Source organism: Serratia sp. CY29653, from assembly GCF_052169255.1.
In the GTDB taxonomy this organism is placed as follows: Bacteria; Pseudomonadota; Gammaproteobacteria; order Enterobacterales; family Enterobacteriaceae; genus Serratia; species Serratia sarumanii.
Genome location: NZ_JBJNLC010000003.1, coordinates 1 through 228,950 on the forward strand (window position 1 = coordinate 1; position 228,950 = coordinate 228,950).

At 60.6% G+C, this 228,950-nt stretch carries 207 protein-coding genes, 2 tRNA genes, 1 other RNA gene and 1 riboswitch (1 of these 211 running past the window's edge); of the genes, 106 read left to right on the forward strand and 104 right to left on the reverse strand.

Going from position 1 to position 228,950, the window contains the following annotated elements; all coding sequences use genetic code 11:
* Nucleotides 1–125: hypothetical protein (locus ACJ8HN_RS16320; protein ID WP_144334738.1), on the reverse strand; the 125-nt coding region annotated here is incomplete at its 3' end.
* A gap of 238 nt (nt 126–363) precedes the next feature.
* On the opposite strand from ACJ8HN_RS16320, the gene ACJ8HN_RS16325 reads away from it, so the two are divergent.
* Nucleotides 364–1,116 carry a M48 family metallopeptidase gene (locus ACJ8HN_RS16325; RefSeq protein ID WP_033654702.1) on the forward strand — a complete coding sequence of 251 codons (753 nt, stop codon included), beginning with the start codon at nt 364–366 and terminating at the stop codon, nt 1,114–1,116.
* A 41-nt stretch (nt 1,117–1,157) separates the two neighbouring features.
* On the opposite strand, the gene ACJ8HN_RS16330 is transcribed toward ACJ8HN_RS16325, so the two are convergent.
* The 14 genes from ACJ8HN_RS16330 to ACJ8HN_RS16395 all read right to left on the reverse strand — a co-directional run bounded on the left by ACJ8HN_RS16330 (nt 1,158) and on the right by ACJ8HN_RS16395 (nt 14,128).
* Nucleotides 1,158–2,798, reverse strand: a complete 1,641-nt coding sequence (locus tag ACJ8HN_RS16330; RefSeq protein ID WP_442523708.1) for a thiamine pyrophosphate-binding protein — start codon at nt 2,796–2,798, stop codon at nt 1,158–1,160.
* A gap of 52 nt (nt 2,799–2,850) precedes the next feature.
* A complete protein-coding gene (locus tag ACJ8HN_RS16335; protein ID WP_033635892.1) occupies nt 2,851–4,320 on the reverse strand; it encodes an aldehyde dehydrogenase in 1,470 nt (489 codons plus the stop codon).
* Between the two features lie 16 nt (nt 4,321–4,336).
* Nucleotides 4,337–5,131 (reverse strand): aspartate dehydrogenase, encoded by a 795-nt coding sequence (locus ACJ8HN_RS16340; protein ID WP_033635893.1) that lies wholly within the window; start codon nt 5,129–5,131, stop codon nt 4,337–4,339.
* 15 nt (nt 5,132–5,146) lie between these two features.
* Nucleotides 5,147–5,941, reverse strand: coding sequence for an SDR family oxidoreductase (locus ACJ8HN_RS16345; RefSeq protein ID WP_049212892.1), 795 nt, complete (start codon nt 5,939–5,941; stop codon nt 5,147–5,149).
* Entirely contained in the window at nt 5,938–6,756 is an 819-nt protein-coding gene (locus ACJ8HN_RS16350; protein WP_060427010.1) for an alpha/beta fold hydrolase, read from the reverse strand. The genes ACJ8HN_RS16345 and ACJ8HN_RS16350 overlap by 4 nt, the downstream gene beginning before the upstream one ends.
* Nucleotides 6,756–7,280, reverse strand: a complete 525-nt coding sequence (locus ACJ8HN_RS16355) for a cupin domain-containing protein (protein ID WP_004937634.1) — start codon at nt 7,278–7,280, stop codon at nt 6,756–6,758. The genes ACJ8HN_RS16350 and ACJ8HN_RS16355 overlap by 1 nt, the downstream gene beginning before the upstream one ends.
* Nucleotides 7,281–7,312: 32 nt before the next feature.
* Entirely contained in the window at nt 7,313–8,569 is a 1,257-nt protein-coding gene (locus tag ACJ8HN_RS16360) for an MFS transporter (protein ID WP_038874278.1), read from the reverse strand.
* A gap of 23 nt (nt 8,570–8,592) precedes the next feature.
* Complete coding sequence (locus tag ACJ8HN_RS16365; RefSeq protein ID WP_033649622.1) at nt 8,593–9,804, reverse strand: NAD(P)/FAD-dependent oxidoreductase; 1,212 nt, start codon at nt 9,802–9,804, stop codon at nt 8,593–8,595.
* On the reverse strand, nt 9,801–10,742 hold the full coding sequence (locus tag ACJ8HN_RS16370; RefSeq protein WP_033649621.1) for a VOC family protein: 942 nt from the start codon (nt 10,740–10,742) through the stop codon (nt 9,801–9,803). Before ACJ8HN_RS16370 ends, ACJ8HN_RS16365 begins: the two co-directional genes overlap by 4 nt.
* A gap of 109 nt (nt 10,743–10,851) precedes the next feature.
* Nucleotides 10,852–11,646 carry an IclR family transcriptional regulator gene (locus ACJ8HN_RS16375; protein WP_004937625.1) on the reverse strand — a complete coding sequence of 265 codons (795 nt, stop codon included), beginning with the start codon at nt 11,644–11,646 and terminating at the stop codon, nt 10,852–10,854.
* 37 nt (nt 11,647–11,683) lie between these two features.
* Entirely contained in the window at nt 11,684–12,439 is a 756-nt protein-coding gene (locus ACJ8HN_RS16380) for an SDR family oxidoreductase (protein ID WP_033635901.1), read from the reverse strand.
* Nucleotides 12,436–13,479, reverse strand: coding sequence for an aromatic ring-hydroxylating oxygenase subunit alpha (locus ACJ8HN_RS16385; protein ID WP_033649620.1), 1,044 nt, complete (start codon nt 13,477–13,479; stop codon nt 12,436–12,438). Before ACJ8HN_RS16385 ends, ACJ8HN_RS16380 begins: the two co-directional genes overlap by 4 nt.
* A 20-nt stretch (nt 13,480–13,499) precedes the next feature.
* Nucleotides 13,500–13,808: a recombinase-like helix-turn-helix domain-containing protein gene (locus tag ACJ8HN_RS16390; RefSeq protein WP_004937617.1), complete on the reverse strand. Its 309-nt coding sequence runs from the start codon at nt 13,806–13,808 to the stop codon at nt 13,500–13,502.
* 2 nt (nt 13,809–13,810) lie between these two features.
* Nucleotides 13,811–14,128, reverse strand: coding sequence for a non-heme iron oxygenase ferredoxin subunit (locus ACJ8HN_RS16395; RefSeq protein ID WP_033632120.1), 318 nt, complete (start codon nt 14,126–14,128; stop codon nt 13,811–13,813).
* 399 nt (nt 14,129–14,527) lie between these two features.
* Here ACJ8HN_RS16395 and ACJ8HN_RS16400 point away from each other — a divergent pair, with 399 nt between their 5' ends.
* Nucleotides 14,528–15,769 carry an MFS transporter gene (locus ACJ8HN_RS16400; RefSeq protein WP_033635903.1) on the forward strand — a complete coding sequence of 414 codons (1,242 nt, stop codon included), beginning with the start codon at nt 14,528–14,530 and terminating at the stop codon, nt 15,767–15,769.
* Nucleotides 15,770–15,879: 110 nt separating this feature from the next.
* Here the strand turns inward: ACJ8HN_RS16400 and ACJ8HN_RS16405 are convergent, their stop codons facing one another.
* From ACJ8HN_RS16405 to speA, 3 genes are all read right to left on the reverse strand, one after another.
* A complete protein-coding gene (locus ACJ8HN_RS16405; protein ID WP_033638576.1) occupies nt 15,880–16,032 on the reverse strand; it encodes a Hok/Gef family protein in 153 nt (50 codons plus the stop codon).
* 335 nt (nt 16,033–16,367) lie between these two features.
* Entirely contained in the window at nt 16,368–17,288 is a 921-nt protein-coding gene (speB, locus tag ACJ8HN_RS16410) for an agmatinase (protein ID WP_004937606.1), read from the reverse strand.
* Between the two features lie 194 nt (nt 17,289–17,482).
* On the reverse strand, nt 17,483–19,459 hold the full coding sequence (gene speA, locus ACJ8HN_RS16415; protein ID WP_033649617.1) for a biosynthetic arginine decarboxylase: 1,977 nt from the start codon (nt 19,457–19,459) through the stop codon (nt 17,483–17,485).
* Between the two features lie 909 nt (nt 19,460–20,368).
* On the opposite strand from speA, the gene metK reads away from it, so the two are divergent.
* A complete protein-coding gene (gene metK, locus ACJ8HN_RS16420) occupies nt 20,369–21,523 on the forward strand; it encodes a methionine adenosyltransferase (RefSeq protein ID WP_016926681.1) in 1,155 nt (384 codons plus the stop codon).
* A gap of 123 nt (nt 21,524–21,646) precedes the next feature.
* On the opposite strand, the gene ACJ8HN_RS16425 is transcribed toward metK, so the two are convergent.
* From ACJ8HN_RS16425 to hrpB, 7 genes are all read right to left on the reverse strand, one after another.
* Nucleotides 21,647–21,799 carry a Hok/Gef family protein gene (locus ACJ8HN_RS16425; protein WP_033649633.1) on the reverse strand — a complete coding sequence of 51 codons (153 nt, stop codon included), beginning with the start codon at nt 21,797–21,799 and terminating at the stop codon, nt 21,647–21,649.
* A 312-nt stretch (nt 21,800–22,111) separates the two neighbouring features.
* Nucleotides 22,112–24,100, reverse strand: a complete 1,989-nt coding sequence (gene fhuB / locus ACJ8HN_RS16430) for a Fe(3+)-hydroxamate ABC transporter permease FhuB (RefSeq protein WP_103830056.1) — start codon at nt 24,098–24,100, stop codon at nt 22,112–22,114.
* Entirely contained in the window at nt 24,097–25,005 is a 909-nt protein-coding gene (gene fhuD, locus ACJ8HN_RS16435) for a Fe(3+)-hydroxamate ABC transporter substrate-binding protein FhuD (RefSeq protein WP_442523709.1), read from the reverse strand. Before fhuD ends, fhuB begins: the two co-directional genes overlap by 4 nt.
* Entirely contained in the window at nt 25,005–25,802 is a 798-nt protein-coding gene (gene fhuC / locus ACJ8HN_RS16440; RefSeq protein ID WP_442523710.1) for a Fe3+-hydroxamate ABC transporter ATP-binding protein FhuC, read from the reverse strand. Before fhuC ends, fhuD begins: the two co-directional genes overlap by 1 nt.
* A gap of 47 nt (nt 25,803–25,849) precedes the next feature.
* Entirely contained in the window at nt 25,850–28,036 is a 2,187-nt protein-coding gene (fhuA, locus tag ACJ8HN_RS16445) for a ferrichrome porin FhuA (protein WP_442523711.1), read from the reverse strand.
* A gap of 251 nt (nt 28,037–28,287) precedes the next feature.
* A complete protein-coding gene (gene mrcB, locus ACJ8HN_RS16450; RefSeq protein ID WP_033654687.1) occupies nt 28,288–30,780 on the reverse strand; it encodes a bifunctional glycosyl transferase/transpeptidase in 2,493 nt (830 codons plus the stop codon).
* Between the two features lie 118 nt (nt 30,781–30,898).
* Complete coding sequence (hrpB, locus tag ACJ8HN_RS16455) at nt 30,899–33,337, reverse strand: ATP-dependent helicase HrpB (protein ID WP_172905077.1); 2,439 nt, start codon at nt 33,335–33,337, stop codon at nt 30,899–30,901.
* A 189-nt stretch (nt 33,338–33,526) separates the two neighbouring features.
* Here hrpB and thpR point away from each other — a divergent pair, with 189 nt between their 5' ends.
* The 6 genes from thpR to folK all read left to right on the forward strand — a co-directional run bounded on the left by thpR (nt 33,527) and on the right by folK (nt 38,628).
* Complete coding sequence (gene thpR / locus ACJ8HN_RS16460) at nt 33,527–34,069, forward strand: RNA 2',3'-cyclic phosphodiesterase (RefSeq protein ID WP_033649609.1); 543 nt, start codon at nt 33,527–33,529, stop codon at nt 34,067–34,069.
* The gene (gene sfsA / locus ACJ8HN_RS16465) at nt 34,066–34,773 is read left to right on the forward strand and encodes a DNA/RNA nuclease SfsA (protein WP_004937572.1); all 708 of its coding nucleotides are present in this window, start codon (nt 34,066–34,068) and stop codon (nt 34,771–34,773) included. The genes thpR and sfsA overlap by 4 nt, the downstream gene beginning before the upstream one ends.
* Nucleotides 34,774–34,956: 183 nt before the next feature.
* Complete coding sequence (gene dksA, locus ACJ8HN_RS16470; protein WP_004937569.1) at nt 34,957–35,412, forward strand: RNA polymerase-binding protein DksA; 456 nt, start codon at nt 34,957–34,959, stop codon at nt 35,410–35,412.
* A gap of 195 nt (nt 35,413–35,607) precedes the next feature.
* Nucleotides 35,608–36,519, forward strand: a complete 912-nt coding sequence (gene gluQRS / locus ACJ8HN_RS16475) for a tRNA glutamyl-Q(34) synthetase GluQRS (protein WP_047570569.1) — start codon at nt 35,608–35,610, stop codon at nt 36,517–36,519.
* Nucleotides 36,520–36,580: 61 nt separating this feature from the next.
* On the forward strand, nt 36,581–38,128 hold the full coding sequence (gene pcnB, locus ACJ8HN_RS16480) for a polynucleotide adenylyltransferase PcnB (protein ID WP_072265254.1): 1,548 nt from the start codon (nt 36,581–36,583) through the stop codon (nt 38,126–38,128).
* Nucleotides 38,128–38,628 carry a 2-amino-4-hydroxy-6-hydroxymethyldihydropteridine diphosphokinase gene (folK, locus tag ACJ8HN_RS16485; protein ID WP_442523712.1) on the forward strand — a complete coding sequence of 167 codons (501 nt, stop codon included), beginning with the start codon at nt 38,128–38,130 and terminating at the stop codon, nt 38,626–38,628. The genes pcnB and folK overlap by 1 nt, the downstream gene beginning before the upstream one ends.
* 5 nt (nt 38,629–38,633) lie before the next feature.
* Here folK and qseC read toward each other — a convergent pair whose 3' ends face one another.
* Nucleotides 38,634–39,992, reverse strand: a complete 1,359-nt coding sequence (gene qseC / locus ACJ8HN_RS16490) for a quorum sensing histidine kinase QseC (RefSeq protein WP_060427003.1) — start codon at nt 39,990–39,992, stop codon at nt 38,634–38,636.
* On the reverse strand, nt 39,989–40,651 hold the full coding sequence (gene qseB, locus ACJ8HN_RS16495; RefSeq protein ID WP_004937550.1) for a quorum sensing response regulator transcription factor QseB: 663 nt from the start codon (nt 40,649–40,651) through the stop codon (nt 39,989–39,991). The genes qseC and qseB overlap by 4 nt, the downstream gene beginning before the upstream one ends.
* A 166-nt stretch (nt 40,652–40,817) precedes the next feature.
* On the opposite strand from qseB, the gene panB reads away from it, so the two are divergent.
* From panB to panD, 3 genes are all read left to right on the forward strand, one after another.
* Entirely contained in the window at nt 40,818–41,612 is a 795-nt protein-coding gene (gene panB / locus ACJ8HN_RS16500) for a 3-methyl-2-oxobutanoate hydroxymethyltransferase (protein WP_041036647.1), read from the forward strand.
* Between the two features lie 23 nt (nt 41,613–41,635).
* A complete protein-coding gene (panC, locus tag ACJ8HN_RS16505; RefSeq protein WP_033649603.1) occupies nt 41,636–42,490 on the forward strand; it encodes a pantoate--beta-alanine ligase in 855 nt (284 codons plus the stop codon).
* A 145-nt stretch (nt 42,491–42,635) separates the two neighbouring features.
* On the forward strand, nt 42,636–43,016 hold the full coding sequence (gene panD / locus ACJ8HN_RS16510; protein WP_004937544.1) for an aspartate 1-decarboxylase: 381 nt from the start codon (nt 42,636–42,638) through the stop codon (nt 43,014–43,016).
* A 34-nt stretch (nt 43,017–43,050) separates the two neighbouring features.
* Here panD and ACJ8HN_RS16515 read toward each other — a convergent pair whose 3' ends face one another.
* The 3 genes from ACJ8HN_RS16515 to ACJ8HN_RS16525 form a co-directional block, all read right to left on the reverse strand.
* On the reverse strand, nt 43,051–44,331 hold the full coding sequence (locus tag ACJ8HN_RS16515; protein WP_033635920.1) for a polysaccharide deacetylase family protein: 1,281 nt from the start codon (nt 44,329–44,331) through the stop codon (nt 43,051–43,053).
* Between the two features lie 177 nt (nt 44,332–44,508).
* The gene (locus tag ACJ8HN_RS16520) at nt 44,509–45,279 is read right to left on the reverse strand and encodes an ABC transporter permease (RefSeq protein WP_033635921.1); all 771 of its coding nucleotides are present in this window, start codon (nt 45,277–45,279) and stop codon (nt 44,509–44,511) included.
* Nucleotides 45,276–46,199: an ABC transporter ATP-binding protein gene (locus tag ACJ8HN_RS16525; RefSeq protein ID WP_033635922.1), complete on the reverse strand. Its 924-nt coding sequence runs from the start codon at nt 46,197–46,199 to the stop codon at nt 45,276–45,278. The genes ACJ8HN_RS16520 and ACJ8HN_RS16525 overlap by 4 nt, the downstream gene beginning before the upstream one ends.
* Nucleotides 46,200–46,409: 210 nt before the next feature.
* Between ACJ8HN_RS16525 and can the strand changes: the two genes are divergently transcribed.
* A complete protein-coding gene (can, locus tag ACJ8HN_RS16530; RefSeq protein WP_033635923.1) occupies nt 46,410–47,066 on the forward strand; it encodes a carbonate dehydratase in 657 nt (218 codons plus the stop codon).
* Nucleotides 47,067–47,103: 37 nt separating this feature from the next.
* Here can and hpt read toward each other — a convergent pair whose 3' ends face one another.
* Both hpt and cueO read right to left on the reverse strand, forming a co-directional pair.
* The gene (hpt, locus tag ACJ8HN_RS16535) at nt 47,104–47,640 is read right to left on the reverse strand and encodes a hypoxanthine phosphoribosyltransferase (protein ID WP_048234659.1); all 537 of its coding nucleotides are present in this window, start codon (nt 47,638–47,640) and stop codon (nt 47,104–47,106) included.
* A 98-nt stretch (nt 47,641–47,738) separates the two neighbouring features.
* Nucleotides 47,739–49,406 (reverse strand): multicopper oxidase CueO, encoded by a 1,668-nt coding sequence (gene cueO, locus ACJ8HN_RS16540; protein WP_442523713.1) that lies wholly within the window; start codon nt 49,404–49,406, stop codon nt 47,739–47,741.
* Between the two features lie 217 nt (nt 49,407–49,623).
* On the opposite strand from cueO, the gene ACJ8HN_RS16545 reads away from it, so the two are divergent.
* From ACJ8HN_RS16545 to speD, 3 genes are all read left to right on the forward strand, one after another.
* Nucleotides 49,624–49,971: a YacC family pilotin-like protein gene (locus ACJ8HN_RS16545; RefSeq protein ID WP_004937515.1), complete on the forward strand. Its 348-nt coding sequence runs from the start codon at nt 49,624–49,626 to the stop codon at nt 49,969–49,971.
* 124 nt (nt 49,972–50,095) lie between these two features.
* Nucleotides 50,096–50,959, forward strand: coding sequence for a polyamine aminopropyltransferase (gene speE, locus ACJ8HN_RS16550; RefSeq protein WP_041036651.1), 864 nt, complete (start codon nt 50,096–50,098; stop codon nt 50,957–50,959).
* 27 nt (nt 50,960–50,986) lie between these two features.
* Nucleotides 50,987–51,781 carry an adenosylmethionine decarboxylase gene (gene speD, locus ACJ8HN_RS16555; protein ID WP_004937510.1) on the forward strand — a complete coding sequence of 265 codons (795 nt, stop codon included), beginning with the start codon at nt 50,987–50,989 and terminating at the stop codon, nt 51,779–51,781.
* A 32-nt stretch (nt 51,782–51,813) separates the two neighbouring features.
* Here speD and yacL read toward each other — a convergent pair whose 3' ends face one another.
* The 6 genes from yacL to pdhR all read right to left on the reverse strand — a co-directional run bounded on the left by yacL (nt 51,814) and on the right by pdhR (nt 62,576).
* Nucleotides 51,814–52,176 carry a protein YacL gene (yacL, locus tag ACJ8HN_RS16560; protein ID WP_004937507.1) on the reverse strand — a complete coding sequence of 121 codons (363 nt, stop codon included), beginning with the start codon at nt 52,174–52,176 and terminating at the stop codon, nt 51,814–51,816.
* Between the two features lie 139 nt (nt 52,177–52,315).
* Nucleotides 52,316–54,913: a bifunctional aconitate hydratase 2/2-methylisocitrate dehydratase gene (gene acnB, locus ACJ8HN_RS16565; protein ID WP_033635927.1), complete on the reverse strand. Its 2,598-nt coding sequence runs from the start codon at nt 54,911–54,913 to the stop codon at nt 52,316–52,318.
* A 514-nt stretch (nt 54,914–55,427) separates the two neighbouring features.
* Nucleotides 55,428–56,852, reverse strand: coding sequence for a dihydrolipoyl dehydrogenase (gene lpdA / locus ACJ8HN_RS16570; protein ID WP_004937500.1), 1,425 nt, complete (start codon nt 56,850–56,852; stop codon nt 55,428–55,430).
* Nucleotides 56,853–57,085: 233 nt separating this feature from the next.
* Nucleotides 57,086–58,969, reverse strand: coding sequence for a pyruvate dehydrogenase complex dihydrolipoyllysine-residue acetyltransferase (gene aceF / locus ACJ8HN_RS16575; RefSeq protein ID WP_442523714.1), 1,884 nt, complete (start codon nt 58,967–58,969; stop codon nt 57,086–57,088).
* Nucleotides 58,970–58,982: 13 nt separating this feature from the next.
* Entirely contained in the window at nt 58,983–61,646 is a 2,664-nt protein-coding gene (aceE, locus tag ACJ8HN_RS16580; protein WP_060423004.1) for a pyruvate dehydrogenase (acetyl-transferring), homodimeric type, read from the reverse strand.
* A gap of 165 nt (nt 61,647–61,811) precedes the next feature.
* Nucleotides 61,812–62,576 (reverse strand): pyruvate dehydrogenase complex transcriptional repressor PdhR, encoded by a 765-nt coding sequence (gene pdhR / locus ACJ8HN_RS16585; RefSeq protein ID WP_004937490.1) that lies wholly within the window; start codon nt 62,574–62,576, stop codon nt 61,812–61,814.
* Between the two features lie 631 nt (nt 62,577–63,207).
* Between pdhR and ACJ8HN_RS16590 the strand changes: the two genes are divergently transcribed.
* Nucleotides 63,208–64,584 carry an amino acid permease gene (locus ACJ8HN_RS16590; protein ID WP_033635929.1) on the forward strand — a complete coding sequence of 459 codons (1,377 nt, stop codon included), beginning with the start codon at nt 63,208–63,210 and terminating at the stop codon, nt 64,582–64,584.
* A 63-nt stretch (nt 64,585–64,647) separates the two neighbouring features.
* On the opposite strand, the gene ACJ8HN_RS16595 is transcribed toward ACJ8HN_RS16590, so the two are convergent.
* From ACJ8HN_RS16595 to ACJ8HN_RS16605, 3 genes are read right to left on the reverse strand one after another with little or no spacing between them, the layout of a single operon-like run.
* Nucleotides 64,648–65,883: a cytochrome c gene (locus ACJ8HN_RS16595; RefSeq protein ID WP_193169608.1), complete on the reverse strand. Its 1,236-nt coding sequence runs from the start codon at nt 65,881–65,883 to the stop codon at nt 64,648–64,650.
* The gene (locus ACJ8HN_RS16600) at nt 65,880–66,434 is read right to left on the reverse strand and encodes a (2Fe-2S)-binding protein (protein ID WP_033635931.1); all 555 of its coding nucleotides are present in this window, start codon (nt 66,432–66,434) and stop codon (nt 65,880–65,882) included. Before ACJ8HN_RS16600 ends, ACJ8HN_RS16595 begins: the two co-directional genes overlap by 4 nt.
* Nucleotides 66,431–69,220: a xanthine dehydrogenase family protein molybdopterin-binding subunit gene (locus ACJ8HN_RS16605; RefSeq protein WP_442523715.1), complete on the reverse strand. Its 2,790-nt coding sequence runs from the start codon at nt 69,218–69,220 to the stop codon at nt 66,431–66,433. The genes ACJ8HN_RS16600 and ACJ8HN_RS16605 overlap by 4 nt, the downstream gene beginning before the upstream one ends.
* 208 nt (nt 69,221–69,428) lie before the next feature.
* On the opposite strand from ACJ8HN_RS16605, the gene ACJ8HN_RS16610 reads away from it, so the two are divergent.
* Entirely contained in the window at nt 69,429–70,013 is a 585-nt protein-coding gene (locus ACJ8HN_RS16610; RefSeq protein WP_060427024.1) for a nucleotidyltransferase family protein, read from the forward strand.
* A gap of 8 nt (nt 70,014–70,021) precedes the next feature.
* Complete coding sequence (locus ACJ8HN_RS16615; RefSeq protein ID WP_033649595.1) at nt 70,022–71,074, forward strand: XdhC family protein; 1,053 nt, start codon at nt 70,022–70,024, stop codon at nt 71,072–71,074.
* Here the strand turns inward: ACJ8HN_RS16615 and ACJ8HN_RS16620 are convergent.
* Both ACJ8HN_RS16620 and fumA read right to left on the reverse strand, forming a co-directional pair.
* On the reverse strand, nt 70,998–71,864 hold the full coding sequence (locus tag ACJ8HN_RS16620; RefSeq protein ID WP_047570548.1) for a helix-turn-helix domain-containing protein: 867 nt from the start codon (nt 71,862–71,864) through the stop codon (nt 70,998–71,000). The two genes, ACJ8HN_RS16615 and ACJ8HN_RS16620, sit on opposite strands and share 77 nt — an antisense overlap.
* 150 nt (nt 71,865–72,014) lie before the next feature.
* Complete coding sequence (gene fumA, locus ACJ8HN_RS16625) at nt 72,015–73,661, reverse strand: class I fumarate hydratase FumA (RefSeq protein WP_025304241.1); 1,647 nt, start codon at nt 73,659–73,661, stop codon at nt 72,015–72,017.
* Nucleotides 73,662–74,010: 349 nt separating this feature from the next.
* Between fumA and ACJ8HN_RS16630 the strand changes: the two genes are divergently transcribed.
* The 6 genes from ACJ8HN_RS16630 to ruvX all read left to right on the forward strand — a co-directional run bounded on the left by ACJ8HN_RS16630 (nt 74,011) and on the right by ruvX (nt 78,209).
* Complete coding sequence (locus ACJ8HN_RS16630) at nt 74,011–74,523, forward strand: SprT family zinc-dependent metalloprotease (RefSeq protein ID WP_442523716.1); 513 nt, start codon at nt 74,011–74,013, stop codon at nt 74,521–74,523.
* 101 nt (nt 74,524–74,624) lie between these two features.
* Nucleotides 74,625–75,320: a deoxyribonuclease I gene (gene endA, locus ACJ8HN_RS16635; RefSeq protein ID WP_442523717.1), complete on the forward strand. Its 696-nt coding sequence runs from the start codon at nt 74,625–74,627 to the stop codon at nt 75,318–75,320.
* A gap of 69 nt (nt 75,321–75,389) precedes the next feature.
* Nucleotides 75,390–76,121 carry a 16S rRNA (uracil(1498)-N(3))-methyltransferase gene (gene rsmE, locus ACJ8HN_RS16640; RefSeq protein WP_033654665.1) on the forward strand — a complete coding sequence of 244 codons (732 nt, stop codon included), beginning with the start codon at nt 75,390–75,392 and terminating at the stop codon, nt 76,119–76,121.
* A gap of 10 nt (nt 76,122–76,131) precedes the next feature.
* Complete coding sequence (gshB, locus tag ACJ8HN_RS16645; RefSeq protein WP_033635939.1) at nt 76,132–77,082, forward strand: glutathione synthase; 951 nt, start codon at nt 76,132–76,134, stop codon at nt 77,080–77,082.
* Between the two features lie 141 nt (nt 77,083–77,223).
* Entirely contained in the window at nt 77,224–77,787 is a 564-nt protein-coding gene (locus ACJ8HN_RS16650) for a YqgE/AlgH family protein (protein ID WP_033635940.1), read from the forward strand.
* The gene (ruvX, locus tag ACJ8HN_RS16655; protein WP_015379046.1) at nt 77,787–78,209 is read left to right on the forward strand and encodes a Holliday junction resolvase RuvX; all 423 of its coding nucleotides are present in this window, start codon (nt 77,787–77,789) and stop codon (nt 78,207–78,209) included. The genes ACJ8HN_RS16650 and ruvX overlap by 1 nt, the downstream gene beginning before the upstream one ends.
* Here the strand turns inward: ruvX and ACJ8HN_RS16660 are convergent.
* Nucleotides 78,206–79,228 carry a type IV pilus twitching motility protein PilT gene (locus tag ACJ8HN_RS16660; RefSeq protein WP_049213491.1) on the reverse strand — a complete coding sequence of 341 codons (1,023 nt, stop codon included), beginning with the start codon at nt 79,226–79,228 and terminating at the stop codon, nt 78,206–78,208. The genes ruvX and ACJ8HN_RS16660 overlap by 4 nt on opposite strands.
* A 20-nt stretch (nt 79,229–79,248) precedes the next feature.
* Here ACJ8HN_RS16660 and ACJ8HN_RS16665 point away from each other — a divergent pair, with 20 nt between their 5' ends.
* From ACJ8HN_RS16665 to hemW, 6 genes are read left to right on the forward strand one after another with little or no spacing between them, the layout of a single operon-like run.
* On the forward strand, nt 79,249–79,956 hold the full coding sequence (locus ACJ8HN_RS16665) for a YggS family pyridoxal phosphate-dependent enzyme (protein ID WP_442523718.1): 708 nt from the start codon (nt 79,249–79,251) through the stop codon (nt 79,954–79,956).
* Between the two features lie 19 nt (nt 79,957–79,975).
* Nucleotides 79,976–80,797 carry a pyrroline-5-carboxylate reductase gene (gene proC, locus ACJ8HN_RS16670; protein WP_033639391.1) on the forward strand — a complete coding sequence of 274 codons (822 nt, stop codon included), beginning with the start codon at nt 79,976–79,978 and terminating at the stop codon, nt 80,795–80,797.
* 31 nt (nt 80,798–80,828) lie between these two features.
* On the forward strand, nt 80,829–81,383 hold the full coding sequence (locus ACJ8HN_RS16675) for a YggT family protein (protein ID WP_004937436.1): 555 nt from the start codon (nt 80,829–80,831) through the stop codon (nt 81,381–81,383).
* The gene (gene yggU, locus ACJ8HN_RS16680; protein ID WP_004948014.1) at nt 81,380–81,670 is read left to right on the forward strand and encodes a DUF167 family protein YggU; all 291 of its coding nucleotides are present in this window, start codon (nt 81,380–81,382) and stop codon (nt 81,668–81,670) included. Before ACJ8HN_RS16675 ends, yggU begins: the two co-directional genes overlap by 4 nt.
* 18 nt (nt 81,671–81,688) lie before the next feature.
* Nucleotides 81,689–82,282: an XTP/dITP diphosphatase gene (locus ACJ8HN_RS16685; RefSeq protein ID WP_033651321.1), complete on the forward strand. Its 594-nt coding sequence runs from the start codon at nt 81,689–81,691 to the stop codon at nt 82,280–82,282.
* Nucleotides 82,275–83,417, forward strand: coding sequence for a radical SAM family heme chaperone HemW (hemW, locus tag ACJ8HN_RS16690; protein WP_048796774.1), 1,143 nt, complete (start codon nt 82,275–82,277; stop codon nt 83,415–83,417). Before ACJ8HN_RS16685 ends, hemW begins: the two co-directional genes overlap by 8 nt.
* A gap of 38 nt (nt 83,418–83,455) precedes the next feature.
* Here hemW and ACJ8HN_RS16695 read toward each other — a convergent pair whose 3' ends face one another.
* The 5 genes from ACJ8HN_RS16695 to trmB all read right to left on the reverse strand — a co-directional run bounded on the left by ACJ8HN_RS16695 (nt 83,456) and on the right by trmB (nt 86,808).
* Nucleotides 83,456–83,890 (reverse strand): DUF29 domain-containing protein, encoded by a 435-nt coding sequence (locus ACJ8HN_RS16695; RefSeq protein ID WP_016930094.1) that lies wholly within the window; start codon nt 83,888–83,890, stop codon nt 83,456–83,458.
* A gap of 100 nt (nt 83,891–83,990) precedes the next feature.
* Nucleotides 83,991–84,713, reverse strand: coding sequence for a DUF2884 domain-containing protein (locus ACJ8HN_RS16700; protein ID WP_033639389.1), 723 nt, complete (start codon nt 84,711–84,713; stop codon nt 83,991–83,993).
* 30 nt (nt 84,714–84,743) lie between these two features.
* Nucleotides 84,744–85,667, reverse strand: coding sequence for a glutaminase B (glsB, locus tag ACJ8HN_RS16705; protein WP_039567907.1), 924 nt, complete (start codon nt 85,665–85,667; stop codon nt 84,744–84,746).
* A 95-nt stretch (nt 85,668–85,762) separates the two neighbouring features.
* Nucleotides 85,763–86,089: a YggL family protein gene (locus ACJ8HN_RS16710; RefSeq protein WP_004937412.1), complete on the reverse strand. Its 327-nt coding sequence runs from the start codon at nt 86,087–86,089 to the stop codon at nt 85,763–85,765.
* Entirely contained in the window at nt 86,089–86,808 is a 720-nt protein-coding gene (trmB, locus tag ACJ8HN_RS16715; protein ID WP_016930097.1) for a tRNA (guanosine(46)-N7)-methyltransferase TrmB, read from the reverse strand. The genes ACJ8HN_RS16710 and trmB overlap by 1 nt, the downstream gene beginning before the upstream one ends.
* A gap of 177 nt (nt 86,809–86,985) precedes the next feature.
* Here trmB and mutY point away from each other — a divergent pair, with 177 nt between their 5' ends.
* From mutY to mltC, 3 genes are all read left to right on the forward strand, one after another.
* Nucleotides 86,986–88,086, forward strand: coding sequence for an A/G-specific adenine glycosylase (mutY, locus tag ACJ8HN_RS16720; protein WP_004937408.1), 1,101 nt, complete (start codon nt 86,986–86,988; stop codon nt 88,084–88,086).
* Nucleotides 88,083–88,355 (forward strand): oxidative damage protection protein, encoded by a 273-nt coding sequence (locus ACJ8HN_RS16725; RefSeq protein WP_004937404.1) that lies wholly within the window; start codon nt 88,083–88,085, stop codon nt 88,353–88,355. Before mutY ends, ACJ8HN_RS16725 begins: the two co-directional genes overlap by 4 nt.
* Before the next feature lie 63 nt (nt 88,356–88,418).
* Nucleotides 88,419–89,495: a membrane-bound lytic murein transglycosylase MltC gene (gene mltC, locus ACJ8HN_RS16730; protein ID WP_033649581.1), complete on the forward strand. Its 1,077-nt coding sequence runs from the start codon at nt 88,419–88,421 to the stop codon at nt 89,493–89,495.
* A 50-nt stretch (nt 89,496–89,545) separates the two neighbouring features.
* Here the strand turns inward: mltC and speF are convergent, their stop codons facing one another.
* On the reverse strand, nt 89,546–91,711 hold the full coding sequence (gene speF / locus ACJ8HN_RS16735) for an ornithine decarboxylase SpeF (RefSeq protein WP_060441068.1): 2,166 nt from the start codon (nt 91,709–91,711) through the stop codon (nt 89,546–89,548).
* A 705-nt stretch (nt 91,712–92,416) separates the two neighbouring features.
* Between speF and ACJ8HN_RS16740 the strand changes: the two genes are divergently transcribed.
* Nucleotides 92,417–92,492, forward strand: a tRNA-Phe gene (locus tag ACJ8HN_RS16740).
* An 866-nt stretch (nt 92,493–93,358) separates the two neighbouring features.
* On the opposite strand, the gene ACJ8HN_RS16745 is transcribed toward ACJ8HN_RS16740, so the two are convergent.
* From ACJ8HN_RS16745 to ACJ8HN_RS16790, 10 genes are all read right to left on the reverse strand, one after another.
* On the reverse strand, nt 93,359–93,901 hold the full coding sequence (locus tag ACJ8HN_RS16745) for a helix-turn-helix transcriptional regulator (RefSeq protein ID WP_442523719.1): 543 nt from the start codon (nt 93,899–93,901) through the stop codon (nt 93,359–93,361).
* A 95-nt stretch (nt 93,902–93,996) separates the two neighbouring features.
* A complete protein-coding gene (locus ACJ8HN_RS16750; protein WP_442523720.1) occupies nt 93,997–94,983 on the reverse strand; it encodes a fimbrial protein in 987 nt (328 codons plus the stop codon).
* 62 nt (nt 94,984–95,045) lie between these two features.
* Nucleotides 95,046–95,558: a fimbrial protein gene (locus tag ACJ8HN_RS16755; RefSeq protein WP_432503437.1), complete on the reverse strand. Its 513-nt coding sequence runs from the start codon at nt 95,556–95,558 to the stop codon at nt 95,046–95,048.
* A 46-nt stretch (nt 95,559–95,604) separates the two neighbouring features.
* Complete coding sequence (locus tag ACJ8HN_RS16760) at nt 95,605–96,081, reverse strand: fimbrial protein (RefSeq protein ID WP_432503440.1); 477 nt, start codon at nt 96,079–96,081, stop codon at nt 95,605–95,607.
* 40 nt (nt 96,082–96,121) lie between these two features.
* Nucleotides 96,122–96,784: a fimbrial protein gene (locus ACJ8HN_RS16765; RefSeq protein ID WP_442523721.1), complete on the reverse strand. Its 663-nt coding sequence runs from the start codon at nt 96,782–96,784 to the stop codon at nt 96,122–96,124.
* A gap of 35 nt (nt 96,785–96,819) precedes the next feature.
* On the reverse strand, nt 96,820–97,353 hold the full coding sequence (locus ACJ8HN_RS16770) for a fimbrial protein (protein WP_077791485.1): 534 nt from the start codon (nt 97,351–97,353) through the stop codon (nt 96,820–96,822).
* 56 nt (nt 97,354–97,409) lie between these two features.
* Nucleotides 97,410–98,165: a fimbria/pilus periplasmic chaperone gene (locus ACJ8HN_RS16775; protein WP_094860153.1), complete on the reverse strand. Its 756-nt coding sequence runs from the start codon at nt 98,163–98,165 to the stop codon at nt 97,410–97,412.
* Between the two features lie 14 nt (nt 98,166–98,179).
* A complete protein-coding gene (locus ACJ8HN_RS16780) occupies nt 98,180–100,720 on the reverse strand; it encodes an outer membrane usher protein (protein WP_442523722.1) in 2,541 nt (846 codons plus the stop codon).
* Nucleotides 100,721–100,764: 44 nt separating this feature from the next.
* Entirely contained in the window at nt 100,765–101,307 is a 543-nt protein-coding gene (locus ACJ8HN_RS16785) for a fimbrial protein (protein WP_442523723.1), read from the reverse strand.
* Between the two features lie 91 nt (nt 101,308–101,398).
* A complete protein-coding gene (locus ACJ8HN_RS16790; RefSeq protein WP_033655232.1) occupies nt 101,399–101,944 on the reverse strand; it encodes a fimbrial protein in 546 nt (181 codons plus the stop codon).
* A gap of 508 nt (nt 101,945–102,452) precedes the next feature.
* On the opposite strand from ACJ8HN_RS16790, the gene ACJ8HN_RS16795 reads away from it, so the two are divergent.
* Nucleotides 102,453–103,229, forward strand: a complete 777-nt coding sequence (locus tag ACJ8HN_RS16795; RefSeq protein ID WP_049213287.1) for a transcriptional regulator — start codon at nt 102,453–102,455, stop codon at nt 103,227–103,229.
* A 136-nt stretch (nt 103,230–103,365) separates the two neighbouring features.
* Here ACJ8HN_RS16795 and ACJ8HN_RS16800 read toward each other — a convergent pair whose 3' ends face one another.
* Complete coding sequence (locus tag ACJ8HN_RS16800; protein ID WP_033636027.1) at nt 103,366–103,851, reverse strand: hypothetical protein; 486 nt, start codon at nt 103,849–103,851, stop codon at nt 103,366–103,368.
* Nucleotides 103,841–104,599, reverse strand: a complete 759-nt coding sequence (locus ACJ8HN_RS16805; RefSeq protein ID WP_442523724.1) for a winged helix-turn-helix domain-containing protein — start codon at nt 104,597–104,599, stop codon at nt 103,841–103,843. The genes ACJ8HN_RS16800 and ACJ8HN_RS16805 overlap by 11 nt, the downstream gene beginning before the upstream one ends.
* 885 nt (nt 104,600–105,484) lie before the next feature.
* Between ACJ8HN_RS16805 and ACJ8HN_RS16810 the strand changes: the two genes are divergently transcribed.
* From ACJ8HN_RS16810 to ACJ8HN_RS16865, 12 genes are all read left to right on the forward strand, one after another.
* A complete protein-coding gene (locus ACJ8HN_RS16810) occupies nt 105,485–106,780 on the forward strand; it encodes a lysine N(6)-hydroxylase/L-ornithine N(5)-oxygenase family protein (protein WP_440483153.1) in 1,296 nt (431 codons plus the stop codon).
* Nucleotides 106,781–106,830: 50 nt separating this feature from the next.
* Entirely contained in the window at nt 106,831–107,715 is an 885-nt protein-coding gene (locus ACJ8HN_RS16815; protein WP_049235432.1) for an ATP-grasp fold amidoligase family protein, read from the forward strand.
* A gap of 603 nt (nt 107,716–108,318) precedes the next feature.
* Nucleotides 108,319–109,233: an alpha/beta hydrolase-fold protein gene (locus tag ACJ8HN_RS16820; protein WP_197846493.1), complete on the forward strand. Its 915-nt coding sequence runs from the start codon at nt 108,319–108,321 to the stop codon at nt 109,231–109,233.
* A gap of 425 nt (nt 109,234–109,658) precedes the next feature.
* Complete coding sequence (locus ACJ8HN_RS16825; protein WP_004937348.1) at nt 109,659–110,069, forward strand: GNAT family N-acetyltransferase; 411 nt, start codon at nt 109,659–109,661, stop codon at nt 110,067–110,069.
* Between the two features lie 27 nt (nt 110,070–110,096).
* The gene (locus tag ACJ8HN_RS16830; RefSeq protein WP_033636032.1) at nt 110,097–110,786 is read left to right on the forward strand and encodes a helix-turn-helix transcriptional regulator; all 690 of its coding nucleotides are present in this window, start codon (nt 110,097–110,099) and stop codon (nt 110,784–110,786) included.
* A 20-nt stretch (nt 110,787–110,806) separates the two neighbouring features.
* A complete protein-coding gene (locus ACJ8HN_RS16835) occupies nt 110,807–112,108 on the forward strand; it encodes a cytosine permease (protein ID WP_033649111.1) in 1,302 nt (433 codons plus the stop codon).
* 529 nt (nt 112,109–112,637) lie between these two features.
* Nucleotides 112,638–113,252 (forward strand): helix-turn-helix domain-containing protein, encoded by a 615-nt coding sequence (locus tag ACJ8HN_RS16840; RefSeq protein ID WP_033636033.1) that lies wholly within the window; start codon nt 112,638–112,640, stop codon nt 113,250–113,252.
* Nucleotides 113,253–114,149 carry a queuosine precursor transporter gene (locus ACJ8HN_RS16845; RefSeq protein WP_004937338.1) on the forward strand — a complete coding sequence of 299 codons (897 nt, stop codon included), beginning with the start codon at nt 113,253–113,255 and terminating at the stop codon, nt 114,147–114,149.
* Entirely contained in the window at nt 114,127–114,966 is an 840-nt protein-coding gene (gene queF / locus ACJ8HN_RS16850; protein ID WP_308318374.1) for an NADPH-dependent 7-cyano-7-deazaguanine reductase QueF, read from the forward strand. Before ACJ8HN_RS16845 ends, queF begins: the two co-directional genes overlap by 23 nt.
* A 123-nt stretch (nt 114,967–115,089) precedes the next feature.
* A complete protein-coding gene (locus ACJ8HN_RS16855) occupies nt 115,090–117,237 on the forward strand; it encodes a phosphocholine-specific phospholipase C (RefSeq protein WP_442523725.1) in 2,148 nt (715 codons plus the stop codon).
* A gap of 86 nt (nt 117,238–117,323) precedes the next feature.
* Nucleotides 117,324–118,460 (forward strand): ABC transporter substrate-binding protein, encoded by a 1,137-nt coding sequence (locus ACJ8HN_RS16860; protein ID WP_308885724.1) that lies wholly within the window; start codon nt 117,324–117,326, stop codon nt 118,458–118,460.
* Between the two features lie 160 nt (nt 118,461–118,620).
* Entirely contained in the window at nt 118,621–120,744 is a 2,124-nt protein-coding gene (locus ACJ8HN_RS16865; protein WP_060424530.1) for a TonB-dependent receptor family protein, read from the forward strand.
* A gap of 27 nt (nt 120,745–120,771) precedes the next feature.
* Here the strand turns inward: ACJ8HN_RS16865 and ACJ8HN_RS16870 are convergent, their stop codons facing one another.
* Nucleotides 120,772–121,668, reverse strand: coding sequence for a LysR family transcriptional regulator (locus ACJ8HN_RS16870; RefSeq protein WP_025304273.1), 897 nt, complete (start codon nt 121,666–121,668; stop codon nt 120,772–120,774).
* 272 nt (nt 121,669–121,940) lie between these two features.
* On the opposite strand from ACJ8HN_RS16870, the gene ACJ8HN_RS16875 reads away from it, so the two are divergent.
* The 8 genes from ACJ8HN_RS16875 (at nt 121,941) to ACJ8HN_RS16910 (ending at nt 132,951) form a co-directional block, all read left to right on the forward strand.
* Complete coding sequence (locus ACJ8HN_RS16875; protein ID WP_039567175.1) at nt 121,941–123,257, forward strand: M20 family metallo-hydrolase; 1,317 nt, start codon at nt 121,941–121,943, stop codon at nt 123,255–123,257.
* A complete protein-coding gene (locus ACJ8HN_RS16880; protein ID WP_442523726.1) occupies nt 123,254–124,705 on the forward strand; it encodes a M20 family metallopeptidase in 1,452 nt (483 codons plus the stop codon). Before ACJ8HN_RS16875 ends, ACJ8HN_RS16880 begins: the two co-directional genes overlap by 4 nt.
* A 100-nt stretch (nt 124,706–124,805) precedes the next feature.
* The gene (abgT, locus tag ACJ8HN_RS16885; RefSeq protein WP_028127596.1) at nt 124,806–126,332 is read left to right on the forward strand and encodes a p-aminobenzoyl-glutamate transporter; all 1,527 of its coding nucleotides are present in this window, start codon (nt 124,806–124,808) and stop codon (nt 126,330–126,332) included.
* Between the two features lie 179 nt (nt 126,333–126,511).
* Nucleotides 126,512–127,438, forward strand: a complete 927-nt coding sequence (locus ACJ8HN_RS16890; protein WP_442523727.1) for an aminoimidazole riboside kinase — start codon at nt 126,512–126,514, stop codon at nt 127,436–127,438.
* A 195-nt stretch (nt 127,439–127,633) separates the two neighbouring features.
* The gene (locus ACJ8HN_RS16895; RefSeq protein ID WP_442523783.1) at nt 127,634–129,043 is read left to right on the forward strand and encodes a carbohydrate porin; all 1,410 of its coding nucleotides are present in this window, start codon (nt 127,634–127,636) and stop codon (nt 129,041–129,043) included.
* Nucleotides 129,044–129,106: 63 nt separating this feature from the next.
* Nucleotides 129,107–130,477 carry a sucrose-specific PTS transporter subunit IIBC gene (locus tag ACJ8HN_RS16900; RefSeq protein WP_033636041.1) on the forward strand — a complete coding sequence of 457 codons (1,371 nt, stop codon included), beginning with the start codon at nt 129,107–129,109 and terminating at the stop codon, nt 130,475–130,477.
* Complete coding sequence (locus ACJ8HN_RS16905) at nt 130,477–131,886, forward strand: sucrose-6-phosphate hydrolase (protein ID WP_442523784.1); 1,410 nt, start codon at nt 130,477–130,479, stop codon at nt 131,884–131,886. Before ACJ8HN_RS16900 ends, ACJ8HN_RS16905 begins: the two co-directional genes overlap by 1 nt.
* A gap of 21 nt (nt 131,887–131,907) precedes the next feature.
* Entirely contained in the window at nt 131,908–132,951 is a 1,044-nt protein-coding gene (locus ACJ8HN_RS16910; protein WP_060422930.1) for a LacI family DNA-binding transcriptional regulator, read from the forward strand.
* Nucleotides 132,952–133,006: 55 nt separating this feature from the next.
* Here the strand turns inward: ACJ8HN_RS16910 and exbD are convergent, their stop codons facing one another.
* Both exbD and exbB read right to left on the reverse strand, forming a co-directional pair.
* Nucleotides 133,007–133,429 carry a TonB system transport protein ExbD gene (gene exbD / locus ACJ8HN_RS16915; RefSeq protein ID WP_004937307.1) on the reverse strand — a complete coding sequence of 141 codons (423 nt, stop codon included), beginning with the start codon at nt 133,427–133,429 and terminating at the stop codon, nt 133,007–133,009.
* Nucleotides 133,430–133,432: 3 nt separating this feature from the next.
* A complete protein-coding gene (gene exbB / locus ACJ8HN_RS16920; RefSeq protein ID WP_080289921.1) occupies nt 133,433–134,410 on the reverse strand; it encodes a tol-pal system-associated acyl-CoA thioesterase in 978 nt (325 codons plus the stop codon).
* 430 nt (nt 134,411–134,840) lie between these two features.
* On the opposite strand from exbB, the gene metC reads away from it, so the two are divergent.
* Nucleotides 134,841–136,052: a cystathionine beta-lyase gene (gene metC / locus ACJ8HN_RS16925; protein WP_033654838.1), complete on the forward strand. Its 1,212-nt coding sequence runs from the start codon at nt 134,841–134,843 to the stop codon at nt 136,050–136,052.
* 130 nt (nt 136,053–136,182) lie between these two features.
* Nucleotides 136,183–136,845 carry a DedA family protein gene (locus ACJ8HN_RS16930; protein WP_033636044.1) on the forward strand — a complete coding sequence of 221 codons (663 nt, stop codon included), beginning with the start codon at nt 136,183–136,185 and terminating at the stop codon, nt 136,843–136,845.
* 67 nt (nt 136,846–136,912) lie between these two features.
* On the opposite strand, the gene ACJ8HN_RS16935 is transcribed toward ACJ8HN_RS16930, so the two are convergent.
* The gene (locus ACJ8HN_RS16935) at nt 136,913–137,800 is read right to left on the reverse strand and encodes an AraC family transcriptional regulator (RefSeq protein ID WP_194243347.1); all 888 of its coding nucleotides are present in this window, start codon (nt 137,798–137,800) and stop codon (nt 136,913–136,915) included.
* 226 nt (nt 137,801–138,026) lie between these two features.
* Between ACJ8HN_RS16935 and yqhD the strand changes: the two genes are divergently transcribed.
* From yqhD to ACJ8HN_RS16950, 3 genes are all read left to right on the forward strand, one after another.
* Nucleotides 138,027–139,190: an alcohol dehydrogenase gene (yqhD, locus tag ACJ8HN_RS16940; RefSeq protein WP_442523728.1), complete on the forward strand. Its 1,164-nt coding sequence runs from the start codon at nt 138,027–138,029 to the stop codon at nt 139,188–139,190.
* Nucleotides 139,191–139,477: 287 nt separating this feature from the next.
* Complete coding sequence (gene dkgA, locus ACJ8HN_RS16945; protein WP_086580579.1) at nt 139,478–140,302, forward strand: 2,5-didehydrogluconate reductase DkgA; 825 nt, start codon at nt 139,478–139,480, stop codon at nt 140,300–140,302.
* A gap of 141 nt (nt 140,303–140,443) precedes the next feature.
* Nucleotides 140,444–141,049, forward strand: coding sequence for a transglycosylase SLT domain-containing protein (locus tag ACJ8HN_RS16950; RefSeq protein ID WP_033649078.1), 606 nt, complete (start codon nt 140,444–140,446; stop codon nt 141,047–141,049).
* 63 nt (nt 141,050–141,112) lie between these two features.
* Here ACJ8HN_RS16950 and ACJ8HN_RS16955 read toward each other — a convergent pair whose 3' ends face one another.
* Nucleotides 141,113–143,281: a YgiQ family radical SAM protein gene (locus ACJ8HN_RS16955; protein WP_033649077.1), complete on the reverse strand. Its 2,169-nt coding sequence runs from the start codon at nt 143,279–143,281 to the stop codon at nt 141,113–141,115.
* Between the two features lie 80 nt (nt 143,282–143,361).
* Nucleotides 143,362–144,096: a GntR family transcriptional regulator gene (locus tag ACJ8HN_RS16960; RefSeq protein WP_033636050.1), complete on the reverse strand. Its 735-nt coding sequence runs from the start codon at nt 144,094–144,096 to the stop codon at nt 143,362–143,364.
* 658 nt (nt 144,097–144,754) lie between these two features.
* Between ACJ8HN_RS16960 and ACJ8HN_RS16965 the strand changes: the two genes are divergently transcribed.
* A complete protein-coding gene (locus ACJ8HN_RS16965) occupies nt 144,755–146,152 on the forward strand; it encodes a purine-cytosine permease family protein (RefSeq protein WP_039569297.1) in 1,398 nt (465 codons plus the stop codon).
* Nucleotides 146,149–147,081, forward strand: a complete 933-nt coding sequence (locus ACJ8HN_RS16970; RefSeq protein ID WP_070915367.1) for a PfkB family carbohydrate kinase — start codon at nt 146,149–146,151, stop codon at nt 147,079–147,081. The genes ACJ8HN_RS16965 and ACJ8HN_RS16970 overlap by 4 nt, the downstream gene beginning before the upstream one ends.
* A 34-nt stretch (nt 147,082–147,115) precedes the next feature.
* On the opposite strand, the gene ACJ8HN_RS16975 is transcribed toward ACJ8HN_RS16970, so the two are convergent.
* The gene (locus ACJ8HN_RS16975) at nt 147,116–148,366 is read right to left on the reverse strand and encodes a nucleoside permease (RefSeq protein WP_442523729.1); all 1,251 of its coding nucleotides are present in this window, start codon (nt 148,364–148,366) and stop codon (nt 147,116–147,118) included.
* An 81-nt stretch (nt 148,367–148,447) separates the two neighbouring features.
* Nucleotides 148,448–149,269: a xanthosine phosphorylase gene (xapA, locus tag ACJ8HN_RS16980; RefSeq protein WP_039569302.1), complete on the reverse strand. Its 822-nt coding sequence runs from the start codon at nt 149,267–149,269 to the stop codon at nt 148,448–148,450.
* A gap of 137 nt (nt 149,270–149,406) precedes the next feature.
* On the opposite strand from xapA, the gene ACJ8HN_RS16985 reads away from it, so the two are divergent.
* A complete protein-coding gene (locus ACJ8HN_RS16985) occupies nt 149,407–150,318 on the forward strand; it encodes a LysR family transcriptional regulator (RefSeq protein ID WP_033654828.1) in 912 nt (303 codons plus the stop codon).
* A gap of 17 nt (nt 150,319–150,335) precedes the next feature.
* Here the strand turns inward: ACJ8HN_RS16985 and ftsP are convergent, their stop codons facing one another.
* The 3 genes from ftsP to parC form a co-directional block, all read right to left on the reverse strand.
* Entirely contained in the window at nt 150,336–151,751 is a 1,416-nt protein-coding gene (gene ftsP / locus ACJ8HN_RS16990; RefSeq protein ID WP_033654827.1) for a cell division protein FtsP, read from the reverse strand.
* 132 nt (nt 151,752–151,883) lie between these two features.
* Complete coding sequence (locus tag ACJ8HN_RS16995; RefSeq protein ID WP_033636057.1) at nt 151,884–152,618, reverse strand: 1-acylglycerol-3-phosphate O-acyltransferase; 735 nt, start codon at nt 152,616–152,618, stop codon at nt 151,884–151,886.
* Nucleotides 152,619–152,864: 246 nt separating this feature from the next.
* Nucleotides 152,865–155,138 (reverse strand): DNA topoisomerase IV subunit A, encoded by a 2,274-nt coding sequence (parC, locus tag ACJ8HN_RS17000; protein WP_039569308.1) that lies wholly within the window; start codon nt 155,136–155,138, stop codon nt 152,865–152,867.
* A 315-nt stretch (nt 155,139–155,453) separates the two neighbouring features.
* Here parC and ACJ8HN_RS17005 point away from each other — a divergent pair, with 315 nt between their 5' ends.
* Together ACJ8HN_RS17005 and ACJ8HN_RS17010 are read left to right on the forward strand one after the other, a co-directional pair.
* Nucleotides 155,454–156,035: an NAD(P)H-dependent oxidoreductase gene (locus tag ACJ8HN_RS17005; protein ID WP_039569311.1), complete on the forward strand. Its 582-nt coding sequence runs from the start codon at nt 155,454–155,456 to the stop codon at nt 156,033–156,035.
* Between the two features lie 33 nt (nt 156,036–156,068).
* Nucleotides 156,069–156,377: a putative quinol monooxygenase gene (locus tag ACJ8HN_RS17010; protein ID WP_033638602.1), complete on the forward strand. Its 309-nt coding sequence runs from the start codon at nt 156,069–156,071 to the stop codon at nt 156,375–156,377.
* Nucleotides 156,378–156,382: 5 nt separating this feature from the next.
* On the opposite strand, the gene ACJ8HN_RS17015 is transcribed toward ACJ8HN_RS17010, so the two are convergent.
* From ACJ8HN_RS17015 to nudF, 6 genes are all read right to left on the reverse strand, one after another.
* Nucleotides 156,383–157,297, reverse strand: a complete 915-nt coding sequence (locus ACJ8HN_RS17015) for a LysR substrate-binding domain-containing protein (RefSeq protein ID WP_049212936.1) — start codon at nt 157,295–157,297, stop codon at nt 156,383–156,385.
* Nucleotides 157,298–157,380: 83 nt separating this feature from the next.
* A complete protein-coding gene (parE, locus tag ACJ8HN_RS17020) occupies nt 157,381–159,276 on the reverse strand; it encodes a DNA topoisomerase IV subunit B (protein WP_025304305.1) in 1,896 nt (631 codons plus the stop codon).
* 46 nt (nt 159,277–159,322) lie between these two features.
* Nucleotides 159,323–159,907, reverse strand: coding sequence for an esterase YqiA (yqiA, locus tag ACJ8HN_RS17025; protein WP_025304306.1), 585 nt, complete (start codon nt 159,905–159,907; stop codon nt 159,323–159,325).
* Entirely contained in the window at nt 159,907–160,734 is an 828-nt protein-coding gene (gene cpdA, locus ACJ8HN_RS17030; RefSeq protein ID WP_033636061.1) for a 3',5'-cyclic-AMP phosphodiesterase, read from the reverse strand. The genes yqiA and cpdA overlap by 1 nt, the downstream gene beginning before the upstream one ends.
* Before the next feature lie 27 nt (nt 160,735–160,761).
* Nucleotides 160,762–161,187: a DUF1249 family protein gene (locus ACJ8HN_RS17035; protein ID WP_033649069.1), complete on the reverse strand. Its 426-nt coding sequence runs from the start codon at nt 161,185–161,187 to the stop codon at nt 160,762–160,764.
* Nucleotides 161,187–161,819: an ADP-ribose diphosphatase gene (gene nudF / locus ACJ8HN_RS17040; RefSeq protein ID WP_033649068.1), complete on the reverse strand. Its 633-nt coding sequence runs from the start codon at nt 161,817–161,819 to the stop codon at nt 161,187–161,189. Before nudF ends, ACJ8HN_RS17035 begins: the two co-directional genes overlap by 1 nt.
* 347 nt (nt 161,820–162,166) lie before the next feature.
* Between nudF and hasF the strand changes: the two genes are divergently transcribed.
* Nucleotides 162,167–163,684 (forward strand): multidrug efflux transporter outer membrane subunit HasF, encoded by a 1,518-nt coding sequence (gene hasF / locus ACJ8HN_RS17045; RefSeq protein WP_041036729.1) that lies wholly within the window; start codon nt 162,167–162,169, stop codon nt 163,682–163,684.
* Nucleotides 163,685–163,834: 150 nt separating this feature from the next.
* Nucleotides 163,835–165,784, forward strand: coding sequence for a dihydroxyacetone kinase operon transcriptional regulator DhaR (gene dhaR, locus ACJ8HN_RS17050; protein ID WP_442523730.1), 1,950 nt, complete (start codon nt 163,835–163,837; stop codon nt 165,782–165,784).
* 4 nt (nt 165,785–165,788) lie between these two features.
* Here the strand turns inward: dhaR and dhaM are convergent, their stop codons facing one another.
* From dhaM to ACJ8HN_RS17070, 4 genes are read right to left on the reverse strand one after another with little or no spacing between them, the layout of a single operon-like run.
* Nucleotides 165,789–167,219 (reverse strand): dihydroxyacetone kinase phosphoryl donor subunit DhaM, encoded by a 1,431-nt coding sequence (gene dhaM / locus ACJ8HN_RS17055; RefSeq protein ID WP_442523731.1) that lies wholly within the window; start codon nt 167,217–167,219, stop codon nt 165,789–165,791.
* Between the two features lie 11 nt (nt 167,220–167,230).
* Nucleotides 167,231–167,863, reverse strand: coding sequence for a dihydroxyacetone kinase subunit DhaL (dhaL, locus tag ACJ8HN_RS17060; RefSeq protein WP_033636066.1), 633 nt, complete (start codon nt 167,861–167,863; stop codon nt 167,231–167,233).
* Nucleotides 167,864–167,872: 9 nt separating this feature from the next.
* Nucleotides 167,873–168,943 (reverse strand): dihydroxyacetone kinase subunit DhaK, encoded by a 1,071-nt coding sequence (gene dhaK, locus ACJ8HN_RS17065; RefSeq protein WP_033649064.1) that lies wholly within the window; start codon nt 168,941–168,943, stop codon nt 167,873–167,875.
* Nucleotides 168,944–168,994: 51 nt separating this feature from the next.
* Complete coding sequence (locus tag ACJ8HN_RS17070; protein ID WP_103799150.1) at nt 168,995–170,095, reverse strand: glycerol dehydrogenase; 1,101 nt, start codon at nt 170,093–170,095, stop codon at nt 168,995–168,997.
* Between the two features lie 353 nt (nt 170,096–170,448).
* On the opposite strand from ACJ8HN_RS17070, the gene ACJ8HN_RS17075 reads away from it, so the two are divergent.
* Entirely contained in the window at nt 170,449–171,111 is a 663-nt protein-coding gene (locus ACJ8HN_RS17075; protein ID WP_025304315.1) for a DUF1190 family protein, read from the forward strand.
* 3 nt (nt 171,112–171,114) lie between these two features.
* Nucleotides 171,115–172,275 carry a glutathionylspermidine synthase family protein gene (locus tag ACJ8HN_RS17080; RefSeq protein WP_033649062.1) on the forward strand — a complete coding sequence of 387 codons (1,161 nt, stop codon included), beginning with the start codon at nt 171,115–171,117 and terminating at the stop codon, nt 172,273–172,275.
* Between the two features lie 47 nt (nt 172,276–172,322).
* Here the strand turns inward: ACJ8HN_RS17080 and ygiD are convergent, their stop codons facing one another.
* Nucleotides 172,323–173,105: a 4,5-DOPA dioxygenase extradiol gene (gene ygiD / locus ACJ8HN_RS17085; RefSeq protein WP_197841052.1), complete on the reverse strand. Its 783-nt coding sequence runs from the start codon at nt 173,103–173,105 to the stop codon at nt 172,323–172,325.
* Nucleotides 173,106–173,428: 323 nt separating this feature from the next.
* Here ygiD and ACJ8HN_RS17090 point away from each other — a divergent pair, with 323 nt between their 5' ends.
* Nucleotides 173,429–174,961, forward strand: a complete 1,533-nt coding sequence (locus ACJ8HN_RS17090; protein WP_442523732.1) for an alkaline phosphatase — start codon at nt 173,429–173,431, stop codon at nt 174,959–174,961.
* Between the two features lie 53 nt (nt 174,962–175,014).
* Here ACJ8HN_RS17090 and ribB read toward each other — a convergent pair whose 3' ends face one another.
* A complete protein-coding gene (gene ribB, locus ACJ8HN_RS17095; RefSeq protein WP_033636071.1) occupies nt 175,015–175,668 on the reverse strand; it encodes a 3,4-dihydroxy-2-butanone-4-phosphate synthase in 654 nt (217 codons plus the stop codon).
* A 109-nt stretch (nt 175,669–175,777) separates the two neighbouring features.
* A riboswitch (FMN riboswitch) is annotated at nt 175,778–175,938 on the reverse strand.
* A 147-nt stretch (nt 175,939–176,085) separates the two neighbouring features.
* Between ribB and ubiK the strand changes: the two genes are divergently transcribed.
* Nucleotides 176,086–176,361: a ubiquinone biosynthesis accessory factor UbiK gene (ubiK, locus tag ACJ8HN_RS17100; RefSeq protein ID WP_033654817.1), complete on the forward strand. Its 276-nt coding sequence runs from the start codon at nt 176,086–176,088 to the stop codon at nt 176,359–176,361.
* Between the two features lie 58 nt (nt 176,362–176,419).
* Here the strand turns inward: ubiK and hldE are convergent, their stop codons facing one another.
* The 3 genes from hldE to ACJ8HN_RS17115 form a co-directional block, all read right to left on the reverse strand.
* Nucleotides 176,420–177,850, reverse strand: coding sequence for a bifunctional D-glycero-beta-D-manno-heptose-7-phosphate kinase/D-glycero-beta-D-manno-heptose 1-phosphate adenylyltransferase HldE (gene hldE / locus ACJ8HN_RS17105; protein WP_442523733.1), 1,431 nt, complete (start codon nt 177,848–177,850; stop codon nt 176,420–176,422).
* A 77-nt stretch (nt 177,851–177,927) separates the two neighbouring features.
* Nucleotides 177,928–180,765 (reverse strand): bifunctional [glutamate--ammonia ligase]-adenylyl-L-tyrosine phosphorylase/[glutamate--ammonia-ligase] adenylyltransferase, encoded by a 2,838-nt coding sequence (gene glnE / locus ACJ8HN_RS17110; protein WP_442523734.1) that lies wholly within the window; start codon nt 180,763–180,765, stop codon nt 177,928–177,930.
* Nucleotides 180,766–180,810: 45 nt separating this feature from the next.
* On the reverse strand, nt 180,811–182,118 hold the full coding sequence (locus tag ACJ8HN_RS17115; protein ID WP_039569348.1) for a CYTH domain-containing protein: 1,308 nt from the start codon (nt 182,116–182,118) through the stop codon (nt 180,811–180,813).
* A 278-nt stretch (nt 182,119–182,396) separates the two neighbouring features.
* Here ACJ8HN_RS17115 and ACJ8HN_RS17120 point away from each other — a divergent pair, with 278 nt between their 5' ends.
* A complete protein-coding gene (locus ACJ8HN_RS17120) occupies nt 182,397–183,017 on the forward strand; it encodes a TIGR04211 family SH3 domain-containing protein (RefSeq protein ID WP_019453078.1) in 621 nt (206 codons plus the stop codon).
* A gap of 122 nt (nt 183,018–183,139) precedes the next feature.
* The gene (locus tag ACJ8HN_RS17125; protein WP_442523735.1) at nt 183,140–184,384 is read left to right on the forward strand and encodes a multifunctional CCA addition/repair protein; all 1,245 of its coding nucleotides are present in this window, start codon (nt 183,140–183,142) and stop codon (nt 184,382–184,384) included.
* A 39-nt stretch (nt 184,385–184,423) separates the two neighbouring features.
* Here ACJ8HN_RS17125 and bacA read toward each other — a convergent pair whose 3' ends face one another.
* Both bacA and folB read right to left on the reverse strand, forming a co-directional pair.
* Nucleotides 184,424–185,248 carry an undecaprenyl-diphosphate phosphatase gene (bacA, locus tag ACJ8HN_RS17130; protein WP_041036750.1) on the reverse strand — a complete coding sequence of 275 codons (825 nt, stop codon included), beginning with the start codon at nt 185,246–185,248 and terminating at the stop codon, nt 184,424–184,426.
* A gap of 136 nt (nt 185,249–185,384) precedes the next feature.
* Nucleotides 185,385–185,744 (reverse strand): bifunctional dihydroneopterin aldolase/7,8-dihydroneopterin epimerase, encoded by a 360-nt coding sequence (folB, locus tag ACJ8HN_RS17135; protein WP_033636077.1) that lies wholly within the window; start codon nt 185,742–185,744, stop codon nt 185,385–185,387.
* Nucleotides 185,745–185,851: 107 nt separating this feature from the next.
* Here folB and plsY point away from each other — a divergent pair, with 107 nt between their 5' ends.
* Complete coding sequence (gene plsY, locus ACJ8HN_RS17140) at nt 185,852–186,490, forward strand: glycerol-3-phosphate 1-O-acyltransferase PlsY (protein WP_033636078.1); 639 nt, start codon at nt 185,852–185,854, stop codon at nt 186,488–186,490.
* 30 nt (nt 186,491–186,520) lie between these two features.
* On the opposite strand, the gene tsaD is transcribed toward plsY, so the two are convergent.
* Nucleotides 186,521–187,534, reverse strand: a complete 1,014-nt coding sequence (gene tsaD / locus ACJ8HN_RS17145; RefSeq protein ID WP_033654813.1) for a tRNA (adenosine(37)-N6)-threonylcarbamoyltransferase complex transferase subunit TsaD — start codon at nt 187,532–187,534, stop codon at nt 186,521–186,523.
* 325 nt (nt 187,535–187,859) lie between these two features.
* Between tsaD and rpsU the strand changes: the two genes are divergently transcribed.
* The 3 genes from rpsU (at nt 187,860) to rpoD (ending at nt 191,959) form a co-directional block, all read left to right on the forward strand.
* On the forward strand, nt 187,860–188,075 hold the full coding sequence (rpsU, locus tag ACJ8HN_RS17150; RefSeq protein ID WP_001144069.1) for a 30S ribosomal protein S21: 216 nt from the start codon (nt 187,860–187,862) through the stop codon (nt 188,073–188,075).
* Nucleotides 188,076–188,211: 136 nt separating this feature from the next.
* Nucleotides 188,212–189,960: a DNA primase gene (gene dnaG / locus ACJ8HN_RS17155; protein WP_025304325.1), complete on the forward strand. Its 1,749-nt coding sequence runs from the start codon at nt 188,212–188,214 to the stop codon at nt 189,958–189,960.
* Nucleotides 189,961–190,117: 157 nt separating this feature from the next.
* Nucleotides 190,118–191,959 (forward strand): RNA polymerase sigma factor RpoD, encoded by a 1,842-nt coding sequence (gene rpoD, locus ACJ8HN_RS17160; protein WP_033636080.1) that lies wholly within the window; start codon nt 190,118–190,120, stop codon nt 191,957–191,959.
* 74 nt (nt 191,960–192,033) lie between these two features.
* Here rpoD and mug read toward each other — a convergent pair whose 3' ends face one another.
* Nucleotides 192,034–192,522, reverse strand: coding sequence for a G/U mismatch-specific DNA glycosylase (gene mug, locus ACJ8HN_RS17165; RefSeq protein ID WP_033649053.1), 489 nt, complete (start codon nt 192,520–192,522; stop codon nt 192,034–192,036).
* A gap of 146 nt (nt 192,523–192,668) precedes the next feature.
* Here mug and ACJ8HN_RS17170 point away from each other — a divergent pair.
* Both ACJ8HN_RS17170 and aac(6') read left to right on the forward strand, forming a co-directional pair.
* Nucleotides 192,669–192,744 (forward strand) — tRNA-Ile (locus tag ACJ8HN_RS17170).
* A 121-nt stretch (nt 192,745–192,865) separates the two neighbouring features.
* On the forward strand, nt 192,866–193,306 hold the full coding sequence (gene aac(6'), locus ACJ8HN_RS17175; protein ID WP_060439229.1) for an aminoglycoside 6'-N-acetyltransferase: 441 nt from the start codon (nt 192,866–192,868) through the stop codon (nt 193,304–193,306).
* Here aac(6') and ACJ8HN_RS17180 read toward each other — a convergent pair whose 3' ends face one another.
* Nucleotides 193,307–194,023, reverse strand: a complete 717-nt coding sequence (locus tag ACJ8HN_RS17180; protein WP_033654786.1) for an HPP family protein — start codon at nt 194,021–194,023, stop codon at nt 193,307–193,309.
* A gap of 171 nt (nt 194,024–194,194) precedes the next feature.
* On the opposite strand from ACJ8HN_RS17180, the gene yfcF reads away from it, so the two are divergent.
* The gene (yfcF, locus tag ACJ8HN_RS17185; RefSeq protein WP_041036793.1) at nt 194,195–194,830 is read left to right on the forward strand and encodes a glutathione transferase; all 636 of its coding nucleotides are present in this window, start codon (nt 194,195–194,197) and stop codon (nt 194,828–194,830) included.
* 73 nt (nt 194,831–194,903) lie between these two features.
* Here yfcF and ACJ8HN_RS17190 read toward each other — a convergent pair whose 3' ends face one another.
* Genes ACJ8HN_RS17190 through ACJ8HN_RS17200 form a run of 3 tightly spaced genes read right to left on the reverse strand, consistent with a single transcriptional unit; the run spans nt 194,904 to nt 198,936 of the window.
* On the reverse strand, nt 194,904–196,145 hold the full coding sequence (locus tag ACJ8HN_RS17190) for an aromatic amino acid transport family protein (protein WP_440482895.1): 1,242 nt from the start codon (nt 196,143–196,145) through the stop codon (nt 194,904–194,906).
* A gap of 58 nt (nt 196,146–196,203) precedes the next feature.
* Nucleotides 196,204–197,658 carry an NAD-dependent succinate-semialdehyde dehydrogenase gene (locus ACJ8HN_RS17195; RefSeq protein ID WP_101427387.1) on the reverse strand — a complete coding sequence of 485 codons (1,455 nt, stop codon included), beginning with the start codon at nt 197,656–197,658 and terminating at the stop codon, nt 196,204–196,206.
* A 12-nt stretch (nt 197,659–197,670) separates the two neighbouring features.
* On the reverse strand, nt 197,671–198,936 hold the full coding sequence (locus tag ACJ8HN_RS17200; RefSeq protein WP_442523736.1) for a 4-aminobutyrate--2-oxoglutarate transaminase: 1,266 nt from the start codon (nt 198,934–198,936) through the stop codon (nt 197,671–197,673).
* Between the two features lie 121 nt (nt 198,937–199,057).
* Here ACJ8HN_RS17200 and pdxR point away from each other — a divergent pair, with 121 nt between their 5' ends.
* Nucleotides 199,058–200,548, forward strand: a complete 1,491-nt coding sequence (gene pdxR / locus ACJ8HN_RS17205; RefSeq protein WP_442523737.1) for a MocR-like pyridoxine biosynthesis transcription factor PdxR — start codon at nt 199,058–199,060, stop codon at nt 200,546–200,548.
* 15 nt (nt 200,549–200,563) lie between these two features.
* Here pdxR and ACJ8HN_RS17210 read toward each other — a convergent pair whose 3' ends face one another.
* The gene (locus ACJ8HN_RS17210; protein ID WP_442523738.1) at nt 200,564–202,183 is read right to left on the reverse strand and encodes an ABC-F family ATP-binding cassette domain-containing protein; all 1,620 of its coding nucleotides are present in this window, start codon (nt 202,181–202,183) and stop codon (nt 200,564–200,566) included.
* 307 nt (nt 202,184–202,490) lie between these two features.
* On the opposite strand from ACJ8HN_RS17210, the gene ACJ8HN_RS17215 reads away from it, so the two are divergent.
* Nucleotides 202,491–204,512, forward strand: a complete 2,022-nt coding sequence (locus ACJ8HN_RS17215; protein WP_442523739.1) for an oxidoreductase — start codon at nt 202,491–202,493, stop codon at nt 204,510–204,512.
* A 193-nt stretch (nt 204,513–204,705) separates the two neighbouring features.
* Here the strand turns inward: ACJ8HN_RS17215 and rlmG are convergent, their stop codons facing one another.
* Entirely contained in the window at nt 204,706–205,845 is a 1,140-nt protein-coding gene (rlmG, locus tag ACJ8HN_RS17220) for a 23S rRNA (guanine(1835)-N(2))-methyltransferase RlmG (RefSeq protein WP_442523740.1), read from the reverse strand.
* Between the two features lie 231 nt (nt 205,846–206,076).
* Between rlmG and ACJ8HN_RS17225 the strand changes: the two genes are divergently transcribed.
* The 7 genes from ACJ8HN_RS17225 (at nt 206,077) to sstT (ending at nt 211,693) form a co-directional block, all read left to right on the forward strand.
* Nucleotides 206,077–206,367 carry a type II toxin-antitoxin system RelE/ParE family toxin gene (locus tag ACJ8HN_RS17225; protein ID WP_033636092.1) on the forward strand — a complete coding sequence of 97 codons (291 nt, stop codon included), beginning with the start codon at nt 206,077–206,079 and terminating at the stop codon, nt 206,365–206,367.
* Nucleotides 206,368–206,381: 14 nt separating this feature from the next.
* Nucleotides 206,382–206,705: a HigA family addiction module antitoxin gene (locus ACJ8HN_RS17230; RefSeq protein ID WP_033636093.1), complete on the forward strand. Its 324-nt coding sequence runs from the start codon at nt 206,382–206,384 to the stop codon at nt 206,703–206,705.
* Nucleotides 206,698–207,210, forward strand: a complete 513-nt coding sequence (locus ACJ8HN_RS17235) for a M48 metallopeptidase family protein (protein WP_033636094.1) — start codon at nt 206,698–206,700, stop codon at nt 207,208–207,210. The genes ACJ8HN_RS17230 and ACJ8HN_RS17235 overlap by 8 nt, the downstream gene beginning before the upstream one ends.
* Nucleotides 207,211–207,260: 50 nt before the next feature.
* A complete protein-coding gene (locus ACJ8HN_RS17240; protein WP_442523741.1) occupies nt 207,261–208,241 on the forward strand; it encodes a Gfo/Idh/MocA family protein in 981 nt (326 codons plus the stop codon).
* A gap of 1 nt (nt 208,242) precedes the next feature.
* Nucleotides 208,243–208,974 carry a glutamine amidotransferase gene (locus tag ACJ8HN_RS17245; RefSeq protein WP_442523742.1) on the forward strand — a complete coding sequence of 244 codons (732 nt, stop codon included), beginning with the start codon at nt 208,243–208,245 and terminating at the stop codon, nt 208,972–208,974.
* Between the two features lie 252 nt (nt 208,975–209,226).
* Entirely contained in the window at nt 209,227–210,201 is a 975-nt protein-coding gene (locus ACJ8HN_RS17250; RefSeq protein WP_033649013.1) for a TerC family protein, read from the forward strand.
* Between the two features lie 256 nt (nt 210,202–210,457).
* Nucleotides 210,458–211,693 (forward strand): serine/threonine transporter SstT, encoded by a 1,236-nt coding sequence (gene sstT / locus ACJ8HN_RS17255; RefSeq protein ID WP_033649012.1) that lies wholly within the window; start codon nt 210,458–210,460, stop codon nt 211,691–211,693.
* 52 nt (nt 211,694–211,745) lie between these two features.
* Here the strand turns inward: sstT and ACJ8HN_RS17260 are convergent, their stop codons facing one another.
* The 3 genes from ACJ8HN_RS17260 to ACJ8HN_RS17270 are packed head-to-tail and all read right to left on the reverse strand — an operon-like array spanning nt 211,746 to nt 214,889.
* Nucleotides 211,746–213,233 carry a UxaA family hydrolase gene (locus tag ACJ8HN_RS17260; protein WP_442523743.1) on the reverse strand — a complete coding sequence of 496 codons (1,488 nt, stop codon included), beginning with the start codon at nt 213,231–213,233 and terminating at the stop codon, nt 211,746–211,748.
* Nucleotides 213,234–213,253: 20 nt separating this feature from the next.
* Nucleotides 213,254–214,666, reverse strand: a complete 1,413-nt coding sequence (gene uxaC, locus ACJ8HN_RS17265; RefSeq protein WP_442523744.1) for a glucuronate isomerase — start codon at nt 214,664–214,666, stop codon at nt 213,254–213,256.
* Nucleotides 214,667–214,721: 55 nt separating this feature from the next.
* The gene (locus ACJ8HN_RS17270; protein ID WP_442523745.1) at nt 214,722–214,889 is read right to left on the reverse strand and encodes a hypothetical protein; all 168 of its coding nucleotides are present in this window, start codon (nt 214,887–214,889) and stop codon (nt 214,722–214,724) included.
* Between the two features lie 77 nt (nt 214,890–214,966).
* Here ACJ8HN_RS17270 and ACJ8HN_RS17275 point away from each other — a divergent pair, with 77 nt between their 5' ends.
* From ACJ8HN_RS17275 to ACJ8HN_RS17325, 11 genes are all read left to right on the forward strand, one after another.
* Entirely contained in the window at nt 214,967–216,265 is a 1,299-nt protein-coding gene (locus ACJ8HN_RS17275; protein ID WP_442523746.1) for an MFS transporter, read from the forward strand.
* A 119-nt stretch (nt 216,266–216,384) separates the two neighbouring features.
* Complete coding sequence (gene exuR, locus ACJ8HN_RS17280; RefSeq protein ID WP_033636102.1) at nt 216,385–217,161, forward strand: transcriptional regulator ExuR; 777 nt, start codon at nt 216,385–216,387, stop codon at nt 217,159–217,161.
* 186 nt (nt 217,162–217,347) lie between these two features.
* A complete protein-coding gene (locus tag ACJ8HN_RS17285) occupies nt 217,348–217,794 on the forward strand; it encodes a hypothetical protein (protein ID WP_033636103.1) in 447 nt (148 codons plus the stop codon).
* Between the two features lie 135 nt (nt 217,795–217,929).
* Nucleotides 217,930–218,610: a DedA family protein gene (locus ACJ8HN_RS17290; protein WP_033636104.1), complete on the forward strand. Its 681-nt coding sequence runs from the start codon at nt 217,930–217,932 to the stop codon at nt 218,608–218,610.
* Nucleotides 218,607–218,981, forward strand: a complete 375-nt coding sequence (gene mzrA, locus ACJ8HN_RS17295) for an EnvZ/OmpR regulon moderator MzrA (protein WP_004937130.1) — start codon at nt 218,607–218,609, stop codon at nt 218,979–218,981. The genes ACJ8HN_RS17290 and mzrA overlap by 4 nt, the downstream gene beginning before the upstream one ends.
* A gap of 241 nt (nt 218,982–219,222) precedes the next feature.
* A complete protein-coding gene (locus ACJ8HN_RS17300; protein WP_033649008.1) occupies nt 219,223–219,594 on the forward strand; it encodes a DUF1090 domain-containing protein in 372 nt (123 codons plus the stop codon).
* A 164-nt stretch (nt 219,595–219,758) separates the two neighbouring features.
* On the forward strand, nt 219,759–220,064 hold the full coding sequence (locus tag ACJ8HN_RS17305; RefSeq protein ID WP_004937125.1) for a DUF883 family protein: 306 nt from the start codon (nt 219,759–219,761) through the stop codon (nt 220,062–220,064).
* Between the two features lie 2 nt (nt 220,065–220,066).
* On the forward strand, nt 220,067–220,468 hold the full coding sequence (locus tag ACJ8HN_RS17310) for a phage holin family protein (protein ID WP_033636106.1): 402 nt from the start codon (nt 220,067–220,069) through the stop codon (nt 220,466–220,468).
* A complete protein-coding gene (locus tag ACJ8HN_RS17315; RefSeq protein WP_004937121.1) occupies nt 220,465–220,752 on the forward strand; it encodes a YqjK-like family protein in 288 nt (95 codons plus the stop codon). Before ACJ8HN_RS17310 ends, ACJ8HN_RS17315 begins: the two co-directional genes overlap by 4 nt.
* A gap of 294 nt (nt 220,753–221,046) precedes the next feature.
* Nucleotides 221,047–221,442, forward strand: a complete 396-nt coding sequence (locus ACJ8HN_RS17320; protein WP_004937119.1) for a DoxX family protein — start codon at nt 221,047–221,049, stop codon at nt 221,440–221,442.
* Between the two features lie 70 nt (nt 221,443–221,512).
* The gene (locus ACJ8HN_RS17325) at nt 221,513–222,499 is read left to right on the forward strand and encodes a glutathione S-transferase family protein (RefSeq protein ID WP_079656862.1); all 987 of its coding nucleotides are present in this window, start codon (nt 221,513–221,515) and stop codon (nt 222,497–222,499) included.
* 50 nt (nt 222,500–222,549) lie between these two features.
* On the opposite strand, the gene ACJ8HN_RS17330 is transcribed toward ACJ8HN_RS17325, so the two are convergent.
* Nucleotides 222,550–223,446, reverse strand: coding sequence for a LysR family transcriptional regulator (locus ACJ8HN_RS17330; RefSeq protein WP_004937113.1), 897 nt, complete (start codon nt 223,444–223,446; stop codon nt 222,550–222,552).
* 107 nt (nt 223,447–223,553) lie between these two features.
* On the opposite strand from ACJ8HN_RS17330, the gene ACJ8HN_RS17335 reads away from it, so the two are divergent.
* On the forward strand, nt 223,554–224,255 hold the full coding sequence (locus ACJ8HN_RS17335; RefSeq protein WP_033636111.1) for a pirin family protein: 702 nt from the start codon (nt 223,554–223,556) through the stop codon (nt 224,253–224,255).
* 57 nt (nt 224,256–224,312) lie between these two features.
* Here the strand turns inward: ACJ8HN_RS17335 and rnpB are convergent.
* Nucleotides 224,313–224,690: RNase P RNA component class A (gene rnpB, locus ACJ8HN_RS17340), an RNA gene on the reverse strand.
* A gap of 41 nt (nt 224,691–224,731) precedes the next feature.
* Complete coding sequence (gene rsmI / locus ACJ8HN_RS17345; protein ID WP_442523747.1) at nt 224,732–225,595, reverse strand: 16S rRNA (cytidine(1402)-2'-O)-methyltransferase; 864 nt, start codon at nt 225,593–225,595, stop codon at nt 224,732–224,734.
* A gap of 62 nt (nt 225,596–225,657) precedes the next feature.
* Here rsmI and ACJ8HN_RS17350 point away from each other — a divergent pair, with 62 nt between their 5' ends.
* The 4 genes in view from ACJ8HN_RS17350 to dolP are tightly spaced (at most 51 nt apart) and all read left to right on the forward strand, a layout consistent with a single transcriptional unit that may run on beyond the window.
* Entirely contained in the window at nt 225,658–227,694 is a 2,037-nt protein-coding gene (locus ACJ8HN_RS17350; RefSeq protein WP_033654798.1) for a penicillin-binding protein activator, read from the forward strand.
* Entirely contained in the window at nt 227,691–228,044 is a 354-nt protein-coding gene (locus tag ACJ8HN_RS17355) for a YraN family protein (RefSeq protein ID WP_086556960.1), read from the forward strand. Before ACJ8HN_RS17350 ends, ACJ8HN_RS17355 begins: the two co-directional genes overlap by 4 nt.
* 51 nt (nt 228,045–228,095) lie before the next feature.
* On the forward strand, nt 228,096–228,686 hold the full coding sequence (gene diaA / locus ACJ8HN_RS17360) for a DnaA initiator-associating protein DiaA (RefSeq protein WP_004937103.1): 591 nt from the start codon (nt 228,096–228,098) through the stop codon (nt 228,684–228,686).
* A gap of 9 nt (nt 228,687–228,695) precedes the next feature.
* Nucleotides 228,696–228,950, forward strand: partial view of a division/outer membrane stress-associated lipid-binding lipoprotein gene (gene dolP, locus ACJ8HN_RS17365; protein ID WP_033636114.1) — the 5' portion only. 321 nt of this gene lie beyond the right edge of the window; 255 of the gene's 576 nt are visible here — the first part of the coding sequence; its start codon is at nt 228,696–228,698; its stop codon lies beyond the right edge, outside the window.

Sequence of the window (228,950 nt, forward strand, 5' to 3'; positions counted from 1 at the left end):
CGCCACAGGACTTCGGCGATGTCCGCCATGCCCATAGGGGCACCGGGGTGGCCGGAATTGGCTTTTTGTACGGCGTCCATGCTGAGTGCGCGGATGGCGTTGGCAAGCTCTTTACGAGAGGACATGTTTTACTCCAGGTCGGATAAAAAAAGCAGTCAAGTTCCCTATTTTCTCAGACTCCACATCACAACGGCAATCCCTAATGCCAAATGAGAGCGAGTTCACCACTTATTAGCACGATTGGACGCTTTTTCGGAATAACACTATTCTCGCCCCGGCTGGCGTACACTAGGCTCTTGCAACAAGATTTCCTCCAAGCAAAATGACTCTTTTACCTTGTTACCTTCACAGGAAGATGGCGTTATGAAGATCCGTACCTCTTTGATTGCGTTGGGCATTGCCACCCTGGCAACCGGCTGTCAAAACCTGAATACCGAAACCTTGATGCAGTCCGGCGCACAGGCGTTCCAGGCGGCGACCCTGAGCAACAACGACGTTAAGGCCCTGAGTGATAAATCCTGCGCCGAGATGGACAGCAAGGCACAAATCGCGCCGGCCGACAGCACCTACGCCAAGCGTCTCAACAAAATCGCCGCGGCGCTGGGCGACAACATCAACGGCACCCCGGCCAACTACAAGGTCTACGTGACCAAAGACGTCAACGCCTGGGCGATGGCCAACGGCTGCATCCGCGTCTACAGCGGCCTGATGGACATGATGAACGACAACGAAGTCGAAGGCGTGCTGGGCCATGAAATGGGCCACGTGGCGCTGGGCCACACCCGTAAGGCGATGCAGGTGGCTTACGGCACCGTGGCGCTGCGCACCGCGGCGTCCTCCGCCGGGGGCGTCATCGGCTCGCTGTCGCAGTCGCAGCTGGCGGACATCGGCGAGAAGCTGGTCAGCGCCCAGTTCTCGCAGAAGCAGGAAAGCGAAGCGGATGATTACTCGTTCGATCTGCTGAAAAAGCGCGGCATCGATCCGAATGGCCTGGCCACCAGCTTCGAAAAACTGGCCCAGATGGAAGCCGGCCGTCAGAGCAGCATGTTCGACGATCACCCGTCTTCCCAAGCGCGCGCTCAGCACATTCGCGATCGCATCGCGGCAGAGAAATAACCACGAGAACGCCCGGCAATCGCCGGGCGTTTTTTATCGTCTCAATACAGCGTCTTCTGCGGCGGCCCGGCGAAGGTCAGCGGCCCGACCTGCTTCATGTCCACCTCGACCACCGACGGCCCCGGGTAGTTGATCGCCTCGGCCAGCACGCCGTTGAACTGCGACGCCGCGTCCACCTTCCAGGCTTTCAACCCCATCGCTTCGGCGATCTGGGTAAAGGCCGGCGTATGCAGCTCGTTGTAATACTGACGCCCGGCGAAGTACTTGTCCTGAATGCCGCGCATCACGCCATAACCGCCGTCGTTCATGATAATCAGGGTGATGCTCACCTGTTCCTGCGCCATGGTCGCCAGCTCGCCCAGGCCCAGCGCCAGACCACCGTCGCCCACCAGCCCCACCACCTTGCGCTGCGGGTTGGCGATCGCGGTGCCGATGGCCATCGGCAGCCCCATACCGATAGCGCCGGCCAGCGAGTGAATGTTGCACAGCGGCGAGATGGCACGGAACAGACGGCTGCCCCAGACGCTGCCGGAAACGGTGATATCGCGTACCAACAGCCCGTCCTGCGGCAGCGCGGCGTCGATGGCGTCGTTGAGTTTGGCGTATTCGCCGGACTGCTGGCGCAGCGCGCGCTCCGCCTGCTGCACCGCCCCCGCGATCTCGGCATCCCACTCGGCGTTGACCTTCTCGCCGGGGCTCAGCCGCGCCGCCAGCGCCGCCAGCAGCGCCGCACAGTCGCCGTTGATCTGTTCATCGGCCAGATAGTTGCGGTTGGCCGCCGCCGGATCGATGTCAATCTGCACCAGTGGGCGCGGCAGCGGCAGCGTCCAGGTACGGGTTTCATTACTGCGCAGGCGCGAACCGGCCACCAGCGTCAGATCGCACTGCGTCAGGATCGCTTCGATGCTCGGTGAGTTATGGAACGCCCGCAGGCTGCGCGGATGGCTGTCCGGCAGAATGCCGCGCCCGTGGGTGCTGGAGATCACCGCTACGCCAGCGTCCGCCAGCTTGCGCACCGCGTCGCCGCAGGCCAAGGCGCCGCCCCCCAACCACAGCAGCGGACGCTTGGCCTGTTTCAACCGCTGATGCAGCCGTTCCACCGCCGCATCGTCCGCCTGCGGCAGCGGCGCCGGCGCCAACGGTTCGGTCAGCACCGAACGGGAAACCAGGCTGCTTTGGATATCGATCGGGATCTCGACCGCCACCGGGCCACACGGTACGGTTTGCGCATCCAGGATCGCCCGCTGGACCACCGCCACCGCCTGCTCCGGCGAATTGACCCGGTAAGCGCGCTTGGAGCAGGCGCGCAGGAAGCCGAGCTGATCGCGGGTTTCATGAATAAAACCGGCGTCGGCGTCCAGATAGGCTTTTTCCACCTGGCCGGTGATATGCAGCAGCGGCGTGTTGGCGTTGAGCGCCTCAATCATCGCCCCCACCGCGTTGCCGGCGCCGGCGCCGGTGCTGGTCAACGCCACGCCCAGGCCGGAGAAGCGCCCGTGCGCGTCGGCCATGGTGACCGCCCCCGCTTCGCCGCGCGCCGGCACGAAGCGAATTTTATCGCGCTGCCCCACCGCATCGGCGATCGGCAGATTATGAATCGAAATGATGCCGTACATCGCCGACACCGCGTACTGTTCCAGAGTCCGGGCTATCGCCTCGCCAACCGTGATTTTATCGCTCATCATCTGCCTTCTTAGGGTATTCGTTATTAGGGTTATGCGTAGAGGTGTCGGCCTAGTCGCTCCAGCGATTCACCTGATGGCTCAGCGCCAGATACACGCTTTTCTGCTGCATGTAGGCCTTGATGCCGTTCAGGCCTTTTTCGCGGCCCAGCCCGCTCTCCTTGAAGCCGCCGAACGGCGTGGAAATCGAGAACGTTTTGTAGGTGTTGACCCAGACGGTGCCGGTTTCCAGCCGCTCCGCCAGCGCCATCGCACGAGGGAAGTCGCGGCTCCAGATGCCGGCCGCCAGGCCGTACACCGAGTCGTTAGCCTGTTCAGTCAGCTGTTGCTCGTCGTCGAACGGCAGCGCCACCAGCACCGGGCCGAAGATCTCTTCCTGGCAAACGCGGGCGTCGTTGTTCAAGCCTTCGATAATGGTCGGCAGGTAATAGCTGCCGCTCGCCAGTAGCGGATCGGCCGGCGCTTCGCCGCCGATGATCACCCGGCCGCCCTCCTGCCGCGCCAGCGCCACGTAGTCCGCCACGCTTTGCCGATGTTTGGCGCTGATCAGCGGGCCGAGATGCACGCCCGGCACCAGCGGGTTGCCGATGCGCAGCCCCGCCGTCAGTTCGGTCAAACGCGCCAGCAGCGGCTGATACAGCGAACGATGCACGAACAGCCGCGAACCGGCGATGCACGCCTGGCCGGCGGAGCTGAAGATGCCGTAGCAGATGCCACGCGCCGCCTGTTCCAGATCGGCGTCCTCCAGCACGATGGTCGGCGATTTGCCCCCCAGCTCCAGCGAAGTGGGGATCAGCTTGTCGGCGGCGATGTGCGCCAAATGGCGCCCGGTACTGGTCCCGCCGGTAAAGGCGATCTTTTTCACCAGCGGATGGCGCGCCAACGCCTCGCCGATCACCGAACCTTTGCCCGGCAACACGCTGAGCAGCCCGGCCGGCAGGCCCGCCTGTTCGAACAGCTCGGCCAGCTTCAGCGCCATCAGCGGCGTGGCTTCGGCCGGTTTGAGCACCACCGCGTTGCCCGCCGCCAGCGCCGGCGCCACCTTCTGCATTTCGCTGGCGATCGGCGAGTTCCACGGCGTAATGGCGGCGATCACCCCCATCGGTTGGTACTGGCTGAGCGTCATCACCTCGGCGCTACGCGGGGTCGGCAGCTCGCCTTCCAACACCTCGCAGGCGGCGGCAAAGTAGCGCGCGGTCGCCGCCGCGCTGGCCACCAGCCCGCGGGTCTCCGCCAGCGGCTTGCCGTTGTCGCGGGTTTGCAGCTCGGCCAACTGCTCCTGCTGCGCCAGGATCAGGTTGCTGACGCGGTAGAGGATCGAGGCGCGTTGATGCGGCACCAGCCCGCGCCATTCCGGCGCGCGCCAGGCGCGCTCTGCCGCTTCCACCGCCTCGTTCACGTCCTCGACGTTGGCGGCGCGCAGCCGCGCGTTGACGCTGCCGTCGGCCGGGAATACCGAAGCCATCTCTTCGCCACGCCCTTCACGCCAGCGCCCGGCGACAAAAATATTCAATCGTTCCATGCTCCGCTCCTGCCGTTCAGGCAATAAAACCGCCGTCCACCAGACGGCGACAGGCTTGTACCGCGCTCAGCGCCGCCAGGGTTGATGTTTTGGGATTGCTCGCCAGCGGGGTGCCGCTCAGCTCGATGTGAAATTCGCCAAAGTCGCCGCATACCTGCAGACGATGGGTATTGCGCCGGGTGGCGGGATCGACCTGCAGGCGCACCCGGGTGGCATCCATCCCCAGGCCGTTGAGCGCAATGGTGGCCGCCACGTTGGCATTGGCCGGGAACAAACGCGCCGCTTCGCGCGCCGAGCCTTCAAAAAATACCTGCGCTTCGCTCACCGCATCGAGGTCGATCAACTGCTCCGCCGGGCTGCCGCGCCAGCTGGCCGGGCTTTTGCTGGCCTGATAAGTCACGCTCTCCAGCCCGCCTTCGCGCGCCGACGCCAGCCCATCCATCCCCGCCACCGCACCGGACAGCACGATTAGCTGCCCGTGATGGCGGCGGCAAACCTGCTGCAGCCGCTGTTGCAATGCGGCGTCCGCCAGCGCGCCGGTCGAGATCAGCGCCAACGGCCAACCGCGCTGCAGCACCGCTTCGCCGAACTCCGCCACCGCCTGCTGGCTGGCGCACTCCAACACCAGATCCGGCCGCTGCAAACACTGCTCGGGATGGGTCAGCGCCTGCACCCGCCCGCCAAAGGCCGCGGCGATCGCCGCATGATGAGCCGCGCGCGCCAGGATCCAGCCAACCTCCACGCCTTCCGGCAAACGGGCGATCACTTCCTTCGCCATCGCGCCGTAGCCAATCATCATGATCTTCTTCATCTTTATCGGCCCCTGCTACACATGGCGGTTAAAGCCGCCGGATACGTCCAGCGCCGCGCCGGTGGTAAAGGAAGCCAGCGGCGAAGCGAGGAACAGCAGCGCCTGCGCCGGCTCCTGCGGCTTGCCGAGGCGCTTCATCGGGATGCCGCGCCGTTCGGCGATCGCCGCCGTCCACTGTTCCCAGCTTTGATCTTTATCGCTGCGCTCGTCGAAACGGCGGCGCCACTGGCCTGACTCCACCATCCCCAGCAAGATCGAGTTAACGCGAATGCCTTTGCCCACCAGTTCTTTCGACAGCGTCAGCGTCATGTTGAGCAGCGCGGCGCGCGCCGCCGAGGTGGCGATCATGTGTTCTTCCGGCTGTAGCGCCAGCAGCGAGTTCACGCAGGTGATAGACGCGATCGCCGACCGTTCCAGCGCCGGTAAGAACGCCTGCACCGGGTTGATCACGCCGAACAGCTTCAGCTCGGCCTCATGCAGCCAGGCTTCGCGCGGCGTCTGGTCAAAATGGGCGACGAAGCCCTGACCGGCATTGTTGATCAGCAGATCCACGCCGCCGAAATGCGTCGTCACCTGAGCGGCGAACTGCGCCACCTGCTGCGCGTCCAGCACGTCGCAGCGCAGCGCCAGGATCTCCGCCTGCGGAAACTCCGCGCGCAGGCTGGCCTCCGCGCCGGCAAGTTTGTCCGGATCGCGGCCGCAGAACGCCACCTTCGCCCCTTCGGCCAGCAGCAGCTTCAGGGTTTCGAAACCGATGCCCGACGAGCCGCCGGTCACCACCGCCACCCGGTTTTCAAGCTGAAAATTCATCGTTGGATTGCTCCCGTAAAGTCCCGCAGATAGCGGTTGAAACACGCCGGCGCGTCGAGGTAGCTGGCATGGCCGGCGGCGGCGATCAAACGCAGCGTCGCGTCCTGCTCACGCGCCAGCTCGGCCGCCTTCTCCGGCGGCGTAATGCGATCCTGTTCACCACACCACACCTCCAGCGGGCCGCGATAGCGCGCCAGATAGCGGCCGATATCGTCGTTGGCCAGCATCCAGGCGGCTCTCAGAAAGCCGTCGGGATCGAGCTGCTGCATGCCGTTGCGCACCCAGGCGATGTCCTGCGGATCCGCCCCTTCACGCAGCAAGGCCGCCGCCCGCTGCTCGCCGTAGCCCACCGGCCCCAGCGTCTCTATCATCTGTTGGCGCTGGCCGTACACCTGCCGGCGTTTTTCCTCCGGCGCCGTGGCATAGCCCTGCGCCGGATCCGCCAACGCCAATCCGCATAACCCGTCCGGATAGCCGGCGGCATAGGCGCTGCCGATCAGCGCCCCCAGCGAATGGCCAACGATCAGCGGCTGCGCCAGCTGCAGCTCATCAATCAGCGCCGCCAACGCCGCCGCATAACCGGCGGCATCGGCCTGCGGATGCGCCAACGGCAGGCTGCCGCCGTAACCCGGCGCGTCCCACGCCAACAGACGGTGGCCATCCGTCAGGCCGCTATCGTTGAGCTGCTTGATCCACGAGGCCGATCCGGAGCTGATGCCGTGCAGCAACACCACCGGCCGCCCCTGCCCGGCCTCGCGCCAGCTCAGGGTATACGCCCCGCAGCGCGCCCGTTGGCGTTGCGCCAGGCCGTTCATCAGTTGCGCTTCACTTTGGACAGCGGATGATCCGCCGGATAGGTTGGGATCTCCGGCTTGGCGGTGCCGAGCATCACGCACATCAGCGCCTCTTCCTCACCGTGGTTGAACAGGCCGCGATATACCCCCGCCGGCACCGAGATCAGATCGCGCTCTTTCAGCCTGGTTTCGTAATACTCTTCGCCGTCCTGAATCATCAGCGTGATGCTGCCTTTCAGCATGAAGAATACTTCCTCCACGTCGTCGTGCAGGTGCAGCGGGCCCTCGCACTTCGACGGCAGCACCATGGTGGAGAAGGTGAAGTTGCCCGCCGGAATGGTGTTGGCGTCGCTGGCCACGCCGGTGGCGCCGGTGCCGATGTAGCGCATCTGCGCACGGCGGTATTTCGGATCAAAGTCGGCCTGGAATTTCAGCGCGTTCCAGTCGTATTTACGGCCTTCGAAGCGGGCGATGCGCGACTCTACCCAGTTTTCCATCGACAGATCCTGCGGCTTAACGCCGGCTTTATTCTCAACCTGAGACATGTTGTCACTCCTCTGTTGAATCGATTGATTAATCAGTACTTTCTCAGTAACGGCAGCAGAATGAGGCAGCCGACGAAAGCCATCACCACCAGGAACAGCAGGCCGTTATCCATATTGCCGGTAGCGGCGATCAACGCCCCCATCAGCACCGGCGCCAGCGCGCCGGCAAAATTGCCCAACCCGTTGAAGATGCCGCCGGCGGTAGCGCTGACCTTGCTGCTGGTCGCCTTCGCCAACAGCGCGAAAATATTCGGCGCGCCGGCGCCCCACATAAAGGTGCTGAAGGCCATGGCGGCGATTACGCTGTAGGTGCCCTGCAGGTGCAGCACCACCGCCAGACCGAGGCCGGCGCCGCACAGCGACAGGAAGCAGGCCAGCGCGCGCCGATCCAGCTTGTCCGACAGCCAGGCGCCCAGCACTTCGCCGAGCAGCATGGCGATGAACGGCAGCGAAGAGAGGTAACCGGCATGCTCCAGATGAATGCCTTTCCCCTTGATCAGGTAGCTCGGCAACCAGCCGTTCATGCCCCACAGGTAGGTCAGGAAGGCGATGTTGAACAGGCAGATCATCCAAAAGTGCGGGCTGCGCAGCAGCTCGCGGCGATGCTGTTGACGTTCCGACACCGCCGGCTTGGTCGCCGCCGCCGGGCGCGCGACGTTCAGGTGGCGCATGCCGAACAGCACCAGCAACATCACCGGCAGCGTCAGAAACGCCATAAAGAAGAAGGTGGCCTGCCAGTCGAAGGTATTGAGGATGTACAGGGTGACCGGGAAGCCAAGCGCGGCGCCCAGCGGCGTGCCGAGCAGCCACAGCATGGTGGCGCGCGCCTGCAGCTGCGGCGGGAAGGCCTGACGAATAATGGCGTAGGCCATCGGCAGCAGCGGCCCTTCGGCGATACCGAGCAGAATGCGCAGCGTCATCATGGCGTGATAGGAACGCACCATCCCCATCAACACCATCAGCACGCCCCACACCACCATCATGCCAATCAATACCTTGACCGGATTAAGCCGATCGCCGATGCCGCTGAGCAGCATCGAGGAAATGCCGTAGGAGAACAGAAACGCGCTCATCAGCAAGCCCAGCCGCGCCGGGTCAAAACCGATCCCTAACGCCTGCTGGAACTCGCTATCGGAAAACAGCGCCGCGATGCTGATCTTGTCGAAAAACGCCAACAGCACGCAGGCAAACAGCGCGATCGGCACCGACCAGCGCACCCGCTGCTGCGGATTTTCGGCAACGGCTTCCCCCGCCCGTCCAGCGCGGGCGTCAATGTCTTGCGTAGTCATAAAACGCTCCCGAGGTTCGGGCGTTATTTCAACGCCATCAAAGAAAACTCCGCATCCGCCAACTGCTGCGGATCCAGCACCCGGCCGCTCGCCAACCAACGCTTGCCGAGCTTGATGGTGCGCGCGTCGTTGAACGCCACCATCTGCACCAGCTGCCGATCGGCGTTCAGCGTGAAGAACACCTGCGACTGCGGCGTGCGGCGCACCACATGGTGCACGCCGCCACTCGGCACGCCGAGGATCTGGATATTGGCGTCGTATTGATCCGACCAAAGCCAGGCCACGTCGTCATACGGGGCGGCGAAGGCGTCGAGCATCGCGCAGGCGGTGCTGATGGCCTGATTTTGCGCGTAGGCCCAGGACTGCAGGCACAGGCCGAGCGTCGGGTGGCGCGCCACGTCACCGGCGGCGAAGATCGCCGGATGGCTGGTGCGCCCCTGGCCGTCGACCACGATGCCGGACTCGATCGCCAACCCGGCGCTGCGCGCCAGTTCGAGATTCAGCTCGACGCCGATCCCCACCACCACCAGGTCGAAGGCCTGCGGATCGCTGACTTCACTGCCGATCCAGGCGGCGCCGTCGCGATCTTCCAACGAGATCTCGCCGCAGCCGCACAGCACCGTGACGCCCTGCTGACGATGCAGTTCGAGCAACGCCTGTGAAACGTCGGCGCCGACGCTGCGCATGCACAGCGCGGGCTGGCGTTCAAACACCGTCACCTCGGCGCCGAGACGGCGCGCGGAAGCGGCGATCTCCAGCCCGATCCAACCGCCGCCGACGATCGCCAGGCGGCGGCAACCCTGCAGGCCCTGCCGCAACCGAGCCGCATCGTCCCAGGAACGCAGCGTCATCACGCACGGGTGCTGCGCCCAGGCGGCGCCCGGCAAACGCGGCCGACCGCCGGTGGCGATCAGCAACTGCTCGAACTGCAGCCGTTGCCCGTCGCTGAGCGTGACGATTTGCTGTTCTGCATCGATGGACTCGGCGCGCAGCGGGCGACGCCAGTCGATATTCAGCTCCGCCACTGTCTGTTCGCTGAACAGCCGGCTGAGGGGAGCCGCGGCATCCAGCAGCGCCGCTTTCGACAGCGGCGGCCGCTCGTAAAAATCGTAGGGTTCGTCGCTGACAACCGTCAGCCGGCCGCTGTAACCGCGATCGCGCAGCGTCTTGGCCGCCCAGCCCCCAGCCTGGCCGCCGCCGACGATGACGATGCCCGCGTGTTCCGGCCGGTTCATAACGCCGCCGCCTTTTTATGCTGACGGCGCGTGTCGTGATCGATGCCGCCCTCTACCGCCCATTCGGTGAAGGAGACCAACGAATGCTCCAGCTCGCGCGGCTGCCAGTTTTCCGTCAGATAATCGTCGTTGGTGTAGTACTCGAACGCGCCGCCGGTCGGGCTGTTGACGTACCAGAAATAGGCCGAGGAGATCGGGTGGCGGCCGGGGCCGATAAAGGTGCTCCACTTCTCCTTGTTCATGGCGATGCCGCCGCCGATCACTTCGTGGATATCGCGCACGGTGAACGCCACGTGGTTCAGGCCCCGTGGGCGGTTCGGCAGCTTCAGCAGGAACAGGTTATGGTGGCCGCCGCGCGCCTGGGTACGCAGGAAGACGGCGCGATCGATATAGCGATCGGAAACCTGGAAATCCAACAGCTCGCGATAGAAGCGCTCGGTCGCCGCCAGATCCTCAACGAAGAACACCACGTGGCCGATGTTGATCGGCTGTGCCTGCGAATAGACCGGGCTGGGTTGATCGATGCGGCGCACGTCGCCCCATTGGTTGATTGGCGTGACCGGCACCTCGACCGCCTGCTGGCGGCTGACGACGAAGCGCAGCGTCATGCCGTTGGGATCGAGGCATTCCAGCTCTTCTCCCACCTGCCGGAAGCCGGGCATCAGCGCCAAACGCGGCTGCAGATGCGCCAGATCGGCAGGCGAGGCCACGCCCCAGGTCATGCGGCGCAGGGTTGAACCGCCCTCAAACGCCGCAGGCAGCGCCGCACTTTGCAACGGATGCAGGACAACCCGCGCCCCGCTCAGGGTGGTGAATTCGCGCTGCGGTTCGCCCCAATGTTGCGTGGCGGGCTGCAGGCCGAAGTCTTGCATGAATTTTTCGCAGGTTGGCAGATCTTCGACGCCAAATTCCAGTTTTTCGATTCCGATTACGCTCATTGTTCAGCCTCACGTTCTCGCTGCATACGGTTTTCAGGCATGAGTGAACCCCGGCCCCTGTTTGCTACGGGCCTTATCCCTGCCTGAGTAAAAGAGTCGGTCCTGTCGGTTAGCCGACGTTGGCCTGCGGCGGCGCGCCGAGGAAGCCGGAAATTTTCTCCGCCGCGTCGCGCACTTCCATGCGCAGCCGCTCGCGATCCGCTTTCGGGATCTCATCGGATGGCACCATGATGCTGACCACCGCCTCGACCCGCTGCTCGCGGTTGAAGATCGGGTAGACGATCGAGGAGATGCCGTGGCGGAAGAACGATTCGCCGATCACATAGCCGCGCGCTTTGTCTTGCTGCACCATCTGCCACAGCGTTTCGCGATCCGCCGGGGTGCCCGGCGCATTGCCCGGCAGCTGCGCGTCCGGATAAAGTTGTTCGAACTCGCTGCGGGTGGCGCTGGTCAACAGCATGCGGCCGAGCGAGGTTTGGTGCACCGGCAAACGGGTGCCGACGCTGACCTGATTGATCTGCGAACCGGCGGCGCTGACGCGGGCGATGTAGATAACGTCGCGCCCGTCGCGGATCGCCAGATGACTGCTGCACTGGCTGCGATCGCGCAGCTGCTCAATCACCGGCTGGCCGGCCTGCGCCACGTCCAGCGACGCGATGTATTCAAAGCCGAGGCGCAGCACCTTGATGCCGAGCGCAAAGGTGTTGGTGCGCGGATTGCGCTCCAAAAAGCCCAGGTGCTCGAGCGTCTGCACCACGCGGTAAGCGGTGGCCTTCGGCATATCGACCAGGCGATGCAACTCGGCGAAGGTCATTTCCTTATGCTGCTCGCCAAACGCCAGCAGCAGCTGCAACCCGCGATCCAGCCCCGGGATCAGATACTTACATGCTTGCTCGTCCGCCATCTCTCGCTCCTGCGCTGTGCGCCGGCCCTGCGGGCCGTCAGTTGAATACAAAGCCGCCGTTGACCGGCAGCAGTTGGCCGGTGACGAAATCCGCCAGCGGCGACAGCAGATAAAGCACCGTACCGTTCACATCGTCCGGGTGCTGCGCCCCGGCCAGCGCGCGCCCCTGCTCGTACAGTTGATGACGCTCGGCGGGCACATACTCGGTGGCTTCCACCCGCGTCAGGCCCGGCGCGATGGCGTTGACGCAGATCCCCTGCGGGCCCAGCTCGCGCGCCATCGATCGGGTCATCGCGATCAGCGCGCCTTTACTGGCGACATAGGCCATCAGGCGCGGAGCGCCCCACAGCGCAGTGTCCGACGCCACGTTGACGATCTTGGCGTGCGGGCTGCGCGCCAGCAGCGGCACCGCCGCCTGGCTCACCAACCAGGTGCCGCGCACGTTGACCTGCATCACCCGATCCCACAGATCGATATCGTATTCCATCATGGTTTTGCCGCCGACGCCGGTCGCCAACGCCGCGTTGTTCACCAGACCGTCGATCCCGCCGCCTGCGGCGATCTTCTCGAACGCCGAACGGATCGAATCCGGTGACGCCAGATCGATGGTCTGCGTTTCCACCTGAGCGCCCTGCTCACGCAGCGCGGCGCCGCTCGCCGCCAGCTCATCCGCCAGAATGTCGCACATCACCACCTGCGCGCCGGCGGCGGCGATGGCGGCAGCGAAGCTGTAACCCAGGCCGCGCGCCGCCCCGGTGACCACGATGCGTTTGCCGTTCAACAGGCCGTTCACTGCGCCGCCTCCCGCTCGCGCAGCGTCGCCAGCTGTTTCTGGGCCTCTTTTTGCATCAGGCGGCGCAGGCGCGAAAGGCCGACGTCGTGCTGGTACAGATATTCGCGACCGCGAGCGTTAGGCGCCATATTTTCAAGCACGATGCGATCCTGCTCGAGCACGTCCCAATGCAACGATTCCAGGCGGTTGCGGTACATGAAGCGCCACATGTCGCGCTGCCAGTCTTTGACCTTGCGGATGCGCCAGAAGAACACCCGGCAGTGATCCTTGTCTTCCGGCACCACCATGCCGATGATCCAGAAGTGACCGCCCGGCCCGAAGCGCTTTTTGTACGGGATCGACAGGCGCATCCAATACGCGCCGCTGTTGCCGAACTCCACCCAGTCGAAGTTGACGCCAATCTGGCCGTTTTTCTTGAAGATAAACCCGCTGTCGGTCGGCTCCAGCCCCATATCCGCCTTGCGGTCCCCTTCCGCCATCGAGTGCGAGGAGGAGTGCAGGTAGGTGCCGTGCATCGGATCCATCACGTTTTCCAGGGCGTATTGGTAGTTGCAGTTCCAGCTGGCGGTGCACAGAAAATTGCTGTACGACGCTTCGTCCGCCAGCTCTTGCGGGAAAGTCAGCTCCGCCGGCGCTTCATCCGCCGTCACGCCGAAATAAAGGAACACCGCGCCGTAGGCTTCTTTGGCCGGGTAAGACCGCAGGCATTTTTGCCCCACCAGCGGGCAACGATCCACCGCCGGCACGTCTTTCACCGTGCCGTCGCCGCCGACCTCCACCCCGTGATACCAGCAGGCGATGCGATCGCCGAGGTTCCACCCCATGGAAAGCCGCGCGCCGCGGTGCGGGCAGCGGTCTTCCAGCGCGTGGATCTGGCCTTCACCGTCGCGCCACACCACGATTTGCTGCTCCAGACGGGTGATGCCGACCGGATTGTTGCCCACTTCCCAGCTGGCCAGCACCGGATACCACATGCCGCGCAGCCCCTGGTCAAGATAGTCCTGCAAGCTCTGTTCGGAGGATGTTGTATTTGCTGTCATTGTCTTCTCCCGGATGTGGCTCAGAAACCGTTAACGTGAAGGAATTCGCGGAACGTCGCCTCATTCCACGGTTGGCCGCTGCGATCGAACAGGCGGCGCTGATTCAACGCGCTGACGATCTGTTCCAGCTCTTCCGCGCCCTGATCGAAGATCGTTTCCAGCGCCGCCACCAGGGCGGTTTCGAAACCGTCCGGCACACGAGCACGGTTTTGCCAGATCACGTTGCGAAATTGGCCCGGCTGATGGATTTGACCGTTGCCGCCTTCGCGGGCCGGCGTCACCTGTTGGGTGTCCGGCAGCCAGGGATTGAAATCGGTGATGTGCTGCATGATTACTCCTCCGCGATAAAGGTGATCTGGATTTGGTTGTCGACCACCCGGGTGGGATAGGTTTGCAGATCGCGGCCGCCCGGCTCGCGCAGGCACTGGCCGGTGCGCACGTCAAACAGCGCTTCGTGCAGCGGGCACTCAACCTTGCCGTCGTCTACAAACCCCTGGCTGAGCAAGGCATAGGCATGCGGGCAGACGTCTTCCAGCGCGTAGTAGTTACCGTCGAGCAGGTATACCCCGATCTCTTTTCCTTCCACGTTGCCGGAAAAAGGAAAATCTTCTTTCACCTGAGACACTTCGCACACATTCTTCCAGCTCATTGCTTTTATCCTCTATCTGATTGTTTCATATATGAAACTCAGTTTCTTATTTAATACAGTCACTATAAGTGTGGCGAAACTTTCGTCAAGCGAGCGGAACGGCAAATGTTAATGAAAGGTTGTTTAAAAATGACAAATGCGGGAAGGATCACGAAATAATGCACCGATATGAAAAACCTATGTCAGTTGTGCGCTCCCTTGCTAATTTATGGCAAAAAACGCGTTGATTCCGGCGACGCATTGCGCGTAAAAGTGTTTTCTCTCTGTCTTTCACACCCTATTTGATAACAATAATTTTACATCAATCAGCCTCATCCTCCCGCGTTTGCGCTAACTGGCATCCTCGGGTGAGTTTGCTGCTGCCTGAATTCGTCAACCGCTCGCACTGAGGAACGCGCCGTGCAACAACGTCAACGCTGGTTTGGAGTGATCGCCCTGCTGTTTCTGATCGTTATCGCCTATGCGGATCGGGTCAATATCGCCGTGATGTTGGTCAATCCCGACTTCCTGCAACACTTCCAACTCGGCGGCGACCGCGCTCACCAGGGCACGCTGATGACGGTGTTTTTGCTCGGCTACGGGCTGTCCGCCATGTTGCTGACGCCGTTTCTGGAAACGCTGATGGGCTACCGCCGCGCGCTGACGCTGAGCGTGGTGCTGTGGGCGCTGCTCACCGCCGCCTCGCCGCTGGCGGGATCGCTGATGCTGCTGTGCGTGGTGCGCGCGCTGCTTGGCGTCAGCGAAGGGCCGCTGTTCTCGCTGAAGACCATGTACATCGGCGAGCATTTCGCCGCCGACGAGCGCGGCAAGCCCAACGCGGTCAGCGCATTGGGCGTTTCATTGGGGCTGGTGCTCGGCTTTCCGCTGGTGAGTTTTCTGATGGCGCACTTCGGCTGGGCGATGTCGTTTCACCTGCTGGCGCTGCTCAACCTGCTGCTGGGGCTGGCGCTGGTGCGGCTGTTCGTTCACCCGCTCCCCTTATCCTCATCTTCACGCCCTGCCGATCCGCAACCGGTGCTGAACCGCGTCTGGCGCACCTTTGCACTGGCCTGGCGCACGCCGATGCTCGGCTGGATCCTGCTGATCGAGATCGCCACGCTCAGCTACCTGTGGGGCTCCAGCGCCTGGCTGCCTGCGTATCTGACCGATGAAAAGGGTTTTTCCATCAAACAGATGGGCTGGATGGCCGCGCTGCCTTTCATCGTCAGCATCGCCTCCAAATACCTCGGTGGCGTGTTGCTCGATCGTATCCGCCCTTATCAGGCGCCGCTGATCTTCGTCTGCGGCGGCGCAGCGACCGCGCTGTGCATTTATGGCGTGATGCACAGCCATCAGCTTGGCTGGATCGCCTTCTTCCTGCTGGCGGCCAACGCCTGTTGGGGGGCGCAGGGCGCGGCGATACCCACGCTGCTGCAACATTATGCGCGGCCGGAGGCGGTCGGCAGCGCCTATGGGCTGATCAACGGCATCGGCAATCTGTTCTCGGCGTTTGTGCCGATGGCGATGGGCATGGTGATGGCCAGCCAGGGCAAGGTGTCTTCAGGCTTTGCGGTGCTGATCGCCTCGCAGCTGCTGACGCTGCTGGCGGGCGGCGCGCTGTTTGGCCGCATGTTGCTGGCACAGCAGATGAAGCGGGCATAAACCCGTTTCTCTGCCCTGTGCGGCGGAAAACCGAAAGCGTTGAGAGGGTGCTCGTGGATCTAGACGCCAACAGCCAGCAGACGGGGAACATCCCCCGCCGCCGGATTGCCTTACCGTTCGGATTCGTAAGCCAAAATGGCCGCAACCTCCGTATTGCCCGATCGGATCCGCAGCTCACACAGCGTGCTGCGGGTTATCCATGCCAGTGATATTACCGTGGCACAAATAACCACCAATTTTAACAGGCTCCGTTTGTTCGGCATCATGCCTTCTTCTCCTTGCCTCGCGGCGGGTAAGAGGCTAACTTAACGTTGTCTGGCGTTAGAGTTGGCCTCGGGTTGATGGATATCGACTCGGGGCTTTTCTCTTTGTACCTTTCACGCAGGCTCCAGATACAAAGATCCAGAGCACCCGCGCGCAGTATATTCATCCTCCCCACTCTCCAGATTCCTTTTTACTGACTCAGTTTCATTTCTGCGCGGTGTTGTGCAAAAGCGTTGCAACGGACTGAGAAGGCAGCGCGGATGGCGGCAAATGCAATAAAAAAAGCGGCCCCCATACGATGGAGGCCGCTTTTTCAGCGAGGAGTAGCCTGGCGTCAGGCGTGTTTCTTGGCCGCCTGCAGGTACAGCATCTCCAGGCCCAGGGTCGCCGCGGCCAGCGCGGTGATCTCGGACTGGTCATAAGCCGGCGCCACTTCCACCACGTCCATGCCGACGATGTTCAGCGACTGCATGCCGCGCACCAGCTTCAGCGCGCGATCGGAGGTCAGGCCGCCGATCACCGGCGTGCCGGTGCCCGGTGCGAACGCCGGATCCAGGCAGTCAATGTCGAAGGTCAGATACACCGGCATATCGCCGACGATGCCCTTGATCTGGGTCAGCAGGTCGTCCACGCTGCGATCGTTCACCTGCGCGGCGTCCAGCACGGTAAAACCGTTGTCATGATCGAACTCGGTACGAATGCCGATCTGCACCGAGTGGTGCGGATCGATCAAGCCTTCGTTCGGGGCATGGTAGAACATGGTGCCGTGGTCGAACTTGCTGCCGTTGGCGTAGGTATCGGTGTGGGCGTCGAAGTGCACCAGCGCCAGCTTGCCGAAATGCTTGGCGTGCGCGCGCAGCAGCGGCAGGGTCACGAAGTGGTCGCCGCCGAACGAGAGCATGCGCTTACCGGCCTTCAGCAGTTTCTCCGCGTGCGCCTGCAGCTTGTCGCTCATGTCCTGCGCGTCGCCGAAGTTGAACACGATGTCGCCGCAGTCAACCACGTTCAGCCGATCGCGCAGATCGAAGCTCCACGGCCAGCGGTTGCCTTCCCAGGCCAGGTTGGTGGACACCTGACGGATGGCCGCCGGGCCGTGACGGCCGCCGGCGCGACCGGAGGTCGCCATGTCAAACGGAATGCCGGTGATGACCCACTCTGCATCGCTGTCGTAAGGCATGAAGTTCAGCGGAAAGCGCAGGAAACCAAAGGCGTTGGACACTAATGAATTATCGGACTGATGGCCTAAGGTGCTCATAGTAAACCCTCGTAGTTCAACAAGTTGCCGGGCGCAGAGGCCGGGCCGTTACAAAAAAAAATCCCTCCCGCGTCGTTAGCCCGACGAGAAAGGGATTTGTTCGATGTTTGTTTCGGTGCTACCGATACGGCTGATTATGGCCGCATTTTATCCATGCTTCAAGGGGGCCGATATCGCCCCCCTGAAGAGGGCAGTTACTCGTCTTCCAGATACGTGTAGCCGTACAGGCCGGCTTCAAACTCTTCCAGGAATTGCGCCTGCAGCTCGCTGTCCAGATCGGTTTCTTTGACCTGATCGCGGAACTTGGCCAGCAGCGCCCCCGGATCGAGCTGCACGTACTCCAGCATGTCCGCCACGGTGTCGCCCTCGTCGGACAACTCGGTCTCGACGCTGCCGTCTGGGAACACGTACACGTCAACCGAGGCGGTGTCGCCGAACAGGTTGTGCATGTTGCCGAGGATCTCCTGGTACGCGCCGACCATGAAGAAGCCCAGCGCCGGCGGGTTCTCCGGATCGTACGGCGGCATCGGCATGGTGGTCGCCACGCCGTCGCCGTCGACGTAATGGTCGATAGTGCCGTCGGAATCGCAGGTGATGTCGAGCAGCACCGCACGGCCTTCCGGCGGCTTATCCAGCCCTTCCAGCGGCAGCACCGGGAACAGCTGATCGATACCCCAGGCATCCGGCATCGACTGGAACAGCGAGAAATTGACGTAGAACTTGTCCGCCATGCGCTCTTGCAGCTCGTCGATGATTGGACGGTGCGCGCGATTGCTCGGATCGAGCTGCTGCTGGATCTTGTTGCAGATGTTCAGATACAGCTGCTCGGCCCAGGCGCGCTTGGTCAGATCCAGCATGCCGTGCGCGTATTGGGTATGCACGTCGTGCAGATCCATCTGGCTGTCGTGCAGCCATTCGCGCAGCGAGCGGCGGTTCTCCGGCTCGTTCATTTCCAGCCAGGTTTCCCACATGCTTTCCAGCGCGCGCGGCGCGTCCGCTTCCGGCGGCAGCGGTTCGCTGAATTCGTTGCGCTCGACGCCGATCACGTTGGAAACCAGCACCGTATGGTGCGCGGTCACGGCGCGGCCGGACTCGGTGATCACCGTCGGGTGCGGCAGGCCGTGTTCGTTACAGGCATCGCCGATACCCCAAATCACGTTGTTGGCGTATTCGTTCAGGCCGTAGTTCACCGAGCAGTCGGACTGCGAGCGGGTGCCTTCGTAGTCGACGCCCAAGCCGCCGCCCACGTCGAAGCACTGAATGTTGACGCCCAGCTTGTGCAGTTCAACGTAAAAGCGCGCCGATTCGCGCACGCCGGTGGCGATATCGCGAATGTTGGCCAGCTGCGAGCCCAAGTGGAAATGCAGCAGTTGCAGGCTGTCGAGACGGCCCGCTTCGCGCAGGGTTTCCACCAGCTTCAGTACCTGCACCGCCGCCAGACCGAACTTGGATTTTTCGCCGCCGCTCGACTGCCATTTGCCGGAGCCCTGCGACGCCAGGCGCGCACGCACGCCCAGGCGCGGCACCACGTTCAGCCGCTCAGCCTCTTCCAGCACCAGGTTGATCTCGGACATCTTCTCGATCACCAGGTACACCTTATGCCCCAGTTTTTCGCCGATCAGCGCCAGGCGAATATATTCACGATCTTTATAGCCGTTACAGACGATCACCGAGCGGGTCATGCCGGCATGCGCCAGCACCGCCATCAGTTCGGCCTTGGAGCCGGCTTCCAGCCCCAGCGGTTCGCCGGAGTTCACCAGCGACTCAATCACGCGGCGATGTTGGTTCACCTTGATCGGATACACCAGGAAATAGCCGCCCTGGTAACCGAAGGACTCACGCGCGCGTTTGAACGCGGCGTTGATCGAACGCAGGCGATGCTGAAGGATCTGCGGGAAGCAGAACAGCGCAGGCAAACGTTGGCCGTCTTGCTGGCGCGTTTTCACCAGTTCTGCCAGATCGACGCGCGCCTGCGGGACATCCGGGTCCGGGCACACGCTGATATGGCCCAGCTCGTTGACGTCATAGTAATTGTTGCCCCAGTAGGCGACGTTATAAGTACGCAGCATCTTGCTGGCATTACGATCATTCATGGCAACCTCCTGCATGGAGCGCAAAGATAAAGACTCGCCCGCAACCGGCGGGCGGTGAATCAACAGATCATCAGACATGGTTCGCCTCACATTCCGCACTGACGAAACCGTCAGCCACTATCGCAGCTACCACCCGCGAGAACAACCCAACAAGCCGCGCTGGCGGCAGCGAAGAGAACCGCCGTTCGCGGTCAGCGATCGGTTTATCACTCATATAATTGTAAGACACCCTGTTCAAACCTCGTGAATCGGGCCAAGAAACATCCCACAGGAAGGCTGCAGGCTACCCTTGTTCAGTTCTTCAGACGACCGTTAGCCGGCCCGAGAATCCTGAGTAGCGGCCAAGTGTTTATCGCACCTGGTAAGTGACAAAGAGACAAGACGGGAAATAGCAGAAGAATGTGCGCCAGAACGGCACTGCTGTTGGGAACCAACAACCGGTAGACAACGGATCATTAATCCAACCACCTCCACGCGCGCCGTTCGGAGTGAACGACCCAGCCTCTAAAATAGTGTAAGAACGTGACCGTTCGATGAAGCGGCGGCGCTCACGGCGAACGCCTGCGACGGATAATAGCGCAACGGCGGCGAATGCAAAGCGGAAGTTTATCGCGCCTTCCCCCACTCAAGACCGCCGTACTGTGCAGCAAATGAACCGCGCGCGCAGTTTATACCGGTAAGCAGGTGAAAAAGCAAAATGAAAATTCGCCGAAAACTGTTTCAAGCGATGAAAATGGCGCCAACCCGTTTGCGCAAAAGAGCGAAAGCGCAAAAAATTACTGGCAATCTGGCTAAACCCTGACCTAAAATAGACGTCCAGATGTTAATCCATCTATACTGGTTAACTGATAAACTGCTTAACGGCTTTGCCTGAGGGGCGTTGCAGGATGCATCTCGCGCCATCAGCGGAAGACCCTTCGCTTTGATGCCGGATCTCCAGCGCTGTGCAGTAATTTCTAACCCGTCTTATGCAAGGTAAAGAACACAATGGCTAAACACCTCTTCACGTCCGAATCCGTCTCCGAAGGACATCCCGATAAAATCGCCGATCAGATCTCCGATGCCGTCCTCGACGCCATCCTGGAACAAGATCCGAAGGCGCGCGTCGCCTGCGAAACCTACGTGAAAACCGGCATGGTGCTGGTCGGCGGTGAAATCACCACCAGCGCCTGGGTCGATATCGAAGAGATCACCCGCAAGACCGTGCGCGAGATCGGCTACGTTCATTCGGACATGGGCTTTGACGCCAACTCCTGCGCAGTATTGAGCGCCATCGGCAAACAATCCCCGGATATCAATCAGGGCGTTGACCGTACCGATCCTCTCGAGCAGGGCGCCGGCGATCAGGGCTTGATGTTTGGCTACGCCACCAACGAAACCGACGTGCTGATGCCGGCCCCGGTGACCTACGCGCACCGTCTGGTGCAGCGCCAGTCCGAAGTGCGTAAAAACGGCACCCTGCCGTGGCTGCGTCCGGACGCGAAGAGCCAGGTGACCTTCCAGTACGACGACGGCAAAATCGTCGGCATCGACGCCGTGGTGCTGTCCACCCAGCATTCCGAAGATATCTCGCTGAAAGATCTGCAAGAAGCGGTGATGGAAGAGATCATCAAACCGGTCCTGCCGGCGGAATGGCTGACGGCGGGCACCAAATACCACATCAACCCGACCGGCCGTTTCGTCATCGGCGGCCCGATGGGCGACTGCGGCCTGACCGGCCGTAAGATCATCGTCGACACCTACGGCGGCATGGCGCGCCACGGCGGCGGCGCCTTCTCCGGTAAGGATCCGTCCAAGGTTGACCGTTCCGCGGCCTACGCGGCACGCTACGTGGCGAAAAACATCGTTGCCGCCGGCCTGGCCGATCGTTGCGAAATCCAGGTGTCTTACGCTATCGGCGTAGCGGAACCGACCTCCATCATGGTGGAAACCTTCGGTACCGAGAAAGTGCCAACCGAACAGCTGACGCTGCTGGTGCGCGAATTCTTCGATCTGCGCCCGTACGGCCTGATCCAGATGATGGATCTGCTGCAGCCGATCTACCGCGAAACCGCTGCCTACGGCCACTTCGGCCGCGAGCACTTCCCGTGGGAAGCGACCGACAAAGCCGCGCTGCTGCGCGATGCCGCCGGCCTGAAATAAGCCCCGACATCAACATGAAAACGGCGAGCCCTGGCTCGCCGTTTTTTTTGAGCGGATGGGTGCTCCTGGATCAACGCATCGACTGCCGGCCGGCGGAGGCACCGCCCCCGCCGCCGGGTTGCCTTACCGTTCGGATTCGTAAGCCAAAATGGCCGCAACCTCCGTAGTGCCCGCTCGGATCCGCAGCTCACAAAGCGTGCTGCGGGTTATCCATGCCAGTGATATTACCGTGGCACAAATAATCACCAGTTTTAACGGGCTGCGTTTGTTCGGCATCATGCCTTCTTCTCCTTGCCTCGCGGCGGGTAAGAGGCTAACTTAACGTTGTGACGCGTTAGAGTAGGCCTCGGGTTGATGGATATCGACTCGGGGCTTTTCTCTTTGTACCTTTCGCAGAAGCTCCAGAGACAAAGATCCAGAGCACCCGCCCGCAGTATATTCATCTCACCGCCACGCCTCGCGTTCCTTTCCGCACGCAATATCGTTTTTGCGCACCCGTTCGCAGCGCCTTGCAACATCATGAAAAATAAAAAAAGGCCCAGCAACGCTGAGCCTTTGATGACAGAGAAAACGCAGCCGAGACGCCGCTTACGAGGTCTGCTTACGCAACAGATACACGAAGTACGGTGCACCGATAAAGGTCGCCAATAACCCGGCGGGGATCTGATACGGGAACAGCAGCATCCGTCCGCACCAGTCGGCAAACACCATCAGCAAGCCGCCCAGCAGCGCGGCGATCACCATTTGCGGCAGCGCGCGGCGGAAGCCCAGCATGCGCGCCATATGCGGCGCCATCAGCCCGACAAAGCTCAGCGGCCCTACGGTCAGGGTCGCCATGGCGGTCAGGGTGGCAGCCAGCAACAGAATGGTCAACCGCGTCGGCGTCAGCGCAATGCCCACCGAACGGGCGGTGGCGCCGCCGAGCGGCAGGATGGTCAGCCAGCGGCGGCACAGCGGTGCCAATACCAGCAATCCGGCGGCGATCAGCGCGGTGCGCAGCGCCTGCGCCGGCTCCACCGAATAGGTCGAACCGGAGAGCCAGGTCAGCAAGCCCCCCATACGCGGATCGCCGCTGGCCAACAGCAGGAAGATGACGGTGGTAAAGGCGGTGCTGAGCGCGATACCGGCCAGCAGCATGCGTTCGGTCGAGAAACCGCCGCGGCCTGCGGCGATCATGATGATCAGCAACGTAGCGGCCGCCCCCAGACTGCCGGCGGGCAGCAGCCACACGAAGGCGTCGCCCGGCACCATAAACAGCATCATCACGACGCCAAAAGCGGCGCCGGAACTGATGCCCAACACTTCCGGGCTGGCCATCGGGTTGCCGGTCAACTTCTGGATCAGCGTGCCGGCGACCGCCAGCATCATGCCCGCCGCCAGCGCCGACAGCACGCGCGGCCAGCGCCACGGCAGCAGAGCGTCCAGTTCCGCGCCCAGGCTCCAGTGCCAGCCGCCGGCATTTTTGCCCAGCATCAACGCCAGCGCCAGGCCGATCAGCAGCACGAGGCCGCCCACCAGGATCCAGCCGGGCAGATTCCCGCGTTCGGCAGGCACCTTGTCGCCGAGGTTCATCGGCGGCGGCGTGGCGGCGCTGCGCAACCGCGGCAGCAGCCACAGCAGCAGCGGCGCGCCGAACAGCGCGGTGGCCGCGCCGGTCGGGATCTCGCGCCACACCTGCGTTACCCCGAGCATCACCTGATCGGTCAGCCACAGCAACAGCGCCCCCAGCAGCGGCGCCAGCATCATGCGGTGCGCCAGGCGGCGAGCCCCCAGCATCTTCGCCATCAGCGGTGCAAACAGGCCGATAAAGCCGATAACGCCCACCGCGCTCACCAACATGGCGCTGAAGATGATGGCCAACCCCAAAGCACAGAAGCGCGCCATCGATAGCCCTAACCCCAGGTTGCGCGCCACACCGTCGTCCAGCCCCAGCAGCGTCAGCGGGCGCAGCAACAGCGCCGCCAACAGGCCAGCCACCAGCAAACGCGGCAGGAGGAACTGCACGGCGCTCCAGTCCTGTTGGTTCAACGCGCCGGTGCCCCACAGGAACATGCCCTGCAGCTGATCGTAATGAAACAGCGCCAACAGGCTGTTGACCGCACCGCAGTACAGCCCCAGCACCAGCCCGGCCAGAATCAGCGTGACCGGCGACATCCGTTTGCCCCAGGCGACGCCGAACACCAGCCCGCCCACCACAATCGCGCCCACCATAGCGGCCAGCTGGCGGGTAAACTCACCTCCCGGCAGCACCCACAGCGTGGCGATGGTCAGGCCAAGCTGCGCGCCGGCGGCCACGCCGAGCGTCGACGGCTCCGCCAACGGATTGCGCAACACCTGCTGGAACAGCACGCCGACCAACCCCAGACCGGCGCCGGCCAACAGCGACACCGTCAACCGCGGCAACAGGCTGTAATGGAACAGCATTTGCCGCACGTCGTCGATGTCCGGCGCGCTGAGCGCCCGCGCCCATTGCGCCGGCGGCAGCTGCTGCGCCAGGTTGTATATCGTCAGGCCACCTGCCGCCGCCAGCAACAGCAGGATCAGCGTCAGCGGCAATTTCCGGATGCCCGAACTCATGACGCACTCTCCTGAGCCTGCGCCAACAGGCGGCAAAACCGCATCGTCGACAGCGTGGCACCGTAGAACCACACCGCCGGCACCTGCCGCAGCTGGTTTTGCCGCACGAAGGGCAACGATTGCCACAGCGGCGTCGCGCTGACCTTGTCCATCATCGCCTGATTACCGTGATCGAGATAGATGACCCGGGCATTACGCACCGTGGCCAACCGTTCAATGCCCACCACCGCCGTGCCCCAGAAATTGGTTTCTTCCTGCCAGGCATTGAGGATGCCCAGTTGATCCATCGCTTCCTGGAACAGGCTTTTCTGGCCGATGATCAACGCATGGCGCGTGTCGATCAGTGAAAACAGCAGCAGCGGTTGCCGGGTGTAGCTTTGCAGGCGCTGACGCGCGTCGTGCATAAAGCGGTCAAACTGCGCCAGGTGCTGTACCGCGCGGCTTTCTATGCCCAATCGTTGCCCCAGCGCCAGCAGCGACTGGCGGGCGACGGTCAGCGGTTTGCCGCTGCCGTCGTTGAAGCCAAAGCTCATGGTTGGCGCGATGGGTTGGATTTTTTGCGGCGTTGGGCCATAGCCTTGCGACAGCAACACCAGCGAAGGCTGGAGCTGCTGCAGCAGTTCGAGGTTAGGTTCGGTGCGCTGGCCGACGTCGACCACCGTCGCCGGCAGCTTCGGCTCCGCCACCCACAGGTTGTAGTTATGCACATCGGCCACCGCCAGCGGCGTCACGCCCAATGCCAACAGCAGTTCGATCGGCAGCCATTCCAGCGCCGCAACGCGGGTGATATCCGGCGGCGCATCCGCCGCTCGGCCGGGCAACGAGCCCAACAGCGGCGACAGCGCCAGCGCCATCAACAAACGGCGGCGCAGCGGATCGTGAGAAGAAGTGAATGCAGAGGACATCAGTAGACAAAACTCACCGGCGCGCCGCCGCTCGGGTGCGGCAACGTGCCCATAGGAATACCGTAAATTTGTTCCAGCACCGGCCCCTGCATCAGTTCCAACGGGCCACCCTGGGCGATCATTTCACCGCCGTGCAGCGCCACCAGATGGTCGCAATAGCGTGCCGCCATGTTGATGTCGTGCAGCACGGCGATCACCGTGAGATCGCGTTCGCGGCTCAGGCGCTGGATCAGCGCCAGCACCTCGACCTGGTGCGCGATGTCCAGCGCCGAGGTCGGTTCGTCAAGCAGCAGGCAGCGGCTGTCCTGCGCCACCATCATCGCCAGCCAGGCGCGTTGGCGCTCGCCGCCGGAGAGGCTGTCCACCAGGCGGCTGGCGAACGGCTTCAGCCCCACCAGCGCGATGGCCTCCTCCACCAATTGGCGATCGTTGGCGCCAAAACGCCCCAGCGCGCCGTGCCACGGATAGCGGCCGACGGCCACCAGCTCGCGCACCGTCATGCCTTCCGCCGCCGGCAACTGCTGCGGCAGGTAGGCCACCTGGCGGGCGAAGGATTTGCTGTCCCACTGCGCCAACGGCTGCCGATTGAGCAAAACCTGACCGCCGCTGGGCGCATGATGCCGCCCGAGCAGTTTCAACAGGGTGGATTTACCGGAACCGTTATGGCCGATCAGGCCGCAGACTTTGCCCTGGGGAAAACTGAGCGACAGCGGTTGCAACAGCACCCGGCCGGGGACGGCGAAGCTGGCGTTATCCAGCGCGAAGGTCGCGCCGGGATTAAGAAGTTTGTCCTGCATAGATCCTGCTTTGTCCGGGGCGACGCGGCGCCGCCCCGGCTATCCGGTTAGAAACGGAAGGTTGCGGTGGCGACCACCTGGCGTTCTGCGCCCCAGTAGCAGCCATAGGTAGCAAAGCAGCTGGAGACATATTCCTTATCAAACAGGTTGTTCACATTGATGCCAATCGAAGAGCCGGGCAAATTGAAACGCGCCAGATCATATTTTATCGCGGCATCAAACACCGTGTAATCCTTCACTTTAAACGTATTGGCCTCGTCACCATAGCTGGAACCAACATAGCGAACGCCTGAACCCAAGGTCAAACCGCTAATCGCAGTTTCATGGAAGGTGTAATCCGCCCACAGAGAAGCCATGTGTTTAGGGATAGCGGAAGGTGTATTCCCCTGTAGCGAAGTATCTTTAGTATATTCAGCATCCGTGTAGGTGTAAGAGCCCAACAGATTGAGGTTAGCCGACAAGGCCGCTTTCGCCTCCAACTCAATCCCACGAGAACGGACCTCCCCTCCCTGGACGCTAAAGAACGGATGTTCTAAGTCAGCCACTTTATTGTTGGTTTTAGTCAACTGGTAAAGCGCCAAACTGGCGGTGATCGGACGATCCTTAGGTGCGTATTTAACCCCAGCCTCATACTGCTTGCCTTTAGAGGCAGCAAACGTATTACCTGAAAAATCAGTGCCTGAGGTTGGCTCAAACGATTCGCTGTAGCTGACATAAGGCGCGATGCCGTTTTCGAAAACATAGTTCAAGCCAGCACGGCCGGTAAACTGGTTATCCTGCTGCTTAGATACGGAATTCTGGTTCAGGCGATTGGTGCTGTTGGTATCGCTCCAATCATAGCGCCCCCCCATCGTCAGAACCCAGTTGTTCCATTCAGCCTGATCTTGCACATACAGGCCGGTCTGCTCCTGACGGTTAACCTGACTGGCACCACCGGTAATGGTATAGCTCCGATTGCCGTACTGTGGAGCGATGACATTCAGATTGGATGCACTGCCATATTGATACACAACATCATTGCGCATACGCATATAATCCACACCCATCAACAAGATATGGTCAACTTGCCCGGTCGCAAATTTAGCCTGTGCCTGTGTGTCGACCGCAAAGCTGGACATATGCTCTTTGGAATTCATCACGCCACGCTTCAGCTCAGCTGAATTATCTGGATCAATGCCTAGGCCGTAAATAGAACGGTAGTCCACATCCATTTTCGAATAACGCAGGTTTTGGCGCACGGTCCAAACATCATCAAAACTATGCTCAAAGGCATATCCGACCATTTGCTGCTTGCGGGAAATGTTGTTATAGCCAGGCTCACCATCGTTGAAACTGGTCGGTAACTTACCGTTGATACCATTTTGCACCGTACCTTCTTTCGGCAACCAGCCATAGAAGCCAACGCTAGGATCATCCTGGAAGCTGCTGAGGAAAGTCAAAGAAGTGCGATCATCAGGTCGCCAACTGAAGGAAGGAGCAATAGCATAACGTTTACTTTTCTCGCCAACCTGCTGCTGATCTTCATCGCGCGCAACCCCCGTCAGACGATATGAGTAAACCCCCGCATCATCCAAAGCGTCACTGAAGTCAAAACCGGTCTGGAACAGATTATCTGTCCCCATTTTGAATTGAACTTCGCGCAGCGTCTCTGTTGTCGGCCGCTTACTGACCAGCGCGACCACCCCACCAGGGTTGCTTTTGCCGTACAATACCGAAGACGGTCCGCGCAGTACTTCCGCTCGCTCAAGGAAGTAAGGGTCTATCTGATAAATCGAATAGTTATCGTCCTGCAGTTTCAGGCCATCCAGATACATATTGGTACCTACCGAGCTGAAACCACGGATGTTCACTGCATCATAGGCGGTGGAGGCACCGCGATTTCCAATCATCACACCCGGCGTATAGGCCAGTGCGCCCTTCACCGTATCCGGCTGGCGCATGTCCATCTCTTCACGCGTCACTACGGAAACGGACTGCGGGTTCTTCTCGATTGGCGTATCGGTTTTGGTGCCGGTGGCGCTGCGTTTGGCGACATAGGTGCCGACCGGCCCCCAGGCGCTTTCCTGCTGGGCGGCATTGCTGCCGCCCACAACGGTAATCGTGTCTTCCTTGGCGTCGGCGGAAAAAGCCGGCATCGCCAGCGTGCCCAACGCCGCAGCGACGGTGATCGCTAACGCGCTGACGGGGGTACGGCCCTGCTTGGCCGCGGATGACGAAAGACGCTTGGTCGGCATAGTTGATTTCTCTGATGAATTATTAAATGAAGAATGTAAACGATAATAATTATTATAAGCGTCGCATTTTATGCAGAAGCCAAATTAAACTGCAAGCCGAATTCATGGGGCAAATAGGTTAAGGATTAGGCGCTTAGCCATGCGGTTAACAGGGAAATAAAACGAGCGAAAAAATAAAAAAGCCCGCAACCAAGGTTACGGGCTTAATAACAAAGAAAAAATTTTCACCGGGGCCGACGCCCCGGTAGCGATTACTGGCCGAACATATCCTTGATCCAGCCGGCGACGCCATCGCCATCTTTTTGCTCACCCGCCGCCGGTTGCTGCTGTTGCTGCACCGCCGCCTGGCTGGCCTGGCACAATCCCTGCGGATTGTCGGTCCAAACCGGGATGGTGCGCCAGCTGCCGCCGCCGCAGATAAAGTTGCCGGCAGAGTCGATGCTCATCTGGTTAATGCCTTCCGGCGGCTGCAGCATCAGCGGCAGCGGCGTCTGGTTTTCCAGATAACGACGATACAGGGTCAACGCGCCGTTGGCGCCGGTCAGCTTGGCCGGGCCGTTGTTGTCGCGCCCCACCCAGGCGATCGCCACTTCCTTGCCGTCGATGCCGGCGAACCAGCTGTCGCGCAGATCGTTGGTGGTACCGGTTTTCGCCGCCAGGTTGTAGTTCGGGAACTTCACCGACAGCGAGCGGGACGTCCCGCGCGCCACGCCTTGCTGCATCGCGTACAGCGTCAGGTAAGCGGCCTGCGCCGGCACCATGCGTTCGGCCTGCGGGAAGCTCTGGTACAGCACCGTGCCGTCTTCGGCGATCACCGAACGCACCGCCGACAGCGGCGCACGGTTACCGCCGCTGGCGATGGTCTGGTACTCCTGCGCGACTTCCATCGGCGTCAGGCCGATCGCGCCCAGCAGCATCGAAGGCACCGGGTTGATCTCCGCTTTCGGGATGCCCAGACGTTGCAGCGTGGCGCTGATCTGATCCAGCCCCACCGACAGGCCAAGGTTCACCGTCGGCACGTTCAGCGAGTTGGCCAACGCATCCACCAGCATCACCTGACCGCGGAATTTGCGATCATAGTTGTTCGGCTGCCAGACGGCGCCGTTCGGCTGTTTCAGCGACAGCGGCGCATCCGCCAGCCAGGTGTTGAGGCGGTATTTATCCGGTTCGGACAGCGCGGTCAGGTACGTCGGCGGCTTGGCCAGCGAGCCGACCAGGCGGCGCGCCTGCATGGCGCGGTTGAAACCGGCGAACTGCGGATTGGCGCCGCCGACCATGGCGCGCACTTCACCGCTGAAGCGATCGACGATCACCATCGCCGCTTCCAGATCCTGCACGTGACGCGCGGCGCGCAGCGCCGGGATGCCGTCTTCGACCGCTTTTTCCGCCGCGTCTTGCGACACCGGATCCAGCGTGGTGAAAATCTTCACGCCGGACAGATCATTCACCTTATCGCCCAGCCTGGTCTGCAGCTCCTGACGCACCATCTGCATAAAGGCCGGCTGTGGCGTAATGACGCCGCCTTTCGGCTGCACGCCCAGCGGACGCGCGCTCAGCATGTCATACAGCTCGCCGTCGATCACGCCCTGGTTCTGCAGCAGCTTGAGCACCAGATTGCGGCGTTCCAGCGCCAGTTTCGGGTTACGCCACGGGTTATACAGCGACGCGCCCTTGACCATGCCGACCAGCAGCGCCTGCTGATCGAGGCTCAGCTCGTCCACCGGACGGCCGAAGTAGTACAGGCTGGCCAACGGGAAACCGCGGATCTGGTCGCTGCCGCTCTGGCCGAGGTACACCTCGTTCAGATACAGCTCCAAAATGCGGTCCTTGCTGTAACGGTAATCGACCAGCAGCGCCATATAGGCTTCATTGGCCTTACGCCACAGCGAGCGCTCATTGGTCAGGAACAGGTTCTTCACCAGCTGCTGCGTCAGGGTACTGCCGCCCTGCACCGCACGGCCGGCGGTCAGGTTGGCCAGCACCGCGCGGCCGATGGAGTACGGGCTGATGCCGTCATGCTCATAGAAGTGGCGGTCTTCCGTGGCGATCAGCGTATCCACCAACAGATCCGGGAAACCGGCGCGCGGCACGAACAGACGCTGTTCACCGTTTGGCGACTGCAGCATGGTGATCAGGCGCGGATCGAGGCGGAAGAAGCCGAAGCTGCGGCCGCTGTCCAGGTTTTCGATCTTAGCCAGACGGTTGTTCTGGAAATCGAGACGGGCGCGGATCTGCCCTTCTTTACCATCCGGGAAATCGAACGGGCGGCGCAGCATCTCGATGCTGTTGGCCTGCACGGTAAACTCGCCCGGACGCGTCATGCGGCTGACCTGGCGATACTGCATGCCTTCCAGCAGGTTGACCATTTCCTTCTTGCTGTACGGCATGCCCGGTTCCAGGTTGACCATGCGGCCGTACACTGCCGCCGGCAGCTGCCAGACTTTGCCGTCGATGCGGCTGCGGATCTGGGAATCCAGATAGACGCCGTAGATCGCCAACAGGACGGCGATCACCAGGATCAGTTTGATAATCAGGCCGAGCCAGCGGCGTTTTTTACGCGGCGGAGTCGCTTTTACCTTACGCGGCATGCGTTCCTCCTCCTCTTCATACTCATCATCGTCATACTCGTCTTCTTCGTAATCGTCATAATCGTCGTCTCGGCGACGGCGCGGCGGCTTGCGCGACGCGGTATTTTTTGGTTGTTTTCCTTTGCGCCCGATGGGCTCGCGGTCATCCCCAGCCATGGCTGTTGTTCTCCGAGCTTGCCGACACTGCCGGCCATGATTAGTCGCTTAATCTGTGCCTACGCCGCAGCGCTGACCAGAAGAAACATCTGAATTCCAAACCTTGAATGATCGCGACCTACTGATATTTCTTCGTTCGGCGCGTCGGTACCGCCGTGGCCGGATCGTCCGGCCAAACGTGTTTCGGGTAGCGGCCCTTCATCTCTTTTTGCACCTCGCGGTAGGCGCCTTGCCAGAAGGCCGCCAGATCGCCGGTGATTTGCAACGGCCGGTGCGCCGGTGAGAGTAACTCAAGCACCACCGGGATGCGACCCTCCGCCAACATCGGGCTGCGCTGCTCGCCGAACACCTCCTGCAAACGCACCGCCAGCGCCGGCGGTTTGCCGGCCTCATAACGGATCGGCAGGCGGCTGCCGGTCGGCACAGTGTAATGAGTGGGTAGCGCATTATCCAGCCGCTGCTTTTGCTGCCAGTCCAGCAGGCGGGACAGCGCCTCGGCGATGTTGACCTGCTTCAAGCCGCGCAGATCGCGCACGCCGTTCAGCGACGGCAACAGCCACTGCTCCAGCGCCGCCAGCAGCGGCTCTTCATCCATCGCCGGCCATGCCGCCTCCGGTAGCCAGGCTTGCGCGCACTGCAGGCGCACCCGCAATTGTTCGGCGGCGCCCTCCCAGTTGAGCACCGCCAGCCCCTGCGCACGCACCCAATCGAGCAGCGCCTGCTGCAGCTCTTCGTCCGCCGGTTTGGCCAGCGGCTGGGCGCGCAGCGTCAGACGGCCGATCTGCTGGCGCTTCCAGGCGCGCAGCGTGCCCTTCTCGTCATCCCACTCCACCGCCGTGCGCTGCGTGACGATCGCCGGCAGCTGCGCCGCCAGCGCGTCGATGTCCACCGGCAGCGCCAACAGGATGCGCGCATCGGGGCTGTTGTGGCCCTGCAACAGGCTGGGGACGATGAGCCAGGGCGCACGCGACAGCGCCTCATCCTGATTCATCGCCGCCCCCATGCCGTTGGCCAGCAGGTAGCGGCCGTCCTGGCCTCGCCGCTGGGCGATGCGATCGGTAAACGCCAGCGCCAACAGCCGCGGCGCCAGATCGACGTCGACTTGCCCCGCACGTTGCGGCAGGCGTTTGGCCAACTGCGCGGCACGCTGCCGCCAGTTCGGTTGCGGGCGGCTCAGCCAGTAGCCGATATCCATCTGCCCGCCGCGCGGCGGTTCTTCCAGCAATGCCGCCAGCAACGCCGCCGTCGCCAGGCCGTCGGCACTCAGCGCCGCGCCGGCGGTCAGCATCGCCGCCAGCCGCGGCTCGCATCCCAGCGCGGCCATCTGGCGCCCCGGTGCGGTAAGTTTGCCACCGTCATCCGTGGCCCCCAGCCGGTGCAACAGCGCCCTGGCCGCCGCCAATGCGGCGGCAGGAGGCGCATCCAGCCAGGTCAGCTGCGCCGGGTCGTGGCAACCCCACTGCAGCAACTCGAGCCAAAAGCCGGTGAGATCGCTCTGTAAAATGTCCGGTTCGGCGTGTTCCGCCGCGCGCTCCGCCTGTTCTTTGGCGAACAGATGCCAGCAAATGCCCGGCTCCAGACGCCCGGCGCGTCCGGCGCGCTGCACCATCGAGGCCTGACTGATGCGCTGCGTCGCCAGCCGCGTCAAACCGTTGCGCACGTCGTAACGCGCCACGCGTTCCAGGCCGCTGTCCACCACCAGCCGAATGCCCTCGATCGTCAGGCTGGTTTCAGCGATGTTGGTCGCCAGCACCACCTTGCGGCGGCCAACCGCCGCCGGCTGAATCGCTTTTTGCTGCTGCGCCAGAGGCAGCGCGCCATACAGCGGGCAAAGATCGGTATCGCTTGCCACCTCGCCGGTCAATCGCTCCAGCACCCGATTGATCTCCGCCACGCCCGGCAGGAACAGCAGCAAAGACCCCGGCTGTTCGGCCAGCAGGCGCTTCACCGCCGCCGCTACGCCATCCTCCAGCCGCTGATGGCTGGCTAACGGCTGATATAAACGTTCAACCGGGAAGCTGCGCCCCTCGGACACCACCACCGGCGCTGCCGGCAGCAGCTGCGACAGGCGCGCGTTGTCCAGGGTGGCCGACATGATCAGCAGTTTCAGATCGTCGCGCAGCCCTTGCTGCACGTCGAGCAGCAGCGCCAGCGCCAGATCGGCCTGCAGGCTGCGTTCGTGGAACTCATCGAGGATCACCAGCGACACGCCCTGCAGCTCGGGGTCCTGCTGCAGCATGCGGGTGAGAATGCCTTCCGTCACCACTTCCAGCCGGGTTTGCGGCCCGCTTTTACTTTCGGCGCGCATGCGGTAGCCCACGGTCTGGCCGGGCTCCTCCCCCAGTTGCTGCGCCAGGCGATAAGCGACGTTTTTCGCCGCCAGCCGCCGCGGCTCCAGCATGATAATGCGCCCCGGCAACCCGGCCTTAGCCAGGATCTGCAGCGGCAACCAGGTGGATTTACCGGCGCCGGTCGGGGCGTGCAACAGTACCTGAGGAGCGGACTGCAACGCAGCCAGCAACTCATCAAGCACCGCGCTGACGGGCAATGAAGACACTGAACTCTCCGTGGTGGTTAACGTTAAACGGCGTACAGTGTAGCATTAGCTTTGCCCCCGTAGCCTTTCAAACTGCGGCGTCGTTAGCTATAGTACGGAGCTCGTCCAGGCGTCCCGCTTCGCGCGAGGCCGCTGCAAGCCGCATTCAAATCTGTTCCTGACGGATTTGTCATTATTTACCGAGTCTCCATGTCCAATTCGCGCCGCCTGTTTTTCGCCCTGTCCTTGCCTGACGCCCTGCAACAGCAGGTGATCCGCTGGCGCGCCGAGGCGTTTGCGCCGGAGGCCGGCCGGCCGGTGGCGGCGGCTAATTTGCACCTGACGCTGGCGTTTCTCGGCGAAGTCACCGCGCAGAAAGAGCTGGCGCTGCGCAAACTGGCCGGCCGCATCGTGCAACCCGGCTTCAGCATGCGGCTCGACGATCTCGGCCATTGGCCGCGCCCCGGCGTGGTCTGGCTCGGCACCCGCCGCGCGCCGCGCGGGCTATTGCAGCTGGCCGAACTGCTGCGTTCGCAGGCCGCCCGCAGCGGCTGCCATCAAAGCGCGTTGCCGTTCCATCCGCACATCACGCTGCTGCGCGCCGCCACCCAGCCGGTGGCGATCCCGCCGGCGACGCCGGGCTGGGCGTTCAGCGCCGACGCCTTTTCCTTGTATGAGTCGGTGTTCGAAAACGGGCGCACCCGTTACCAACACCTCGAACAGTGGCCGCTGGCCACGCAGGCATCCGCATGATTTTCTCTCCACCGCTGCGTTCCGCCACGCTGATAAAACGTTACAAACGCTTTCTGGCGGACGTGATCACCCCGGAAGGGGAAACCTTTACGCTGCACTGCGCCAATACCGGCGCCATGACCGGCTGCGCCACGCCCGGCGACACCGTTTGGTACTCCACGTCGGACAACCCCAAGCGCAAATACGCCCACAGCTGGGAACTGACCCATACCCAACAGGGGCACTGGATCTGCGTCAACACCCTGCGTGCCAACGCGCTGGTGCGCGAGGCGATCGAACACAATTTAATCAATGAATTATCCGGTTACAGTAAAATCAGCGGCGAAGTGAAATACGGCGGTGAAAACAGCCGTATCGATTTGTTATTACAGGCAGAAAATCGGGTTAACTGCTATATTGAAGTTAAGTCAGTCACATTACTGCAACAACAACGTGGTTACTTTCCTGATGCGGTAACGCTCAGAGGGCAAAAGCACCTGCGTGAGTTGCTCAGCGTGGTTGAAAGCGGGCAACGGGCGGTGTTGTTCTTTGCCGTGTTACACAGCGGTATTGAGCAGGTCGCACCGGCACATCATATAGATGAGCGCTATGCGGCGCTGTTGGCACAGGTCCGGCAGTTGGGAGTGGAAGTGGTTTGTTACGGGGCAAAGTTATCACCTGACGGTATTTATCTCTGCGATAAGCTGCCGTTTTTTATCGATTAGCGCAGTCGGGTCCCTATAAATAGACAACCGGCCAGCACGATCGCCAAATACGCCCTCCTTCACACGATTGTCAAGCGGGCGACAGGAATAATTGCCAACCTACCTTCCTTCTGTTATTTATAGCGGCCTGTTTTTCCCCCGCATTGGGGATTCGATAGTGCGTGTGTATGTAGGAGAAGCAACATGCAAGAAGGGCAAAACCGTAAAACCTCGTCCTTGAGCATTCTCGCCATCGCTGGGGTGGAGCCGTACCAAGAGAAGCCGGGCGAAGAGTACATGAACGACGCCCAGTTGTCGCATTTCAAGCGCATTCTTGAAGCGTGGCGCAACCAGCTCAGGGACGAAGTGGACCGTACTGTATCGCATATGCAAGAAGAGGCAGCCAACTTCCCTGATCCGGCCGACCGTGCTACTCAGGAAGAAGAGTTCAGCCTTGAACTGCGTAACCGTGACCGTGAACGCAAACTGATCAAAAAGATCGAGAAAACGCTGAAGAAAGTGGAAGACGATGATTTCGGCTACTGCGAATCTTGCGGCGTGGAGATCGGCATTCGTCGCCTCGAAGCGCGTCCGACCGCCGATCTGTGCATCGACTGCAAGACGCTGGCTGAGATCCGCGAAAAGCAGATGGCCGGCTAATACCGCTACTCTAAATGATTGGAGCTGCATCAAGGCGGCAAGAATGCGCATCCCGATGAGCTTACTCAAGTAAGTGATTCGGGTAAGCAGGCGCAGCTAACACAGATGCAGTTTCAAGCATAACGAGTATGTTACCGCTGCGGCGTGCGCACCCGCGTGCGCCGCACAGAGAAAAGGGAACCACTCCCCTCTGATATGCAAGAAAGTCATTATGTGGGGCGCTTTGCCCCATCGCCTTCCGGGGATCTGCATTTCGGTTCGCTGATTGCCGCTCTGGGAAGCTACCTTCAGGCTCGCGCCCAACGCGGGCAGTGGCTGGTTCGCATCGAAGATATCGACCCGCCGCGCGAAGTCCCCGGCGCCGCCGCTCGCATCCTGTCCGCGCTGGAACATTATGGTCTCCACTGGGACGGCCAGGTCATCTATCAATCCCAACGTCACGACGCCTATCGCGCCGCGCTGGATCTGTTGCAGCGTCAGGGGCTCAGCTATTACTGCACCTGCACCCGCAGCCGCATCCAGCACATCGGCGGATTGTACGACGGCCACTGCCGCGATTTGCAGCTCGGCCCACAGGGCGCCGCCATCCGCTTGCGCCAGACCGCGCCCGTTTACGGGTTCCACGATCGCCTGCAGGGAGAATTGCACGCCGATCCGGCGCTGGCGGGGGAAGACTTTATCATTCGCCGTCGCGACGGGCTGTTCGCCTACAACCTGGCGGTGGTGATCGACGACCATTTTCAGGGCGTGACCGAGATTGTGCGCGGCGCCGATCTGATCGAACCGACGGTGCGTCAAATTGCCCTCTACCGCCAGCTGCAGGCGCCGGTGCCCGCCTATGTGCATCTGCCGCTGGCGCTGGGCGCCAACGGCATCAAGCTGTCGAAGCAAAATCATGCGCCGGCGTTGCCCGCAGGCGATCCGCGCCCGGTGCTGATCGCCGCGCTGAAATTTCTGCGCCAACCGCTGCCGGAAAGCTGGCAAGATCTTGACCTGCCATTATTATTGAGCTGGGCGGTCGCACATTGGCGGTTGGAAAACGTGCCGCGTCAGGAGGCTATCCCTCTGGATGAAAACACGCCGGCATTCTCAAAGGAGCCATGGTGAGCTATGATTAGCCGCTATTTTTTGTTAGCTCCATTTTTATCAGTCACTATCGAGGTGTACCATTTTTACCCGAGTAGCCAACTTCTGTCGTAAGGTACTGACCCGCGATGACAAGCTGCCCCGCGACGACGCGGCGGCCGGCGATAAAAACGTAGTCCGCGAAGAGCGTGCCGCGGCGCCAAGCCGCCCTGCGCCGCAGCCGCGCGCCGCCGATAACGGCAGCAACGCCCCTGCCCGCCGCTCAACGCCGCGCAAGCGTCCGCCTTTTCCTATCGCCGAGAGCAACGACTCGATGACCGTGATCCCGCGCGAACAGCACTCGATTTCCCGCAAAGACATCAGCGAAAATGCGCTGAAAGTGCTTTACCGCCTGAACAAGTCCGGCTACGAAGCCTATCTGGTCGGCGGCGGCGTGCGCGATCTGTTGCTCGGCAAAAAGCCGAAAGACTTCGACATCACCACCAACGCCACGCCGGAGCAAGTGCGCAAGCTGTTCCGCAACTGCCGCCTGGTCGGCCGGCGCTTCCGCCTGGCGCACGTGATGTTCGGGCCGGAAATCATCGAAGTGGCCACCTTCCGCGGCCACCACGAACAGAACCCGGAATCCGACAAGAACTCGTCTCAGCAGGCGCAAAACGGCATGCTGCTGCGCGACAACATCTTCGGTTCGATCGAGGAAGACGCCCAGCGCCGTGACTTCACCATCAACAGCCTGTACTACGGCGTGGCGGATTTCACCCTGCGCGATTACGTCGGCGGCCTGAACGATCTGAAACAGGGCGTGATTCGCCTGATCGGCGATCCGGAAACCCGCTACCGCGAAGATCCGGTGCGCATGCTGCGCGCGGTGCGCTTCGCCGCCAAACTGGATATGCGCATCAGCGAAGAGACCGCCGAGCCGATCCCGCGCCTGGCCTCGCTGCTGCATGAGATCCCGCCGGCGCGCCTGTTCGAAGAATCCCTCAAGCTGCTGCAGGCCGGTTACGGTTTCCAGACCTACCTGAAGCTGTGCGAATACCAGCTGTTCCAACCACTGTTCCCGCTGATCGCCCGCAACTTCACGCCGAACCACGATACGCCGATGGAGCGCATTCTGGTGCAGGTGTTGAAGAACACCGATCACCGCCTGCAGAACGACATGCGCGTCAACCCGGCGTTCCTGTTTGCCGCCATGCTGTGGTACCCGCTGCTGGAGCACGCGCAGAAGCTGGCGCAGGAAAGCGGCCTGGCCTACTACGACGCCTTCGCGCTGGCGATGAACGACGTACTCGACGAGCAGTGCCGCTCGCTGGCCATCCCGAAACGCATTACCACGCTGGTACGCGATATCTGGCAGCTGCAGCTGCGCCTGTCCCGCCGCCAGGGCAAACGCGCGCACAAGTTGATGGAACACCCGAAATTCCGCGCCGCCTATGATCTGCTGGCGCTGCGTGCGGAAGTGGAAGACAATCAGGAGATGCTGCGTCTGGCCGAGTGGTGGGGCGAGTTCCAGGACGCCACGCCGGCGCGGCAGAAAGCCATGCTGAGCACCCTGGGGGACGATCCGGCGCCGCGCCGCGCGCGTCAACGCCGCCCTCGCCGCCGGGCACCGCGTAAAGAAGGGGCATAATGATCCGCGTTTATATCGCGCTGGGCAGCAACCTGGCGCAGCCGCTGCAACAGGTTCAAGCCGCACTGGAAGCGCTGGAGCATCTCCCGCGCTCCCGGCTGGTCACCTGTTCTTCGTTTTACCGCACCAAGCCACTGGGGCCGCAAAACCAGCCGGACTTTCTCAACGCGGTGGTGGCGCTGGATACCCTGTTGCCGCCCGAACAGCTGCTCGACCATACCCAAGCGATAGAACGCAATCAGGGGCGCGTGCGCAAGGATGAACGCTGGGGGCCGCGCACGCTCGATCTGGACATCATGCTGTACGGCGACAAGGTGATCCATACCGAGCGCCTGACGGTGCCGCATTACGGTCTGAAAGAGCGCGAATTCATGCTCTACCCGCTGGCGGAAATCGCTCCCGATCTGATTTTCCCCGATGGCGAGCCGCTCGCCAGCTGCCTCAAGCGCGTGCCGGAAAACGGCATGGCGCTGTGGCATCAGCCAAAACTCAAGTCCTGACCCGCCTACAACGTCAGCCGCGCAACGAACCCGCCCGGCGGGCGATTGGCAAAGCCGATCTGTAAACCATGCAATCCGGCGATACGCTGCACGATCGAGAGGCCCAGCCCGCTGCCGGTTTGCTCCTGCCCCGGCGGGCGATAGAAACGTTCTCCGAGCCGCGCCAGATGCTCCGTGGTGACACCCGGACCGTCGTCCTCCACCGTCAGCGAACGTTCGTTCAGCGTCACGGTGACGACGCCGCCCTGCGGGGTATAGCGCACCGCGTTATCCAGCAGGTTGCGCAATAGCAGCGACAGCAGCAAGGTTTCCCCCTGACGCGGCGGCGGCGTTCCCTGATGTTCATAGCGCAGCGTCACGCCCGCCGCATGGGCCTGCCGATCCTGCTCCGCCAGGGTCATCGTCACCAGTTCGTTCCAGTCGATCGGCGCCAGTTCGGCCAGATCCGACAGCGAATCCAGCCGCGACAGCGTCAGCAGCTGATCCACCAGCCGGGTGGCGCGATCGATACCGACCGTAAGATTGTCCAGCGCGTGCTCGCGCATCGGCGCATCGTCCCCCGCCAGTTGAACCACTTCGGTCTGCACCCGCAGCGCCGCCAGCGGGCTGCGCAACTCGTGCGCGGCATCGGAGGTGAAACGCCTCTCCCGCACCAGCAACGCGTTGATGCGAGCGAACAGCGCATTGAGCGCATCCACCAGCGGACGCACCTCGGTCGGCACCTGGCGCGCGTCCAACGGCGTCGCGTCATCGGGCGCGCGCCGGCGCAAACCGGCCGCCACCGCGCGCAGCGGCCGCAGCTCGCGCCCGACCATCAGCGCGATCAGCAGCATCAGCACCGGCAGCGTCGCCAGCCAGGGCACCAGCTGGCCGGTCACCATGCCCAGCGCCATATCGCGCCGGTAATCCCACTCCTGGCCGACCACGATGCGATAGCGCCCATCTGGGCTGGTCAGCCACAGCAGGCGCCAGCTGTCGTCATCACCTTTGCGCTCGCCGTCGGTAAAACCTTCACGCTCCCCGTCAAACAGGAAATCGGCGCCGTTCTCGCCGTCGTTGAGCAGCATCTTGCCTTGGCGATCGAAGATGGCGAACGCCAGCGCGTCGTCGTCCTGATCGCCTCGCTTGCCGTGATGCACCAGCTTCTTGGTTTTCGGCAGGCTGCGCGCGCTTTCATCGGCCAGCAGATCGCCGAGGTTGGCGGTCGCCAGCCGTTTGGCAAACAGCATCTGCTGGGTGTCGAACACTTCATTGATGGTGTTGCGCGACATCACCCAGGCCACCACGCTGGCGGTGCACCAGGTCATCAGCGCCAACAGGCTGAAGATCAGGATCAGACGCAGCCGCAGGCTGAGACGCTTCACGGCGCATCCCCCAGCGTGTAACCCACGCCGTGAATGGTGCGGATGAAGCCGTTGCCCAGCTTGCGCCGCAGGTGGTGAATATGCACCTCCACCGCGTTGCTGCTCACCTCGTCGTCCCAGTTGTACAGCTTCTCCTGAATCAACGGCCGCGCCAGCACCCGCCCCTTGTTGTGCAGAAACAGCTCCAGCACCGCCAACTCGCGCGGCGTCAGCGTCACCGGCTCGCCGTTGCAGCTCACGCTGCGGGTGGCGCTGTCAAACACCACATTGCCGTGCGTCAGCTGCGGCATCAGTTGGCCGTGGCGACGGCGGATCAGCGCCTGCAGACGCGCCGCCACTTCGGCCAGCGCGAACGGCTTGCACAGATAATCGTCGGCGCCGCTTTGCAGCCCGCTGACCCGCTGCTCCAACGCATCGCGGGCGGTGAGGATCAGCACCGGCACGTCCTGCCCGGCCTGGCGCCACTGGCGCAGCAGATCCAGGCCATCGAGGCCCGGCAGGCTGAGATCGAGGATCACCGCGTCGTACGGCGCGCTGTCCAGCGCATTTTTGCCAACGGCGCCGTCGGTGAACCAGTCCAGATTGAAGCCGAGTTTGGTCAGCCCGGCCTTGATGCCGTCCCCGATCAGTTTGTCATCTTCGATCAGCAGAATTCGCATGAGTATCCCTTTTCAGTCATTGCGCCATTGCACCACAAGGTTCTTAAGAACCGCTTAAGCATGGCGATCCGCGCTACCCACCCCGATCGGGTTACAGTAGAATGGCTGCACTTTTTTGCAGCCTGGGCCTGCGCAAGCCGCACGGCCCGTTTCAGGAGACGTTGTGATGAAACCCACCACCGTGACCCACTTGCGCCAGTGCAAACAGGAGCAACGCAAGTTTGCTACCCTTACCGCCTACGATGCCAGCTTTGCCAAACTGTTTGAAGAGCAAGGCATCAAAGTCCTGTTGGTGGGCGATTCGCTGGGCATGACGCTGCAGGGCCACGACTCCACGCTGCCGGTCACCGTCGCCGACGTAGCCTACCACACGCGCGCCGTGCGCCGCGGCGCGCCGGCCTGCCTGCTGCTGGCCGATCTGCCGTTCATGAGTTACGCCACCCCGGAACAGACCTTCGCCAACGCCGCCGAGCTGATGCGCGCCGGCGCCAACATGGTGAAACTGGAAGGCGGCAGCTGGCTGTGCGACACGGTGAAAATGCTTGCCGAGCGCGCGGTGCCGGTGTGCGGCCATCTGGGCCTGACGCCGCAGTCGGTCAACGTGTTCGGCGGCTATAAGGTGCAAGGGCGCGACGAACTGGCCGCCAAACAGCTGCTGCAGGACGCGCAGAACCTGGAGCTGGCCGGCATTCAGCTGCTGGTGCTGGAATGTGTGCCGACCGAGCTGGCGCGCCAGATCACCGAAGCGCTGTCCATTCCGGTCATCGGCATCGGCGCCGGCAACGGCACCGACGGCCAGATCCTGGTGATGCACGACGCCTTCGGCATCACCGGCGGCCACACGCCGAAGTTCGCCAAGAACTTCCTGGCGCAGAGCGGCGATATCCGCACGGCGGTGCAGCACTACATTCAGGAAGTGGAACAAGGCCTCTACCCGGCGGCTGAACACTCTTTTAACTAAGCGATGGTTCCAGGAGTCACCCAATGATTATTATCGAAACCCTGCCGATGCTGCGTCAGCAGATCCGCCGCTGGCGCCAGGAAGGCAAACGCATCGCGCTGGTGCCGACCATGGGCAACCTGCACGACGGCCATATGACGCTGGTCGATGAAGCGCGCGCCCGCGCCGACGTGGTGGTGGTGAGCATCTTCGTCAACCCGATGCAGTTCGATCGGCCGGACGATCTGGCGCGCTACCCGCGCACGCTGCAGGAAGACAGCGAGAAGCTGACCCGCCGCGGCGTCGATCTGGTGTTCGCGCCAGCCCCGGCTGCAGTCTATCCGCAGGGGCTGGAGCAGCAGACTTACGTCGACGTGCCGGGCATCTCCAGCATCCTGGAAGGCGCAAGCCGGCCGGGCCACTTCCGCGGCGTTTCCACCATCGTCAGCAAGCTGTTTAACCTGGTGCAACCTGACTTGGCCTGCTTCGGCGAGAAAGATTATCAACAGCTGGCGCTAATCCGCAAAATGGTGGCGGACATGGGTTACGACATCGACATCGTCGGTGTGCCGACCGTGCGCGCCAAAGACGGCCTGGCCCTCAGCTCGCGCAACGGCTACCTGACCGCCGAAGAGCGCAAGGTCGCGCCGCAGCTGAGCAAGATCATGAATGGGCTGGCGCAGCAGTTGGCCAATGGCGAGCGCCATATCGAAACGCTGCTGGAACAGACCGCCGAGCAGCTGCGCGCCGCCGGCTTTACGCCGGATGAGCTGTTTATTCGCGACGCCGACAGCCTGCAACCACTGACGGTGGACAGCCAGCGGGCGGTGGTGCTGATGGCCGCCTGGCTGGGCAAGGCGCGTCTTATCGACAACCAGCAGGTCGACCTGACGCTGTAAGCCGTTTTTTATACTGTCGTCACCCTTGGCCACTGACCATTGGTAGACAATGGCGGAGCAATCGGTGACGATAGAGATTGCAGGGATGCAGGAGAGATGTTCAACCCCAGCGCCTGTGAAGGCCGATATTCAGTTAGGTAAAGCTATGATACGTACTATGCTGCAAGGCAAGCTGCATCGCGTCAAAGTCACTCAGGCTGACTTGCACTATGAAGGGTCCTGCGCCATCGACCAGGATTTCCTGGAGGCCGCCGGCATTCTGGAATATGAAGCGATCGATATTTACAACGTGGATAACGGCCAGCGCTTCTCCACCTACGCCATCGCCGCCGAGCGCGGTTCGCGCATCATTTCGGTTAACGGTGCCGCCGCGCGCTGCGCCTGCGTGGGCGACAAACTGATCATCTGCTCCTATGTGCAAATGACCGACGCCGACGCCCGCCAACACCACCCGAAAGTCGCCTATTTCGAAGGTGACAACAACCTGCAGCGCAAGGCGAAAGCCGTGCCGGTTCAGGTCGCCTGACACTAAAACGGGCGCCTTGCGCGCCCGTTCTTCCTTACTGCACCACCACCGTGCCCGGCTTGTTGGCTATCCGATCCGCCATGGTCTGGATCGAGTCGGTGCGCAGAATATACAGCCGCTTCAGCGTATAGGGGTTATCCCCCGGCTTCACCTTGCCCTGCACCGTGGTCACCGCCAGATGGAAACCGGCGTCCTGCGCCGCCTGGATCGCCCGCTGGTTATAGCCGCCGAACGGGTAGGACAGATACAGCACGTGCGGGTTGAACTGCGACAGCGCGCGGCGCGAGCGCTCAAAATCGAACTCGATATTGTGCAGCGAACGGCTCAGCAAAATCGGTTGGCGATTACCGTCGGTGCGGTGCAGGAAGTGAGTGTGCGACTGCACGTCGAACACGTCCTGAATCTGCTTCAGCTCCGAGACGCTCATAAACTGCAGCGAGTCCGGGTTCCATTTCTGCGGGTGGCGTTTGATGCGCGAAGAGATGATGAACGCCGTGGCGCGGAAACCGTAATCCTTCAGCACCGGGTAAGCGTAGCGATAAACCGATTTCAGCCCGTCGTCGAAGGTCAGCACGATCGCCTTGCCCGGCAGGTTGATCTGGTTCTTCAGGTAGGCTTCCAGCTGATACAGCGAAATGGTGTCGTAGCCCGCCTGCTTCAGGTAGGTCATCTGGTTGCTGAACGCCACGTCTGAGGTGGTGGTCGAGGTGTGGCGGAAGCGCTTGTTCTCTTCGTTTTTCAGCAGGTGATGATAGGTCAGCACCGGTATGCCGCTATCGATCTCGCAGTCCAGCTCATTGACAAACCCCAGCCGCTCGCCGATGTTGACCTCGTACCAGGTGTTGTTCAGGCGATCCTTCAGCTTGCCGATGATCGGATAGCGCAGGTTGCCTTCCAGCGTGCCCAAGACCTCGCTGTCCTTGTCCGCCGCGGTATAAACGTCGATCGTTTTTTGGGTGATCAGATTCTGGTTGGTCAGCGGTTTATTCAGCTCGCCCAGATCGTCTTGTACCTTGCGCGACTTCTTCAGTTCGCGCACGTCATCTTTATCGATAAAGCCGGTGCCGTGCCCGAATTTGAATTCGTAGTATTCCGCATCCGCCGGGAACACCTGGATCAGCTGCCCGCGCTTCACTTCTCCTACCGGGATCACATGCTCGCCCACCAACGCATAGACTTCGCTATCGCGCTGCGCTTCCATGTATTCAGATTTAACCGCGCCGTCTTCCGACAGCAGATTCGCCAGGCTCACAGGGGAAACCAACGACATCAGAATGCCGAGGAAACCAGCCGCTAACGTGTATTGAGGCCGCATGATGATGTTCTACTTACGAGTGCGTAATGACTAAAGTGAAGGAAATGTGGAGCGCCAGCATAGCACGATTTGAACAACGGGGAACTAGCGGTTATTTGAGCAATTCTATTGATTTACACGCCGCCTGTGCCAAATCAAGAAAAGCGCCCCCGCCGGAAAAGCGGGGGCGCGATACGATCAGCTGCGCAGGCCGCGGCCGCGCTCGATCAGGTACCAGGAAAGCAGGTAAAACACCGCGATAAACGCCAGCAGCACCGCCATGGTGAACGCCAGCGGCACGTCGTTGATGCCGAGGAAACCGTAGCGGAAACCGCTGATCATATAGACGATGGGATTCAGCTTGGACACCGCCTGCCAGAATGGCGGCAGCAGCGACAGCGAGTAGAACACCCCGCCCAGGTAGGTCAGCGGCGTCAGCACGAAGGTCGGGATCAGGCTGATATCGTCGAAGGTGGTGGCGAACACCGCATTGATCAGCCCCGCCAGCGAGAACAGGATCGCCGTCAGCAGCAGCGTCAGCGCAATCACCCACCAGGCGTGCACCTGCAGCGGCACAAAGAACAGAGAGATGATGGTCACCAGCACGCCGACGCAGATGCCGCGCGCCACGCCGCCGCCGACATAGCCGGCGATCACCACGTGGGTCGGCACCGGCGCCACCAGCAGCTCCTCAATGTTGCGCTGGAATTTGGCGCTGAAGAACGACGAGGCGACGTTGGCATAGGAGTTGGTGATCACCGCCATCATGATAAGGCCGGGCACGATGAACTGCATGTAGCTGAAGCCGTGCATATCGCCGATGCGCGAGCCGATCAGATTGCCGAAGATGATGAAGTACAGCGTCATGGTGATCACCGGCGGCACCAGGGTCTGGATCCAGATGCGCGCGAACCGGTTCACCTCTTTGGCCCAGATGCTCTGCAAGGCCACCCAATACAAACGCGTCATGCTTTTTCTCCATTGCCGTTAACCAGGGTGACAAACAGTTCTTCCAGGCGGTTCGCCTTGTTGCGCATGCTCAGCACCTGCACGCCCTGCGCGCTCAGTTGGGTGAACAGCCCGTTCAGCCCCTGCTCGCGCATCACTTCCACTTCCAGCGTCGAGGTATCCGTCAGGCGGCTGTGGTAACCGTCCAGCTTCGGCAACGGGCTCTTCGCCGCCAAATCGAGGATGAAGGTTTCCGACTTCAGCTTGGCCAGCAGCCCCTTCATCGAGGTGTTTTCCACCAGCTCCCCGTTCTGGATGATGCCGATATTGCGGCACAGCATCTCCGCCTCTTCCAGATAGTGGGTAGTGAGGATAATGGTGGTGCCCTGGGCGTTCAGCTCTTTCAGGAAGCCCCACATCGAGCGACGCAGCTCGATGTCCACCCCGGCGGTCGGCTCATCGAGGATCAGCAGCTTCGGCTGATGCATCAACGCGCGGGCGATCATCAGGCGGCGCTTCATGCCGCCGGACAGCATGCGGGCGCGCTCGTTGCGCTTGCCCCACAGATCCAGCTGATTGAGGTATTTTTCGGCGCGCGCCATCGCTTCACGCCGCGTGACGCCGTAGTAACCCGCCTGGTTCACCACGATCTGCAACACGGTCTCGAACGGGTTGAAGTTGAACTCTTGCGGCACCAGGCCGAGCTGGCGCTTGGCGTTGACGATGTCTTTATCGATGTCGTAACCGAACACCCGCACGCTGCCGGCCGTTTTGTTCACCAGCGAGCTGATGATGCCGATGGTGGTGGATTTTCCGGCGCCGTTTGGCCCCAGCAGGGCATAAAAATCCCCCGCTTCGACGCTCAGGTCGATACCGCGCAGCGCCTTGACGCCACCGGCGTAAGTCTTGGTCAGCTGCGCTAATTCCAGTGCATAATTCATATGTAAAATAGTACCTTATGACGATGAGTATGCCGCCGCGCCCCTGTTTGCGAGGCTTGAAACACTAACGATAATCCTAGCATCGGCGACGTTTTCACTGAGTCGAATCCGTGCGGAAAATGAGGCTGCACCACTGTTCCGATTTCCAAAGTGTGACGCTTACCCTATATTACCCCAACGCAATCTGTCCGTTACGGGTCAATCACCTCCATGAAAGAAATCGAAGAGCTTATCGCCAACAACCAGGCCTGGTCGGCCAACATCAGCCAGGAAGACCCGGAATTTTTTGAACGTTTAGCCCAGGCGCAAAAGCCCCGCTTCTTATGGATTGGTTGCTCTGACAGCCGCGTTCCCGCAGAACGCCTGACCGGCCTCGAGCCGGGTGAACTGTTCGTCCATCGCAACGTGGCGAACCTCGTTATCCACACCGATCTTAACTGCCTGTCGGTGGTGCAGTATGCGGTAGATGTGCTGGAAGTCGAACACATCATCATCTGCGGCCACCTGGGCTGCGGTGGCGTGCAGGCGGCGGTGGAAAACCCGGAGCTGGGGTTGATCGACAACTGGCTGCTGCACATTCGCGATCTGTGGTACAAGCACAGCTCGCTGCTGGGCGAGCTGCCGCCGGAGCAGCGTTTCGACATGCTGTGCGAGATCAACGTCATTGAGCAGGTATACAACCTGGGCCACTCCACCATCATGCAGTCCGCGTGGAAGCGCGGCCAGAAGGTGATGATCCACGGTTGGGTGTACGGCATTCAGGACGGCCGCCTGCGCGATATGGAAGTGCTGGCGACCAGCCGCGAGAGCCTGGAGATGGGCTACCGCAAAGCGATAGCCAAACTGAAGCAGGATAAGGGCATATAACCCCGCCGCGGGCGCGGCTGGCCGCGCCCCACATCAATTACTCGTCCAGCAGCACCACTTTGCCGACGTACGGCAGGTGACGGTAGCGCTGAGCGTAGTCGATGCCATACCCCACCACGAACTCATCCGGGATCGAGAAGCCGACATATTCGACCGGCACCTGCACTTCACGGCGCTCAGGCTTGTCCAGCAAGGTGCAAATCGCCAGCGATTTCGGCCCGCGCAGCGCCAAAATCTCGCGCACTTTGTTCAGCGTGTTGCCGGAATCGATGATGTCTTCCACGATCAGCACGTCTTTGCCGCGAATGTCTTCGTCCAGATCCTTGAGGATCTTCACGTCGCGGGTGGTGGACATGCCGCTGCCGTAGCTGGAGGCGGTCATAAAGTCGACTTCGTGCGGCACGTCGATGGCGCGGCAGAGATCGGCCATGAACATGAAGGAGCCGCGCAGCAGCCCGACCAGCACCATGTCGCTGCCGCTGTCGCGGTAATGTTCGGTGATTTGGCGGCCAAGTTCGGCGATACGGGTCTTAACTTCCTGCTCGGAAATCATTACGTCTACAGTGTGTTTCATAGTATTCAGGTCAGTTGCCGGAAGAAAGGCGCAGAGTTTAGCATAGCCTTTCGCCGGTGGCGACGCGAGCGCGCCGCCACCTGAGCGACGGGCCGCGATCATTCGCCGACGGTGAAGCCCATCATCATGCCGGTATCTTCGTGCTCCAGCAGGTGGCAGTGAGCCATGTACGCATGTTCGCTGCTGGCCGGATGGTCGAAACGCACCAGCACTTCGCTGCGCCACCCTTCGACGCGCACCGTGTCCTTCCAGCCGCTGCGATGCGCCGCCGGCGGTTTGCCATTTTCCGACAGGATACGGAACTGGGTGCCGTGAATATGGAACGGGTGCAACATCATGTCGCCCTCGCCGGAAATGGTCCACTTTTCATACTGGCCCCGTTTGGCGGCGAACATCGGCTTGGTCATGTCGAAGGCCTTGCCGTTGATCATGTTGCCGTGGCTGAAGTCGAACGCTTTGGCTTTACCCTGCGCGCCGCCGTGATCCATCCCGGCCATCTTGCCATGATCCATGCCCTTCATGTTGCCGTGGTCCATGCCCTGCATGCCGCCCTTTTCCATGCCTTTCATGTTGCCGTGGTCCATGCCTTTCATGTCTCCACCGCCCATCGCGCCATGATTCATGCTCATGCCGGCCATCGCCTGGTGACCATAACGATCCATCAGCGCCTGCATGCCGAGCATATCCAGCTGCGGATCCATCATCAGCTGCAGCCAACGCTCCTGGATACCGGTGGTAGCGGGTAATGTCGGCAGCTTCACCAGGCTGTCCGGCATGGTTTTGATGCCCTGCGCCAGCGACGGCTGAATGCGCAACACCGGCAGCGGTTGATCGAACGGCGCCAGCGTCATACCCATCTGCTTCACCGGCAGCGTCACAATGTCGAACGCTTTCCCGTCGGAGGCATCCACCAGCACTTCAAAACGTTCGCCCATCAGCATCGGCAGCTCGGTCAGTTTCACCGGCTCCGCCAGGAAACCGCCGTCGCTGGCGATGACATACAGCGGACGGTTGTCACTGGCCGCCAGATTCAGCGAGCGGGCGTTGCAGCCGTTGAGGAAGCGCAGACGCAGCCAGCCGCGCGGCGCCAAATGTTGCGGATACTGCGCGCCGTTGGTGAATATGCGATCGCCAAACCAGCCCACCGCCGCGCTCATCACATCCAGGCGGTATTCGATTTGTGCGTCTTTGCCCAACCGCTTATCTTGCAGGATCACCGGAATATCATCCTGCCCCCAGGTTTTCGGCAGCGGCAGTTTGGCGCTCTCCTCATCTTCCAGCAGCACCAGCCCCGCCAGCCCCATCATCACCTGGCTGCCGGTTTTACCGTGGGTATGCGGGTGGAACCAGCAGGTGGCCGCCGGTTGATCGACGGTGAAATTCACCGTGCGCGTCGCGCCGGGATGGATCAATGCCTGCGGGCCGCCATCGACGTCGCCGGGAATTTCCAGGCCGTGCCAGTGGACGGTGCTGGCCTCCGCCAGGCCGTTTTTGATATCGACCGTCACCGGCTGGCCACGCTGCAGCTGCACCGCCGGCCCGAGCAGCGCGCCGTTGAATCCCCAGGTTTCGGTGGCGGCGCCGGGCAACCAGCGGGTTTCCCCCGCCTGCAGCGCCAGCGCAATTTTTCCCTGCGCGTCCGGCGTCAACAACGGCGGCACCGGCAGGGCCGGCCGATCGGCCGCCCAGGCGGCCCGGCTCCATAACGGCAATGTGCTCGCAGCGCCCAGTGCGGCGGTTAATTTAATAAAATCACGGCGTAACATCGCTGACTCCCTTTTCTCAGTGACATAACTCAATGCCGCCAGCCTAAACCTTCCCCCTGGCGGAAGGTCAAGCCTTTCCTGGCGGTATTTTAAGCTATGCCTCACAATCAAGAGAATATGGCTGGCAAACGCAACGCCGGCCCGGCAGCAATAAAATTTGGTGCCTTTACAGGCAAGTGTGGTAACGTCAGCAAACGACAAACAGGCCTATTTCATGATGAAAAAAACAACGTTATCGATGCTGTTGCTGGCGATGCTGGGCTTCTCCAACGCCAGTCTGGCGCTGAATGAATCCGAGGCGGAAGATCTGGCCGATCTGACGGCGGTATTTATTTATTTGAAAAATGATTGCGGCTACAACGATTTGCCAAACGCGCAAATCAAACGCGCCATCGTCTATTTCGCGCAACAAAACCGCTGGGATTTGAGCAACTACAACAGCTTCAATATGAAGGCGCTGGGCGAAGACAGCTATCGCGATCTCAGCGGCATCGCCATTCCAACGCCCAAGAAGTGCAAATCGCTCGCGCGCGACTCTTTGAGCCTGCTGGCCTACGCCAACTAATTCCTTCCCCTTTCCCGCCCGCCTAACGCTCTCTCTGTCTGAAATTCAACCGTGCATCGCCAGGCAGAGTTAGCTATGATGTTGCGCCGATTTTTCATGGCTGTTATTACGGAGTTTCCCGCACATGACCCAGAAAGAAATTTGGTACGAAACGCTGCATACGGGCTTCGGCCAGTATTTCTCGGTAGAGAAGGTGCTGTACCGCGAGAAGACCGATCACCAGGATCTGGTGATCTTCGAGAACCCGGTGCTGGGGCGCGTGATGGCGCTCGACGGCGTGGTGCAAACCACCGAGCGCGACGAGTTCATCTATCACGAAATGCTGACCCACGTGCCGCTGCTGGCGCACGGCGCGGCGAAGAAAGTGCTGATCATCGGCGGCGGCGACGGCGGCATGCTGCGCGAAGTCAGCCGGCACCCTGGCGTGGAGCAGATCACCATGGTCGAGATCGACGCCGGTGTCGTCGAGTTCTGCCGCCAGTACCTGCCCAACCACAGCGCCGGCGCCTATGACGATCCGCGCTTCAAGCTGGTGATCGACGACGGCGTCAACTTCGTGAACCAAACCGACGAAACCTTCGATGTGATCATCTCCGACTGCACCGATCCGATCGGCCCCGGCGAAAGCCTGTTCACTTCGGCGTTTTATGAAGGCTGCGCCCGCTGCCTGAATGAGGGCGGCATTTTCGTCGCGCAGAACGGCGTCTGCTTCCTGCAACAGGACGAGGCGGTCAACAGCCACGCCAAACTGAGCCGCTACTTTACCGACGTCAGCTTCTATCAGGCGGCGATCCCGACCTATTACGGCGGCATCATGACCTTTGCCTGGGCGAGCCAGAACCCGGCGCTGCGCCAGCGCGATCTGCCTACTCTGCAACAGCGCTTTAACCAAAGCGGCCTACACTGTCGTTATTACAACCCGGCAATTCACGTCGGCAGTTTTGCCCTGCCGCAATATTTGCTCAATGCCCTGAACGTAACACGTTAAGCGAGAAGATAAAGGAGGTGGCCCAAATTGCATAAGCTAAAACTGCACGGCTTCAACAACCTGACCAAGAGCCTGAGTTTTTGTATTTACGATATTTGTTACGCCAAGACCGCGGACGACCGCGACGGCTATATCGCCTACATTGACGAACAATATAACGCCAACCGGCTGACCGAGATCCTGAGCGAAACCTGCTCGATCATCGGCGCCAATATTCTGAACATCGCGCGTCAGGACTACGAGCCGCAGGGCGCCAGCGTCACCATCCTGGTCAGCGAAGAGCCGATCGATCCGAAAGACGTCGATACGTCGGAGCATCCCGGCCCGCTGCCGAACACGGTCGTTGCGCACCTGGACAAGAGCCATATCTGCGTACACACCTACCCGGAAAGCCATCCGGAAGGCGGGCTATGCACCTTCCGCGCCGATATCGAGGTTTCGACCTGCGGCGTCATTTCGCCCCTCAAGGCGCTGAACTACTTAATTCACCAGTTGGAATCCGACATCGTCACCATGGACTATCGCGTGCGCGGTTTTACCCGCGACGTGAACGGCGTGAAACATTACATCGATCATGAGATCAATTCGATCCAGAACTTTATGTCGGAAGACATCAAGGCGCTGTATCACATGATGGACGTGAACGTTTACCAGGAAAATATCTTCCATACCAAGATGTTGCTGAAAGATTTCGATCTGAAGCACTACCTGTTCAACGCGGAACCGGAGGCGCTGAGCGCCGCCGAACGCAAGCAGATCACCGATCTGTTATGGAAAGAGATGCAGGAAATCTATTACGGCCGCAATATTCCGCATCTGTGATGGAAAGGGCGCGGCACGCCGCGCCCTGATGCTTAGTATTTCAGCATGAAAGAACGATAGGCCTTCAACACCAGCAGGAAGTCCTCAACGCCGCAGAATGAGAGGCTTTCTTCGTCGTAGTAATTCATCCCCTCTTCCATTTCATCGCCTTCGAACTCCAGCTGATTGGCGCGGATCATCACTTCTTCACCATCCATCAGCAGCGTATATTCATGGCCTTCCAGCTGCCATTGACGTTCACTGCCTTTGACCTCGGCCGCACCGGCTTCAATCCGGTCCAGCAGGTTGAAATCGCCTTTGACTTCTTCGTTGATCCAGTGGCCAATCGCTTCATGCCCCATCGAAAATCTGACGATCACCTGACCGGTGACGTCACGCAGAAATTCGTAATCCATAGCATGCCCTCCTGAGCCCTTTTTCTTAGTGTAAACATAAATGGCGGACTAACTCAGTGAGCGCTCGCAAAGTTGGCAACTGAGCAAAATAAAACGGGAGGCCAAGGCCTCCCGTTAAACAGTTGCGCAATATAGCGGCTTACACGGCGGTTTGGAAGATCACGCCGTCGGCTTTTTCGGTGTACTGCCCCAGCTGGTCAAAGTTCAGGTAGCGGTAGGTATCCGCCGCTGTCTTGTCGACCTGCGCCATATAGGTCTGGTACTCGTCCGGCGTCGGCAGGCGGCCCAGCAGGGACGCAACCGCAGCCAGTTCGGCTGACGCCAGATAGACGTTGGCGCCGGTACCCAGACGGTTCGGGAAGTTACGGGTCGAAGTGGAAACCACCGTCGCACCGTCCGCCACGCGCGCCTGGTTGCCCATGCACAGCGAGCAGCCCGGAATCTCGATACGCGCGCCGCTTTTGCCGAAGACGCTGTAGTAGCCTTCTTCGGTCAGCTGAGCCGCGTCCATCTTGGTTGGCGGCGCCACCCACAGACGGGTTGGCAGCTGGCCCTTGTGCTGATCCAGCAGCTTGCCGGCCGCGCGGAAGTGGCCGATGTTGGTCATGCAAGACCCGATGAACACTTCATCGATTTTGCTGTTGGCCACGTCGGACAGCAGGCGCGCATCGTCAGGATCGTTCGGTGCGCACAGGATCGGCTCCTTGATCTCGTTCAGATCGATGTCGATCACCGCCGCGTATTCCGCATCCGCATCGCCTTCCAGCAGTTGCGGATCCGCCAGCCATTTTTCCATGCCCTGAATACGGCGCTCAAGCGTACGGCGATCGCCGTAACCTTCGGAGATCATCCACTTCAGCAGCACGATGTTGGAGTTCAGGTACTCTTCGATCGGCGCCTTGTCCAGCTTGATGGTACAACCGGCGGCGGAACGTTCGGCGGACGCATCGGTCAGCTCAAACGCCTGCTCGACCTTCAGATCCGGCAGGCCTTCGATCTCCAGGATGCGGCCGGAGAAGATGTTTTTCTTGCCCTTCTTCTCGACGGTCAGCAAGCCTTGCTGGATCGCGTAGTAAGGGATGGCGTGCACCAGATCGCGCAGGGTGATGCCCGGCTGCATTTTGCCTTTGAAGCGCACCAGCACCGACTCAGGCATATCCAGCGGCATTACGCCGGTCGCGGCGGCAAACGCCACCAGGCCGGAACCGGCCGGGAAGGAGATGCCGATCGGGAAGCGGGTGTGGGAATCGCCGCCGGTGCCGACGGTGTCAGGCAGCAGCATGCGGTTCAGCCAGGAGTGGATCACGCCGTCGCCCGGACGCAGCGAGACGCCGCCGCGGTTCATGATGAAGTCAGGCAGCGTGTGGTGCGTGGTCACGTCGACCGGTTTCGGGTACGCGGCGGTGTGGCAGAATGACTGCATGACCAGATCGGCGGAGAAGCCGAGGCAGGCCAGGTCTTTCAGCTCATCGCGGGTCATCGGGCCGGTGGTGTCCTGAGAACCGACGGAGGTCATCTTCGGTTCGCAGTATTCGCCAGGGCGAATGCCGGCGACGCCGCAGGCGCGGCCGACCATTTTCTGCGCCAGCGAGAAGCCTTTGCTGCTGGCGGCGACCGGTTTGGCGATACGGAACACATCGCTGTGCGGCAGACCCAGCGCTTCGCGCGCCTTGGTGGTCAGGCCGCGGCCGATGATCAGCGGGATACGGCCGCCGGCGCGCACTTCATCCAGCAGCACGTCGGTTTTCAGCTCGAAGTTGGCGATCAGCGCGCCGGTTTCGTGGTTGCGCACTTCACCTTTGTATGGGTAAACGTCGATCACGTCGCCCATGTTCAGCTCGGACACGTCCACTTCGATCGGCAAGGCGCCGGCATCTTCCATGGTGTTGAAGAAGATAGGCGCAATCTTGCCGCCCAGCACCACGCCGCCGCCGCGCTTGTTCGGCACGTGCGGGATGTCGTCGCCCATAAACCACAGCACGGAGTTGGTGGCGGATTTACGGGAAGAACCGGTGCCGACCACGTCGCCGACGTAAGCCAGCGGGAAGCCTTTTTTGTTCAGCAGTTCGATCTGTTTGATCGGGCCGACGCTGCCCGGCTGATCCGGCACGATGCCTTCACGTTCGTTTTTCAGCATCGCCAGCGCGTGCAGCGGGATGTCCGGGCGCGACCAGGCGTCCGGCGCCGGAGAAAGGTCATCGGTGTTGGTTTCGCCGGTGACTTTGAACACGGTGACGGTGATCTTTTCCGCCAGCTCAGGGCGCGACAGGTACCATTCGGCGTCGGCCCAGGACTGCATGATCTGCTTGGCGTGCGGGTTACCGGCCTTGGCCTTCTCTTCCACGTCGTAGAAGTTGTCGAACATCAGCAGCGTGTGGGACAGCGCTTTGGCGGCGATAGGCGCCAGCGTTTCGTTATCCAGCGCTTCGATCAGCGGGTGAATGTTATAGCCGCCCTGCATGGTGCCTAACAGTTCAATGGCTTTCTCGGGGGTAACCAGGGGGGATGTCGCTTCACCTTTGGCGATGGCCGCCAGGAAACCTGCTTTGACGTAGGCGGCTTCGTCGACGCCCGGTGGAACACGGTTAATCAGCAGGTCTAACAGGAATTCTTCTTCGCCTTTTGGCGGATTCTTCAGTAGTTCGACCAGCGCGGCCATTTGGGTGGCGTCTAGCGGCTTAGGGGCGATGCCCTCAGCAGCACGCTCGGCTACGTGCTTACGGTATTCTTCTAGCACGACGTTCTCCTCGCTCTCATTGTCATTTATTGTGCCTGGCGTATATGCAAACCGGGTTTATACCCTTGGGGTTTCACTCTGTGGCTAGGCGATCGGCCCGTAAAGGCCCCGAAACGGTGATTGGGGCAAACAGACACGGTCAAACAGCGTTACAGCATGAAAGACTGATGGGTAGAGCGCACGGCGATATTGATGCCATCTATCCTGACGGGGCACTGCTGTCGATGTCCTGGACTGTAAGGTACAGTGCCCGGTTCCGCTCAGCCAGCATATCAGGATTTGAAACGGTTGTTAATTCGTTCACATAAAAGCAACATTAAATCTTTGCTGAATCGTTGAGCGCAGCGTAATCGGCTGCCGGACTAGCAGGGCATTATATCCATATAATTAGAATGGATATAAGCAGAGGGATTGGAATTTGGCGCAGCGGCCACAAAAAAACCGCTTTCTGAGTTTGAGCAAAAAAAACGGCTCCTTGTCAGGAGCCGCTTGTTAACCGGTCAAACCAGCAGAATTACTTCTTCTTGGCTTTCGGGTTAGGCAGGTCGGTGATGCTGCCTTCGTAGATCTCCGCCGCCAGGCCCACGGATTCGTGCAGGGTCGGGTGAGCGTGGATGGTCAGCGCGATGTCTTCCGCGTCGCAGCCCATCTCGATAGCCAGACCGATTTCACCCAGCAGTTCGCCGCCGTTGGTGCCGACAATCGCGCCACCGATGATGCGGTGAGTTTCTTTGTCGAAGATCAGTTTGGTCATGCCGTCGGCACAGTCGGAAGCGATCGCACGGCCGGAAGCCGCCCACGGGAAGGTGGAGGTTTCGTAGCTGATGCCTTTCTCTTTCGCTTCTTTCTCGGTCAGACCCACCCATGCCACTTCCGGCTCGGTGTAAGCGATGGATGGGATCACTTTCGGATCGAAGTAGTGCTTCATGCCGGCGATAACTTCTGCGGCAACGTGGCCTTCGTGCACGCCTTTGTGCGCCAGCATCGGCTGACCGACGATGTCGCCGATAGCGAAGATGTGCGGCACGTTGGTGCGCAGCTGTTTGTCGACGTTGATGAAGCCACGCTCGTCAACTTCAACACCGGCTTTGCCGGCATCCAGCAGTTTGCCGTTCGGCACGCGGCCGATCGCCACCAGCACCGCGTCGTAACGCTGTGGTTCTGCCGGCGCTTTTTTACCTTCCATCGTGACGTAGATGCCGTCTTCTTTGGCTTCTACCGCGGTCACTTTGGTTTCCAGCATCAGGTTGAACTGCTTGCTGATACGTTTGGTGAAGACTTTCACCACGTCTTTATCTGCCGCCGGGATAACCTGATCGAACATCTCAACGACGTCGATCTGTGAACCCAGCGCATGGTATACGGTGCCCATTTCCAGGCCGATGATGCCGCCGCCCATAACCAGCAGACGCTCTGGGACGGTTTTCAGCTCCAGCGCATCGGTGGAATCCCACACGCGTGGATCTTCATGAGGAATGAATGGCAGTTGGATCGGGCGAGAACCTGCAGCGATGATGGCGTTGTCGAAGTTGATGGTGGTTGGGCCGTTTTCGCCTTCAACAACCAGGGTGTTAGCGCCGGTGAACTTGCCCAGGCCGTTGACCACTTTCACTTTACGGCCTTTCGCCATGCCAGCCAGACCGCCGGTCAGCTGAGTGATGACTTTTTCTTTCCAGACGCGCACTTTGTCGATGTCGGTTTTCGGCTCGCCGAAAACGATGCCGTGTTCGGCCAGCGCTTTGGCTTCTTCGATCACTTTGGCAACGTGCAGCAGTGCTTTGGAAGGGATACATCCCACGTTCAGGCAAACCCCGCCCAGAGTGGAATAACGTTCAACCAGAACGGTTTCAAGACCTAAGTCAGCGCAACGAAAGGCTGCAGAGTAACCTGCCGGGCCCGCCCCAAGTACCACGACCTGAGTTTTAATTTCAGTACTCATCATGACCTCTTAATTGATTGTCCGGCGGGTCAGACGTCATTTTTATTGCTAATCGATCTCATAACGCCCTTCATCCACCGGGACGCTTACACCGCGAGCAGTTTACAGAATTGTTAATAATCTGCAAAGCGTGTTCGAGTGACCCGTGTCTCAACAATTTTGTCGAGTTATGCAAAATCCGACAAAACTGCTACAGAATCGTCAGGGGCGCAGCATGCTGCGCCCCTTTTGCATTACATCACCAGACGGCGAATGTCGGACAACATGTTGTTGATGATGGTGATGAAGCGCGCACCATCGGCACCGTCGATAACGCGGTGGTCGAAGGACAGCGACATCGGCATCATCAGGCGCGGCATGAACTCTTTACCGTTCCAGACCGGCTCCATCGCAGACTTGGAGACGCCCAGGATAGCCACTTCCGGCGCGTTGACGATCGGCGCGAAGTGGGTCGTCCCGATGCCGCCCAGGCTGGAGATGGTGAAGCAGCCGCCCTGCATCTCGCCCGCGGTCAGCTTGCCGTCGCGCGCTTTCTTGGAGATGGTCATCAGTTCGCGAGACAGCTCGGTGATGCTCTTCTTGTTCACGTCCTTGAACACCGGAACCACCAGGCCGTTCGGGGTATCTACCGCCACGCCGATGTTGATGTATTTCTTCAGCGTCAGCTTCTGACCGTCTTCGGACAGCGAGCTGTTGAAGCGCGGCATCTGCTCCAGAGCGGCAGCAACGGCTTTCATGATGAACACGACAGGCGTGAACTTCACGTCCAGCTTGCGCTTGGCCGCTTCTTCGTTCTGCTGTTTGCGGAACGCTTCCAGATCGGTGATGTCGGTTTTGTCGAAGTGAGTCACGTGCGGGATCATCACCCAGTTGCGGCTCAGGTTCGCACCAGAGATCTTCTGGATGCGGCCCATTTCGACTTCTTCGATCTCGCCGAACTTGCTGAAGTCCACTTTCGGCCATGGCAACATGCCTGGCAGACCGCCGCCGGCAGCGGCCGGGGCCGCTTCAGCGCGTTTCACCGCGTCTTTCACGTAAGCCTGAACGTCTTCGCGCAGGATACGGCCTTTACGACCGGTGCCTTTCACTTTCGCCAGGTTAACGCCGAATTCACGCGCCAGACGACGAATGACCGGGGTCGCGTGCACGTATGCCGCGTTCTCGGCGAACTCGCCTTTGTCGTCAGCTTTCGCAGCCGGAGCGGCGGCTTTCGCGGCGGCCGGCGCCGACGCAGCTTCCGCTTTAGCGGCTGGAGCGGCGGCAGCGGCAGGCGCAGCGCCTTCCACTTCGAACACCATGATCAGGGAGCCGGTTTTCACTTTGTCGCCGGTCGCGATCTTGATCTCTTTCACGGTACCCGCGAACGGTGCAGGCACTTCCATGGAGGCCTTGTCGCCCTCCACGGTAATCAGAGACTGCTCGGCGGCAACCTTGTCGCCCACCTTCACCATCACTTCGGTCACTTCGACTTCGTCACCGCCGATATCCGGCACGGCGACGTCTTTGGCCGCAGAGGCCGCAGGCGCTGCAGCGGCGGCAGGAGCTTCAACCGCAGCCGGGGCCGCAGCGGAAGCGGCGCCGGCCACTTCGAACACCATGATCAGGGAGCCGGTTTTCACTTTGTCGCCGGTCGCGATCTTGATCTCTTTCACGGTGCCCGCGAACGGCGCAGGGACTTCCATGGAAGCCTTGTCGCCTTCCACGGTGATCAGGGACTGCTCGGCTTCCACCTTGTCGCCCACTTTCACCAGGATCTCGGTCACTTCGACTTCGTCGGCGCCGATGTCCGGCACGGCAACGTCTTTGGCCGCAGCGGCGGCCGGGGCAGCTGCTGCTGCTGCCGGTTTTTCTTCCACTTTCGCAGCCGGTGCAGCTTCCGCTGCGCCTGCCGCTTCGAAGATCATGATCAGTTTGCCGGTTTCGGTTTTATCGCCGACCGCCACTTTGATCTCTTTCACCACGCCCGCCTGCGGGGATGGCACTTCCATGGAAGCCTTGTCGCCTTCCACGGTGATCAGCGATTGTTCCGCTTCAACTTTATCGCCGACCTTCACCAGAATCTCGGTGATTTCGACTTCATCTGCACCGATGTCCGGTACGTTGATTTCGATAGACATTATTCAGTACCTCTTAGGCCAGACGCGGGTTAACTTTTTCCGGGTTGATGTCGAATTTCTTGATTGCATCGGCAACCACAGAAGCTTCGATCTCACCGCGTTTAGCCAGTTCACCCAGAGCAGCAACCACCACGTAGGATGCATCGACTTCGAAGTGGTGACGCAGGTTTTCGCGGCTGTCCGAACGACCGAAGCCGTCAGTGCCCAGTACGCGATAGTCGCTGGCCGGCACATAAGTACGAACCTGTTCGGCGAACAGTTTCATGTAGTCGGTAGAAGCTACCGCCGGCGCGTCGCTCATCACCTGAGCGATGTAAGGCACGCGTGGCGTTTCGGTTGGGTGCAGCATGTTCCAGCGCTCGCAATCCTGGCCGTCGCGCGCCAGTTCGGTGAACGAGGTCACGCTGTAGGTGTCGGAACCCACGCCGTAGTCCTTCGCCAGGATCTGCGCAGCTTCGCGCACGTGGCGCAGGATGGCGCCGGAGCCCAGCAGCTGTACCTTGCCTTTGCTGCCTTCCAGCGTTTCCAGCTTGTAGATACCCTTGCGGATACCTTCTTCCGCACCCTGCGGCATCGCAGGCATGTGGTAGTTCTCGTTCAGCGTGGTCAGGTAGTAGTACACGTTTTCCGGGTTGTCGCCATACATGCGCACCAGACCGTCGTGCATGATCACCGCCACTTCGTACGCGTAAGCCGGATCGTAAGAGATGCAGTTAGGGATGGTCAGAGACTGAATGTGGCTGTGGCCATCTTCGTGCTGCAGACCTTCGCCGTTCAGGGTAGTACGGCCCGAGGTCCCGCCGATCAGGAAGCCGCGCGCCTGTTGGTCGCCCGCTGCCCAGCACAGGTCGCCGATACGTTGGAAACCGAACATCGAGTAGTAGATGTAGAACGGAATCATCGGCAGATCGTTGGTGCTGTAGGAAGTCGCTGCGGCCAGCCAGGAAGAAGCTGCGCCCAGTTCGTTGATGCCTTCCTGCAGGATTTGGCCTTTCTCGTCTTCTTTGTAGTAAGCAACCTGTTCACGGTCCTGCGGGGTGTACTGCTGGCCGTTCGGGCTGTAGATACCGATCTGACGGAACAGACCTTCCATACCGAAGGTACGCGCTTCGTCGGCGATGATTGGCACCAGGCGATCTTTGATCGACTTGTTCTTCAGCATCACGTTCAGGGCACGCACGAAGGCGATAGTGGTGGAGATCTCTTTGTTCTGCTCTTCCAGCAGCGAGCTGAAATCTTCCAGCGCCGGCATTTCCAGCTTCTGGGTGAACTCCGGCAGACGCGTCGGCACGTAGCCTTTCAGCGCCTGGCGACGTTCGTGCAGGTATTTGTACTCTTCGGAATCTTTCTCGAAGGTGATGTACGGCAGTTTTTCGATGTCAGCATCGGCAACCGGCACGTTGAAACGATCGCGGAAGTGGTGAACCCCTTCCATGTTCATTTTCTTCACCTGGTGAGCGATGTTTTTACCTTCCGCGGTTTCACCCATGCCGTAACCTTTGATGGTGTGGGCCAGGATAACGGTCGGTTTGCCTTTGGTGTCCTGCGCTTTTTTCAGTGCAGCGAAGATTTTCTTCGGATCGTGACCACCACGGTTCAGCGCCCAGATTTCGTCGTCGGTCATGTCTTTGACCAGCGCCGCGGTTTCCGGGTAACGGCCGAAGAAGTGCTCGCGCACGTAAGCGCCGTCTTTGGATTTGAAGGTCTGGTAGTCGCCGTCCAGGGTCTCGTTCATCAGCTGAACCAGTTTACCGCTGGTGTCTTTACGCAGCAGTTCGTCCCAACGGCCGCCCCAGATCACTTTCAGCACCTGCCAGCCTGCGCCGGAGAAGATGCCTTCCAGTTCGTTGATGATCTTGCCGTTGCCGGTGACCGGGCCGTCCAGGCGCTGCAGGTTGCAGTTGATGACGAACACCAGGTTGTCCAGCTTCTCGCGGGTCGCGATGGTGATGGCGCCTTTGGATTCCGGCTCATCCATCTCGCCGTCGCCCAGGAAGGCGTAAACGGTCTGCTCAGAGGTGTCTTTCAGGCCGCGGTGTTCCAGGTATTTCAGGAACTTCGCCTGATAGATGGCGCTGATTGGGCCCAGGCCCATGGATACGGTCGGGAACTGCCAGAATTCCGGCATCAGCTTAGGATGCGGGTAAGAGGACAGGCCTTTGCCGTGCACTTCCTGACGGAAGTTGTTCATTTGTTCTTCGGTCAGGCGGCCTTCAAGGAAGGCACGCGCGTAAACGCCCGGAGAGATGTGGCCCTGGAAGTACACCAGGTCGCCGCCGTCTTTCTCGTTGCGTGCGCGGAAGAAGTGGTTAAAGCAGACTTCATAGAAGGTCGCGGAAGACTGGAAGGAAGCCATGTGGCCGCCCAGCTCCAGGTCTTTTTTGGATGCGCGCAGAACGGTCATGACCGCGTTCCAACGGATCGCAGAGCGAATGCGGCGTTCCAGATCCAGGTTGCCTGGGTAGGCCGGTTCGTCTTCTACCGCGATGGTGTTGACGTAGTTGTGCGCTGCAGCACCGGCCGCAACGTTAACGCCGCCTTTGCGGGCTTCTCCCAATACCTGATCAATCAGAAACTGAGCTCGCTCAACACCCTCTTCACGGATGACCGATTCGATCGCCTGCAGCCAGTCGCGGGTTTCGATCGGATCCACGTCATTGTTTAAACGTTCTGACATGGTGGTATTCCTTATCTGTCTAATGGTTTGTTTGGAGCCTGTCTTCCTGTGCTCTGTGCAAAAACACACGAAGACAGGCCCATCAGTTTAGTTGCCGCTTAAGTACTTAACTAAGTACCTCGAACTTAACCCCCGCAGGCTGGTGTACCCTGAAGAGGACAGCTCTTAATCCTTGCGTTGCTGGAGACGCCGTAGCGATCTCTCGCGCCGAGTATGCTCCCGGCTGAGATCCAGCAAGATTTCCTCGATAAACGCCAAGTGGCGATGCGAGGCTTCACGGGCCTTTTCCGGCTCGCGTGCCACAATCGCCTCAAAAATTCCGGCGCGGTGGCTGCTCACTTTTGCCAACATCTCACGGCGCGAGTAGAGCAATTCAAAGTTCTGACGCACGTTCTGTTCCAGCATCGGCCCCATGCAGCGTAGCAGGTGAAGTAACACAACGTTGTGGGCAGCTTCGGTCACGGCGATTTGATACTGCATGACCGCATCGGCTTCGGCGTCGAGATCGCCGCTGTCTTGAGCCTGTTGAATCACGATGTGGCAGTCGCGGATGCGCGCCAGATCTTCATCGGTGCCGCGCAGCGCCGCGTAATAGGCGGCAATGCCTTCCAGCGCGTGACGGGTTTCCAGCAGATCGAACTGTGATTCGGGATGGTCGGCCAGCAGCTCGGCCAGCGGATCGCTGAAGCTCTGCCACAGATTAGTTTGCACGAAGGTGCCGCCGCCCTGACGACGCAGGAGCAGCCCTTTCGCTTCCAGGCGCTGAATGGCCTCTCTCAGAGAAGGACGGGAGACATCAAATTGTTTCGCCAGCTCGCGCTCCGGAGGCAGTTTTTCGCCTGGGCGCAGTGTCCCCTCGAGGATCAGATATTCGAGCTGTTGCTCGATAACATCTGACAACTTGGGTTGGCGGATTTTGCTGTAGGCCATGAGTGAATTCTTCTCTGCGAATGGCGCGGAGTCAATTGGTAATACCAATTTCAAAAACGTGACGGTAAAGTAACAAAGTATTCACCTCCTGTCCATACGGGCCTTGATCGAAATCAGGTTACCCGCACATTTTAACACCCCGCTGAAAACCCCGCTGCAAACCGGTAACGCCGTGATGGTATTACCATTTACGCGCCGGGTTGGGGATTTAACTTTTACCAAACCTTACGCAAGGCAGAGTGCAAACTTTTTGCCCAAGTTTTATTGCATGGTTATGACGCTTTAATGAATGGCTATTTGGCGAGCAGCGCCACGGTGATTCGTTCACTATTTGAACGCGCGCCGCCGCTCGGATCTACGTTATTTTTGCGCATTATGTGATTTGTTGCTTATTTCATGCACTGAATCCCCCCTGCCGTCACACAACCCGCATTTTGTTTCCTAAACTGCTGCAATCTTAATCACTCACACGACAAAGCAGGTGCAAACCGACGCGCATAACATTATTCTCTGCCAAACGGTAGCGGCGCCGTGGAATTAATAGCTATAACGCCGTAAATAAAACAAAACACACATCGTAACCACTGCTTTACAGGCATGTGGGCATTCACAACGACAGAGGGTTTGATTGATGGATGGTCAACAGCATGGTGACCAGCTGAAACGCGGCCTGAAAAACCGCCATATTCAGCTCATCGCCTTAGGTGGCGCAATCGGCACCGGGTTATTTCTCGGTATCGCTCAAACAATAAAAATGGCCGGCCCGTCAGTGCTTCTCGGCTACGCCATCGGCGGCTTCATCGCGTTTCTGATCATGCGCCAGCTGGGGGAGATGGTGGTGGAAGAGCCGGTTGCCGGTTCCTTCAGCCACTTCGCCTACAAATACTGGGGCAACTTCGCCGGCTTCGCCTCCGGCTGGAACTACTGGGTGCTGTATGTCCTGGTGGCGATGGCGGAACTGACCGCGGTCGGCATCTACGTGCAGTACTGGTGGCCGGAGATCCCCACCTGGGTTTCCGCCGCGGTATTCTTCCTGGCGATCAACGCCATCAACCTGGCCAACGTCAAAGTTTACGGCGAGATGGAGTTCTGGTTCGCCATCATCAAGGTGGTGGCGATTATCGGCATGATCGTGTTCGGCGCCTACCTGCTGTTCAGCGGCATGGGCGGCCCGGAGGCCACCGTCACCAATCTGTGGGCGCAGGGCGGGTTCTTCCCGAACGGCGTCATGGGCCTGGTGATGGCGATGGCGGTGATCATGTTCTCCTTCGGCGGCCTCGAGCTGGTCGGCATCACCGCCGCCGAAGCCGACGACCCGCAAAAGAGCATTCCGAAAGCCACCAATCAGGTGATCTACCGCATCCTGATCTTCTATATCGGTTCGCTGGCCATTCTGCTGTCGCTGTACCCGTGGGGCAAAGTGGTCGAAGGCGGCAGCCCGTTCGTGCTGATCTTCCACGCGCTGAACAGCAACCTGGTGGCGACCGTGCTGAACATCGTGGTGCTCACCGCCGCGCTGTCGGTGTACAACAGCTGCGTCTACTGTAACAGCCGCATGCTGTACGGCCTGGCGCAGCAGGGCAACGGCCCGAAAAGCCTGTTGAAGGTCGACGGCCGCGGTGTGCCGGTGGTGGCCATCGGCATTTCCGCCCTCGCCACCGCGCTGTGCGTGCTGATTAACTACCTGATCCCGGGCCGCGCCTTCGAACTGTTGATGGCGTTGGTGGTATCGGCGCTGGTGATCAACTGGGCGATGATCAGCCTGGCGCACCTGAAGTTCCGCGCCGCTAAAAATCGCGAAGGTGTGGTGCCGAAGTTCAAAGCGTTCTGGTACCCGTTCAGCAACTACCTGTGCCTGCTGTTCATGGCCGGCATCCTGGTGATCATGTACCTGACGCCGGGCATTCAAATCTCGGTGCTGCTGATCCCGGTGTGGGTGGCGATCCTGGCCGTCGGTTACGCCATCAAACAGCGCAGCCAACGCGTCGACGGCGTCACCAGCCGTTGAACCCCGTGACCGCGCAATAAAATGGCCCGCTGATGCGGGCCATTTTTTTCGCCTGAACGCCGCTTATTTGCGCAGCGCTTTCACCTGTTCGGCGGTGATGTCCGCCGGCAAGCCGCCCCAGGTCACGCGCAGATAATTCACCAGCTCCGCCACGTCGGCATCGCTCAGCCGTTCGCCGAAGCCCGGCATGCTCTGCATGCTTTCGCCGTTCGGGAACTGCTGAGCCGGCAGGCCGTCCAGCACCGACACGATCAGGTTCTTGCCGTCCACCTGGCGCAGCGTGGCGTTATCGCGCATCGCCGGTGCGACGTGCGGTTTGCCCTCGCCTTCGCGGGCGTGGCAGCCGGCGCACTGATCCAGATAGGCCATGCGCCCGGCATCGCTGCCCTGGCCCATTTTCACCGGCACCGCCGCCGGCGGCTGCTCGCCCATCAGATACAGCGCCAGCGCCTGATGGTCTTCCGGCGTTAAATGCCGGGTGCTGAGATCCACCACCATGTGCATCTCGCTGAAGGCGGAACCCTGCGGCGCGAGGCCGGTGCTGAGGAAGCGGCTGATGTCCTGCGGCGTCCAGCCGCGCTGCGCCAGGCCGTGCGGCGTAATGTCCGGCGCCATGAAGCGGCCGAGATCGCCGCCCTGCATCGGCTTGGCGAGATCCATCTGCCCCAGCGCGCCGCGCGGCGTGTGGCATTCGCCACAGTGGCCCAGCACGTCGGCCAGATAGCGGCCGCGCTGCCATTGCGGCGAGCTGCCCTGCGAACTGGCCGGCAGCGGATCCTGGCTGCGGAACAGCAGGTTCCAGCCGATCAGCGCCATGCGCTGGTTGAACGGGAACGGCATCTCGTTGGCCGGAATGGCCGCGTCCACCGCCGGGCGCGTCATCAGGTAAGCGTAGATGTCGTCAGCGTCCTGACGCGACATGCCCTTGTACGAGGTATAAGGCATCGCCGGGTACAGGTGCCGCCCGCCCGGCGCCACGCCCTGCGTCAGCGCCAGGAAGAAGTCGTCCTTGGTCCAGCGCCCGATGCCGTGGTCGGCCGACGGCGTCAGATTGCTGCCGTAAATCGTGCCGAACGGCGTTTCCAGCGGATAGCCGCCGGCCAACGGCGCCCCGCCGCTGGCGGTATGACAGGCGGCGCAGTCGGCGGCCTGCGCCAGATAGCGGCCGCGGGCGATCTGTTCGGCGCCGGCGGTCACCTGCTGCACCGGGCCGTCGTAACGGCGGTTTTCCCGCCACCACAGCAGCGCAATCACCACGATCGCCACCAGCACAATCAATACTGCGAGACGTTTTTTCATTGCGCCGTCTCCTTCAGCAGGCCCGGCGTTTTCAGCACCACGTCGCGCACCGCTTCGTAGTAACGCACGTAGCCGGTGCAGCGGCAGATGTGGCTGTCCAACGCCTGCTCGATGGCGCTTTCCAGCTGCTCGCGAGCGATAGGTTCACGCTTGAGCTTTTCCACGAAAATGGTGGCGGCATTGACGAAGCCCGGCGTGCAATAGCCGCACTGGAAGCTGTAGTGCTCCAGAAACGCCTGCTGGATCGGCGACAGTTCAACCACCTCGCCCTGCTCGTCCACCCTGGCGTGGCCTTCGACGGTACGCACTTTCTTGCCGTTGAAGAAATGCGCGCCGGTGATGCAGGTGCGCACCTCTTCGCTGGTGCCGCTCGGGTGATCGACGATTGCCACGCAGGCGTGGCAAATGCCCTGCCCGCAGCCGAGGCGCGAGCCGGTCAGGTCAAGGTATTCGTGCAGGAAATCGATCATCATCAGGCCTTCCGGCACCTCGATTGGGCCGTACTGCTTCTGGTTGATGGTCAGGGAGATCGGCTGGGTTTTAATGCTCATTGTAATACCTCACGAATATTTTCTGCACGAACGGGCAAATCACGGAAACGGTGGCCGGTGGCGTCGGCGATGGCGTTGACCAGCGCGGCCACAATCGGGATCATCACCACCTCCGCCATGCCTTTCGGCGGATCGGTTTCCGACAGCGCCGGCAGGATGTCGCCACTCTGCTTCCACACCGCCACGTCGCTGGCGCGCGGCAGGTGGTAACGGTTGAAGTTCCAGGTGCCGTTGCCCGGCCCGTCTTCGTACAGCGGTAAATATTCGTGCAGCGCATGGCCGATCCCCATCGCCAGCCCGCCCTGCAGCTGGCCGGAAACCAGTTCCGGCACGATCAGGTTGCCGCACTCCATGATCGAATGGTGATTCAGCAATTCCACCTGGCCGGTGGCGATATCCACCGCCACTTCCGCCAGCGTGCCGACGGCGCTGTAGTAGGTGACCGCCGCATTGTTACGCTGGGTTGGCGGGTAGTAGATCTGCCCGCGCGCCAGCGGTTTGAATTCGCCGCCGGCGTTGCGCAGCGCCATGCCGTCGATCGGCAGGCGTTCGCTTTTGCCGCTCAGCGTGAAATCGGCCTCCGCCCACTGCCAGCGGTTGAAGACGTGCACCGCCGCGCCGGTGACGCCGCCCATCTGATAGGCCGTCTTGGCCAGCAGCTCGAGGCTCAGCACCGACATGCCCGCCGCCGTCAGGCCGCCTTCGACCCAACGCGCATCTTCACACCGCACTACCAGCGGCGCCGCCTGGCCGCCGCCGATGCCGGCCTGCCACAGCGCCATCGCCGCCGGCCACAGGCCGTGATCGAAGATCAGGCGCGCCGCTTCGCGGGTGCTGTGCGAGAAGTAATAGGCCGAGTTGCTGGCGCTGGACGGCGAACAGTAGCTCGGCGTCCAGTTAGGGTTGGTTTGCAGCTTGTCCTGCTCCTCCTGCGACATCAGGTAGGGATCGCCGCTGGTGACCATCGGCAGCACCGACCAGTCGGTGACCGAGAAATGCGCTTCGTCGGCCGGTTTGCCCAGCCACTGTGCGCACAGCACCGACTGCGAGGTCGACATGCCGGTACCCATCTCCGCGCCGCTGTGATGCAGCGTGATGCGGCCGTCTTCGCTCAGCTCCACCCGGGCGAACGAGGTTTCCGCCCCGGTGCCGAAGTCTTTCTGCACGCAGCCGAAGCCAACGCCATAGCGCTTGCCGGGATGGCGGCTCTCAAACTCGGCCTTGCGTTCGGCGCGCTTGAGCCACATCTCATGCTTCGCCGCCTTCTCCAGCACTTCATCGGCGCGGATCGCACCGGCCGGGATCGCCCCCTGGGTGTTTTTCATGCCGGATTTCAGCACGTTGCGCAGGCGGAACTCGATCGGGTCGATCTTCAGCTCGGCGGCCAGCTCATCCACCATCATCTCGGTGGCGGCCATGCTCTGCAGCGTGCCGTAACCGCGCGCCGAGCCGGCGTCGATGGCGCGTGAGGCCAGCCCGACCGACGACAGATCGCTTTTCGGGAAGTAGTAAATCGACTGCGCGGCGGTCGCGCCGACCATCACCACCGAAGGGGTAAAGTTGCTGCGGCCGCCGCCGTCCGCGGTCATGTCGCCGAGGAACGACTGCATGACGCCGGTCTGCTTATTCACCGCGATGCGGTAATTCATGTCGAACGCGTGGCGCTTCAGCGCCGTCTGGAACTGCTCGAAGCGATCGTTGGCCAGGCGCACCGGGTGGCCGTCGCCGTACATCGCCGCCACCGCGCCGTAATACGGGAAGTTGTAGTGATCTTTCGAGCCGTAGCCCACGGTGTAGCACGGGTGCAGGATCAGCTGTTTCACCGGCGGGTTGCGCTTGGCCAGCATGCGCGGCATCTCGTCGGCCACTTCCTGCGGCGACTGGGTCGGCACCACCAGATGCAGCGTTTGCGTCTCGGCGTCGAACCAGCCGTTGGCGTTGTCCGGCTCCAGCGCCGAGGTGTCGATCGACTGCGTGGTGTAGCGGCGCGACATCACCAGCCAATCGGCCGGCGGATTGGCCATCTCGTCGGCGATCAGGCCCGCATAGCGCATGCCTTCCTGATCCAGCTTGCCGCCCTCGCGCCCTTCCGGCCACACCGGCAGGTGTTTTTTCATCGACACCGGGAAGATCGGCGTGTCCTTCAGGCTGGAGAAGCGATCGTCGTCGAACGGTTGATGGCCCCCCACCCGCACATAGCGGAAGCTGCCCCAGGGATCGCGCTCCAGCGGGCCGGTGACCGCGCCGTATTTGATGGTTTCCTCACGGAATTTCAGCTTGTCCTTGGCGAAGCGGAAACGGGCGAAGTCGTGATAGATCAGTATCGCCACCGCCTGGCCGAGATAGGCCGGGGTTTTGCCGCTCGGCAGCAGCATGTCGTCGCCGTAGAACGCCGGGAAGGCCAGGCCGTCGCGCGCCAGATCTTCCGCCGTCACCAGGCGATCCGGCTGCAGGTCGTCCCCCAGCAGCGACAGATCGACGCCCTCGAACAGCCGGTCGGCTTTAGTGACGCGAAGAATGAAGGCGTGCGCCTGTTTCTGCGGCCAGTGCGGCATGTCCACCGCGCGGATGTCGCGCGCGAACACCTTCTGCCCCATGACCTTGGCGCGGCCATCGATACGGAAACGGACGCGTTTGGTCTGCGGATCCCAGTTGGGTGACTGGAGGATTTTTTGCTCGAACAGCGCGGCGTAGGCGCGGCTGTACAGGGGCGCGAGGTACACGGACACCCCCGCAATCACGGCGCCTTTGATAAAGCGGCGCCGCGACGGGTTGAAATTGCTCATAAATAAGTCCTTCACGTCTTTCTTGTAATTGGTTTTTGTTCGCGGTGTTGTTGCGCAAACGCTGACGACCTTGCCGTAGACGTCATAAGCATATGCTTATAACTAAAATTATGTGATGATTAACAGGCTGTTTTCAACAAAAAAACATTTACAAAACACAGGTAGTTTGTAGGCTAATAAATAATTTGCGCAAACGCGGACTTCAACCATGACCACGGGCATTGTCATTACCGCCGCCGGACGCGGGGAGCGCTTTATTCAGGCCGGCGGCCGGGGCAACAAATTGAACGCCGGATTTGCCGATGCGGCGGGCGAGCGGCGATCGCTGTTCGAACACACCCTGCACCAGGCGCTGGCCTCCGGCCTGCCGGTACAGGTGGTGACCCGGCCGGATAATCTGCCGGTGCTGGCCGCCTGCGCCGCCAACCAGGTACCGGTCACCCTGCTCGCCAGCGCGGGCCTCGGCGACTCGATCGCCGCGGGCGTTGCGGCCACGCCGCACTGGCAGGGCTGGCTGATTCACCTGGCCGATATGCCGTTCGTCGGCGCCGATGTTTTCCGGCAGGTGGCGGATGCCTTACGGCAGCACGCGATCGTGCGCCCCTGCTATGCGCAACAGCCCGGTCATCCGGTCGGTTTTTCCGCTCTATTGCGCAAACCCCTTTGCCAACTGCGCGGCGATAATGGCGCGCGTGAACTGCTGCAAGGCGCGGCAGTGCACCTGCTGCCGCTTGAGCAACCCGGCGTCGTGCAGGATATTGATCTTCCATCGCAACTCCCGGCCAGCGAGTAAATTCACCTATGCAACATCTTGACGTCACCGTGGTCAGCCAGGCGATAAGCTGGCTGCAGCAACAGCCGGTCTGGTTATGTACCGTGCTCAGCACCTACGGCTCTTCGCCGCGCTCGCCGGGCGCGCTGATGGCGGCGACCCGCGATGGCCGCTACAGCGGCTCGCTGTCGGGCGGCTGCGTGGAGGAAGATTTTTTGCGCCGCGTGGCCGCCGGGGAGTATCAGGCGGCCAGCCAGGTGATTCGCTACGGTGAAGGCGGCATGACGCCCAACGTGGCGCTGCCCTGCGGCGGCGTGCTGGACGTGCTGATCGAATACCTGCCGGCGAGTGAAGCCAGCATCGCTTACCTGCGGCGCATCGCCGGCGCGCTGGAAGGGCACCACGCGTTGATCAAACGCCTGACGCTGCCCAACGCCTGCCACAGCCTCGAGCAGAGCCACTTCACCAGCGCCACCCAGGTCGAACGCCGGCTTGAGCAGATCACCCTGCACATCGCGGCCGCGCCGCGCCTGCTGATCGCCGGGCTGTCCAGCGTGGCGCTGTACTGCGCCGATTTCGCCGTGGCGCTGGGGTTTGAGGTGCTGGTGTGCGAGAACCGCCCGGAGGCGCTGGATAACTTTGCCGCCGAGCTGAAACCGGGCGTGACGTTGCTGCGTCAGTTTCCGGCCAAATTCATTGAGGAAGGGGGTTGCCACGCCAATACCGCCGTCGTGGCGCTGACCCACGATCCGCGCATGGACGACCTGACGCTGATGGAAGCGATCCACACCCCGGCGTTTTACATCGGCGCCATGGGCTCGCTCAGAAACAGCGCGCGGCGGCGCCAGCGTTTGCAGCAGATTGCCGAATTCACCCCGCAGGAGCTGGAACGCATCCATGCGCCGATCGGCCTACCGCTGGGCAGCAAAACCCCGGCGGAGATCGCCCTGGCGGTGATGGCGGCGATCGTGCAGCAAAAAAACCGGCTGCCGGCCGCCGACGGGCTCAATGCAGCGGCACCACCGGCACCAGATGCTGCAGCTCCAGATGCAGCTCCTCTTTCCCGCTCAGCGAATAGCTGAACACCGTAATGTCCGGCCCGTCACCGCGGGCCAGCCCCATTTCGGGCAGCACCTGCGTGTAGATTTGAATGATGTGGTCATTGAGCGCCACCGGCTTGCCGGAATAGCGAAAACGGCAAAACTCGCCGTGGATCTCCGGCAACGGCTCCAGCACCACGCCTTCGCGCAGCGGGTATTCCGTCGTCACGCCCAGGGTATAATCGACCCTGACCCGCTCGCCGTCCGGCACCAGTTGGGTAAACGAATAGGTTTGCGTCGGGCGCTCGCCCAATAAGGTATAGAACTGCGCCCGCAGCGCGCTGCGCTGCGGCAGGTGCGACTTGTCCAGCTTCTCGATATCCAGGTGATAAGCGTACTGCTTGCCGTGAAAGGCGTATTGCCCGCTGGCGATGCTGACGCGTTCGACCTGAATATCGCCCGGCTGGCTGGCCGCCAGCGAACGCACCAGATTACTGAAGTCCTGCTTGCGGGCATGGCGATAGACGCTGGGCGATTCGGCGAAGTGTTTCTTGAAACAGCGCGAGAACGTCTGCTGGTTATCGAATTGGTATTCGACCGAGATATCGAGGATGCTCTTCTGCGTGAAACGCAAGGCGAAGGCGGCGAGATAGAGGCGGCGAGCGCGGATATACGAAGCTAACGATAATCCGGTCTGCTTCTTGAACATGCGCTGCAGATACCATTTCGTATAGCCTGACTTGGCGGAAACGATATCCAACGACAGCGGATTGGTCAGATTATCCTCAATCCAGACCAGCAATTCCTTGATATGACTTTCCTGCGTACTCATGTGCTTGCCGAGCCTTCTGTTGCCGATATTCCATTAGTCGAATTTTAGTGCTGTCCGCGTAGGGTATACAGGTTAAAACTCGCCGTCCAGCAGGCTACAGGACTTTACACAATCCCCTTCACCGCCCGCAGGCGGCGAAGGGGGCCGCGCTTATTTCAGGCAGCTGGAGCACTGACCGGCCTGGATCTTCTGGAAGAAGTCATTGCCTTTGTCATCCACCAGGATAAACGCCGGGAAATCTTCCACCTCGATTTTCCAGATCGCTTCCATGCCCAGCTCAGGGTACTCCACGCACTCCAGGCTCTTGATGCTCTGCTGCGCCAGCACCGCCGCCGGGCCGCCGATGCTGCCGAGATAGAAACCGCCGTGCTTGTGGCAGGCATCCGTTACCTGCTGGCTGCGGTTGCCTTTCGCCAGCATGATCATGCTGCCGCCGTGGGATTGCAGCAGATCGACGTAGGAGTCCATACGCCCGGCGGTGGTTGGCCCCAGCGAACCGGACGCGTAGCCTTCCGGCGTTTTGGCCGGGCCGGCGTAGTAGATCGGGTGATCCTTGACGTACTGCGGCAGGCCTTCACCGCGATCCAGGCGTTCTTTCAGCTTGGCGTGCGCGATATCACGGCCGACGATGATGGTGCCGCTCAGCGACAGGCGGGTGGAAACCGGGTACTGCGACAGCTGTTTGAGGATCTCGGCCATCGGACGGTTGAGATCGACCTTGATCGCCTCGCCCTCCCCGGCCTGGCGCAGCTCCTGAGGAATGAATTTCCCCGGATTGTGCTCCAGTTTTTCCAGCCAGATGCCGTCGCGGTTGATTTTGCCTTTGATGTTGCGATCCGCGGAGCAGGAGACGCCCATGCCGACCGGGCACGACGCGCCGTGGCGCGGCAGGCGCACCACGCGGATATCGTGCGCGAAGTATTTGCCGCCGAACTGCGCGCCCAGCCCCAGGTTCTGCGCTTCTTGCAGCAGTTCCGCTTCAAGTTCCAGATCGCGGAACGCCTGGCCATGCTCGTTGCCTTCGGTCGGCAGGCCATCGTAATACTTGGTCGAGGCCAGCTTGACGGTTTTCAGCGTCGCTTCCGCCGAGGTGCCGCCGATGACGAACGCCACGTGGTACGGCGGGCAGGCCGCAGTGCCCAGCGTGCGCATCTTGTCGACCAGGTAGTTTTTCAGTTTGCCCGGCGACAGCAGCGCCTTGGTTTCCTGGTACAGATAGGTTTTGTTGGCGGAACCGCCGCCCTTGGCGATGCACAGGAACTTGTACTCTTCGCCGTCCACGCTGTAGAGATCGATCTGCGCCGGCAGGTTGCTGCCGGTATTGACCTCTTTGTACATATCCAGCGCGGCGTTCTGCGAATAGCGCAGGTTCTCTTCGATGTAGGTGTTGTAGACCCCGCGCGACAGCGCTTCTTCATCGCCGCCGCCGGTCCAGACGCGCTGGCCCTTTTTGCCGACGATGATCGCCGTGCCGGTATCCTGGCAGGTCGGTAAAATACCCTTGGCGGCGATTTCTGAGTTACGCAGAAATTGCAGCGCAACGTACTTGTCGTTTTCGCTGGCGTCCGGATCGTCGAGGATATCGGCCACCTGCTGTTGGTGCGCCGGGCGCAGCATGAACGAGGCGTCGTGGAACGCATGCTGGGCAAGCAGGGTTAACGCTTCAGGGGCAACTTTCAGTATTTCCTGGCCTTCAAACTCGCTCACGGAAACGTGGTCGCGGCTCAGCAGATAATATTCGGTATCGTCTTTCTTCAGCGGGAACGGATCTTGATAGTGGAACGGTTTATTCGACATTGATCTCTCACTTGCAACATCAGCTGCGTTAAATTCACACTTGCGGCGCGCGAGGCGGCGCCTTGTCAAAAAACTGCCTCCACCTTACGTATTTTTAATCAGTCAGTTATTGCGCCAAATCGCAAAATAACCGCTCTTTGCGTAAGGGATTACCACAGGCGGCGTTTCAACCTTGTCCGGTGAGAACTGCGGGTACAGGCTCATCATGCACGCTTTATTATCCCGCAGTTAACACATTGATTACAATCCATCGGCGGCGATCGTCTTATCAATGTGGCGAAAAAGCGCCGGATGCGATTTGCGCCGGGGCGTATTGTCAGCCGCCGCGCCATTGCTTAAGCTAGCCGCAATGAACAAACCGAGAATCCCTATCGCGCTGCAACAAGCGGTGATGCGCTGCCTGCGAGAAAAGCTGCAGTTGGCTCGTCGGCATTTTGCCGTCGAGTTCCCCGAACCCAGCATCGTCTATCAGCAACGCGGCACCAGCGCGGGCACCGCTTGGCTGCAAAGCTGGGAAATCCATCTGAACCCGGTGCTGCTGCTGGAAAACCAACAGCCGTTTATCGATGAAGTGGTGCCGCACGAGCTGGCGCATCTGCTGGTGTTTCGCCAATTCGGCCGGGTAGCGCCGCACGGCCGCGAATGGCGCTGGGTGATGGAAAGCGTGCTGCTGACGCCCGCCAGCCGCACTCATCGTTTCGAAACCGCCTCGGTGCAAAGCAAAACCTTCCCCTACCGCTGCGGCTGCGGGCAGCACCAGCTCACCATTCGCCGCCATAACCGCGTGCTGCGCGGCGAAAGCGAATACCGCTGCCGCCGGTGCGGTGAAAAACTGAAATTTATTGCTAGCGAGAACCTTTAGTTAAACGATTTATACGTTAAAACAAGTAAATATCGCCATTTGCCACTGCCGGCAAGTTCCGTTACCCTGCCTGCTTTTCCAATTTTGAGCTGTTTTGGAATATGCTTCGCAGAATTTTGTTTATGGCGGTTTTCGCCGCAGGCGCCGCACAGGCGCACGGCATCAATAACTTCTCTCAAGCCAAGACGGCGGCGGCCAAGATTAACCAGGATGCGCCGGGCAGTTTTTACTGCGGCTGCCGCATCGAGTGGCAAGGCAAGAAGGGCATTCCCGATCTCGCCGGCTGCGGCTATCAGGTGCGTAAAAACGCCCAGCGCGCGCAACGCATCGAGTGGGAACACGTGGTGCCTGCCTGGCAATTCGGCCACCAGCTGCAGTGCTGGCAGGACGGCGGGCGCAAAAACTGCAACAAGGACGCCACCTACCGCCAGATAGAAACCGATCTGCACAACCTGCAGCCGGCGATCGGCGAAGTGAACGGCGACCGCAACAACTTCATGTACAGCCAATGGAACGGCGGCGCGGGCCAGTACGGGCAATGCCCAATGAAGGTGGACTTCAAGAATAAACAGGCGGAGCCGCCCGCCCGCGCCCGCGGCGCCATTGCCCGCACCTACTTCTACATGCGCGATCGCTACCAGCTGCGGCTGTCACGCCAGCAAACCCAGCTGTTCGAGGTGTGGAACCGGCAATATCCGGTGAGCCAATGGGAATGTCAGCGCGAAGCACGTATCGCCAAGGTGCAGGGCAACCACAACTCCTATATTCAACGGGCTTGTCAGCAGCGGAAAAGCTAACCTACTATAGCCTTTATCTTTCATGGCGCCGCCAACCCGCGGCGCCGTTTCGTCAGGATCAGACTACCCATGCGCATACCCCGCATTTACCATCCGCAGCCGTTGACCGATCGGGCGGAGATCGCCCTTAGCGAGGACGCCGCCAACCACGTCGGCCGCGTGCTGCGCATGAGCGCCGGCCAGGCGCTGCAGCTGTTCGACGGCAGCAACCAGGTGTTCGACGCCGAGATAGTTCGGGTGGACAAAAAGAGCGTGCTGGTGCGCCTCGGCGACGGCCGCGTGGACGACATCGAATCGCCGCTCAACCTGCATCTGGGCCAGGTGATCTCGCGCGGCGAGAAGATGGAGTTCACCATCCAGAAATCCATCGAGCTGGGCGTCAACGTCATTACCCCGCTGTTTTCCGAGCGCTGCGGCGTCAAACTGGACGGCGAGCGTCTGGCGAAGAAAATCCAGCAATGGCAAAAGATCGCCATCGCCGCCTGCGAACAGTGTGGCCGCAACCGCATTCCCGAAATCCGCGAGGCGATGTCGCTGGAAGCCTGGTGCGCCGAACAAGACGGCAGCCTGAAGCTCAACCTGCATCCGCGCGCCAGCCACAGCATCAACACACTGCCGCAGCCGGTAGACCGCGTCCGCCTGCTGATCGGCCCGGAAGGCGGTTTGTCCGCCGACGAAATCGCCATGACCACCGGCCACGGATTTACTGATATTCTGTTGGGGCCACGCGTGCTGCGTACCGAAACCACAGCGCTCACCGCCATTACCGCTCTGCAGGTCCGCTTCGGCGACTTGGGTTAAAGGAGAAAAGATGATTAAGCTCGGCATCGTGATGGATCCTATCGATTCCATCAACATCAAGAAAGACACCAGCTTCGCCATGCTGCTCGAAGCGCAGCGCCGCGGTTACGAATTGCACTACATGGAGATGAACGATCTCTATCTGCACGCCGGTGACGGGCGCGCCCGCACCCGCCTGCTGAGCGTGAAGGAAGACAAGGAAAACTGGTTCAGCTTCGGCAGCGAGCAGGATCTGGCGCTGCACGATCTGGACGTGATCCTGATGCGCAAGGATCCGCCGTTCGATACCGAATACATCTACGCGACCTACATTCTGGAGCGCGCCGAGGTCAAAGGCACGCTGGTGGTCAACAAGCCGCAAAGCCTGCGCGACTGCAACGAGAAGCTGTTCACCGCCTGGTTCCCTGAGCTGACGCCGGACACGCTGGTCAGCCGCAGCGCCGCGCACATCCGCAAATTCCACCAGCAGCACGGCGACATCATCCTGAAGCCGCTGGACGGCATGGGCGGCGCGTCTATCTTCCGCGTGAAGCAGGACGATCCCAACCTGTCGGTGATCATCGAAACCCTGACCGAACACGGCAGCCGTTTCTGCATGGCGCAGAACTTCCTGCCGGCGATCAAGGACGGCGACAAACGCATCCTGGTCGTCGACGGCGAGCCGGTGCCTTACTGCCTGGCGCGCATTCCGGCGCAGGGCGAGACCCGCGGCAACCTGGCGGCCGGCGGCCGTGGGGAAGCGCGCCCGCTGAGCGAGAGCGACTGGAAAATCGCCCGCACCGTCGCCCCGACGCTGAAAGAGAAAGGGCTGATCTTCGTCGGCCTGGACGTGATCGGCGATCGCCTGACCGAAATCAACGTGACCAGCCCAACCTGCGCACGCGAAATTGAGGCGGCATTCCCCATCTCGATTACCGGCATGCTGATGGACGCGATTGAAAAGCGCCTGGCGGCGAAGTAATGCGCCTGCGGGCGGCAAGCCGCCCGCTATCCAGCATCGCGCCCGCCAAAGCCGCCTTTTCGCGGCTTGAAAGGCGGCGGGTATAGCCGCATACTGGCGGCTGTTTATTTTCTCACCCATTGATTACCTTATACTAACGCCATGAATTTACAGCACCATTTTCTGATCGCCATGCCCACCCTGCAGGATCCTCGCTTCAAGCGCTCGGTGATTTACGTCTGCGAGCACAACGAAGAAGGCGCCATGGGTTTGGTGATCAATAAACCGGTGGAGCAGTTCACGGTAGCCACGGTATTGAGCAAGCTGAAGATCATGCCGCCTGCGCGCGATCCGGCCATCAGCCTGGACAAGCCGGTGTTCGCCGGCGGCCCGCTGGCGGACGATCGCGGATTTATCCTGCATACGCCGCGCCACGGCTTCGGCGCCAGCATTCAAATTTCCCCCAACACCATGATCACCACCTCGAAAGACGTGCTGGAAACGCTCGGCACCCCGGAACAACCGGACGACGTGCTGGTGGCGCTGGGTTATGCGGGTTGGGAAAAGGGCCAGCTGGAGCAGGAGGTGTTGGAGAACGCCTGGCTGACCATCGAGGCCAACACCGACATTCTGTTCCGCACGCCGATCGCCAGCCGTTGGCGCGAGGCGGGGAACCTTCTGGGTATCGACATTCGCAGCATCGCCAACCACGCAGGACACGCCTGATGAGCAACCGCACCATTATCGCCTTCGACTTCGGCACCAAAAGCATCGGCGCGGCCGTCGGCCAGGAGTTGACCGGCAGCGCCCGCGCCCTACCGGCCTTCAAAGCGCAGGACGGCTCGCCGGACTGGCTGAAAATCGAAAAGCTGCTGAAGGAGTGGCAGCCGGATCTGGTGGTGGTCGGCCTGCCGCTGAACATGGACGGCACCGAACAACCCGTGACCGCTCAGGCGCGCAAGTTCGCCAACCGCCTGCACGGCCGCTTCGGCATCCAGATCGATCTGCATGACGAGCGCCTGAGCACCGTGGAAGCGCGCGCCAACCTGTTCGATCGCGGCGGCTTCCGCGCGCTCGACAAAGGCAGCGTGGATTCCGCCTCTGCGGTGGTGATCCTCGAAAGCTGGTTCGAACGGCAGCTGGGTTAACTCCCCGCCCCTTCGCCAACACAATCCCCCAACACGCCGGCGTCGATCCGCTGCTGCAAACCTTGCTCAAAGGTTTGCATGCCGGACTGCGCGCCGGTTTGCAACACGCTCGCCAACTGATGGGTTTTCCCTTCGCGGATCAGGTTGCTGACCGCCGCCGTCGCCGTCAGCACCTCAAAGATCGCCACTCGCCCGCCGCCGGGCCGCCTCATCAGCTTTTGCGCGATCACCGCCTGCAGGCTGCCGGCCAGCTGGGCGCGCACATAGGGTTTCTCTTCCGCCGGAAACACGTCCACCAGCCGTTCCACCGCCTGCGGCGCGCTGCGGGTGTGCAACGTCGCCAGCACCAGATGGCCGGTCTCCGCCGCAGTGAGCGCCAGCCGGATGGTGGCGATATCGCGCAGTTCGCCCAGCAGGATCACATCCGGATCTTCGCGCAGCGCGGCGCGCAACGCCGCATCGAAGCTGTGGCTGTCGCGGCCGATCTCCCGCTGCTGGATCAGCGAACGCCGGCTGCGGTGCAGGAATTCGATCGGATCCTCCAGCGTCAAAATGTGCCGCGGCTGGTGCCGGTTGATCTCGTCGATCATCGCCGCCAGCGTGGTGGACTTGCCGCTGCCGGTGGCGCCGGTGACCAGGAGAAGCCCGTCGTCGCGCCGCAGCAGCGCCGGGACGATGGCCGGCGCCGCCAGCTCGGCAAGCGAAGGCGCCTGCCCGGCGATGCGCCGCAACGCGAGAGACATCCCCGCGCTTTGCTGAAAAACGTTGGCCCGCAGCCGCTCCCCGCCCGGCCTGTGCAGCGCCAGATCGATCTGCCCCAGCCGCCGCAGGCTCTCGCGCTGCTGCGCATTCAGCAATCCGTCGCAGAGGGCCTGCACGCCTTGCGCCGTCAGCGTTGGCGCCGCCGCCAGCGGCTGCAGTTCACCGTCGATGCGCAACATCGGCGGATGGCCGGCACAAAGGTGCAGATCGGAAGCATTATGCTTTACACTAAGGGCCACGAATTCATCGATATCCATATCACTCTCCCGGGTCAATAATGAGCACTATCCAACAAAACCTGCAGGATGTCAGAAACCGCATCGCGGCCGCCGCGCAAAACTGCGCGCGGGCGCCAGAAGAAGTTGCCCTGCTTGCAGTCAGCAAAACCAAACCTGTGGCGGCGATCGAAGAAGCCATCGCCGCCGGCCAGCGCGCCTTCGGCGAGAACTACGTGCAGGAAGGGGTAGACAAGATCCGGCATTTCGCCGAGTCGCCGCAGGGCGGCGAGTTGGTGTGGCACTTTATCGGCCCGCTGCAATCCAATAAGAGTCGGCTGGTGGCGGAACACTTCGCCTGGTGCCACACCGTAGATCGGCTGCGCATCGCCCAGCGCCTGAGCGATCAGCGCCCGGCCGACCTGCCGCCGCTCAACGTGCTGATTCAAATCAACATCAGCGACGAGCAGAGCAAATCCGGCATCGCGTTAAGCGAACTGCCAGCGCTGGCCGAAGCGATCGCTGCGCTGCCGAACCTGACGCTGCGCGGCCTGATGGCCATCCCGGCGCCGGAAGCGGATTATCAGCGGCAGCTAGCGGTATTCAGCCGGATGAACGACGCCTTTCTCGCCCTGCGTCAGCGTTATCCGCAGGCCGATACGCTATCTATGGGCATGACGGACGACATGGCGGCAGCGATTGCCGCAGGCAGCACCCTGGTGCGCATCGGCACCGCAATTTTTGGCGCCCGCGACTACTCGCAGGCCTGACAAACAGACGAGGGATTTGATGCAACATCGCAAGATTACCTTTATCGGCGCCGGCAACATGGCGCGTGCAATCATCGCCGGCCTGGTGGCGGGCGGCTATCCGGCCAAATCCATCAGCGTCTGCGCCCCTTCGGCGAAAAACCGCGATGCGCTGGCGGCGGACTATGGCATCGTCAGCAGCGGCGACAACGTCGCCTGCGCGCGCGAGGCCGAGGTGGTGGTGCTGGCGGTCAAACCGCAGCTGATGGCCGACGTTTGCCAGCCGCTGCGCGAGCAGGTCGATTTCAGCGGCAAGCTGGTGCTGTCGATCGCCGCCGGCATTCAGGTCAGCCGTTTCTATCAGCTGCTCGGCGACAAGCTGGACATCGTGCGCATCATGCCCAACACTCCGTCGCTGGTCGGCAAGGGCATGAGCGGGCTGTACGCGCCGGCGCAGGTCAGCCAGCGGGATCGCGATTACACCGGCGATTTAATGGCGTCGGTCGGTAAAGTTTGCTGGGTCGATGACGAAAATGGCATCAACGGCGTGATCGCCGCCGCGGGCAGCGCTCCGGCCTATTTCTTCCTGTTTATGGAGGCGATGCAAAAAGAGGCCGAGCGCATGGGCTTCGACAGCCAGACCGCGCGCGATCTGGTGCAACAGGCCGCTTCCGGCGCCGCCGCATTGGTGGAAGCCAACCCGGATACGCCGCTGGGCACGCTGCGCGAACAGGTGACCTCCAAAGGCGGCACCACCGCCGAAGCGCTGCGGGTGTTCAACGAACGCCAACTGCCGGAAACCGTGGGGCAAGCGATGCAGGCCGCCGTTTCCCGCGCCCAAGAGATGGAAAAATTATTTTAAATAACCGCGAGTTAAGGAGAAGGACCACTTCATGCTAACGCTGACTTTCCTGGTCAAGACCGTTATTGATCTGTACGTGATGGTGCTGTTGCTGCGCATTTGGATGCAGTGGGCGCGCACCGATTTTTACAACCCGTTCTCACAGTTTGTGGTGAAGATCACCCAGCCGGTGGTCGGCCCACTGCGCCGCATCATCCCGTCACTGGGGCCCATCGACAGCGCTTCGCTGCTGCTGGCGTTCCTGCTGATGACCATCAAGTACCCGCTGCTGCTGCTGATTCAGGGCGGCGCGATGTCGCTCAGCCCGTATAACCTGCTGTTCGGTCTGATCTCGCTGGTGAAGTCCGCCGGCTACCTGATCTTCTGGGTGATGATCATTCGTGCGCTGATGAGCTGGGTAAGCCAGGGCCGCAGCCCGATCGACTACGTGATGTACCAACTGACCGAACCCTTGATGGCGCCAATCCGTCGCATCATCCCGGCGATGGGCGGCATCGACTTTTCCGCCATGGTAGTGATCCTGATCCTCTATCTGATCAACTACCTGGGCATGGATCTGTTCGGCGAGATCTGGTTCCTGCTGTGAGTGCGGTCACTCCGGTGCTGGACGGGCTGGCGATCAGGCTATATATTCAGCCGAAAGCCAGCCGCGACCAAATTATCGGCTTGCATGGCGACGAACTAAAAGTCGCCATCACCGCTCCGCCGGTCGACGGCCAAGCCAACGCCCATCTGATCAAGTTTATCGCCAAGCAGTTCAAAGTGGCGAAAAGCAACGTCACCATCGAGAAAGGCGAACTGGGGCGGCATAAACAGTTACGCATCGTGAATCCGCAACAGATCCCCGCCGTGGTCGCGGCGCTCATCGAATAATTTTCAAGGTAGTCACTTATGCAAAAAGTCGTTCTTGCCACCGGTAACCCGGGCAAAGTGCGCGAACTTGCCGACCTGTTGGCCGATTTCGGCCTGGACGTGGTCGCGCAAACCGATCTGGGCGTGGAATCCGCCGAAGAAACTGGCCTGACATTTATCGAAAACGCCATCCTGAAAGCGCGCCATGCGGCACAGGTCACCGGCCTGCCGGCGATCGCCGACGACTCCGGTCTGGCGGTAGATGCGCTGGGCGGCGCGCCGGGCATCTACTCCGCGCGCTACGCCGGCGAAGATGCCGACGATCGGCAGAACCTCGACAAGCTGCTGGCGGCGATGAAAGACGTGGCGCCGGGCCGGCGCGGCGCGCAATTCCACTGCGTGCTGGTCTATCTGCGCCATGCGCAAGATCCGACGCCGCTGGTGTTCCACGGCAGCTGGGCCGGCGAAATCACTGAGCAGGCCGCCGGTGAAGGCGGTTTCGGTTACGATCCGGTCTTCTACGTGCCGGAGCTGGGCCGCACCGCCGCCGAGCTGAGCCGCGACGAGAAGCGGGCGATTTCGCACCGCGGCAAGGCGCTGAAGCTGATGTTGGAAGCCATGCGCAATGCTTAAGCTGCCCCCGCTGAGTCTCTACATCCATATCCCGTGGTGCGTGCAGAAATGCCCGTACTGCGACTTCAACTCCCATGCGCTGAAGGGTGACGTGCCGCATCAGGAGTATGTCGATCATCTGTTGGCGGATCTGGATGCCGACCTGCCGCTGGCCGGCGGCCGGGAAATCAGCACTATCTTTATCGGCGGCGGCACCCCCAGCCTGCTGAGCGCCGAGGCGATGCAGGCCTTGCTGGACGGCGTGCGAGCGCGCATTCGCGTCGCCGACGACGCCGAAATCACCATGGAAGCCAATCCCGGCACCGTGGAGGCCGATCGCTTCAGCGGCTACCAGCGCGCCGGCGTCAACCGCATCTCCATCGGGGTGCAAAGCTTCAGCGCCGAGAAGCTGAACCGTCTGGGGCGCATCCACGGCCCGGAAGAAGCCAAACGCGCGGCGACGCTGGCGACCGGCCTCGGCCTGCGCAGCTTCAACCTCGATCTGATGCACGGCCTGCCGGACCAGTCGCTGGAAGAGGCGCTGGACGATCTGCGCCAGGCGATCGCCCTCAATCCACCGCACCTGTCGTGGTATCAGCTGACCATCGAGCCGAACACCCTGTTCAGCTCACGCCCGCCGGTCTTGCCGGACGACGACGCGCTGTGGGACATCTTCGAGCGCGGCCACCAGCTGCTGAGCGCCGCCGGATACCAGCAGTATGAAACCTCGGCCTACGCCAAGCCGGGCTACCAATGCCAGCACAATCTCAACTACTGGCGCTTCGGCGACTACCTGGGGATCGGCTGCGGCGCGCACGGCAAGGTGACCTTCAGCGACGGACGCATCCTGCGCACCGCCAAGACCAAGCACCCGCGCGGCTTTATGCGCGGCGACTACATGGACAAGCAGCATGAGGTGGCGGCGGCGGATCGGCCGTTCGAATTCTTCATGAACCGCTTCCGCCTGCTGGAAGCCGCGCCGCGCGCCGACTTTGTCAACTACACCGGGCTGGCGGAAAGCGTCATTCGCCCGCAGTTGGACGAGGCGCTGGCCAAAGGCTATCTGGAAGAAACCGCGGAGCACTGGCAGATCACCGAGAAGGGCAAACTGTTCCTCAACTCGCTGCTGGAACTGTTCCTGGCGGACGACGAATAAAAAAAAAGCGCTGAATGATCAGCGCTTTTTTATTGGTGTTAATCCGGGTAAAACGTCTGAGACAGAATCTGCTGAGTTTCCCAGATGCCGTTTTCCGGATACACATCCAGCCCGGTTTCGGCCGTGGCGAGCGCAACGGCCTTCGACCAGACGACATCCAGCCAATCGGCATCGCTCAGTTTACCTTTTAGGCTGGGCGACTCTTTCAAGCTGTAAAGCACCTCTTTGCGCTGCGCTTTAATCGTTCTTTCCCAGCTGGTTCCGCGCCTGGCCGGCTGATATTTCCATTTAAGCAAATGTGCAATCAGCACCGTCATCCGGCTAGCAAGTTCCCTTTGCTCGCTCTTCCCCACGTCCTCAATCTCCTCGGCGATCTTTTCAATATCGATCTCAGACAATTTTCCGGAGCGCAAAAGAGCGGCCTGTTCATTTGCCCAGGCAACAACATCGGTTTCGTAACGTGTATGGCTCATAGCGTCCTCCGTAAACATCCATAAATCTGTACGTAGTTTGATCAGTCTGTCAGATAAGCTTCAGAAGGTCAAAAAACGGTCTACCAAGAAGATTCTTATTTCACTTCAACGCTTTAAGCAGATCCTTGCGCTGGGTTTCCAGTGCGGTGACGCGGTTGCACACGTCATGACCGAAGTTCTGGAAGTCCTGCTCCTGATTGTTCCATTCGTTCTGGATCGCCTTCTGCAAGCCGCCCAGATTGCCCATGATCGCCTGCAGCGGGTTGCCGCCGCTATTGGCGGCCTGTTTGACGCCCATCTCGTTCAGGCTGTCCTGCAGCACCCCGCCCATGCTCTGCTGCACGATGTTGCGGCCGTCCTGTTCCACCTGGTCAATCGCTTGGTGGTGGAAGGTCAGGCCGTCGCTGCGATGCTCGATGATGCGGTTCATCTGCTGTTTCAGTTGGCCGTTCAGGGTGGTCAGCCGGTTGCGCACGTTGCTGTTGCTGCCCAGCTCTTTGACGATCACTTTATCCAGCGCTGCGCGGGCTTTCTCCAGGTGTTTCTGCGCGCCGTCGTCGATCCACGGCAGCTGCTTGCGCAAGGCGCTCTGGTAACTGAAGGCTTTCTGCCGCTGGCTGTCGTTCAGGCTCAGCGCCTGGCCGTTGCGGATCACGTCGCCATCCGGCGATATTTGCAGGTCGCCGCTGGCGCCTTTCACCTGCACGCTCTGCGGGCTGATGATCACATCATCCTGGGGTTTAACGCTGCATTGGTACTCGGCGTGGGCCTGCGCGGCAGTCGCCGCCAGCAGCAGTAAGGCTAACCCGGTTTTCTTCAACATAGCTTCTCCTGACTCCCATCCAGATTGGGATTAAAAAATCGAACGACCGATACGTTGAGACAACAGTTCCAGCGCCGCAGTTCCCGCCAGCGAGTTGCCGGAAGCATCCAGCTCCGGCGACCAGACGACGATCGACAACTCATCCGGTACGATGGCCACGATGCCGCCGCCCACGCCGGACTTGCCCGGCATCCCCACCCGATAGGCGAATTCGCCGGCGCCGTCGTACATCCCGCTGGTCATCATCAGAGCATTGATCTGCCGGGCCTGCAGCGGGCTGATCACCGCCTCGCCGCTGAGATCGCGTCCGCGATTGGCCAGATAGACGAAGCTGCGCGCCAGCTCCACGCAACTCATGCGCAGCGCGCAGTAGTGGAAATAGGTTTGCAGGACGGTGATCACGTCGTTCTCGAAGTTGCCGAACGACTTCATCAAATAGGCGATGGCCGCATTGCGATCGGAGTGTTCGAACTCGGAGCGCGCCACCCGCAGGTCATAGGCCAGGTCGTCTTCGCCGGCCAACTGGCGCACCACCTCCAGCATCCGCTGTTTGGGGGCGCTGAGCCGGGTTTGCAGCATGTCGCACACCACCAGCGCGCCGGGGTTGATAAACGGATTGCGCGGTTTGCCCTGTTCCATCTCCAGCTGCAGCAGCGAGTTGAACGGCAGGCCGGAAGGCTCTTTGCCGACGCGCCGCCAGATCTCAGGCTCCTGATAGCGCGTCAACGCCAGCGTCAGGCTCAGCACCTTGGAGATCGACTGAATGGAGAAGCGCTCCGCGGCGTCGCCGGCCTGGAACAGTTCGCCGTCCACCGTGCAGACGGCGATCGCCAGCCGATCGGCGGGCACTTCCGCCAACGCCGGGATGTAGTCGGCCACTTTCCCCTGGCCAATCAGCGGGCGCACCTGTTGCAGGATCTCCTCCAGCAACGCGTTATCCAATGTTGTTACCACCTCGGTCACACTCCGGGCAAAACAAAGGCGCCGTTAAGGCACCTTAGATCAATAAAACGGCGCGGCGCGAAGCCGCGCTCATCGGGCAGCCGCGATCAATCCCACCAGATATCGAACAGATCGCTGACCTTAACGTCGGTCAGTTTGCGCGCTTCCAGCCAGTTTTTCACCAGTTCGCGATGCTCGTCGGTGCAGTGGCCGATCTTCTGCAGGCAGATCAGACCTTCCCATTGCAGGTAGCCGCTGCCGTCAAACGCCAGGCCGTTCGGCTCGATCACTTCATCGATGAAGGTATCCAGCGTGCTGTCGATGTCTTCCACCGACGTGCCTTCGGCGAAGCGCCAGGCTACGGAGAAACCCAGCTCCTGAAATTCTTCAATGTGCAACTTTTTACGTAAACGACGACTGCGGTTCTTAGCCATTATTCTTTCCTCTCAAACATCAAGTCCCAAACGCCATGTCCCAGGCGCTGGCCGCGTAATTCAAATTTCGTCAGTGGGCGCGAATCCGGACGCGGCACGTAATCATTATCGCTGGAAAGATTACGGTAGCCTGCGACCCCGTTCATAACCTCTAACATATGTTCCGCATAAGGTTGCCAATCGGTGGCCATGTGGAAGACCCCGCCGGTCTTCAGCTTGCGCAGCACCAGTTCGACAAACGGCGTTTGCACGATGCGGCGCTTATTGTGGCGCGCCTTGTGCCACGGATCGGGGAAGAACAGCTGCACCATGTCCAGCGAGCCGTCCGGGATCATGTTTTCCAGCACTTCAACCGCATCGTGGCACATCACGCGCAGGTTGCTCAGCTTCGCCTCGTGGGCGTCGGCCAGGCAGGCGCCCACGCCCGGCGAGTGCACTTCGATCCCTAAAAAGTTCTGCTGCGGATTGTTGCCCGCCATGGTCACCAGCGAGGCGCCCATGCCAAAACCGATCTCCAGCACCGTCGGCGCTTCGCGGCCGAAAAGCGCGGCGAGATCGACAGCCTCAGCCTGATACTCCACGCCCATCACCGGCCAATAGTTCTCCAGCGCGTGCTGCTGGCCTTTGGTCAGCCGCCCCTGGCGGCGAACAAAACTGCGGATACGGCGCATCGCGCGGCCGTTCTCATCAAATTCCGGGGAGATGACGTCATTAATCATAGTGCTTTCTGTCTGTTTGGCTGCCAATTAGGGAAACGCGCATTATGCAAAGATACATTGGTTTAGCAAGTGTTCATCTTCTGTACCCGCCGTGCGGCGTCGGAAAGTTCCGGTTTACAGCACCATGACTCTATGCTGCAATCTCGCTTCATTTTCTGCCGGATAACGACGCTGCTCATGATGCAAGCACAACAATTCGCACAGGTGGTGCTTGACTGGTATCAGCGCTACGGCCGCAAAACCCTACCGTGGCAGCTGGAAAAAACCGCCTATCAAGTATGGCTCTCCGAGGTGATGTTGCAACAGACCCAGGTTGCCACCGTCATTCCTTATTTTCAGCGCTTTATGGCCCGTTTTCCCAACGTGCGCGCGCTGGCGGAAGCCCCGCTGGACGAAGTGCTGCATCTGTGGACCGGCCTCGGCTATTACGCCCGCGCCCGCAACCTGCACAAAGCGGCGCAGACCATTGTCGCACAGCACGGCGGCGAGTTCCCGACAACCTTCGCGGAAATCGCCGATTTACCGGGCGTCGGCCGTTCCACCGCCGGCGCGGTGCTGTCGTTGGCGCTGGGCCAACACTATCCGATCCTCGACGGCAACGTGAAGCGCGTGCTGGCCCGCTGCTACGCGGTGGAAGGCTGGCCGGGCAAAAAAGAGGTCGAAAACCGGCTGTGGAAAATCAGCGAAGAGGTCACCCCGGCGCAGGGCGTCGGCCAGTTCAACCAGGCGATGATGGATCTGGGCGCCATGGTCTGCACTCGTTCCAAGCCCAAGTGTGAACTCTGCCCGCTCAACGTCGGCTGTCTGTCTTACGCCAACCACAGCTGGGCCAACTACCCCGGCAAGAAACCCAAACAGACCCTGCCGGAAAAAACCGCCTACTTCTTATTGCTGCAGCACGGCGACCGCGTGTGGCTGGAACAGCGCCCGGCGGTGGGCCTGTGGGGCGGCCTGTTCTGCTTCCCGCAGTTCAGCGCGCGCGTGGATTTGGAACTCTGGCTGCAGCAGCGCGGTCTGAAAGGCAAGCGCCTGGAACAGCTGACCGCATTTCGCCACACGTTCAGCCATTTCCATCTCGATATCGTGCCGATGTGGCTGTCGCTCGACGCGGCGGGCAGCGGCATGGATGAGGGCGCGGGTCTCTGGTATAACTTAGCGCAGCCGCCGTCGGTCGGGCTGGCAGCGCCGGTGGATCGCCTGTTGCAACAGCTGGCGAAGCAGCCCCCGATCCAACAAAACTTATATGGCGATAGCGCCATCGACGAGGAATTAGCATGAGCCGCACCATTTTTTGTACTTTCCTGCAGCGCGACGCCGAAGGCCAGGACTTCCAGCTTTATCCCGGCGACGTCGGCAAGCGCATCTACAACGAGATCTCCAAGGAAGCCTGGGGCGAGTGGATGAAGAAGCAGACCATGCTGATCAACGAGAAGAAGCTGAACATGATGAACGTGGATGACCGCAAACTGCTGGAAGAGGAAATGATCAAGTTCCTGTTCGAAGGGCACGACGTGCACATCGAAGGCTATACGCCGCCAAGCGAATAACGCTGTTGGGGCCAGGCGCTGGCCCGCTTCAATCCTCTTATACTTCTTCCAAACGGCTTTAAGATGAAGAAAATTTTAGCTTTGCTCGTAATAGCGCCTTTGCTGATCTCCTGTTCCGGCAAAAAAAGTGAAGAAATCAACGAAGCCTGGATCAAAGACACCAACGGCTTCGACATTCTGATGGGGCAATTCGCTCACAACATCGAGAACATCTGGGGTCTGAACGAAGTTCTGATCGCCGGGCCGAAAGACTACGTCAAATATACCGACCAATACCAAACCCGCAGCCACATCAACTTCGACACCGGCGCCATCACCATCGAGACCATCGCCACCACCGATCCGGCCGCGCACCTGCGCCAGGCGATCATCAGCACGCTGCTGATGGGTGACGATCCGGGCTCCATCGATCTCTATTCCGACGCCAACGATATCCAGATCAGCAAAGAGCCGTTCCTGTACGGCCAGGTGCTGGATAACAAAGGCGCGCCGATCCGCTGGGAATGGCGCGCGGCGCACTTCGCCGATTACCTGCTGCAGACCAAGCTGCAAAAACGCACCTCCGGCCTGCACGTCATCTACTCGGTCACCATCCAGCTGGTGCCGAACCACCTGGACAAACGTGCGCACAAATATCTGCCGATGGTGCGCAAGGCGTCGGAAAAATACGGCGTGGACGAATCGCTGATCCTGGCAATCATGCAGACCGAATCGAGCTTCAACCCGTATGCGGTGAGCGGTTCGGACGCGCTGGGCCTGATGCAGGTGATGCAGCACACCGCCGGCAAGGATGTGTTCCAGATGCGCGGCAAGTGGGGCACCCCGAGCCGCAGCTACCTGTTCGATCCGGAGAACAACATCGACACCGGCACCGCCTACCTGGCGATCCTGCAGAACAACTACCTGGGCGGCATTCAGAACCCGACCTCGCGCCGCTATGCGGTGATCACCGCCTACAACGGCGGCGCCGGCAGCGTGCTGCGGGTGTTCTCCAGCGACAGAACGCGCGCGGTGGGCATCATCAACGCCATGCAGCCGGGCGACGTGTATCAGACGCTGACCACCAAGCACCCGGCCGCCGAGTCGCGCCGCTATCTGGTGAAAGTGAATACCGCGCAGAAGAGCTACCGCAGGAAGTAACGCGTTCCGCGTGGATAAATGGAAAGGGCCGGTGCGAACCGGCCCTTTTTCTATGGCTTGATCATATAGCCGAAGATGCGCTTCCAGCCGTGATCTTTTTTCTCGATGTAGACCCCCTGCAGCTCCGGCGAGAAGCCCGGCAGGCGGTTGATGCCCTCTTCCAGCGCCAGGAAATAGCGCTGCACCGCGCCGCCCCACACTTCGCCCGGCACCACGCACAGCACGCCCGGCGGGTACGGCAAGGCCCCTTCCGCCGCGATGCGCCCTTCCGCCTGGCCGATCGGCACCAGCTCGACGTTATCGCGGATAAACTCCACGTTGGCGTCCTGCGGGTTCATCACCACCGGCGGGAAATGATCCTGGCGGAACATCTCCTTTTGCAGCTGTTTGACGTCGAAGCTGACGTACAGATCGTGCATCTCCTGACACAGCCGGCGAATGCTGTAACCGCGGTAGCGCTGCTCGTTCTTGCGGTACACCGTCGGCAGCACCACGCTCAGCGGCGCGTCCTCTGCAACATAGCGCTCGAACTGCGCCAGCATCTCCACCAGCTGTTCCATCTTGGCCGGGTTCTCCGCCGGGGTCAGCAGGAACAGGATCGAGTTGAGATCGCACTTCTCCGGCACGATGCCGTTCTCGCGCAGGAAGTTGGCCAGAATGGTGGCCGGCACGCCGAACTCGGTGTATTGGCCGGTCGCGGCGTCAATCCCTGGCGTGGTCAGCAGCAGCTTGCACGGATCGACCAAATACTGATCCTGGGCATAGCCTTCGAAGCCGTGCCACGTCTCCCCCGGCACGAAGGTGAAGAAGCGCGCGTCGTTGGCGATAAGGTCAGTATCGTGATCCTGCCAGTCTTTGCCCGCCACCTGCTGCGGAATAAACGGCTTCAGCTGCGAGCAGCGCTTGAGCAACTGTTTGCGCGTCTCGATGCCCAGCTTGACACAGTCCATCCACATGCGGCGCCCGGCGGGGCCGGCGTGCATCTTGGCGTTGACGTCCAGCGCGGCGAACAGCGGATAGAACGGGCTGGTCGACGCATGCAGCATGAACGCGTTGTTCAGGTGCTTGTGGTTGCAGTGGCGCTTTTGCCCTTTGATATGGTCGTCTTTCTTGTGGATCTGCGAGGTCTGCGAGAACCCCGCCTGCTGTTTATGCACCGACTGGGTGACGAAAATGCCCGGATCGTGTTCGTCCAGCTCCAGCAGCAGCGGCGAACACTCTTTCAGCATCGGAATAAAGCCTTCGTAGCCCACCCAGGCGGAGTCGAACAGGATGTAGTCACACAGATGGCCGATGGTGTCGATCACCTGGCGAGCGTTGTAAATCGTGCCGTCGTAGGTGCCGAGCTGAATGATCGCCAGCCGGAACGGCCTTGCCGCCGCGGCCTTCTCCGGCGCCACTTCGCGGATCTGCTCACGCAGGTAGCGTTCGTCGAAGCAGTGCGCATCGATGCCGCCGATAAAGCCGAACGGGTTGCGGGCGGTTTCCAGATAGACCGGCGTGGCGCCGGCCTGGATCAGCGCGCCGTGGTGGTTGGATTTGTGGTTGTTGCGATCGAACAGCACCAGATCGCCACGGGTCAGCAGCGCGTTGGTCACCACCTTGTTGGCCGCCGAGGTGCCGTTGAGCACGAAATAGGTTTTATCGGCGTTGAACACCCGCGCCGCGTGCTTTTGCGCATCCTTGGCCGATCCTTCGTGGATCAGCAGATCGCCCAGCTTGACGTCGGCGTTGCACATGTCGGAACGGAACAGGGTTTCACCGTAGAAATCGAAGAACTGCCGGCCGGCCGGGTGCTTGCGGAAGAATTCGCCGCCCTGGTGCCCCGGGCAGGCGAAGGTCGAATTTTCCATCTCGACGTAGGTCTTCAGCGTTTTGAAGAACGGTGGCAGCAGCGCCTGCTCGTAGGCGTCGGCGGCGGCCTCCAACTGCGCCATGTAGAACGGCTTGCTGGCGCCTGCCAGCAGCGCGAAGACCCCACTGACGAACGGCAGATAGTCCGGCGAGAGATGCTCGTCCCCTTCCACCGCCACGAAGGTCGGGATGTCGAACCCCGTCGCCTGCAAGCGCGCCAGAATGCCGGCGTTCACGTCGGCGACCGACACCACCACCGCCGCCACGTCGGTGTAGTCCGTCTGCTCTACGCGCACGATCTGACGCAGCGTCTCAATGGTGGCGACCAGGCTGGCGCTGGTCGCGATTTTCAATTCTTTCATCATGCTGACTCTCAAACGGTGAAGGATGAGGGTGTGCCACCGGCACGGTAATGAGATAACGCGGTTATCCCGGTAAAAGCGATACCCGGGCACGGCAGCATAAGCGGCGTGCGTGACCGGCTCATGATCGGCGATCATCAGGCGGCTATCGGGAAAACTGGTCTTGGCAGCGTCCGACAGGCATCAGTAAAATCAGGGCCGCAGCGCTGGCTTTACGCATGCCTAACAGCGGGCATCTGGCGGCCTTACCGCATGGCCGGCAGGCGTATTCGGGCGGATGACGTACGGAGGAAACAACGGCGGAACGGTGGTGGCGTCAGATGTCTGGTGCGCAGCAGCGCTTGAGCAACAAAACCAGTCATGCCAATAACCCTCTGGCTTATAAGAAGCGGGAACACCGTCAGGGAACGGAGAGTGCTAAAATTTGCGCAATGATTGCATGATTCGTTGCGGGGTTCAAGCAAGAATCGCCTTGATTGAACGCTCGTTGATTAAATCATAATGCATTGTTATTTAATTAAAAAATAAGAATCCACGCTCTTACCGGCAGTATAGATACACGTTTTATATGCATATTTATTGAAATGCGATATCCCCCCGCCCTCCGTCCCGCCGGGTTCACTGCCTGAAAATAGAGCAACCAATCGGCTTTGTGACAGAAAGCGATTGACGCCATCCGGCCAATACGGTTTAATGCGCCCCGTTGCCCGGATAGCTCAGTCGGTAGAGCAGGGGATTGAAAATCCCCGTGTCCTTGGTTCGATTCCGAGTCCGGGCACCATATTCAGAAGAACCCGCCTATGGCGGGTTTTTCGCTTTCTGGGGTACGGACTCTCCATCGAACTGCGTTCGATTATTCGGCCTGAAGGCCTCACCCTGCGGGCCAGCGCTAAAGCGCTGTTCAACGCGGCGCCAGCGCCGGTTGTCCGAGTCCGGTCGCCCTATTCAGAAGAACCCGCCTATGGCGGGTTTTTCGCTTTCTGGGGGTCGGACTCTCCATCGAACTGCGTTCGATTATTCGGCCAAAGGCCTCACCCTGCGGGCCAGCGCTAAAGCGCTGTTCAACGCGGCGCAGGCGCCGGTTGTCCGAGTCCGGTCGCCCTATTCAGAAGAACCCGCCCAAAAGGCGGTTTTTTCGCTTTCTGGGGTACGGACTCTCCATCGAACTGCGTTCGATTATTTGTCAGGCACGCCATGCGTTAAGCGATAGTGATCGGGGTCGGTTACAGCCAGGCAATCATCAATGGCAGAAAGGTTGTTGTGCAGCATACCAGCCTGGGCTCGTATCAGGCGGAAAACACTCTGGTTAGCCTATTCTGTTGGTTAATCAGCAAATGGCCGCCGGCGAGGAAATGCCTTTCCAGGTGTGAATGAGCAATACCCCGGCGCTTCTTACCGGTGCCCAAGATGAATAAGCCGGCTTCGCCGTTTATTAAAATTTAACGCGTTGTCTCCTACCATAAAATTTTATAATGGCTAATAATCAGCCGTTTTTTCCTGACTAATTTAATATGCATATAAAAAGACAACAGGCTAAATAAAAAGAGTATTGCTGCAGAAAGCAAAAAAAACACTTAAGTTCCTTTTGTTAGAAAAAGAAAGCTCTAAAACTGCTAAAATAGTAAGCCATCATTTTCAAAAAAAAGATTAGTCATCTTGCGATATTAACCAATACATAAATTCTCGATGGCGATTCAGCATCAGTTTTTTCATCACCGACCGTTTATGGCTATGTACCGTTTTTACACTGACGCCGATCTCCCTGGCCGTCTGCGATTGATCCATCCCTCTTCGAAGGTGGCTGATCACCTGACATTCGCGATACGTAAACGGATGGGACACCAATGGACGTATCACCCCATGACAATTAGCAAAAAGATTCGTCAGCAACGCGCTCAACGCCTCTCTTCCCCATGTGCGCAACAGCACAAGCGATCGGTCTTCATGGATGCCGGACTTTCGCTCCTTGATCGCCACAATATGCGACGCGGCGCCATAACGCCATAATACCCGCCAATACTGGATACGCAGCGCCGATGAGACAAAAACGATATCGGGATGTTCTTCATCATCTGAGGTTAGAAAAAGCACGCGTTTCGCGTACCCCTGCGCGTATTCCTCAATAATTAGCCGCAGGCCAACGGCAAAATAGCCGTTCTCATCATCAATAAGAATTTTTATTGGGCTCATTCTCTCCCCTTTTCAACCTCATGCGCTTTTATATAAAAAGATGAGTATCCAAATCCTCTCTTAATATAAAAAACAGCCCTTACCTAAGAGAGAAATCAAGGCACGCTGAACACTAAAGTTGCTGAGCCGGAAAAATCCCCCGTATTTATCTCATTAAAAGGAACATTCTTTTTTATCGGCACGAAGGTCAACGTGTCACTGCCCATACCGTTCACAATTTTTGAATTAAAAATTTCATTGGGCTTTATGACCTTACCTTTATACAGCATGGCAATACCAATGTTCGTATTTGAAGTTTGAATCGCCTCAGAGGAAAATCCACTTGTATTTCCGACTAAACGAACCGCGATATCCTGACTGGCATTAGAGCCTTCGCAATAATAATCGAGATTCTGATTCTGCTTAATCACTGCACTGTCTACGCTAGTGGTGAAGTTGTCCTGGCTGATCGGGCCAAAATCGACATTCATCTGTTTGGCTTTATTGATGGTGCAGCTAGTCGTAGCAAAGTAGGCGTCATTATCAGCAACCACATCCCATATATAGGGGCCACACATGGGGCAGCCCGGCTGATTGTTGCTTTGTTCCATATAAAACCGCGCTAATACATCACCTTTCTGTATAAAAACATCCTGCGAAGGTTTCTTACCCACCTTAATATATAAGCCAATAGGAACCGGGTAAAACCGAGACCCTCCTCGTCCGCCCCCCATAGCAAGCACCAGTTTATTTAAATCAAGCCGATTTCCTGGTATATCATAAGAACTAAACTCTAATTTCACACCAATAGTAAAAGGGTATAACTCAGGCTTTACAACAAGCACTGTTTTCAGCCTCATTTCATCCCACCAATCCGTACTCCAGCTCTCATTTTTACAGGAAATTTGACTGAGACTGGATAGCTCATTTTTCCCATTAACCAAGTTAGGGCCAATTTTGACTCTGATCGGAACTGGCGTATTGGAACCACCCTCCGGAATCACTCCACCATCACTGGTTTTACAGGTGAAGGCTTGCGCCTCACTTACCAATAAAAAGAGCAGCGCACTCAATAATACATAGGGGGAATAAGTTTTACACATGAAGTCATTTCTCAGTGATTATTCACAATAAGTAAAATAAAACCGATTGCCTTTTACGGTCTCTAAAAATAATCCGCCAACAACGTCGCCGTAACGCTGAATTCGCCCGATGGCAATTCTGCCCCTGCACTTTTAACCGGCACCGCCTGCAACATGGGCGGGCTGTCAATTGCAATATCGATGCGCTTATTTAATTCAAGCGGTTGACCATTCTGCAATATACGGAGCGCCAAATCCGGAATGTTGGTTTGCAGAGCCGCCGTATCAAAGCCGCTGACTGGCCCGAAAAGCGTCAATCCCAACGCCATCCCGCCACCGCCCTGCTCACAGGTAATGCGGTAGTTGATCAATTGCAGGTAATTTTTACCATCCACCTTACTCACCCCTACCCGATCGCCAAAATCAACTTCAACGGTTTGCCCATTGTTGATCGTGCAAGGCGGTGGGGCATTCAGCGTGCCGTAAAAGACCATATCCGCGGTGGCTGCAGCCTGAGCCGCGCCGGTTTGCATCAACGCCAAGAGAGCCAACGCGCTCAGGCGTTTCGCTCTTATCGCTTTCCAATACGGACACATCGCTGGGCTCCTTGAAGAAAATATGTTTTGCGCCTCAATCCGGCCGCTACTGATAATCCACCAACATGGTCGCCGTAGCGTAAAACGAGCCGCCGGACAGCTTCGCATCGTGACGTTTAACCGGCACAGCCTGCAGCAACGGCGTCTCGGGATAAATAAACTTAAACCAGCTATTAGGTGCCACAGGTTTGCCGTTGACGCGTAGCTCGACAGCCAAGTCAGGCATCGTGGTCGTTCGCAACGCATGCTGGTTGAAATCAGAGACATCGCCCTGCAGCTGCATGCGAAGCGCATTCGGGCTGTTACTATGACACTCCAGCGAATAATCCAACGATTTCAGGTAATTACTGCCATCGATACGAGTAGTGACTAGATCGTTGCCAAAATGAGTGACTATTGCCCGTTTACCGTTAATTGAGCAAGGCATCGGCGCAGTCACGGTGCCGCTGAAAGAGATGGCAGTATCCGCCCAAGAGGCGCCGGCGGGTATAACCGACAATGCCAAAAACAGCCATGCCGCCATTCGGAGTTTTCCTCTCACACTTGCCATTTATTTCGCTCCGTCAGTCATAATTCAGCCTGAAATCTATCGTTGCGGCATAAGCACCGGCCCTTAATGGCGCCGGGGTTCGTTCCGGTGCCACCTTATACGTAAGTACATTGTTCCCCTGCTCAAGCAATAGCGGGGCGCCGCGTTCACCCAATCGGGCATCACGCCCCGCGGCATCCGTTACCCGTAGCCCGATGCCTGAAACGCCCACCAATTTGACCAACTGCGGATTATCCGCATCCGCAGGAGCACTGAAACCGATAGTGACCGCCGGTTGATAAGGCGCCCAGCTCAAAGATCCGGTGCGTTCATCTCTGGTGCCGACGCCTACGCTGCGTAGGCAATCGCGTAACCTCAAGGAAAATGCCACCGGTTCACCACGATCACCCGCCCGCCGCAACTGCGCGGTGCCGATATCGCCCAAATGTATGTCTTGCCTGGCACTGTCCATCTCCAGCCGACAGGCGCTTTCCGTCAAAGCCCCTCTCACATGCAGCACGCCGTTGGCGCCGTAGGTATCGAGATCGTTTGCCGCTTGCGCTGCAGGCATGAGCCACAGCGTTGTCATAATAATGAGTGGCACCATCAGCGCCAGCCCGCCCAATACGGCGTAATAGCAGAGTTCGTAAGCAACATATGAATATGAGCGATGCACTCTCGCTTTTTCCCTTGTCATATCATCCCCTCCTGAGTAACTGTCGCGGCCCGCCTTCACTCATATTCCAGACCGAAAGTGGTGACGGCTGAGAATGCGCCAAGACTGATTTTCTTTTGCGCTATCGCCTCCCCCTCCGCCTGGATGTAAACCTGCAGTTGCAAACTGTTGGTGCCGTTAACCAGCGCATAGCCTTGACCTGGCTTGTTCAATACGACGGGTTTCCCCTCCGCCGTCGCTATCCCTAAGGCGATGCCGCTGGCCTGGCTGCCGCCATCCAAAGCCAGCAGGCCGGGCAAGGCGGCGCTTTCAGTACCGCTAAACGTGAGCTTTACCGTTTTTCCCACGCTGACGTCGCAATCCTGTAAGGTCAGGCTAAACGGCTTTGCCGGCGTGCGACTGTGCATGTAGAGGTATTTGTCAATAACCGGATCCAGCTCCAATTGAATATCTTCATCGCCCATTCGCAACGTACATGGCTCCGTAACCAACGCTCCGTGCAATAACATGTTGTCCGTCGTAGCTACTGAACAATACGAACTCATACTCGCGCTCAGGGCGAGCGTCAGGCGCAATAACAGGCTTTTCATCTGCCCCCCTAGGCTTTGAACACTGGTACTGACGTCAACCAATCGCCATCTCGTCATTAAGACGATTTTTTCTCCGGCGCCACCGTACAAGTCCCGCCGCGACAGTTAAACGCCAATTGCGGACGGCCGCCGTAGTCGTTGATGTAGGTCAGCACCGGGCTACCGCCTACGCTGGAGGCGCTCACCGTCAACGGTATCTGCCCCTTCGGCGGTACCATAAACGGTTCAAAATTATGCGGGCTGGCCGCACCTTTGCCCCTGGCCGCATCGACGATAGTGACGTAATACGGCGTCGGGTTATTGACGATGTACTTGTCGCCCTGTTTGGTCAGCGTCAGCTGCTCCTGCCACGGCGCGGCATTGCGTTCCGGCGCGATCGCCGCCGGGCGGTAGAACAGCTTGATGCGCGTCTGCAGCGCAATCTGCAGCGAGTTCGGCTTGTTGCTCTTCGGCGGGATCTCGCGCAGGTTGAAGTAGTACAGCGTCTCCCTGTCCTGCGGCAACATCTTCGCCGCCGGCAACGCCTGGATCTTCACCTGGCTCGGCTTGCCCGGCTCGATGCGCTGCACCGGCGGCAGCACCGTCAGTGGGCTCTGGATCTTGTTGCCCTGCGCGTCTTCCAGCCAGCCCTGCGCCAGGTACGGCAGCTGCTTGTTCTGGTTGCTGACGCTCAGGCTCACCGACTGCACGCTGCCATCAAACACCACCCGGGTGCGATCCAGCGCGATGGCGGCATTCGCCGCAGGGGTCAAAGCCCCCGCCAGCAGCGAAGTGGTAGCCAGCAGGCCGATAACGTGACGTTTGCTCATCATAAAAACTCCTAAATTCAGTGTTCGTTGCCGCCGTCGCCCGCGCTCAGCGCCCGGCACGGCAGCAGTAAATTGGTGGTCAACATCTCCGCCGGCAGCGGCGTTGGCATCTGCACCTCGCACTGCCCCGCCCCGCCCCAGCGCACCGTCATGCGCTCGCCGGCGTTGATGCCGCTCAGGTAAACGCTGCCGCCGTCGTTGACGATGCCGGTCTCCTGCTTGCGGGCGTTCAGCACCGTGGCGCCGAACGGCGGTTCGCTGCCGTCCGCCAGCCTGATCACCGCCATCGCCTTCTCCCCGGCGATCACCGCGAACTTGCGGTAACCAATAGCCCCTTCCGTCAGCGTCGCCTGCACCACCGATTTGGTGGCCTCGGCGTTATCCCCCAGCTTGTCGAGATCGATGCTGGCCTTGTTGCGGTAGTAACTGTTGACGTCCGTCACTACCGCCTTACCCCAGCGATTGGTCGCCGCGGCGCTGCCATAGCCGCGCACCGGCACCCCGCTCACGCCTTCGGTATCCAGCAGCAGCCGGGTGCTGCCCGGTATGTTGCTGCGGTGCAACGCACCGCCTTCGGCGGTCAGCGTCATGCCCCCCTGTGCCGACAAGCCGATCGCGCTGTACCTGTCCTGCTGATAGCTGGCGTTGGCGCTAACGCGCGCCATATCGCTATCGCGGGTGTAATAGCCGCTCAAATTCGCGCCGCTGCGCGAGCCGCCGGCGCTGAGCTGGTAGTTGCTGCGCTCGTCGAGGCGATCGTAATAGCTCACCCGATGGGTGTTGTCGCCGCGGTTAAGCGTGGCGTTATAGCTGACGCTGGCGCCATTGCCCCACGGCACCGACAGCGACAAATAGGCGCCGTCGTCGTTACGCTCGTTGTAGCGGTTGCGGTAAGCCGTTAGCGACAGACTCAGGCTTCTGAACCGGCCAATATCGAAATAACGCGACATCGTCAGGTTGTAACGATCGTTAGCCGGCCGGTCCCAATAGGTTTGGTGGTTATAGTTTAAGTACGCGCTCAGCCCCAGCTCGCGCAGTTGCTGGCTATAGCTGATGGTGTACATCTCCTTGCTGTTGCCGAACCGTCGCCCGAACTGACGAGCGTCCAGAAACTCACTCATGCTCATAAAGCTCTGCTCCGAGAAACGGTAGCCGGCGAAAGTGACCTGGCTGTCCAGCTCGTCGAAACTCTTCGAGTAACTGAGCCGGTATGATCCGCCGCTCAGCGTCTCGCGGTCGTAGGGCAATCTGGCGCGCGACTGGGTGATATCGAATGACATCGCGCCCAATAGCATCAGATCGCGGCCGATGCCCAGCGCCGCCGCGTTGTAATCCCCGCCCAGCAGTGCACCGCCGTACAGCGACCAACCGTTGCTCACCCCCCAGGAAAACTCGCCGGTGCCGAACAGCGGCCCTCGATAACGGTGATTCATATCGGAGGGTTTGCCCAAAGCCAGCTTATAGCGCACTGACCCGGGACGAGTCAGATACGGGATGCTGGCGGTGTTCATCGTGAACTCTTGTACGCTGCCATCCTGTTCTTCCACCCGCACATTCAATTCACCAGACACCGCATCATCAATATCCTGAATGCGGAACGGCCCCGCCGCTACCGTGGTTTCGTACAGTACCCGTCCTTGCTGACTGATGATTACCTTGGCGTTGCTTTTCGCCACGCCCACCACCTCCGGCGCATAGCCGCGCAGGTTGGGCGGCAACATACTGTCGTCGGAACGCAGGCTCACGCCGCCGAAGCGGAAACTGTCGAACAACCCGGAATCGAGATAATCTTCACCGGCGGTCAATTTCGAACGCAGCGCTGACAAAGCCCGATAAGCGTAGTAACGGCTCCATTCCAACCGTTTTTCCGCGCCCTGCCCGGCCCCGCTTTGCTGGCTAATGCTCGCTTGCCAGTCGGCCCGTAGCCGCCAGGCCCCCATGTTGGCGCCCGCCGTGCCGTTGCCGCTGGCATTGTATGACCGCGTACCGCCCTTTAACTGACGTTGCGCCTGCGCATTAAGGTTGTAATCGAGCAGCACTCCCGGTATGCCTTCGTCCCAGCGAGATGGCGGCTCCCAATCCTCCGAGATATAGTCCAGATAAGCCTGTGGGATGCTGAGATACAGCGACGACGACGCCAGATCGCCTCGCACCTCCATGCCCTTCAGGCTGGTTTCATTCAGACACTCTCCCTGGTGCCACCAGGTCAGTTCCTTCTGCATCGCCTCTTTCAGCCCCAACTGTGCCACCAGCGCCCGGTTTACACAGGCGCGGCTACCGTTGGGATCGTCCTCAGGGACATAAAAAGGCACCTGTTGCTCAGGAAGATCGCTTTTATTGACATGCACCGTCATGCCGTAAGTCCCCGGCATAATGTAACCGCCGCGCGTAAACTGGCTCAGATCGATGTTTTTGCGATCGTTTATATCCAATACGTCGGTATTGAATTGGATTTCCTCCACGGCTCCAGCATTGGTCACCAGGCTGCCCAATGCCAGCGCTATCCAGACGCTCAGAATGGGTAAACGAAACGGCTTTCCTGCAGACAAAAACATCATATTCAAACCCTTTACTATAAACGTCCCTGAAATAGCCGGCCGACTCAGTAATAATCCATTTTGAATCTCACCGAAGTAAAATACTCACCCGATCTAAATGGCTGCCTGTTAGTCATTAACTTCATGACATAATCCAATCGACCATTTTTAAATGAATTATTACTTAGCGGCAGAGGTATTCCCGGCCTGACGATATTGCCATCCGCATCACTGATAGCCAGTGCCACACCCGACGCCTTCCCCCCCATACCAAACATCTGCCCGTCAACATTGCCGTCAAAAGTTATCTGAAACTGTCTCCATTCAGATATTGAGTTACTCCCCTGCGCTGGAATACAATTCACCAGATGAATACTGAAGGGGGTTTCTTTTCCTTGGCCGCCCGGATAAATATCCGAAAATGACGTAACATCCAGATCAAAAACTTGTTCACGGCTCTCTGTAGCAATGGCGCAAGCAGCATCATTAATGGCGCCCTGCATGTTTATCCGCCCCTGAAAAAGAGGGGAAGATATAGCTGTTCCCTCAACGCTTAGCACTCCCAAAAACAGGAGAAGTCTTTTCACACCTTTTAAACTAAGTTTCATTACCATTCCCTTTTGAAATAACGTTTATTTATAAATGGCATGCGAGTTCCCCCGCATGCCGATAATCACGCGTATTTCACCGGGTAATAGATTACTGATATGCCAGAGTGAAATCGGCTACGGCTTGGAATTCCCCAGGAACGATGACCGAATCAGAAGCCGAGCTGCCCTGCAGATAAGCAGCAAAGCTCAGTTTGTTACGGCCATTTTGCAGTTCAATCGCATTGGAAGCTTTGCCCAATTCGATCAGGTTCTTGTTAGCATCGGTAATAGCAATACCCGCGCCTTTCGCCTCACCAGTAATAGCCAGCAGTTTTTTGTCGGTTTCCGAAGCGGTACCGTTGAACGTCAGCGTAACGGTGTTATTTTTCCCTGGCGCTTCCGTTTTCAGATCGCAGCCTTCCAGCTGAATATGAAAATCGCGCGGGGTCGATGCCTTGCTACCGTTTTTCAGCGCCACGTTGGAGATGGCACCCAGCTCAACGGTCTGATCCAGAGACTCAGGCGCGATGGAGCATGGCGCATCGATAATGGAACCGCTGAAGGTCACAGTGCCACTGCCCTGATTAGCAGCATGAGCCAGAGAAGAAACACCAAACGCCATGACGGCAGCCAGCATGATTTTATTCAGTTTCATATAACCAATTATCCTTAATCGTATTAATACATAAGGTATTTTCTTAACAATGAGTAATGTGTATCAACGGCCTGGCCTGATGCTTTAAAAAACCAAGCCGCCTTTTCACGCGGCTATTACTGATGTAGTGGATAACCATGGTTAATAGGTCAGCCACATACTATTCAAGGAATAAACCAATTACTCATCCTGTTTTCCCAACCGATGAAATCCTCCATCGCCGGGGTGAAGCAACTTTAGCGCCCCTGCTGCAATCTTGAAATATTATTTCATCAAACACGACAAATACGAGATTAAAACCTAATAAACACCATTAAATTACACATAGAATCTAAAAATGACATCTTTTAGTTCAATAATTAGATCTCCATAAAAAATTCATTATGGATAAATTATCACTTAGTGACAGATATCAATATTATTGGAAAACACAGAGAATCAGGGTTATTGAAAAATATAACCTCTCAGCGCAAAATCCCTTCCCGAAACAAAAAATGAGAGGATTCCTATGATTTTCATTATAAACGGAAGGGTTAAGTTCAATGAATACGAAGGAACCCTGGAGAGCGTCAATGCCCCGCAAAATATGCAGCCGCTAGCGGCCGCGGCTTGCCGTTTGCTTTCTATTTTCGTCAGGAACAATGAAATGTTGATTAAGCGTCAACAATTACTTGAAGAGGTCTGGGAAGAACGAGGACTAAAAGGAACAAACAGCAACTTGAATAACTATATCTCACTATTGCGCCGCCATCTGGCGCAACTTGGCGAGACGGAGTTGATAATCACCTACCCTAGGCAAGGCTTTAAGTTCGTTGCAAAAAAAATTAGCCGACACGCCACTGCCGAACCGGAAAAAGAACAAAACATAATGGAGGTAACCGCTGTTCCCACGCAACCGCCGGGGCAAGCCGCCCCCAGAGGGCGTGGTAGCGGAAAATTATTATCGGCCTGGCGGCAGTTTCAGAGTTGGAATAAATGGGTTAATCTCATCCTATTCATCAGCATCGCTGCATTGATCATGGCCAGCCATCAGTACTCAGTGCGTAACAACCTATTCAGCGGCACTCAGTTCGCGGGTTGCCAAATCTACAACATGGGTTGGGATTACCCAGAGAAGGAAACGGTAACCGACATGGTAAAGGCCTATGTCAATTGCCAGAAAAAGACTAAAGTTTATTACTATAACAAAATCACGCAGGATAACAGGCAGTTTGAAGAGAAAATGCTCGTATCCTGCCGAGAAAATGCAGGCCGCCAACCTTGCGAAGTGGTTTATATTCCATAATTGAGTAACGTTTTTCACTACCAGTGATACAAAAACAGCAAGATGTCCGTTCACGGACACGTTCAACCTGCCGTTATTTGCTATACACGCCATCACCAACCACATCCCATAATCGTCTCATTATGGGATGTTTCCATCATTTTCTGGTTACGGAACACAGCAACTCAGGCTGCCTGCCGTAGTACATAATAAAATTGTCATCATTCAATTTGGCAATTTTTAAAACATAGTAATGTTTTTCCTCACCCAACAGAAAGGTCTGCGCATCCGAGTAGGTGAAGTTATCCATGGATTGAAGGATTTTCTTTTCAATGGCGACATAGTAGTACCCACGATGATAGTGATACTTCGTTTCGAGCACGCGGGCTATCACCTGCTTCTTTCCATCCCGATAGGCTAAACCGTTAAGCGTAATGGTCGCGCGGCGCCATCCCGAACGCACGATGTTCACGTACAAACCGCTGGTTACCGTCCCATTCGGCGTCATGCGCGTCGTCGATAAAGACGCATTGCACTCAGGGAAATCTCGCGAGGCGGTCAATAAATAAATCAATATAACAATAACAAGGGCAATAGCAGCAGATAATGCCAGGTAGAAAGCACGGCGCGAGCTAACCTTCATTGATCACCTCAAACTCATCTTCACAGTGCGCATCCATATTCTTAACGCGGTGTTTCGGGCAATACGAGATGAAATCAATCAGCTTTTTGTAGTTCGTATAATGGTATGTCAATCGAGAGTAATAAACCGTTGCCGGTACATCACAATCAAAACCACGGCTTTTGAGCCTTTCCAGGGCGTCGGCAATATACCGCTCGTCGATCCGCTCGCTGGCGTTCAGCGTCTCCACGCGGCAAGATTTGTAGCTGGCGATCTGGGTCTGATAAGCGGTGTCGTAACGTTCGGTAAAAAAGTAAACGCCCGCCAATACCAACGCAATCCCGATAAACAGCAGCGTTACCTTAGGTAAAATGGCATCGCAACGGCGCCGGACGGGTAAAGGCGCGGCAGGAACGCTTTCGTCCTGCGTCATATTGTCCGCCACGGAATGAATGCTGGCGGCGGTAAACATAAATCCCTGCCTCGGCACGGTAACCAGAATTTCGCTCTCTCCCAAGCCGGCAAATGTACGGCGCAGGCTGGCGATATAGTTGTTCAGGTTACTGTTCGAGGCCGTTTTGCCATGATCGTCCCAGACGGTGGAAAAAATAAAGTCCCGGCTAATCAAGATGCCGTTATTTTTTACCAACAGCGCGAGCAGACGATTGGCTATCGTGGTGAGCGTCATCGGTTCGAGGTTCTCCTCCGCCAACGCCAGCGTCGAGTTATCCTCATCGAAGATAATTCGGTTATTGATTAAGAACCTCATAATCGCTCTCTTAGACCTACTCCTGGCGCGGATTATAGCTGAAACATAAGAATCTTCCTATCATACGAACAATTAACCGCCGCGCGGTTAGACAAGTCTTTCTCACAACGTAACCACGTCGAGCGTGACAGCCAGCCTCTCTGACCTTCTGCCGGCATTGAGCCGGTGTCCACTAAACGAACAGCGCATTTTGCATGCAGCATGAGCAATCTTTGCTCAGCCGATGAGTGCCCGCAGGGAGGGAATACTTAGGATTCAGGAGGGATACAGCGAAGGAAGAGGCTCACTGCAGCAGGAAAAACCCCAGCTCACTGGCTCGCCACGCCATTACGAATAACAACTCAACACGTTGAATTATATGGCAAAAAATAAATTATGATAAGCTGATTTCATAATTTCACTTTTAATTTCATATTTTCAAAACGCCCTCTGCTTCTAATATCATGTTATTTCACCTTCCCAGGACGCATTTTAGGGCTATTCTAGGCAACGAATACTTGATCCCAGAGACATAAGACGAACGCAGACCAGCGTCGACACGAGAACAACTGATGAAAACCCAACGGCTTTTCTTTTCCCTGGGCTGGCGTTTTTATGGAATGATAAATAAGACTTTATCGGATTTATACCTAAACGAATTAATTATAAACACACGAAAGCTTTCATTGGGACTTTCATGGAAAGAAATACGCCCGTAGCCTTTACCTGATGTGCTACCGAATTCTAAACGGGCATTTAAATAATGCGGTATTTTTGTCCCGCACACCTTTTAATTACATTTAATTCGTGAAGCTTACTTATAAGAAAGAGGCAGCCTGGTTGCTATAAGCCGCCCTTCTGCAGCCGTATTTCTGGGTATTATTCTCATTATACTGGAGCTTATTAATGAATCAGCGTTTGGATATCATCGGTATTGGTCTTGGCCCGTCGAATCTTAGCCTGGCGGCCTTGGGGAGTGAAATAGAGGGATTTACGGGGCAATTCCTGGAACGCAAACCCCATTTCTCCTGGCACCCAGGGATGATCCTGGCGGATTGCAGCATGCAGACCAACTTTTTAAAAGACCTGGTGAGCGCGGTTGCCCCAACCAACCGGTACAGCTTTCTCAACTATCTGGTAAAAAACAGGAAGTTCTACCGTTTCCTGACCACGGAACAGCGCACCGCATCGCGTGAAGAGTTTGCCGATTACCTCTCCTGGGCCGCCGGCGGCATGCGCTCATTAGCATTTAATCAAGACGTTCAACGGGTCGAGTTTGACGATCGGCAGCGTCAGTTCGTGGTGACCACCTCGAATAAGGTCTTCCACGCCAGGCACGTCAGCATTGGGATTGGCAAGAAAATAAAGTTGCCTGATTGCGTGACGGTGCAAAGCGATCGCTGTTTCCATGCCAGCGAAATGATGCTGCGCAACCCCGATCTGACAGGCAAACGCGTGGCGATCGTCGGCGGCGGCCAGAGCGGGGCCGATCTGTTCCTGAATATTTTTAAAGGGGAATGGGGGCAACCGGAACAGCTCGACTGGATATCGCGCCGCAACAATTACAACGCGCTCGATGAAGCGGCCTTTGCCAACGAATATTTCACGCCCGATTACGTCGAGAGCTTTTACTCACTGGATAGCGCGGCCAAGCGGCATATGCTGGCCGAACAGAAGATGACCTCAGACGGCATCACCAGTGAGTCGCTGCTGGCGATTTATCGCGCCATGTACCACCGCTTCGACGTCCTGCGCGAGAAATTATGGGTGCGCCTGCTGCCCAGCCGTTCGCTGACGGCCGTGAAACACACGCTGGATAACGCCTACCAACTCGAAACGCGCCATCATCTCGATCACGGCGAAGAAGCCTTCAAGACGGACGTGGTGATCTTTGCCACCGGTTACCAATCGGCAACGCCAGAGTTCCTTGAGCCTTTGGCCCACCGTTTGCTGACCACTGCGGATGGCGAATACCGCATCGCCCCCGACTTTACCTTTGAGTGGGAAGGCCCTGCGGAGAACTGCTTATTCGCCATGAACGCCAGTATGCATCATCACGGCATTGCCGATCCGCAGTTGAGCCTGATGGCGTGGCGATCGGCCCGTATTCTTAATCGCGCTTTAGAACAACAGCCGTTTGATCTGAGTACAACGCCGAGTGCAATTCAATGGCGAAGTGAAGGTGTCTCTCCCACGTTTTAACCGCGAGCACGCCTTAATCATTATCACAGCGCTATGATGGAATGACGTATATGAAAAGACAAATTATTAAATTTATTATAAAGCAGCTGGCCGTATTGGCCCCCGAATTCAAGGCCAGATTGCTCTACAAAAAAGCGTTTGGCAAACCGTTAAACTTGCAGGCGCCGTCCACCTGGAATGAAAAGATCAATCACCTGAAGTTGAATGGCTATAGTCACAATGCGTTGGTGAAGCAATGCGCAGATAAATATGCGGTGAGAGAGTACATCAAAGAAAAGGGGTGCGAAGAGATCCTGAATGAATTGTACTTTGCCTGCGATTCAGTAAACGATATTCCGTGGGACGCGTTGCCGGACAAATTTGTGATCAAAGGGAATCACGGTTCCGGGTATAACCTGATTTGCCAGAATAAAAAATTGCTGAATATCACGAGCGCCAAAAAATTGATCGACGGCTGGATGAAAGACGATTATTGGAAAACCTATGTAGAACTCAACTACAAAGGGATACAAAAAAAGATCATTGGCGAGAAGTATATCGAATCGGCCAATGGTCACGGGCCTGAAGACTATAAGATCTATTGCTTCCGCGGCGTGCCTTACTGCACCTTACTGTGTGTCGGCAGGGATACCGGGTCGCCGAAGTATTACTTCTTTGATAAAGATTTCAAGTTTCTCTGCTACAGCGAGGACTGCCTGGCATTGAGCCAGGAAGAAATAGACGCCTTCGTGAAGCCAGAGGGTTACGATGAGCTGTTTGAGTACGCCTCGCGCTTGTCGGCGCCCTTCGAGTTTGTTCGCGTTGATTTCTACATCTCGCAAGGCCGAATCATTTTTGGCGAGCTGACCTTTACCCCTTCCGCCGGGCTGGATACGGATATCCTGCCGCCGACCGATGTTTTGCTTGGCGAGATGCTGACGCTGCAACAGCACTGATTTTCACCTGGCCCCACGGTGAAGATCGGCAATACCGGCCGGCATGCTCGCAGCCTGCCGGCCGGTATTGCCCTGAGGGTTATCGGGCCGCCGATCTCGCCGGTTCATGCCGCCGTTACAGCAAAACCCCTGCCGGCAATCCCTGGCAGCCCACGCCCGGCCCAAGAACAATACCTCAGCCAGACCACATAACCATTTGAAAAATAATGGCATTAAACGATTAATAAGAATCACTTACATATTTATAATAAAATGTTCTATATGTATAGGAAGCTATAATATAAGATACCGGAAAGTTTCCCTGGTGTTGTTGTGTGTCTTTGCCCTATTTTATAGGGCTTTTTTTGCTAAAAACCGTTGATAACCGTGTGTTTTCATCTGCCCTCGCCGTTTCTTCCCTCATAAGAATCATAACCATTTCTAATTAATACTAATCCTTCTTATTCCTGACTTACCAATAATAACAATGAGTTGCTATTAACCCGGCAAAGCAACTGGCGGCGCGCTTCCGGGTTTCGCGGCCGGAATGTCCACCCTAAAGGTAGGTTTTTGCCTGACGCGAACGGATGCTACTATCGGCCTTTTTCGAGGATGTTGATCCGCATGTTCTTGTCCAACCGGCATTTTATCTCCGCGCTTCTGGCGCTCGCCATCGGCCTTTGGCTGCCGGGCTCCGTGCTGGCCAGGCCCGATTTGGAACGCAAGATCGGCACTACCGTAGCCGATAGCGATTCTGCGGATTATCGTTTCAGCGATCTGCGCTTCACCTCCGCCGATGGCCAACGGCATTACCGTGTTCGCATCGCCCAGCCGCGTCGGGCGCCTGCGCCTGACGGCTATCCAACGGTTTATTTCCTCGACGGCAATGCGGTGCTGATGGAGTTGAACGCCGCCTTACTGGCCAAATTGGCAGCGGCGAAGCGGCCGCCGGTGCTGGTGATGATCGGTTATGACAACGATCTGCGCATCGATGCCGCCGGCCGCGCCTACGACTATACGCTCCCTCTGCCGGCAGGCATGAAGAAAGCGCCGCGGGCCGGCGGGGGCGCGGATGCGTTCCTGCAATTGATTGAAACTCGGATCAAACCGGCGATCGCCGCCAAACTGGCGGTCGATCCGCAGCGCCAAACGCTGTGGGGCCATTCCTACGGCGGGCTTTTCGTTCTGCACACGCTGTTCACCCATCCCGCCGCCTTCCAGCGCTACATCGCCGTGGAACCCTCACTGTGGTGGGGCAACGGCATGATCCTGCAAGAAGCGCAGCAGATGACGGAACGACGTGCGGTGCCGGCGACAAGGCTGCAACTGTGGGTTGGCCTGGCGGAACGCGATCGCGCGGCTCCGCCCGGCGTGAAGAGCCCCACTCTGCCGGCAGATGCAACGCATTTGCTGGCCGAACAGCTGGCGCAGCTCGGCGGTCTCACCATCGGCTATCGGGAGTGGCCCGCCTTAGGGCACGGCGCCATGCTGGGCGCGGCCATCGAGCCGGCGCTGAGCAGCGTCATCGCAGAAGACTGAATCCGCGGATTGGAAGGTATCGGCCACATTTTCATCTGCGGCGCATATCTTCTGATGAGAAGAGTGTTTACTATCTGAGACGGTGAAGGGGGGCGCGGATGGGGGCGTCAAAAAACAAAGTGGCTCCCCCGTCGGCAAGTGAGCTTGCTCTATCCGGTGGAGCCATACAGTACTGCAGTTTTCCCGGTGGGGCCCTGGTGAGGCGCAAGTAGGAATAGATGGTGTTGGCAGGGCATTTCAGCGTTTTAATACCGCCTGTTCACTATTTTCTTCTCCCTGTGACGCCTACTATAAGCGCCCGCTCACCGGGTGGAAAAGGGTGAAAACCACCCTTGAAATACATTAATTAAAGTGATATTAGAAGCGGTTGGAGCGAAAGCGCCTAGTTCGGTTTTGAATAATTAAATCAGGGAATTATATTAAAAATGAATATTAATATCACCGACAAACCCAACCCGCAGGATGAAGAGTTCGTTATCGACAGCCTTTGGGCGCACAATCACAAAACCCAGCCCGTAGACATTCACCCGCTGTTCCTGACCGTCACCGACGACAACCAGCAGATCGTCGGCGGCCTGGTCGCACGCACCTGGTGGGGCGGCCTGGAAGTGCAGTATCTGTGGGTCGGCGATCAGTGCCGCAAAAGCGGATACGGCCGCCAATTGATGGAGCTGGCCGAAGAAGAAGCCCGCAAGCGCGGTTGCCATATGGCCTATGTCGATACCTTCGATTTCCAGGCCAGAGGCTTCTACGAAAAACTGGGCTACCGGGTCTACGGCGAGCTGGGCGACTATGCGCATCGCCACACCCGCCATTACCTGGCTAAAAGCCTGTAACGCAGCCTGAGCGGCACAGAGGTGGGTATGGGTTCATCGCATAAAAATAATGAATCTTATTTTAAGGGCCTCATCACCATGATGGAGCACCTGAGCGAACCCTGGGGCATCAAAGATCAGCTGTCCCGCCACCTCTATATGAACCGCGCCGCTTATCTCTATACCAATACGCCGCTGAATTTCGACGTCGCCGGTAAATATGACCACGAATTCCCCGCCGACTGGGCCGACTCCGCCGCCGACTTTATCGAGCATGACAAGATGACCGAAGCGGCGCGCGATCGGGTCACGGTCATAGAAACGCACTACTGGTACGGCAAAGACAGCCTGACGCCGTTTATCAGCGAAAAGCTGCCGGTGTACAACGATGACAAACAGGTGATTGGCGTGATCTGGAACGCCAAGCCGATGAACAGCCTGTCGCCGCTGAAATACATCAATCAGCAAAAACCCAGCGTGTTGACCACCGAAGTCAATAACGAGCTGTTCACCCGTGCCGAACTCGATGTCATTTTCCTTATGCTGCAACGATTTACGGTGAAAGAGATCGCCAAAATCTATAACGTCAGCAATAAGACCATCGAAAACCGTATTTATAACATTTACCAGAAGGCCAACGTGCATACTCAGCAGCAATTTGAGGAATACTGCAAATACGCCAACCTGGATAACTACATTCCCGATCGCCTGATAACCAAAGGCATTCAGTTTATTTGAACCGCAAGGAAGATCTCACCGTGATAAAGATCGAAGATTATCCGCTCACCCGGGTGCCGCAGGATAAACGAGTTTCGTTTTTAAGCGTGGCCATCGTGCATATGGGCATGTTGACCGCGCTGGACCAGTTCATGCTCGGCGCCGTACTCGGCAACTCCATGACGCTGATTGACGCCTTCACCGCCATTTTCGTCGGCAGCCTGATCTTCGGCGTGGTGACCTACGGCCTGGGGCTGGCGGGCATGCGCGAAGGCATTTCCGGCAGCCTGCTGGCGCGCTGGTGCGGCTTCGGCCGTCTGGGCTCGGTGCTGATCGGCGTGGTGGTGGCCGTCAGCCTGCTGGGTTGGTTCGGCATTCAGAACGCCATTTTCGCCAAGTCGCTCGACTTCGCGCTCGGCAATAAGCTGGGCTTCGGCCTGGCCGCCGGGCTCTCGGGCACGCTGCTGACCATCCTGGTGGCATTCGGCTTCAAGGCGCTGCGCATCGCCGCCCGTATCGCGGTGCCGATGTTCATCATGCTGGTGGCCTATATTTCGGTGACCGCGCTTTCCGGCCATAACCTGCAGGAGATCATCCAGCTGGCGCCGCCGGGTGAACCGCTGACCATCAGCGCCGGCATCACCATCGTCGTCGGCGGCGCCATCGTGGCCAGCCTGATGACCCCCGATCTGACTCGTTACTCCAAAAACGGCAAGCACGTGCTCGGCGTCACGCTCTTCACCATCATCGCCGGCGAGTTCGTGGTGAACGGCCTGGCGATCCTGATCGCCAAAACCCTGGGCACCGCCGATGTGGTCACCATCATGTCACAAGCGGCCGGCGGCGCCGGTTTGCTGGTGGTGGTGTTCTCCACCCTGCGCGTCAACGATCTCAACCTGTACTCTTCTTCGCTGGGCATCGTCAACGCGGTGGAAGGCATCACCGGCAAAAAGCTGAAGTACACCTACACCACGTTGGTGATCGGCATTCTGGGCACCACGCTGTCGGTGCTGGGCATTCTTGACCGCTTTGTCGACTTCCTGACGGTGCTTGGCGTGGTGTTCCCGCCGATTATCGGCATCATGCTGGTGGACTATTACCTGCTGCGCAGCCACCGCAAGATCCTGGACGAGAGCCGCCGTACCGGCCAGCTGCCGAGCGAAACGCCGACCATCGGCTGGGCGGCGATCGTCGCCAGCATCGTCGGCGGCGCCGTTGGCCTGGCGACCGAATGGGGCGTGCCGACCATCAACTCTCTGGTGGCCGCCAGCCTGCTGTATTGGGTGCTCAAACTGGCCTTCAGCCGGGCGCAAAAACCGCTGGCCTCACAGAAATCGCTCTGATTTTCGCGCACGCGTTAATGCACTCCTCCGGTAACGGGGGAGTGTTTGATGCTCGAAAAGGGAGATTCAGTGCAAAAGAATAGGCCGATCGCGCAGACAAACGGCCGTGGTAGTTAGGGTCCCTGGTGTCGGTAGCAAGCTATCCATTATGCTCAGAGTGTGGCAACGCCCCCTCTGGGCTTTTTATTATAAAAATTGTTGGCTTCCGTGTTTGATCATAAAGAAAAACTTCAGCTTGCATGAACAGTAGCCCATGAAATCGGTTTTGGTCAACATAAAAGTAAACATAAAACCGGCTTTTGTGTTCACTTTTCCATAAGAAAAACCTAATCAATTGATTTACACGGCTTTATCTTTCGCGCAGAGAAAGCAGGCCACCCCCGCTGACATCACTGCGCTAAACGGCTGACGAGAAACAATAATTACCGCCAATAATCAGCCTGTTACCCGCGCGTCCGCGCCTTTTTATCTGGACAACGCCAGTGCGTAGGATATAGTGAAGCCTGCGTAATGTTTGTAAGGACAGCCAATGAAAACCACCAACGCACAGCGCAAAATCAACATCATTAAAAATATTGAATATCTGATGCGTACCCGCGGTGAAACCAAGGCTTCCTTTTCCAATCGCAGCGGCCTGACGCGCACGACTCTCTACAAAATTCTTGACGGAAGAGTGAACAACGTTCAGCAATCCACCGTGAATCGGATCTCCGATTTCTTCGGTGTCTCCTGTGAAGAGATCGAAGACTACGATCTGGAAAAGCTGGAGCTGCTCAACGAGACGCTGTCCACCGAGGGCAACAAGAACCCTTCCGCCATTCCGGTGATCCCGCAGTCGCGCTATCTGGCCGTCTCGCAGCGCAAGATCGGGCAACTGGTCACCGAGTTTCCTCTGACTTATTTCTTCGGCGATGAGTCGAACATGTTGGCAATGAAAATAGAGACCGAAATTAAAGGGTCATTTATTCCCGGCGAGATCATCATCATAAAACGTCCGCCGGTACTGATTTGCGATTCGCCTTTGCTGTATCACTCGGGAAAAAGCGGCTTCTTTGTGGTTGACGACAAAGACAGCGAAAGCATGGACAAACGCCCTCAGGACACCGTGCAATTCCTGGGTTACATCGTTGGAGAAAGGTTATAAATGGAACCGAATCAGAAGTTCAAGCTGTTGGGCTTCACCCGGCATGGCACCATCGCGGCCAATGTCATGGTATTGGCCACCGGCAAAACCATTACCATGGGGCTGAATGAGCTGGCCGACAGCGAAATATCGGAAGATCTGAGCCGGCACGAGCTGCAGGCGCTGTACCGCAAACTCTATGGCGACAACCAACAAAAAACCGCCTACGAGCTCAGCGATCGCCATGAACGCTCCTGGTACGCCTACCTGATTATTACCGTGGCGCTCAGCGTGATTTATATTTTCTCAACGCTGTGCGGCGTTAAGCCGATCCAAATCCCGGTGCTGAATCTCATCACGCCGCCGGCGATCTTCATCTACCCGCTCACGTTCATTCTGGTGGACATTCTCAACGAATTCTACGGGTTGCGGCTGGCCAGGCGCACCATCATCATCTCGTTTATCGCCAACCTGACCTTTGTCCTGGGGGTCTGGGTGACGACGCTGGTGCCGAGCATTCCGCAGTGGGAGTACAGCGAGACCTACAACGGCATCGTACACAGCATCATGGCGGTGCTGGTGGCCTCGTCGGCGGCCTATCTGATCTCCGAGAACGTCAACTCCTACCTGCTCTGCAAAATCAAAGAGTTGACCAACTCCCGCTACCTGTTTGTGCGCGTGATCACCAGTACCGTAGTGGCTTCGGCCATCGACAGCGTGGTGTTCTGTACGCTGGCGTTCTACAACGTGCTGAGCTGGGACATCATCAAAACCATGATCCTGTCGCAGTTCCTGATCAAGGTGGTTTACGCCCTGCTGGGCGTCGGGCCGATCTACGCCACCCGCAGTCTGTTTAACCGCTACATCAATACCGAACAAGCAAAGGGCAATGAATATGCATATCCAAAAGCAAGATAAGATCACCCATCTTGGCGCCAACTCCGATTATCCGGATCAATATGCTCCCGCATTGCTCGAAGCCTTGCCGCGCGCGCGCGGCCGCGATCTGATCGGCGTGGACGAGCGGCAGCTGCCGTTCAGCGGCTTTGATCTGTGGACCGCCTTCGAGCTGTCCTGGCTCAACGCCAAGGGTAAGCCAGTGGTAGGCATCGGCGAATTTACCTTCCCGCACTCCTCGTCGAACCTGATCGAATCCAAGTCGTTCAAGCTGTATCTCAACAGCTTTAACCAAACGCGCTTCGACAGCGTGGAACAGGTGAGCGCCGCCATGCAGCAAGATCTGTCGCAGGCGGCCAACGGCCAGGTCACCGTCAAACTCTATCCGGGGCTGGAAGGTTACCCGGCGCAGATCGACCGCCTGCCGGGCATCAACATCGACGATCTGGATATCGCGGTCGACGACTTCGCCTTCAAACCGGAATACCTGAGCGGCGCGGCCGAGAGAGGGGAACCGGTGGCGGAGACGCTGTCTTCCAATCTGCTGAAATCCAACTGCCTGGTCACCAACCAGCCGGACTGGGGCAGCGTGGTGATCCGCTATGAAGGCCGCAAAATCGATCGCGAAAGCCTGCTGCGCTACCTGATCTCCTTCCGCCAGCACAACGAATTCCACGAGCAGTGCGTCGAGCGCATTTTCAACGACATCAAGCAGAGCTGCCGCCCGGAAAAACTCAGCGTGTTCGCGCGCTACACCCGCCGCGGCGGCCTGGACATCAACCCCTTCCGCAGCGATTTCGAAACGGCGCCGGCGCTCGGGCGCCTGATCAGACAGTAAGCGTTATCCCCCAATGCTCCCGCCGGGGAGCATTGTTTCCCTCGCATTCATCTCCCTGTTATTTTTCGCCATTATCGTCGTCAGCGGCTATCTTCAAAGCACACTGACGGAGATTAACGACGCATGCCTGACCTTTCACGCAGAGACATCCTGCGGGCTGCCGCCATCGGATCGGCTTTCTCGCTGTTGCCCGCCTCGATTCGCAAAGCGCTGGCCATTCCCGCCAATAACCGCACCGGCACCCTGCGCGACGTCGAACACGTGGTGATCCTGATGCAGGAGAATCGCTCTTTCGACCACTACTTCGGCACCCTGCCTGGCGTGCGCGGCTTCAGCGATCGCTTCACCATTCCACTGCCCGGCGATCGCCACGTCTGGCAGCAGCAGGGCGCCGAGCGGCTGGTGCTGCCCTACCACCTGGACAGCAAACGCGGCAACGCCCAGCGCGTCACCGGCACGCCGCACTCGTGGGTGGATGAGCAAGCCGCCTGGGATCACGGCCGCATGAGCGCCTGGCCCACCTACAAAACGCCGGCCTCGATGGGCTACTACCGCCAGCAGGAGCTGCCGTTCCAGTTCGCGCTGGCCAACGCCTTTACCCTGTGCGACGCCTATCACTGCTCCATTCACGCCGGTACCAACACCAACCGGCTGTTCCACTGGACCGGCACCAACGGCCCGTCCGCCGCCGACGTGGCGGTGGTGGTCAACGAGTGGGACAGCCCCGGCCCGGCGGAGATTGGCTACCAGTGGACAACCTATCCGGAACGGCTGGAGGCAAGCGGCGTCAGCTGGAAGGTGTATCAATTCCTGCCGGACAACTTTACCGACAACCCGCTGGCGGGTTTTCGCCAATACCGCGCCGCCAGCATTCAGGTGGGCAATCCGGCGCGGCCGCCGAAAGACTTCAACGCCTTCGTGCCCTACAGCGATGCGCTCAACGAGGCCGCGCCGCTGTACAAGGGCAACGGCAACACCCTGCCGGCCGCCGACGGCAACGATCTGGACGCCATGCTGGCCGGATTTCGCGCCGACGTGCAGCAGGGCAAACTGCCGCAGGTCAGCTGGATCATCGCGCCGGCGGCCTATTCGGAACACCCCGATCCCTCCAGCCCGGTGCAGGGCGGCTGGTTCACCCAAGAGATCCTCAACGCGCTGACCGACAATCCGGAGGTGTGGAGTAAAACCGTCCTGCTGGTTAACTACGACGAGAACGACGGCTTTTTTGACCATATGCCTTCACCTTCCGCGCCGTCGCTGCGCGAAGACGGCAGCTTCGCCGGTAAATCGACGGTGCCGTTCGACACCGAGATCTTCCAGCACGTGGCCCCGCCCGGTTCGCAGGATCAACCGCCGCCGGACGGCCGCATCTACGGCCCCGGCCCACGGGTGCCGATGCTGGTGCTGTCGCCCTGGAGCCGCGGCGGCTGGGTCAACTCGCAGGTCTTCGATCACACCTCGGTGCTGCAATTTTTGGAAAAGCGCTTTCAGGTGCATGAACCCAACATCAGCGCCTGGCGCCGCGCGGTGTGCGGCGATCTCACCTCGGCGTTCAACTTTGTCGATCCTAACGGCGAAGCGCTGCCGAGCCTGCCCGCCACCAGCCGCCACGCCGCCGACGGCCTGCGCCTGCGCCAGGAACAGCTGCCGCAGGTGCCGCTGCCATCCCCCGCCCACCAGCGTTTGCCCCACCAACGCCGCCTGGCACGCCCTTCCCGCGCGTTGCCCTACCAGCTGCACGTCGAAGCCACCGTCGCGGCCGAGCAGCGCCGCGTGACGCTGAACCTGTTCAATACCGGCGAGCAGGGAGCGGTGTTTCACGTCTACGATCGGCGGGATCTGACGCAGATCCCGCGCCGTTTTACCGTCGAGGCGGGTAAGGCGGTCAGCGACGACTGGCTGGCGGAGAATGAGTACCATCTGTGGTTGCTCGGCCCCAACGGCTTTCATCGCGAGCTGCGCGGCACCCTGAGCCGGCCACAGCCGGAGGTGCGTTTACGCCCGACGGGCCGCAGCCTGCTGCTGCAGTTGAACAATCCGGGCACCGAAGCGATAGCGGTCACCCTAGAACGCTGCTCCTACACGCAGCAAGGGCCGTGGCCTATCACGCTGCCGGCGGGCGGCAGCCACCAGCAAGCGTTTGACGCCCGCGCCAGCGGCGGTTGGTATGACCTTACGCTGCAAGGCGCCGACGGCTGGCTGCGCCGCCTGGCGGGGCGGCTGGAAGATGGCGAACACAGCGTCAGCGACCCGCTGATGGGCCAGGGGTAATCGATCGGCATCAAGGGAGTTCAAAAAGCGAAAGGATATCGCTTATCATTGCGTTCTCGTTCCCAGCCGATTACCCAAGGATCTTCATGCCCGCTGTTATTATCGCCAAAGCCGGCCGCTGGTTGGCCGCCTGCGTTTTGCTGTTGGCCGGCGCCGCTCAAGCCGCGCCTATCGTCGTCACCGATGTCGCCGGCCGTCAGGTCACCCTGCCGCAACCGGCCAAACGCGTTATTCTGGCCGATGCCCGCGCGCTGCTGGCGCTGAATATTCTGCACCCGCAGCAGCCGCTGAAAAACATCATCGCCTGGGACAACTCGCTGAAGGTCAAAGCACCGGATCTGGTTGAAGCCTATGCGAAAAAATTTCCGCAGGTCATGCAAATCCCTACCTTCGACAACCCCTACACCAGTGATTTCAGCGTGGAAAGCGCGGTGGTGCGCCAACCGGACCTGATCATTTTCGACATCGGTCTGCTGAGCAAATTGAAAGACAGCGGCGTACTGACCCAGCTGGAAAAAGTCGGCATCCCGGTGCTGATCATCGATTTTCGCCAGCAGCCGCTGACCAACACCGTCGCCAGCATGGCGCTGTTGGGTAAAGTGTTTGACGAGCAGCCCAACGCCGACGCCTTTATTCGCCTCTATCAGCAGCGCCTCGAGCTGGTGCGCCAGCGCGTCGCCACGCTGAAACCGGAGCAGCGCCCCAGCGTCTTCATCGAGCGCAGCGCCGGCATCAAAGGCGAACAGTGCTGCAACACCTTCGGCAAAGGCAGCTTCGGGCAGTTCATCGATACCGCCGGCGGCAACAATATCGGCAGCAAGCTGTTTTCAGACATGGGCGGTGAAGTGAACGTCGAGCAGGTGATCAGCAGCAACCCGGATTTCTATCTGCTGACCGGCGCCGACTGGAGCCGCGGGCATCGCGGCACGCTGGCAGTGCCGCTGGGTTACGCTACCGATATGGCCACCAGCCAAAAGAAACTGGCGCATCTGCTGGATCGCACCGGCATTAACGTGCTGAAAGCGGTGAAAGAAAAACGCGTGATGGCGATTTACCATCAATTTTACGACACGCCGCTCAACTTTATAGCGGTTGAGGCGATCGCCAAATTCCTGCACCCGGCGCTGTTTAAGGATATTGATCCGCAAGCGGATATCGAAATGGTGCATCAGAAATTCACCGCGCTGGATTACAGCGGCGTCTTCTGGCTTACGCCGCAATAACCCCCGCCAGGGCCCGCCAGCCGGGCCCTGTTTCCCGCATTCATTATTTAGTTACCCACTTAACTATCCCGTAACAATTCTATTTACTTGCCAATAATTATCATTAAGATTGTCTTTTCTAAAAAAACACATCCGGGTCTGAAACTCTTAAGGCATTATTATGTCACCTCTTTTTCGGCTTTCCCTGCTGTCGGCTGCCATCGCCGTCGCGTTCCCTGTCCTTGCTACTGATAATTCATCTCAGAACGATACCGACACTGTGACCGTCGTCGGCAACTGGCTGGACAACCCTGATACCAGTTCGGTGCTGCTCAACCATCCGGGCGCGCGTTCCATCGTCACCCAGCAGCAGATGCATGAACAGGGCGACCAAACCATCGCCGACAGCCTGCGCGGCGTCCCCGGCGTGCAGGTGCGCGACAGCAACGGCACCGGCGGCAGCGACATCTCGCTCAACGTCGGCGTGCGCGGCCTGACTTCGCGTCTTTCTCCGCGATCCACCATTTTGATGGACGGCGTCCCGCTGGCGGTCGCGCCTTACGGCCAGCCGCAGCTGTCGATGGCCCCGCTGTCTATCGGTAATCTGCAATCGGTGGACGTGGTGCGCGGCGGCGGCGCGGTGCGCTACGGGCCGCAGAACGTCGGCGGCGTGATCAACTTCGTTACCCGAGACATTCCCAAAACGTTTGGCGGCACCGCCAGCGTACAAACCCAGGGTGCCAGCCACGGCGGCCTGAAGACCCTGACCAGCGCCTCCGTGGGCGGCACCGCAGACAACGGCCTCGGCGCCGAGCTGCTCTACTCCGGCCTGCACGGCCAGGGCTACCGCGACAACAACGACAACACCGACATCGACGATTTCATGCTGAAAACGCGTTATGCGTTCAGCGATCGCGACGAGCTGCTGGCCAATTTCCACTACTACGACGCCAAAGCCGGCATGCCGGGCGGGCTGAGTGCCGCGCAATACGCGCAAAACCCGTTCCAATCCACGCGGCCGTGGGACCAGTTCGAAGGCCGCCGCAAGGATATGTCGTTCAAGTACAAACATCAGGAAGACGACAAACAGTTCGAAGTGTTGACCTACTTCACCGACAGTTATCGCGGCAGCAATATCGAATCGGAAGGCACCGGCAAAAACGCGGGCCAGCGGCGCATGGTCTCCTATCCGCGTCACTATTCAACCTGGGCTATCGAACCAAGCTATTCGCAGGTCTTCCGCTTCTGGGATATGGCGCACGAAATCACCCTCGGTTACCGTTACCTGAATGAAACCATGGACGAAAAGGCGTCGCGTTCGGCCTGGTATAATCCGGCGGATATCGGCTCGACGCCGGAGACCCCGGACTATTACCAACACACCTCCGGCGGCACCGCGGCCAACGCGTTCTATATCGACGACACCATCAACGTCGGCAACTGGACGGTCACGCCGGGCCTGCGTTATGAAAGCATCCGCACCCACGTGGACGATGCCTTCAACAACATCAGCCGCGAGAAAAGCTACAGCGAACCGCTGCCGTCCTTGAACGTGATGTACCACCTGTCCGACGCCTGGAAGCTGTTCGCCAACGCCAACACCTCGTTCGGCAGCATGCAGTATTTCCAGCTGACCAAAGGCGGCAACGGCAACCAACCTGCGCCGGGGCTGACGGCGGAGAAAGCGCATACCTATGAATTCGGCACCCGCTACGACGATACCGTGGTCAAAGCCGAAGCCACGCTGTTCTATATCGACTTCGATAACCAGTTGCAATACATCAGCAACGACGTGGGCTGGACCAATATGGGCGCCACCAAGCACAAAGGTATCGAGCTGGCGCTCAGCTACGATCTCAGCGAGCTGAACCGGGCGCTCGACGGCGCCAGCGTCTATACCAGCTATACCTACACCAAGGCCAGCACCGATAAGGGCGACTTCGCCGGTAAAGACCTGCCGTTCTACTCGCGCCAGGTCTATACCGTCGGCACGCGCTACGCCACCGGCAGCTGGGTATGGAATCTGGACGGCTACGCGCAGTCCAAACAGCATTCGCCGGGCACCGGGCCGGAGTACGTCACGCAGGAAAGCGCCGATGGTCAGTTCGGCGATATCGCCGGCTACATGGTGTGGAATGTGCGCGGGGAATATAACTTCGGGCCGCAGCTGTCGAACCTGACGCTGGGCGCCGGGGTGAAAAACCTGTTCGATCAGCGTTACTTCACCCGCTCCAACGACAATAACTTCGGCAAGTACGTCGGCGAACCGCGCACCTTCTTCGTGCAGGGGTCGATCGCCTTCTGATACCGAGGCCCCGCCGGGGCCTCGGTATCACCGACAGTAAAGGCGAAACAGGCGCGCCAGGTGCGCGCCCATCGGCGTCAAAGTGGTGTCCTTGCGTTGGATAAGATAAAACGTCGCTTTCGGCAGACTCTCTTCCAGCTCGAGCGGCACCAAATGCTTGCCCAGAATCGGATCCGAAATCACGTCCACCGACAGAATGCTAACAAAATCGCTCTGCGCCACCAGGCTGGTACAAGCCATAAAGGTCTCGCAGGTCACGCTGATCGACGGCGCCATGCCCAAGTCCCCGAACAGATCGTGCAATAACCGGTAATAACTGCCTTTCGGTGTCGGCATGGTCCAGTCGCAGTGCTGCAGCTGTTTCAGCGAGGTCGCCCCCTCCATCGGATGCCCTTTGCGCACCACCACCCGATACTCTTTTTCCATCAGCCGTTCGTACTGCAACTCGTTGTCGAGGCTGCTGGGATAGTAGGTATTGACGGTAAAATCCAGCTCGCCCTGGCGCAGTTCAGGGATCATCGACACCAGCTGCCCCTCGACGATGCGCACCTTCACGTTGGGATACTCACGATGAAACTGCGTGACCACCTGCGGCATCACGGTGCGCGCAATGCTGCCACCAACGCCGATATTCACCGTGCCGCCCGCCAACCCCAGCCGCTGCTGGATATCTTCCTGCGCCACCCGCAGCTCTTCAAGGATCAGGCTGGCATGCTGGAAAAAGTTATCGCCGCAGTCGGTCAAGACCACACCCTGGCTACGGCGAATAAACAGCTTGGCGCCCAGCACCTCTTCCAGCTCCTGAATGGCCTTGGTCAGTGCAGGCTGGGAAAGGCGTGAGGTGCGGCTGGCGGCGCGGATGCTGCCCTGGCGGCTAACGTCCACAAATGCACGCAATTGGTGCAATTTTATCGAGGCTGGCATAGGCGAAAGGCGATAACCGTTATTTATCAATAGCAAGATATTGGCATCTTATTTAGCCAGATTCCATTGTGTACATTCGGAAAAAACATAATAAATAACCAAATTCTTATTTCGCTTAATTAAGCGCATTTTCTGCGCCAATAAGCGCCATTCACGGCAGTTAGTAACCAAATACACCTTTTTCTTTGCAATAGCTTCACCGTCTGATTTCAGTTCAGAGCATAACTGCTGCCTGGAGCGATCCAGCGCGCGATAACTTATGAGATATCACTATGACTAATTCGCTTTCGATGTTGGTGGCCGATTTGTACCCGCAATTGCAGGCCTGGCGCCGCGACTTCCATCGCTATGCCGAGTCCGGCTGGTTTGAGTTCCGCACCGCTACCCTAGTGGCGGAAGAACTCGATCGGCTGGGTTATCGCCTGCAGCTGGGCCGCGAGGTCATCAAGGCAGAGTCTCGCATGGGGCTGCCTTCGTCCGATGATCTGGAAGCGCAGGAACAGCGCGCCCGCAATCAGGGGGCGTTGGAAAAATGGTTGCCGCACTTTTCCGGCGGCTTCGCCGGCATCGTCGCAACGCTCGATACCGGCCGCCCCGGCCCAACCATCGCCTACCGCGTGGATATGGACGCCCTCGATCTCAACGAATTGCTGGAACCCGAACACCTGCCGTTCCGTGAAGGCTTCGCCTCTTGCAACAGCGGCATGATGCATGCATGCGGTCATGACGGCCATACCACCATCGGCCTGGGGCTGGCGCACGTCTTCAAAAGCCTGGAGCCCCAGCTTAGCGGCACCGTCAAACTGATCTTCCAGCCGGCGGAAGAAGGCACCCGCGGCGCAAAATCGATGGTGGAGGCCGGCGTGGTGGACGACGTCGATTTCTTCACCGCGGTGCATATCGGCACCGGCGTGCCGGCCGGTGAGCTGGTGTGCGGCAGCGACAGCTTTATGGCCACCAGCAAGCTGGACGTCACCTTCCGCGGCGTCGCCTCCCACGCCGGCGCCAGGCCGGAAGACGGTCGCAACGCTCTGCTGGCAGCGGCCCAGGCTGCGCTGGGGCTTTACGCCATCCCGCGCCACAGCGAAGGCAGCTCGCGCATCAATGTCGGCGTGCTGCAGGCCGGCACCGGCCGCAACGTGATCGCCGATCGGGCGTTTATGAAGGTGGAAACGCGCGGCGCCACCAATGAGATCAACGCGTTCGTCTATCAGCAGGCGCTGAACGCCATCGAAGGCGCAGCCAAGATGCACGGCGTCGCCTGCGACATCGCGCTGATGGGCGCTGCGCAGAGCAGCAAACCAACCCAACCGTGGGTGGATTACATCCGCCGCCAAGCACAGCAGGTAACCGAGCTGACCTCGGTGGTCGATCGCCGCGAACAGGCTGCGGGTTCAGAAGACGCCACCTACATGATGGAGCGGGTGAAATCCCGCGGCGGCCAGGCCTCATACGTCATTTTCGGCACCGAGCTGAGCGCCGGGCACCACAACGAAAAATTCGACTTCAACGAGCAGGTGATGGCGGTGGCGGTGAAAACGCTGGCATCGCTGGCGCTGAACCTGCCGACATTCGGGAGCGAAGCATGAGCAACTCAGCACTGCAGGCATTTATCGACGACTACATTGACCAACGCCGGCCCCGCTTCAGCGCGCTGAGCGACGCGATTTGGGACCACCCGGAAACGCGCTTCAACGAGACCTATTCCGCCACGTTGCTGGCCGATGCGCTGGAGCAGGAAGGTTTCTCGGTCGAACGCGGCGTGGGCGACATCGAGACGGCGTTTATCGCCAGCTACGGCAGCGGCCACCCGGTCATCGCGCTGCTGGGCGAGTACGACGCGCTGGCCGGGCTGAGCCAGCAGGCGGGCTGCGCCACGCCGCAGCCACTGGTGGAAAACGGCAACGGCCATGGCTGTGGCCACAACCTGCTGGGCACCGCGGCGCTGGCGGGCGCCTTCGCCGCCAAGGCGTGGATGCAGCAAAACCGGCTGACCGGCACCCTGCGCTTCTACGGTTGTCCGGGCGAAGAAGGCGGCTCCGGCAAAACCTTTATGGTGCGCGAAGGCCTGTTCGACGGCGTCGACGCCGCCCTCACCTGGCACCCGGAAGGCTTCAGCGGCATGTTCAATACCAGTACGCTGGCCAACATTCAGGCGGCGTTTCACTTCAAGGGCGTCGCCGCCCATGCCGCCAACTCGCCGCACCTGGGGCGCAGCGCGCTGGACGCGGTGACGCTGATGAATACCGGCGCCAACTTCCTGCGCGAACATATCGTGCAAGAAGCGCGGCTGCACTACGCGGTCACCAACACCGGCGGCAGCTCCCCCAACGTGGTGCAGGCCGACGCCGAGGTGTTGTACCTGATCCGCGCGCCGCAGCTCGACCAGGCGCAGGACATTTACCAACGGGTGATTAACATCGCCAAGGGCGCCGCGCTGATGACTGACACCCAGATGGAAGTGCGCTTCGACAAGGCCTGCTCCAACTATGAGCCAAACCGCAGCCTGGAACGCGCGATGTATCAAAACCTGTGTGATTTCGGTCTGCCCGAGTACAGCGACGCCGAACGCCGATTCGCCGAGGAAATCCGCCAGACGCTGAGCCGCGACGATCTGCGCAACGCCAAACTCAACATTGCCCGCACCGGCGGCGCAGTCGGGCGCGAGTGGGTGCAGCTGCTGGGAGAAAAGGTGCTGATGGACGAGGTCGCTCCTTATGTGGAATCCGACGACCTGCTGTACGGTTCTACCGACGTTGGCGACGTAAGCTGGGTGGCGCCGACCGCCCAATGCTTTAGCCCCTGTTTCGCACTCGGCACCCCTCTGCACACCTGGCAACTGGTGGCGCAGGGCCGCACCGCTATCGCCCATAAGGGCATGTGCCTGGCCGGCAAGGTGATGGCGGCGACCGCCATCGATCTGCTGAGCGACAGCGCTCTGCTGGCGCGCTGCCGCAGCGAGTTTGAACGCCGGCGCGCCGAACAGCCGTACCGCTGCCCAATCCCTCAGGGGGTGAAACCCTCCCCATTGAAATAGCATGAACAGACAGGGCCCGGAGAACCGGGCCACTAAGCATAATTATAAATAAATCAAATAATAACAATCACACAACAGAGCAAACACAGAGGGTAAAATCATGAGTGAGGCCACAACGCCAATCAATAAAAGCCCCGGACGCGTTTTTTACTGGGTGGAACGCATCGGCAATAAGATCCCCAATCCGTTTTTACTGTTCGTCTATTTGATCCTGGTGCTTATGCTGGCCACCGCGCTGTTTTCCTGGCTCGACGTGGCGGTGAAAAATCCGGCCACCGGCGAGCTCATCAAGGTCAATAACCTGATGAGCGTGGCGGGCATGCAGTGGATATTTCCCAACATCATCCATAACTTCAGCAGCTTTGCGCCGCTGGGGGCTATTTTGGCGCTGGTGATAGGCGCCGGCCTGGCGGAAAAGGTCGGCCTGCTGCAGGCGCTGATGTATAAAATGGCCTCGCGCGTCAGCGCCCGCTACGCCAGTTATATGGTGCTGTTTATCGCCTTCTTCAGCCATATCTCGTCGGACGCCGCGCTGGTGGTGATGCCGCCCCTTGGCGCGCTGATGTTTGTGGCGGTGGGCCGCCACCCGATAGCCGGACTGCTGGCGGCGATCGCCGGCGTCGCCTCCGGCTTTACCGCCAACCTGTTGATCGTCACCACCGACGTATTGCTTTCCGGCATCAGCACCGAAGCCACCAAAGCGGTGGATGGCGCGGTTCACGTTAGCGTAATCGACAACTGGTACTTTATGGCCACCTCCGTGATCGTGCTGACCATCGCCGGCGCGCTGCTCACCGACAAGTTTATCGAGCCCCGGCTGCCGAAGTGGCAAGGCGGCGCCGAAGACAAAATCGCAGCGCTGACCCCGCTGCAAAACCGGGGGCTGATGATGAGCGGCATCGCCGCGCTGGTGTTTATCGCCATCATCGCCGCTCTGGTGGTGCCGGAGGCCGCGCCGCTGCGTGACCCGAACACCGGTTCGGTGATCCCTTCTCCGTTCATCAAGGGCATTGTGCCGATCATCATCCTGTTCTTCTTCACCGTCGCCATTACCTATGGCGTAGTCACCAAACAGATCCGGCGGCCGGATGACATTCCCCACCACTTGCTCGATCCGATGAAAAGCATGGCGGGTTTTATCGTGATGGTGTTTCCGCTGTCGCAGTTCGTGGCGTTCTTTAACTGGAGCAACATGGGCAAGTTTATGGCCGTCGGCCTGACCGATATGCTGGAAGCCGCCGGCATGAGTGGCGCGCCGGCATTTCTCGGCCTGATGTTCCTCTCCGCCTTCCTGTGCATGTTCATCGCCAGCGGCTCGGCGATCTGGTCAATTTTGGCGCCGATCTTCGTGCCGATGTTTATGCTGCTCGGTTTCCACCCGGCGTTCGCCCAGATGATCTTTCGCATCGCCGACTCTGCGGTGCTGCCGCTGGCGCCGATGTCGCCGTTCCTGCCGCTGTTCCTCGGCTTCCTGCAGCGCTACCGCAAAGACGCGCAGCTCGGCACTTATTACGTGCTGATCCTGCCCTATCCTGTGGTGTTCTTCAGCGTGTGGATTTTGCTGCTGCTGGTCTGGTATGCGCTTGGGTTGCCAATCGGCCCGGGCGTGTATCCGAAACTGGGCTAAACCGCCCCGCGACCTCGCCCCCGAGCCGGCTCGCGGGGCGAGTTCTCTTCCCCCCGACCCCCGAAAAAAATTGATCCTCCTCACCCTCCCAACGCCCCAGCGCATTATTTCATTGCCTTGCTAAACCGGTTCTTCTATTTTAGCAACCCATCTGACAAGGACAAAAACAGGGATTAAGCATGATGAATCGCGTATGGGTACTGGGCGACGCCGTGATCGACCTGGTGCCGGAAAATGCCAACGGTTATCTCAAATGCCCCGGCGGCGCGCCGGCTAACGTGGCGGTGGGTATCGCCCGGCTCGGTGGCGACAGCGCTTTTATCGGGCGAGTGGGGCAAGACGGCTTCGGCGCCTTTTTGCAGCGGGTGCTGAGCGATGAAGGGGTGGATATCGGCCATATGCGGCCGGATCCCGAACACCACACCTCCACGGTCGTGGTGGATCTCGATCTGCAGGGTGAGCGCTCATTCACGTTTATGGTGCAGCCCAGCGCCGATCTGTTTTTGCAGCCCGACGATCTGCCGGCTTTCCAACGGGGCGAATGGCTGCACCTCTGCTCCATCGCGCTCTCGCAGGAGCCCAGCCGCAGCGCGGCCTTTACCGCGATGGAACGCATTCGGGCGGCCGGCGGCCGGGTCAGTTTCGATCCCAACATCCGCGAAGAGGTCTGGCGCCAGCCGGAAGCGCTGCGCCCCTGCCTGCAAAAGGCGCTGCTGCTGGCGGACGTGGTGAAACTGTCGCGCGAAGAGCTGGCTTTCATCAGCCATCTTGACGATCTGGAGAACGCCATTCGCTGGATGATGCAAACCTATCCGCTGCGCCTGCTGCTGGTGACGCTGGGCGGCGACGGCGTCTGCGTACACGATGGGCAGCGTCTGCGCCATTTCCACGCGCCATCGATCGTGCCGGTCGATACCACCGGCGCCGGCGACGCCTTCGTCGCCGGGCTGTTAGCGGCGCTGGCGCGCCTTCACGAATTGCCGCAGGAAACGCAATGGCCGGCGGTTATCGCCCAGGCCCAGGCCTGCGGCGCGCTGGCCACCACCGCCAAAGGCGCCATGACCGCCCTGCCCCGCGCCGACGAGCTGGCCGCTTTCCTGCGTTGATCTTCAGCATTCACGGCGATCCGCAGGTTCGCCGTGCTCTTTTACCCACGATTTGCGCGCTCGATCACAATAGCTGAATCGGGTTAGCTAACTGAGTTGCCAGCTCGCTTCGCTCTCGTTATCTTTCGCTATGAAAAACCGGTTTAGCAATTTAGCAAACAATAATAACAACCCTTACCCGGATGATAGACGATGATAAAAAAACTCAGCTATTTGGCGATAACAACAGGGCTTTTCCTCTCCGCTTCCAGCGCAGCGGCCTCGGGCAGCGGCAGCATCGAGGCGCGTCTCAACGCGCTGGAACAACGTCTGGCGCAGGCGGAACGGCGCGCTGCACAGGCTGAAACCCGCGCGACGGCGGCGGAACGTCGGGCGCAACAGCTGGAACAACGCACCGCCAACACCGAACGGCAAACCGCACAGATTGCGCAGCAGGCCGCCACGCCGGAAACGCCGGTTGCCCCGGCCAGCGCGCTGCAGCTGAGCGGATTCAATGACCTGAAGCTGTACGGGGATGTGGAGTTCAATCTGGACGGCGCCAGCCGCAGCGGCCAGCTGACGTCGCTGAAAGGCAGCGACCACAAGGACTGGAAGCCCGGCAACAAAGAACGTTGGGATATCAACGGCCGCATTCTGGTCGGGCTGGACGGCTACCGCCGCAATCCGGACGGCAACTTCTCCGGCTTCAGCGTGCAGCCGCTGGCGGACATGACCGGCAAAATGAACCTGGACGACGCCGCCTTCTTCTTCGGCAATGAAAAGAACTGGCAAACCAAAATCGGCCGCTTTGAAGCCTACGACATGTTCCCGCTGAATCAGGACACCTTCATTCAATACTCCGGCAATACCGCCAACGATCTGTACGCCGACGGCTTCGGCTATATCTACATGATGAAAGAGGGCCGCGGCCGCAGCAGCAGCGGCGGCAACCTGATGCTGAGCAAATACGCCGGTAATGTCTATTTCGAGCTGAACACGCTGGTGGAGGACGGCACTTCGCTGTTCCAGGACAACAGCTACCACGGCAACGCCCTGGACAATAAGAAAAACGTCGCCTATTTACGGCCGGTGATCGCCTGGAAAAAAGACGCCTTCAGCATCGCGGCGGCGATGGAAAGCAACGTGGTGAATAACGCCTACGGCTATCGGGACAGCCAGGGCCGTTTCGTCGATCAGTCCAAGCGCAACGGCTACGGCATGACGATGAGCTGGAACAACAGCGCCACCGATCCGGACAACGGCGTGGTGGCCAACCTGAGCACCGCCTATCTGGATGCCTCAGGCGAGCAAGACTTCACCGCCGGCGTCAACGTGCTGTGGCGGCGCTTCGAACTGGGTTATATCTATGCCCATAACAATATCAAAGAGTTCAATACCGCCGGGATCGCCGCCGATATCCGCAACCCGCTCAGCGAACCGGGCAACTACGACATCCACACCGTTCACGCGTCGTATCAGATACCTGACATTATGAATATGAAGAATTTCAATCTGTATTTGGGCGCCTATGTGTCGCTGCTGGAGGCCAACGCCGACAACAAGATCGCCAACGGCGACAACGACCAGCGTTACGGCATGCGCGCCAGATTCAAGTATTTCTTCTGACATCGATTCACGGCGCTGCGCCGCAAACGGCGCGGCGGCATTTTTATTTAGCAAGGGGACAACATGGACATTACCGCAACCGCCAACGCGCTGTTGCCGCTGCTTGGCGGTAAAGAGAATATCGCCAGCGCCGCCCACTGCGCCACGCGCCTGCGTCTGGTGCTGGTGGACGACAGCAAAGTGGACAAAGAGGCCATCGGCAAACTGGACGGCGTCAAAGGCTGCTTCAGCAACGCCGGTCAAATCCAGGTGATCTTCGGCACCGGGCTGGTGAACAAGGTGCATGCGGAATTCATCAAGGCGGCGGGCGTCAGCGAATCCAGCAAGGCCGAAGCCGCCGATATCGCGGCGAAAAAGCTCAACCCGCTGCAGCGCATCGCCCGCCTGCTGTCGAACATCTTCGTGCCGATCATTCCGGCGATCGTCGCTTCCGGCCTGCTGATGGGGCTGCTCGGCATGGTGAAAACCTACGGCTGGGCCGATGCCAACAGCGCGCTGTTCATCATGCTGGATATGTTCAGCTCGGCGGCGTTCATTATCCTGCCGATTCTGATCGGCTTCACCGCCGCACGCGAATTCGGCGGCAACCCCTATCTGGGCGCCACGCTCGGCGGCATTTTGACGCATCCGGCGCTGACCAACGCCTGGGGCGTCGCCGAGGGGTTCCACACCATGAACTTCTTCGGTCTGGAGATCGCCATGATCGGCTATCAGGGCACCGTGTTCCCGGTGCTGCTGACGGTGTGGTTCATGAGCGTGCTGGAAAAGCGGCTGCGCAAGGTGATCCCCAACGCGCTCGATCTGATCCTGACGCCGTTCCTGACGGTGGTCATCTCAGGCTTTGTCGCCCTGCTGTTTATCGGCCCCGCCGGCCGCGCACTGGGCGACGGCATCTCCTTCGTGCTCAGCACGCTGATTGCCCATGCGGGCTGGTTCGCCGGACTGCTGTTCGGCGGCCTCTATTCCGCTATCGTCATCACCGGCATTCACCACAGTTTCCATGCGGTAGAGGCCGGGCTGCTCGGCAACCCCAATATCGGCGTCAACTTCCTGCTGCCGATCTGGTCGATGGCCAACATCGCGCAGGGCGGCGCCTGCCTGGCGGTGTATTTCAAAACCCGCGACGCCAAAATCAAAGCCATCGCGGTGCCGTCGGCCTTTTCCGCCATGCTCGGCATCACCGAGGCGGCGCTGTTCGGCATCAACCTGCGCTTCGTGAAGCCTTTCCTGGCGGCGCTGGCGGGCGGCGCGCTCGGCGGCGCCTGGGTGGTGGCCAACCACGTCGGCATGAATGCGGTCGGGCTAACGGCGATCCCCGGCATGGCGATCGTGCAGGCCAGTTCGCTGGTCAGCTATATCATCGGCCTGGCGATCGCTTTTGGCAGCGCCTTCGTGCTCTCCCTGCTGCTGAAATATAAAACGGACGCGCAATGATGGAAGAACTCAGCTTAATCAAACAGGCGCTGCGGGCGGTAATGAACGGCCAGCCACGCGCACTGCGCGATCCGCACCGCCCGGCCTGGCATCTGGCGCCCAGCGTTGGCTTGCTGAACGATCCCAACGGCTTTATCCAGCACAACGGCGTTTATCACCTGTTCTATCAGTGGAATCCGCTGGGCTGCGATCATCGCAACAAGTGCTGGGGACACTGGCAATCGACCGATTTATTGCGTTGGGAACATCAGCCGATCGCCCTGGCGCCGGGCGCCTGTTACGACAGCCACGGCTGTTACTCCGGCTCGGCGGTGGTGGCGGAAGACAAAATCACGCTGATCTACACCGGCAACGTGAAATTCCCCGACGGCTCGCGCACCGCTTACCAATGCCTGGCTCAGGAAAGCGATCGGGGCGAATACCGCAAACTCGGGCCGGTGCTGCCGCTGCCGGAGGGCTACAGCGGCCACGTACGCGATCCGAAAGTGTGGCGTCATCAGGATGCCTGGTACATGGTGCTCGGCGCGCGTGACTTGCAGGATCGCGGCAAGGTGCTGCTGCTGCGTTCCTGCGATCTGCGCGACTGGCAAGCGCTGGGGGAGATCGCCGGTTCCGGCCTAAACGACCTGGGTGAATTCGGCTACATGTGGGAGTGCCCGGACCTGTTCTCGCTGGACGGCGACGACGTGTTGATCTGCTGCCCGCAGGGGCTGGCGCCGCAGCCGGAACGCTATCTCAACCGTTATCAGGCCGGCTATCTGCTCGGTAAGCTGGATTACCGGCAGGCGGCCTTCAGCCACGGCGAATTTCGCGAGCTGGACGCCGGCTTCGAGTTCTACGCGCCCCAGACGACGCAGGCGGAAGATGGCCGCCGCCTGCTGTTCGGCTGGATGGGCGTGCCCGAGCAAGATGAAGAAGCCCACCCGACGCGCCGTTACGGCTGGATCCACACCATGACCTGCCCGCGCGAGCTGTCGCTGCAGCATGGCCGCCTCTACCAGCGCCCGGCGTGCGAGCTGCAACAGCTGCGCGGCGAGCGGGCTGGCTGGCAAGGCCACGCCGATGACGCCCCCACCTATGCGCTGGGCGCCGCGGAGCTGCAGCTGACGCCGCAGGGCGCGTTCAGCGCCGACTTTGGCGACGCCATGACGCTGAGCTGGGACGGCGAACGGCTGCAGCTGACGCGCGCTTCCCTGGCCGACGGTAGGCCGGAGCACCGTTACTGGCGCGGCCCGGTCACCCATCTGCAGCTGCTGTTCGATCGTTCCAGCGTGGAGATTTTCATCAACCACGGCGAGGCGGTGATGAGCGCGCGCTACTTCCCGGCAGCTGAACCGCAACTGCGGCTGAACGGGAGCGCGCCACTGGCGTTGGAATACTGGCCGCTGACGCCATGCATGCTAGAATGACGCATCCTCCGATGACTTCAGATGGCGTCAGTGAAAAAAAATAAACGCATTACCATCAGTGACATCGCCACGCTGGCCGGGGTGTCGAAATCGACCGCCAGCCTGGTGCTGAACGGCCGCAGCAAGGAATACCGGGTGTCCGACGACACCCGCGATCGCATTCTGGCGCTGGCGCACGAACATCATTATCAGCCCAGCATCCACGCCCGCTCTTTGCGCTCCAACCGCAGCCACACGCTGGGGCTGGTGGTGCCGGAGATGACCAACTACGGCTTTGCGGTGATCTCGCGCGAGCTGGAAACGCTGTGCCGCGAGGCCGGTCTGCAGCTGTTGATCGCCTGTACCGATGAAAACCCGGCGCAGGAGATGATGGCGGTGAACAGTCTGGTGCAGCGGCAGGTCGACGGCCTGATCGTCGCTTCCAGCCAGTTGAACGACGCGGAATACCAGAAGATCAACGCCGGGCTGCCGGTGGTGCAGATGGATCGCCTGATCGCCGGTTCCGAACTGCCGCTGGTGATCACCGACTCGGTCAATTCGACCGCCGACCTGGTGGAGAAGGTCGCGCGCCAGCATCCGGATGAGATCTATTTTCTCGGCGGGCAGCCGCGCATTTCACCGACTCGCGATCGGCTGGCCGGCTTCCAGCTTGGCCTGGAGCGCGCCGGCGTATCGTGCAAACCGGAATGGATCATCAACGGCAGCTATCACCCCAGCTCGGGTTACGAGATGTTCGCTCAGCTGTGCGCCCAACTGGGGCGTCCGCCTAAAGCGCTGTTCACCGCCGCCTGCGGCCTGTTGGAAGGGGTATTGCGTTATCTGACTCAGCATCAGCTGATGGAAAGCGACATCCACCTGTGCAGCTTCGACGATCACTACCTGTTCGACTGCATGACGTTGAAGATAGACACGGTGGCGCAGGACTGCCGGGCGCTGGCGCAACATAGCTTCAGCCAGGTCACCGCGCTCATCGACGAGCGGCCGCTGGAACAGAACGCGCTTTATCTGCCGGGCCGTATCCACTGGCGCCATGCCGGTTCGCGGGCGTTGTTGGCCGGGGAGTGATATTTCTGAATCTATAAAAAAGGGCGCCTGAGCGCCCTTTATCGTTTTGCTGCCGCTACTTGGCGGCGCCTTCCATGCCCACCAGCCCCACTTTCAGGTAGCCGGCTTTACGCAGGGTGTCCATCACGCTCATCAGCGTTTCATAGTCCACGCTCTTGTCCGCCTGGAAGAAGATGGTGGTTTCTTTGTTGGCCTGAGTGCGTTGATCCAGCACCGAAGTCAGCTGATCGGCATTCACCGGCTGATCGCCAACGTAGAGCTGCTTGTCGGCCTTCACCGACAGGAACACCGGTTTTTCCGGCCGCGGCTGCGGTTTGGCGGAAGAAGCCGGCAGATCGACGCGGATATCTACCGTTGCCAGCGGCGCGGCCACCATAAAGATGATCAACAGCACCAACATGACGTCGATAAACGGCGTCACGTTGATTTCATGCAGTTCGCCGCTGTCGTCCAGATCTTCATTTAAGCGCATCGCCATGACTCACCCCGCCCGCAGTTGGTGTGCGTGCTGTGAGCGCTTGGCTTCCGCCGTCGCGGCCAGATCCAGATCGCGGCCCTGCAGCAGCAAGACCTGCGCCGCCACGTCGCCTACCTGGGCGCGATGGCCGCTGATGACGCGGGCAAAGATGTTGTAGATAACGACGGCAGGGATCGCCGCGACCAGGCCCAGCGCGGTCGCCAGCAGCGCTTCCGCGATGCCCGGCGCCACGACCGCCAGGTTGGTGGTCTGCGAATGGGCGATGCCGATGAAGCTGTTCATGATGCCCCACACGGTGCCGAACAGGCCGACGAACGGCGAGATGGCGCCGATGGTGGCCAGGAAACCGTTGCCGCGGCCCATGTTGCGGCTGTAGGCCGCCACGCGGCGCTCGAGGCGGAAGCCGGTACGCTCTTTGATGCCGTTGTTGTCGCTGGACTCTGCGGACAGCTCCAGCTCATTTTGCGCGTCGTTCAGCAAGACAGCGCTGACGCTCTGCGAGCCGAAGTTTTGCGCCAGCTCGGAAGCTTCATCCAGCGAGCGCGCGTCGGCCAGCGCCAGCTGTTCGCGGCGCAGGCGGCGTTTGGCGCGCAGCAATTCACTGCCTTTGGAGAACAGAATGGTCCAGGTCACGATCGAGGCCAGCACCAGGCCGATCATTACCGCTTTCACCACCGCGTCGGCGTGCTGATACATGCCCCAAACGGACAGATCCATGCCGCGGGTTTCCGGTGGCTGGATCATTGGCGCCGGGTTCACCGGCGTGATGCTTTCCGGCGCGGCGGCTGCAGGTGCAGGCGCGGTGGTCGGCGCAACGCTTTCGGTAACGGCCGGATTGGCCGCCGGCGCCGCCTGCGCGCTGCCGGCCAGCCCCACGACCAACACCATTGAAGCCATCAGGCTGCGGCCAAAGGCCTTGCCCCACTGCGCCCGGCCCTGGCCGAACGATCCTTGATTTAAATTCTTGCCAGCCGTTTTCACGCTGTGCCTCCACCCATTACCGATCAAAATTAAGGAATAATTCAGCGTGCGATCATATCAAACCAACCGGGGATTGATAGTAGTTCTCATTATTATTTACCAAATAAACGAGAAAATTTTAGCCAACCCCGCGGCAAAGCGCCAATCCGCGTCCGTTCACCGCCAAACGCCCCTTTTATGGGGTTATTTCGTTACTTTCCCCCACAACGGCGCAACAAGGCCACGCTGCCGAACGGCATCTCGACCGATGAATGGGCTTCTCTCTCGCCGCTCGGCAGAAGGATGAGGCGAGAAATGCGCCGTCGGCAGCCAATTATAGCCGTTTCTGCATCTGGAAGTTAAAACGTCTGGATGGCTATATTAACTCATGTTAACGTAAGGGCTATCGCAAACGGGCACGTGCAGAGCAACCAGAGGTGAGCCAGGTACCATGACGTCAAAACATATCGAAACCACGCTGATCGGCGCCGGCCGCGGCAAGCGCTACACCCAGGGCTCCGTCAATCCCGTCACGCAACGCGCCTCTTCTTTGGTCTTCGACTCCGTCGCCGCCAAAAAACACGCCACCGCGCAGCGCGCCCACGGCGAGCTGTTTTACGGCCGACGCGGCACCCTGACCCACTTCGCGCTGCAAGATGCGATGGTGGAGCTGGAGGGCGGCGCCGGCTGCGTGCTGTACCCCTGCGGCGCGGCGGCGGTAGCCAATGCGATCCTGTCGTTCGTCGGCGCCGGCGATCACCTGCTGGTCACCGGCTCGGCGTACGAACCGACCCAGGATTTCTGCACCCATATCCTCGGCCGCATGAACGTCAGCACCACCTATTTCGATCCATTAATTGGCGCCGATATCGCCACGCTGATCCAGCCCAATACCCGCGTGGTGTTCCTGGAATCCCCCGGCTCCATCACCCTGGAAGTGCAGGATATCCCGGCGATGGTGCAGGCCATCCGCGCCGTGGCGCCGGAGGTGGTGATCATGATCGACAACACCTGGGCGGCGGGCGTGCTGTTCAAGGCGCTGGATTTCGACATCGACATTTCGATTCAGGCCGGCACCAAATACCTGATCGGCCATTCCGATTACATGCTCGGCACCGCCGTCGCCAACGCGCGCTGTTGGGATCGGCTGCGCGAGTACTCCTATCTGATGGGGCAGATGGTGGATGCCGACACCGCCTACATGGCGAGCCGCGGCCTGCGCACCCTGAGCGTGCGCCTGAAGCAGCACGAGCGCAGCAGCATCGAAGTCGCCAACTGGCTGGCGGCACGGCCGGAGGTGGCGACGGTCAATCACCCGGCCCTGCCCAGCTGCAAGGGCCACGAGTTCTACCGCCGTGACTTCAGCGGCTGCAACGGGCTGTTCTCCTTCGTGCTGAAAGAGCGGCTGGATGATGCGCAGCTGGCCGCCTACCTGGACAACTTCAGCCATTTCAGCATGGCCTACTCCTGGGGCGGCTTCGAGTCGCTGATCCTGGCCAACCAGCCGGAAGAGCTGGAAGCGATCCGTCCGGCGGGCGGCGTCGATTTCTCCGGCACGCTGGTGCGCCTGCACATCGGCCTGGAGAACGTCGAAGACCTGATCGCCGATCTGGCGGCCGGCTTCGATCGCCTCAACGGCGTGCGCCAAGACGGATTCCGGTAATTTTCTTTGCCTTGTTTAATGTCGGCTTAAGCTATTAGCGGTACACTAATCGGGTAACTGTCAGATACGGTAACCGCCGCATCCTGGAGAACGTGACCCCGGGCGCAACCGGCATGCAACAGGACATAAAATGGATGTATTACGAGAGATTATTCATGCGCTTTGGCAGCAGGACTTTATCGCCCTCGCCGATCCAAGCGTAATTTGGGTGGTTTACGCCGTACTTTTCACCACCCTGTTTTTGGAAAACGGACTGCTGCCCGCCTCCTTCCTCCCCGGCGACAGCCTGCTGCTGCTGTCGGGCGCGCTGATCGCCAAAGGCGTGATGGGCTTTGCCCCCACCCTGCTGATTCTGACCGCCGCCGCCGGCCTCGGCTGCTGGCTGAGCTATATCCAGGGCCGCTGGCTGGGCCACACCGGCCTGGTGAAGAGCTGGCTGCTGCAGCTGCCGGCGCAGTACCACCAGCGCGCGCACAACCTGTTCAATCGCCACGGGCTGACGGCGCTGCTGATCGGCCGCTTCCTCGGCTTCGTGCGCACGCTGCTGCCGACCATGGCCGGCATTTCCGGGCTCAACAGCTCGCGCTTCCAGGTGTTCAACTGGCTGAGCGCGGCGATCTGGGTCTGTGCGCTGGTGGGCCTCGGCTACGCTTTCAGTCAAATCCCTCTGGTAAAACGCTACGAAAGCCAGGTGATGACCGGCCTGATGCTGCTGCCGCTGCTGCTGCTGTTCGTCGGCCTGCTGGGCGCCATGCTGGTGATCTGGCGCAAAAAGCGCGCTTCCTCTTCCTAAATCCGGCGCGCTACAGCGCCTTCTCGACCAGCGCCCGGCAAGATCGTCCTGCCCCCGTAAACGCGGCTCAGCCCTCCAGCAGCAGCGGGTTGGCCTCGCGCAGCCGGGCGACTTCATCGCTCGGCGTCATGCCGAACAGCCGCTTGAATTCACGGCTGAACTGCGACGCGCTCTCGTAGCCGACGCGGATCGCCGCGGTGCTGGCCTTCAGGCCGTCATGCACCATCAGCAGGCGCGCCTTATGCAGCCGGTACGACTTCACGTATTGCAGCGGCGAGGTGTTGGTCACCGCCTTGAAATTGTGGTGAAACGCCGAGACGCTCATGTTGACCTCGCCGGCCAACTGCTCGACGTTGAGGTTGTCGGCATACTGATGTTCGATGCGCCGCAGCGCCTTGGCGATCTGGCTGAAGTGGGTATGGCGATTGACCAACTCCTGCAGCGACGCGCCGCAGGTGCCGCGCAGCACGTAGTAAAGGATCTCGCGCACGATCTGCGGCCCCAGCACCCGGGCGTCGAGCGGCTTGGCCATCACGTCCAGCAGGCGTTCGGTGGCGCACAGCAGCGCTTCCGTCAGCTCGGCCAGGTTCACCCCGTTGCTCTCCGCCCGCGGTTGCATCAGGTAGTCGTCGTCGCCGATGTCGATCAGCAAATCCTGCAGCATTTGGGTATCGATATTGACCGCCAATCCAACCAGCGGCAGTTCCGGGCTGGCGAAGGTTTCGCATTCGAACGGCAGCGGCACCGTCATCAGCAGGTAGTTGCGCGGATCGTACTGGAACACCTTACTGCCGCAATAGCCGACCTTGTGCCCCTGAAAGATGATGACGATCCCCGGTTCGTACATCACCGGTTGGCGCGGGCAGTGGCGATCGACATACAGGATCTTCACCCGCGGCACCGGCGACGGCGTGTAGCCGTTGCCGGTGGCGATAGCCATCGCCTGGCGCGCCATGCGGCTGCGCTGCGCATCGATTTCAATCACGGAAACACCCTCTTACAGTCAGAACGATTCGGCATAAATCATAATTTAAAATTCGCCATTCCTACAGAGGATTGTAGAAATAGGCAAGAACCAAACAGGAATGTGCATTGTGCGCTGCCGGCAGGTTGCTGACAATACGGGCCAGAAACCTTTGCGCCGCGTTGGCGCCCGCCTGACAGAAAGAGAGAAATCAACCATGCAAAACTTCATTCTGCATACCCCAACCAAAATCCTGTTCGGCAAGGACCAAATTGCCGAAGTGGCCGGCCAGATCCCGGCGGACGCACGCATCCTGATCACCTACGGTGGCGGCAGCGTGAAGAAAAACGGCGTGCTGGATCAGGTGTATAGCGCGCTGGCCGGCCGCGACGTGCGGGAGTTCTCCGGCATCGAGCCGAACCCGACCTACGAAACGCTGATGAAAGCGGTCGAGGTGGTGAAGGCGGAAAACATCGATTTCCTGCTGGCGGTCGGCGGCGGGTCGGTGGTTGACGGCACCAAGTTCATCGCCGCCGCCGCCCGTTATACCGCCGACGGCGACACCTGGCATATCCTGCAGACCGTCGGCAGCCACATCGCCGACGCGGTGCCGATGGGTTGCGTGCTGACGCTGCCGGCCACCGGTTCCGAATCCAACAGCGGCGCGGTGATCACCCGTAAAAGCAGCGGCGACAAGCAGCACTTCTTCTCGCCGCTGGTGCAGCCGCGCTTCGCCGTGCTGGATCCGGTGGTGACCTATTCGCTGCCGCCGCGCCAGATCGCCAATGGCGTGGTCGACGCCTTCGTACACACCCTGGAGCAGTATCTGACCTACCCGGTCGACGCCAAGGTGCAAGATCGCTTCGCCGAAGGCCTGCTGCTGACCCTGCTGGAGGACGGCCCGCGCGCGCTGGCCGAACCGGAAAACTATGCGGTGCGCGCCAACGTGATGTGGAGCGCCACCATGGCGCTGAACGGCCTGATCGGCGCCGGGGTGCCGCAGGACTGGGCAACCCACATGCTGGGCCACGAGCTGACCGCCATGCACGATCTCGACCACGCGCAAACGCTGGCCATCGTGCTGCCGGCGCTGCTGCACGAGAAGAAAGCGCAGAAGCGCGCAAAACTGCTGCAGTACGCTGACCGCGTTTGGGGCCTGCGCGAAGGCAGCGAAGACAGCCGCATCGACGGCGCCATCGCCGCCACTCGCGCCTTCTTCGAGCAGATGGGCGTACCGACCCGCATGGCGGATTATCAGCTCGACGGCAGCAGCATTCCGGCGCTGCTGGACAAGCTGCATCAGCACGGCATGACCGCCCTGGGCGAGCATCAGGACATCACCCTGGACGTCAGCCGCCGCATTTACGAAGCGGCGCGTTAATCGCAAAACGGCGATTTTTTGCTAGGCTTTAGTCTCCGCCAGCCATTTTTCGCCGCATCCGGCGCCCGGCCGATCACCGGGCGCCGTCAGGCGCCTCAGCGCGCCGCCGATCGTTTCGCACCACCCGTCTTACCGCTCATTCGCAGGGAGAGCGGCGAGAAAGTCGCCCTCCCGCCACCGCTGAAATTAGGCTGGCAAACCCGGCAACCGCCCACTTTGCCAACTAGAATTTATCTATAGCCGTTTCGGTGCCGCAGGCGCCGCAATCCGTACACAAGGAGATGCGCATGACAACGCAACAACCCATCATCAAACTCCACGATGGTAATCTGATGCCGCAGTTGGGTCTCGGCGTTTGGCAGGCGAGTATTGAAGAGACCACCCGCGCGGTGAGCAAAGCGCTGGAGATCGGCTACCGCTCCATCGACACCGCCGCGATCTACAAGAACGAGGAAGGCGTCGGCGCCGCGCTGCAGTCCAGCGCGCTGCCGCGCAGCGACCTGTTCATCACCACCAAGCTGTGGAACGACGATCAGGGCGATCCGCTGGCGGCGCTGGAAACCAGCCTGGAGAAGCTAAAACTGGACTATGTGGATCTGTACCTGATCCACTGGCCGCGCCCGCAGCAGGATCAATACGTCTCCGCCTGGCGCGAACTGATCAACCTGCGCGATCAAGGCCTGGTGAAAAGCATCGGCGTATGCAACTTCCATACGCCGCACCTGCAGCGCCTGCTGGATGAAACCAACGTGGCGCCGGTCGTCAACCAGATAGAGCTGCACCCGCTGCTGCAACAGCGCCAGCTGCGCGCCTGGAACGCCACGCACCACATCGCCACCGAATCCTGGAGCCCGCTGGCGCAGGGCGGTGAAGGGGTGTTCGACCAGCCGCTGATCAAGGCGCTGGCCGAAAAATACGAGAAAACCCCGGCGCAGATCGTGGTGCGCTGGCACTTGGACAGCGGCCTTATCGTGATCCCGAAATCGGTCACGCCGTCGCGCATCCGCGAAAACTTCGAGGTGTTTGATTTCAAACTCGATAAGGACGAACTGGGCGAGATCGCCAAGCTGGACATCGGCAACCGCCTCGGGCCGGATCCGGATACCCTGTAAGTCCTCCCCAAGCCCTCTCCCGCCGGAGGGGGCTTTTCCTTTCCGCACATTGCTCCCTTGCGCCGCCTGACGTTATGATGACGAGCCGGAGGCTCCGCCCGCCGGTTAATACCGTTAAAAAACAGACAAGCACGGAGCACCATGAAATTCTCTTTCTCACACGGGTCACGGCTGGGCATGCTTTGCATCATGCTGGTGCTGGCGGGTTGCGCCGGCAAGAAACAGCGCGTCAGCTACGATCGCCACGCCTTCGACAGCGCCATTAAAGACGCCGCCAGCGAATACGGCGTAGACGCCAAGCTGATCACCGCCATGATCCAGGTGGAGTCCGGTTTCAACCCCGCCGCAGTGAGCAGATCCAATGCGATCGGCCTGATGCAGCTGAAAGCCGATACCGCCGGCTGCGACGCCTATCGTTACAAAGGCAAACGCGGTTGCCCGGACGATGACGATCTGCTGGATCCCGACACCAATATCGATCTCGGCGCCGCCTATCTGGCCACCTTGCAAAAACAACAGCTTAAAGGGATCGCCAATCCAGTTACGCTGCGCTACGCCACCATCATCGCCTACGTCAACGGCACCGGCGCGCTGCTGCGCACCTTCTCCAGCAACCGCCAGCAGGCCATCGCGATGATCAACAACCTGTCGCCGGAAGCCTTTAACTGGCACGTGCGCAAATACCATCCCGCTCCGCAGGCGCCGCGCCATTTGATGAAAGTGGAAGCCGCCTACGATCGGCTGTGATGAGTAAAAGTAAAAAGGAGAACCCGAGGGTTCTCCTTTTTGTTTGCGCCCGCGGCGTGGCCGTTACGGCTTGGCTTTGCGAATCGGTTTGCGCGGCGGCCGGTTGGACGGCGTGCGCTGCCGATTGATATCGGTATGTTTGGTCAGCGCCGGCCGGGTATGGCGCTGCAGGCGTTTCGCTTCGCGCTGCTCGTCGATGCTCGGCGCCGGCACCAGACACTCGCGGCGGCTGCCGATCAGGTGCTTCAGCCCCATCTCTTCCAGCGCGGCGCGGATCAGCGCCCAGTTGGCCGGATCGTGGTAACGCAGCAGCGCCTTGTGCAGGCGGCGCTGGCGATCGCCGCGCGGCACCACCACGTCTTCGCTCTTGTACCCCACCTTGCTCAGCGGGTTTTTGCCGCTGTAATACATGGTGGTGGAGTTGGCCATCGGCGAAGGATAGAAGTTCTGCACCTGATCGAGGCGGAAACGGTTCTTCTTCAGCCACAGCGCCAGGTTCACCATGTCTTCGTCGCGGGTGCCCGGATGCGACGAGATGAAGTACGGGATCAGGTACTGCTCTTTGCCCGCCTGCTTCGAATAGTGATCAAACAGCTGCTTGAAGCGATCGTAGCTGCCCATGCCCGGCTTCATCATCTTCGACAGCGGCCCTTCTTCGGTGTGCTCCGGCGCGATCTTCAGGTAGCCGCCGACGTGGTGGGTCGCCAGTTCCTTGATATAACGCGGATCTTCCACCGCCAGATCGTAACGAACCCCGGAAGCGATCAGGATCTTCTTGATGCCCTCCAGCGAACGCGCGCGGCGATACAGCTTGATGGTCGGCTCGTGGTTGGTGTCCATGTAGGTGCAGATCTCCGGATACACGCACGAGGCGCGGCGGCAGGTCTGCTCGGCGCGCGGGTTGGTGCAGCGCAGCATATACATGTTGGCGGTCGGGCCGCCGAGATCGGAGATCACGCCGGTGAAGCCCGGCACCTTGTCGCGGATCTCTTCGATTTCGCGAACGATCGAATCTTCCGAACGGCTCTGGATGATGCGCCCTTCATGCTCGGTGATCGAACAGAACGAGCAGCCGCCGTAGCAGCCGCGCATGATATTCACCGAGAAACGGATCATGTCATAGGCCGGAATGCGATCCTGGCCGTAGGACGGGTGCGGCACGCGCTGATAAGGCAGCGCGAAGACGCTGTCCATCTCCGGCGTGGTCAGCGGGATCGCCGGCGGGTTGATCCACACGTAGCGGTCGCCGTGTTTCTGCATCAGCGCACGGGCGCAGCCCGGGTTGGTTTCATGGTGCAGAATGCGCGAGGTGTGCGCATACAGCACCTTGTCGCCCTTCACTTTCTCGAAGGACGGCAGCAGCACATAGGTCTTCTCCCACGGCTTCGGCTTGGCGGCGCGCACGGTGACAGGCTTGGCTTCCGGCTCTTTCGGCTTGGCGCCGTCGGCGCACGGCAGATCGTCGCCGTACGGGTTCGGGATAGGTTCGATGCGGCCCGGCTTGTCGAGGCGGGTGGAATCCACGCCGCTCCAGCCCGGCAGCGCTTCTTTGCGCATTACGGCGGTATTGCGAATATCGTGGATGTCGCCAATCTTCTCACCGGCGGCCAGGCGATGCGCCACTTCCACCAGCGGGCGTTCACCGTTGCCGTAGATCAGCATGTCGGCCTTGGAATCCACCAGCACCGAGCGGCGCACGGTATCCGACCAGTAATCGTAGTGGGCGATGCGGCGCAGGCTGGCTTCGATGCCACCCAGCACGATCGGCACGTCTTTGTAGGCTTCTTTACAGCGCTGGCTGTAGACCAGGGTGGCGCGATCCGGGCGTTTGCCGCCGACGTTGCCGGCGGTGTAAGCATCGTCGTGGCGCAGTTTGCGATCGGCGGTATAGCGGTTGATCATCGAGTCCATGTTGCCGGCGGTGATGCCGAAGAACAGGTTCGGTTTCCCCAACCGCATGAAGTCTTCTTTGTTGCTCCAGTCCGGCTGCGCGATGATGCCGACGCGGAAGCCCTGCGCTTCCAGCATGCGGCCGATGATCGCCATGCCGAAGCTCGGGTGATCGACATAGGCGTCGCCGCTGATGATGATCACATCGCAGCTGTCCCAGCCCAGTTGATCCATCTCTGCTCGCGACATCGGTAAAAACGGCGCGGTGCCAAAACATTCCGCCCAATAAGGCTTATAGGAAAACAGTTCACGATCGGGTTGGATCAGGCTGGTGGTGCTCATTCTGCTGCTCTTTTTACAGGTTAATTAATCGCCGGGCGGCGATTATACGCACTAGCTGCAAAAAGAGCATGGTTATTTCGCTAACCGTTCACTTCGAATTCATAAACGTCGCTGCGGCACAAGATATCGCTGAACTCCAGCGCCTCACCCTGGGCATTGCGGCTGGTCTGGGTGATGTGCAACAACGGCGCGCCGCACGGCACGTTGAGCAGCTCGGCAACCTCGTCGCTGCAGGATACCGCCTTCAGCAGAAAGTGTTTATCTTCGGGCACGATGCCGCGCGATTGCCATAACGCATACAGCGAATGTTCCAGCTGCCCCGGTTCGGGCAGGAAGCGCGGCGGAATATAGGTGGTTTCCAGCGAGACCGGGCTGCCGTTCAGCAAGCGCAAACGCCGCAGTTTGACCACCTCATCCCCTTCCGCCAGCCCCAGCGCCGCCGCGGCCTTGGCCGGCGCGCCGACCCGGGTGCGCAGCAGCCATCGATTGCTGACGCTGCTGCCGTGGCGCAGCGCCTGAGCGGTGAAACCGCTGTCCTTATCGAGGGAATAGCCAATGTGCATCGCCACGCGGGTGCCAACGCCCTGCTGTCGCAAAATCAGCCCCTTCTCCTCCAGCAGTTTCATCGCCTTGCTGACGGTGACGCGCGACAGCGCCAGGCCTTCCGCCATCTGCCGTTCGGGCGGCAAAAACGCCTCTGCCGCCAGCACCTGCTGCCTGATCGCGGTTTCTATCGCCATCGCCAGCTGAATATAACGCGGCGCTACCGCCCCCTGCGCCAGATGGCCACGCAGCCAGGCCATAAAATCCGTCATTCGCCCGCCCTCTTACCTATGCCATTTGTCTGGATTTCGTTTTTTATCCTATCGCCGCTCCGGCGATAAGCCCCTCACCTTAACTAAAATATCGCTAATGTTTTCAGAGTGGCATCACAATTTTTGCCTAATGGACTTTCATTGGATCTAGATCGCGCGTAATCTGTGCTTATTGATGTTGATACATCAATCGCACCAACACCAGGGACCCACTTTAAAAACAATAAAAAACCCGCTGCCAGCCCTAAAGGATACCCTTGATGGCCGGTAGCGGGGATATACTGTCAGCACAAACGGCCGAGAATAAGCAACGTAGCTAATGGATAGCTTGCTCACTGCTCATAGCCACATCACAGGATCCCCTCGCGGTGGGCGCAACGGATCGATGTCGGCAAATAGAAACGTTCCCGCTTCGCCAAACCCCGCTGCAGACCCACTCTTTGACTACACTCATTGGCGCCGTGCGGCCGACGTGCCTCACCCGATAAGGCGGATACCGCCCTCACTTTGACAGACCCGGCGGTATCAGCCGCTACACACTGCGCGGAATCGGCGTCTTCACCGACAACGGAATAGCCGGCGTCAACCGCGCCAACGGAATCGATTTTCAGTCAACTGCGGCGGCCCTCGCGGCCCTGCGCTACAGGGATCACTTGCTATGACCGATATCAATCGCAATGAAGCATGGAAGGTAGAAAGCACCGGTATCGATCGGGTGCCGGACGCGGAACAGACCGGCAAGCCCATCGAGCTGTTTTGGATCTGGTCGGCAGCCAATATCGGCATTCTCGGCGTGGTGTACGGCGCCATTATCGTCGGCTTCGGCTTATCCTTCCTGCAATCGGTACTCGCCGCGCTGGTCGGCGTCGCCAGCTTCGTGCTGGTCGGCCTCACCAGCTTCGCCGGCAAGCGCGGGCGCACCTCTACGCTGACGCTCTCGCGGGTGATTTTCGGCCTGAAGGGCAACGTGGCGCCCACCCTGTTCAGTTGGATCAACCTGATGGGCTGGGAAGCAGTCAATGTGATCACCGGCACCCTGACGCTGGCGGCGCTGTTCGAGGCCTTCGGGTTGGGTAGCAGCCACCTGCTGACCGCGCTCAGCCTGCTGCTGTTCGGCGGGCTCACTGTCGTCGTCAGCCTGCTGGGGCAAAATACCGTGGTCTGGATGCAAAGCTGGTTCAGCCGCATCTTCGGCACCATGACGCTGATCGTGGTGCTCTATATCCTGTCCAACACCGAGTGGAGCCAGGTGCTGGCGCTGCCTTCCGGCAGCTGGTTGACCGGCTTCCTGCCGGCGGTATCGGTGATTGCCGCCGGCACCGGCATCAGTTGGGCGATCGCCGGCGCCGATTACAGCCGCTATCAAAGCCCGAGCTCGTCGAGCAAAAGCATTTTCGCCGCGGTGATGGGCGGCGCCTGTTTGCCGCTGATGCTGCTGATGCTGGCCGGCATCCTGCTTTCCGTGCAGCTGCCCGATCTGGCCAGCGCCGCCAACCCCATCGCGCTGATAGGCTCGGTGCTGCCCGCCTGGATGGCCATTCCTTATCTGCTGGCCGCCACCGCCGGCATCGTCACCATCGCGGTGCTCAGCCTGTATTCCGCCAGCCTTAACCTGCTGACCATCGGCGTGCAGGTCAAACAGTGGCTGGCGGTGTCGATCGACGCGGTCGTAGTGCTGGGCATCGCCCTGTATGTGCTGTTCATCTCCGGCGATTTCATGGGGCCGTTCATCTCCTTCCTGGTGTTCTGCGGCGTCTTCCTGGCGGCCTGGGAGGCGATTTTCCTGCTCGATTACCTGTGCCTGCGCCGCCGCCACGGGTATGATGGCAACGCTTTGTACGGCCTGCATGGCCAGAACCGCGGCGTGCGCAAAGCCCCGCTGTTCTGCTGGTTCCTCGGCGCCCTGTGCGGCCTGCTGGTCACCAAAACCGGTTTTATCGACGGCCCGCTGGCCAAAGGCTTGTTCGCCGATTCCAGCCTGGGGCTGTTTGTGTCGTTCGCGGTGAGTCTGATCGCTTACGGTCTGTACCTGACCCAACGCAGAGAACATCAATGAGTGAGTGGGAAGCTGTAACACCTGTCCTGGTGATTGGGGGCGCGGTCGGCGATCTGGTGATGACGCTGCCGCGCCTGCCGACCAGCGGCGAAGATATCGAAGCCCAGCCGCAGGCGCGGCAAATCGGCGGCTGCGCGTTCAACGTGGCGCGCGCGCTGGTGCGCCTGGAAACGCCGGTGATTAACGGCATGCCGGTTGGCAACGGCGAATGGGGCGCGGCTGCCGAAGCCGCCATGGGCGAGCTGGGGCTGGAGGTGCTGTTGCGCCACGGCCAGATGGACAACGGCTGGTGCCTGGCGCTGGTGGAGCCGGACGGCGAACGCACCTTCATCACGGTTTCCGGCTGCGAAAGCCAATGGAATAAAGCGCAGCTGGCGACGCTGCCGCTGACGGAGCACACCCTGATCTACGCCAGCGGCTACGAGCTGGCGGGTGAAAGCGGCGAAGCGCTGCGCGAGTGGCTGACGCGCATGCCGTTTGACCAACCGCGCCTGATCGATCCCGGCCCGCGCATCGCTCAGCTCAGCGAAGATTTCTTCGCCATGCTCAGCGACAGCCACACCCTATTGACGCTCAACCGCGACGAAGTGGCCGCGCTGTGCGGCGCCGGCGACGCCGTGGAGGCCGCGCAGCGCTATGCCGCCGCCCGCAACCTGACGCTGGTCTGCCGCCTGGATCGCGACGGCGCGTGGATCTGCGACGGCCGCACGCCGCCGCTGCACGTTCCCGCCTATCCGGTAGACGTGGTCGACACCATCGGCGCGGGCGATGCCCACTGCGCCGGTTTACTGGCGGGCCTGTCCGCCGGCTGGCCGCTGCCGCAGGCGGTCGATCTGGCCAACCGGGTCGCGGCCTGCGTGGTGGCCAGCCTCGGGGCCGCCAATCCGCCGGACTGGCAGCAGTTGCAACAGCGCTTCCCGCAGGCCTGACGTTTCAGGGCGCAGCCAGGCTGCGCCCCCAGCCTTACTGCGCCGCCGCCGCGCTCTCCTGTGGCGGGTGGCGGTAGTTGAAGCTCAACGCGAACACGATCCCCAGCACCAGCGTATACAGCGCAAACACCAGCCAGATGCTCTGCCAGTCTTTCACGCCGTCATGGCTGAAGAAGTCCACCACCTCGCCGCTGGCGAGCGCCCCGAGATAGGCGCCCAACCCGTTCACCATGGTCATGAACAGCCCCTGCGCGCTGGCGCGGATGCGGTGATCGGCCTCTTTCTCGACGAAGATGGCGCCGGAGATATTAAAGAAGTCGAACGCACAACCGTAGACGATCATCGACAGCAACAGCAGAACGAAACCAAAGCCGACCGGCGTGCCGTACGCCAGGAACAGGAAACGCAGCGTCCAGGCCGCCATGCTGATCAGCATCACCTGCTTGATGCCGTAACGGCGCAGGAAGAAGGGAATCGTGAGGATAAAGAACACTTCAGAGATCTGCGACAGCGACAGCAGCACCGCCGGATACCGGACGCTGAGGCTGTCCTGATACAGCGGATTGAGCGACAGATCGTGCAGGAACGGGTTGCCGAAGGTATTGGTTATCTGCAGCGCCGCCCCAAGCAACATGGCGAACAGGAAAAACAGCGCCATGCGCCGCTGGCGGAACAGCACCAGCGCATCCAGCCCCAACACGCTCACCCAGCTCTTTGACTCGGCCGCGCGGTTGGTCGGGCAGCGCGGCAGCGTCAGCGAATAGGCGGACAGCAGCAGCGACGCCGCAGAAGCCAGGTACAGCTGCAGATTGCTGAGCTCAATTTGGCTAAAGCCGACCAGCCACATCGCCAGAATGAACCCCACCGTGCCGTACACCCGCACCGGCGGAAAGTCCTTCACCGTGTCAAAGTCGTGCTTCTCGAGGCAAAAATAGGAAATGGCGTTGGAGAGCGCGATGGTCGGCATATAGACCATGGCGTTGAACAGCATCACCCAGAACATCAGCATCGGTTGCTCGACCTGCGCCGCACAGTACAGCGCCAGCGCCCCGAGCAGGTGGCAAAGCGCATACAGAGAGTTGGCCTTCATCCACCGATCGGCAATGATGCCCGCCAGCCCCGGCATGATCAGCGCAGCGATGCCTTTGGCGCTGTAAACCATCCCCACCTGCATGCCGCTGAAATGCAGCGTGTTGATCATGTAGGAGCCCAGCGTCACCAGCCAGGCACCCCAGATAAAGAACTGCAGGAAAATCATGACTTTCAATCGTGTTTTTATCGCCATCGCCATCACCTTGTTATTATGCTTTCAACGATGATTGATGCGGCAGGCCCCCTGCAGCCCGCCGCCGGTTTGCTTGCGCTATTACAGCGTTTTGAACAGCTCGCGGATCAGGCGCATGAAATCGTCCGCCGCCAGCGCCGCGCAGCTGAGCGTTTGTTCATGGGAGAGCGGCGTATCCGACAGCCCTTCGGCGTAGTTGGTCATCGCGGATACCACCAGCACCTTGAGGCCGCAGTGGCGCGCCGTCAGGACTTCCGGCACGATCGACATCCCCACCACGTCGCAGCCCAGGGTCTGCATCATGCGGATCTCCGCCGGCGTTTCGAAATTCGGCCCGGTGTAGGCGGCGAACACCCCTTCCGCCAGCGGAATGCCCGCGCTTTCGGCCACCGCCGCCAGCCGGGCGCGCAGATCGCGATCGTAGGCGTTCGCCAGGCTGAAGAAGCGCGGCCCGAAGCGCTCGTCGTTGGCGCCGACCAGCGGCGATTCCGGCATGAAGTTGATGTGATCGGTGATGGCCACCAGGCTGCCCGGCGCCACCGAGCGGCGCAGCGAACCGGCGGCGTTGGTCGCCAGCAGGAATTCACAGCCCAGCAGTTTGAAGGTGCGCACTGCGGTGGTCATCACCTGCATGCCGCGCCCTTCATAGAAATGACCGCGCCCTTTCATGCACAATACCGGCACGCCTTCCAGCTTGCCGGCGACCAGCTGCCCGGCATGGCCGGCGACGCCGCTCACCGGGAAGCCCGGCAGCTCCCCGTAGTCGATGGTGACGGTTTCGGTCATCACCTCCGCCAGGGCGCCGAGCCCGGAGCCGAGAATCAAGGCCGCTTTCGGCTGGAAACCCGGCAGGCGTGCGCGGACGACATCGGCGCAGGTAAAAGCATCTTCTTGATTAAACATCGTATTCTCTCTTTCAGCGGGGGATAATAATCCCCATAGTAGAGAGCGAGGCGCGGCCGAGACCAATACATTCTTGGCGGCCGATTTATTCCATTTACCTATAAGTTGAGCTGCGTCACAAGGAGGCGATACCCCGGATGAATCAGCCCCATGCCCTGCCCGATCCCGGCCGGATTAACTTCCGCCTGCTGCACTATTTCCGCGTAGTGGCGGAAGAGATGAACTTCACCCAGGCGGCGCGGCGGCTGAATATGTCACAGCCGCCGCTCAGCAAGCACATCAAGGAGCTGGAAAGCCAGCTCGGCGTGGTGCTGTTCAAACGCACCACCCGCTCCATGACGCTGACACCGGCCGGCCGCACGCTGCTGCGCAACGTCGAGCGGCTGCTGGATCAGGCCGACAGCGCGCTGCATCAGGTGCAACAGATGGGGCGCGGCGAAGGCGGCCACATGGTGGTCGGCATGGTCGGTACCTCAGCCTGGGGCGGCCTGATCGCGGCGCTGCGGCGGTTCAGCGAGCAAAACGCCGGCGTCACCTGGTCGTTGAACGAGCTGACGCCCAGCCAGCAAATCGCCGCGCTGCAAAAGCGGCATATCGATATCGGGGTCTGGCGAGAGGCGCAGCAACAGACGCTGCCGGGGTTGACCTGCCAACGCTTGGCGAGCGAGAGCATCGCCGTGGTGCTGCCGCTCGATCATCCGCTGGCACAGCAGGAAAGCATCCCGCTGGCGGCGCTGCAGAACGACAGTTTCATCGTGCTGCCGCCGCACGAGGCCAGCCTGGGGCTGTATCTGCACAATCTGTGCCTGCAGCAGGGATTTTTGCCGGACGTCGCTTATCAGGTCAACGAGCCGCAAACCCTGCTGGCGCTGGTGGCGGAGGGTTGCGGCATTACGCTGCTGCCGGACAGCTACGGCCGCATCCCGTGGCCCGGCGTCCGCTTTTGCTCGCTGCAGCAGGCGCCGCCGGCGGATCTGTACGCGGTTTACCGCGCCGACAGCGTCACGCCGGTCGTAGAGGCCTTTCTGGAGATGCTGCGGGCGCCGTAAGCGGCCCGCAGCGCAGGTTACATCGTCGGCTGCACCATCAGCTGGCCGGCGGTGCCGCGATCGGCCATCTCCAACGTCTGGCTGTAATACAGGAACGGGAAGTGTTCGGAGGTAGGTTGGTTGAAATACACCAGCAGCTCGACGTCGCCATCGACCCAGACGGTGTCCTTCCAGCCGCGATCTTCCGCCATCGGCTGCGCGCCGTTGACGCGTTTGATCAGGAACTGCACGCCCTGAATATGGAACGACTGCGGCGTATCCGCATGAATGTTCCAGCGTTCCCAGGTGCCTTGCTGCGCCTGCACGTCGATGCGGTTCATGTCCCAAATCGCGCCGTTGATGCCGACGCCGCCGTCGCCCAGGCGGAAATCGCGAGTGCGGCTGGCGCTGCCGTCCAACAGCTGATCCGCTAGCAGGCGCATCGGCAGGTTGTCGGTCACCAGCGGCAGCAGGCCGGTCGGGCGCAGCGTCAGCACCTGGGTGGACACCAGAATGCTCGACGGCTCGAACAGGCCGCGCAGGCGATCCATGATGCCCGCCGCTTCACCGGCGGTGATGGTCACCTCCTCGCCCTTCGACATGTCGATCAGCACTTCCCGGCGTTCGCCCGGCGCCAGCGACAGCTGCTGCACCGCGACCGGCGCGGGCAGGAAGCCCTGATCGCTGGCGATCACGTTGAATGGGCGCCCGTCGCTGAGCTGCAGGGTATAGCGGCGCGCGTTGGAGGCGTTGAGCAGGCGCAAACGCACCCAGCCGCGCGACACCTCGACATACGGATTTTGCACGCCGTTGACCAACAGCGTATCGCCGACGAAGCCGCCCTGCGACGGCGCATCGTATTGCGGCGTGCCGAAGTTATCGAAGCGCTTGTCCTGAATGATCAGCGGGAAATCGTCGACGCCGTAGTGGTTGGGCAGCGGCAGCGCTTTGCTGACGGCATCCTCCACCAGCCACAGCCCGGCCAGCCCGTTGTAAACGTGCGGCGCCATACGGTTCGGCGTATTGGCGTGGTACCAACAGGTGGCCGCCGCCTGACGAATAGGCAGCACCGGCGACCAGTCGACGTTGGGCGACATCATGCGCGGCGCGCCGCCCATCAGCGTGCCCGGCACCTGCAGACCGCTGATGGTCATCGCCACCGGCTCCTGCAGGCGGTTGCTGTAGATCAGTTTGACGTCGTCACCGCTGTAAACCCGCACCGTCGGCCCCAAATACATGCCGTTGATACCCCACACCGCCGCCTTGCGGTTATCCATAAACGCCCAGTGGGCGCGCTGCAGGGTCAGGAACAGCGGCTGACCGCGGCGAGACTCCAGCAGTGGAGGGATGGGTAATGGGGTCTGCGTTCCGCTCGCCTCTGCCCTCAGCGGCACGGCGCTCGCGCACAGCGCCAGGCCCGATGCCTGTATAAACTGACGTCGACTGAGTGACATATTTTCTCCATGAAAAGCAATAACTAAACCGTGTGCAAAACCCAAACGCCCGCCAATCAAGATTAGCAGGCGCTCAGGCGTTAACGGCGCTGAACGCCAATTAAAAACGTATTCTTTGAAGCCGGTAGACTCTTATTTTTTGGCGGCGTTGCGCTGGGCGACTTCGGCGTCCAATTGGGCGATTTTCGCCTCCATCAGCTCGCGGCAATGCGCCGCCAGCTCGCGCACGTTTTCTTTGCCGTATTTGCTGGTATCCACCGGCGCCAACATCTCGACGATCACGTGACCGTTATTCCAGCGATTAAGATTTATATTACCGCTGGTGGTCGATACGCAGATCGGCACAATCGGCACGCCGGCGGCGATGGCCGCGTGGAACGCGCCGGTTTTAAACGGCATCAGCCCGCGACCGCGGCTGCGGGTCCCTTCCGGGAACATCCAGATCGAAATGTCTTTCTTTTTGAACTGCTCCGCCACCTGGGCGATGGTGCCGTGCGCCTTGGCGCGATTATCACGATCTATCAGCAGATTACCGGTCAGCCAATACAGCGGGCCGAAAAACGGGATCCACACCAGACTTTTTTTACCGACGGTCACGGTGCGCGGCTGCACGATATTGGCGGCCGTCACCATGTCGTAGTTATTTTGGTGGTTAGCGATATAGATGCAGTTGCCGTTGTTGGCCGCATCGGCCGGCACGCGGGTTTCAACCTTGATGCCGAACAGCGTCGACAGGCGGCCGAAAAGGTGGCCGAAGGTCGCCACATGGCGGGGATTGCGCGGGCTGAACAAACAATAAACAGAACCGAAAATACACACCAGAATACAGAAAAGAGTGGCGAGAACGGCACGCAAAATCAATAACATAACAACCTCATTAGCACACTGCCAACGCAGTTTACTTCGCTGCGCAGATTCCTTTACTCATTATTTGCCGGCCAGGCGATAAGCACGCCGATGTCGCCTGCCTTTCTCGCTATTTTCCCGCCAGCCGGCAATACGCACAATAATTTTATGCGCAGAAATGTTAACTATTTGGAAAATAAACGCCAGTAAAAATAAATAAGGCGGCCACAGCATGCTGCGACCGCCCGTTAACGCTGGCGCCAACGCTTACTCTTCGCTGTCGCCGCCCGACGCCCGCATCGGCGCATCCACTTCGACGCGATCGATGCGCTGCAGGCCGCGCGGCAGCTGAGTGCCCTTGCGCCCGCGCTCGGCGCGGAATTTCTGCAAATCCTCCGGCCGCAGCGTCAGCTTGCGTTTGCCGACGTGCAGCGTGACGGACGCCTGCGGCGGCAGCACGAACAGCCAGGCCAGCTTGTCGTCACCGGCCGCCGCCTGGGCTGCCGGAATGGAGACGATCTTGTTGCCTTTGCCCTTCGACAGCTGCGGCAGATCGGCGACCGGGAACATCAGCATGCGCCCGGCGGCGGTGATCGACAGCAGCATGTCGTCTGCGCCGTGGATTTCCATCGGCGGCAGCGCCCTGGCGTTGTCCGGCAGCGTGATCATCACCTTGCCGGCGCGGTTGCGCGCCACCAAATCGTTGAAGGTGCAAACGAAGCCGTAACCGGCATCGGACGCCATCAGCAGCTTCTGATCGTCGGCCGCCATCAGCACTTGCTCAATGGTGGCGCCCGGCGGCGGCGTCAGCTTGCCGGTCAGCGGCTCGCCCTGCCCGCGCGCTGAAGGCAGCGTCATCGGATCGAGCGCATAGCTGCGCCCGGTGGAGTCGATGAACACCACCGGCTGGTTGCTCTTGCCGCGCGCCGCGCCGCGGAAGCTGTCGCCGGCCTTGTAGCTCAGGCCGGCCGGATCGATGTCGTGGCCCTTGGCGCTGCGCACCCAGCCCATTTCAGACAGCACGATGGTCACCGGCTCGGACGGCACGAAGTCGTGCTCGCTCATCGCCTTGGCTTCCGCGCGCTCGGTCAGCGGCGAACGGCGATCGTCGCCGTAGGTCTGCGCATCGGCCTGGATCTCTTTCTTGATCAGCGTGTTCAGCTTGCGCTCGGACGCCAGCAGCGCCTGCAGCTGATCGCGCTCTTTCGCCAACTCATCCTGCTCACCACGGATCTTGACCTCTTCCAGCTTGGCCAGGTGACGCAGTTTCAGCTCGAGGATCGCTTCCGCCTGGGTATCGGAGATGCCGAAACGCTGCATCAGCACCGGCTTCGGCTCATCTTCGCTGCGGATGATGTGGATCACCTCGTCGATATTGAGGAACGCCACCAGCAAACCTTCGAGGATATGCAGGCGTTTCAGCACCTTCTCGAGGCGGTAGTTCAGGCGGCGACGCACCGTGTCGCGACGGTAGGCCAGCCATTCGGTGAGGATCTCCACCAGCCCTTTGACCTGCGGGCGGTTATCCAGACCGATCATGTTCATGTTGATGCGGTAGCTGCGTTCCAGATCGGTGGTGGCGAACAGGTGGTTCATCACCTGCTCCAGATCGATACGGTTGGAGCGCGGCACGATCACCAGGCGCGTCGGGTTTTCGTGGTCGGACTCATCGCGCAGATCTTCGACCATCGGCAGCTTCTTGGCGCGCATCTGGCTGGCGATCTGCTCCAGCACCTTGGCGCCGGACACCTGATGCGGCAAGGCGGTGATCACCGCGCTGCCGTCTTCTTTCTTCCACACGGCGCGCATGCGCACCGAGCCGCGGCCGCTCTGGTAAATTTTGCGGATTTCGTCGCGCGGGGTAATGATCTCGGCTTCGGTCGGGAAGTCCGGCCCCTGCACGAATTCGAGCAGGTCATCGAGCGAGGCGCCCGGCTTGTCGAGCAGCGCCACCGCAGCGGCGGCGACTTCGCGCACGTTGTGCGGCGGAATGTCGGTCGCCATGCCGACGGCGATGCCGGTGGTGCCGTTCAGCAGGATGTTCGGCAGGCGCGCCGGCAACATCTTCGGCTCTTGCAGCGTGCCGTCAAAGTTCGGGATCCAGTCGACGGTGCCTTGCCCCAGCTCGGCCAGCAGCACTTCGGCGTATTTGGACAGGCGCGATTCGGTATAACGCATCGCCGCGAACGACTTGGGATCGTCCGGCGCCCCCCAGTTCCCCTGGCCGTCCACCAGCGGATAGCGGTACGAGAACGGCTGCGCCATCAGCACCATGGCTTCATAACACGCGCTGTCGCCGTGCGGGTGGTATTTACCCAGCACGTCGCCCACGGTGCGGGCGGATTTCTTGAATTTGGCGCTGTTGTTCAGCCCCAGCTCAGACATGGCGTAGATGATGCGGCGTTGTACCGGCTTCAAACCGTCGCCAATGTACGGCAACGCCCGATCCATGATGACGTACATGGAATAGTTCAGATAGGCGTTTTCAGTGAATGTGTGCAGCGGTAAACGCTCTACACCATCATGAGTCAGATCACTCATTACTCAATTATCCTCAGACCGTGGCTTGGCAATCCCTGGACGACAATAAGGCATCGCTTGTCGATTCTGCCCGCGATAGTAACCCATCTGCGGGGTGGCTGTCACAGTTGGCGCAAGGATCGCCGGCCGAAGGCGCTACCGCCGGGACGTTTAGGCAAAATTCCATCGCGATTGTTGATTAAGAATCAACACTGTTGTGTCTGTCGTCACGTTTTTACTTGCCTGGTCAGCGATTACACTCTCGTTCAGCAAGCTGTTTTTGCGCACCGCAGCGGAAAACGGCATCTATCTTAACTCTGACGGGAGACGCAAAAGATGAGCAATATCCTGATTATCAACGCTAAAAAGCAATTCGGCCATTCCAACGGCGAACTCAACCAAACCCTGAGCGACGTGGCGGAAAGCTTCCTGCGCGATCTGCAGCACGAGGTGCAGGTCACGGTGGTCGACGACGGCTATGACATCGAAGCCGAAGTGCAGAAATACCTGTGGGCCGATGCGGTCATCTATCAGATGCCGGGTTGGTGGATGGGCGAGCCGTGGATCCTGAAAAAATACATCGACGAAGTGTTCACCGCCGGCCACGGCAGCCTGTACGCCAGCGATGGCCGCACCCGCTCCGACGCCGCCAAGAAGTACGGCTCCGGCGGCCTGATTCAGGGCAAAAAATACCTGCTGAGCCTGACCTGGAACGCCCCGCTCGAAGCCTTCACCGATCCGAACCAGTTCTTCCACGGCGTCGGCGTCGACGGCGTTTACCTGCACTTCCACAAGGCCAACCAGTTCCTGGGGATGGAAGCCTTGCCGACCTTTATCTGCAATGACGTGATAAAACAACCGGATATCGAAACGGACATCGCACGTTATCGCGAGCATCTGGCGGGAATTTTTGCTTAACTGGCAGCGAAGGGCTTAACCAACGAGGTAATGATGATCACCGTAATCGCAGAAATCAAAGTCAAACCCGGCCACCGCGCCACCGTGTTACAAGCCATTGAAAAACTGGTGCCACTGGTGCTGGCGGAAGAAGGCTGCGGCGAATACACGCCGATGGTAGACAGCCACACGCAGGCCCCCTGGCAGAAACTGTCGCCGGACTCGGTGTTTATGCTGGAAAAATGGCAAAGCCAGGCGCATCTGGAAAAACACCTGCAGATCGACCATATGCTCAAGCACCGCGAAACCATCAAGGACTACGTGCTGGGCACCGAGATCTACGTGCTGGAAAACGCGCTGTAATCCCTTCAGAGGCCCTCTGCGGCCTCTGGCGGCTCTCCCTCAAGGCGGGCGCTGACGTAGTCGAGAAAACAGGTGAGGCGCGCCGCCAGCTGGGCGTCGTGGTAATACACCGCGTTGATCGGCTGGCGCACGTCCAGCGTCTCCCGCACCAGCAGCGGTACCAGCCGGCCCGCTTCCCGATCGCGGCGGGTCATGAAGTCCGCCAGTTGGACAATGCCCGCTCCGCGCAACGCCAACTCACGCAGCGTCTCCCCGCTGGAGGCCGAGATCGTCGGTTCGATGGCGAAATGCCGCGCCTGCCGGTAACGCAGCGGCCACTGGTTCAGCGATTCTGGGTAGGTGAATCCCAACAGGCAATGGCGGTGCAGATCTTCCACGCCGCGCGGTTCGCCATGCCGTTGCAGGTAATCCGGGCTGGCGAGGATGCGCAACCGGCTGTGCCCCAGCAGGCGCGCATGCAGCGTGGAGTCACGCAGCGCGCCGATGCGGATCGCGATATCGGCGCGTTTCTCCAACAGGTCGATATTGCGATCGTCGGTGTCCAGCTCCAGCTCAATCTGCGGATAACGGCGGCGGAACTCCGCCACCATCGGCACCAGCACGTGCGCCATGAAAGGGGCGGCGGCGTTGACCCGCAGCCGACCGGCGGGCAGCTGGCGGCGCAGCGCCATCAGTTCTTCGGCCTGATCCACCGAACGCAGTATTTCGCGCGCAGGCGCCAGGAAGCTCTGCCCTTCTTCGGTCAGGCTCAGGCGACGCGTGGTGCGGCGCAAGAGCGTAGCGTCGAGTTTCGTTTCCAGGCGGCTGAGTGCGCGGCTGACGCCGGAGGTGGTTTGGCCGAGCCGATCGGCGGCGGCGGTGACCGAACCGCTGTCGACCACCGCAGTGAACGCCAGCAGCTCTTCGAGGGTGATCTTCACGCGGTTCGCCCCAGGTTGACGGGCGCCGCATGCAACGCCCTGCGGGAAAGCAGGCCCGGCGTTTCACCGGGCCAGGGTCAGGCTCAGACCGCCAATTCGGCCATGTCGCCCTTGTCTTGCAGCCAGTTGCGGCGATCTTCCGAACGCTTCTTGGCCAACAGCATGTCCATCACCGCCAGCGTCTGATCGACGTCATCCTCTGCCACCGTCAGTTGCACCAGACGGCGGGTGTTCGGATCGAGGGTGGTTTCGCGCAGCTGCAGCGGGTTCATCTCGCCCAGCCCTTTAAAGCGCTGTACGTTCGGCTTGCCCTTCTTGCGCTTCAGCTGTTCCAGCACGCCGGCTTTCTCTTCTTCATCCAGCGCGTAGAACACCTCTTTACCGAGATCGATACGGTACAGCGGCGGCATGGCGACATAGACATGGCCGCCTTTCACCAGCGAACGGAAGTGGCGCACGAACAGCGCGCACAGCAGCGTGGCGATGTGCAGACCGTCGGAGTCCGCATCCGCCAGGATGCAGATTTTGCCGTAGCGCAGCTGGCTGAGATCTTCGCTGTCCGGATCGATGCCGATCGCCACGGAAATGTCGTGCACTTCCTGTGAGGCGAGCACTTCGTCCGAGGAGACTTCCCAGGTATTCAGGATCTTGCCCTTGAGCGGCATGATCGCCTGATATTCGCGATCGCGCGCCTGCTTGGCCGATCCGCCCGCCGAGTCCCCTTCCACCAGGAACAGTTCGGTCATGGCCAGATCCTGCGAGGTGCAGTCCGCCAGCTTGCCCGGCAGCGCCGGCCCGCTGGTCAGCTTTTTGCGCACCACTTTCTTGGCGGCGCGCAGGCGGCGCTGGGCGCTGGAGATAGCCAGCTCGGCCAGCTGTTCCGCCGCCTGAACGTTCTGGTTCAGCCACAGGCTGAAGGCGTCTTTCACCACGCCGGAAACGAAGGCCGCGCACTGGCGCGAGGAGAGACGCTCTTTGGTCTGCCCGGCGAACTGCGGATCCTGCATCTTCACCGACAGCACGTAGGCACAGCGATCCCAGATATCCTCCGCCGACAGCTTCACGCCGCGCGGCAGAATGTTGCGGAATTCGCAGAACTCGCGCATCGCGTCCAGCAGCCCCTGACGCAGGCCGTTGACGTGGGTGCCGCCCTGCATGGTCGGGATCAGGTTGACGTAGCTTTCGGTCAGCAGCTCGCCGCCTTCCGGTAGCCACAGCAGCGCCCAGTCCACCGCTTCGGTGTCACCGGCGAAATTGCCGACGAACGGCGCTTCCGGCAGGGTAATCAGGCCGTTGACCGCTTCCATCAGGTAGTCGGTCAGGCCGTCCTGGTAGCACCAGCGCTGCTCGGTGTTGTTCACCTTGTCGATGAAATAGATCTCGACGCCGGGGCACAGCACCGCCTTGGCTTTCAGCAGGTGAGTCAGGCGCGATACCGAGAAGCGCGGGCTGTCGAAGAACTGCTCGTCCGGCCAGAAGTGCACGCTGGTGCCGGTGTTGCGTTTGCCGCAGGTGCCGGTCACCGTCAGATCTTGCACCTTGTCGCCGTTTTCGAAGGCGATGCCGTAGACGTTGCCGTCGCGGCGCACGTTGACTTCCACCCGCTTCGACAGGGCGTTGACCACCGAGATCCCCACGCCGTGCAGGCCGCCGGAGAACTGGTAGTTTTTATTCGAGAATTTACCGCCGGCGTGCAGCCGGCACAGGATCAACTCAACCGCCGGCACGCCCTCTTCCGGGTGGATGTCCACCGGCATGCCGCGGCCGTCGTCGATCACTTCCAGCGACTGATCGGCGTGCAAAATCACGTCGATGCGCTTGGCGTGACCGGCCAACGCTTCGTCGACGCTGTTATCGATCACCTCTTGGCCGAGGTGGTTTGGGCGCGTCGTGTCGGTATACATGCCGGGACGACGGCGCACTGGTTCTAGACCGCTGAGTACTTCAATGGCATCAGCGTTATAGCTGGATTGAGTCATCGTTGATTATTTTTTCGTGGTTAAAGGGAGGTGCCGGAACGGTCCGTCAGACCGCGTTTAGCCCTAAAAAATCCACAATCTGGGGGAAGTAGTGCTCGAAACCGACGAAGGCGTGGTTTCCACCCGACTCCACCGTTTGCCGACACGCGGTGTAATACGCCACTGCCTGGCCGTAATCGAGAATTTCATCGCCCGTTTGCTGCAGCAGCCAGATTAAATCCGGCGACTCCAAGGGATCGATCTGCATCACTTTCAGATCGTAAACGTGACGTGACTCTAACACATATTGCTGGCCGGTGTAGGGGTTCTCGTTGGCGCCGAGATAGTCAACCAGCAGCTCAAACGGCTTGACCGCCGGGTTGACCACCACCGCCGGCAGCGAAAAACACTGCGACAGCCAGGTGGCGTAATAGCCGCCGAGCGATGAACCGACCAGCCCGAGCGTTTGGCCGGCGCGCTCCAGCACCATATTCTCCAGCATCTCGGCGGCCTCCGCCGGAAAGGCCGGCAGCTGCGGCACCAGCATCTCGATATCGGGATGGTGCTCGGCCAGCCAGGCCTTGAAGGCCACCGCCTTGGCCGACTGCGGCGAACTGTTGAAACCGTGCAGGTAGAGCAGTGTCGAAGGCATCAGTATCCATCCGAGTCCATATCGGGGCGGAAATCGTCGTTTTCCAGGCGGAACACCTGCGTCTCGACGCGGCCGTCCGGCAGCAGATCGAGGTAGCGCCAGCCGGGGGAGACGTCGTCAATGGTGAAGTTCGTGCAGTGCGGCTTGAATTGCACGCAGGTGGACGGCGTCGCCAACAGGCGTCGGCCCTGCCATTCCAGATCCAGATCCTGGTGAATGTGCCCGCACACCACGGTATTCACTTTCGGATAACGCAGCAGGATCGCGCCCAGCATATGCGGGTTGCGCAGGCTGTGCTGATCGAGCCAGGTGCAGCCGGAAGGCAGCGGATGATGGTGCAGCAGCAACAGCGTATAGCGCTCGGGGTGAGCCTGCAGGCAGCGCTCCATCCACTCGAGTTGGTATTCGCTCAATTCGCCGTGCGGCACGCCGAACACCTGGCTGTCCAGCATCAGCACCTGCCAGCTGTCGCCCAGCAGCACCTGTTTGGAAGGCGCGATGCCGGCGGCGGCCAACGCATCGACCATCGCCGGTTGAAAATCATGGTTGCCCGGCAGCCACACGCAGGGAGCCGGCAATTGCGCGATGCCGGCGGCGAAGTGGCGGTAGGCCTCTTGCGAATGATCCTGCGCCAAATCTCCCGTGGCGACGATCAAATCGACGTCGCGGCGCTGCGCCTGGATGGCGTCCAGCACCGCGTGATAGCTGCGATAGGTATTGATGCCGAGCAACGTCTCGTGTTCGCCGGCAAAAAGGTGGGTATCTGTTATTTGTAGAATCCTGACCGCGGCCCCACTCGCCACGGGCAGTTTAAACAGGCTTTCCAAATGGTGTCCTTTGTTATTTCAGTCTGTCTAACAAACCGGAACCGCCATCGCTCCATGCGCCAAACAGTAGCGCAGCCAATCAGCAAGAAACTGGTTAATTTGATGCTTTTCGTCGCGTTGATGCAACTTTTTATTAGGATAATCATAACGCGCTTTAAAGCGATAGATCTGCTGACTGGAACACACTTCCGCAACCATGGCGTCATGGTACAGCCGCACCGTCATCGCGGGCAGGCTCCAGTAGCTGACCGCCGGAAAGATCTGCTCGATCTCCACCAGCGACGTGTAACGCGTGGACTCAACGATGGTCAAACGATAGCCGGCGCGGTTCACCTGATAAGTCACCGTTTCGCCCGCTTCGTCGTTGCGCGGCAGCAAGCGGCGCAATTGCGCGAAGTTGGTTTCGCACAATCTCATCATTTCGGGGAAATCAGGGGTATAGCGCTGTTTCATTAGTTGGCCCACTCTTTTCTCAACGATTCATGGTGCAACGCCAGCCATTGCAATGCAATCACTGATGCGGCGTTATCGATCGCGCCCTCCTCAACCCAGCGGTAAGCCTGCTCGCGGCTGACCACGTGGACGCGGATATCTTCATGTTCTTCCGCCAGGCCGTGGATGCCCTCAGCGGTACCGGCGTCCACCTCGCCGACCATGATCGACAGACGTTCGCTGGTGCCGCCGGGGCTGGCCAGGTAGCTCAGCACCGGCTTGCAGCGCCCGACCACCACGCCGGCCTCCTCCTGCGCTTCGCGGCGGCACACGTCCTCGACGCTTTCGCCGGTCTCGATCATACCCGCCACCATTTCCAGCAGCCAGGGCGAATGGCTGGTATCGACCGCGGCGATGCGCAGTTGTTCAATCAGCACAACCTCGTCGCGCACCGGATCGTAGGGCAGCAGCACCGCCGCATGGCCGCGTTCGAAAATTTCACGCGTGATTTCAGGGCTCATTTCGCCATTGAACAACCGATGGCGAAACCGGTATAAATTGAGTGAAAAAAAACCACGGTACAGCGTCTCGCGTGCAATAATTTCTACATCTTTTTTCTCGAAAGTAACGGGCGACGGCTGCGAACGGTTCATGCGCGAATTCTCCTGCTTGAGTATGCCGATAAAATAATCGGTTTTGATGACAGAAACAGCGGGACTCTCCGCCGCGGCTTTATGTTAGGCTGTTTTCCGCCGCCGGATGCGGCACGTTTGTGCGCTCGCAGGTAATAGCGGGAAACAATCCGGATTGTCAGCCATAATATCAGCTGCAGTCGACCCGGGCAGTACGCCAAGGTAAATGGGCGGTCTGAAAGGTAAAAGTTACGTGAGATGGCACATTCAGCCACCTGATGCGTACCCCAGACTCTGCTAGAATCGGCAACTATTTCGTCTATCGTCAGCGCTAACATAGCAATATTGCTGCACAACAAGGAATGCAAATGAAGAAACTGCTCCCCCTTCTTATCGGACTGAGCCTGGGCGGCTTCAGTGCAATGAGCCAGGCAGAGAACCTGCTGCAGGTCTACAAACAGGCCAGGGAAAGTAACCCGGATCTGCGCAAAAGTGCTGCTGACCGCGACGCCGCATTCGAAAAGATCAATGAAGCGCGCAGCCCGTTGCTGCCGCAGCTCGGTTTGACCGCAGGTTACGATTACACCAACGGTTATCGTGACAGCAATGGCGTTAACAGCAACGTGACCAGCGGTTCGTTGGCGCTGACGCAAACTATTTTCGACATGTCGAAATGGCGCCAGCTGACGCTGCAGGAAAAGACCGCCGGCATCTCCGACGTCACCTTCCAGACCGCTGAGCAGCAGCTGATTCTCAACACCGCCACCGCCTACTTCAACGTGCTGAAGGCGATCGACACGCTGTCCTACACCCAGGCGCAGAAAGATGCGGTATACCGCACGTTGGATCAAACCACCCAGCGCTTCAACGTGGGCCTGGTGGCGATCACCGACGTGCAGAACGCCCGCTCGAACTATGACACCGTGCTGGCGGCGGAAGTCTCCGCCCGCAACGATCTGGATAACGCGCTGGAAACGCTGCGCCAGGTGACCGGGGCCTTCTACCCGGAGCTGGCCTCGTTGAATACCGATCGCTTCAGTACCCAGCGCCCGGAAGCGGTGAACAACCTGCTGAAAGAAGCGGAAGCGCGCAACCTGAGCCTGCTGTCCGCCCGTCTGAGCCAGGACCTGGCGCGCGAGCAAATCCGCGCAGCCCAAACCGGCTATATGCCGACGATTGACGTCAGCGCATCAACCGGCATCAGCAATACCAAATACAACGGCTCCAACACCGGCGGCGCGAATGCCGCACGCTACAGCGACTCCGATGCGGGCCAAAATAAGGTCGGCATCAGCTTCAACCTGCCGCTGTACAGCGGCGGCGCGACCAACTCGCAGGTCAAACAAGCGCAGTACGGCTTCGTCGGCGCCAGCGAGCAGTTGGAAAGCTCACACCGCAGCGTGGTGCAGACCGTGCGTTCGTCGTTCAACAACGTTAACGCCTCGATCAGCAGCATCAACGCCTACAAACAGGCGGTGATCTCCGCGCAAAGCTCCCTGGACGCGATGGAAGCCGGTTATCAGGTCGGTACCCGCACCATCGTCGACGTGCTGGACGCCACCACCACGCTGTATAACGCCAAACGTCAGCTGTCCGACGCGCGTTATACCTATCTGATCAACCAGTTGAACATCAAGTCGGCGCTCGGCACGCTGAACCAGAACGATTTGCTGCTGCTGAACGGCGCGTTGGGCAAACCGGTGTCGACCGCACCTGACGCCGTGGCGCCGCAGAATCGCGCGCAGGACGCCTATGCAGACGGCTATCAGGACAATGCGCCGATGCAGCAAACCGCGGCGCCGGTACCGGCGGCCACTCGCGCATCCGCGCCGGCCGTGGCCACCAGCCAACCGGCTCGCAACAGCGGCAACCCATTCCGCAACTGATGCGCGCACATTGATAAACACGGGGTTCGGCCTGCGCCGCGCCCCGTTTTTTTTGCCTCGATTTCACCACTTCTGCCCGCCGTCTCACAGCCGCCGCCACGTCAGGTGGTATCATCGTCACTCTCGTTTTCGCAGTCTGGATGAGGTTCGATGGACAACGATTCACGCTGGCAACGGCTGATTAACGACGGCGAACTGCCGCCGCCGCTGCGCCCGGCACAGGCGGTTTACGCCTCCTGGCTGCGCTGCCGCAGCCTGATGCAGCCCGACGTCTGGCAAGCACCGCACCGCGCTCAGGGCGCCACCTTCGAATCGATTTGCCGCCGCAAGAACGATCTGCTGACGCTCGGCCAGGCGGCGCTGGAAGACGCCTGCGAGTACATGGAGCCACGTCGTTGTCTGTTGATGATCCTCGACGAGAGCGGCTGCATGCTGTGGCGCTGCGGCGACGCCCAAACCTGGGAACATTTACAGCAACTGGGGTTCGCCCCCGGCGCTTACTGGGCCGAAGGGCAGATCGGCACCAACGCCCCGACGCTGGCAGCAACGGAAGGCCACCCGGTGCGGGTGAGCGGCGGGGAGCACGTGCGCCGGGCGCTGCACGGCTGGTCGTTCTGCGCTACGCCGGTCTACGACAACAGCGGCCGCCAGCGCGGTTCGATCGCGCTGGGCTGTCTGTTGGCCGACTGCGCCGCCGGCGATCTGTCGCTGACGCTGGCCATCGCCCGCGAAATCGGCAACTCGCTGAACGCCGACGGCCTGCTGGCGGAGTCCAACCGCCATCTGAATCAGCTTTACGGCCTGCTGGACGGCGTGGACGACGGCGTGATGGCCTGGGATCACCGCGGCTATCTGCAATACATCAACCAGCGCGCCGCCGCCCTGCTGAAGCTGGACGAGCAGCAGAGCCAGGGCAAACCGCTGGCGCAGCTGCTGACGCTGCCCGCCCTGCTCAAGCGCGCTATCGCCGACCGGCAGCCGCTGCAACACGTCGAAGTCACCTTCGAAAGCCAGCGGCAGTTTATCGCCGCCCTGCTGACGCTAAAGCCGATTTTCGACGGCGATCGCTGCAGTTTCATCGCCCTGCTGCACCCGCTCGAGCGGCTGCGCCAGTATGTCAGCAGCCAGCTGGGGCGCGTCAGCCACAGCTTCGAGCAAATGCCCTCCGCCTCGCTGGAGATGCGGCGGCTGATCCGTTACGGGCAGCAGGCGGCCAAGGGCCAGCATCCAATCCTGCTGCGCGGGGAGGAAGGGGTTGGCAAAGAGCGGCTCAGCCAGGCTATCCACAACGCCGGCGAACGCGCCGCCGGGCCGTATATCGCCCTCAACTGCCAGCTGTTGCCGCAGGCGCAGGGGCTGCGTGAGCTGCTGGGCAGCGACGCCAGCGAAGAAGAGGCGGGCCAGCTCAGCAAATTCGAATTGGCCAACGGCGGCACGCTGTACCTCGAACAGATCGAATACCTGCCGGCGGAGATGCAGTCGGCGTTGCTGCAGGTGCTGAAAACCGGCGTGGTGATCCGCCTCAATTCCAGCCGGGTGATCCCGGTCGATGTCCGAGTCATCGCCGGCAGCGCCGCCGATCTGCCGCTGCTGGTGCAGCAAAACCGCTTCCGCCGCCAGCTGTTTTACAGCCTGCAAGCCTTCGAGATCCAGATCCCGCCGCTGCGCCAGCGGCTGAGCGATATTCCGCTGCTGGTCAAACACCATCTGCGCGCGCTGGAGCAGCATTTTCAGTGTCGCTTTCGGGTGGATGACGAAGTGATGGCCCAGCTGGCGCTCTACCTGTGGCCGGGCAACGATTTGGAACTGAAAGGGGTGGTGGAGCGCGCGGCGATGATCTGCCACGGCCACCACATCCAGCTGGCGGACCTGCCGGCGCACCTGCTCGGCCAGCCGTCACTGCTGGAAAGCGATCCGCAGCCCGGCGCGCCGCTGCTGACGCTGACGGACATGGAGCGCCAGGCGATCCTGCGCGCGGCGACCGTCAGCCGCGGCCAGCTGACGGAAATGGCGCAGCTGTTGGGCATCGGCCGCACCACCCTGTGGCGGAAGATCAAACAGCACGGGATCGACATCCGCCAGTTCAAGCTGCGCGCCTGAACGCCTAGTGGCTGAGCTGCAACACCCCGCGCGCGGCGTCCAGCATCGCCTTCTGCCCGCTGCGGGTTTTGCTCAGGCAATCCTGCATGCCGACCACCATCGGCATGCCCATCGCCTTCGCCAGAATGGCGCTGTGCGACAGGGCATTGCCGCCGCTCAGGCAGATGCCGAGCACCAGCCGCCTGTCGAGCATCACCACCTCCGAAGGCATCAGTTCGTCCATCACCAGTATCGACGGCTCTGCCAGCGCAATCGTCGGTAACGGCAGCCCCTGCAGATGGCACAGCGTGCGGCGCAGCATGTCGCGCACGTCCAGTTCGCGCGCCCGCATGTAGTCGTCATCCAGCTCGCGGTACTCTTCGGCGATCGCCTCCAGCACCTGTCGCCAGGCCTGCTCGGCGTTGCACAACTGCTGCGCGATGCGGGTGTACGCCGCCTGCTGCAGATCCGGATCGTCCAGCAGCATGCTGTGGGCGCCGAAGATCGCCGCCTGCGGCTTGCCGATCAGCGTGCCGGTGCGCTCTGCCAGCCGGTTCAGATCGCTCAGCGTGCGCTGTAGCGCCTCACGCAGGCGTTGCTGTTCGCCCAACACCTCGTCCGCGCCGATTCGTCGATCGACGGTTGGCGGCCAGAAGCTGTGGGCCTGGAACACCGGCCCGCTGGTGACGCTTTCCGCCACCGGAATGCCATGCAGCGAAGGCTGCCGCCGCTCGGAAACCGTCTCGCCGAAATGCTGTTCCGCCAGCGCTTTAAACGCCGCCAGCGCTTCGTCTGCCTGCGCGCCGTCGGCGATCAGGCGAATGGTGTCGCCGTGGCGCACCTGCAGCAGCGCCAGCTGATTGAGGCTGCGCGGATCGATGCACTGCCCCTGCTTTTCCAGCACCAGCTCAGCCTTGAACGGCGCCAGCGTCTCGACCAGCCGCGCCGCCGGGCGCGCATGCAGCCCATGCGGGTTCTGCACCGTCCAGGTTGCGCTTTTGCCCTGCGCCAGCGGCAAGGCCGCGCTTTTTGCGGCCGGCGAGCCTTCGCCCAGCTGCGCCTGTTTGGCCTGCAGCGCGCCCTGCGCCTCCGCCACCACCTGCTCCAGCGCGGCACCAGAGTTGGCGGCCACCACCGCCGCCAGCGTGCCTTCGACCAGCGGCGCTGCACACAGCCGCACTTTGACAGCCACGTCCGGATCCAGCAGATCGAGCGCGGTTTCGGCGCTGAGCAGCGCGCTGCCCAGATCCATCAGCACCAGAACGCCGTCGCCGTCGGCGACCGCTTCGATCGCCTCCATCACTTTGACGGCGTCCGTGCCGATCGGGTGCTGCTCGTCATCCACGCCCGCCGCCAGCGCCAGTTTGCAGCCGTCGCCGCGCATCATCTGCCGCGCCAGTTGCTCAACGCCGCGCGCCAGCAACGCGCTGTGCGAAACCACCACGATATTAATCATCTCGCCTCCTGCTAGCTGCCGGCGACCTCGGCCAGCGTTTTCATCATCAACATCACCGAAGTGGCACCGGGATCCTGGTGGCCGATGCTGCGCTCGCCCAGGTAACTGGCCCGCCCCTTGCGCGCCTGCATGGTAATGGTGCTCTCCACCGCCCGCTCGGCGCTGTCGGCGGCGCGCTGCAACGCCTCCGCCACGCTCAGGTTCTGCTGCGCGGACTGCCCGAGGCTTTCCACTACCGGCCACCAGACGTCGCACATGGTCTTGTCGCCCGGCTCCGCCTTACCGCGCATCACCACGCCTTCAACCCCCTCTTGCATCATTTGATGCAGCTCCGCCAGATCCAGGCTTTGCTTGGCGTTCGCCGCCTGCGCCGCGCGGATGAAGAAGGTGCCGAACAGCGGGCCGCTGGCGCCGCCCACGCTCGACAGCAGCGTCATGCCGGTGTTTTTCAGGATGAAGCCGATGTCCTTGTCCGCCACCGACGGCAGCTTTTCCACCACCTTGTTGAAACCGCGATTCATGTTCAAACCGTGGTCGGCATCGCCGATCTCGGTGTCCAGCCGGGTCAGAAAATCGCGCTCCCGGCTGAATACCTCGCCGCAACGCATCAGCCAATCGACAACCTGTTGTTTGGTCAACGCCATGATTCCTCCTCAGCAACCCCAACGCAGCGCAGGCGTTTTCACCGGCGCATCCCACAAGGACAACAGCTCGTCGTCCACGTTCAACAGCGTGATGGACACGCCCTGCATATCGAGCGAAGTGCAGTAAGAGCCCACCAGATTGCGCTCAATGATGATGCCCGCCTCGGCGCAGCGCTCCGCCAGCCGATGGTATACGCCGTACAGCTCAGACAGCGGCGTGGCGCCCAGGTTGTTGACCAGCGCGATGGCCCGATCGCCGCGCGTCAGCGGCTGCTTGGTCTGCATCTCGTCGCGCCACTCGCCCTGCTGACGATCCCAGACGCGGATCGTGCGCTGATAGTGGCCGTGGTCGATCAGCGTATGGAACATGTCGTCCACCGCCGCGTTCAGCGTGGTGAACGGGCGGCGCGCAATGCCCGGCTCGCCGTGAATGCCGACGCCGAACTCCATTTCGTTCTCCGCCAGGGTGAACGACGGTTTGCCGGCGGCCGGCACGGTACAAGCGCCCAGCGCGATGCCGATCGAATGCCCGTGGTTATTGATGCGATGCCCTAACGTCACCACGCTGTCCAGATCGTCGCCGCGCGCCGCGGCGGCGCCCAGCAGTTTCTCCATCAGCACGGTGTTGGCCACCCCGCGCCGCCCGGCGGTAAACAGGCTGTCTTTGACCGCCACGTCGTCATCCACCAGCACCGTCGCCACCGCGACACCGCTGTCGTGCAGCAGCTCGGTGGCGGTTTCGAAGTTGAGCACGTCGCCGGTGTAGTTCTTGATCAGCAGCAGCACCCCGGCGCCGCCGTCGATCGCCTGGCCGCACTCGTACATTTTATCCGGCGTCGGCGAGGTGAAAATCTCGCCCGGACAGGCGCCGTCGAGCATCCCTTCGCCGACGAAACCGCAGTGCATCGGCTCGTGGCCGCTGCCGCCGCCGGACAGGATCGCCACCTTGCCCGCCACCGGCGCATCGGCGCGGGTCACGAACAGCGGATCCGCGTGCACCAGCAACTCGGGATGGGCCTCCGCCAGCCCCTGCAACTGCTCTTCCAACACCGACTCGACCTGATTAATCAGTTTTTTCACGATGGTTTCCTCTGTAAGAACAGGGGCGCGGCGCACCGCGCCCCAACGATATCAATGATGCTGCAGCCAGGCGGCGCCCAGCCGATCCGCCGTCAGGATCGCCGCCTGCACGCCCGCGGGAGTAACCTTGAACGGCATGTTGTGAATGGTTTCGCCGGCGGCGCAGCTGGCTTCGGCCACCGCCATCATCTTCGCCGCCGCATCGCCGGTGACGCCCATCTGCGCCAGTGAGATCGGCAGGCCGATGCCATGACAAAACGCCAGCACGGTTTCAATCTGCGCCATCGGGCTGTTCTGCAGCACCAGCTGCGCCAGGGTGCCGAACGCCACTTTCTCACCGTGATACAGGTGGTGGCACTCTTCGAGCACGGTAAAACCGTTGTGAATGGCGTGCGCCGCCGCCAGCCCACTGCTCTCGAAGCCGATGCCGCTCAGATAGGTATTGGCCTCAATGATGCGTTCCACCGCTTCCGTCACCACGCCGGCCTCGACCGCCAGTTTGGCTTTCACCCCTTCCGCCAGCAGCGTGTCATAACACAGCCGCGCCAGGCTGAGCGCCGCCAGCGTCGATTTGCCGCCGGCCATGCTGGTGGCCTGGGCGTCGAAGCAGGCCTGCGCCTCGAAATAGGTGGAAAGTGCGTCGCCCATGCCGGCCACCAGCAGACGCACCGGCGCTTTGGCGATGATGGCGCTGTCCATCACCACCATGTCCGGGTTGCGCGGGTAAATCAGGTACTCGGCGAATTCGCCCTGTTCGGTGTAGAGAACCGACAGCGCGCTGGTCGGCGCATCGGTGGAGGCGATAGTGGGAATGAGCACCACCGGCAGCTGTTGGTAGTGCGCCACGGCCTTGGCGGTGTCGAGCGTCTTGCCGCCGCCGACGCCGATCACGCCGCGGCAGCCGTGAGCCTGCAGCTCATGCCCGAGCCGGTCTATCTCCTTGCGGCAGCATTCGCCGTTGAAGCGGGCCGCATGATGTTTCACGCCGTGCTGCTGCAGGCTGCCCATTAGGGTGTCGCCCGCCAGCTGCATCACGAAGTCGTCGGCGATCACCAGATAGTGATCGGCGAGGGATTTGGCGTATTCGCCGACGGCGGCCAGCGCATTGGCGCCCTGAATATATTTGCCTGGTGACTGGATGATTCTCAACATAACCGGATCCTTGTAGGGAGTTGGCGATGGTAACGTTCAGATATCAGGTGATGACGCGCCGACTTCGCCGCCGGCTTGTTGTTGTGCTTCGACTATGAGCGCCCGCCGCCCGCCTGGCGAGCTTCGCGATTTTTGTTCCATTATGGAACATCATCATAGCGACAACGTTTCATGATGAAACGCCAACGCGCGTTTTTTCGCCGCGAAAGCGAACTGGCGCACACCCCAACGTATAACTGCGTAAAGAGTCGATTCTGCGGGCGTTTCAGCTTTAATTTTGACCATGTTTCCCCTATCCTTAGCGCCACTACTGGGAAAGGGCGAAAACAGCCCGCATGATGGGATTGATAACGATGAAACGGACAAAAAACATCAACCAAGAGACGTTCCGCAAATCCTGGCGCAGCTACCGTGTCGCGCCCGTGGCTTTGGCGATCAGCGCCGTCTTTATGCTGGCCGGCTGCGAGAAGAGCGATGAAACGGTCTCCCTGTATCAGAATGCCGATGACTGTTCGCGCGCCAATCCTTCGATGAGCGAGCAGTGCACCACCTCCTACAACAACGCCCTGCAAGAAGCGGCGAAAACCGCGCCGAAATACGCCACCCGCGAAGACTGCGTCGCCGAGTTCGGCGAAGCGCAGTGCACCCAGGCACCGGCACAGGCCGGCATGGCGGCGGAATCGCAAAGCAGCGGCAGCTTCTGGATGCCGCTGATGGCGGGTTACATGATGGGCCGCCTGATGGGCGGCTCCGGCTTCGCGCAGCAGCCGCTGTTCACCTCCAAGAACGCCGCCAGCCCGGCGAACGGCAAGTTTGTCGACGCCAGCGGCAAGAGCTACGGCCCGGCCACCGCCGGCGGCCGCACCATGACGGTGCCGAAAACCGCCATGGCGCCGAAGCCTGCGGTCACCAACACCGTGACCCGCGGCGGTTTCGGCGAGACCGTAGCCAAGCAGACCAGCATGCAGCGCAGCAGCGCCACCTCCAACTCCGGCTCTCGCAGCATGGGCGGTTGATGCATGAAACGTATTGCTATTACCGAGCGCCCGGACTGGCGTGAAAAAGCGACCGAGTTCGGTTTCCGTTTCCACACCATGTACGGCGAGCCGTACTGGTGTGAAGACGCCTATTACCAGTTCACGCTGGCGCAGATTGAAGAGATCGAAAGCGCCACCGCCGAGCTGCACCAGATGTGCCTGCAGGTGGTGGAAAAAGTGGTCGGCAGCGACGAGCTGATGGCCAAGTTCTGCATCCCGAAACACACTTGGGAGTTCGTACGCAGCTCCTGGCGCACCAATCAGCCGTCGCTGTATTCGCGTCTCGATCTGGCCTATGACGGCGTCAACCCGCCGAAGCTGCTGGAGAACAACGCCGATACGCCAACCTCGCTGTATGAGGCGGCCTTTTTCCAGTGGCTGTGGCTGGAAGACCAGATCAACGCCGGCAAGTTGGATCCGGAATCGGATCAGTACAACAGCCTGCAGGAGAAGCTGATCGAGCGTTTCGCCGAACTGAAAGCGCATCACGGCTTCGGCCTGTTGCACCTGGCGTGCTGCCAGGACAGCGAAGAAGATCGCGGCACGGTGCAATATCTGCAGGACTGCGCGCAGGAAGCCGGTCTGCCGACCGAGTTCCTGTTCATGGAAGAGATTGGCCTCGGCGAGAAAGGCCAGTTTACCGATCTGCAGGATCAGGTGATCGGCAACCTGTTCAAGCTCTACCCGTGGGAATTCATGCTGCGCGAGATGTTCTCCACCAAGCTCGAAGACGCCGGCGTGCGCTGGCTGGAACCGGCCTGGAAGAGCATCATCTCCAACAAGGCGCTGCTGCCGCTGCTGTGGGAAATGTTCCCGAACCACCCGAATCTGTTGCCGGCTTATTTCGCGCAAGACGATCATCCGCCGATGGATCATTACGTCACCAAGCCGCTGTTCTCACGCGAAGGCGCGAACATTCAGATCGTCGAAAACGGTCAGGAAGTGGCGCGCGTCGATGGGCCATACGGCGAAGAGGGCATGATCGTGCAGCAGTTCCATCCGCTGCCGAAGTTCGAAGACAGCTACACGCTGATCGGCAGCTGGCTGGTGAACGATCAACCTTGCGGCATTGGCCTGCGCGAAGATCGCGAACTGATCACGCAGGATCTGTCGCGCTTCTATCCGCACACCATCCTCGGCTGATAGCCCCGCCGAGACCAAAACGCCAGTCTCTGACTGGCGTTTTTTCTTTAGCCCACCTGCACCGACAGCATGCTCAGCGCTCCCATTTCGATACCGTCGATCGGCACGCTGATGGCTTCTTTGCCATCCCAGCCGCCAAGCACGTACAGCAACGGCAGATAGTGTTCCGGCGTCGGATTCGACAGCGCCGCCCCCTCATGGCGCATGAAATCCACCAGCGGATGGTTTTCACCCCGATAACGCAGGTTATCCCGGACAAAGTTATTGAACGATTCCGCCCACGGGTAGGCGCTGGTATCGCCCTGCCATTTCACCATGCGCAGGTTGTGCACCACGTTGCCGCTGGCGACGATCATCACCCCCTCATCGCGCAGCGCCGCCAGTTTGCGCCCCAGCTCATAGTGATAGGCCGCCGGCTGCGTGCCGTCGACGCTGAGCTGCACCACCGGGATGTCAGCATTGGGGTACATCTTGATCAAGACGCCCCAGGTTCCGTGATCCAACCCCCACTCGCCGAGATCGGCCGTCACCGGCACCGGCGCCAACACTTGCTGCAGCTGCGCAGCCAGCGCGGGAGAGCCCGGCGCCGGATAACGGGTATCAAACAGCGCCTGCGGAAACCCGCCGAAGTCGTGAATGGTTTTGGGTTTTTCCATCGCGGTGACCGCAGTGCCGCGGGTATACCAATGCGCGGAAACCGCCACGATCGCCTTCGGGCGCGGCAATGACTCACCCAACGCACGCCATGCCCGGGTGTAGCGGTTGTCTTCAAGCACGTTCATCGGGCTACCGTGGCCAAGAAACAGTGCTGGCATACGAGAGGTGTTCATAGAGAGATCCTTAGTTCAAATTGTGCTATGCCGCTACATTACGCGCTTTGCCGCGCCAACACAGCCGGATAACCATGATGAAGATATTCAATAAATTTGAATTAAAAGCGGAGGAATGCACCGGCAGACAGAAAGATAAAAAATTAATATATTTCAATAGATTAATAAGATCAGTGAATGCCATGACATTACTGCCACACAGATCTAACTTGTGAATAATTTATGTATTTTTTGTTAACGCAATCTATACACTCCTCCTCTGCCGACGGGTAGCAGGCAACCCCGCCGCGCGATGGGAATTACGTCTCACCAAGGAGGAATTCATGTTCAGACTCACACTGGCAACCCGCCTGGCGCTTTCCATATCCTTGCTCACCGGCTGGACGGCCACCGCCGGCGCGGCGGACAACGCGCAGCTGACGCAGCGCGAAGATCCTTACTTCCTTCAGGCGCAAGCTCAGCTGCAACAGCGGCTGAAACAGACGCCAAACACCAACCGCGCCAAAAACGTCATTCTGGTGGTCGGCGACGGCATGGGGTTTTCCACCGTGACCGCCGCCCGCATTTTTGAAGGGCAGCAGCGCGGCGTGGACGGCGAATCCAACGTGCTGGCCTGGGAGGCCTTCCCCTATCTGGCTGCGGCCAAAACCTACTCCGCCGACGCCCAAATCACCGACTCCGCGCCCAGCGCGGTGGCGATGACCACCGGCGTCAAAACCATCAACGATCTGATGGGCCTCAACCATACGGCCACCCTCAACAATTGCGAGGATCAGCAAACCAAGACCGTCACCACGCTGTGGGAGATGGCCGCAACGCTCGGCATGGCCACCGGCGCCGTGACAACCGCGACCATCACCCACGCCACGCCGGGCGCGACCTATGCCCATATCGCCAACCGCGATTGGGAATCCGACGCCAAAATGCCGGCAGCGGCTCTGGCCGCAGGCTGCCGCGATATCGCGCGCCAGCTGGTGGAAATGAAGTACGGCGACGGCCTTAACGTGGCAATGGGCGGCGGGCGCGCCAACTTCCTGCCCGATAGCGTGAGCGATCCGGAATACCCCGGCAAGAAAGGCGCCAGAAAGGATGGCCGCGATCTGACGCAGGCCTGGCTACAACGCTATGGCGAGCGTGGGCAATATGTCTGGAATCAGGCGCAGTTCGACAAAATCGAACCGGGTAAGATCGATCATCTGCTGGCCCTGTTCGAGCCGTCGCACATGAACTTCGAGCACGATCGGCGGCAAGACGCGGCGGGAGAGCCTTCGCTGGCAGAAATGACCGGCAAGGCCATCGATATTCTGGCCAGGAATCCCGAAGGCTACCTGCTGTTGGTGGAGGGCGGACGCATCGATCACGGTAGCCACAACGGTAACGCCTACCGTACGCTGAGCGACGCGGTCGCCCTGAACGAGGCGGTGAAAACCATTGTCGACAAGGTCAACCTGGACGAAACCCTGGTGATCGTGACCGGCGATCACAGCCACACGTTGACCATCGCCGGCTATGCCAAGCGGGGTAATCCTATCCTCGGCATTTCCGTCGGCGTCGACGGCAAACCGCGGCTGGGTAGCGACGGCAAGCCTTACACCACCGTCGGCTTCGCCAATGGCCCCGGCGGCACGATCCCGCTGACCGAACGCCCGACATTGACCATGGAACAGGCCACCGCGCCCGACTTTATTCAGCCGGCGCTGGTGCCGCTGAAAAGCGAGACCCACGGCGGGGAAGATCTCGGCATCTACGCCATCGGCCCCTGGGCCCATCTGTTCCAGGGTACGGTGGAAGAGAACTACACCTTCCACGTGATGAATTACGCCAGCCGCATCGGCGAACGCCTGTCAGAACGATAGCCACAAAAAAGCCGCGTTACGCGGCTTTTTTTATCGTTGAAAGCGACCGGCTATCAGCTGGCCTTTTTCTCGTGCGCCTGGCGGTAGGCCACCAGATCCTCGATGGTCAGCACCACCATGTCGTGCTGTTTGGCGAAGGCGATCACTTCCGGCGCGTGCGCCATGCTGCCATCGTCGTTGGTCAGTTCACACAGCACGCCGGCAGGTTTGAAACCGGCCATGGAAACCAGATCGATGGTCGCCTCGGTGTGGCCGCGACGGCTCAGCACGCCGCCCGGCTGCGCGCGCAGCGGGAACACGTGGCCCGGACGGTTCAGATCGCTCGGCTTGGCGCTGTCTGCCACCGCCGCACGGATGGTGGTCAGGCGATCGGAAGCGGAAACCCCGGTGGTCACGCCCTGCGCCGCTTCGATGGTCACGGTGAAGGCGGTCTGGAATTGGCTGGAGTTGTTGGTCACCATCATCGGCAGCTCAAGCTGCTGACGGCGTTCTTCGGTGATGCACAGGCACACGATACCGCTGCCGTGGCGAATGGTCAGCGCCATCTGCTCAACGGTCATGGTTTCCGCGGCGAAGATCATGTCACCTTCGTTTTCACGGTTTTCATCATCGAGCACCATTACGCCGCGCCCGTTGCGCAGTGCGTCAATCGCGCGTTCAACGCGTTCTGTCGGCGTGCCGAAGTCTGAAAGTAGCGTCTGATTCATGGTAAAAAACCTCATTAAAAATTATGGATTACCAGAACCAGGGCGATCTTGAGGAGTAGCTAGCAATAGCTAAAAAAATAACGCAAGCGGGCGCAAGCCCGGCAGATACCGTTACTCTCTCCCATCCGGACTATAACCGTCGGCCCCGGAATTGCACCGGATCTGCTGACCTCTAACCGGCCTTTACAGGCTGGCTGAGCGCTCGCGGGCTTTCACCGTAGAAGGTGATTTACCGCCGGTGGGGACTTTCACCCCGCCCTGAGAATAAGCAGGATGACTATAACGCTAATGGGTAGACAGGGCAATTGGCAAAAGCACAATTCGGCCACGCGCGGCGAATGCGCTTAATGGTGTTTATCCGGCGGGCAACTCGCATTACACTAAGCGGCAGCAATTAAACTCTGAAAGGGATACGCCATGATTGACCCGAAAAAAATCGAACAAATCGCACGCCAGGTTCATGAGTCCATGCCTAAAGGCGTTCGTGAATTCGGGGAAGACGTTGAGAAAAAAATCCGTCAGGTGCTGCAGTCGCAGCTGACCCGCCTGGATTTGGTTAACCGCGAAGAGTTCGACGTGCAGACTCAGGTGCTGTTGCGCACCCGCGAGAAGCTGGCGCTGTTGGAACAGCGCCTGGCCGAGCTGGAAAGCAAGCTGAGCGCGGCGCCGGCCGCCAAGCAGGAAGACGAATAAATTCCCGCCAAGGGCGCGCACCTGAACCGCGCGCCCCTGTTCTTTCGGTCGCCCGGCGTTAGCCGCGCCCGTCTTTGATCGCTTTGATGATGTTGGTGGTCGACAGCCCGTCTTCAAAGTTCAACACTTTGACATCGCCGCCGTTGGCCCACACTTCCGCACTGCCGGCAATCTCTTCCGGTTTGTAATCGCCGCCTTTCACCAGCAGATCCGGCAGAATGTCGGCGATCAAGCGCTGCGGCGTGTCCTCTTCGAACGGCACCACCCAATCCACCGCTTCCAGCGCGCCCAGCACGATCATGCGATTCTCCAGCGCGTTGACCGGGCGTTTTTCCCCTTTCAGGCGTTTGGTCGAGGCGTCGCTGTTCACCGCCACGATCAGGCGGTCGCCCAGCTTGCGGGCGTTGGCCAGATAGGAGACGTGGCCGGCGTGCAGAATGTCGAAAATGCCGTTGGTCATCACCACTTTCTCGCCGCGCTGACGCGCCTGCGCCACGGCGTGTTTCAACTGCGCTTCGGTCATCACGCCAAAGCCGGTTTCGGCCCGGCCGCGCACCGCGTTTTCCAGCTCGATTGGCGACACGGTAGAGGTACCGAGCTTACCCACCACCACGCCGGCGGCGGCGTTGGCCAGGAAGCAGGACTCTTCCAGCGAATTGCCGGCGGCCAGCGAAGCGGCCAAGACGCCGATCACGGTGTCGCCGGCGCCGGTCACATCGAACACTTCCTGCGCCTGGGTCGGCAAGTGCAGCGGCTCAACGCCAGGCTGCAGCAGCGTCATGCCGTGTTCGGAACGGGTGACCAACAGCGCCGACAGCTCGAAATCCGCCACCAGCTTCATGCCGCGCGCCACCAGTTCCGCCTCATCCTTGCAGTGGCCCACCACCGCTTCGAACTCGGACAGGTTCGGCGTCAGCAGCGTCGCGCCGCGATAGCGCTCGAAGTCAGAGCCTTTCGGATCGATCAGCACCGGCACCTTGGCGGCGCGCGCCAGTTGGATCATGCCCTGCACCTGGCTGAGCGCGCCCTTGGCGTAATCGGACAGCACCAGCGCGCCGATCTGCGGCAGCGCCTGCTGAATGCGCTCCAGCATCGGCTGCGGATCGACGTTGGAGAAGCCTTCTTCGAAGTCGAGGCGGATCAGCTGCTGGTTGCGCGACAGCACGCGCAGCTTGGTGATGGTCGGATGGGTCGGCACCGAGACGAAGTCGCAGCGCACGTTGACTTCATTCAGCTTGGCGCTCAGCGCCCGCGCCGCATCGTCGATGCCGGTCAAGCCCACCAGGCGGGAATTGGCGCCCAGCGAAGCGATGTTCATCGCCACGTTAGCCGCGCCGCCGGGACGCTCTTCGATGGTGTCGACCTTGACCACCGGCACCGGGGCTTCCGGTGAAATGCGGCTGGTCGGCCCATACCAATAGCGATCCAACATGACGTCACCGACCACCAGCACACCGGCGCGGCGAAAATCAGGCAGCGTAACTTTCATCCGATAACTCCAAAAAAGAACAAAATTTTAGTGGCGCAGATATTACCACAGACCGCCGGAATACCCGCAAAAAGGTATTAATCCAGCCATTTGGTCCAGCTGGCGCGCACCTGCTCGCGCTCGGCGGTGAACAGCTCGCTGCCGACCTTGCCGGAATGCTCCTGCAGCGCCAGATGGTGGATCTCGTCGCGCATGGTGACATAGGCCTGGGTCAGCGCGCGCGCTTCCTCTTCCGGCATGATGTCGTAATTGGCCATCAGCTCGAAGATGCGCACGTTGTCTGACCAACGCGTCAGCCGCGGTTCACCCGGCGCATAGCGTAAGACCAGATATTGGGCGATAAATTCGATGTCGGTAATGCCGCCCTCATCGGTTTTGATATCAAACAGATCGCGCCGCTTGTTGCCGAGATGGTTGCGCATCTTTTCGCGCATCTCGCGCACTTCGCGCTTCAGGGTCTCCGCATCACGCGTTTTGCACAGGATTTCGCGCCGAATCGCGTCGAACTGCTGGTGCAGCGCCGGGTCGCCGTGCACGATGCGCGCGCGCACCAGAGCCTGATGCTCCCAGGTCCAGGCTTCGTTTTGCTGGTAATCGGCGAACGCCTCGACGGTGCTGACCAGCATCCCCGCGGCGCCGGAAGGCCGCAGACGCGCGTCCACCTCATACAGAATGCCGGAGGAAGTGCGGGTGCTGAACAGATGCATCACCCGCTGCGCCAGCCGCAGGTAGAACTGGCGGCCGTCGATGCAGCGATCGCCGTCGGTCATCACCTCCGGCGGGCAATCCAGCAGGAACACCAGATCGAGATCGGAACTGTAACCCAGCTCCCAGCCGCCCAGCTTGCCGTAGCCGATCACCGCAAAGCCGCGCCCTTCGCGCTCCTGCAGATGGGTCGGCTGGCCGTAGCGCGCCACCATGTCGCTCCAGGCCTGTTGCACCACCGCGTCGATGATCGCCTCCGCCAGATAAGTCAGGTGGTCGCTCACTTTCATCACCGGCAGCGCGCCGGCGATATCCGCTGCGGCGATGCGCAGCTGCTGCGCCTGTTTGAACTGGCGCAGCGCCTCCAGCTTTTGCTCTTCGTCGTCTTCCGGCACCCGCAGCAGGTACTGGCGCAGCTCGCTGCGGTAGGCGTCCAGCGCCACCGGCTGATACAGCGTGGCCGGATCCAGCAGTTCGTCCAGCAACAGCGGGTAGCGCGACAGCTGGTTGGCAACCATCGGCGAAGCGGCGCACAGACGGATCAGATGGCTGAGCGCCGCGTGGTACTCCACCAGCAGCTCGAGGTAAGTGGTGCGGGTGACGATGCTGAGCAGCAGCTGCGCCAGCCGCACCAGCGCGGTCGGCGCGTCCTGGCGCGGGCACACCTCCGCCAGCAGGCGCGGCATCAGCTGATCGAGCACGTCGCGGCCGCGCGGGCCGATGGTGCGCTTGTCGACATCATGGCGGAAATCGGCGATGGTGCGCAGCATCTGTCGGCGCCCCTCTTCGTCCAGGTGCGGCGTCAGCGGCGCCAGCTCGTTTTCCTCCAGCGCGTCCTGCCACAGGCTGTGATAGTGCTGGTAGTCGGGATCTTCGCCGATATCCGGGCTATCGTCGCCGATCAGATCGTCGAACACCGCCCGCACCGCCTGCATGTGCACCTCCAGCGTCGCCATCAGCGCCGGCCAATCCGCCAGCCCCATGCCGTAGGCCAGCCGCGCCTGGTCGAGCGCATCCTGCGGCAGCGTCTGGGTTTGCTGATCGCCGATCGCCTGCAGCAGATTCTCCAGCCGCCGCAGGAACAGGTAGGCGGCGCTCAGCGCCCGCACCTGCTCGGCCTCCAGCAGCCCCAGCTCACCCACCGCCTGCAGCGTCGGCAGCAGCGAACGCCCCTGCAGCGCCGGCTCACGGCCGCCGCGGATCAGCTGAAATACCTGGGTGATGAATTCGATTTCGCGAATGCCGCCGGCGCCCAGCTTGATGTTGTCCTTCAGGCCGCGCCGCCGCACTTCACGGGCGATCATGCCCTTCATGTTGCGCAAAGACTGGATGACGCTGAAATCGATATAGCGGCGGAACACGAACGGCCGCAGCGTTTTGCGCAGCTCCTGGCTGTAGGCGTCTTCCGCCCCGCCCATCAGGCGCGCCTTCACCATCGCATAGCGCTCCCAGTCGCGCCCCTGCTCCTGATAGTAGTCTTCCAGCGCCGCGAAGCTCATCACCAATGGGCCGCTGTCGCCGAACGGCCGCAGCCGCATGTCGACGCGATAGACGAAGCCGTCGATGGTCTGCTGATCCAGCGCCTTGATCAGCCGCTGGCCCAGGCGGGTGAAGAACTGGGCATTGTCCAGCTCGCGCCGCCCGCCCTGGGTCTGGCCGTTTTCCGGGTAGGCGAAGATCAGATCGATATCCGACGAGAAATTCAGCTCGCCGCCGCCCAGCTTGCCCATGCCGAGGATCAGCAGCGGCTGCGGTTCACCGGCGGCGTTGCACGGCGTGCCCCACTCGCGGCAACAGGTTTGGTACAGCCAGTCGCGCGCGCTGACGATCAGCGTCTCCGCCAGCCCGCTCAGCTGCAGTAGCGTTTCTTCGGTCGAACACAGCCCCTGCGCCTGCGCCCAGGCAATGCGCACCAGCGTTTCACGGCGAAACAGACGCAGCGTGCGCATCAGTTGCGCCTCATCGCGCACCTCTTCCAGCTCGTCCTGCAGCCAGGCGGCATAGTGTTGCCACTCACCGGGCGCCGGCGGCTGTTCGCGCAGCGTCGCCAGCCAGGCCGGCTGGGCGAGCAGTGCGTCGCTGACGAAGTCGCTCGACGCCAGCACCCACTGCTCCTGCTCGCTAAAGGCGCTGTCCGCGCCGTGAACTTCCTGAAAACGCTGCACAACCTGCTGTGCCTGAGCCTGTAACGCGGCTGAAAGTGGCGACATAGTGTATGACCCGTTCTGCGGCCCACGGCTGGCGGGCCGGCTTGATTAACGAAGCGCGCCGTTTAACCAGAATGGCGCATGCGATAAGGCCTGTTTGCGGCTGGCTTCATACCAGCCCTGACGGCGCTCGCTCAGCGCCGCCTGCAGTTCGCGCCAGGCCTCGATGTAAGGCCCGGTCTGCTCGTCGGGGTAAGCGCCCGACAGCAGGACCAGCGCCGAAATCTGACGCGTCAGGCGCGGCAATTGTTCCTGATATTCATCTTCGTTCAGCGTACGGCTGAAGGCCTCTTTCAACTCCGCGCCGCTGCGCCCCAGCATGATGTCGCTGAAGCGTTTGAAAGAACCGTCCAGCTTGGCCTGCCCTTTGGCGTCGATAAACGGCCGCCAGGCGCCGCTCACCAGCCATGATGTGAGCGCCAACTTACATTGCAGGTAGGCCGCGCTGTAGCACAGGCTCTCTGGTTGCGCGGCTTTGTCCGCCAACAGCGGCTCGAGCTCGGTCAGGCGGGCGCGCAGATCGGCGCTGGCCTTGCGCGGCACCAGGCCGCCGAAGATCACCAGCGCCTGGCGGATCGTGCCGACCGCCTCAATCACCGAAGCGCGCGCCTGCGCGTCGCCGCGCAGCCACAGCTCTTCATGGTACTGCCAGTGGCTCAGCGCCAGCTCGAAGGCGGCGATCATCCCCTGTTCGACGGTCGCCTTCGCCGCCGGCTTCAGCACCCGCAGCGGGCGCACCTCACGCGGCGGATTGCCCTGCGCCAGGTGGTAACCGCGCGCCGCCTTGCTCAGGCTGCCCTGACGCAGCCCGTCGTGCGCCGCCAGCTCACCGGCCAACGCCAGCAGATCGGCGGTATTGCCTTTCAGCAGCTCCAGCTCGATCTCGCTCAAGGCTTCGCTGAGATCACCGGCGCGCACCTCGCCCTGATCCAGGCCAATCTCTATCTCGCTTTGGCCGTAAGTAACCACCCACTTCTCACGCACGAAATCGGTACGGAACAGCGGTTGCAACGCCTGCTGCAACGCTGCGATATCGCAATCCTGCGGCCAAATGTCGGCAGGAAACTGCGCCAACGCCAGCTGCGGCTCGGCGATAGCGACATTGTATTCCGGGCGCTGGTGCAGGCCGCCCACCACTTTACCGGCGGTTTTGATGGTCATCTCATAGCGATCGTCGAAACCGCGAATGCGCAGCCCCATGTCATGACGGCGCAGGAAGTTGTCGGCCGTTTCGAAGTAGATGTTGGTCAGTTTTTGCGGCGCGGAATGCTGATGCGGCCAGGCGGCGAGCCAGTGTGGCAGAGCGGCCACCGCTTGCGGCGCGGCGATGAATTTCAGTTCAATTTCAACGGTCATAATTCTTTAACACCAATAAGTTATGCATTCACGTCGGTTTCAGCGCGGCGCGTTCGGCCCGCCGTATGCTGCCCACTGACGCACAGTTGCCGTTATCTTACCGCGATTCCCGGCACCTTAACCCTGCTAACTGTAGAAAAAACCTGTTACGTTATAAAACACTGCGCAACTCACAGAATCAGCCACAGTAAGATAGTTCTCATTCCGGTTTTGGCGTTGCGTCGTCAGACTGAACCCTCTACTATCGTTCCATAAATTCACCCAGAAACGATGAACTAATGCAGAAATTACGACTGATTTGCCTTGCCGCGCTGAGCTTCAGCATCACTTGGGCCGCACATGCCGAAGATAAACGCTATATCTCCGATGAGTTAAGCACTTACGTCCATAGCGGCCCAGGTAATCAGTACCGTATTGTCGGCACTCTCAACGCCGGTGAAGAAGTGACCCTGCTGAGCGTCAACGACAGCACCAACTACGGCCAGATCCGCGATCCGAAAGGCCGCACCACCTGGATCCCGCTCGATCAGCTCAGCCAGACGCCAAGCCTGCGCACCCGCGTGCCCGAGCTGGAACAGCAGGTGAAAACCCTGACCGACAAGCTGGCCAACATCGACAACACCTGGAACCAGCGTACCTCGGAAATGCAGGAAAAAGTCGCGGGCAGCGACAGCACCATCAGCAGCCTGCAGAAGGAAAACCAGGATCTGAAAAACCAGCTGGTGGTTGCGCAGAAGAAGGTCAACGCCGTTAACCTGCAGCTCGACGACAAGCAGCGCACCATTATCCTGCAGTGGTTCATGTACGGCGGCGGCGTCGCCGGCGTCGGTTTGCTGCTGGGCCTGCTGTTGCCGCACCTGATCCCGCGCCGCAAGAACAACAACCGCTGGATGAACTGATCTCAGTATCGTTCAGTTTGAGTATGGGCGCCTGCGGGCGCCCTTTTCATTGGCGCCGACATCCCGCGGCCAATTCATGTAATCTGATAGACAGAGCCTTACACGATATTCAGGAGTCAACAGTGCAGATTTATCTGGTCGGCGGCGCCGTTCGCGACAGCCTGCTCAATATTCCGGTGGTCGATCATGATTGGGTGGTGGTGGGCGCTACGCCGGCAGAGCTGCTGGCGTTGGGCTACCAGCAGGTCGGTAAAGATTTTCCGGTGTTCCTCAACCCCGACACCCACGAGGAGTACGCGCTGGCGCGCACCGAGCGCAAATCCGGCCAGGGGTACACCGGTTTTACCTGCTATGCCGCGCCGGACGTGACGCTGGAAGAAGATCTGCTGCGGCGCGATCTGACCATCAACGCCATCGCCCGCTCCGCCGAAGGAGAGCTGATTGATCCTTACGGCGGCGTGGCCGATCTGCAGGCGCGCGTGCTGCGCCACGTTTCCGACGCGTTCGGCGAAGATCCGCTGCGCGTACTGCGCGTGGCGCGATTCAATGCCCGCTTCGCCCATCTGGGTTTTCGCATCGCCGACGAAACGCTCGCCCTGATGCGCCAGATGGCGCACAGCGGTGAACTGGCCGCGCTGACCGCCGAACGCGTCTGGAAGGAAACCGAAAAGGCGCTGCAAAGCCAGAGCCCGCAGGTCTATTTTCAGGTGCTGCACGATTGCGGTGCACTGGCGGTGCTGTTCCCGGAAATCGACGCGCTGTTCGGCGTGCCGGCTCCCGCCAAGTGGCACCCGGAGATCGACACCGGCGTACACACGCTGATGGCGTTGGCGATTGCCGCCCGCCTCACGCCGGAGGTGGACGTGCGCTTCGCCACCCTGTGCCACGATCTCGGCAAAGGGTTGACGCCGAAAGAGTTCTGGCCGCATCACCACGGCCACGGCCCGGCGGGCGTGCGGCTGGTCGAAGCGCTGTGCCAGCGGCTGCGGGTGCCCAACCCGGTACGGGATTTGAGCAAGCTGGTGGCCGAGTACCATGATTTGATCCACACCGTGAACAAGCTGCGTCCGGAGACCCTGTTGAAGCTGTTCGACGCCATCGACGTCTGGCGCAAACCGCAACGGCTGGAGCAGATGATCCTGACCAGCGAAGCGGATGCGCGCGGCCGTACCGGCTTTGAGGAGAATCCTTATCCGCAGGGCGACTATCTGCGCCAGGCGTATCAGGTGGCGAACGCGGTATCTATTAAAGAAGTGGTAGCCAGCGGGCTGCAGGGCACCGCGATCCGCGACGAGCTCAAACGCCGTCGCCAGCAGGCGCTGGCCGACTGGAAGCTCAATCAAACCATCCTCAACGATCAGGCATAAAAAAACCCCGCAGAGCGGGGTTTTTTCCTGGCATCGGGCTTACAGGAACACCATGTAAACCACGGCCGCCACGATAAAGCGGTAGATGGCGAACGGCACGAACGAGATGCGTTTGATCAGCGACAGGAAGGTTTTGATCGCAATCAGCGCCACTACGAAGGCAGTAACGAAACCGACGGCGAACATCGGCAGGTCGCCCCAAGTCAGGAAGTGCAGGCTCTTATACAGATCCAGGCCGCTGGCACCAATCATCATTGGCACCGCCAAAATGAAGGAGAACTCGGACGCCGCATAGCGGTTCACGCCCACCAGCATACCGCCGGCGATAGTGGAACCCGAACGGGAGAAGCCCGGCCACAGCGCCAGGCACTGGAAGCAACCGATCAAAAACGCCTGCCGGTAGGTGATGTCATCCAGCCCTTCCGCACGCGGCTTCTTCGGCTTCAGCCATTCCGCCGTCAACAACAGCAGGCCGCCGACCACCAACGCGTACATCACGTTTTTCGGCGCGAACAGCGATTTAATGACATCGTGGAATATCAACCCCAGCACCACCGCCGGGATCATCGCCAACAGGATATGCCCCAGCTTCAGCCGGCCGTGGGTTTTGCCCTCGTGCTCCACCGGCTTGCCGCCGAAATGGATGCCGATCAGGCCGAACAACCGGCGCCAGAACATCACTACCACCGCCAGGATCGACCCCAGTTGGATGATGACTTCAAAGGTCTTGGCTTTGTCGCCGGTAAAGCCCAGCCACTCGCCAACGATGATCATATGCCCGGTGGAAGACACCGGCAGAAATTCGGTTAATCCCTCAACAACCCCAAGAACAAACGCAATAAACAGTGAATGCATGTCCGTCATGTGCTTCGCTCACCCCATAAATTTGCGACTAACATAAACATAAAAAAGCGGCAGTGCTTAAAGACAATGCCGCTAAAACAATTCTCAGGATTAAGACCAGCTTAACGGTCTTTCGTTGCAAGCAGATGACATAAAATCATGCGGGACGAGTGCCGCGCTCAATGATCACGCCGACCCGATTGGCATGTGCTACAGCGCCCGGTTTGCTGACCTTAATACGGACCCACGGGGAATTGAAGCGCTGAAGCAAAATTTCGGATATTTCCTCCGCCACGCGTTCCACCAGCGCGAACCGGTTCGATTCAACGTGCCGGATCACGGCGTCGCTGACGTCGGCATAGCTCAGACAGTCAGTTACGTCGTCGCTGGCGGCGGCCGGCCGGTTATCCCAGCCCATTTCGATATCGAACACCAGCTTCTGACGAATGCCCTGTTCCCACTCATAAACGCCAATGGTGGTAATTACGGTAAGCTCTTCAATAAATACGATATCCATCACGTCATTCTCTGTTTTTGGCCTTGCCGGATACCACTTCCAGCGGAATGTGCGTATTATCCATGGATGTTGCGAGTAAAACGACCATTATTAAACGGAACCGCGTTATGAGTGCTACCGCGCTTGGCATGATTATCTTCGCGTATCTGTGCGGCTCGATTTCCAGTGCGATCCTGGTTTGCCGGATCGCCAGGCTGCCGGATCCGCGTGAACATGGCTCAGGAAACCCCGGGGCGACCAACGTCCTGCGCATCGGCGGCCGGCTGGCGGCGGCGGCGGTGCTGGTGTTCGATATTCTGAAAGGGATGCTGCCGGTCTGGCTGGCCTACAAGCTCGATGTGCCGCCGCTGTACCTCGGCCTGACGGCGATCGCCGCCTGCCTGGGGCACATCTATCCGGTGTTCTTCCACTTCCGCGGCGGTAAAGGCGTGGCGACGGCATTTGGCGCCATCGCGCCTATCGGCTGGGATCTGACCGGCCTGATGACCGGTACCTGGCTGTTGACGGTGCTGCTCAGCGGTTACTCTTCGCTCGGCGCCATCGTCAGCGCGCTGATCGCCCCGTTCTACGTCTGGTGGTTCAAACCGCAGTTCACCTTCCCGGTGGCGATGCTCTCCTGCCTGATCCTGATGCGGCATCACGACAATATTCAGCGCCTGTGGCGCGGCCAGGAAGGCAAGATTTGGGGCAAGCTGCGCAAGAAGAAAAACGACGCTGATAACGGCGACCAGCCGAAAGACGAATAGCAGAAGGGCCGGATAATCCGGCCCTTTGTTTTATACCGCAGGCAATTCCGCCAGCGGCCAGCGCGGCCGCACCGAAACGCTCAGCTCCGGGTTGGCGCCGCTCTTCAGGCGCACCATGCCGGCATAGGCGATCATCGCGCCGTTGTCGGTGCAAAATTCCGGGCGGGCATAGAACACTTCCCCACCGCGTTTATGCATCATCTCCGCCAGTTTGGCGCGCAGCGTGCGGTTGGCGCTTACGCCGCCGGCCATCACCAGGCGCTTGAAGCCGGTCTGCTCCAGCGCGCGTTTGCATTTGATCGCCAGCGTATCCACCACCGCATCCTCGAAGGCGCGGGCGATGTCGGCACGCGTCTGATCGTCGTTGCCGTTGGAGCGGATGGTGTTGGCGGCGAAGGTTTTCAGCCCGGAGAAACTGAAGTCCAGCCCCGGACGATCGGTCATCGGCCGCGGGAAGGTGAAGCGCCCCGCCGTGCCCTGCTGCGCCATCTTCGACAGCATCGGCCCGCCGGGATAATCCAGGCCGAGCAGCTTGGCGGTCTTGTCGAACGCTTCGCCGGCCGCGTCGTCGATCGACTCGCCCAGCAGCTCATACTCACCGATGCCGGTGACGCTGATCAACTGGGTGTGGCCGCCGGAGACCAGCAGCGCAACGAACGGGAACGCCGGCGGATTGTCTTCCAGCATCGGTGCCAGCAGGTGGCCTTCCATATGATGCACCGGCACCGCCGGCACGTTCCAGGCGAACGCCAGCGCGCGCCCGACGGTCGCGCCGACCAGCAGCGCCCCCACCAGGCCCGGCCCGGCGGTGTAGGCCACGCCGTCGATGTCGGCCGGGGTCAGGTTGGCCTCTTTCAGCGCCGCCTGAATCAGCGGCACGGTTTTGCGCACGTGATCGCGGGAGGCCAGTTCCGGCACCACGCCGCCGTAGTCGGCGTGCAGCTTCACCTGGCTGTATAATTGGTTGGCCAACAAACCGGTTTGATCGTCATACACTGCAATTCCGGTTTCATCGCAGGACGTTTCTATACCCAGTACTCGCATTACATTTCCCATCATTCACGTGCGGCCGCCAGTCTACCACATTCCGCCGTATTTACCGCCAGCGCGGCGCATCTTGTCACCGGCTCGCACCTATGTCGATGATTCATCCAGAAAATGCCCAGGCGATTAAACACGAGCATTTTTTTCTGATTAGTCTATAATCAGCGCCCGGTGCAAAATTGCGCACGTTGCGGCAGAGCGACGCGGGTTTCAATTTGCTGTGGTGCTTTACAAAGCAGCATCCATTGGAGTAAAATTCCGCACCATTTTGAAAAGGCTGGCGCTTGGCCAGCAGCAAACCGAATTTTATTGAGGTGAGAGGCACATGCCGGTAATTAAAGTACGTGAAAACGAGCCATTTGACGTTGCTCTGCGTCGTTTCAAACGCTCTTGCGAAAAAGCGGGTGTTTTAGCTGAAGTTCGTCGTCGTGAGTTTTATGAAAAACCAACTACCGAACGTAAACGCGCTAAAGCTTCTGCTGTGAAACGTCACGCGAAGAAACTGGCTCGCGAAAACGCACGCCGCACTCGTCTGTATTAATTCTTCGGGGGCAACCCCACCGCGTGAATTTCTGATTTTCAAAATCGCGCAGACCGAGTAGTTGCATACGAAGGCCGTGCTTTCCGAAAGGAATGCGCGGCTTGTTCTCGTTTATAGGCTAATGAAGTAAGGGCTTATGGCTGGACGAATTCCGCGCGTATTTATCAATGACTTGCTGGCTCGCACCGACATCGTCGATCTGATCGACGCCCGCGTGAAGCTCAAGAAGCAAGGCAAGAACTACCACGCGTGCTGTCCGTTCCACCACGAAAAGACGCCTTCATTTACCGTTAATGGCGAAAAGCAGTTTTATCACTGTTTTGGGTGTGGTGCGCACGGCAACGCCGTCGACTTTTTGATGAATTACGACCGGCTTGAGTTTGTCGAAACCATCGAAGAGCTGGCGACCATGCACGGGCTGGAAGTGCCTTACGAAGCGGGCACCGGGCCAACCCAGATCGAACGCCATCAGCGCCAGAGCCTGTACCAACTGATGGAGCAGCTCAGCGCGTTCTATCAACAGTCACTGCAGCAGTCCTCCGGGGCACCGGCGCGCAGCTATTTGCAGCAGCGCGGATTAAGTGACGACGTTATTCGCCATTTCGCCATCGGCTTCGCGCCGGCGGGATGGGACAACGCCCTGAAGCGTTTCGGCCGCGACGCCGACTCGCGCCGCGCATTGAACGATGCCGGCATGCTGGTGACTAACGATCAGGGGCGTTCGTACGACCGTTTCCGCGAACGGGTGATGTTCCCCATCCGCGACAAACGCGGGCGCGTGATCGCCTTCGGCGGCCGCGTATTGGGCGATGGCATGCCGAAGTACCTGAACTCGCCGGAAACCGAAGTTTTCCATAAGGGCCGCCAGCTTTACGGCCTGTATGAAGCACAGCAGAACCACCCTACCCTGCAGCGGCTGCTGGTGGTGGAAGGGTATATGGACGTGGTGGCGTTGGCGCAATTCGGCATCGATTATGCCGTCGCCTCGCTCGGAACCTCGACGACGGCTGAACACATTCAGCTGCTGTTCCGCGCCACCGACAACGTCGTCTGCTGTTACGACGGCGACCGCGCCGGCCGCGAAGCGGCATGGCGGGCGTTGGAAACCGCGTTGCCGTACCTGAACGACGGGCGCCAGCTGCGGTTCATGTTTTTGCCTGACGGCGAAGACCCGGACACCCTGGTGCGCAAGGAAGGCAAAGAAGCCTTCGAACAGCGAATGGAGCAGGCGCAGCCGCTGTCCACTTTCCTGTTCGAAAGCCTGCTGCCGCAGGTGGATCTGAGCAGCCCGGACGGGCGCGCCAAGCTGAGCACGCTGGCGCTGCCGCTGATTACTCAGGTGCCGGGCGAAACGTTGCGCTTGTACCTGCGCCAGGAGCTCGGCAACAAGCTGGGGCTGCTGGACGACAGCCAGCTCGACAAGCTGATGCCCAAGCAGGCGGAAAATGCGAATCCTTATCAGGCGCCCCAGCTAAAACGCACAACCATGCGTATACTGATAGGGCTACTGGTGCAAAATCCGCAGTTGGCTACACTTATCCCTTCGCTTGAAGGGCTGGAGCAGACCAAACAGGCGGGATTGCCGCTGTTCGTCGAACTGGTGCAGACCTGTTTGGCGCAGCCGGGCCTGACGACCGGGCAATTGCTGGAGCTGTATCGCGACAACAAATTCAGCCAGCAGCTTGAAACCTTGGCGACCTGGAACCATATGATCGTTGAGGATATGGTCGAGCAGACCTTTTTGGATACGTTGGCCAGCCTGTACGACTCGGTGCTCGAGCAACGGCTGGAAACGCTGATCGCCCAGGCCAGAACGCGCGGCCTGAGCCCGGAGGAACGTGAAGAAGTCCGTTCCCTCAACCAGGTTTTAGCGAAGAAAAACTGAATACCAAACGGCTTAAGTGCCGATAATTGCGAGGGCAGAGCCCTGCACAGTGCCGCCATAGTGGGCCGCGGCGATAACGAAAACGCCCCAAATGCTATTGTTGGCGGTTTCGCCGACCGACACCAACCTAAATACTCTGAAGTGTGGATACCGTCTTATGGAGCAAAACCCGCAGTCACAGCTGAAGCTACTTGTCACCCGTGGTAAGGAGCAAGGCTATCTGACCTATGCTGAGGTCAATGACCATCTGCCGGAAGATATCGTCGACTCCGATCAGATCGAAGACATCATCCAGATGATTAACGACATGGGCATCCAGGTGATGGAAGAAGCACCGGACGCCGATGACCTGCTGCTCGCCGAAAACTCGAACAGCACGGACGAAGATGCGGAAGAAGCCGCCGCACAGGTTCTGTCCAGCGTGGAATCCGAAATCGGCCGCACCACCGACCCGGTGCGCATGTACATGCGCGAAATGGGTACCGTCGAACTGCTGACGCGCGAAGGCGAAATCGACATCGCCAAGCGCATCGAAGACGGCATCAACCAGGTGCAGTGCTCGGTTGCCGAATACCCGGAAGCCATTACCTACCTGCTTGAACAGTACGATCGCGTCGAAGCGGGCGAAGCGCGCCTGTCCGACCTGATCACCGGCTTCGTCGATCCTAACGCGGAAGAGGACATCGCCCCAACCGCCACCCACATCGGTTCCGAACTGTCGAGCGAAGAGCAAGACGACGACGAAGAAGATGAGGATGCCGAAGAGGACGACACCGAAGACGACAACAGCATCGATCCTGAGCTGGCGCGTCAGAAGTTCGCCGAGCTGCGCGATCAGTATGAAGCGACGCGCTTGGTGATCAAAAAGAACGGCCGCAGCCACGCCAGCGCCGCGGACGAGATCCTGAAGCTGTCCGAAGTGTTCAAGCAGTTCCGCCTGGTGCCGAAACAGTTCGACTTCCTGGTCAACAGCATGCGCACCATGATGGACCGCGTTCGCACCCAGGAACGCATCATCATGAAGCTGTGCGTTGAACAGTGCAAAATGCCGAAGAAAAACTTCGTCACCCTGTTCGCCGGCAACGAAACCAGCGATTCCTGGTTCGAAGCCGCGCTGGCGATGGCCAAGCCATGGTCGGAAAAGCTGAAAGACGTAGCCGAAGACGTGCAGCGCAGCCTGCAGAAACTGCGTCAGATCGAAGAAGAAACCGGCCTGACCATTGAGCAGGTCAAAGACATCAACCGTCGCATGTCGATCGGTGAAGCGAAAGCCCGCCGCGCGAAGAAAGAGATGGTTGAGGCCAACCTGCGTCTGGTTATTTCCATCGCCAAGAAATACACCAACCGCGGCCTGCAGTTCCTGGATCTGATCCAGGAAGGCAACATCGGCCTGATGAAAGCGGTAGACAAGTTCGAATACCGCCGCGGCTACAAGTTCTCGACGTACGCCACCTGGTGGATCCGTCAGGCTATCACCCGCTCCATCGCCGACCAGGCGCGCACCATTCGTATTCCGGTGCATATGATTGAGACCATCAACAAGCTCAACCGTATTTCGCGCCAGATGCTGCAAGAGATGGGCCGCGAGCCGACGCCGGAAGAGCTGGCCGAGCGCATGCTGATGCCGGAAGACAAGATCCGCAAGGTGCTGAAGATCGCCAAAGAGCCAATCTCGATGGAGACGCCGATCGGCGACGACGAAGATTCGCATCTGGGCGACTTCATCGAGGATACCACCCTCGAGCTGCCGCTGGATTCCGCGACCTCGGAAAGCCTGCGTTCCGCCACCCACGACGTGCTGGCCGGCCTGACCGCGCGCGAAGCGAAAGTGCTGCGCATGCGTTTCGGTATCGACATGAACACCGACCACACGCTGGAAGAGGTAGGCAAGCAGTTTGACGTTACCCGTGAGCGTATCCGTCAGATCGAAGCCAAGGCGCTGCGCAAGCTGCGTCACCCAAGCCGCTCCGAAGTGCTGCGCAGCTTCCTGGACGACTAAGTCCGGCTGCCGCACCAAAAACAAAAACCCCGGCCTGCCGGGGTTTTTTTATGCCCTGAATACGCCTCGCCGCATCATTGCAGCGCCAGGAACAGCTCGCGATAGCTGGCGGTGAGCTGCTCCAGGGTGGCGCGGTTCAATCCGCTGGGGTTGGGCAATACCCACACCTCGGTTTCCCCCAACGTCAGCGTCTGCTTGCCCCAGGGCGCATTTTTCACCCCGAAGGCGGTGGTGAACGCCTGCTTGCCCAAAATCGCCAGCGCGCGCGGCTGATAGCGCAGGATCTTCTCTTGCAGCGCCTCACCGCCGCTACGCAGCTCGTCGCGCGACAGCTCGCTGGCCGCCACCGTCGGGCGCGCCACCAGCGCGGTAATGCCGCAGCCGTTGTCCTTCAACTGCTGCCACTGCTCCGGCGCCAGCTGGCTCTCGGTAAAGCCGGCCTGATGGATCACCTTCCAGAAGCGATTGCTGCCGTTGGCGAAAGGATAGCCCTGATGGGCGGAAGAAAGGCCGGGGTTGATGCCGCAAAACACCACCCGCAGATTGGGCGCCAGAAGTTCCATGAGTGTCGTGAGTCCATTGCAGGGATTTACTGCGGTTATCGCAAAATCCGCCAGCAATTACAACAGGCTAGAACTGTGCAGAAAAGCAACATACGGGCGAGTAACAGTAGACCGCCGCTTAAGGATTCCCTATAATCTCGCGGCTTGGCCCCTTAGCTCAGTGGTTAGAGCAGGCGACTCATAATCGCTTGGTCGTTGGTTCAAACCCAACAGGGGCCACCAAATTTTTGCTGTTTTCACAGCCTTACAAGCCATCCTGTCCGGGGTGGCTTTTTTGTTTCCCGCCTGCGTGCCACACTTCTCTCTCGGCATTCTCGTTTATTCCGCCCCATAAGGATCCCGCATGATCGTCATCTGCGACCACGACAACCTCGACGCCTGGCTGGCGCTGCGCACCGCACTGTGGCCCTCCAGCTTGCCTGAAGATCACCGCGCGGAAATGCGCGAGATACTGGCTTCGCCGCACCATACCGCGTTTATGGCGCGGGGGCTGGACGGCGCTTTCGTTGGCTTTGCCGAGGTCGCGCTGCGCTACGATTACGTCAACGGCTGCGAATCGTCGCCGGTGGCGTTTTTGGAAGGAATTTATACCGCCGAACGCGCCCGCCGCCAGGGCTGGGCCGCGCGCCTGATCGCGCAGGTGCAGGAGTGGGCGAAGCAACAGGGGTGCAGCGAGCTGGCGTCGGATACCGATATCGCCAATCTGGACTCCCAGCGCCTGCATGCGGCGCTGGGCTTTGCCGAAACGGAGCGAGTAGTGTTTTACCGCAAAACGCTGGGCTGATCAGGCAGTTTTGCTTTGCCGCTGATGCGCCAGCTGCTCGGCGCGCAGCAGGATCTCCTGCAAATCGTCCTCGTCGATATCGAACAGATCCCCCTCCATCAGCGCCTCGTGCAGATCGCCGCGGGTGATGGACACGGCATCGATCGGCAGATTGGCCGGCTTGGCCTCCGCCGGCGCCAGCGCGTGCGGGTAGCGTCGCCCGGCCAGGTTATTGAACAGAATGGCCAGCGCCGCCAGCAGCACCGAGTTCAGCAGCACCGGGTACAGCACGAAGTGGTAGCCCATCTGATGAATGCCGGGGCCGCCGAGGATAGCGGTTAGCGCCACCGCGCCACCCGGCGGATGCAGGCAGCGCAGCTTGAACATCAGGCCGATGGCCACCGCCGCCGCTATGCCGCAGGCCAGCCCCGGATCGGGGATCAGCAGGCCGGCGCTGACGCCCACCGTCGCCGCCAGCGCATTGCCGCCGACGATCGACCAGGGCTGCGCCAGCGGGCTGTTGGGCACGCCGAACAGCAACACCGCCGAGGCGCCCATCGGCGCGATAAACCACAGGTTCACCTCGCCCAAAATAAAGTGGCTGATCCAGCCGGCGAGCATCAGCCCCAAACCGGCGCCGACGCTGGAAATCAGCATCTCTCGCTTGCCCACCGCCAGCGGGTGCGGCCACAGGCGCGCGCATCCCACTTTTACTCGTTCTATCCACTGCGTCTTCATGTTACCCAATACGGCTCAATTCACGTGTTGGCAACAAATATATCACATCATCCGGAAGGAACTCACGGCGCTGCAGGCCGCGGCATCAAACAACTTTTGACCTAACAGATTGATTTTTAGCCATCCCTCAACAATGATGAATGTTCTCCCCTTAACCCCGAGGAACCGCCGATGTCTCAACCGATCACCGAGCTTTACACCGACAGTGAATTTTTCAGCCCGTACGCCATGTCCGCCTTTGTCGTGCTGACGGAAAAAGGCATTCCGTTCACCGTGAAGACGGTGGATCTGGCGAAGGAAGAGAATAAAGAGGCGGCCTACGCGGCGCTGTCGCTCACCCGCCGGGTGCCGACGCTGGCCATCGGCGAGTTTCAGCTCTCGGAGTCTTCGGCGATCGCCGAATACCTGGAGGACATCCATCCGGCCCACGCCGTGTACCCGCGCGACGTGAAGCTGCGCGCCAAGGCGCGCGAGATCCAGGCCTGGCTGCGCAGCGATCTGCAGCCGATCCGCGCCGAGCGCTCGACCGAGGTGGTGTTCAACAACGGCAAGTTCCCGCCGCTGTCCGAAGCCGCACAGGGGGCCGCACGCAAGCTGATCGACGCCGTCGAAAAGCTGCTGAGCCACGGGCAGGACAATCTGTTCAGGGAGTGGTGCATCGCCGACACCGATCTGGCGCTGATGCTCAACCGGCTGGTGATGCACGGCGATCCGGTGCCGGAGCGCCTGCGCCACTATGCGCACAAGCAGTGGCAGCGCCCGTCAGTGCAGGCCTGGCTGGCGCTGTCGGCAAAGCGGCGCGCCTGAGAAAAAAATCGGCGGCCACGACGCCGCCGTTCTCAATGCCGAGAAACAACATCACTGCTTGAGGGAAGGCAAATCACCATCCAGAGGGCAGATAGCCTAACAATGAAGCGATGGCGTACACCGCGCTGGCCAGGTACAGCAGCACAATGCTGATCTGCAGCAGCGGGTGCGTGATCCAGTTGCACTGCCAGCGCGGCGTCTGGTCGCCATGTTTGCGTGCGCCGCGCAGGATCAGCATCGGCATGATCGACAGGATCACCCCGCTGAACACCCCGGCGAAGTAGAGCGCGTTGACGAACGACACCAGCCCGCTGTAGGCCAGCACGAACGGCGGCACCACCACCAGCAGCAGCACGCCAAAGCGGCGCAGCGGCAGCTCGTCGTTGCCCAGCCGGAACTTGTCGAAAATATTGGTCAGGAAGCTGCCGCCCAATCCCCAGTAGGAAGTCAGCATCGCGCACAGCGCGAAGATGTTGGCGGAGAAGAACGCCCACTGCCCCAGCGCCTGGCCCCAGGAGATGGTGGCCACGTCGGAGATGCCATCCAGCCCGCTGAGCGCGATCACCGACATCGGCACCGCCGCCAGCAAAATGAAGGTCACCGCCATGCCGACGATGATCGCCTTCGGCAGCTGCTCCGGCTTGTCGGCAAAGCCGCGCGCCATTTCCGGCACGATGTACTGCGCCGAGAAGCAGAACACCACCACGTTGAACACCGGCACCATAAAGCGCCAGTCGCCGTCCAGCAGGTTGCGCATCTGGGTGGTGTCTTTCAGCAGCGTCGCCGCCACCAGCGCGGTCAGCATCACCACCATGCCGATGCTGATGAACTTCTCGCCGCGGCCGATCGCTTTCAAACCGAGGTACAGCACGCCGGCGGCGGGCACGAAGAACAGCAGGCTGCCCAGCGCCGGCGAGATGCCGAACAGCGATTGCAGCAGCTTGCCGCTGCCGGTCATGTAGGCGGTAAGCGCCCCGACGCTGTTGACGCACACCGAAGCGAACATCAGCCAGGCGCCCAGGCCGCCGACGTAGCGCTTCGCCAGCCCGCTCAGCTGCAGATGCGCGCGGGTGCGCAGCGTGGATTCGGCGACGTACAGCATGGTGATGGTGGTCAGGCTCCCCACCAGCACCAGCCAGAACAGCAGCGGCAGGAAACCGGCCTTGCTGGAGGCGTAGGCGATGGAGAGCACCCCGGCGCCGATATTGGTGCCGACGATCATCGCCACCCCTTCAAGGAAACTTAACGATTTGGCGGGTGCAGGTGCTCGCACCCCGGCGGCAAGCGCCGGAGAAACAGAGGTATTATCAGACATGCATCATCCTTTATCGCCCGGCGACGCTGGCCGCCGGGATGGGTTAACGTCCTGACGCTCAACGGCTCACATCGATACACAGGTATTTCAGCTCCAGATATTCTTCTATCCCGTAGCGCGATCCTTCACGCCCGAGCCCTGACTGTTTCACGCCGCCGAACGGCGCCACTTCGTTGGAAATCAGCCCGGTGTTGATGCCGACCATGCCGTACTCCAGCTCTTCCGGCACGCGCCACTGGCGCGCGGCGTTCTGCGTGAACAGGTAGGCGGCCAGGCCGAATTCGGTGTCGTTGGCCATGGCGATGGCTTCCGCCTCGTCATGGAAGCGGAACAGCGGCGCCACCGGCCCGAAGGTCTCTTCTTTGGCGAAGCGCATTTTCTGCGTCACGCCGGTCACCACCGTCGGCTGGAAGAAGGTGCCGCCCAGCGCGTGCGGCTGGCCGCCGGTGGCAATCTGCGCCCCTTTGATCAGCGCGTCGTCGATATGGCTCTGCACCTTCGCTACCGCATCGCTGTCGATCAGCGGCCCCTGGGTGGTGCCTTCCTGGCTGCCGTCGCCGACTTTCAACTGCTCGACCGCCGCCACCAGTTTCTCCGCCAGCCGCTCGTAGATGCCGTCCTGCACGTAGATGCGGTTGGCACAGACGCAGGTCTGGCCGCTGTTGCGGAACTTGGAGGCCATGATGCCCGCCACCGCCGCGTCCAGATTGGCGTCGTCGAACACGATGACCGGCGCGTTGCCGCCCAGCTCCAGCGACAGCTTCTTGATGCTCGGCGCGCACTGCGCCATCAGAATGCGACCGACCTCGGTCGAACCGGTAAAGCTCAGCTTGCGCACCACCGGGCTGTCGCACAGCACCTTGCCCACCTGCGCCGCTTCCCCGGTCACCACCTGCAACACGCCGGCGGGAATACCGGCGTCCTGCGCCAGCTTGGCCAGCGCCAGCGCGGTCAGCGGCGTTTGCTCGGCAGGTTTGACGATGATGGTGCAGCCCGCCGCCAGCGCCGGCGCCACCTTGCGGGTGATCATCGCCGCCGGGAAATTCCACGGTGTGATGGCCGCGCACACGCCGATCGGCTGCTTCACCACCACCAGGCGCTGCGAAGCCTGCGGCGCCTGCAATACCGCGCCGTCCACCCGCTTGGCCTCTTCGGCGAACCAGGTGATGAACGACGCGGCGTAGGCCACTTCGCCGCGCGCTTCCGCCAGCGATTTACCCTGCTCAGCGGTCATCAGCTGCGCCAGATCTTCCTGTGCGGCCAGCACCTTGTCGGCCCAGGCCAACAGCAGCGCGGAACGCTGCTTGGCGGTCAGCTGTTTCCAGTCATTTTGCGCCCGCTGCGCCGCCGCGATCGCCTGCTGGGTTTCCTCTTCGCTGACCAGCGGAATGCTGGCCAGCTCGGCGCCGGTGGCCGGGTTGATCACCGCTTCGCGCTTGCCGCTCAGGGCATCGCACCATTCACCGTTGATCAGACACTGGCTGCGCAACAGCTCGGGATTGTTCAATTTCATGCCGTTCGCTCCTTAGTGAGCCAGCGCGCGGGACAGGATGCCCATCGCCTTGGTGAACTGATCGTCCGGGATGGTCAGCGGATACAGGAAGCGGATCACGTTGCCGTTCACGCCGCAGCTCAGCAGCAGCAGCCCTTCCTCCATCGCCTTCTGCTGCACCTGACGGGTGATCTCCGCCGAAGGCTTGCCGGTAGCCGGATCGTTGAACTCCACCGCCACCATCGAACCTTGCGCCCGCACATCCGCAATTGCCGGGCTGGTTTTGCGCGCCTGCTGCAGCACTTCCACCAGGTGCTGCCCCAAACGCTGGGCGCGCTGGCACAGCTGCTCTTCTTCGATCACGTCCAGCACCGCGTGCGCCGCGGCCACCGCCAGCGGGTTGCCGGCATAGGTGCCGCCCAGCCCGCCCGGCGCCGGCGCGTCCATCACCTCGGCGCGGCCCGCCACCGCCGACAGTGGCATGCCGCCCGCCAGGCTTTTCGCCATGGTGATCAGATCTGGTTTAACGCTGTAGTGCTCCATGGCGAACAGCTTGCCGGTACGGGCGAAGCCGGTCTGTACTTCGTCGGCAATGAGAAGAATGCCGTGCTGGTCGCACAGCGCGCGCAGCGCCTGCATAAAGTCGGCCGGTGCCACGTTGAAACCGCCTTCGCCCTGCACCGGCTCCAGCACGATCGCCGCCACCTGCTTGGGATCGATATCCGCTTTAAACAGGCGATCCAGGCTGTTCATCGCGTCTTCGGTAGTCACGCCGTACAGCGCATTCGGGTACTGGCCGTGGAACACCGAGCCGGGGAACGGCCCGAAGCCCAGTTTGTAAGGCGCCACTTTGCCGGTCAGCGCCATGGTCATATAGGTGCGGCCGTGGAAGCCGCCGCCGAAGGTGATCAAGCCCGGGCGGCCGGTGTAAGCACGGGCGATCTTCACCGCGTTTTCCACCGCCTCCGCGCCGGTGGTGAAGAAGGCGGTTTTACACGGGCCGGCGATCGGCGCGCGCTGGTTGATGCGCTCCGCCAGCGAGACATAGCTTTCGTAAGGAACGATCTGATAGGCGGTGTGGGTGAAGGCCTGCAGCTGCTTTTCAATCGCGGCGATCACCTTCGGGTGGCGGTGGCCGGTGTTCAGCACGGCGATCCCCGAGGCGAAGTCGATCACTTCTCTGCCTTCCACATCCCACAGCGTAGCGTTCTCTGCGCGCTCGGCGTAAAAACCACACATCACGCCCACTCCGCGCGGGGTGGCGTCCTGACGGCGTTGGTTCAATTCTGCGTTTTTCATGCTGTTCTCTCCGGTCGGTGCCAGTTACACGTTTCGTTCACATTCGTGAAACAATGCCGTTTATTTACACAGGATGTGGCCCTATAATCGAGTGCCAGTTACGAATAATTGAGGGATCCAATTGCGCTCATTGAGTGGTGATCTGTTGCTGCAGCGCCTTGGCGAGCAGCCCGATGACAAGCTGCACAAGCGGCTTTACAACGCGATCCGCACCAGCATTCTCGACGGCAGCCTGCCGCCCTCCAGCCGCCTGCCCGCTTCGCGCGATTTGGCGCAGGAACTCAGCCTGTCCCGCAACACCGTATTAACCGTTTATGAACAACTTCTGGCGGAAGGCTACGTGTCGGCGCGCGCCGGCAGCGGCACCTTCGTCGCCGACACGGTGCCGGACAGTTGCCTCTCCACCGGCGGCGCGCCGGCCGACGGCAGCGGGCAACCGCGCCGCGTCGAACTGTCGGAGCGCGGTGCCACGCTGTTGCACCACGCCAGCGCCAGCCCCAAACAGTGGGGGGCATTCATTCCCGGCGTGCCCGACGTCAACGCCTTTCCCCATCAGCTGTTCAGCAAGATCCAGGCGCGCCTCAGCCGCCGCCCGGCGCCGCAGCGGCTGACCTACAGCAATCAGGGCGGTAGCCCGGAGCTGCAGCATGCGCTGGTGGAGTATTTACGGGTGGCGCGCTCGGTGCGCTGTTCGCCGGAACAGATCCTGATCACCGAGGGCATTCATCAGGCGATCGATCTGGTGACGCGCATGTTGTGCAATCCGGGGGATGACGCCTGGATCGAAGAGCCGGGCTATTGGGGGATCCGCAATATCCTGCGCATCAATGCGCTGAATATCTGCCCGCTGGCGGTAGACGAAGCCGGGCTGGTGCCGCCGGAGCAGCCGACCACCCCGCCCCGCCTGATTTTCGTCACTCCGTCGCACCAGTATCCGCTCGGCTCGGTGATGAGCCTGGCGCGCCGCCAACGGCTGCTGGCGCTGGCGCGCAACGCCGGCGGTTGGATCGTCGAGGACGATTACGACAGCGAATTCCGCTTTTCCGGCCAACCGATCCCGGCGCTGCAAGGGCTGGAGGCCGACGCGCCGGTGATTTACATCGGCACCTTCAGCAAAACGCTCTATCCGGCGCTGCGCCTCGGCTATGTGGTGTTGCCGCCGCCGCTGGTGCAGGCGCTGAAAACCGCCCACGCCGAGCTGTACCGCGGCGGGCACCTGCTGATCCAGAGCGCGCTGGCGGAGTTTATTCAGGCGGGGCATTACACCGCGCATATCCGCCGCATGCGGTTGCTGTACGCCCGGCGGCGCGCTTTCCTGACCGGCTTAATCGAACAGCACCTCGGCAAACAGGCGCTCAGCGAGTTCAACAGCAACGCCGGGCTGCATCTGATCCTCAATCTGCCGGACGAGGCCGACGACGTGGCGATCGCCGCCGCCGCCGGCGCGCTCGGGGTGCTGGTGCGGCCGCTGTCGCGCTACTACATGCAGCCCAACCGCCGGCGCGGCCTGCTGATGGGGTTTGCCTGCGTGCCGGAGGAGCAGATGGCCGCCGCCTTCACCCAGCTGCTGGCGTGCATCAACGCGCCCGAAATGAAAAAGGCGGCTCCTTAGGGCCGCCTTCGCGCGTTACCAGGCCTGAAGCCGCCAACCGTCCGCCTGCCGGTGCAGACGGTGCGTCGGCCGCAGCGCCTGCAGGAAGTCTTCGTCGTGCGACACCACCAGCATCGCGCCGGGGAAATCCGCCAGGGCGGTTTCGATCGCCAGCGACGACGCCAGATCCAGGTGGTTGGTCGGTTCGTCCAGCAACAGCAGCTGCGCCGGTTGCCGCCGCCACAGCGCGCAGGCCAGCGCCGCCTTCAGCCGTTCGCCACCGCTCAGCGAACCCAGCGGCAGCGCGATGCGATCGGCGCCAAGCTGCAACTGCGCCAGCCGGGTGCGCAACGCGCCTTCCACCAGCGGCGAATCCTGCAGCCCGAGATGCTCCATCACCGACAGGCTCGGGTCGAGCTGCGACAGGGTTTGATCGAGATAGGCCGTCGACAACGGACAATGACAATGGCCGGCAAGCGGCGCCAGCTGGCCGAGAACGGTCTTCAGCAAGGTGGACTTGCCGCAGCCGTTAGGGCCGGTCAACGCCACGCGCATCGGACCGTCGATCCGCAGATCCAGCGGCGGCGCGCTGACGAACGGCAGCTGCAGCTGTTCGAGCACCAGCACCTGCTTGTTCGCGCTCACATCACTGCCCGGCAGCGCCAGCAACACCGGCTGTTCCTCTTCCACCCGCTGATAGGCCTCGCGCACCGCCGCATCGAGGCTGTCGCGCTGGTCCTGATGCTGTTTGCGCAGCGTGCCGAGGCTCTCCTTCGCCGCCGATTTGTAGGCCACCCGCTCGAAAGAGGCGATATTCAGCGTATCGACGACGCGCAGCGTTTGCGCCGAGCGCCGCTGGCTCATGTCGTGCTCTTTCTGCTGACGCGCGCGGGTACGGCGGCGTTCCTCGCGCGCATGCTCCAGATCGGCGCGCGCCGCCTGCTGCTCCGTGTCGTGCTGGCGGCGGTAGTCGTCGTAGTTGCCGCCGTAGCTGCGCAGCGCGCCGGGCGTCAGTTCGACGATGCGCTCCATACGCCCCAGCAGTTGCCGGTCATGGCTGGCGATCAGCAGCCCGCCCTGCCACCGCTCCAGCTGCTGATACAGCCAGGCGCGCCCGGCGCTGTCGAGGTGGTTGGTCGGTTCGTCCAGCAGCAGATAATCCGCCTCCCCCAGAAAAGCGCCGCACAGCGCCGCGCGCATCCGTTCGCCGCCGCTCAAATCGCACGCGGATCGCAACGGATCGAAGGCCGGCAGCCCGGCGGCGGCGAAGGCGCTTTGCAGGCGATCGTTGAGATCCCAGCGCCCTTCCAGACGATCGATGTCGTCCGCCAGCGGCAGCCCCTGCTCGATGCGCGCCAGCGCGGCGAACACCTCGCCGTAGCCCAGCAGCTGCGCCAGCGTGGTGTCGGCCGCGATCTCCGGCTGCTGCGCAACGTAAGCCAATGCGGCATGGGATTCGACGTGCCCGTTGCCCGGCCGATCCCGCCCGGCGATCAGGCGCAGCAGCTGGGTTTTGCCGACGCCGTTGCGTCCTACCAGGCCGCAGCGCTGCCGATCGAAAGCGAGATCCAGCGGGCCGAACAGCGTTTCGCCGTCAGCAAATTGGCAGGTCAGTTGATGTAAAACGAAATAAGGGGACTGCGCAAAATGAGCCATAAGCACTCCTGAATGAGATCAAAACATCCCCACAGGGCGCGAGAGCGCACGGCGTGGGACCAGATATCAACAGGTGTGGTTGTTCATTTTCGGTTATGGCTCCGCAGAGAGAAGGAATTTGCAACGCGCAAAGGTTAACCGATCTTTTGTTCGTTATGCAAACAGTGTCTGAGATTCATGACGTCTATCACATTCGGCGCAACGCAGATTCCCAAGCGGCGCGACAACGGCTAGATTTATCTCATCCGACCACTTGTGTTCACATAATTATAACAACGGGCCCCGATTTCACCCGATGGAGAGTGCAATGAGCAATTACCCTCACCTGCTGGCGCCGCTGGATCTCGGCTTCACTACCCTGAAAAACCGGGTGCTGATGGGATCGATGCATACCGGCCTGGAAGAGCTGCCCGACGGCCCGCAGCGCCTGGCCGCGTTCTATGCCGAGCGCGCCGCCGCCGGCGTGGCGCTGATCGTCACCGGCGGCATCGCCCCGAACGAACAGGGCGTGGTTTTTCGCGGCGGTTCGATCCTCAACAGCGAGGAGCAATTGCCTCACCACCGCCCGGTGACCGAAGCCGTCCACCGGGCGGGCGGCAAAATTGCGCTGCAGATCCTGCACACCGGCCGCTACAGCTATCAACCCAAGCTGGTCGCCCCTTCCGCCCTGCAGGCGCCGATCAACCCGTTTACGCCGAGCGCGCTCAGCGAAGCGGAGATCGAGCAGACCATCGCTGACTTCGCCCGCTGCGCGACGCTGGCGCAGCAGGCCGGCTATGACGGCGTGGAAGTGATGGGATCCGAAGGCTATCTGATCAACCAATTCTTGACGACGCGCACCAATCAGCGCGACGACCAATGGGGCGGCAGCTTCACCAACCGCATGCGCTTCGCCGTCGAGACCGTCAGGGCAGTGCGCCAGGCGGTGGGCGCGGAGTTCATTCTGATCTACCGGCTGTCGATGCTCGATCTGGTGGAAGACGGCTCCAGCTGGCAGGAGATCGAGCAGCTGGCGCTGGCGGTCGAACAGGCAGGTGCCACGATCATCAATACCGGCATCGGCTGGCACGAAGCGCGCATCCCGACCATCGCCACCATGGTGCCGCGCGCCGGATTCAGCTGGGTGACCCGCAAGCTGATGGGCAAGGTCAGCATCCCGCTGATCACCACCAACCGCATCAACGATCCGGCGGTGGCCGAGCAAGTGCTGGCGGACGGCTGCGCCGACATGGTGTCGATGGCGCGTCCGTTCCTCGCCGACGCCGCCTTTGTGCAGAAAGCCGCCGAGGGGCGCGCCGACGAGATCAATACCTGCATCGGTTGCAACCAGGCCTGTCTCGACCAGATCTTTGAAGGCAAGCTGACTTCCTGTCTGGTCAACCCGCGCGCCTGCCGCGAAACCGAAATGCCGCTGACAATGGCGGAGAAACCGAAAAAACTGGCGGTGATCGGCGCCGGCCCCGCCGGGCTGGCCTTCGCCACCACCGCCGCCAGCCGAGGCCATCAGGTGACGCTGTTCGACGCCGCCGAGCAGATCGGCGGCCAGTTCAACATCGCCAAGCAGATCCCCGGCAAGGAAGAATTCCATGAAACCCTGCGTTACTTCCGCCGCCAGCTGGCGCTGCGCGAAGTGACGGTCAGGCTGGGCGTCAAGGTCGAGGCGGCGGATTTAAGCGAATTCGACGAAGTGATCCTCGCCTGCGGCATCGTGCCGCGCACCCCGGATATTCCCGGCATCGGCCACGCCAAGGTGCTGAGCTATCTGGACGTGCTGCGCGATAAAAAACCGGTCGGCCAGCGGGTGGCGATCGTCGGCGCCGGTGGCATCGGCTTCGACACCGCCGAGTACCTCAGCCAGCACGGCGTGTCCAGCAGCCTGGATCAGGCGGAATTCAACCGCGAATGGGGCATCGACGGCCGCCTTGAGCAGCGCGGCGGGCTGGCGGCGCAAGGGCCACAGGCACCGCGCGCCGCGCGGCAAATCTACCTGTTGCAGCGCAAAACCAGCAAGGTGGGCGAAGGCCTGGGGAAAACCACCGGTTGGATCCATCGCGCCAGCCTGGCGATGCGCGGCGTGAAGATGCTCAACAGCGTCAGCTATCGGCTGATCGACGACGAAGGGCTGCACATCACCCGCGCCGAGCAGGACAGCTGTCTGCCGGTGGACACGGTGGTCATCTGCGCCGGGCAGGAACCGCGCCGCGAGCTGCAGCAGCCGCTGCTGGCGATGGGGAAAACCGTGCATCTGATCGGCGGCGCCGACGTGGCCGCCGAGCTGGACGCCCGCCGCGCGATCGATCAGGGGACGCGGCTGGCGATGGCGCTGTAAAAAAGGGGCGCACAGCGCCCCTAACATTGATGACAAACCTCATCCCCATGCCGGGTGGCAGAGAGCAGCGAATAGAAAACAAGGAAAATCAATTTATTGATTTTCGGCTGATAACCACAAAGGGGGGAAAACCACGCTTTTTCCCCCCTTTGTCAACAGCATGAGGGGCGCACAGCGCCCTTGGTCATCACGCTCAGCGACGCGTGCCGGATTTCACCGCTCTCAAGATCACGAACTTCTTGTTCGAGGCCACCAGCGTGCAGTTGCCGAACAGACGCTTGAGCTTCTGGTGATAGTCGAGGTGGCGGTTGCCGACGATGCGCAATTCGCCGCCCACCTGCAGACAGCGCTTGGCGTCGCAGAACATCTGCCAGGCGGTGTGATCGGTAATGGCGTGCTGCTGGTGGAACGGCGGGTTGCACAGCACCGCCTGCACGCTTTCGCGCTCGATGCCCGCCAGCGCGTTGTTCACCTCAAACTGGCAGCGATCCAGCTCTTGCGGCAGGTTGTGCTCCACGTTCAGTTCGCTGGAGGCCACCGCCATGTAAGATTCATCGACGAAGGTCACCTGCGCTTCCGGGTTTTGCGCCAGCGCCGTCAGGCCAATCACGCCGTTGCCGCAGCCCAGATCGACGATATGGCCGTTCAGGCCGCGCGGCAGATGCTCCATAAACAGGCGCGCGCCGATATCCAGGCTGCCGCGCGAGAAGACGTTGGCGTGGTTATGGATAAGCCAATCGGTGCCGTCCAGCGGCCAGTCGGTGGTTTCCGCCGCCGCCGGCGGGACGATGTCCGCCGCCTGGCAGAAGATCAGCCGCGCTTTCTTCCACGCCAGGCTGGTGCGCGTCGGGCCCAGCACCTTTTCAAACAGCTGCATCGTCGAGGTGTGCACGTCGCGCGCCTTGGCGCCGGCGACGATCAGCGTGTCTTCGGTCACGACGTGGCGCAGCGCGCGCAGCTGCTGTTCCAGCAGCGCCAGCGCCTTCGGCACGCGAATCAACACCACTGCCGGCGCCGCCGGCAGCTCGGCCAGGCTGTCCAGCAGCGTAACCTGCTCGGGATCCAGCCCGTTGAGCTTGAGATTGTGGCGCGTCGCCAGCTGGCTCATGTAGGAGTCGCTGACGCTGTAAGGGCGATGCGCGTGCAACGCACAGGCCAGGGTGCCGAAGTTATCGTTGAAAATCAGCACCGGACGGCCGCCGATATCTACGTTTTCAAGCTGTTGCAGCAGATATTCGTCCGCCGCTTCCCACGCCTGCAGTTGGGTGGATTCTTCTTGTTGGGGATAACGCTCCAGCTCAAGTTGCTGTGTTCCCAGATCGAGTTGGCTCATTGCCCCTCCTGACTGATAAAATTTGGGCTGTTTATCCCCTAAAAGCGCCCGTCAGTAAAATGTTTTTTCGGATAAATTGCGTATTGCGCCGCGTATCTGAAAACCCGCGCTCCTTTTCTCCTTTAACAACATTAACCTTTCCCTCCCGAGCACCCATGTCGACGTTTTTTTAACCTGACGGGGTGTAACTTTAAATGTTACACTGCCAGTCCCTATGGAAGGGGGGAAAGCATGATTAAATCTTTCCGCGATCGCTATCTGGAGCAGTTCTATCTGGGAGGCAGACGCAGCCGTCTGATCCCCGGTGCGCTCGAGCGGCAGTTGGCCAGAAAACTCGATATGTTGGCCGCCGCGCAGCAAGAGCGTGATTTGCATCACCCCACGGGTAACTATTACAAACGGCTATCCGGGCCATTTCAGGGGTGGTCAAGCCTGCGCGTCAATATGCACTGGCGGCTGATGTTCCAGTGGCGGCATGATGCCGCTGAAAAAATTTACCTCGATCCTCACCAAGATACCTGAACGAGGGGGAACCTATGTTGGAAACCACGACTCGCGAACCCACGACGGTGGGAGAAGTGCTGCAGGAAGAATATTTAACGCCGCTAGGCATCGGCCAGGAGGAACTGGCAAAGGTCTTGGGCGTCACCCGCGCCACCGTCAATCGCCTGTGCAACGGGCATCGACGCATGAGCGTTGCCGAGGCCAATCTGTTTGCCGATCTGTTCGAAACGACCGCTGACTTTTGGCTAAACCTGCAGGCGGCACACGATCGCTGGGAAGCCAGACAGTCCGATGCGCAGCGTGTGCGGCTGCGGCCAATCAAAGAAATACTGGGGCGCAATATCACTCATGCATGACACCGAACTCGCCTACCTGCAAGGCTACCCAACGCATCTGCAAAGCCAGGTGCAGCAACTGATCCATCAAAACCGGCTGGGAGACGTGCTGCTGCAGCGCTACCCGCAGGTGCACGGCTGCACCACCGACAAGTCGCTGTATCAGTTTACCGTCGATCTGAAAAACCAGTATCTGCGCAACGCCCAGCCGCTGAGCAAGGTGGCCTACGACAGCAAGATCCACGTCATGAAGCACGCGCTTGGCCTGCACACCGCCATCTCGCGCGTGCAGGGCGGCAAACTGAAGGCCAAGGCGGAAATCCGCGTGGCGACGGTGTTCAAGGTCGCGCCCGAACCCTTTTTGCGCATGATCGTGGTGCATGAGCTGGCGCACCTGAAAGAGAAAGATCACAACAAGGCGTTCTACAGCCTGTGCTGCCATATGGAGCCGGATTACCACCAGCTGGAGTTCGATACCCGGCTGTATCTGACGCACCTTTCGCTGTTTGGCGAGCTGTATGCATAGCGAGTGAGGGCGTGATAATCTGCGGTTTTAGGCCTGGACCGGAGCTCGCCATGATTCGCTTTGCCGTCGTCGGCACCAACTGGATTACGGAACGTTTTATCGATGCCGCCCATGAAAGCGGCAAACTCAAGCTGAGCGCCGTGTATTCACGCTCGCTGGAACAGGCGCAGGCGTTTGGCGCCAACTATCAGGTCACGCAGTTTTTCGACTCGCTCGAGGCGATGGCGCAGTCTGACGCCATAGACGCGGTGTATATCGCCAGCCCCAACTCCCTGCACTGCCCGCAATCGCTGCTGTTCCTGCGCCATAAAAAGCACGTGATCTGCGAAAAACCGCTGGCCTCCAACCAGCGTGAAGCGGAACAGCTGGTCGCCTGCGCGCGGGAAAACCAGGTGGTGCTGTTCGAGGCGTTCAAAAGCGCCTATCTGCCGAATTTCCTGGCGCTGCAGCAGGCATTGCCTAAAGTCGGCCGGCTGCGCAAAGCCTTTATCAACTATTGCCAATACTCTTCGCGCTATCCGCGCTATCTCGCCGGCGAGAATCCCAATACCTTTAACCCCCAGTTCTCCAACGGCTCGATCATGGACATCGGCTACTACTGCCTGGCCAGCGCGGTGGCGCTGTTCGGCCCGCCGCAGTCGGTGCTGGCCAGCGCCACGCTGCTGGATACTGGCGTGGACGCCCACGGCACCGTCTGCCTGAACTACGGCGATTTTGACGTCACGCTTTCCCATTCCAAGGTCAGCGACTCGGCACTCCCCAGCGAAATCCAGGGGGAAGAAGGCACGCTGATTATCGACAAGATTTCCGAGTGTCAGGGCGTGGCGCTGACGCCGCGCGGCGGCAACCGGCAGGACCTGAGCCAGACTCAGCACATCAACACCATGCTGTATGAAGCGCTGGCCTTCGCCGAGCTGGTTGAGCAGCGTCAGGTGGAACATCCGGAGCTGGAGAATTCGCTGATCGTCGCCCGCCTGCTGACCGACATCCGCCGCCAGACCGGCGTCGTCTTCCCCGCCGACGGAGAATGAGATGAAACCGCTGCTCGTGATGCAAACCGGCGACGCGCCGCAGGCCATTCGTCAGGAATTGGCCAACTTTGATGGCATGTTCCTGCAACAGGGGAATATCGACGCCGAACGCGCGCACATCGTGCATCTGCCCGCCGGCGAAAGGCCGTTGCCGCCGGCCGCCTATTGCGGCGTGGTCATCACCGGCTCGCCGGCGATGGTGACCGAACGGCTGCCGTGGAGCGAGGCGGCCGCCGAATGGCTGCGTCAGGCGATGGCGATCAAACTGCCGCTGTTCGGCGTCTGCTACGGCCACCAGCTGTTGGCCTACGCGCTCGGCGGCGAAGTGGGCTATCACCCGCAGGGCATGGAGGTCGGCACGCTGGAGATCGAACTGCTGCCCGCCGCGGCCGACGATCGGCGGCTCACCCTGCTGCCGCCGCGATTCAAGGCCAATCTTATCCACTCGCAGAGCGTGCTGACGCCGCCCGCCGGCGCGCAGAAGCTGGCGCGTTCGCAGCAGGACGCGCACCAGATCCTGCGCTATGGCGATCACGCTCTGACCACCCAGTTCCACCCGGAATTCAACGGCGCGGTGATGAACCAGTATCTGCAGTGGCTCGGCGAACTGCATCCCGAGCAGCAAGCCCGCTATCAACAGCAACAACAACAGGTTAGCGACACGCCGTTCAGCCGCCTGCTGCTGCAGGGATTCGTCGTCAGCCTCGGCGCGCAAAAAGCGATGGCAGGCTAACGCGATTCACGTTGACCGCCGACACATTTTGCATTACTTTCTGCTCTGCAAAGGGGAGTAACTTCATTGCCGGTCAATCGTCATTACGATGCGCAAGCATCCGGTTACCGGGCAACCTGATGTCAAAGGTGTAACCACCTTCATCAACGTTGTAAGTGAGACCTTGCCGGAAGGCGAGGTTTGCTTGCAGCGTTCACAGAGCGGCTGGCGTCTTCCGACGTTGGCCGTTTTTGTTTTTGAAGGATACCTCTGATGATGAATTCCGTTGGCACACCGTGGTTATGGGGCAGCTTCGCCGCCGTCATAGTCGTGATGCTCGCAATCGATCTCCTGTTGCAAGGCCGTAAAGGCGCGCACACCATGTCTATGAAGCAGGCCGCCAGCTGGTCGCTGGTGTGGGTCAGCCTCTCCCTGCTGTTCAATTTCGGTTTCTGGTACTACCTGAATGAAACCGCCGGGCGCGCCGTCGCCGATACCCAGGCGCTGGCCTTCCTTACCGGCTACCTGATCGAAAAAGCGCTGGCGGTGGATAACGTGTTCGTCTGGCTGATGCTGTTCAGCTACTTCGCCGTGCCGGCCAACCTGCAGCGGCGAGTGCTGATCTACGGCGTGCTAGGGGCGATCGTGCTGCGTACCATTATGATCTTCGCCGGCAGCTGGCTGGTCAGCCAATTCCAGTGGCTGCTGTATCTGTTCGGCGCCTTCCTGCTGTTCACCGGTATCAAAATGGCGCTGGCGAAGGAAGATGACTCGGCGATCGGCGACAAGCCGCTGGTGAAATGGCTGCGCAGCCACCTGCGCATGACCGACAACCTGGAAGGCGAGCGCTTCTTCGTGCGCCGCAACGGCATCCTGTTCGCCACCCCGCTGGTGCTGGTGCTGATCCTGGTAGAGCTGAGCGACGTGATCTTCGCGGTGGACAGCATTCCGGCGATCTTCGCCGTGACCACTGACCCGTTCATCGTCCTGACCTCCAACCTGTTCGCCATCATGGGCCTGCGCGCCATGTACTTCCTGCTGGCCAACGTGGCGGAGCGTTTCTCGATGCTGAAATACGGCCTCTCGGTGATCCTGGTGTTTATCGGCATCAAGATGCTGATTATCGACTTCTTCCACATCCCGATCGGCGTATCGCTGGGCGTGGTGGCGGGCATCCTGACGCTCACCTTGCTGATTAACGCCTGGGTCAACCGTCGCAACGATCGCCTGGCGAATAAACAACCATAATCTGTTATCCGGGGCGCTAGTCGCCCCGTGATTGTTTGGCAATTCCCCCAAAACGCCAAACGTTATTGCGATCACACAAATGTAACCAGTATGTTATCAAGTGTTGATCCGCGCTTAGAATTTCACCTTCGCCTCTTTCCAACATCATTCGATTGCTGAATACTGATTCGGCAAACACACTTAGTTACAGAATCATATAAAGCCACCCGGCGTCGTTCCCGCCGCGGCGGCCAGATAACATCAGGAAGAAAGCACTATGCAAAAACTACTACAAAAGATCACGCAGGGTAGCCTGGTCAAACAAATCATGGTCGGCCTGGTGGCTGGCATTCTGTTGGCGCTGGTTTCGCCGGCGGCGGCCTCCGCCGTTGGCCTGCTCGGTTCCCTGTTCGTCGGCGCGCTGAAGGCGGTGGCGCCGGTGCTGGTGCTGGTGCTGGTGATGGCCTCGATCGCCAACCATAAACAGGGGCAGAAGACCAACATTCGCCCGATCCTGTTCCTCTACCTGCTGGGTACCTTCGCCGCGGCGCTGGTGGCGGTCGTCGTCAGCTTTATCTTCCCTTCCACGCTGGCGCTGAGCACCGGCGCGACGGACATTACCCCGCCGGGCGGCATTGTGGAGGTGATGAAGGGCCTGTTGATGAGCGTGGTGGCCAACCCGTTCCATGCGCTGATTAACGCCAACTACATCGGTATTCTGGCGTGGGCCGTCGGGCTGGGGCTGGCGCTGCGCCACGCTTCCGAAACCACCAAGGGGCTGATCAACGACATGTCCCATGCGGTCACGCTGGTGGTGCGCGCGGTGATCCGCTGTGCGCCGCTCGGCATCTTCGGCCTGGTGGCTTCCACACTGGCGGAAACCGGTTTCGGCGCGCTGTGGGGCTACGCCCAATTGCTGATGGTGTTAATCGGCTGCATGCTGCTGGTGGCGCTGGTGCTCAACCCGCTGATCGTTTACTGGAAGATCCGCCGCAATCCGTATCCGCTGGTGTTCGCCTGCCTGCGCGAGAGCGGCGTAACCGCCTTCTTCACCCGCAGCTCGGCCGCCAACATCCCGGTGAACATGGAGCTGTGCAAGAAGCTGAACCTGAATGAGGACACCTACTCGGTTTCCATCCCGTTGGGCGCGACCATCAATATGGCCGGTGCGGCGATCACCATCACCGTACTGACGCTGGCGGCGGTAAACACGCTGGGCATCGCGGTGGACGTTCCGACCGCCCTGCTGCTGAGCGTGGTGGCCGCCCTCTGCGCCTGCGGCGCGTCCGGCGTGGCCGGCGGCTCGCTGCTGCTGATCCCGTTGGCGTGCAACATGTTCGGCATTCCGAACGACGTGGCGATGCAGGTGGTGGCGGTCGGCTTTATTATCGGCGTGCTGCAGGATTCGGCGGAAACCGCCCTCAACTCCTCCACCGACGTGCTGTTCACCGCCGCGGCCTGCCAGGCGGAAGATCAACGGCTGGCGAACGAAGACCCGCTGAAGGTGCGTTAAGCGCAAGTTGCTTCATAAAAAGGCGCTCCCTCGAGCGCCTTTTTTGTCAGCGTTAGAGCGTCACCCCGCTTTTAAAGATCGCCAGCTCGCGGAAATCGTTGGCTTCATTGCGCGCCGGGCGGCCGTTGGCGATCTCGACGATCAGATCGACGAAGCGGCCGAGCAAGGTCTCCATCGCCACGCCGTGAATCAGGCCGCCGGCGTCGAAATCGATCCAGTGCGGTTTCTTTGCCGCCAGCTCGCTGTTGGTGGCCAGCTTCACCGTCGGCACAAAGCCGCCGTACGGCGTGCCGCGCCCGGTGCTGAACAGCACCATATGGCAGCCGGCACCGGCCAGCGCGCTGGTCGCCACCGCATCGTTGCCCGGCGCACTGAGCAGATTCAGCCCCGGCACGCGCAGCCGCTCACCGTACTTCAGCACGTCCACCACCTGGCTCAGGCCCGCTTTTTGGGTGCAGCCGAGCGATTTCTCTTCCAGCGTGGTAATGCCGCCGGCCTTATTGCCCGGCGATGGGTTCTCGTAAATCGGCTGTTGATGGGCGATGAAATAGCGTTTGAAATCGTTGATCATGTCGACGGTTTTGTCGAAGGTCTCCCCGTCGCGGCAGCGGCTCATCAGAATGCGCTCGGCGCCGAACATCTCCGGCACTTCGGTCAGCACCGTGGTGCCGCCGTTGGCGATCACATAATCGGAAAAGCGCCCCAGCAATGGGTTGGCGGTGATGCCCGACAATCCGTCCGAACCGCCGCACTCCAGACCAAACTTCAGCTCGCTCAGGCGGCCCGGTTCGCGGCGATCGTGGCGCATCTCCCGGTACAGCTCGTGCAACAGCGCCAGCCCGGCCTCCACCTCGTCGTCCTGCTGTTGGCACACCATAAAGCGCAGCCGCCGCTCGTCCGCCACCCCCAGCGTGGCGCGAAAAGCATCCACCTGATTGTTCTCGCACCCCAGCCCGATCACCAGCACCGCGCCGGCGTTGGGATGGCGCGCCATGTTCTGCAGCATGATGCGGGTGTTGGCATGATCCTGTCCCAGCTGCGAGCAGCCGAACGGATGGCTGAACAGATGCACGCCGTCGATCCCCTCCGCCTGCGTTTGCTGCAAAAAGCGCTGCTGGATCTGGCGGGCGATGCCGTTGACGCAGCCGACGGTCGGCACGATCCACAGTTCGTTGCGGATCCCCACGTCGCCGCCGGCCCGGCGGTACAGCTGCACCTCGCGATCCGCCGCCTGCGGCGGCAACGCCGGGAACTGCGGCTGGTAACGGTAGCTGTCCAGATCGCTCAGGTTGGTTTTGGCGTTTTGCGAATGGATATGTTCCCCAGGCCCGATGGCCGCGAGCGCGTGGCCGATCGGCTGGCCATATTTGATGATGTCCTCGCCCTTTGCGATCGGGCCGAGCGCAAACTTGTGCCCGCGCGCCACCGGCTGCGCCAGTTGAACGCGCTCCCCGTCCAGCTCAACCGTTTCTCCGGCGGCCAGATCGCGCAGCGCCACCGCCACGTTATCCTGCTCGTGAATCTTTATCGTACTTTGCATAAACCGGTCCCGGATAACGGCTACGCCAGTTCAATGGCGAAATAGTTTTTTGCGTTGTCGAAACAGATGTTTTTCACCATCTCACCCAGCAGCGAGAGATCCGCCGGCGCTTCGCCGTCCGTCACCCAGCGGCCGATCATCTGGCAAAGAATGCGGCGGAAGTATTCATGCCGCGTATATGACAGGAAGCTGCGACTGTCGGTCAGCATGCCGACGAAGCGGCTCAGCAACCCGAGCTGCGCCAGCTGCGTCATTTGGCGCTGCATGCCGTCCTTCTGATCGTTGAACCACCAGCCAGAGCCGAACTGCATCTTGCCCGGCGTGCCTTCCCCCTGGAAATTGCCGATCATGGTGCCGATCACTTCGTTATCGCGCGGGTTGAGGCAATAGAGAATGGTTTTCGGCAGGCCGCCCTGCCGCGCCTGGGCATCCAGCAGCCGCGACAGCGGCTCCGCCAGCGGCCGATCGTTGATCGAGTCGAAGCCGATATCCGGCCCGACGGCGGCCAGCATGCGGCTGTTGTTATTGCGCAGCGCGCCGATATGGTACTGCTGCACCCAGCCGCGGCGCCGGTATTCGCTGGCCAGGAACAGCAGCACTGCGCTTTTGAACTGGGCGCTCTGTTCCGGGGTCGGCAGCTCGCCGTTCAGGCGGCGCAGCAGGATCGCATCCAGCGCCGCTTCGTCGGCCTCGCCGAACACCACCACGTCCAGCGCATGATCGGCCACCTTGCAACCGTGGGCGGCGAAGTGATCCATGCGCTTGTACAGCGCGTCGCACAGCGCGCTGAAGCGGCCGATGGCGGTGTCCGCCGCCGCCTCCAGCTGCCGCAGATAGTCGTTGAAGCCAGGCGCATCGATGGCGAAGGCCTTGTCCGGCCGCCAGCTCGGCAACACCTTGATATCGAAGCTGTGATCGTCGGCGATCGCCCGATGGTGGCGCAGATCGTCGATCGGATCGTCGGTGGTGCCGACCATTTTCACGTTCATCTGCCGCATGATGCCGCGCGCGCGAAACTCATCCTGCGCCAGCAGCGCATTGCCGCGCTGCCAGATCTCATCCGCCGTGGCCGGCGACAGCAGCGTTCCGGTGATGCCGAACGGCCGGCGCAGCTCCAGATGCGTCCAGTGATAGAGCGGATTGCCGATGGTGTGCGGCACCGTGGCGGCCCAGGCGTCGAATTTCTCGCGATCGCCCGCATCGCCGGTGCACAGCCGCTCCGCCACGCCGTTGGTGCGCATCGCCCGCCATTTATAGTGATCGCCCCGCAGCCAGATATCGTACAGGTTGCTGAAGCGGGTATTCTCCGCGATCTGCTGCGGCGGCAAATGGCAGTGGTAATCGAAAATCGGCTGGTCCGCCGCGTAGTCATGATACAAACGCCGGGCAAATTCGCTGTCCAGCAGGAAATCTTCGCTCAAAAACGTCGCCATCTCGGGCTCCTTACCTTACTTGCCGTGCGGCATGGGGATCGAATCACAAAAGTTATCACACCAATTTTAATGAGCGTCCAGCTAATTTTTCTCGACGCCTGCCGTTTTGCTGTCCCTCAATCCCTTTTCTGCTCGTTTTTACGGCAAACTTGCGCCATAAATGCGCTATTTCATCGGCGACAGTATCGCTCAGGCGAATAATTCCTTTTGTGATATCACTCAACTTTTAAACCTGTATGACAGGTTATTGTCTCGCCAGCCGCATCGCCGGCCATACCTTCAAACGGGGAGACATTTCGGATGCGTAAAATTAAAGGGTTACGCTGGTACATGATCGGGCTGGTGACCGTCGGCACCGTGCTGGGCTACCTGACCCGCAACGCCATCGCCGTGGCGGCGCCGACGCTGGAAGATACGCTGCACATCACCACCCAACAGTATTCCTACATCGTCGCCGCCTACTCCGCCTGCTACACCGTGATGCAGCCGGTGGCGGGCTATGTGCTGGACGTGCTGGGCACCAAGGTCGGCTACGCCATGTTCGCCATTCTGTGGGCGCTGTTCTGCATGGGCACCGCGCTGGCCAACAGCTGGGGCGGCCTGGCGCTGGCGCGCGGCGCGGTCGGCATGGCCGAGGCGGCGATGATCCCCGCCGGGCTGAAGGCCAGCAGCGAGTGGTTTCCGGCCAAAGAGCGTTCGATCGCCGTCGGCTATTTCAACGTCGGTTCGTCGATCGGCGGCATGATCGCCCCGCCGCTGGTGGTATGGGCCATCGTGGCACACAGCTGGGAGATGGCGTTCATCATCACCGGCGTGCTGAGCCTGATCTGGGCCATCTGCTGGCTGCTGTTCTACAAACACCCAAAAGATCAGAAGAAACTGAGCCAGGAAGAGCGCCGTTACATCCTCGAAGGCCAAGAAGCGCAGCACCAGACCTCTAACGCCAAAAAAATGTCCGCCTGGCAGATCGTGCGCAACCGCCAGTTCTGGGGCATCGCGCTGCCGCGCTTTCTGGCGGAGCCGGCCTGGGGCACCTTCAACGCCTGGATCCCGCTGTTCATGTTCAAGGCCTACGGTTTTAACCTGAAAGAGATCGCCATGTTCGCCTGGATGCCGATGCTGTTCGCCGATCTCGGCTGCATCGTCGGCGGCTACCTGCCGCCGCTGTTCCAGAAGTATTTCAAGGTCAATCTGATCGTCTCGCGCAAGCTGGTGGTGACGATGGGGGCGGTGTTGATGATCGGCCCCGGCATGATTGGCCTGTTCACCAGCCCTTACGCGGCTATTGCGCTGTTGTGCGTCGGCGGCTTCGCCCATCAGGCGCTGTCCGGCGCGCTGATCACCCTCTCTTCCGACGTGTTCGGCCGCAATGAGGTGGCGACCGCCAACGGCCTGACCGGCATGGCAGCCTGGACCGCCAGCACGCTGTTCGCGCTGGTGGTCGGCGCCCTGGCGGACACTCTCGGCTTCAGCCCGCTGTTCGCCGCGCTGTCGGTCTTCGATATTCTCGGCGCCATCGTCATCTGGACGGTGCTGCAAAACCGCCCGGCCACCGAAGCGCAACCGGCCGCGCTGCAGCCGTCTCCGGCGCGCAGCTGATCCCGCCGCCCGGCCCCCGCGCCGGGCCTTCTGCTCCTCTGGCAGCGGTGCCGAATAAGTGGTATAACAAATCTGATGGCCACGCGCCCCTTCCCACCGCACCGTATAGAGCATTCACTATGGAATTCACTGAAACCAGACGCCTGTATCAGCAACTGGCCGCCGAGCTTAAACAACGCATCGAAAGCGGCCGCTACCCGGTGGGCGACAAGCTGCCGGCCGAGCGATACATCGCCGAAGAGATGAATGTCAGCCGCACCGTGGTGCGCGAAGCGATCATCATGCTGGAAGTGGAAGGCTATGTGGACGTGCGTAAGGGATCCGGGATCCACGTGGTGTCCAACCAGCAAAAACACCTGGTGGTGCCGGGCGACAGCATCGAGTTCGCCACCGCCGGCCCGTTTGAGCTGCTGCAGGCGCGCCAGCTGATCGAAAGCAACATCGCCGAATTCGCCGCCACCCAGGTGACCAAGCAAGATATCGTGCAGCTGATGGAGATCCAGGAGCACGCCCGCAAAGAGGATCGCTTTCGCGACTCGCAGTGGGATCTGAAGTTCCACGTGCAGGTGGCGCTGGCCACCCAGAACACCGCCATGGCCACCATCGTGGAAAAAATGTGGGTGCAGCGGGTCAACAACCCTTACTGGAAGAAACTGCACGAACATATCGACGAACGTTCGATCGCCAGCTGGTGCGACGATCACGATCAGATCCTCAAGGCGCTGATGCGCAAAGATCCTTACGCCGCCAAACTGGCGATGTGGCAACACCTGGAAAACACCAAGCAGATGCTGTTCAACGCCACCAGCGACGATTTCGAATACAATGCCGACCGCTATCTGTTCGCCGAGAATCCGGTGGTGCATCTGGATGGCGTGAGCCACGAACCGAAATAGCCACGGCGGTCAAAAACCGTCGGCTTATGTCAGGTAATGTAAAATCCGCTGAATCGATGCCGGAACCGCCGTTTGCCGTGTACTATTTCACCGTCGGCAACGTAGATTTCCCTGTTGCCAATCGTGCTATTTTGGTAGAGTTAGCCCACTTTTTTACCCATTGCTGCGGGGGCGGGACGCGAATAAATGCGCTGGTTGTTTGCCATGCTGATTGCTGTTTTTTGCTGGACCGGTTCGGTCTCCGGCCAACAGCTATGCGTGGCGTCACCCAAGCCAACCCCCAGCGCGCTGAGCAGCCTGCCGCTGCTGGCGGAGCCGGCGCTTTCCCCCTATGATCATGTGTATCGGGCACCGGCCGAAGCGCGCCGCAAAGCCCCCGGCAAGTTGCCGCTGCTGCTGCCCAGAGCGCACTCTTTCCCCGGTTCGCTGCTCGCATCCTCCCTGCCGGCGCCGGTCTATACCTTGGCCGCAGAGCCGGGCTACCGAATTCGCTTCCCCCGCCAGGACACTCCGGCTCCCAACCGGCTTGCCCAGGTCGACTGGATGCTGGACGCCTCCAGGCAACAGAGTCGGCAGGCCGGCTGGAAAGAAAGTAACATGCAGTACCGTGGCACGCTGACTTATCACCTATGACCGGTGTCGCACCGCTAAAAACCTTAAAGCAACGCCGTTTCATCGTTATCAGCATTCAGGATCGCCGCGCGCTTTCAGCCCACGCCCGTTCCGCCGCTGAGATAAAAATAAACAATGACGTTTTAGGAACACCGGATGGACATCATTAAAGAACTGATACATGCCCTGTGGCAGCAGGATTTTGAGACGCTGGCGAACCCTTCGTTGGTGTGGACCCTCTACATCCTGCTGTTCATGATTCTGTTTTTGGAAAACGGCCTGCTGCCGGCCGCTTTCCTGCCGGGTGACAGCCTGCTGATCCTGGTCGGCGTGCTGATCGCCAAAGGCACCATGGGCTTCCCGCTGACCATCGTCATACTGACCGTCGCTGCCAGCCTGGGATGCTGGGTCAGCTATATACAGGGCCGATGGCTCGGCAATACGCGAACGGTGCAAGGCTGGCTTTCGCACCTGCCGGCCCACTACCATCAACGCGCTCACAACCTGTTCCACCGCCACGGGCTTTCCGCCCTGCTGGTCGGCCGCTTCCTGGCCTTCGTGCGCACCCTGCTGCCGACCATCGCCGGCCTGTCCGGCCTGAGCAACGCGCGCTTCCAGTTCTTCAACTGGATGAGCGGCCTGCTGTGGGTCTTGATCCTGACGACGCTGGGCTTCGCGCTGGGCAAAACCCCGGTGTTCCGCAAGTATGAAGATCAGCTGATGTTCTGCCTGATGATGTTGCCGCTGGTATTGCTGGTGGTCGGGTTGATCGGCTCGTTGATCGTGCTGTGGCGCAAGAAACGCGCCAGCGGCCAGAACCCGGGGAAAGGGGCGTGACAGCAAAGCGCCCGCGCTGGCAATACGTCCTGATGATCGCGCTCGCCCTGCTGGCGTTGGCGACGCTGTTGGTGCCCTGCATGGTGCGCACCGAGAGCGAGCTGCGCATTCGCGCCAGCCAGCAAGGGCTGTCGCTGCCCGACGGTTTTTACGTCTACCAGCGCCTGGATGAGCGCGGCATCCGCATCAAAAGCATCACGCCGGAAGGCGATGGCCTGGTCATCCGTCTGGATTCGCCGGAGCAGCAGTTGCTGGCGCGCGAAGCGCTGCAAACCATCCTGCCGCCCGGTTACCACATCGCGTTGAGCGAATCCCCCGTGCCGTCGCATTGGGTACGCGAATTTGCGCGTTCCCCACTCAATCTGGGATAATCCCCCTTCATATGAAGGGGTTTCCTTTCATTGCATTATTTTCATTTTCATTCGCACCGATTAGCTCAAGAATTAATCAGTCAGCACCGAGTCACGGCTGATTCTTTGGGGGCGCGCCGGTTTCATGACTATGCTGAAGGGTAACTTCAGCCGGCGATGAACGCCCTCCTCTCGCGCTGCCGCCTTCGGCAGTCAGGAAAGCGGGTGCCTGTTCAGGCATCCCATGAAAAGGAACTGAAAGATGAAATTACGCCATTCACTGTTACTGCTGTTGCCACTCTGCACGCTGCCGGCCCTCGCTTCGGCCGCTGAGGGCGGCTGCGCCGCCAAAGCGCAAGACATCCAGCAGCAAATCGACTATGCCACCCAGCACGGCAACACCCACCGCGTGGACGGGCTGAAAAAAGCACTGAGCGAAGTGCAGACTCACTGTACCGAAGCCGGCCTGCAGGCCGAACGCCAGGAAAATATCGCAGAGAAACAGCGCAAGGTCGACGAACGCCGGCAGGAGCTGAAAGAAGCGCAGCAAACCGGCAAGCTGGACAAGGTCGCCAAGAAGCAGCAGAAGCTGGCGGAAGCGCAGGCTGAGCTGAAACGCGCTCAGGCGGAATAATTTTTTTGTACCAGCGGATTTATCGATGAGAGCCCCATCACACGGGATTTATTAAGCATATGGGATTGATGCCTGGTGTTATCTGCTGGCCATCACCCCTTTGCTCCGGCGAAAAAATCCGCTATGTTAAAAGTCTGTCGAAATAAACGTTAAGGAATAATCACATGGCACATGATTCAAATGCAGAAAACTTACGCGCTGAACTGAAGTCCTTAGCCGATACGCTGGAGGAAGTGCTGAACTCCTCTACCGACAAGCCGAAAGCCGAGCTGGAGAAGCTGCGCTCGAAGGCGGAAGGCGCGCTGAAAGAGACCCGTGCTCGCCTGAGCGACGCCGGTGACAAGCTGGCTTCGCAAACCAAGCAGATCGCCGGCCAGGCCGACGACTATGTGCGCGACAACCCGTGGACCGGCATCGGCATCGGCGCGGCGGTCGGCGTGGTGTTGGGCGTGCTGCTCGCGCGTCGTTAATCATGGCTGAACAACCGCAAGTGCGCGCGCAGGGCCCCGCTAAAGGGGTCTTGGATATCGGTCAGCGCATCATCACGATCCTGGTCGGCATGGTGGAAACCCGTGTCCGGCTGGCGGTGGTCGAGCTGGAAGAGGAGAAAGCCAACCTCATTCAGCTGCTGATCATGGCCGGTATGACGCTGCTGTTCACCGCCTTCGGTTTGATGAGCCTGCTGATCCTGATCTTCTGGGCCATCGATCCGGTCTATCGGCTGATGGCGCTGGGTGCCACGACCGGCGTGCTGCTGTTCCTGGCCGTGGTCGGCACCATTTGGACGCTGGTCAAGGCCCGTCGCACCACGCTGCTCGGCGCCACGCGCAAGCAGCTGGAACTCGATCGTGCCGAACTGGAGCGCGAGCCATGAGCCGCCGCCGCTATCTGGAATGGAAAAAAGAGAGGCTGATTCGCCAGATCCAGCAACAGCGTCTGGATCTGGCCGAACACAAGTCTTTATGGCTGGAAAAGACCGAACGCATCGACCGCGGCTGGCAGACGGTGTTTGGCCTGCGCCGCTATCTGGTGCTCGGTTCAAGCGTCATGGCGCTGTACGGCATCCGCCACCCCAGCAAGATGATCCGCTGGTCGCGCCGCGCTTTCGGCGCCTGGAGCGCTATCCGCCTGTTTAAAAAGACTTTCTCAGCCAAGTAAGCCCCGCGCTTTTCCTTCAAACATCCTGTTGCTCCGCCCTCGCTTTCCCCCTAAAACAGCGCTGCTTATCCCGAGGGCCGGGCAACCTGCTGACAAGCGTCAGTTTATTAGCACGCTAAAGATTCAGATTTTTTGAAAAATTACGACAGTTTTACTTGCTAACAACCTGAGCACTTCCCGCTTAACATTCACTCCATCAATTCGAGACGGAGCGGACAGGGTAAGATACCCGCTACGCCGCCCGTTGATATGACTACCGCCGAACAGGCACACAAAAACACGTTGGAGTAGATGATGAAAAAATTAGAAGATACAGGTTTGTTGGTTGCTCGTATTCTGATGCCAATCCTGTTTATCGTGGCAGGCTACGGCAAAATGGGTGACGCTTATGCCGGTACCCAACAGTACATGCAATCGATGGGCGTGCCTGGCTTCTTGCTGCCACTGACCATCCTGCTGGAATTTGGCGGCGGTCTGGCGATCCTGTTCGGCTTCCTGACCCGCACCGTGGCGCTGTTCACTGCCGGTTTCACCATTCTGACCGCGCTGCTGTTCCACACTGACTTTGCGGAAGGCGTAAACCAGCTGATGTTCATGAAAAACCTGACCATCGCCGGCGGCTTCATCGTGTTGGCGGTCGCAGGCCCTGGCGGCTTTAGCATCGACCGTCTTCTGAACAAGAAATGGTAATCTAAACTGTCATTCAGGGCCCGGCATGCCGGGCCCTGTCGCTTTTCACTCGGACACCAAGGAGACTCCCATGGGACAACTCGTCGATGGCGTTTGGCAAGACATCTGGTATGACACCAAATCTACCGGCGGCCGTTTCAAACGTTCAACCGCTCAGTTTCGCAATTGGGTGACCGCCGACGGTCAGCCGGGCGAACACGGCGCGGGCGGCTTCCAGGCCGAAGCGGGCCGTTATCACCTGTACGTTTCTCTCGCCTGCCCCTGGGCGCACCGCACGCTGCTGATGCGCAAACTGAAAGGGCTGGAGCAGATCATTCCGGTCTCGGTGGTGCACCCGCTGATGCTGGAAAACGGCTGGACCTTCGGCCAGGATTTTCCTGAAACCACCGGCGATCCGCTGTATCACGCCGACTTCCTGTATCAGATCTACCTGCGGGCCGATCCGCACTACAGCGGGCGCGTAACCGTGCCGGTGCTGTGGGATAAACAGCGGCAAACCATCGTCAGCAACGAATCCGCCGATATCATCCGCATGTTCAACAGCGCATTTGACGGCGTGGGCGCCCGCGCGGGCGATTACTACCCGGCCGATCTGCGCGGCAAAATCGATGAGCTGAACGGTTGGATTTACGATCAAGTGAACAACGGCGTGTACAAGGCCGGTTTCGCCACCAGCCAGGAAGCGTATGACGACGCGGTCAGCGGGGTCTTCAGCGCGCTCGAACGCCTGGAGCAGATCCTGGGGCAGCACCGCTACCTGACCGGCGATCGGCTGACCGAAGCCGATCTGCGTCTGTGGACCACGCTGGTGCGCTTCGATCCGGTGTACGTCACCCACTTCAAGTGCGACAAACACCGCATCAGCGACTACCTGAACCTGTACGGTTTCCTGCGCGACATCTACCAGATGCCGGGCATCGCCGAGACGGTCAGCCTGCCGCACATTCGCAACCACTACTACCGCAGCCACGCCACCATCAACCCGCACGGCATCATTTCCATCGGGCCGGCTCAGGATCTGGACGAGCCGCACGGCCGCGACCAGCGCTTCGGCTAAGGCAAAAAAATCCCCTTGCCGCCCGGCAAGGGGATGTCATCCAACCGGCGTTAGCGCTGTGCGAACAGGCGCGGAATTTCGCGCAGGAACCAGGCCTTCGCCTCCCCCATGCTGTCGCGCCGCCAGGCCATGATGATATCGGCTTCGCGGCTGTATTCCGGCCCCACCACGCGCAGCCGCCCGGCTTCGATATCTTTCTCCACCATCGGGTACGGCATGGTCGCCACCCCCAGCCCGGCCAGCAGCGCCAGGCGTTTGTCTTCGATGGTGCTCACCGTCAGGCGCTGTTGTTTATCCAGCAGCTGTACGGTCAACACCGGGCGCTCGCGGGCGGTATCCGCCACCGCGATGCCGCGGTACTTCACGCGGGTCACCTCGGACAACGGCTCCGGCTCCTGATGGATCGGGTGATCCGGCGCGGCGACATAAACGCTCATCACCTTGTACAGTTTGCGGGTGTTGATCTCCGACGACGCGCGGAAGTGCATGTCCGGCGCGATCACGATGTCGGCGCGCCCCTGCTCCAGCCGTTCCCAGGCGCCCGCCAGCACCTCGGTGAAAATCGACACCTGGGTGTTGGCCTTCAGCGCCAGCTTGTCCACCAGCGGAAACAGCAGGCTCGGCGGCGACAGCGCTTCGCTGACGATGGTCAGGTGGGTTTCCCAACCGCGCGCCAGCGCTTCGGCGTCGGTGGTCAGCTTGTCGGCCGCTTCCAGCAGCACCCGCCCGCGCTCCAGCAACATGCGCCCCACGTTGGTGAACTTGGTGCGGTGGCCCGAACGGTCGAACAGCACCACGTCCAATTCTTCTTCCAATTTTTGCATGGTGTAACTGAGCGCCGACGGCACCCGGCCCAATTCGTCGGCGGCCGCGGCGAAGCTGCCGCGCCGGTCGATCGCGTCCATCACTCTCAGCGCCTCAAGCGTGAGCGCCCGATCTCTGGCCATCACATCCCTCTGTCAGGAAATTTGAATATGCCGACCAGATTAACTGGCTAACAATCCGACGTCCAGATGCTTACCATTTGGATAATGAATTTAGAGAGCCGATTGCCATGATCACATGCAGAACAGCACAACAATGCGGGCAAGCTGACTTTGGTTGGCTGCAGGCTCGCTACACCTTTTCCTTTGGTCACTACTTCGATCCCAAACTGATGGGCTACGCGTCGCTGCGGGTGCTGAATCAGGAGGTGCTGGCGCCGGGCGCGTCGTTCCAGCCGCGCACCTATCCCAGCGTGGATATCCTGAACCTGATCCTGCAGGGCGAGGCGGAATACCGCGACAGCGACGGCAACACCGCGCGCGCCAAAGCCGGTGAAGCGCTGCTGCTGGCCACCCAGCCGAGCCTGAGCTACAGCGAACAGAACGTCAGCAGCGATACGCCGCTGACTCGCCTGCAGCTGTGGCTGGACGCCTGCCCGGAACGCAACAACGAGCGGGTGCAGCGCCTGACGCTGCCGGCGGCGGGCAACCTGCTGCTGGCCTCGCCGGACGGCGCGCAGGGTAGCCTGCAGCTACGCCAGCAGGTTTGGATCCACCATCTCGATCTGCAGCCGGGCGAAGAACAAACGCTGACGATTAACGGGCCGCGCGCCTATTTGCAGTCGATTCACGGCACCATCGCCGCCACCGGCGAGCGCCACGAAGAACAACGCCTGACCTGCGGCGACGGCGCCTTCGTGCGTGAGGAAAATCGCCTGACGATCCGCGCCGAGACGCCGCTGCGCGCACTGCTGATTGATCTGCCGGTGTAAGCCGGCCGGAAAACGAAAAACCCCGCGCAACTGGCGTTGCGCGGGGTTTTCTTTTGTCGAGGGAGTTGACCGGTAAGCCGGGTTCTGTCGTGGACAGTCATTCCTCTAGGCCAGCAATCGCTCACTGGCTCAAGCAGCCTACCCGGGTTCAGTACGGGCCGTACCATGTGAACCCCTATTTGGCCTTGCTCCGGGTGGAGTTTACCGTGCCACGAACTGTTGCCAGCCGCGCGGTGCGCTCTTACCGCACCCTTTCACCCTTACCTGATCCCGCTTGCGCGGGCCATCGGCGGTTTGCTCTCTGTTGCACTAGTCGTAGGCTTGCGCCTCCCAGGCGTTACCTGGCACCCTGCCCTATGGAGCCCGGACTTTCCTCCCCTCCATCTGTCTCCCCGAAGAGGACGGCAATGAAGCGGCGACTGTCTGGTCAACTCCGGCGCGGATAGTAGCGTCGCGGCGGCGGCAGGTCAACCGCTTTACGGCTGTTGTTGCTCCAGCGCGTGCTTATACAGCGCATTTTTCTTCACGCCGTGGATTTCCGCCGCCAGCGCCGCCGCCTTTTTCAGCGGCAGCTCTTTTTGCAGCAGCGCCAGCGTGCGCAGCGCCTCAAGCGGCAGCGCATCCTCCTGCGCCTTGTGGCCTTCGACGATCAGCACCATCTCGCCGCGGCGGCGCACATCATCTTCCTGCACCCACGCCAGCAGCTCGCCCACCGGCGCGCCGTGGATGGATTCCCAGGTTTTGGTCAGCTCGCGCGCCAGCACCACATAGCGCTGCGGGCCCCAGACGGTAACCATGTCCTGCAGGCTTTCCAGCAGGCGGTGAGTGGATTCGTAGAAAATCAGCGTGCGCGGTTCCTCCGCCAGCGCCATCAGCGTATCCTTGCGCCCCTTGGTTTTCGCCGGCAGGAAGCCCTCGTAGCAGAAACGGTCGGAAGCGACGCCCGCGGCGCACAGCGCGGTGGTGGCGGCGCAGGCGCCCGGCAGCGGCACCACGCGAATGCCGGCCTCGCGGCAGCGGCGCACCAGGTGATAACCGGGATCGTTGATCAGCGGCGTGCCGGCGTCGGACACCAGCGCGATGCTCTGGCCCTCCTGCAGTTTCGCCAGCAGCTGATCGGCCTTTTGCTGTTCGTTGTGATCATGCAGCGCGAACAGACGCGCGTTGATCGCGAAGTGTTGCAGCAGCAATCCGGTATGGCGCGTGTCTTCCGCCGCGATCAGATCAACGCTTTTCAGTACCTCTAACGCACGGTGGGTGATATCGCCCAGATTGCCGATTGGGGTGGGCACCACATACAGCGTTGATGCAGAAATGACTGATTGTTGGTGTTGATTCATTGTTTCATCCGGGTTGCCGATTTAATATTGAGCATCTTGAAAAAAACATCACTGGATACAGTATGCTTTCCTCAACATTCGTTCGTACCAAAGCAGGGCGTTCCAAGCCTGTCCGACTTACCGCAGTCATCGCGGCCGCCCTTTTCCTGGCAGGCTGTCCAAGTCGGGCCCCGCAAACGCCGCCCGCCAATATACAGGACGAAGCGAGCGCCAGCTCCGATTACTACCTGCAGCAGTTGCAGCAAAGCAGCGATGATAACAAGGCTGACTGGCAATTACTTGCTATTCGCGCCTTGCTGCGTGAAGGAAAACTGCCGCAGGCCGGCGACCAGTTGAATCAGCTGCCGAAAAACCTCAGCGGCGCGCAGCAGACTGAACGCCAGTTGCTGACCGCCGAACTGCAGATCGCCAACAAGAGCTACGTCAGCGCCCGCAGCACGCTGGGCCACCTGGACAGCGGTTCGCTGTCGCCGAATCAGAAGGTGCGCTACTACCAGGCGCAGATCGCCGCCAATCAGGGCAAAGCGTCGCTGCCGTTGATCCGCGCCTATATCGCTCAGGAGCCGTTGCTGACCGGCAAACCGCATCAGGACAACCTGGATCAGACCTGGCAGGCGCTGCTGCAGCTGACGCCGCAGGAGATGAACAGCCTGGTGATCAACGCCGACGAGAACGTGCTGCAAGGCTGGCTGGATCTGCTGCGCGTCTATCAGGACAACAAGCAGGATCCCGATCTGCTGAAGGCCGGCATCAAAGACTGGCAGAACCGTTATCCGAAGAACCCGGCGGCCAAAACGCTGCCGGCTCGCCTGAACCAGGTGCTGAACTTCACCCAGGCCTCCACCTCGAAAATCGCCCTGCTGCTGCCGTTGAACGGCCAGGCGAAAGTGTTCGCCGACGCCATCCAGCAAGGCTTCGAAGCGGCGAAAAACGGCGGTTCCATGCCGGCACCGCAGCCTCAAGCCGCGCCACCGGCCAGCGCGCCGGCCCAAACGGCGCCGGCCGATCAGGTCGCCACGGGTGACATCAACGCCAACGGCGCGGTCAGCCCTTCGGCGCAAGAGAGCCAGCCTGCCGTGACCGCCGCACAACCCGCTGCGCCGTCCAGCGCGCCGATAACGCCGCCGCAGGCCGCCAACGCGCAGGTCAAAGTGTACGACACCACCAGCCAGCCGCTGGCCGCCTTGCTGAGCCAAGCGCAGCAGGATGGCGCCACCCTGGTGGTCGGGCCGCTGCTGAAAGAGAACGTCGATCAGCTGTCCGCCAGCACCACTACGCTGAACGTGCTGGCGCTCAACCAGCCGGAAACGCCGAAGGACAACCTGAACATCTGTTACTTCGCCCTGTCGCCGGAAGATGAAGCGCGCGACGCCGCTCGCCACATCTGGGAACAGCAGAAGCGTCAACCGCTGCTGCTGGTGCCGCGCGGCGCCTTCGGCGATCGCGTCGCCAAGGCCTTTAACCAGGAATGGCAGAAGCAAGGCGGGCAAACCGTGCTGCGTCAGGACATCGGCTCCGCCGGCGAGCTGCGCCAGATGGTGAACAGCGGCGGCATCCGCATGACCGGCACGCCGATGTCGAGCGCCCCGGCGCCGCAGAGCGTGACCATCGCCGGGCTGACCATTCCGGCGCCGCCGAGCGACGTGCCCGCCGCAACCGGCGGCGTCGACGCGGTGTATATCGTCGCCACGCAGTCTCAGCTGACGCTGATCAAACCGATGATCGACATGGCCACCAGCTCGCGCGGCAAGCCGGCGATGTACGCCAGCTCGCGCAGCTACCAGGCCGGCGCCGGCCCGGACTTCCGTCTGGAAATGGAAGGCCTGCAGTTCAGCGATATCCCGCTGCTGGCCGGTTCAAACCCTCAGCTGTTGCAGCAGGCCAGCGCGCGCTTCCGCAACGACTACTCGTTGGTGCGCCTGTATGCGATGGGGATGGATGCCTGGACATTGGCCAACCACTTTGCTGAAATGCGCCAGCTGCCGGGCTTCCAGGTTTCCGGCACCACCGGTATGCTGAGCGCGTCGCCGAACTGCGTGATCAACCGTAAGCTGCCTTGGCTGCAATACCGTCAGGGCACGGTCGTTCCGGTCTCTTGAACCCACGCGCCTCAGGGGCGGGCTATGAGCTACTGGCCCGCCGTCACCTGGAACACGCCGGGCTCACCTTCTGCGCCGCCAACGTCGCGGTGCGCGGCGGTGAGCTCGACCTCATCATGCGCGACGGCGCTACCTGGGTATTCGTCGAAGTACGCTACCGCCGCAACGACGCCTTCGGCGGCGCGGCCGCCAGCGTCACCTTTCGCAAACAACGGCGGTTGCTGCACGCCGCCGCCGTCTGGCTGGCGGGGCGCGGAGCCAGTTTTGACACATCATCTTGCCGTTTTGATGTTTTGGCCATTACCGGTAGCCAGTTAGAATGGATACCCAACGCCTTCAATGCGGATTAATCGGGGTTTTGCGGCGCAGACCGGCCCTTTGACTTAGTGGATTAATACAACGTGCTGGATAGAATTAAAGTCTGTTTTACCGAAAGCATCCAAACCCAGATCGCGGCGGCGGAAGCATTGCCGGACGCCATTTCCCGCGCTGCAATGACGCTGGTTCAATCCTTACTCAACGGCAACAAAATCCTGTGCTGCGGCAACGGCACCTCGGCGGCCAACGCGCAGCACTTCGCCGCCAGCATGATCAACCGTTTTGAAACCGAGCGCCCCAGCCTGCCGGCCATCGCCCTCAACGCCGACAACGTGGTGCTGACGGCGATCAGCAACGATCGGCTGCACGACGAAGTGTACGCCAAGCAGGTGCGCGCGCTCGGGCACACCGGCGACGTGCTGCTGGCGATTTCCACCCGCGGCAACAGCCGTGATATTGTGAAAGCGGTCGAGGCGGCCGTCACGCGCGATATGACCATCGTCGCGCTCACCGGCTACGACGGCGGCGAGCTGGCCGGGCTGCTCGGCCAGCAGGACGTCGAGATCCGCATCCCGTCGCACCGCAGCTCACGCATTCAGGAAATGCATATGCTGACCGTAAACTGCCTGTGCGACCTGATAGACAACACGTTATTCCCCCACCAGGACGATTAAGGAACTGAGATGAAGCTAAAAGCCACATTTGCAGTGCTGTCCAGCGCCCTGCTGTTGCAAGGCTGTATCGCCGGCGTCGTCGTCGGCAGTGCGGCCGTCGCCACCAAAACCGCCACCGACCCGCGCAGCGTCGGGACCCAGGTGGATGACGGCACGCTGGAAGCCAGGGTCGAAAACGCCCTGAGCAAAGACCAGCAGTTGAAGAAAGATGCCCGGGTGGTCGCCACCGCCTATCAGGGCAAGGTGCTGTTGACCGGCCAGTCG

Excerpts from the sequence above, each read along its gene's own strand:
- ACJ8HN_RS16325 (WP_033654702.1), top strand. The coding sequence starts at position 364 with ATGAAGATCCGTACCTCTTTGATTGCGTTGGGCATTGCCACCCTGGCA.
- ACJ8HN_RS16330 (WP_442523708.1), bottom strand. The coding sequence starts at position 2,798 with ATGAGCGATAAAATCACGGTTGGCGAGGCGATAGCCCGGACTCTGGAA.
- ACJ8HN_RS16335 (WP_033635892.1), bottom strand. The coding sequence starts at position 4,320 with ATGGAACGATTGAATATTTTTGTCGCCGGGCGCTGGCGTGAAGGGCGT.
- ACJ8HN_RS16340 (WP_033635893.1), bottom strand. The coding sequence starts at position 5,131 with ATGAAGAAGATCATGATGATTGGCTACGGCGCGATGGCGAAGGAAGTG.
- ACJ8HN_RS16345 (WP_049212892.1), bottom strand. The coding sequence starts at position 5,941 with ATGAATTTTCAGCTTGAAAACCGGGTGGCGGTGGTGACCGGCGGCTCG.
- ACJ8HN_RS16350 (WP_060427010.1), bottom strand. The coding sequence starts at position 6,756 with ATGAACGGCCTGGCGCAACGCCAACGGGCGCGCTGCGGGGCGTATACC.
- ACJ8HN_RS16355 (WP_004937634.1), bottom strand. The coding sequence starts at position 7,280 with ATGTCTCAGGTTGAGAATAAAGCCGGCGTTAAGCCGCAGGATCTGTCG.
- ACJ8HN_RS16360 (WP_038874278.1), bottom strand. The coding sequence starts at position 8,569 with ATGACTACGCAAGACATTGACGCCCGCGCTGGACGGGCGGGGGAAGCC.
- ACJ8HN_RS16365 (WP_033649622.1), bottom strand. The coding sequence starts at position 9,804 with ATGAACCGGCCGGAACACGCGGGCATCGTCATCGTCGGCGGCGGCCAG.
- ACJ8HN_RS16370 (WP_033649621.1), bottom strand. The coding sequence starts at position 10,742 with ATGAGCGTAATCGGAATCGAAAAACTGGAATTTGGCGTCGAAGATCTG.
- ACJ8HN_RS16375 (WP_004937625.1), bottom strand. The coding sequence starts at position 11,646 with ATGGCGGACGAGCAAGCATGTAAGTATCTGATCCCGGGGCTGGATCGC.
- ACJ8HN_RS16385 (WP_033649620.1), bottom strand. The coding sequence starts at position 13,479 with ATGACAGCAAATACAACATCCTCCGAACAGAGCTTGCAGGACTATCTT.
- ACJ8HN_RS16390 (WP_004937617.1), bottom strand. The coding sequence starts at position 13,808 with ATGCAGCACATCACCGATTTCAATCCCTGGCTGCCGGACACCCAACAG.
- ACJ8HN_RS16395 (WP_033632120.1), bottom strand. The coding sequence starts at position 14,128 with ATGAGCTGGAAGAATGTGTGCGAAGTGTCTCAGGTGAAAGAAGATTTT.
- ACJ8HN_RS16405 (WP_033638576.1), bottom strand. The coding sequence starts at position 16,032 with ATGCCGAACAAACGGAGCCTGTTAAAATTGGTGGTTATTTGTGCCACG.
- speB (WP_004937606.1), bottom strand. The coding sequence starts at position 17,288 with ATGAGCACCTTAGGCCATCAGTCCGATAATTCATTAGTGTCCAACGCC.
- speA (WP_033649617.1), bottom strand. The coding sequence starts at position 19,459 with ATGTCTGATGATCTGTTGATTCACCGCCCGCCGGTTGCGGGCGAGTCT.
- metK (WP_016926681.1), top strand. The coding sequence starts at position 20,369 with ATGGCTAAACACCTCTTCACGTCCGAATCCGTCTCCGAAGGACATCCC.
- ACJ8HN_RS16425 (WP_033649633.1), bottom strand. The coding sequence starts at position 21,799 with ATGCCGAACAAACGCAGCCCGTTAAAACTGGTGATTATTTGTGCCACG.
- fhuB (WP_103830056.1), bottom strand. The coding sequence starts at position 24,100 with ATGAGTTCGGGCATCCGGAAATTGCCGCTGACGCTGATCCTGCTGTTG.
- fhuD (WP_442523709.1), bottom strand. The coding sequence starts at position 25,005 with ATGTCCTCTGCATTCACTTCTTCTCACGATCCGCTGCGCCGCCGTTTG.
- fhuC (WP_442523710.1), bottom strand. The coding sequence starts at position 25,802 with ATGCAGGACAAACTTCTTAATCCCGGCGCGACCTTCGCGCTGGATAAC.
- fhuA (WP_442523711.1), bottom strand. The coding sequence starts at position 28,036 with ATGCCGACCAAGCGTCTTTCGTCATCCGCGGCCAAGCAGGGCCGTACC.
- mrcB (WP_033654687.1), bottom strand. The coding sequence starts at position 30,780 with ATGGCTGGGGATGACCGCGAGCCCATCGGGCGCAAAGGAAAACAACCA.
- thpR (WP_033649609.1), top strand. The coding sequence starts at position 33,527 with ATGTCCAATTCGCGCCGCCTGTTTTTCGCCCTGTCCTTGCCTGACGCC.
- sfsA (WP_004937572.1), top strand. The coding sequence starts at position 34,066 with ATGATTTTCTCTCCACCGCTGCGTTCCGCCACGCTGATAAAACGTTAC.
- dksA (WP_004937569.1), top strand. The coding sequence starts at position 34,957 with ATGCAAGAAGGGCAAAACCGTAAAACCTCGTCCTTGAGCATTCTCGCC.
- gluQRS (WP_047570569.1), top strand. The coding sequence starts at position 35,608 with ATGCAAGAAAGTCATTATGTGGGGCGCTTTGCCCCATCGCCTTCCGGG.
- folK (WP_442523712.1), top strand. The coding sequence starts at position 38,128 with ATGATCCGCGTTTATATCGCGCTGGGCAGCAACCTGGCGCAGCCGCTG.
- qseB (WP_004937550.1), bottom strand. The coding sequence starts at position 40,651 with ATGCGAATTCTGCTGATCGAAGATGACAAACTGATCGGGGACGGCATC.
- panB (WP_041036647.1), top strand. The coding sequence starts at position 40,818 with ATGAAACCCACCACCGTGACCCACTTGCGCCAGTGCAAACAGGAGCAA.
- panC (WP_033649603.1), top strand. The coding sequence starts at position 41,636 with ATGATTATTATCGAAACCCTGCCGATGCTGCGTCAGCAGATCCGCCGC.
- panD (WP_004937544.1), top strand. The coding sequence starts at position 42,636 with ATGATACGTACTATGCTGCAAGGCAAGCTGCATCGCGTCAAAGTCACT.
- ACJ8HN_RS16515 (WP_033635920.1), bottom strand. The coding sequence starts at position 44,331 with ATGCGGCCTCAATACACGTTAGCGGCTGGTTTCCTCGGCATTCTGATG.
- ACJ8HN_RS16520 (WP_033635921.1), bottom strand. The coding sequence starts at position 45,279 with ATGACGCGTTTGTATTGGGTGGCCTTGCAGAGCATCTGGGCCAAAGAG.
- ACJ8HN_RS16525 (WP_033635922.1), bottom strand. The coding sequence starts at position 46,199 with ATGAATTATGCACTGGAATTAGCGCAGCTGACCAAGACTTACGCCGGT.
- can (WP_033635923.1), top strand. The coding sequence starts at position 46,410 with ATGAAAGAAATCGAAGAGCTTATCGCCAACAACCAGGCCTGGTCGGCC.
- hpt (WP_048234659.1), bottom strand. The coding sequence starts at position 47,640 with ATGAAACACACTGTAGACGTAATGATTTCCGAGCAGGAAGTTAAGACC.
- cueO (WP_442523713.1), bottom strand. The coding sequence starts at position 49,406 with ATGTTACGCCGTGATTTTATTAAATTAACCGCCGCACTGGGCGCTGCG.
- ACJ8HN_RS16545 (WP_004937515.1), top strand. The coding sequence starts at position 49,624 with ATGAAAAAAACAACGTTATCGATGCTGTTGCTGGCGATGCTGGGCTTC.
- speE (WP_041036651.1), top strand. The coding sequence starts at position 50,096 with ATGACCCAGAAAGAAATTTGGTACGAAACGCTGCATACGGGCTTCGGC.
- yacL (WP_004937507.1), bottom strand. The coding sequence starts at position 52,176 with ATGGATTACGAATTTCTGCGTGACGTCACCGGTCAGGTGATCGTCAGA.
- lpdA (WP_004937500.1), bottom strand. The coding sequence starts at position 56,852 with ATGAGTACTGAAATTAAAACTCAGGTCGTGGTACTTGGGGCGGGCCCG.
- aceF (WP_442523714.1), bottom strand. The coding sequence starts at position 58,969 with ATGTCTATCGAAATCAACGTACCGGACATCGGTGCAGATGAAGTCGAA.
- aceE (WP_060423004.1), bottom strand. The coding sequence starts at position 61,646 with ATGTCAGAACGTTTAAACAATGACGTGGATCCGATCGAAACCCGCGAC.
- pdhR (WP_004937490.1), bottom strand. The coding sequence starts at position 62,576 with ATGGCCTACAGCAAAATCCGCCAACCCAAGTTGTCAGATGTTATCGAG.
- ACJ8HN_RS16590 (WP_033635929.1), top strand. The coding sequence starts at position 63,208 with ATGGATGGTCAACAGCATGGTGACCAGCTGAAACGCGGCCTGAAAAAC.
- ACJ8HN_RS16595 (WP_193169608.1), bottom strand. The coding sequence starts at position 65,883 with ATGAAAAAACGTCTCGCAGTATTGATTGTGCTGGTGGCGATCGTGGTG.
- ACJ8HN_RS16600 (WP_033635931.1), bottom strand. The coding sequence starts at position 66,434 with ATGAGCATTAAAACCCAGCCGATCTCCCTGACCATCAACCAGAAGCAG.
- ACJ8HN_RS16605 (WP_442523715.1), bottom strand. The coding sequence starts at position 69,220 with ATGAGCAATTTCAACCCGTCGCGGCGCCGCTTTATCAAAGGCGCCGTG.
- ACJ8HN_RS16610 (WP_060427024.1), top strand. The coding sequence starts at position 69,429 with ATGACCACGGGCATTGTCATTACCGCCGCCGGACGCGGGGAGCGCTTT.
- ACJ8HN_RS16615 (WP_033649595.1), top strand. The coding sequence starts at position 70,022 with ATGCAACATCTTGACGTCACCGTGGTCAGCCAGGCGATAAGCTGGCTG.
- ACJ8HN_RS16620 (WP_047570548.1), bottom strand. The coding sequence starts at position 71,864 with ATGAGTACGCAGGAAAGTCATATCAAGGAATTGCTGGTCTGGATTGAG.
- fumA (WP_025304241.1), bottom strand. The coding sequence starts at position 73,661 with ATGTCGAATAAACCGTTCCACTATCAAGATCCGTTCCCGCTGAAGAAA.
- ACJ8HN_RS16630 (WP_442523716.1), top strand. The coding sequence starts at position 74,011 with ATGAACAAACCGAGAATCCCTATCGCGCTGCAACAAGCGGTGATGCGC.
- endA (WP_442523717.1), top strand. The coding sequence starts at position 74,625 with ATGCTTCGCAGAATTTTGTTTATGGCGGTTTTCGCCGCAGGCGCCGCA.
- rsmE (WP_033654665.1), top strand. The coding sequence starts at position 75,390 with ATGCGCATACCCCGCATTTACCATCCGCAGCCGTTGACCGATCGGGCG.
- gshB (WP_033635939.1), top strand. The coding sequence starts at position 76,132 with ATGATTAAGCTCGGCATCGTGATGGATCCTATCGATTCCATCAACATC.
- ACJ8HN_RS16650 (WP_033635940.1), top strand. The coding sequence starts at position 77,224 with ATGAATTTACAGCACCATTTTCTGATCGCCATGCCCACCCTGCAGGAT.
- ruvX (WP_015379046.1), top strand. The coding sequence starts at position 77,787 with ATGAGCAACCGCACCATTATCGCCTTCGACTTCGGCACCAAAAGCATC.
- ACJ8HN_RS16660 (WP_049213491.1), bottom strand. The coding sequence starts at position 79,228 with ATGGATATCGATGAATTCGTGGCCCTTAGTGTAAAGCATAATGCTTCC.
- ACJ8HN_RS16665 (WP_442523718.1), top strand. The coding sequence starts at position 79,249 with ATGAGCACTATCCAACAAAACCTGCAGGATGTCAGAAACCGCATCGCG.
- proC (WP_033639391.1), top strand. The coding sequence starts at position 79,976 with ATGCAACATCGCAAGATTACCTTTATCGGCGCCGGCAACATGGCGCGT.
- ACJ8HN_RS16675 (WP_004937436.1), top strand. The coding sequence starts at position 80,829 with ATGCTAACGCTGACTTTCCTGGTCAAGACCGTTATTGATCTGTACGTG.
- ACJ8HN_RS16685 (WP_033651321.1), top strand. The coding sequence starts at position 81,689 with ATGCAAAAAGTCGTTCTTGCCACCGGTAACCCGGGCAAAGTGCGCGAA.
- hemW (WP_048796774.1), top strand. The coding sequence starts at position 82,275 with ATGCTTAAGCTGCCCCCGCTGAGTCTCTACATCCATATCCCGTGGTGC.
- ACJ8HN_RS16695 (WP_016930094.1), bottom strand. The coding sequence starts at position 83,890 with ATGAGCCATACACGTTACGAAACCGATGTTGTTGCCTGGGCAAATGAA.
- ACJ8HN_RS16700 (WP_033639389.1), bottom strand. The coding sequence starts at position 84,713 with ATGTTGAAGAAAACCGGGTTAGCCTTACTGCTGCTGGCGGCGACTGCC.
- ACJ8HN_RS16710 (WP_004937412.1), bottom strand. The coding sequence starts at position 86,089 with ATGGCTAAGAACCGCAGTCGTCGTTTACGTAAAAAGTTGCACATTGAA.
- trmB (WP_016930097.1), bottom strand. The coding sequence starts at position 86,808 with ATGATTAATGACGTCATCTCCCCGGAATTTGATGAGAACGGCCGCGCG.
- mutY (WP_004937408.1), top strand. The coding sequence starts at position 86,986 with ATGATGCAAGCACAACAATTCGCACAGGTGGTGCTTGACTGGTATCAG.
- ACJ8HN_RS16725 (WP_004937404.1), top strand. The coding sequence starts at position 88,083 with ATGAGCCGCACCATTTTTTGTACTTTCCTGCAGCGCGACGCCGAAGGC.
- mltC (WP_033649581.1), top strand. The coding sequence starts at position 88,419 with ATGAAGAAAATTTTAGCTTTGCTCGTAATAGCGCCTTTGCTGATCTCC.
- speF (WP_060441068.1), bottom strand. The coding sequence starts at position 91,711 with ATGAAAGAATTGAAAATCGCGACCAGCGCCAGCCTGGTCGCCACCATT.
- ACJ8HN_RS16745 (WP_442523719.1), bottom strand. The coding sequence starts at position 93,901 with ATGAGCCCAATAAAAATTCTTATTGATGATGAGAACGGCTATTTTGCC.
- ACJ8HN_RS16750 (WP_442523720.1), bottom strand. The coding sequence starts at position 94,983 with ATGTGTAAAACTTATTCCCCCTATGTATTATTGAGTGCGCTGCTCTTT.
- ACJ8HN_RS16755 (WP_432503437.1), bottom strand. The coding sequence starts at position 95,558 with ATGTGTCCGTATTGGAAAGCGATAAGAGCGAAACGCCTGAGCGCGTTG.
- ACJ8HN_RS16760 (WP_432503440.1), bottom strand. The coding sequence starts at position 96,081 with ATGGCGGCATGGCTGTTTTTGGCATTGTCGGTTATACCCGCCGGCGCC.
- ACJ8HN_RS16765 (WP_442523721.1), bottom strand. The coding sequence starts at position 96,784 with ATGACAAGGGAAAAAGCGAGAGTGCATCGCTCATATTCATATGTTGCT.
- ACJ8HN_RS16770 (WP_077791485.1), bottom strand. The coding sequence starts at position 97,353 with ATGAAAAGCCTGTTATTGCGCCTGACGCTCGCCCTGAGCGCGAGTATG.
- ACJ8HN_RS16775 (WP_094860153.1), bottom strand. The coding sequence starts at position 98,165 with ATGATGAGCAAACGTCACGTTATCGGCCTGCTGGCTACCACTTCGCTG.
- ACJ8HN_RS16780 (WP_442523722.1), bottom strand. The coding sequence starts at position 100,720 with ATGATGTTTTTGTCTGCAGGAAAGCCGTTTCGTTTACCCATTCTGAGC.
- ACJ8HN_RS16785 (WP_442523723.1), bottom strand. The coding sequence starts at position 101,307 with ATGAAACTTAGTTTAAAAGGTGTGAAAAGACTTCTCCTGTTTTTGGGA.
- ACJ8HN_RS16790 (WP_033655232.1), bottom strand. The coding sequence starts at position 101,944 with ATGAAACTGAATAAAATCATGCTGGCTGCCGTCATGGCGTTTGGTGTT.
- ACJ8HN_RS16795 (WP_049213287.1), top strand. The coding sequence starts at position 102,453 with ATGATTTTCATTATAAACGGAAGGGTTAAGTTCAATGAATACGAAGGA.
- ACJ8HN_RS16800 (WP_033636027.1), bottom strand. The coding sequence starts at position 103,851 with ATGAAGGTTAGCTCGCGCCGTGCTTTCTACCTGGCATTATCTGCTGCT.
- ACJ8HN_RS16805 (WP_442523724.1), bottom strand. The coding sequence starts at position 104,599 with ATGAGGTTCTTAATCAATAACCGAATTATCTTCGATGAGGATAACTCG.
- ACJ8HN_RS16810 (WP_440483153.1), top strand. The coding sequence starts at position 105,485 with ATGAATCAGCGTTTGGATATCATCGGTATTGGTCTTGGCCCGTCGAAT.
- ACJ8HN_RS16815 (WP_049235432.1), top strand. The coding sequence starts at position 106,831 with ATGAAAAGACAAATTATTAAATTTATTATAAAGCAGCTGGCCGTATTG.
- ACJ8HN_RS16820 (WP_197846493.1), top strand. The coding sequence starts at position 108,319 with ATGTTCTTGTCCAACCGGCATTTTATCTCCGCGCTTCTGGCGCTCGCC.
- ACJ8HN_RS16825 (WP_004937348.1), top strand. The coding sequence starts at position 109,659 with ATGAATATTAATATCACCGACAAACCCAACCCGCAGGATGAAGAGTTC.
- ACJ8HN_RS16830 (WP_033636032.1), top strand. The coding sequence starts at position 110,097 with ATGGGTTCATCGCATAAAAATAATGAATCTTATTTTAAGGGCCTCATC.
- ACJ8HN_RS16840 (WP_033636033.1), top strand. The coding sequence starts at position 112,638 with ATGAAAACCACCAACGCACAGCGCAAAATCAACATCATTAAAAATATT.
- ACJ8HN_RS16845 (WP_004937338.1), top strand. The coding sequence starts at position 113,253 with ATGGAACCGAATCAGAAGTTCAAGCTGTTGGGCTTCACCCGGCATGGC.
- queF (WP_308318374.1), top strand. The coding sequence starts at position 114,127 with ATGCATATCCAAAAGCAAGATAAGATCACCCATCTTGGCGCCAACTCC.
- ACJ8HN_RS16855 (WP_442523725.1), top strand. The coding sequence starts at position 115,090 with ATGCCTGACCTTTCACGCAGAGACATCCTGCGGGCTGCCGCCATCGGA.
- ACJ8HN_RS16860 (WP_308885724.1), top strand. The coding sequence starts at position 117,324 with ATGCCCGCTGTTATTATCGCCAAAGCCGGCCGCTGGTTGGCCGCCTGC.
- ACJ8HN_RS16865 (WP_060424530.1), top strand. The coding sequence starts at position 118,621 with ATGTCACCTCTTTTTCGGCTTTCCCTGCTGTCGGCTGCCATCGCCGTC.
- ACJ8HN_RS16870 (WP_025304273.1), bottom strand. The coding sequence starts at position 121,668 with ATGCCAGCCTCGATAAAATTGCACCAATTGCGTGCATTTGTGGACGTT.
- ACJ8HN_RS16875 (WP_039567175.1), top strand. The coding sequence starts at position 121,941 with ATGACTAATTCGCTTTCGATGTTGGTGGCCGATTTGTACCCGCAATTG.
- ACJ8HN_RS16880 (WP_442523726.1), top strand. The coding sequence starts at position 123,254 with ATGAGCAACTCAGCACTGCAGGCATTTATCGACGACTACATTGACCAA.
- abgT (WP_028127596.1), top strand. The coding sequence starts at position 124,806 with ATGAGTGAGGCCACAACGCCAATCAATAAAAGCCCCGGACGCGTTTTT.
- ACJ8HN_RS16890 (WP_442523727.1), top strand. The coding sequence starts at position 126,512 with ATGATGAATCGCGTATGGGTACTGGGCGACGCCGTGATCGACCTGGTG.
- ACJ8HN_RS16900 (WP_033636041.1), top strand. The coding sequence starts at position 129,107 with ATGGACATTACCGCAACCGCCAACGCGCTGTTGCCGCTGCTTGGCGGT.
- ACJ8HN_RS16905 (WP_442523784.1), top strand. The coding sequence starts at position 130,477 with ATGGAAGAACTCAGCTTAATCAAACAGGCGCTGCGGGCGGTAATGAAC.
- ACJ8HN_RS16910 (WP_060422930.1), top strand. The coding sequence starts at position 131,908 with ATGGCGTCAGTGAAAAAAAATAAACGCATTACCATCAGTGACATCGCC.
- exbD (WP_004937307.1), bottom strand. The coding sequence starts at position 133,429 with ATGGCGATGCGCTTAAATGAAGATCTGGACGACAGCGGCGAACTGCAT.
- metC (WP_033654838.1), top strand. The coding sequence starts at position 134,841 with ATGACGTCAAAACATATCGAAACCACGCTGATCGGCGCCGGCCGCGGC.
- ACJ8HN_RS16930 (WP_033636044.1), top strand. The coding sequence starts at position 136,183 with ATGGATGTATTACGAGAGATTATTCATGCGCTTTGGCAGCAGGACTTT.
- ACJ8HN_RS16935 (WP_194243347.1), bottom strand. The coding sequence starts at position 137,800 with ATGGCGCGCCAGGCGATGGCTATCGCCACCGGCAACGGCTACACGCCG.
- yqhD (WP_442523728.1), top strand. The coding sequence starts at position 138,027 with ATGCAAAACTTCATTCTGCATACCCCAACCAAAATCCTGTTCGGCAAG.
- dkgA (WP_086580579.1), top strand. The coding sequence starts at position 139,478 with ATGACAACGCAACAACCCATCATCAAACTCCACGATGGTAATCTGATG.
- ACJ8HN_RS16950 (WP_033649078.1), top strand. The coding sequence starts at position 140,444 with ATGAAATTCTCTTTCTCACACGGGTCACGGCTGGGCATGCTTTGCATC.
- ACJ8HN_RS16955 (WP_033649077.1), bottom strand. The coding sequence starts at position 143,281 with ATGAGCACCACCAGCCTGATCCAACCCGATCGTGAACTGTTTTCCTAT.
- ACJ8HN_RS16960 (WP_033636050.1), bottom strand. The coding sequence starts at position 144,096 with ATGACGGATTTTATGGCCTGGCTGCGTGGCCATCTGGCGCAGGGGGCG.
- ACJ8HN_RS16965 (WP_039569297.1), top strand. The coding sequence starts at position 144,755 with ATGACCGATATCAATCGCAATGAAGCATGGAAGGTAGAAAGCACCGGT.
- ACJ8HN_RS16970 (WP_070915367.1), top strand. The coding sequence starts at position 146,149 with ATGAGTGAGTGGGAAGCTGTAACACCTGTCCTGGTGATTGGGGGCGCG.
- ACJ8HN_RS16975 (WP_442523729.1), bottom strand. The coding sequence starts at position 148,366 with ATGGCGATAAAAACACGATTGAAAGTCATGATTTTCCTGCAGTTCTTT.
- xapA (WP_039569302.1), bottom strand. The coding sequence starts at position 149,269 with ATGTTTAATCAAGAAGATGCTTTTACCTGCGCCGATGTCGTCCGCGCA.
- ACJ8HN_RS16985 (WP_033654828.1), top strand. The coding sequence starts at position 149,407 with ATGAATCAGCCCCATGCCCTGCCCGATCCCGGCCGGATTAACTTCCGC.
- ftsP (WP_033654827.1), bottom strand. The coding sequence starts at position 151,751 with ATGTCACTCAGTCGACGTCAGTTTATACAGGCATCGGGCCTGGCGCTG.
- ACJ8HN_RS16995 (WP_033636057.1), bottom strand. The coding sequence starts at position 152,618 with ATGTTATTGATTTTGCGTGCCGTTCTCGCCACTCTTTTCTGTATTCTG.
- parC (WP_039569308.1), bottom strand. The coding sequence starts at position 155,138 with ATGAGTGATCTGACTCATGATGGTGTAGAGCGTTTACCGCTGCACACA.
- ACJ8HN_RS17005 (WP_039569311.1), top strand. The coding sequence starts at position 155,454 with ATGAGCAATATCCTGATTATCAACGCTAAAAAGCAATTCGGCCATTCC.
- ACJ8HN_RS17010 (WP_033638602.1), top strand. The coding sequence starts at position 156,069 with ATGATCACCGTAATCGCAGAAATCAAAGTCAAACCCGGCCACCGCGCC.
- parE (WP_025304305.1), bottom strand. The coding sequence starts at position 159,276 with ATGACTCAATCCAGCTATAACGCTGATGCCATTGAAGTACTCAGCGGT.
- yqiA (WP_025304306.1), bottom strand. The coding sequence starts at position 159,907 with ATGCCTTCGACACTGCTCTACCTGCACGGTTTCAACAGTTCGCCGCAG.
- ACJ8HN_RS17035 (WP_033649069.1), bottom strand. The coding sequence starts at position 161,187 with ATGAAACAGCGCTATACCCCTGATTTCCCCGAAATGATGAGATTGTGC.
- nudF (WP_033649068.1), bottom strand. The coding sequence starts at position 161,819 with ATGAACCGTTCGCAGCCGTCGCCCGTTACTTTCGAGAAAAAAGATGTA.
- hasF (WP_041036729.1), top strand. The coding sequence starts at position 162,167 with ATGAAGAAACTGCTCCCCCTTCTTATCGGACTGAGCCTGGGCGGCTTC.
- dhaR (WP_442523730.1), top strand. The coding sequence starts at position 163,835 with ATGGACAACGATTCACGCTGGCAACGGCTGATTAACGACGGCGAACTG.
- dhaM (WP_442523731.1), bottom strand. The coding sequence starts at position 167,219 with ATGATTAATATCGTGGTGGTTTCGCACAGCGCGTTGCTGGCGCGCGGC.
- dhaL (WP_033636066.1), bottom strand. The coding sequence starts at position 167,863 with ATGGCGTTGACCAAACAACAGGTTGTCGATTGGCTGATGCGTTGCGGC.
- ACJ8HN_RS17070 (WP_103799150.1), bottom strand. The coding sequence starts at position 170,095 with ATGTTGAGAATCATCCAGTCACCAGGCAAATATATTCAGGGCGCCAAT.
- ACJ8HN_RS17075 (WP_025304315.1), top strand. The coding sequence starts at position 170,449 with ATGAAACGGACAAAAAACATCAACCAAGAGACGTTCCGCAAATCCTGG.
- ACJ8HN_RS17080 (WP_033649062.1), top strand. The coding sequence starts at position 171,115 with ATGAAACGTATTGCTATTACCGAGCGCCCGGACTGGCGTGAAAAAGCG.
- ygiD (WP_197841052.1), bottom strand. The coding sequence starts at position 173,105 with ATGAACACCTCTCGTATGCCAGCACTGTTTCTTGGCCACGGTAGCCCG.
- ACJ8HN_RS17090 (WP_442523732.1), top strand. The coding sequence starts at position 173,429 with ATGTTCAGACTCACACTGGCAACCCGCCTGGCGCTTTCCATATCCTTG.
- ribB (WP_033636071.1), bottom strand. The coding sequence starts at position 175,668 with ATGAATCAGACGCTACTTTCAGACTTCGGCACGCCGACAGAACGCGTT.
- ubiK (WP_033654817.1), top strand. The coding sequence starts at position 176,086 with ATGATTGACCCGAAAAAAATCGAACAAATCGCACGCCAGGTTCATGAG.
- hldE (WP_442523733.1), bottom strand. The coding sequence starts at position 177,850 with ATGAAAGTTACGCTGCCTGATTTTCGCCGCGCCGGTGTGCTGGTGGTC.
- glnE (WP_442523734.1), bottom strand. The coding sequence starts at position 180,765 with ATGTCGCCACTTTCAGCCGCGTTACAGGCTCAGGCACAGCAGGTTGTG.
- ACJ8HN_RS17115 (WP_039569348.1), bottom strand. The coding sequence starts at position 182,118 with ATGACCGTTGAAATTGAACTGAAATTCATCGCCGCGCCGCAAGCGGTG.
- ACJ8HN_RS17120 (WP_019453078.1), top strand. The coding sequence starts at position 182,397 with ATGCAGAAATTACGACTGATTTGCCTTGCCGCGCTGAGCTTCAGCATC.
- bacA (WP_041036750.1), bottom strand. The coding sequence starts at position 185,248 with ATGACGGACATGCATTCACTGTTTATTGCGTTTGTTCTTGGGGTTGTT.
- folB (WP_033636077.1), bottom strand. The coding sequence starts at position 185,744 with ATGGATATCGTATTTATTGAAGAGCTTACCGTAATTACCACCATTGGC.
- plsY (WP_033636078.1), top strand. The coding sequence starts at position 185,852 with ATGAGTGCTACCGCGCTTGGCATGATTATCTTCGCGTATCTGTGCGGC.
- tsaD (WP_033654813.1), bottom strand. The coding sequence starts at position 187,534 with ATGCGAGTACTGGGTATAGAAACGTCCTGCGATGAAACCGGAATTGCA.
- rpsU (WP_001144069.1), top strand. The coding sequence starts at position 187,860 with ATGCCGGTAATTAAAGTACGTGAAAACGAGCCATTTGACGTTGCTCTG.
- dnaG (WP_025304325.1), top strand. The coding sequence starts at position 188,212 with ATGGCTGGACGAATTCCGCGCGTATTTATCAATGACTTGCTGGCTCGC.
- rpoD (WP_033636080.1), top strand. The coding sequence starts at position 190,118 with ATGGAGCAAAACCCGCAGTCACAGCTGAAGCTACTTGTCACCCGTGGT.
- mug (WP_033649053.1), bottom strand. The coding sequence starts at position 192,522 with ATGGAACTTCTGGCGCCCAATCTGCGGGTGGTGTTTTGCGGCATCAAC.
- ACJ8HN_RS17180 (WP_033654786.1), bottom strand. The coding sequence starts at position 194,023 with ATGAAGACGCAGTGGATAGAACGAGTAAAAGTGGGATGCGCGCGCCTG.
- yfcF (WP_041036793.1), top strand. The coding sequence starts at position 194,195 with ATGTCTCAACCGATCACCGAGCTTTACACCGACAGTGAATTTTTCAGC.
- ACJ8HN_RS17190 (WP_440482895.1), bottom strand. The coding sequence starts at position 196,145 with ATGTCTGATAATACCTCTGTTTCTCCGGCGCTTGCCGCCGGGGTGCGA.
- ACJ8HN_RS17195 (WP_101427387.1), bottom strand. The coding sequence starts at position 197,658 with ATGAAATTGAACAATCCCGAGCTGTTGCGCAGCCAGTGTCTGATCAAC.
- ACJ8HN_RS17200 (WP_442523736.1), bottom strand. The coding sequence starts at position 198,936 with ATGAAAAACGCAGAATTGAACCAACGCCGTCAGGACGCCACCCCGCGC.
- ACJ8HN_RS17210 (WP_442523738.1), bottom strand. The coding sequence starts at position 202,183 with ATGGCTCATTTTGCGCAGTCCCCTTATTTCGTTTTACATCAACTGACC.
- ACJ8HN_RS17215 (WP_442523739.1), top strand. The coding sequence starts at position 202,491 with ATGAGCAATTACCCTCACCTGCTGGCGCCGCTGGATCTCGGCTTCACT.
- rlmG (WP_442523740.1), bottom strand. The coding sequence starts at position 205,845 with ATGAGCCAACTCGATCTGGGAACACAGCAACTTGAGCTGGAGCGTTAT.
- ACJ8HN_RS17225 (WP_033636092.1), top strand. The coding sequence starts at position 206,077 with ATGATTAAATCTTTCCGCGATCGCTATCTGGAGCAGTTCTATCTGGGA.
- ACJ8HN_RS17230 (WP_033636093.1), top strand. The coding sequence starts at position 206,382 with ATGTTGGAAACCACGACTCGCGAACCCACGACGGTGGGAGAAGTGCTG.
- ACJ8HN_RS17235 (WP_033636094.1), top strand. The coding sequence starts at position 206,698 with ATGCATGACACCGAACTCGCCTACCTGCAAGGCTACCCAACGCATCTG.
- ACJ8HN_RS17240 (WP_442523741.1), top strand. The coding sequence starts at position 207,261 with ATGATTCGCTTTGCCGTCGTCGGCACCAACTGGATTACGGAACGTTTT.
- ACJ8HN_RS17245 (WP_442523742.1), top strand. The coding sequence starts at position 208,243 with ATGAAACCGCTGCTCGTGATGCAAACCGGCGACGCGCCGCAGGCCATT.
- ACJ8HN_RS17250 (WP_033649013.1), top strand. The coding sequence starts at position 209,227 with ATGATGAATTCCGTTGGCACACCGTGGTTATGGGGCAGCTTCGCCGCC.
- sstT (WP_033649012.1), top strand. The coding sequence starts at position 210,458 with ATGCAAAAACTACTACAAAAGATCACGCAGGGTAGCCTGGTCAAACAA.
- ACJ8HN_RS17260 (WP_442523743.1), bottom strand. The coding sequence starts at position 213,233 with ATGCAAAGTACGATAAAGATTCACGAGCAGGATAACGTGGCGGTGGCG.
- uxaC (WP_442523744.1), bottom strand. The coding sequence starts at position 214,666 with ATGGCGACGTTTTTGAGCGAAGATTTCCTGCTGGACAGCGAATTTGCC.
- ACJ8HN_RS17275 (WP_442523746.1), top strand. The coding sequence starts at position 214,967 with ATGCGTAAAATTAAAGGGTTACGCTGGTACATGATCGGGCTGGTGACC.
- exuR (WP_033636102.1), top strand. The coding sequence starts at position 216,385 with ATGGAATTCACTGAAACCAGACGCCTGTATCAGCAACTGGCCGCCGAG.
- ACJ8HN_RS17285 (WP_033636103.1), top strand. The coding sequence starts at position 217,348 with ATGCGCTGGTTGTTTGCCATGCTGATTGCTGTTTTTTGCTGGACCGGT.
- ACJ8HN_RS17290 (WP_033636104.1), top strand. The coding sequence starts at position 217,930 with ATGGACATCATTAAAGAACTGATACATGCCCTGTGGCAGCAGGATTTT.
- ACJ8HN_RS17300 (WP_033649008.1), top strand. The coding sequence starts at position 219,223 with ATGAAATTACGCCATTCACTGTTACTGCTGTTGCCACTCTGCACGCTG.
- ACJ8HN_RS17305 (WP_004937125.1), top strand. The coding sequence starts at position 219,759 with ATGGCACATGATTCAAATGCAGAAAACTTACGCGCTGAACTGAAGTCC.
- ACJ8HN_RS17310 (WP_033636106.1), top strand. The coding sequence starts at position 220,067 with ATGGCTGAACAACCGCAAGTGCGCGCGCAGGGCCCCGCTAAAGGGGTC.
- ACJ8HN_RS17315 (WP_004937121.1), top strand. The coding sequence starts at position 220,465 with ATGAGCCGCCGCCGCTATCTGGAATGGAAAAAAGAGAGGCTGATTCGC.
- ACJ8HN_RS17320 (WP_004937119.1), top strand. The coding sequence starts at position 221,047 with ATGAAAAAATTAGAAGATACAGGTTTGTTGGTTGCTCGTATTCTGATG.
- ACJ8HN_RS17325 (WP_079656862.1), top strand. The coding sequence starts at position 221,513 with ATGGGACAACTCGTCGATGGCGTTTGGCAAGACATCTGGTATGACACC.
- ACJ8HN_RS17330 (WP_004937113.1), bottom strand. The coding sequence starts at position 223,446 with ATGGCCAGAGATCGGGCGCTCACGCTTGAGGCGCTGAGAGTGATGGAC.
- ACJ8HN_RS17335 (WP_033636111.1), top strand. The coding sequence starts at position 223,554 with ATGATCACATGCAGAACAGCACAACAATGCGGGCAAGCTGACTTTGGT.
- rsmI (WP_442523747.1), bottom strand. The coding sequence starts at position 225,595 with ATGAATCAACACCAACAATCAGTCATTTCTGCATCAACGCTGTATGTG.
- ACJ8HN_RS17350 (WP_033654798.1), top strand. The coding sequence starts at position 225,658 with ATGCTTTCCTCAACATTCGTTCGTACCAAAGCAGGGCGTTCCAAGCCT.